The sequence below is a fragment of the Bacillus sp. SG20033 genome (assembly GCF_044570195.1).
GTDB classification, from domain to species: domain Bacteria; phylum Bacillota; class Bacilli; order Bacillales; family Bacillaceae; genus Bacillus; species Bacillus subtilis.
This window is the reverse complement of sequence record NZ_CP172606.1, coordinates 1,847,296-2,077,981: the sequence shown is the minus strand read 5'-3', so window position 1 is coordinate 2,077,981 and position 230,686 is coordinate 1,847,296. Positions and strand designations below refer to the sequence as shown.

The 230,686-nt window shown below is 39.3% G+C and carries 207 protein-coding genes and 14 pseudogenes (2 of these 221 running past the window's edge); 72 read left to right on the top strand and 149 right to left on the bottom strand.

Features of this window, described 5'->3' with window-relative positions:
- The 3 genes in view from ACFVP7_RS10860 to ACFVP7_RS10850 are tightly spaced (at most 53 nt apart) and all read left to right on the top strand, a layout consistent with a single transcriptional unit that may run on beyond the window.
- A protein-coding gene (locus ACFVP7_RS10860) for a T7SS effector LXG polymorphic toxin (protein ID WP_338733900.1) crosses the window boundary here: on the top strand, positions 1-1,844 show its 3' portion. The gene continues 40 nt to the left of window position 1, outside the view; the window shows 1,844 of its 1,884 coding nt (coding positions 41-1,884); its start codon lies off the left edge, out of view; the stop codon is at positions 1,842-1,844.
- A gap of 20 nt (positions 1,845-1,864) precedes the next feature.
- Entirely contained in the window at positions 1,865-2,173 is a 309-nt protein-coding gene (locus ACFVP7_RS10855; RefSeq protein ID WP_015383727.1) for a hypothetical protein, read from the top strand.
- A gap of 53 nt (positions 2,174-2,226) precedes the next feature.
- On the top strand, positions 2,227-2,526 hold the full coding sequence (locus ACFVP7_RS10850; RefSeq protein WP_338733897.1) for a contact-dependent growth inhibition system immunity protein: 300 nt from the start codon (positions 2,227-2,229) through the stop codon (positions 2,524-2,526).
- 43 nt (positions 2,527-2,569) lie between these two features.
- Here ACFVP7_RS10850 and ACFVP7_RS10845 read toward each other — a convergent pair.
- The 15 genes and pseudogenes from ACFVP7_RS10845 to ACFVP7_RS10775 form a co-directional block, all read right to left on the bottom strand.
- Positions 2,570-2,722, bottom strand: a pseudogene (locus ACFVP7_RS10845) (peptidoglycan-binding protein); the annotation flags it as partial.
- An 84-nt stretch (positions 2,723-2,806) separates the two neighbouring features.
- A complete protein-coding gene (gene glnA / locus ACFVP7_RS10840) occupies positions 2,807-4,141 on the bottom strand; it encodes a type I glutamate--ammonia ligase (protein ID WP_003231737.1) in 1,335 nt (444 codons plus the stop codon).
- Positions 4,142-4,199: 58 nt separating this feature from the next.
- A complete protein-coding gene (glnR, locus tag ACFVP7_RS10835; RefSeq protein ID WP_041351964.1) occupies positions 4,200-4,607 on the bottom strand; it encodes a transcriptional repressor GlnR in 408 nt (135 codons plus the stop codon).
- Positions 4,608-4,716: 109 nt separating this feature from the next.
- A complete protein-coding gene (locus tag ACFVP7_RS10830) occupies positions 4,717-5,982 on the bottom strand; it encodes an aminotransferase class I/II-fold pyridoxal phosphate-dependent enzyme (RefSeq protein ID WP_029317829.1) in 1,266 nt (421 codons plus the stop codon).
- Positions 5,983-5,999: 17 nt separating this feature from the next.
- Positions 6,000-7,262, bottom strand: coding sequence for a GTPase HflX (gene hflX / locus ACFVP7_RS10825; protein ID WP_396583237.1), 1,263 nt, complete (start codon positions 7,260-7,262; stop codon positions 6,000-6,002).
- A 132-nt stretch (positions 7,263-7,394) separates the two neighbouring features.
- Positions 7,395-7,820, bottom strand: a pseudogene (locus ACFVP7_RS10820) (stage V sporulation protein K); the annotation flags it as partial.
- A complete protein-coding gene (locus ACFVP7_RS10815) occupies positions 7,786-9,486 on the bottom strand; it encodes a recombinase family protein (protein ID WP_396583236.1) in 1,701 nt (566 codons plus the stop codon). The pseudogene ACFVP7_RS10820 and the gene ACFVP7_RS10815, both read right to left, overlap by 35 nt.
- Positions 9,487-9,574: 88 nt before the next feature.
- A complete protein-coding gene (locus ACFVP7_RS10810) occupies positions 9,575-9,721 on the bottom strand; it encodes a hypothetical protein (protein ID WP_160171069.1) in 147 nt (48 codons plus the stop codon).
- Positions 9,718-10,317, bottom strand: a complete 600-nt coding sequence (locus tag ACFVP7_RS10805) for a hypothetical protein (protein WP_396583235.1) — start codon at positions 10,315-10,317, stop codon at positions 9,718-9,720. Before ACFVP7_RS10805 ends, ACFVP7_RS10810 begins: the two co-directional genes overlap by 4 nt.
- A 364-nt stretch (positions 10,318-10,681) precedes the next feature.
- Positions 10,682-10,849 carry a hypothetical protein gene (locus tag ACFVP7_RS10800; protein WP_396583234.1) on the bottom strand — a complete coding sequence of 56 codons (168 nt, stop codon included), beginning with the start codon at positions 10,847-10,849 and terminating at the stop codon, positions 10,682-10,684.
- Entirely contained in the window at positions 10,846-11,019 is a 174-nt protein-coding gene (locus tag ACFVP7_RS10795) for a hypothetical protein (RefSeq protein WP_041351970.1), read from the bottom strand. Before ACFVP7_RS10795 ends, ACFVP7_RS10800 begins: the two co-directional genes overlap by 4 nt.
- Entirely contained in the window at positions 11,020-11,568 is a 549-nt protein-coding gene (locus tag ACFVP7_RS10790) for a hypothetical protein (RefSeq protein WP_396583233.1), read from the bottom strand.
- Complete coding sequence (locus ACFVP7_RS10785; RefSeq protein ID WP_396583232.1) at positions 11,549-11,965, bottom strand: hypothetical protein; 417 nt, start codon at positions 11,963-11,965, stop codon at positions 11,549-11,551. The genes ACFVP7_RS10790 and ACFVP7_RS10785 overlap by 20 nt, the downstream gene beginning before the upstream one ends.
- Positions 11,958-12,062: pseudogene (locus tag ACFVP7_RS10780) on the bottom strand (hypothetical protein); the annotation flags it as partial. The gene ACFVP7_RS10785 and the pseudogene ACFVP7_RS10780, both read right to left, overlap by 8 nt.
- Before the next feature lie 40 nt (positions 12,063-12,102).
- A complete protein-coding gene (locus ACFVP7_RS10775) occupies positions 12,103-12,660 on the bottom strand; it encodes a hypothetical protein (protein ID WP_396583231.1) in 558 nt (185 codons plus the stop codon).
- 169 nt (positions 12,661-12,829) lie between these two features.
- Between ACFVP7_RS10775 and sspC the strand changes: the two genes are divergently transcribed.
- Positions 12,830-13,048, top strand: a complete 219-nt coding sequence (gene sspC, locus ACFVP7_RS10770; RefSeq protein ID WP_128751157.1) for an acid-soluble spore protein SspC — start codon at positions 12,830-12,832, stop codon at positions 13,046-13,048.
- 555 nt (positions 13,049-13,603) lie between these two features.
- On the opposite strand, the gene ACFVP7_RS10765 is transcribed toward sspC, so the two are convergent.
- From ACFVP7_RS10765 to ACFVP7_RS10730, 8 genes are all read right to left on the bottom strand, one after another.
- Positions 13,604-13,783 carry a hypothetical protein gene (locus tag ACFVP7_RS10765; RefSeq protein ID WP_163136921.1) on the bottom strand — a complete coding sequence of 60 codons (180 nt, stop codon included), beginning with the start codon at positions 13,781-13,783 and terminating at the stop codon, positions 13,604-13,606.
- On the bottom strand, positions 13,780-14,520 hold the full coding sequence (locus ACFVP7_RS10760) for a hypothetical protein (protein ID WP_396583230.1): 741 nt from the start codon (positions 14,518-14,520) through the stop codon (positions 13,780-13,782). The genes ACFVP7_RS10765 and ACFVP7_RS10760 overlap by 4 nt, the downstream gene beginning before the upstream one ends.
- A 12-nt stretch (positions 14,521-14,532) precedes the next feature.
- A complete protein-coding gene (locus ACFVP7_RS10755; RefSeq protein WP_163136922.1) occupies positions 14,533-14,886 on the bottom strand; it encodes a hypothetical protein in 354 nt (117 codons plus the stop codon).
- A 124-nt stretch (positions 14,887-15,010) separates the two neighbouring features.
- Positions 15,011-15,532 (bottom strand): dihydrofolate reductase, encoded by a 522-nt coding sequence (locus ACFVP7_RS10750; RefSeq protein WP_163136924.1) that lies wholly within the window; start codon positions 15,530-15,532, stop codon positions 15,011-15,013.
- Positions 15,532-16,371, bottom strand: coding sequence for a thymidylate synthase (locus ACFVP7_RS10745; protein ID WP_396583229.1), 840 nt, complete (start codon positions 16,369-16,371; stop codon positions 15,532-15,534). Before ACFVP7_RS10745 ends, ACFVP7_RS10750 begins: the two co-directional genes overlap by 1 nt.
- Positions 16,372-16,427: 56 nt before the next feature.
- Entirely contained in the window at positions 16,428-16,772 is a 345-nt protein-coding gene (locus ACFVP7_RS10740) for a hypothetical protein (RefSeq protein WP_396583228.1), read from the bottom strand.
- Between the two features lie 142 nt (positions 16,773-16,914).
- Positions 16,915-17,208 carry a hypothetical protein gene (locus tag ACFVP7_RS10735; RefSeq protein ID WP_106021355.1) on the bottom strand — a complete coding sequence of 98 codons (294 nt, stop codon included), beginning with the start codon at positions 17,206-17,208 and terminating at the stop codon, positions 16,915-16,917.
- Between the two features lie 17 nt (positions 17,209-17,225).
- On the bottom strand, positions 17,226-17,381 hold the full coding sequence (locus ACFVP7_RS10730; RefSeq protein ID WP_041336532.1) for a hypothetical protein: 156 nt from the start codon (positions 17,379-17,381) through the stop codon (positions 17,226-17,228).
- Positions 17,382-17,533: 152 nt separating this feature from the next.
- Between ACFVP7_RS10730 and ACFVP7_RS10725 the strand changes: the two genes are divergently transcribed.
- On the top strand, positions 17,534-17,779 hold the full coding sequence (locus ACFVP7_RS10725) for a hypothetical protein (protein WP_009967458.1): 246 nt from the start codon (positions 17,534-17,536) through the stop codon (positions 17,777-17,779).
- A gap of 39 nt (positions 17,780-17,818) precedes the next feature.
- Here ACFVP7_RS10725 and ACFVP7_RS10720 read toward each other — a convergent pair whose 3' ends face one another.
- The 16 genes and pseudogenes from ACFVP7_RS10720 to ACFVP7_RS10645 all read right to left on the bottom strand — a co-directional run bounded on the left by ACFVP7_RS10720 (position 17,819) and on the right by ACFVP7_RS10645 (position 27,383).
- Positions 17,819-18,268: a GyrI-like domain-containing protein gene (locus ACFVP7_RS10720; RefSeq protein WP_144530329.1), complete on the bottom strand. Its 450-nt coding sequence runs from the start codon at positions 18,266-18,268 to the stop codon at positions 17,819-17,821.
- Positions 18,269-18,362: 94 nt separating this feature from the next.
- Positions 18,363-18,791, bottom strand: a complete 429-nt coding sequence (dutB, locus tag ACFVP7_RS10715) for a dUTP diphosphatase DutB (RefSeq protein WP_396583227.1) — start codon at positions 18,789-18,791, stop codon at positions 18,363-18,365.
- Positions 18,792-18,836: 45 nt separating this feature from the next.
- The gene (locus ACFVP7_RS10710; protein WP_268400993.1) at positions 18,837-19,079 is read right to left on the bottom strand and encodes a thioredoxin domain-containing protein; all 243 of its coding nucleotides are present in this window, start codon (positions 19,077-19,079) and stop codon (positions 18,837-18,839) included.
- Positions 19,076-20,056: a class 1b ribonucleoside-diphosphate reductase subunit beta gene (gene nrdF, locus ACFVP7_RS10705; RefSeq protein ID WP_396583263.1), complete on the bottom strand. Its 981-nt coding sequence runs from the start codon at positions 20,054-20,056 to the stop codon at positions 19,076-19,078. Before nrdF (ACFVP7_RS10705) ends, ACFVP7_RS10710 begins: the two co-directional genes overlap by 4 nt.
- Positions 20,057-20,237: 181 nt before the next feature.
- On the bottom strand, positions 20,238-23,492 hold the full coding sequence (locus tag ACFVP7_RS10700; RefSeq protein ID WP_396583226.1) for a ribonucleotide reductase N-terminal alpha domain-containing protein: 3,255 nt from the start codon (positions 23,490-23,492) through the stop codon (positions 20,238-20,240).
- The gene (gene nrdI, locus ACFVP7_RS10695) at positions 23,455-23,850 is read right to left on the bottom strand and encodes a class Ib ribonucleoside-diphosphate reductase assembly flavoprotein NrdI (protein WP_396583225.1); all 396 of its coding nucleotides are present in this window, start codon (positions 23,848-23,850) and stop codon (positions 23,455-23,457) included. The genes ACFVP7_RS10700 and nrdI (ACFVP7_RS10695) overlap by 38 nt, the downstream gene beginning before the upstream one ends.
- Positions 23,850-24,203 carry a hypothetical protein gene (locus ACFVP7_RS10690; RefSeq protein WP_004399275.1) on the bottom strand — a complete coding sequence of 118 codons (354 nt, stop codon included), beginning with the start codon at positions 24,201-24,203 and terminating at the stop codon, positions 23,850-23,852. Before ACFVP7_RS10690 ends, nrdI (ACFVP7_RS10695) begins: the two co-directional genes overlap by 1 nt.
- Before the next feature lie 43 nt (positions 24,204-24,246).
- Positions 24,247-24,504 (bottom strand): hypothetical protein, encoded by a 258-nt coding sequence (locus ACFVP7_RS10685; RefSeq protein ID WP_396583224.1) that lies wholly within the window; start codon positions 24,502-24,504, stop codon positions 24,247-24,249.
- A 16-nt stretch (positions 24,505-24,520) separates the two neighbouring features.
- Entirely contained in the window at positions 24,521-24,715 is a 195-nt protein-coding gene (locus ACFVP7_RS10680; RefSeq protein WP_004399360.1) for a hypothetical protein, read from the bottom strand.
- A gap of 19 nt (positions 24,716-24,734) precedes the next feature.
- Positions 24,735-24,869 carry a hypothetical protein gene (locus ACFVP7_RS10675; protein ID WP_235120820.1) on the bottom strand — a complete coding sequence of 45 codons (135 nt, stop codon included), beginning with the start codon at positions 24,867-24,869 and terminating at the stop codon, positions 24,735-24,737.
- A gap of 31 nt (positions 24,870-24,900) precedes the next feature.
- Complete coding sequence (locus tag ACFVP7_RS10670) at positions 24,901-25,167, bottom strand: hypothetical protein (RefSeq protein ID WP_041338464.1); 267 nt, start codon at positions 25,165-25,167, stop codon at positions 24,901-24,903.
- Positions 25,168-25,183: 16 nt separating this feature from the next.
- Entirely contained in the window at positions 25,184-25,396 is a 213-nt protein-coding gene (locus tag ACFVP7_RS10665; RefSeq protein ID WP_163136455.1) for a DUF1653 domain-containing protein, read from the bottom strand.
- Between the two features lie 44 nt (positions 25,397-25,440).
- Positions 25,441-25,737: a hypothetical protein gene (locus tag ACFVP7_RS10660; RefSeq protein ID WP_106021377.1), complete on the bottom strand. Its 297-nt coding sequence runs from the start codon at positions 25,735-25,737 to the stop codon at positions 25,441-25,443.
- Between the two features lie 88 nt (positions 25,738-25,825).
- A complete protein-coding gene (locus tag ACFVP7_RS10655; protein WP_396583223.1) occupies positions 25,826-26,164 on the bottom strand; it encodes a hypothetical protein in 339 nt (112 codons plus the stop codon).
- A 140-nt stretch (positions 26,165-26,304) separates the two neighbouring features.
- Positions 26,305-26,828 (bottom strand): annotated as a pseudogene (locus tag ACFVP7_RS10650) (hypothetical protein).
- A 12-nt stretch (positions 26,829-26,840) separates the two neighbouring features.
- Positions 26,841-27,383: a metallophosphoesterase gene (locus ACFVP7_RS10645; protein ID WP_396583222.1), complete on the bottom strand. Its 543-nt coding sequence runs from the start codon at positions 27,381-27,383 to the stop codon at positions 26,841-26,843.
- 129 nt (positions 27,384-27,512) lie between these two features.
- On the opposite strand from ACFVP7_RS10645, the gene ACFVP7_RS10640 reads away from it, so the two are divergent.
- The gene (locus ACFVP7_RS10640) at positions 27,513-27,638 is read left to right on the top strand and encodes a YjcZ family sporulation protein (protein WP_014664033.1); all 126 of its coding nucleotides are present in this window, start codon (positions 27,513-27,515) and stop codon (positions 27,636-27,638) included.
- A gap of 109 nt (positions 27,639-27,747) precedes the next feature.
- On the opposite strand, the gene ACFVP7_RS10635 is transcribed toward ACFVP7_RS10640, so the two are convergent.
- The 5 genes and pseudogenes from ACFVP7_RS10635 to ACFVP7_RS10615 form a co-directional block, all read right to left on the bottom strand.
- On the bottom strand, positions 27,748-27,960 hold the full coding sequence (locus ACFVP7_RS10635) for a hypothetical protein (protein WP_019712334.1): 213 nt from the start codon (positions 27,958-27,960) through the stop codon (positions 27,748-27,750).
- Between the two features lie 286 nt (positions 27,961-28,246).
- Entirely contained in the window at positions 28,247-29,005 is a 759-nt protein-coding gene (locus tag ACFVP7_RS10630) for a hypothetical protein (protein WP_396583221.1), read from the bottom strand.
- Between the two features lie 399 nt (positions 29,006-29,404).
- The gene (locus ACFVP7_RS10625; RefSeq protein WP_396583220.1) at positions 29,405-29,632 is read right to left on the bottom strand and encodes a hypothetical protein; all 228 of its coding nucleotides are present in this window, start codon (positions 29,630-29,632) and stop codon (positions 29,405-29,407) included.
- Positions 29,633-29,671: 39 nt separating this feature from the next.
- Positions 29,672-30,036 (bottom strand): annotated as a pseudogene (locus ACFVP7_RS10620) (hypothetical protein).
- 2 nt (positions 30,037-30,038) lie between these two features.
- Entirely contained in the window at positions 30,039-30,257 is a 219-nt protein-coding gene (locus tag ACFVP7_RS10615) for a hypothetical protein (RefSeq protein ID WP_003231092.1), read from the bottom strand.
- 134 nt (positions 30,258-30,391) lie between these two features.
- Here ACFVP7_RS10615 and ACFVP7_RS10610 point away from each other — a divergent pair, with 134 nt between their 5' ends.
- Entirely contained in the window at positions 30,392-30,739 is a 348-nt protein-coding gene (locus ACFVP7_RS10610; protein WP_106294053.1) for a hypothetical protein, read from the top strand.
- A gap of 39 nt (positions 30,740-30,778) precedes the next feature.
- On the opposite strand, the gene ACFVP7_RS10605 is transcribed toward ACFVP7_RS10610, so the two are convergent.
- From ACFVP7_RS10605 to ACFVP7_RS10505, 21 genes are all read right to left on the bottom strand, one after another.
- Entirely contained in the window at positions 30,779-31,276 is a 498-nt protein-coding gene (locus ACFVP7_RS10605) for a hypothetical protein (RefSeq protein ID WP_396583219.1), read from the bottom strand.
- Positions 31,276-31,431 (bottom strand): hypothetical protein, encoded by a 156-nt coding sequence (locus ACFVP7_RS10600; protein ID WP_041338484.1) that lies wholly within the window; start codon positions 31,429-31,431, stop codon positions 31,276-31,278. Before ACFVP7_RS10600 ends, ACFVP7_RS10605 begins: the two co-directional genes overlap by 1 nt.
- On the bottom strand, positions 31,424-31,639 hold the full coding sequence (locus tag ACFVP7_RS10595; protein ID WP_019712328.1) for a YorP family protein: 216 nt from the start codon (positions 31,637-31,639) through the stop codon (positions 31,424-31,426). Before ACFVP7_RS10595 ends, ACFVP7_RS10600 begins: the two co-directional genes overlap by 8 nt.
- Before the next feature lie 32 nt (positions 31,640-31,671).
- Positions 31,672-31,869 (bottom strand): hypothetical protein, encoded by a 198-nt coding sequence (locus tag ACFVP7_RS10590; RefSeq protein ID WP_041336515.1) that lies wholly within the window; start codon positions 31,867-31,869, stop codon positions 31,672-31,674.
- Positions 31,870-31,905: 36 nt separating this feature from the next.
- Positions 31,906-32,064 (bottom strand): hypothetical protein, encoded by a 159-nt coding sequence (locus ACFVP7_RS10585; RefSeq protein WP_396583218.1) that lies wholly within the window; start codon positions 32,062-32,064, stop codon positions 31,906-31,908.
- A 108-nt stretch (positions 32,065-32,172) separates the two neighbouring features.
- A complete protein-coding gene (locus ACFVP7_RS10580) occupies positions 32,173-32,895 on the bottom strand; it encodes a 3D domain-containing protein (protein WP_396583262.1) in 723 nt (240 codons plus the stop codon).
- Positions 32,896-32,923: 28 nt separating this feature from the next.
- The gene (gene dnaE, locus ACFVP7_RS10575) at positions 32,924-36,841 is read right to left on the bottom strand and encodes a DNA polymerase III subunit alpha (RefSeq protein WP_396583217.1); all 3,918 of its coding nucleotides are present in this window, start codon (positions 36,839-36,841) and stop codon (positions 32,924-32,926) included.
- Between the two features lie 12 nt (positions 36,842-36,853).
- Complete coding sequence (gene recJ / locus ACFVP7_RS10570) at positions 36,854-38,584, bottom strand: single-stranded-DNA-specific exonuclease RecJ (protein ID WP_396583216.1); 1,731 nt, start codon at positions 38,582-38,584, stop codon at positions 36,854-36,856.
- Entirely contained in the window at positions 38,584-39,720 is a 1,137-nt protein-coding gene (locus ACFVP7_RS10565; RefSeq protein ID WP_068947554.1) for a hypothetical protein, read from the bottom strand. Before ACFVP7_RS10565 ends, recJ begins: the two co-directional genes overlap by 1 nt.
- Positions 39,721-39,735: 15 nt before the next feature.
- The gene (locus ACFVP7_RS10560) at positions 39,736-41,250 is read right to left on the bottom strand and encodes a DnaB-like helicase C-terminal domain-containing protein (protein WP_396583215.1); all 1,515 of its coding nucleotides are present in this window, start codon (positions 41,248-41,250) and stop codon (positions 39,736-39,738) included.
- A 14-nt stretch (positions 41,251-41,264) separates the two neighbouring features.
- Positions 41,265-41,735, bottom strand: coding sequence for a hypothetical protein (locus ACFVP7_RS10555; RefSeq protein WP_396583214.1), 471 nt, complete (start codon positions 41,733-41,735; stop codon positions 41,265-41,267).
- Between the two features lie 42 nt (positions 41,736-41,777).
- The gene (locus ACFVP7_RS10550; protein WP_004399537.1) at positions 41,778-42,749 is read right to left on the bottom strand and encodes an ATP-binding protein; all 972 of its coding nucleotides are present in this window, start codon (positions 42,747-42,749) and stop codon (positions 41,778-41,780) included.
- A gap of 82 nt (positions 42,750-42,831) precedes the next feature.
- Positions 42,832-43,746 (bottom strand): hypothetical protein, encoded by a 915-nt coding sequence (locus tag ACFVP7_RS10545; protein WP_101502258.1) that lies wholly within the window; start codon positions 43,744-43,746, stop codon positions 42,832-42,834.
- A gap of 21 nt (positions 43,747-43,767) precedes the next feature.
- A complete protein-coding gene (locus ACFVP7_RS10540) occupies positions 43,768-44,139 on the bottom strand; it encodes a hypothetical protein (RefSeq protein WP_396583213.1) in 372 nt (123 codons plus the stop codon).
- 314 nt (positions 44,140-44,453) lie between these two features.
- Positions 44,454-44,834: a hypothetical protein gene (locus ACFVP7_RS10535; protein WP_019712321.1), complete on the bottom strand. Its 381-nt coding sequence runs from the start codon at positions 44,832-44,834 to the stop codon at positions 44,454-44,456.
- Between the two features lie 62 nt (positions 44,835-44,896).
- Positions 44,897-45,193 carry a hypothetical protein gene (locus ACFVP7_RS10530; protein WP_113712893.1) on the bottom strand — a complete coding sequence of 99 codons (297 nt, stop codon included), beginning with the start codon at positions 45,191-45,193 and terminating at the stop codon, positions 44,897-44,899.
- An 85-nt stretch (positions 45,194-45,278) separates the two neighbouring features.
- Positions 45,279-47,039: a right-handed parallel beta-helix repeat-containing protein gene (locus tag ACFVP7_RS10525; RefSeq protein ID WP_192852134.1), complete on the bottom strand. Its 1,761-nt coding sequence runs from the start codon at positions 47,037-47,039 to the stop codon at positions 45,279-45,281.
- Positions 47,036-47,860, bottom strand: a complete 825-nt coding sequence (gene pghZ / locus ACFVP7_RS10520; protein ID WP_192852133.1) for a gamma-polyglutamate hydrolase PghZ — start codon at positions 47,858-47,860, stop codon at positions 47,036-47,038. The genes ACFVP7_RS10525 and pghZ overlap by 4 nt, the downstream gene beginning before the upstream one ends.
- Before the next feature lie 98 nt (positions 47,861-47,958).
- A complete protein-coding gene (locus ACFVP7_RS10515) occupies positions 47,959-48,354 on the bottom strand; it encodes a hypothetical protein (RefSeq protein ID WP_017697067.1) in 396 nt (131 codons plus the stop codon).
- 36 nt (positions 48,355-48,390) lie between these two features.
- On the bottom strand, positions 48,391-49,593 hold the full coding sequence (locus ACFVP7_RS10510; protein ID WP_396583212.1) for a hypothetical protein: 1,203 nt from the start codon (positions 49,591-49,593) through the stop codon (positions 48,391-48,393).
- A 65-nt stretch (positions 49,594-49,658) separates the two neighbouring features.
- Positions 49,659-49,880, bottom strand: a complete 222-nt coding sequence (locus ACFVP7_RS10505) for a hypothetical protein (RefSeq protein WP_213385415.1) — start codon at positions 49,878-49,880, stop codon at positions 49,659-49,661.
- Positions 49,881-49,950: 70 nt separating this feature from the next.
- Here ACFVP7_RS10505 and ACFVP7_RS10500 point away from each other — a divergent pair, with 70 nt between their 5' ends.
- Together ACFVP7_RS10500 and ACFVP7_RS10495 are read left to right on the top strand one after the other, a co-directional pair.
- Complete coding sequence (locus tag ACFVP7_RS10500; protein ID WP_396583211.1) at positions 49,951-50,625, top strand: SOS response-associated peptidase; 675 nt, start codon at positions 49,951-49,953, stop codon at positions 50,623-50,625.
- A 69-nt stretch (positions 50,626-50,694) separates the two neighbouring features.
- Positions 50,695-51,507: an ATP-dependent DNA ligase gene (locus ACFVP7_RS10495; RefSeq protein WP_396583210.1), complete on the top strand. Its 813-nt coding sequence runs from the start codon at positions 50,695-50,697 to the stop codon at positions 51,505-51,507.
- Positions 51,508-51,572: 65 nt separating this feature from the next.
- On the opposite strand, the gene ACFVP7_RS10490 is transcribed toward ACFVP7_RS10495, so the two are convergent.
- A complete protein-coding gene (locus tag ACFVP7_RS10490) occupies positions 51,573-51,986 on the bottom strand; it encodes a hypothetical protein (RefSeq protein WP_004399463.1) in 414 nt (137 codons plus the stop codon).
- A 165-nt stretch (positions 51,987-52,151) separates the two neighbouring features.
- Between ACFVP7_RS10490 and ACFVP7_RS10485 the strand changes: the two genes are divergently transcribed.
- Positions 52,152-52,301, top strand: a complete 150-nt coding sequence (locus ACFVP7_RS10485) for a hypothetical protein (RefSeq protein ID WP_004399538.1) — start codon at positions 52,152-52,154, stop codon at positions 52,299-52,301.
- A gap of 80 nt (positions 52,302-52,381) precedes the next feature.
- On the opposite strand, the gene ACFVP7_RS10480 is transcribed toward ACFVP7_RS10485, so the two are convergent.
- Positions 52,382-52,672 (bottom strand): hypothetical protein, encoded by a 291-nt coding sequence (locus ACFVP7_RS10480; protein WP_003231051.1) that lies wholly within the window; start codon positions 52,670-52,672, stop codon positions 52,382-52,384.
- Between the two features lie 113 nt (positions 52,673-52,785).
- Here ACFVP7_RS10480 and ACFVP7_RS10475 point away from each other — a divergent pair, with 113 nt between their 5' ends.
- The gene (locus ACFVP7_RS10475) at positions 52,786-53,160 is read left to right on the top strand and encodes a YoqO family protein (RefSeq protein WP_032677220.1); all 375 of its coding nucleotides are present in this window, start codon (positions 52,786-52,788) and stop codon (positions 53,158-53,160) included.
- Between the two features lie 22 nt (positions 53,161-53,182).
- Here the strand turns inward: ACFVP7_RS10475 and ACFVP7_RS10470 are convergent, their stop codons facing one another.
- A complete protein-coding gene (locus tag ACFVP7_RS10470; RefSeq protein WP_396583261.1) occupies positions 53,183-53,395 on the bottom strand; it encodes a hypothetical protein in 213 nt (70 codons plus the stop codon).
- Positions 53,396-53,597: 202 nt separating this feature from the next.
- On the opposite strand from ACFVP7_RS10470, the gene ACFVP7_RS10465 reads away from it, so the two are divergent.
- Positions 53,598-53,879 (top strand): LCI fold-containing protein, encoded by a 282-nt coding sequence (locus ACFVP7_RS10465; RefSeq protein ID WP_019712309.1) that lies wholly within the window; start codon positions 53,598-53,600, stop codon positions 53,877-53,879.
- A gap of 132 nt (positions 53,880-54,011) precedes the next feature.
- Here the strand turns inward: ACFVP7_RS10465 and ACFVP7_RS10460 are convergent, their stop codons facing one another.
- From ACFVP7_RS10460 to ACFVP7_RS10450, 3 genes are all read right to left on the bottom strand, one after another.
- Positions 54,012-54,212: a hypothetical protein gene (locus ACFVP7_RS10460; RefSeq protein WP_041335823.1), complete on the bottom strand. Its 201-nt coding sequence runs from the start codon at positions 54,210-54,212 to the stop codon at positions 54,012-54,014.
- Positions 54,213-54,286: 74 nt separating this feature from the next.
- Positions 54,287-54,904, bottom strand: coding sequence for a hypothetical protein (locus tag ACFVP7_RS10455; RefSeq protein ID WP_308154438.1), 618 nt, complete (start codon positions 54,902-54,904; stop codon positions 54,287-54,289).
- 18 nt (positions 54,905-54,922) lie between these two features.
- On the bottom strand, positions 54,923-55,594 hold the full coding sequence (locus ACFVP7_RS10450; protein WP_213385409.1) for an SLOG family protein: 672 nt from the start codon (positions 55,592-55,594) through the stop codon (positions 54,923-54,925).
- Between the two features lie 127 nt (positions 55,595-55,721).
- Here ACFVP7_RS10450 and ACFVP7_RS10445 point away from each other — a divergent pair, with 127 nt between their 5' ends.
- Positions 55,722-55,949: a hypothetical protein gene (locus ACFVP7_RS10445; RefSeq protein ID WP_308154437.1), complete on the top strand. Its 228-nt coding sequence runs from the start codon at positions 55,722-55,724 to the stop codon at positions 55,947-55,949.
- Positions 55,950-56,024: 75 nt separating this feature from the next.
- Here the strand turns inward: ACFVP7_RS10445 and ACFVP7_RS10440 are convergent.
- The 10 genes and pseudogenes from ACFVP7_RS10440 to ACFVP7_RS10395 all read right to left on the bottom strand — a co-directional run bounded on the left by ACFVP7_RS10440 (position 56,025) and on the right by ACFVP7_RS10395 (position 59,913).
- Positions 56,025-56,227, bottom strand: a pseudogene (locus ACFVP7_RS10440) (hypothetical protein).
- 8 nt (positions 56,228-56,235) lie between these two features.
- Positions 56,236-56,400 carry a hypothetical protein gene (locus ACFVP7_RS10435; RefSeq protein ID WP_061891124.1) on the bottom strand — a complete coding sequence of 55 codons (165 nt, stop codon included), beginning with the start codon at positions 56,398-56,400 and terminating at the stop codon, positions 56,236-56,238.
- A gap of 119 nt (positions 56,401-56,519) precedes the next feature.
- Entirely contained in the window at positions 56,520-56,741 is a 222-nt protein-coding gene (locus tag ACFVP7_RS10430; protein WP_072692922.1) for a hypothetical protein, read from the bottom strand.
- Between the two features lie 30 nt (positions 56,742-56,771).
- A complete protein-coding gene (locus tag ACFVP7_RS10425; protein ID WP_308154436.1) occupies positions 56,772-57,218 on the bottom strand; it encodes a hypothetical protein in 447 nt (148 codons plus the stop codon).
- Between the two features lie 66 nt (positions 57,219-57,284).
- Positions 57,285-58,019, bottom strand: coding sequence for a hypothetical protein (locus ACFVP7_RS10420; RefSeq protein ID WP_308154435.1), 735 nt, complete (start codon positions 58,017-58,019; stop codon positions 57,285-57,287).
- A 140-nt stretch (positions 58,020-58,159) separates the two neighbouring features.
- Positions 58,160-58,357 (bottom strand): hypothetical protein, encoded by a 198-nt coding sequence (locus tag ACFVP7_RS10415; protein ID WP_161986111.1) that lies wholly within the window; start codon positions 58,355-58,357, stop codon positions 58,160-58,162.
- Positions 58,354-58,752, bottom strand: a complete 399-nt coding sequence (locus tag ACFVP7_RS10410) for a YopX family protein (protein WP_161986112.1) — start codon at positions 58,750-58,752, stop codon at positions 58,354-58,356. Before ACFVP7_RS10410 ends, ACFVP7_RS10415 begins: the two co-directional genes overlap by 4 nt.
- 368 nt (positions 58,753-59,120) lie before the next feature.
- The gene (locus ACFVP7_RS10405) at positions 59,121-59,315 is read right to left on the bottom strand and encodes a hypothetical protein (RefSeq protein WP_308154434.1); all 195 of its coding nucleotides are present in this window, start codon (positions 59,313-59,315) and stop codon (positions 59,121-59,123) included.
- A gap of 111 nt (positions 59,316-59,426) precedes the next feature.
- Positions 59,427-59,624: a hypothetical protein gene (locus tag ACFVP7_RS10400; RefSeq protein WP_017697045.1), complete on the bottom strand. Its 198-nt coding sequence runs from the start codon at positions 59,622-59,624 to the stop codon at positions 59,427-59,429.
- 70 nt (positions 59,625-59,694) lie between these two features.
- Entirely contained in the window at positions 59,695-59,913 is a 219-nt protein-coding gene (locus ACFVP7_RS10395) for a YopT family protein (protein WP_308154433.1), read from the bottom strand.
- Positions 59,914-60,095: 182 nt separating this feature from the next.
- Here ACFVP7_RS10395 and ACFVP7_RS10390 point away from each other — a divergent pair, with 182 nt between their 5' ends.
- A complete protein-coding gene (locus tag ACFVP7_RS10390; protein WP_004399410.1) occupies positions 60,096-60,320 on the top strand; it encodes a helix-turn-helix transcriptional regulator in 225 nt (74 codons plus the stop codon).
- Between the two features lie 188 nt (positions 60,321-60,508).
- Here ACFVP7_RS10390 and ACFVP7_RS10385 read toward each other — a convergent pair whose 3' ends face one another.
- The 14 genes and pseudogenes from ACFVP7_RS10385 to ACFVP7_RS10320 all read right to left on the bottom strand — a co-directional run bounded on the left by ACFVP7_RS10385 (position 60,509) and on the right by ACFVP7_RS10320 (position 69,444).
- Complete coding sequence (locus ACFVP7_RS10385; RefSeq protein WP_003231032.1) at positions 60,509-61,486, bottom strand: hypothetical protein; 978 nt, start codon at positions 61,484-61,486, stop codon at positions 60,509-60,511.
- Between the two features lie 23 nt (positions 61,487-61,509).
- Positions 61,510-62,892: a DNA sulfur modification protein DndB gene (locus tag ACFVP7_RS10380; RefSeq protein ID WP_308154432.1), complete on the bottom strand. Its 1,383-nt coding sequence runs from the start codon at positions 62,890-62,892 to the stop codon at positions 61,510-61,512.
- A 106-nt stretch (positions 62,893-62,998) separates the two neighbouring features.
- Positions 62,999-64,075 (bottom strand): site-specific integrase, encoded by a 1,077-nt coding sequence (locus ACFVP7_RS10375; protein ID WP_004399272.1) that lies wholly within the window; start codon positions 64,073-64,075, stop codon positions 62,999-63,001.
- The gene (locus tag ACFVP7_RS10370) at positions 64,065-64,277 is read right to left on the bottom strand and encodes a helix-turn-helix transcriptional regulator (protein ID WP_109962734.1); all 213 of its coding nucleotides are present in this window, start codon (positions 64,275-64,277) and stop codon (positions 64,065-64,067) included. The genes ACFVP7_RS10375 and ACFVP7_RS10370 overlap by 11 nt, the downstream gene beginning before the upstream one ends.
- Positions 64,278-64,324: 47 nt before the next feature.
- Positions 64,325-64,642 (bottom strand): hypothetical protein, encoded by a 318-nt coding sequence (locus tag ACFVP7_RS10365; protein ID WP_109962735.1) that lies wholly within the window; start codon positions 64,640-64,642, stop codon positions 64,325-64,327.
- A 2-nt stretch (positions 64,643-64,644) separates the two neighbouring features.
- Positions 64,645-64,845 (bottom strand): hypothetical protein, encoded by a 201-nt coding sequence (locus tag ACFVP7_RS10360; protein WP_032677204.1) that lies wholly within the window; start codon positions 64,843-64,845, stop codon positions 64,645-64,647.
- A 331-nt stretch (positions 64,846-65,176) separates the two neighbouring features.
- Positions 65,177-65,302: a lysogeny pheromone peptide AimP gene (aimP, locus tag ACFVP7_RS10355; RefSeq protein WP_009967508.1), complete on the bottom strand. Its 126-nt coding sequence runs from the start codon at positions 65,300-65,302 to the stop codon at positions 65,177-65,179.
- Between the two features lie 13 nt (positions 65,303-65,315).
- Entirely contained in the window at positions 65,316-66,476 is a 1,161-nt protein-coding gene (locus ACFVP7_RS10350) for an AimR family lysis-lysogeny pheromone receptor (protein WP_308154431.1), read from the bottom strand.
- A gap of 170 nt (positions 66,477-66,646) precedes the next feature.
- On the bottom strand, positions 66,647-67,210 hold the full coding sequence (locus tag ACFVP7_RS10345; protein ID WP_396583209.1) for a hypothetical protein: 564 nt from the start codon (positions 67,208-67,210) through the stop codon (positions 66,647-66,649).
- Positions 67,211-67,234: 24 nt separating this feature from the next.
- Positions 67,235-68,341, bottom strand: coding sequence for a hypothetical protein (locus ACFVP7_RS10340; RefSeq protein ID WP_396583208.1), 1,107 nt, complete (start codon positions 68,339-68,341; stop codon positions 67,235-67,237).
- Positions 68,338-68,640, bottom strand: coding sequence for a hypothetical protein (locus ACFVP7_RS10335; RefSeq protein ID WP_396583207.1), 303 nt, complete (start codon positions 68,638-68,640; stop codon positions 68,338-68,340). Before ACFVP7_RS10335 ends, ACFVP7_RS10340 begins: the two co-directional genes overlap by 4 nt.
- A 234-nt stretch (positions 68,641-68,874) precedes the next feature.
- Positions 68,875-68,964 (bottom strand): annotated as a pseudogene (locus tag ACFVP7_RS10330) (hypothetical protein); the annotation flags it as partial.
- A 9-nt stretch (positions 68,965-68,973) separates the two neighbouring features.
- A complete protein-coding gene (locus ACFVP7_RS10325) occupies positions 68,974-69,189 on the bottom strand; it encodes a hypothetical protein (RefSeq protein ID WP_396583206.1) in 216 nt (71 codons plus the stop codon).
- 3 nt (positions 69,190-69,192) lie between these two features.
- Positions 69,193-69,444: pseudogene (locus ACFVP7_RS10320) on the bottom strand (hypothetical protein).
- 70 nt (positions 69,445-69,514) lie between these two features.
- Here ACFVP7_RS10320 and ACFVP7_RS10315 point away from each other — a divergent pair.
- Positions 69,515-69,694 carry a hypothetical protein gene (locus ACFVP7_RS10315; RefSeq protein WP_019712287.1) on the top strand — a complete coding sequence of 60 codons (180 nt, stop codon included), beginning with the start codon at positions 69,515-69,517 and terminating at the stop codon, positions 69,692-69,694.
- 339 nt (positions 69,695-70,033) lie between these two features.
- Positions 70,034-70,975, top strand: coding sequence for a hypothetical protein (locus ACFVP7_RS10310; protein WP_396583205.1), 942 nt, complete (start codon positions 70,034-70,036; stop codon positions 70,973-70,975).
- A gap of 67 nt (positions 70,976-71,042) precedes the next feature.
- Here ACFVP7_RS10310 and ACFVP7_RS10305 read toward each other — a convergent pair whose 3' ends face one another.
- The 11 genes from ACFVP7_RS10305 to yonT all read right to left on the bottom strand — a co-directional run bounded on the left by ACFVP7_RS10305 (position 71,043) and on the right by yonT (position 77,605).
- Positions 71,043-71,672: a hypothetical protein gene (locus ACFVP7_RS10305; RefSeq protein WP_396583204.1), complete on the bottom strand. Its 630-nt coding sequence runs from the start codon at positions 71,670-71,672 to the stop codon at positions 71,043-71,045.
- A 52-nt stretch (positions 71,673-71,724) separates the two neighbouring features.
- On the bottom strand, positions 71,725-71,946 hold the full coding sequence (locus tag ACFVP7_RS10300) for an NUMOD4 domain-containing protein (protein WP_396583203.1): 222 nt from the start codon (positions 71,944-71,946) through the stop codon (positions 71,725-71,727).
- A gap of 42 nt (positions 71,947-71,988) precedes the next feature.
- On the bottom strand, positions 71,989-72,609 hold the full coding sequence (locus ACFVP7_RS10295; protein WP_396583202.1) for a cold-shock protein: 621 nt from the start codon (positions 72,607-72,609) through the stop codon (positions 71,989-71,991).
- Positions 72,610-72,703: 94 nt separating this feature from the next.
- Positions 72,704-72,931, bottom strand: a complete 228-nt coding sequence (locus ACFVP7_RS10290; RefSeq protein ID WP_161986122.1) for a helix-turn-helix transcriptional regulator — start codon at positions 72,929-72,931, stop codon at positions 72,704-72,706.
- 84 nt (positions 72,932-73,015) lie between these two features.
- Positions 73,016-74,443, bottom strand: coding sequence for a protein kinase (locus ACFVP7_RS10285; RefSeq protein ID WP_161986123.1), 1,428 nt, complete (start codon positions 74,441-74,443; stop codon positions 73,016-73,018).
- A 201-nt stretch (positions 74,444-74,644) separates the two neighbouring features.
- Entirely contained in the window at positions 74,645-74,905 is a 261-nt protein-coding gene (locus ACFVP7_RS10280) for a hypothetical protein (protein WP_323193026.1), read from the bottom strand.
- Positions 74,906-75,140: 235 nt separating this feature from the next.
- On the bottom strand, positions 75,141-75,272 hold the full coding sequence (locus tag ACFVP7_RS10275; protein ID WP_268400779.1) for a hypothetical protein: 132 nt from the start codon (positions 75,270-75,272) through the stop codon (positions 75,141-75,143).
- 337 nt (positions 75,273-75,609) lie between these two features.
- Positions 75,610-76,842, bottom strand: coding sequence for a hypothetical protein (locus ACFVP7_RS10270; protein ID WP_323193028.1), 1,233 nt, complete (start codon positions 76,840-76,842; stop codon positions 75,610-75,612).
- 110 nt (positions 76,843-76,952) lie between these two features.
- A complete protein-coding gene (locus tag ACFVP7_RS10265) occupies positions 76,953-77,114 on the bottom strand; it encodes a hypothetical protein (RefSeq protein WP_308154424.1) in 162 nt (53 codons plus the stop codon).
- A 44-nt stretch (positions 77,115-77,158) separates the two neighbouring features.
- Complete coding sequence (locus tag ACFVP7_RS10260) at positions 77,159-77,410, bottom strand: hypothetical protein (protein WP_235701170.1); 252 nt, start codon at positions 77,408-77,410, stop codon at positions 77,159-77,161.
- Positions 77,411-77,428: 18 nt separating this feature from the next.
- Positions 77,429-77,605 (bottom strand): type I TA system toxin YonT, encoded by a 177-nt coding sequence (yonT, locus tag ACFVP7_RS10255; protein ID WP_069322704.1) that lies wholly within the window; start codon positions 77,603-77,605, stop codon positions 77,429-77,431.
- A 1,029-nt stretch (positions 77,606-78,634) separates the two neighbouring features.
- On the opposite strand from yonT, the gene ACFVP7_RS10250 reads away from it, so the two are divergent.
- From ACFVP7_RS10250 to phrK, 42 genes and pseudogenes are all read left to right on the top strand, one after another.
- The gene (locus ACFVP7_RS10250; RefSeq protein ID WP_004399291.1) at positions 78,635-78,829 is read left to right on the top strand and encodes a hypothetical protein; all 195 of its coding nucleotides are present in this window, start codon (positions 78,635-78,637) and stop codon (positions 78,827-78,829) included.
- Positions 78,830-78,868: 39 nt separating this feature from the next.
- Positions 78,869-80,743, top strand: a pseudogene (gene yonO, locus ACFVP7_RS10245) (DNA-directed RNA polymerase YonO); the annotation flags it as partial.
- Between the two features lie 185 nt (positions 80,744-80,928).
- Positions 80,929-81,831, top strand: a complete 903-nt coding sequence (locus ACFVP7_RS10240) for a GIY-YIG nuclease family protein (RefSeq protein WP_003230984.1) — start codon at positions 80,929-80,931, stop codon at positions 81,829-81,831.
- Positions 81,832-82,033: 202 nt separating this feature from the next.
- A pseudogene (locus ACFVP7_RS10235) lies at positions 82,034-82,666 on the top strand (hypothetical protein); the annotation flags it as partial.
- A 262-nt stretch (positions 82,667-82,928) separates the two neighbouring features.
- Positions 82,929-83,207 (top strand): HU family DNA-binding protein, encoded by a 279-nt coding sequence (locus ACFVP7_RS10230; RefSeq protein WP_396583201.1) that lies wholly within the window; start codon positions 82,929-82,931, stop codon positions 83,205-83,207.
- Positions 83,208-83,768: 561 nt separating this feature from the next.
- A pseudogene (locus ACFVP7_RS10225) lies at positions 83,769-83,929 on the top strand (hypothetical protein).
- A gap of 956 nt (positions 83,930-84,885) precedes the next feature.
- Positions 84,886-85,077, top strand: a complete 192-nt coding sequence (locus tag ACFVP7_RS10220) for a YonK family protein (RefSeq protein WP_396583200.1) — start codon at positions 84,886-84,888, stop codon at positions 85,075-85,077.
- Positions 85,078-85,089: 12 nt separating this feature from the next.
- A complete protein-coding gene (locus ACFVP7_RS10215; RefSeq protein ID WP_017696868.1) occupies positions 85,090-86,307 on the top strand; it encodes a hypothetical protein in 1,218 nt (405 codons plus the stop codon).
- A 237-nt stretch (positions 86,308-86,544) separates the two neighbouring features.
- Positions 86,545-87,045 (top strand): capsid protein, encoded by a 501-nt coding sequence (locus ACFVP7_RS10210; protein WP_396583199.1) that lies wholly within the window; start codon positions 86,545-86,547, stop codon positions 87,043-87,045.
- A 101-nt stretch (positions 87,046-87,146) separates the two neighbouring features.
- The gene (locus tag ACFVP7_RS10205; protein WP_250540177.1) at positions 87,147-88,139 is read left to right on the top strand and encodes a hypothetical protein; all 993 of its coding nucleotides are present in this window, start codon (positions 87,147-87,149) and stop codon (positions 88,137-88,139) included.
- Positions 88,139-89,887 (top strand): hypothetical protein, encoded by a 1,749-nt coding sequence (locus ACFVP7_RS10200; protein ID WP_032721637.1) that lies wholly within the window; start codon positions 88,139-88,141, stop codon positions 89,885-89,887. The genes ACFVP7_RS10205 and ACFVP7_RS10200 overlap by 1 nt, the downstream gene beginning before the upstream one ends.
- A 22-nt stretch (positions 89,888-89,909) precedes the next feature.
- Positions 89,910-91,448 carry a hypothetical protein gene (locus ACFVP7_RS10195; protein WP_396583198.1) on the top strand — a complete coding sequence of 513 codons (1,539 nt, stop codon included), beginning with the start codon at positions 89,910-89,912 and terminating at the stop codon, positions 91,446-91,448.
- An 18-nt stretch (positions 91,449-91,466) separates the two neighbouring features.
- On the top strand, positions 91,467-92,615 hold the full coding sequence (locus ACFVP7_RS10190; RefSeq protein ID WP_017696874.1) for a hypothetical protein: 1,149 nt from the start codon (positions 91,467-91,469) through the stop codon (positions 92,613-92,615).
- A gap of 36 nt (positions 92,616-92,651) precedes the next feature.
- On the top strand, positions 92,652-93,116 hold the full coding sequence (locus ACFVP7_RS10185; RefSeq protein WP_032721631.1) for a hypothetical protein: 465 nt from the start codon (positions 92,652-92,654) through the stop codon (positions 93,114-93,116).
- Positions 93,117-93,141: 25 nt separating this feature from the next.
- Positions 93,142-94,245 carry a hypothetical protein gene (locus ACFVP7_RS10180; RefSeq protein WP_017696876.1) on the top strand — a complete coding sequence of 368 codons (1,104 nt, stop codon included), beginning with the start codon at positions 93,142-93,144 and terminating at the stop codon, positions 94,243-94,245.
- 50 nt (positions 94,246-94,295) lie between these two features.
- A complete protein-coding gene (locus ACFVP7_RS10175; RefSeq protein WP_017696877.1) occupies positions 94,296-94,769 on the top strand; it encodes a hypothetical protein in 474 nt (157 codons plus the stop codon).
- Positions 94,770-94,780: 11 nt separating this feature from the next.
- Positions 94,781-95,167, top strand: a complete 387-nt coding sequence (locus ACFVP7_RS10170; protein WP_147797635.1) for a hypothetical protein — start codon at positions 94,781-94,783, stop codon at positions 95,165-95,167.
- Between the two features lie 9 nt (positions 95,168-95,176).
- Positions 95,177-95,839: a hypothetical protein gene (locus ACFVP7_RS10165; protein WP_171518473.1), complete on the top strand. Its 663-nt coding sequence runs from the start codon at positions 95,177-95,179 to the stop codon at positions 95,837-95,839.
- The gene (locus ACFVP7_RS10160; protein WP_072183387.1) at positions 95,836-96,342 is read left to right on the top strand and encodes a hypothetical protein; all 507 of its coding nucleotides are present in this window, start codon (positions 95,836-95,838) and stop codon (positions 96,340-96,342) included. Before ACFVP7_RS10165 ends, ACFVP7_RS10160 begins: the two co-directional genes overlap by 4 nt.
- Complete coding sequence (locus ACFVP7_RS10155) at positions 96,339-97,049, top strand: hypothetical protein (protein WP_003230954.1); 711 nt, start codon at positions 96,339-96,341, stop codon at positions 97,047-97,049. The genes ACFVP7_RS10160 and ACFVP7_RS10155 overlap by 4 nt, the downstream gene beginning before the upstream one ends.
- Positions 97,050-97,091: 42 nt before the next feature.
- Entirely contained in the window at positions 97,092-97,889 is a 798-nt protein-coding gene (locus ACFVP7_RS10150) for a hypothetical protein (RefSeq protein ID WP_396583197.1), read from the top strand.
- Positions 97,890-97,906: 17 nt separating this feature from the next.
- Positions 97,907-98,518: a hypothetical protein gene (locus ACFVP7_RS10145; RefSeq protein WP_010886547.1), complete on the top strand. Its 612-nt coding sequence runs from the start codon at positions 97,907-97,909 to the stop codon at positions 98,516-98,518.
- Positions 98,518-98,745, top strand: coding sequence for a hypothetical protein (locus ACFVP7_RS10140; RefSeq protein WP_009967521.1), 228 nt, complete (start codon positions 98,518-98,520; stop codon positions 98,743-98,745). The genes ACFVP7_RS10145 and ACFVP7_RS10140 overlap by 1 nt, the downstream gene beginning before the upstream one ends.
- A gap of 63 nt (positions 98,746-98,808) precedes the next feature.
- Positions 98,809-99,165 carry a hypothetical protein gene (locus ACFVP7_RS10135; RefSeq protein WP_396583196.1) on the top strand — a complete coding sequence of 119 codons (357 nt, stop codon included), beginning with the start codon at positions 98,809-98,811 and terminating at the stop codon, positions 99,163-99,165.
- Positions 99,165-100,496, top strand: a complete 1,332-nt coding sequence (locus ACFVP7_RS10130) for a pyocin knob domain-containing protein (RefSeq protein ID WP_396583195.1) — start codon at positions 99,165-99,167, stop codon at positions 100,494-100,496. Before ACFVP7_RS10135 ends, ACFVP7_RS10130 begins: the two co-directional genes overlap by 1 nt.
- Before the next feature lie 304 nt (positions 100,497-100,800).
- On the top strand, positions 100,801-100,953 hold the full coding sequence (locus ACFVP7_RS10125; RefSeq protein ID WP_396583194.1) for an XkdX family protein: 153 nt from the start codon (positions 100,801-100,803) through the stop codon (positions 100,951-100,953).
- 85 nt (positions 100,954-101,038) lie between these two features.
- A complete protein-coding gene (locus ACFVP7_RS10120) occupies positions 101,039-101,527 on the top strand; it encodes a hypothetical protein (RefSeq protein ID WP_396583193.1) in 489 nt (162 codons plus the stop codon).
- Positions 101,527-101,946, top strand: a complete 420-nt coding sequence (locus ACFVP7_RS10115; protein WP_396583192.1) for a hypothetical protein — start codon at positions 101,527-101,529, stop codon at positions 101,944-101,946. The genes ACFVP7_RS10120 and ACFVP7_RS10115 overlap by 1 nt, the downstream gene beginning before the upstream one ends.
- 13 nt (positions 101,947-101,959) lie before the next feature.
- Positions 101,960-102,961 (top strand): tyrosine-type recombinase/integrase, encoded by a 1,002-nt coding sequence (locus ACFVP7_RS10110; RefSeq protein WP_396583191.1) that lies wholly within the window; start codon positions 101,960-101,962, stop codon positions 102,959-102,961.
- A gap of 121 nt (positions 102,962-103,082) precedes the next feature.
- Positions 103,083-104,240 (top strand): hypothetical protein, encoded by a 1,158-nt coding sequence (locus tag ACFVP7_RS10105; protein WP_396583190.1) that lies wholly within the window; start codon positions 103,083-103,085, stop codon positions 104,238-104,240.
- Between the two features lie 54 nt (positions 104,241-104,294).
- The gene (locus ACFVP7_RS10100; protein WP_396583189.1) at positions 104,295-104,693 is read left to right on the top strand and encodes a hypothetical protein; all 399 of its coding nucleotides are present in this window, start codon (positions 104,295-104,297) and stop codon (positions 104,691-104,693) included.
- 78 nt (positions 104,694-104,771) lie between these two features.
- Positions 104,772-105,398 (top strand): hypothetical protein, encoded by a 627-nt coding sequence (locus ACFVP7_RS10095; RefSeq protein WP_396583188.1) that lies wholly within the window; start codon positions 104,772-104,774, stop codon positions 105,396-105,398.
- Positions 105,399-105,451: 53 nt separating this feature from the next.
- Positions 105,452-112,345, top strand: coding sequence for a phage tail tape measure protein (locus ACFVP7_RS10090; RefSeq protein ID WP_396583187.1), 6,894 nt, complete (start codon positions 105,452-105,454; stop codon positions 112,343-112,345).
- 40 nt (positions 112,346-112,385) lie between these two features.
- The gene (locus ACFVP7_RS10085; RefSeq protein ID WP_041337017.1) at positions 112,386-113,147 is read left to right on the top strand and encodes a distal tail protein Dit; all 762 of its coding nucleotides are present in this window, start codon (positions 112,386-112,388) and stop codon (positions 113,145-113,147) included.
- A gap of 12 nt (positions 113,148-113,159) precedes the next feature.
- On the top strand, positions 113,160-115,802 hold the full coding sequence (locus tag ACFVP7_RS10080) for a phage tail protein (RefSeq protein WP_396583186.1): 2,643 nt from the start codon (positions 113,160-113,162) through the stop codon (positions 115,800-115,802).
- Between the two features lie 14 nt (positions 115,803-115,816).
- Complete coding sequence (locus ACFVP7_RS10075) at positions 115,817-116,635, top strand: hypothetical protein (protein WP_396583260.1); 819 nt, start codon at positions 115,817-115,819, stop codon at positions 116,633-116,635.
- Positions 116,636-116,650: 15 nt separating this feature from the next.
- Positions 116,651-118,555: a right-handed parallel beta-helix repeat-containing protein gene (locus tag ACFVP7_RS10070; protein ID WP_396583185.1), complete on the top strand. Its 1,905-nt coding sequence runs from the start codon at positions 116,651-116,653 to the stop codon at positions 118,553-118,555.
- Positions 118,556-118,716: 161 nt separating this feature from the next.
- A complete protein-coding gene (locus ACFVP7_RS10065; protein ID WP_396583184.1) occupies positions 118,717-119,787 on the top strand; it encodes an N-acetylmuramoyl-L-alanine amidase family protein in 1,071 nt (356 codons plus the stop codon).
- 115 nt (positions 119,788-119,902) lie between these two features.
- Positions 119,903-120,295 (top strand): hypothetical protein, encoded by a 393-nt coding sequence (locus ACFVP7_RS10060; protein ID WP_071581349.1) that lies wholly within the window; start codon positions 119,903-119,905, stop codon positions 120,293-120,295.
- A gap of 20 nt (positions 120,296-120,315) precedes the next feature.
- The gene (locus ACFVP7_RS10055; protein ID WP_017696899.1) at positions 120,316-120,567 is read left to right on the top strand and encodes a phage holin; all 252 of its coding nucleotides are present in this window, start codon (positions 120,316-120,318) and stop codon (positions 120,565-120,567) included.
- 154 nt (positions 120,568-120,721) lie between these two features.
- A complete protein-coding gene (gene rapK / locus ACFVP7_RS10050) occupies positions 120,722-121,837 on the top strand; it encodes a response regulator aspartate phosphatase RapK (protein WP_396583183.1) in 1,116 nt (371 codons plus the stop codon).
- Positions 121,834-121,956, top strand: a complete 123-nt coding sequence (gene phrK, locus ACFVP7_RS10045) for a phosphatase RapK inhibitor PhrK (RefSeq protein ID WP_004399440.1) — start codon at positions 121,834-121,836, stop codon at positions 121,954-121,956. Before rapK ends, phrK begins: the two co-directional genes overlap by 4 nt.
- 54 nt (positions 121,957-122,010) lie before the next feature.
- Here phrK and ACFVP7_RS10040 read toward each other — a convergent pair whose 3' ends face one another.
- Positions 122,011-123,261: a DNA polymerase thumb domain-containing protein gene (locus ACFVP7_RS10040; protein WP_396583182.1), complete on the bottom strand. Its 1,251-nt coding sequence runs from the start codon at positions 123,259-123,261 to the stop codon at positions 122,011-122,013.
- A complete protein-coding gene (locus ACFVP7_RS10035; RefSeq protein WP_109962767.1) occupies positions 123,254-123,586 on the bottom strand; it encodes a YolD-like family protein in 333 nt (110 codons plus the stop codon). The genes ACFVP7_RS10040 and ACFVP7_RS10035 overlap by 8 nt, the downstream gene beginning before the upstream one ends.
- A 173-nt stretch (positions 123,587-123,759) precedes the next feature.
- Here ACFVP7_RS10035 and ACFVP7_RS10030 point away from each other — a divergent pair, with 173 nt between their 5' ends.
- Complete coding sequence (locus tag ACFVP7_RS10030) at positions 123,760-124,095, top strand: hypothetical protein (protein ID WP_396583181.1); 336 nt, start codon at positions 123,760-123,762, stop codon at positions 124,093-124,095.
- A 38-nt stretch (positions 124,096-124,133) separates the two neighbouring features.
- Here ACFVP7_RS10030 and ACFVP7_RS10025 read toward each other — a convergent pair whose 3' ends face one another.
- Positions 124,134-124,493 (bottom strand): hypothetical protein, encoded by a 360-nt coding sequence (locus ACFVP7_RS10025; RefSeq protein ID WP_041338710.1) that lies wholly within the window; start codon positions 124,491-124,493, stop codon positions 124,134-124,136.
- Positions 124,494-124,753: 260 nt separating this feature from the next.
- Between ACFVP7_RS10025 and bsrG the strand changes: the two genes are divergently transcribed.
- Positions 124,754-124,870: a type I toxin-antitoxin system toxin BsrG gene (bsrG, locus tag ACFVP7_RS10020; protein WP_009967548.1), complete on the top strand. Its 117-nt coding sequence runs from the start codon at positions 124,754-124,756 to the stop codon at positions 124,868-124,870.
- 284 nt (positions 124,871-125,154) lie between these two features.
- On the opposite strand, the gene ACFVP7_RS10015 is transcribed toward bsrG, so the two are convergent.
- The 5 genes and pseudogenes from ACFVP7_RS10015 to ACFVP7_RS09995 form a co-directional block, all read right to left on the bottom strand.
- Positions 125,155-125,688 (bottom strand): GNAT family N-acetyltransferase, encoded by a 534-nt coding sequence (locus ACFVP7_RS10015; RefSeq protein WP_085187541.1) that lies wholly within the window; start codon positions 125,686-125,688, stop codon positions 125,155-125,157.
- A gap of 35 nt (positions 125,689-125,723) precedes the next feature.
- Positions 125,724-126,297 (bottom strand): annotated as a pseudogene (locus tag ACFVP7_RS10010) (SMI1/KNR4 family protein).
- Between the two features lie 54 nt (positions 126,298-126,351).
- Positions 126,352-126,811, bottom strand: a pseudogene (locus ACFVP7_RS10005) (YrhA family protein).
- Positions 126,812-126,901: 90 nt separating this feature from the next.
- On the bottom strand, positions 126,902-127,363 hold the full coding sequence (locus tag ACFVP7_RS10000) for an SMI1/KNR4 family protein (protein ID WP_042976288.1): 462 nt from the start codon (positions 127,361-127,363) through the stop codon (positions 126,902-126,904).
- 15 nt (positions 127,364-127,378) lie between these two features.
- A complete protein-coding gene (locus ACFVP7_RS09995; RefSeq protein ID WP_396583180.1) occupies positions 127,379-129,142 on the bottom strand; it encodes a T7SS effector LXG polymorphic toxin in 1,764 nt (587 codons plus the stop codon).
- A 251-nt stretch (positions 129,143-129,393) separates the two neighbouring features.
- Here ACFVP7_RS09995 and ACFVP7_RS09990 point away from each other — a divergent pair, with 251 nt between their 5' ends.
- On the top strand, positions 129,394-130,395 hold the full coding sequence (locus tag ACFVP7_RS09990) for a hypothetical protein (protein WP_250628844.1): 1,002 nt from the start codon (positions 129,394-129,396) through the stop codon (positions 130,393-130,395).
- 33 nt (positions 130,396-130,428) lie between these two features.
- Here ACFVP7_RS09990 and ACFVP7_RS09985 read toward each other — a convergent pair whose 3' ends face one another.
- Positions 130,429-130,965: an SMI1/KNR4 family protein gene (locus ACFVP7_RS09985; RefSeq protein WP_396583179.1), complete on the bottom strand. Its 537-nt coding sequence runs from the start codon at positions 130,963-130,965 to the stop codon at positions 130,429-130,431.
- 87 nt (positions 130,966-131,052) lie between these two features.
- Positions 131,053-131,304 carry a hypothetical protein gene (locus ACFVP7_RS09980; protein ID WP_396583178.1) on the bottom strand — a complete coding sequence of 84 codons (252 nt, stop codon included), beginning with the start codon at positions 131,302-131,304 and terminating at the stop codon, positions 131,053-131,055.
- Between the two features lie 180 nt (positions 131,305-131,484).
- On the opposite strand from ACFVP7_RS09980, the gene yokF reads away from it, so the two are divergent.
- The gene (gene yokF, locus ACFVP7_RS09975; RefSeq protein ID WP_396583177.1) at positions 131,485-132,375 is read left to right on the top strand and encodes an endonuclease YokF; all 891 of its coding nucleotides are present in this window, start codon (positions 131,485-131,487) and stop codon (positions 132,373-132,375) included.
- Positions 132,376-132,451: 76 nt separating this feature from the next.
- On the opposite strand, the gene ACFVP7_RS09970 is transcribed toward yokF, so the two are convergent.
- From ACFVP7_RS09970 to ACFVP7_RS09955, 4 genes and pseudogenes are all read right to left on the bottom strand, one after another.
- Entirely contained in the window at positions 132,452-133,333 is an 882-nt protein-coding gene (locus ACFVP7_RS09970) for an HNH endonuclease (protein WP_101501632.1), read from the bottom strand.
- 92 nt (positions 133,334-133,425) lie between these two features.
- Complete coding sequence (locus ACFVP7_RS09965; protein ID WP_396583176.1) at positions 133,426-134,265, bottom strand: SMI1/KNR4 family protein; 840 nt, start codon at positions 134,263-134,265, stop codon at positions 133,426-133,428.
- A gap of 328 nt (positions 134,266-134,593) precedes the next feature.
- Positions 134,594-134,887 carry an AraC family transcriptional regulator gene (locus ACFVP7_RS09960; protein WP_396583175.1) on the bottom strand — a complete coding sequence of 98 codons (294 nt, stop codon included), beginning with the start codon at positions 134,885-134,887 and terminating at the stop codon, positions 134,594-134,596.
- Between the two features lie 107 nt (positions 134,888-134,994).
- A pseudogene (locus ACFVP7_RS09955) lies at positions 134,995-135,552 on the bottom strand (AAA family ATPase); the annotation flags it as partial.
- A 633-nt stretch (positions 135,553-136,185) separates the two neighbouring features.
- Here ACFVP7_RS09955 and cwlC point away from each other — a divergent pair.
- Complete coding sequence (gene cwlC, locus ACFVP7_RS09950) at positions 136,186-136,953, top strand: sporulation-specific N-acetylmuramoyl-L-alanine amidase (protein ID WP_032725747.1); 768 nt, start codon at positions 136,186-136,188, stop codon at positions 136,951-136,953.
- Between the two features lie 63 nt (positions 136,954-137,016).
- On the opposite strand, the gene ACFVP7_RS09945 is transcribed toward cwlC, so the two are convergent.
- The 9 genes from ACFVP7_RS09945 to ACFVP7_RS09905 form a co-directional block, all read right to left on the bottom strand.
- Complete coding sequence (locus ACFVP7_RS09945) at positions 137,017-137,637, bottom strand: hypothetical protein (RefSeq protein ID WP_141949470.1); 621 nt, start codon at positions 137,635-137,637, stop codon at positions 137,017-137,019.
- A 49-nt stretch (positions 137,638-137,686) separates the two neighbouring features.
- Positions 137,687-138,676, bottom strand: a complete 990-nt coding sequence (gene nrdF, locus ACFVP7_RS09940; protein WP_003231754.1) for a class 1b ribonucleoside-diphosphate reductase subunit beta — start codon at positions 138,674-138,676, stop codon at positions 137,687-137,689.
- Positions 138,677-138,693: 17 nt separating this feature from the next.
- Positions 138,694-140,796, bottom strand: a complete 2,103-nt coding sequence (nrdE, locus tag ACFVP7_RS09935; RefSeq protein WP_014479842.1) for a class 1b ribonucleoside-diphosphate reductase subunit alpha — start codon at positions 140,794-140,796, stop codon at positions 138,694-138,696.
- Positions 140,756-141,148, bottom strand: coding sequence for a class Ib ribonucleoside-diphosphate reductase assembly flavoprotein NrdI (gene nrdI, locus ACFVP7_RS09930; protein ID WP_003231758.1), 393 nt, complete (start codon positions 141,146-141,148; stop codon positions 140,756-140,758). Before nrdI (ACFVP7_RS09930) ends, nrdE begins: the two co-directional genes overlap by 41 nt.
- A 242-nt stretch (positions 141,149-141,390) precedes the next feature.
- Positions 141,391-141,621 carry a hypothetical protein gene (locus ACFVP7_RS09925; protein WP_396583174.1) on the bottom strand — a complete coding sequence of 77 codons (231 nt, stop codon included), beginning with the start codon at positions 141,619-141,621 and terminating at the stop codon, positions 141,391-141,393.
- An 81-nt stretch (positions 141,622-141,702) separates the two neighbouring features.
- Positions 141,703-141,975 carry a YmzC family protein gene (locus ACFVP7_RS09920; protein WP_014479841.1) on the bottom strand — a complete coding sequence of 91 codons (273 nt, stop codon included), beginning with the start codon at positions 141,973-141,975 and terminating at the stop codon, positions 141,703-141,705.
- A 196-nt stretch (positions 141,976-142,171) separates the two neighbouring features.
- Complete coding sequence (hfq, locus tag ACFVP7_RS09915) at positions 142,172-142,393, bottom strand: RNA chaperone Hfq (protein WP_003221097.1); 222 nt, start codon at positions 142,391-142,393, stop codon at positions 142,172-142,174.
- A gap of 39 nt (positions 142,394-142,432) precedes the next feature.
- A complete protein-coding gene (gene miaA, locus ACFVP7_RS09910) occupies positions 142,433-143,377 on the bottom strand; it encodes a tRNA (adenosine(37)-N6)-dimethylallyltransferase MiaA (protein WP_021479248.1) in 945 nt (314 codons plus the stop codon).
- A 99-nt stretch (positions 143,378-143,476) separates the two neighbouring features.
- A complete protein-coding gene (locus ACFVP7_RS09905) occupies positions 143,477-143,890 on the bottom strand; it encodes a YmaF family protein (protein ID WP_003231769.1) in 414 nt (137 codons plus the stop codon).
- 88 nt (positions 143,891-143,978) lie between these two features.
- Between ACFVP7_RS09905 and ACFVP7_RS09900 the strand changes: the two genes are divergently transcribed.
- From ACFVP7_RS09900 to ebrB, 3 genes are all read left to right on the top strand, one after another.
- Positions 143,979-144,254 carry a hypothetical protein gene (locus ACFVP7_RS09900; protein WP_003245252.1) on the top strand — a complete coding sequence of 92 codons (276 nt, stop codon included), beginning with the start codon at positions 143,979-143,981 and terminating at the stop codon, positions 144,252-144,254.
- 134 nt (positions 144,255-144,388) lie between these two features.
- The gene (gene ebrA / locus ACFVP7_RS09895; protein WP_015483253.1) at positions 144,389-144,706 is read left to right on the top strand and encodes a multidrug efflux SMR transporter subunit EbrA; all 318 of its coding nucleotides are present in this window, start codon (positions 144,389-144,391) and stop codon (positions 144,704-144,706) included.
- Positions 144,707-144,719: 13 nt separating this feature from the next.
- Entirely contained in the window at positions 144,720-145,073 is a 354-nt protein-coding gene (ebrB, locus tag ACFVP7_RS09890; RefSeq protein WP_003245163.1) for a multidrug efflux SMR transporter subunit EbrB, read from the top strand.
- Between the two features lie 13 nt (positions 145,074-145,086).
- On the opposite strand, the gene ACFVP7_RS09885 is transcribed toward ebrB, so the two are convergent.
- From ACFVP7_RS09885 to ACFVP7_RS09875, 3 genes are all read right to left on the bottom strand, one after another.
- On the bottom strand, positions 145,087-145,539 hold the full coding sequence (locus tag ACFVP7_RS09885; protein WP_232567056.1) for an OsmC family protein: 453 nt from the start codon (positions 145,537-145,539) through the stop codon (positions 145,087-145,089).
- Positions 145,540-145,608: 69 nt separating this feature from the next.
- A complete protein-coding gene (locus tag ACFVP7_RS09880) occupies positions 145,609-146,316 on the bottom strand; it encodes a poly-gamma-glutamate hydrolase family protein (protein WP_003245758.1) in 708 nt (235 codons plus the stop codon).
- A gap of 279 nt (positions 146,317-146,595) precedes the next feature.
- The gene (locus ACFVP7_RS09875) at positions 146,596-146,829 is read right to left on the bottom strand and encodes a hypothetical protein (protein WP_014476869.1); all 234 of its coding nucleotides are present in this window, start codon (positions 146,827-146,829) and stop codon (positions 146,596-146,598) included.
- 224 nt (positions 146,830-147,053) lie between these two features.
- Between ACFVP7_RS09875 and aprX the strand changes: the two genes are divergently transcribed.
- From aprX to ACFVP7_RS09855, 4 genes are all read left to right on the top strand, one after another.
- Positions 147,054-148,382, top strand: a complete 1,329-nt coding sequence (gene aprX, locus ACFVP7_RS09870; RefSeq protein ID WP_396583173.1) for a serine protease AprX — start codon at positions 147,054-147,056, stop codon at positions 148,380-148,382.
- Between the two features lie 109 nt (positions 148,383-148,491).
- Positions 148,492-149,316: a hypothetical protein gene (locus tag ACFVP7_RS09865; RefSeq protein WP_338733869.1), complete on the top strand. Its 825-nt coding sequence runs from the start codon at positions 148,492-148,494 to the stop codon at positions 149,314-149,316.
- A gap of 78 nt (positions 149,317-149,394) precedes the next feature.
- Complete coding sequence (locus tag ACFVP7_RS09860; RefSeq protein WP_134981721.1) at positions 149,395-149,751, top strand: hypothetical protein; 357 nt, start codon at positions 149,395-149,397, stop codon at positions 149,749-149,751.
- 230 nt (positions 149,752-149,981) lie between these two features.
- Positions 149,982-151,199 (top strand): cytochrome P450, encoded by a 1,218-nt coding sequence (locus ACFVP7_RS09855; protein ID WP_134981722.1) that lies wholly within the window; start codon positions 149,982-149,984, stop codon positions 151,197-151,199.
- Positions 151,200-151,241: 42 nt separating this feature from the next.
- On the opposite strand, the gene ACFVP7_RS09850 is transcribed toward ACFVP7_RS09855, so the two are convergent.
- From ACFVP7_RS09850 to ACFVP7_RS09775, 16 genes are all read right to left on the bottom strand, one after another.
- The gene (locus tag ACFVP7_RS09850; RefSeq protein ID WP_396583172.1) at positions 151,242-158,873 is read right to left on the bottom strand and encodes a beta-ketoacyl synthase N-terminal-like domain-containing protein; all 7,632 of its coding nucleotides are present in this window, start codon (positions 158,871-158,873) and stop codon (positions 151,242-151,244) included.
- 14 nt (positions 158,874-158,887) lie between these two features.
- A complete protein-coding gene (locus tag ACFVP7_RS09845; RefSeq protein WP_396583259.1) occupies positions 158,888-175,354 on the bottom strand; it encodes an amino acid adenylation domain-containing protein in 16,467 nt (5,488 codons plus the stop codon).
- A 67-nt stretch (positions 175,355-175,421) separates the two neighbouring features.
- On the bottom strand, positions 175,422-188,204 hold the full coding sequence (pksM, locus tag ACFVP7_RS09840; RefSeq protein ID WP_338733859.1) for a polyketide synthase PksM: 12,783 nt from the start codon (positions 188,202-188,204) through the stop codon (positions 175,422-175,424).
- A gap of 15 nt (positions 188,205-188,219) precedes the next feature.
- On the bottom strand, positions 188,220-201,854 hold the full coding sequence (gene pksL, locus ACFVP7_RS09835) for a polyketide synthase PksL (RefSeq protein ID WP_396583171.1): 13,635 nt from the start codon (positions 201,852-201,854) through the stop codon (positions 188,220-188,222).
- Entirely contained in the window at positions 201,838-216,969 is a 15,132-nt protein-coding gene (gene pksJ / locus ACFVP7_RS09830) for a polyketide synthase PksJ (RefSeq protein WP_338733855.1), read from the bottom strand. The genes pksL and pksJ overlap by 17 nt, the downstream gene beginning before the upstream one ends.
- A gap of 44 nt (positions 216,970-217,013) precedes the next feature.
- On the bottom strand, positions 217,014-217,763 hold the full coding sequence (locus ACFVP7_RS09825; protein ID WP_123373617.1) for a polyketide synthase: 750 nt from the start codon (positions 217,761-217,763) through the stop codon (positions 217,014-217,016).
- Between the two features lie 39 nt (positions 217,764-217,802).
- Positions 217,803-218,582, bottom strand: coding sequence for an enoyl-CoA hydratase/isomerase (locus ACFVP7_RS09820; RefSeq protein ID WP_123373616.1), 780 nt, complete (start codon positions 218,580-218,582; stop codon positions 217,803-217,805).
- The gene (pksG, locus tag ACFVP7_RS09815; protein WP_029317813.1) at positions 218,570-219,832 is read right to left on the bottom strand and encodes a polyketide biosynthesis 3-hydroxy-3-methylglutaryl-ACP synthase PksG; all 1,263 of its coding nucleotides are present in this window, start codon (positions 219,830-219,832) and stop codon (positions 218,570-218,572) included. Before pksG ends, ACFVP7_RS09820 begins: the two co-directional genes overlap by 13 nt.
- A complete protein-coding gene (gene pksF, locus ACFVP7_RS09810; RefSeq protein ID WP_134981728.1) occupies positions 219,833-221,080 on the bottom strand; it encodes a polyketide biosynthesis malonyl-ACP decarboxylase PksF in 1,248 nt (415 codons plus the stop codon).
- Positions 221,058-221,306: an acyl carrier protein gene (locus ACFVP7_RS09805; RefSeq protein ID WP_003231809.1), complete on the bottom strand. Its 249-nt coding sequence runs from the start codon at positions 221,304-221,306 to the stop codon at positions 221,058-221,060. The genes pksF and ACFVP7_RS09805 overlap by 23 nt, the downstream gene beginning before the upstream one ends.
- Positions 221,307-221,367: 61 nt before the next feature.
- Complete coding sequence (gene fabD / locus ACFVP7_RS09800; protein WP_338733847.1) at positions 221,368-223,671, bottom strand: ACP S-malonyltransferase; 2,304 nt, start codon at positions 223,669-223,671, stop codon at positions 221,368-221,370.
- On the bottom strand, positions 223,668-224,642 hold the full coding sequence (locus ACFVP7_RS09795) for an acyltransferase domain-containing protein (protein WP_338733845.1): 975 nt from the start codon (positions 224,640-224,642) through the stop codon (positions 223,668-223,670). The genes fabD (ACFVP7_RS09800) and ACFVP7_RS09795 overlap by 4 nt, the downstream gene beginning before the upstream one ends.
- Positions 224,643-225,145: 503 nt before the next feature.
- Positions 225,146-226,012 (bottom strand): ACP S-malonyltransferase, encoded by an 867-nt coding sequence (gene fabD, locus ACFVP7_RS09790; protein ID WP_339231971.1) that lies wholly within the window; start codon positions 226,010-226,012, stop codon positions 225,146-225,148.
- Positions 226,009-226,275 carry a hypothetical protein gene (locus tag ACFVP7_RS09785; protein ID WP_015252067.1) on the bottom strand — a complete coding sequence of 89 codons (267 nt, stop codon included), beginning with the start codon at positions 226,273-226,275 and terminating at the stop codon, positions 226,009-226,011. The genes fabD (ACFVP7_RS09790) and ACFVP7_RS09785 overlap by 4 nt, the downstream gene beginning before the upstream one ends.
- A 109-nt stretch (positions 226,276-226,384) precedes the next feature.
- Positions 226,385-227,062 (bottom strand): MBL fold metallo-hydrolase, encoded by a 678-nt coding sequence (locus ACFVP7_RS09780; RefSeq protein WP_003231824.1) that lies wholly within the window; start codon positions 227,060-227,062, stop codon positions 226,385-226,387.
- Positions 227,063-227,251: 189 nt separating this feature from the next.
- Positions 227,252-227,869 (bottom strand): TetR/AcrR family transcriptional regulator, encoded by a 618-nt coding sequence (locus ACFVP7_RS09775; protein WP_106073927.1) that lies wholly within the window; start codon positions 227,867-227,869, stop codon positions 227,252-227,254.
- A 120-nt stretch (positions 227,870-227,989) separates the two neighbouring features.
- On the opposite strand from ACFVP7_RS09775, the gene ACFVP7_RS09770 reads away from it, so the two are divergent.
- Both ACFVP7_RS09770 and ACFVP7_RS09765 read left to right on the top strand, forming a co-directional pair.
- A complete protein-coding gene (locus tag ACFVP7_RS09770; protein ID WP_038428985.1) occupies positions 227,990-228,547 on the top strand; it encodes a hypothetical protein in 558 nt (185 codons plus the stop codon).
- A 153-nt stretch (positions 228,548-228,700) separates the two neighbouring features.
- Positions 228,701-229,156, top strand: a complete 456-nt coding sequence (locus tag ACFVP7_RS09765; RefSeq protein ID WP_080286208.1) for a regulatory YrvL family protein — start codon at positions 228,701-228,703, stop codon at positions 229,154-229,156.
- A 398-nt stretch (positions 229,157-229,554) separates the two neighbouring features.
- On the opposite strand, the gene mutL is transcribed toward ACFVP7_RS09765, so the two are convergent.
- Positions 229,555-230,686: the 3' portion of a DNA mismatch repair endonuclease MutL gene (mutL, locus tag ACFVP7_RS09760; RefSeq protein WP_167408201.1), read on the bottom strand. Its footprint extends 752 nt past the window's final position; 1,132 of the gene's 1,884 nt are visible here — the last part of the coding sequence; its start codon lies off the right edge, out of view; the stop codon is at positions 229,555-229,557.

The following is a 230,686-nucleotide window of genomic DNA, read 5'->3' as shown; positions in this document are numbered from 1 at the left end:
ATAGACGTGCAAAGGAATACAAAGAATTAAGAAGTCAGATGGTCAATCTAAAAAAGGCTTTTAAAGCTGTAGCTGATTTAGATGACAGTGAGTTTTCCTGCAAAGGCGCCGACAACATTAAAGCATTTTATCAAGACCATGCAGGTGTAGCTGACAATTGGATTGACTTACTTGATATGAAAATTGCTTTCTTGACAAGCATTTCAGGCACTCTAGAGGACGCCAGCTTATCTGATGCTTATATAGAAGAATCCTTCTTAGAACACGAGCTGGCTAACGCCTACACCAAGTCAAAATCTATTATGTCTGAACAAAAGAAAGCCATGAAAGATATCTTACATGATATCGACGATATCCTTCCGCTTGATCTGTTTTCAACTGAGGACTTTAAAGACGAACTCGCCGATGCGGAGGAGAAACGCAAAAAAACAGTCGATAAACTAGGCAGCGTGGACGAAGCACTTGTTACTGAATATGCCCAATCAGAGCCAAACGAGCAATTCATCAAGAAGGACTTCCAAAAGCTTGAGGAATCCACAGGCAAAGGCAAGAATGCTACACCCATCCATTACAATGCCAAAGCTTATCGAGAAAGTGATATACATAAGAAAAAAGGCGATATCGAGAAACAGACTGAAGCTTATTTGAAGATCAAGAAAGATGAAGCAAAAGAACGAGAAATCAAAGAGCTAAAGAAGAAACTAGCTGACAGAGTTACGGACCCGGATGAATACTTAGAAATTGCCAAGAAAGTCGGCTATGAGAATCTTACCCCTGCACAGCTTGAATTTGTTTCATTTCTTGAACAGCGTAAAGCTTTCATGGATAACGGAAAAGAAGTGTTGCGAATCATAGGTGATGGCGCTAAAGGGGCAATTGTTGGTGTATACGATCTTGCCAAGGATACCGGTGAAGGAGCTATTCAATTCGGATGGAATATCGGTTGGACAATTGACAAACTTAACAAAGATCCTCAAAAAGTGCTGGATACAGTTCTGGAATACGACTATCAAGCTGCCTTTCAAAGTATGGTTGACACATTGAAGGATAATTGGGATAAAAAAATGATTCACGGGGATGCATATACACGGATGCACTATGTTACTTATTTGGGCGGAAGTCTTCTGTTATTGAAAGGTGGAAAGTCCTCTGTCTCAACAGGATCGAAGGATCTTGCTACAGTTGGGAAAGTAGCTAGTGGCACAATTAAGCAAAGTGGTCAGACCGTAAAACAGTTTATCAAACCTCCTGTCAATCGGTACACTCCTGTATTAGAAGGGATTCTTCAGGATGCTGAGAATACCATTAACGTGAAAAATACTCCGTTATTAAAACGTATTGCAGAAAATGAAAAAAGCAGTGTACTCTTCAAGTCAGAAAAACCAAACAGTGGGAATCATAGAGATACTGGCAGTTTTAATGTTAATATTCCTGATAGTAGCATTAAGCACTCAGACATAGGTGATTTTACTAAAAACCCGAAAACAGGTGATATTTCAAAAATGAAAGGTGGAGGACATGGACAAAGTAACATTGAATTTCTTGAAAAAAATAATATAGACTATAACATAAATAAAGTATATGAAAATGGTGTTAGAGTAGGTAATGTCCCTGGACACAAGGTGAAAGCAAAAAGATCAGGCTCCAATCAATCTTGGTTTCCCGAAAGTTGGAAAGAGTCTGATATTGCAGCAGCCGGTGCAAAGATTGCTGAATTACCCGAATTCGCTAATGCAGAAAATGGTGTGACTATATTCGGAGAGTATAAAGGTGTTAGGGTTGGAGTTATTAAAACAAATGGAGAAATAGGAACCATTTTCCCCGATGCAACTAAACAACCATAGACAAAGTATGGAGGATCAATATGAATTTAGAGAAGAAAATGGAAGCAATATTAATTAAAAGAAAAAAACTTAATCTTAATGATGACTATGGAATTCAAAAAAGTTGGGATGAAATAATTGAAGTGCTCTCAGAAAATGAAGAAAATACAATTAGCTATCTAGAAAATTGTAATAAAGAAGATTTATATTGGATCAGTGAGGTATTTGAAGATTTAGCTGAAAGTTTACAAAGTAAAGAACTTATTAATTGTTTAAGAAAATTAGATGAAAAATACCCTGACTTAGAAATGACAAATGATATTGATATAGCAGAAAGTTATTTAGAGTAAGATAAGTACTATCCCTTAGATTTGAAGTTAATCGTTCTTGGTGGTGATAAGTAATGATTGAAACCGAAATTTCTGATCCTGTATTTAGATTTCTCGGTGGACATTTCCACCAAGATATAGAGTCTCCGGAAGAGGCTCTTAATGAATATCTAAATGAAGCATCACAAAAACTAAAAGAAAAAGATTTAATCGCACTAACTGAATTTGTAAATAGTGATTATTCTGAAGCAGATAAGAATGAATTTTTAGAGGAAATAGCTGATGGTATATACTTTCCTGAAGATGATATAACTCCATTAGAATGGCTTAAGCAAGTCACTGAACAAATTAAAAAACACCTTAAAACAATATAATTATAAAAGGAGCCCCTCTCTTTTCTAAGAAGGGCTTCTTTTATTATTTCAATTTCTCTTCAATGTTCGCTTTTGTCTTAGGTCTATAAATGCCATCAGCAGAAAGGCCACTTACTGACTGGGACTGTTTGACCGTATTTGCTGTTTTTGGTCCATACACGCCGTCAATGCCGTTATTCTTCGCCCCTTTGTCTGGTGTTACAGGATCTATATTAAATTATTAAATTGTTTAACAAATCAAAAAATCCCCTGACACCACTAGTGCCAAGGGATTGAGAGATTAATACTGAGACATATACTGTTCGCGCTCCCAAGGATGTACTTGCGTGCGGAACATATCCCATTCGATTTCTTTTGCTTCGATGAAGTGTTCGAATAGGTGCTCGCCCAGCGCTTTGACCATGACTTCGTTTGATTTGAATTCTTCTAGCGCTTCCGCAAGTGTTGCTGGAAGGTCAACGATTCCGTTTTCCATGCGCTCTTCTTTGCTCATCACATAGATGTTGCGGTCGATTGGAGCCGGCGCTTCCAGTTTGTTTTTGATTCCGTCTAATCCTGCAGCAAGCAATACGCTAAGTGCAAGGTATGGGTTTGCAGCTGGGTCTACGCTGCGTACTTCAACACGTGTGCTGATGCCGCGAGAAGCCGGGATACGGATAAGCGGGCTTCTGTTTTGCGCGCTCCATGCTACATAGCAAGGTGCTTCATAGCCAGGAACAAGACGTTTGTAAGAGTTTACTGTCGGGTTTGTTACTGCTGTAAAGCTTGTTGCGTGCTTCACGATACCTGCAATGAAGTGTTTCGCTGTTTCACTTAACTGAAGATCTGCGTTTTCGTCAAAGAATGCGTTAACACCATTTTTGAAGAGTGATAGATTGCAGTGCATACCTGAACCGTTCACACCGAACAATGGTTTTGGCATAAATGTCGCATGCAGGCCGTGTTTGCGGGCAATTGTTTTGACAACTAGTTTAAATGTTTGGATGTCATCACAAGAGCGGACTGCTCCAGCATATTTAAAGTCGATTTCGTGCTGACCAGGTGCTACTTCGTGGTGAGACGCTTCGATTTCAAAGCCCATCTCTTCAAGCTCAAGTACGATATCGCGGCGGCAGTTTTCTCCTAAATCAGTTGGAGCTAAGTCGAAATATCCGCCTTTGTCGTTTAGTTCAAGCGTTGGCTCGCCTTTTTCGTCCAATTTGAATAAGAAGAATTCAGGCTCAGGTCCAAGGTTAAAATCACTGAATCCGAGGTCTTCCATTTCTTTCAGAATCCGTTTTAAGTTGTTTCGCGGGTCACCTTCAAAAGGTGTGCCATCCGGATTGTAAATATCACAGATGAAACGTGCTACTTTACCTTTTTCAGCTGTCCATGGGAAGATAACAAATGTATTTAGATCTGGATACAGGTACATGTCTGACTCCTCGATACGAACGAATCCCTCAATAGAAGAACCGTCAAACATGACTTTATTATCAAGCGCTTTTCCAAGCTGGCTTACAGGAATCTCAACATTCTTGATTGTTCCAAGAATGTCAGTAAATTGAAGGCGGATATACTTCACGTTTTCTTCTTTTACTAATTTTTCGATATCTTCTCTAGTGTACTTTGCCATTTGGTAAAATTCCTCCTCTTAAAAGGTAAATGTATATAGCAAAACAGTTGCTAACGGATTAATGAAAGAAGCGGGACATGTCGCCTTGACGGAATGTATTCCCTCTTTGAAAACGGCCGGCTTGCATGAGCTCGTTTTTCAGGAGCTGTCTCAGTTCGTCATCGGACAGATCATGTTTCATTGGTTTTTTCGTCTTCTCGTTTTGTTTTTGTGCTGGCTCGGCTTCGGCTTTCGCCAGAATTTGTTTAATTCCTGCCATGTTTACACCTTGTTCTATCAGGTGCTTGATTTCTAACAGTTTATCTACATCATGAAATGAAAATAATCGTCTATTCCCTTCACTTCTGGCTGGAAATATTAGTCCATTTTCCTCATAATATCGAATTTGTCTTGCTGATAACTCAGTTAACTGCATGACAATTCCTATTGGAAATAAAGGCATTGAGCGGCGAATATTATCACTCATCTCAATTTCCTCCTTTTCTTAACTTAGTTTCATTATAGGTGATGTTATATTATGTGTCAATACGATGTAAGGATTCTTAACATCAAATCCAGAGAAATTTTTAAAAAATTTAAATTAATTGCTTTTCCATCAATGAATCCACTGCACTGCATATGGCATTCTTCACATGCGAATAGGTTAATCCTCCCTGAACATACGCTACATACGGCGGGCGGATAGGGCCATCAGCTGATAATTCGATGCTTGCTCCTTGAATAAACGTGCCTGCTGCCATAATGACATCATCCTCGTATCCAGGCATGTAGGCTGGATAAGGCGTCACATGAGCATTGATTGGCGATGCAAATTGAATAGCCTGGCAAAAAGCAATCATCTTTTCTCTGTCAGAAAACTCAACGGATTGTATTAAATCCGTTCTTTTCGCATCCCATTTCGGGTTTGAAGTGAAGCCGAGTTTTTCAAGGAATCTCGCTGTAAACACCGCTCCCTTTAGACTTTGAGACACAACATGAGGCGCCAAAAAGAAGCCTTGGTACATTTCTTGGAGCGAGTAAAGAGATGCCCCCGCTTCTCTGCCGATGCCGGGTGACGTCATACGGTATGAGCAAGCTTCAATCCATTTCGCTTTTCCGACGAGGTAGCCGCCTGTTTTCGCAAGGCCGCCGCCGGGATTTTTAATGAGAGATCCCGCCATCAGGTCGGCTCCGACATGGCAAGGCTCAAGCTCTTCCACAAATTCTCCGTAACAGTTGTCCACAAAGACGATCAGATTTTCATTGATTTCTTTTACAAAACGGATCATTTCTTTTATTTCACTAATTAAGAAAGAAGGGCGATTCGCATATCCTTTTGAGCGCTGAATGCCGATTACTTTTGTCTTCGGATTGATCGCAGCGGCGACTGCATCATAGTCTATCTTTCCGTCTTTCGTCAGATCAACCGCATTATAGCCGATTTGAAAATCCTTTAACGAACCAGCGTTTTCTCCACCCCTGACGCCCACAATTTCCTCTAGCGTATCATACGGCTTGCCCGTGATATAAAGGAGCTCGTCCCCCGGTCTGAGGACACCGAACAAAGCAATTGAGATGGCATGTGTGCCTGAAATGATTTGCGGCCTTACAAGCCCCGCTTCTCCGCCAAACACATCCGCATATATGCTTTCAAGCGTGTCTCTTCCGATATCATCATAGCCGTATCCAGTAGACGGCGTGAAATGAGTGTCGCTTACTTTGTGTTTTCTATAGCTTTGAAGCACTCTCCACTCATTTCGCTCGCTGATTTCTTCTATTTGTTTATGAATGCCGGCAATGTCCGCTTCCACTTCCATTGCCGTTTTCTTCAATAATTCTCCGTGTGTTAATGTGTCAAACATGTCTTTATTTTTCCTTCCTACATATACTTCTTTAATTCACCGATGATACTTTGCTTTTCTTGGACATAGCCGGATATGTCATACTGTTCATTTTCTTCATTAAAATAGAAGCGGTCTACCATCGTTTCCGATTTGATTCTGGAAAGGAGCTTCCCTTCACTTGCCGGCACATGTGCTTCAAAAGACGTTAACAGTTCTTGGCGCAAATAGCGCTGAATCGCTTCTTTAAAGGCTGCAGCGTCGTCCTCAAATTTCGCACTGACCATAATGTGATCCCTTCCGGCGGACGGTATAAAATCAGGCAGTTTTTGATCACGTTTATTGTAAGCCGTCAGCATCGGGATATCATCTGCTTCAAGCTCCTCGAGAAGCCCAAGCACTGTTTTTTCATGTCCCGCATAATCCTCATTTGAAGAATCAATTAAATGCAGGATCAAATCCGCTTCTTTTACTTCCTCAAGCGTTGAGCGGAATGCAGCAATCAATGTCGTCGGAAGATCCTGAATAAATCCTACTGTATCTGAAAGAAGAACACTGTAGCCGCTTGGCAGGACCATTTTTCTGGTCATTGGATCGAGCGTGGCAAACAGGAGGTCTTCTTCATAGCTGTCAGCACTCGTCAGGCGGTTGAACCATGTTGATTTCCCTGCGTTTGTATAGCCGACAAGCGCAATTTGAAGCACACCGTTTTTCTTTCTTCTTTCACGGTATCGGCTTCTATGGCGAATGACAGTGGAAAGCTGTGTGTTGATTTCATGAATGCGATTTCTGATATGGCGGCGGTCGGTTTCCAGTTTCGTTTCCCCGGGACCTCTTGCCCCAATTCCTCCGCCTTGCCGGGAAAGGTTGATCCCTTGTCCCGTCAGACGCGGCAGTGCATATTGCAGCTGAGCCAGCTCAATTTGAAGTTTGCCTTCTCTCGTTCTCGCCCGCTTTGCAAAAATATCTAATATCAATTGCGTGCGGTCAATCATCTTCACTTCAATTGCTGTTGCCAATGACTTCAGCTGACTTGGCGACAGTTCATCATTAAAGATGAGGAGATCAGCTTCAAGCTCTTCCACCAGTGCCTTCAGCTCTTCTACCTTCCCTTTTCCTATATATGTAGCGGCGTCAGCCCTGTTCCGTTTTTGTGTGACGCTGGTCAGTACTTTTCCGTCTGCTGTTTTCGTCAGAGATGCTAGCTCTTCCATAGAATTTTCAAAATGCTCATCCGTGATATGCGGCAGCTGACATCCGACTAAAATGGCTTTCTCCTGAATCGTTTCTTGTTCGTTCAAATGGATGTTCCTTTCTTTTGCATATTGGGCAGTAGTATTATCATACCAAACCCTGCATGTGTATACCACAAATCGATTGCTTTGAAAAGCGGAAATACGAGCAAAAAACAGACCTCTCAAAAACAGAGAGGTCTATGCAGATCCAGATGCTTCTTCTTTAATGGAAAGATCTTGGCTTTTGATGGTCATCAAGTCGCTTTTTAAGTATTGGTCTCCCATTAAAAGCCTCATGGCTTGTGCTCTGATCGATTTTTCGATCACATTTCTGACAAAACGTCCATTGCTGAATTTAATGGGACTTGTCGTGCTTTTCACTGTCATTAAGTAATCTTTCAATTTCCATTCAGCTTCTTGACTGAGCTGGTATTCCCTTTCATCGATCATTCGTTTCGCAATCTCCATGAGCTGGGTCACAGAGTAATCCGGAAAATCAATGGAGATGGGAAATCTTGATTGGAGTCCGGGATTTAACGAGAGAAAATGATCCATTTCCCGTGAATATCCGGCGAGTATCAAAATAAACTCATGCTGTTTGTCTTCCATATGCTTGAATATGGTTTAGTCTTTTATGCGAGTTTATAAACTCCCCTCCCTGCTCGCCGTTAAGAAAATCCACATGGCTGTTTTCATTATTAAGTGAAGAACTTTTCCATACAACTTCCATGTGATCATCATCAAACAGAGTTACTTTTTCAATGAAGAAATCAAGGAATTGCCGTTTTTCTTCTATTGTAATTTCATTTTTAATCATTTTAGAGAACGAGCCAATATACTCGATCATTTTTTGTTTTTTGTCTTCAGTTTGTTTATTTGCAGCCAATTGTGAATTAATTATTTTAATCTCATTCTCAATATGCTCTTTGTTCTGTTCCAATGGCTGAGACAGTTGGTCGAACATACTTTCTTTAATTTTCCCTTTCCCAAAAAGAATTACATAATTTGCAATTTCTTCATCTATCTCACCGAGTTGTTTTTCTAGTCGATTTGCTTTTGCTTTGAGATCATCGATTTTCTTTTGATCAGACGCTTCCTCTAAAAATGATTCTAGAAATTTCTCTGGATTCTTCATGAGTTTTATAAACCAGTTCCAAAAAACTTCATCAACGATATCGACTCTCCAGTTCTTACCTTCACACGAAACAACTTTCTTGCCATTTTGATATCCTTTTGCAGTCTTTGCTCTACAAGAATAATACTTATATACGCCTGATTTAGTTTTAGAAGTTATTCCTGAGCCACATGCCCCTCCACAACGGCCGCATTTCGCCTTGTTTTTCAGCAAATAGTCTTTAGTAGCTCGACTTCTTCCCTTAAAGTTGCTCTTCAATCGCTCAATGATTTGCTCTCGTGTAGCTTTATCCCACATTGGAGGAATCTTTATCAATATCCATTCGTCTTTGTTTGTCGGCACCTGTTTCTTCTTACCGTTAATTTGAACAACTTTTGACTTTCCATAATAAAAATCACCTGTGTAATCTTCATTCTGCAACATTCTACTTACAGTTGCCTGATACCAAGTCTTTCCGTTAGGAGCAGCAACTCCCCTTCTTGAAAGTTCTTTAGCAATTTCATTCGAGGACATTTTTTTGTTTAAGAGCATATCCTTCATTTCAAGCAAAATTTCTTTTTCTTCTTCGTTATACTCAGGAAGATCTGTCACTGTATTAAATTTGTACCCATACAACCTTTTAAATGAAGGAAATTCACCTTTCTTTGCTTTAGCCAATCTTCCTCGCTTTGAGTTAGCATGAATTTTCGCCTTATTGTACTGTGCAATTGAACCTTGAATGTTGTACATCAGCATTGATTCAGGATCATGAGGATTTACTTCAAATTCAATAAACTCGATATCAACACCCATACCCCATATTCTTCTTGATACCACACCCTGTAAGGTGTTATCTCTAGTTAGACGATCTGGGTGTAATACAATGAATTTTTTTCCTAGTCCTTTTTCTAATAAATATAAGGCGTGATTAAGAGCTGGCCGGTTTGGATCATCTCCCATGCCCCCCGGTTCAACTAACGCAATTATTTCGCTTTCCTTGTATCCAAATTTAGAGATTGCTCTTTCTTTACACCTTTCTATTTGTGACTCAATTGAAAAACCCTTATTAGCTTGATCTGTTGTTGATACTCTGGCATAAATCAATGCATTAATTTTGCCAATCAAATGCATTATATTGTCCGTACTTAGCTTTTGATCTCCCTTTAATATAAGCAATAGATCATAACCTCCATATTGCTTTATCTTTTATGTCTGTATATAAGCACAAGTATACCATGGGAAAAACAGGTATACTTGTTTTACCTTATGCTTTTTTATACTTGTACATTAATGTAGCTGCAAAATCATAAAATTCTTTAGTTGATATCACCTCTTCAACCCAATTTTCTACATCCTGATTAATAACTGTGGTTACCTTATAGTTTTCTGCGCATTCTCTTCTTTTGCTCATTGATGCACCACTCCCATAGATGACTTGTCATCAATGTATGAATTAAGTGGGTTGTCCAATAACTTGGATTTCTTTATCAATTCATCGCAAAGTTTGTTTAGATAATATGTATAATTCACTTTCTTTTTCATCCAGCGCACTTCTGTACCGATCTCTTCACAAATTGCTATCGGGATACTGGACTTGTTAACTTTATTCTTATATGTATGTTCCAACTGTTTTTCAGCTATGTTCTTATATGTAAGGAAATCATTAATATGTACGAAATAAACTTTGTTTTCCGGCTCTCTAAATTGAAACAGAAATCCTGGAATGATGTTTGGGTATTGTGTTGCTTCCTTTAAATATTTAATCTGCTGCGGCTTTATGATTTTCTCGCTGAAGGAAATGGACTTACTTTTTGTCGACTTAAGCTCAAAGGGGAACAAGTACCCCTTAAAGAACAGAAAGCAATCATATTTGTTTTTTGATACTGCTGCCCCTCTTTTCAAGAACATTGGATTAACATCTTTAATCCGGTAAAAGAACAGCTTCTGATCTGCTGCTGATTTTTCAATGTTCGCTTCAAAAACTTTTCCTTGATTGTTTGCTCCCAATCAATCACTCTCCTAATCTATGTTGTAGGCAAAATCTGGATATGTTAAAATTGATCTTGTATTATTCCGTTGAATGTTGGAAAGGTGGTCAAAATGAACCTATATTTAATTCCAGCGCTCGTTATTTCACTTTGTCTTAATGTTGTTTTATACATTCAATTAGCAAAGAATAAAACTGCTGAATCCAATAAAATAGGATGGAAAGAAAGGATTGGACTTAACAACCCCTTAACAGCTTTGATTTGGGCTTTTCTTTGCATTTCAATAGTGTTAAGTCTCTTTGGCTTATTAGTTGGACTTTTCAATTCATAAATCCCTTAAAACATCCACTAATTTTATTTTTATTCTAAATAAAAGACCGATTTTATTTAGTTGTTTGACTTAACTCAACTGGCTCATAATTAGTCAATTCATGAAATTCTTCCTTCTGATGTTGGCTCATTTTTATTGGTTTTACCCACTTCATCTTTGAAGGCTTAATCTTGTAGTCGCTGCTAGCATCTTCTGAAAGTTCATGTTTACCTCCTTTCATTGAAACAACCCTCCCCAAATTACTCCTGCAGCTATAGCAGCTATAAAAACAGAAACGAATTTCATTATTATGAAGAACTTGATATACTTTGTTTCATCTTCAGTTAAGTTCAAATCTGATAAAGCGAATAAACCAAACATAATCAACAAAATCCATGCTGTAACAATCATCTACTTTGAACCTCTTTCGACTGTATGTCCGCCGGTAATGTCATTTAAGATCGTGCTACTTGAAGAAAGCTTGTTGCTCTCACTATCTTTATTTTTAGTGTAATTAATAAAATCATCGAACTGGATCAAATACACTCCGTAAGCTGTGTTATTCAATCTTTCAATGGTATCTTCACTAGGTTTAAAAAACCAGCTGTCAGTACCTTGGCCATACACTTCAAAAATCTGAATTATCTCGTCCTTATACTCAAAGTAAGCCAGTTTATTTTCAAATTCACATTCCTCATCAACTGGATTCCCCACATGATTTGTCGCATATTCCATCATTGAAGTAAGCATATAGCCTAATTCAACGTCTGAGAAACTTAGCTGTGGCTTAGGTGTTCCGTAATAAATATCAGCCTCATTTAGTGATCCCCTCTGATTAACTTCTTTAATGATCTCTTCGATAGCAGTGTAGCCTTCATGAATAATAAAATCTCTTCGCATCTGGTCTCTTCGTTTATATTCATCTAAGAAACTTGTTATCTTAAACTCTGTATTCTTCATTTAACTCCTCCTTGTATGAACCGATTATTTCTTGCATTCGTTGAAAGAAAGTAATAATGCAACCTCTAGCATCAAAGGGGTATTCGCAATCAATTTCAGCACTGGATATGTATATTTCATATTCAATGCTCGATATTAGTTGAGCACTATAGGGTAGTTCGACTTGTAAGTACCTCCTCAGATTAGGTAGCTGCTCATTGAGATACTTTAAGAACTTCTTCTCGTACTCAGTAACCTGTTCATATAGTTTGTTTACAAGTTCTTCAATTGTGTCTGCTTGCACTTTGTAGAGATTCTGGAACAGTGCTTTGTTGATGTCCATTAGCTCACTTACAGCTTTCACGGTTTTCTGATTTCCAGTCAGAGTAACTCCCCACCACTCAAAGCAATTATCCATTGTTGTTTATCCTTCTTAGCCGTTCAACTTCAGCGACCAACCATTCTGCATAACTAATGTGGATTTTCATCACCTTGGTTGATCTAAATTGTCGAGAATTTCATCCATACACATCACCTCTATATAAAATTAGAACTTTATTCAGTAATATGGAAGTCAAAATCCAAATCACTAATGTCAACCTGCTTTTCTTCACCATTAGGTAGCTTTATTTTCACTTCCGTATCAATTCCACAAGATGTATGTATAATTTTTTCAAGTATCTCCACTTTTTCATTGTTCAACTTTGCTCTATTAAAATTCAAAATTTGTGCGTTAAACTCTATTTTATACGAGTCCCCGATATCTTCATTAATATCACAAATGCTTATATTCAGCTCCTTCTCTTGAGTCAGACTCAACAGGTACTCCCTAACTTTTGTTGCAAACTCCAAGTTAAACCAATGAAAACTCTCTTCACACTTTCTACCCAGCTGTATAGAAAAGGCTGCGGGCTCATTATCCAGAAAATAGACTCTGTACCCTACATAGGAATCGGTACAATACCAGTTTCCAACCCAATAACACTTTAGCCTGTCCTGCTCAACATATGGTACATTATCGAGACCTAATTCACGCCCAATATCCTGCGTGTCGACCTCACTTTCATTTTGTTTTGATTTATCAATTTTATTAACAATATCAATTAGCTTCATTTTGCAATACCCTTTCTTTTCCATGATTCAGTTCATGCTAATTTATGCTCCATGGCCAATAGACATTAAAATCACCCTCTCTTTGTAAAAACGTGTATAATCCCTGAAAAAGTCTCCATAATATGATTCAAACAAGCTTGTTTTCATTACACTTTAGGAGATGAATAAGATGCCTCAACAAAGTCGATCAAGATCAAACAACAATAATGATTTACTAATTCCTCAAGCAGCTTCAGCTATTGAACAAATGAAACTTGAAATAGCTTCTGAGTTTGGTGTTCAATTAGGTGCTGAGACTACATCTCGTGCAAACGGTTCAGTTGGTGGAGAAATCACTAAACGTTTAGTTCGCTTAGCTCAGCAGAACATGGGTGGTCAATTTCATTAAGGAGGGGTAACCCCCTCTTTTTATGCTCCTCTTCTAAACCCTGCCATTACATTTAACCCTCCCACTTGCTCTACCACATTTTTCAATGGTATGATTTTCTATGTAAATATCATCTAGAGGTGTATTAACTTGTGGCAAAATAAGCACAAAACAAAGAAAAATAAGCGTTTGGTCAATGTAATCATATTCTTCTTTAATTTCTGGCCTTGTGCTTGATTCCTAATGTTTCATTTACATAACTTTGTTTTAAAAAATCACTATTTATGAAATCAAAGCAGAAAGAGAGCAATACATGTTTAAAAATTTTTTCAATTCACATCCATTTATTAAAAGTATTTCAGAAATTCTAATCACAGCAATTTCTCTTGGTGTATGGTTTAGTGTGAATATAAACCATTACTTAGGTGTTTTTTTGGGATTCTTAACAGCTGGGATTATTAATTCAGTTTTAGGCTGCAGTTGGGAGCCCAAGAAGAAAACTGCATGATGAAGAGGTTTTACCTCTTCATTTTTTTGCGTCTTAATATCTAAATAAAATACAGATTTTATATTAATTTAAACGTAATAACTAATTTCTTTTTTATCCATAACTTTTCGGATTGTTCGCTCATGTTTCGATCGTTTTCTTTTATCGCTGCCTTTCACTCTTGTTTTTTCAAACATTCCGTCGTAAGTCCAATTATATCCGCTATACTTTTTAAACACCGTCGTCTTCAGGCGTCTATGATACGTCACTCACCGCCCGCCTCTTCGCGTGAGTCGTCGATGATTTTATAGCCGTATTTACGCGCATCTTTCAAGTATATTGCTGCACCACCGGAAAAAGGCGGCCAACTGTCGTCTTCAATAACTAGTGCTTTGTGAACCCCGCTATCATCCGATATAAAATCGCCCACCCGAACCTCAGTCGGCTGCGGCGCGTTCAAGTATTCGTCCGGCACCGCCAGGCTTAGCGCACGTCTTAGCGCGATTGCTTTACCGATATGAACGTTGAAGCAGTCGTCAGGGGCGGCTTTGGCGATGCCCCGCGCTAAGACGACCGTACCGCTATAAGCTCCCTTTAATAAGGCGACTACTGTCCGCTTTTCTCGATTTACTATGAACTCCGCATTCGCACCAAAGAGATCGACTTTGTAATCCGAAGTATTTCCGTTCACCATTCTTCCCGGCGATTTTAAAACTTCGATATCCGCCTTCGCCTGCTCAACGATTTCATCACGGTGGGCTTGGACGCTTTTCTCTGGCTTCCATAAACGTTCCTCTAGCGTCGTACAAACCGGAGTCGTTACCGTATTTACATCGCCAGGTACAATAACAACGTCTTGATTCGTTTTTGCATAGTGAACTACGAATCTATAAGAATATGCTCCGCCAATAACGATATCTCCAAAACGAGATTTATAACCGAAATATTTATCGTCCTTCTTTTCAAATACCGTATTCGCATTATTAATCAGCAATTTATTTTCCAATTCGCCAACTCCTTAGATATCATTTAATTTTTGCGTCAGATGAATAAATTGATCATTTAACTCTTTGAATTTTTCCTTATTTATGTATGCTTTATTTTCCCTAAACAAAAATAGATCCCGATATGCTTTTCTATTCCTGTTAATAATTTTAGTCGCAATAGTTGAGCTTACCCATTCTTCATTTACTATCTGGTTTAGGATTTCACCAAGTTCGAATAGAATTTCTAGTTTCTCTTTGTTTTGCTGTGTTTCAAGTCTTAACAATTCCCTCTGTGTTTCAAGTTGCATTGTTTCAAATTTGTATTTCTTTTTCTTCAAGGCTGCTATCTTTTCATTTGCGTTATGTGATTTATTTCCCGTCTCCAATAAATCACCTCCTTAAAGTTTGAATAAAATATTATTTTTATCAAAATGCATATTTTTTGTTTTTGTGATTTAAATAAAAAACCGTTATCTCATCACCCTCTTATTATCATATTATATATATTTTTTACCTTTGTCTATATTTATTTTCAAAAGTTAGAAAGGAATAATTGTATTTGTTCTTTTCATCGGCTTTATTATGCAGTTTATCAGTCAATTTCCAACGATCATCTAACATAGGAAAATATGAATCTGCTTCTCTTGACGCTGAGTCAACAATTGTCAAATACACTTTATCAGCGTAGGGCAAGAATGCTTTGTAAATCATACTTCCCCCTATCACCATCACTTCCTCATCAGTGTTAACTTGTCCTTGAATGAGTTTTAAAACCTCCTCAATTGAATGATAAACAAAGGACGAATAATCTGGCTTAAAGTTCTGATCCCTAGTAAGTATAATATTCCTCCTATTCTGTAGAGGCTTACCTGTCATACCAATAATTGATTCGTATGTTGATCTTCCTTGAATACATATTTTCCCCTCAGTTTTTTCTTTGAAGTGTTTCATGTCAGCAGGCAAATGATACAATAATTTGTTTTGATATCCAATGGCCAGAGTTTTATCACAGCAAGCAATAAGAGATAGCATTAAACCGCTACCTCAAATAAAAGCTTGTCCCCATGTTTATAGTTGATTAACTTGAAATCATCAATGGTAAAGTCATAAAAATCTTTCACTTCAGGATTGATCCATAGTTCAGGTGCTTCAAACTGTTCTCTTTCCATTTGAATTTTCAAATTGTCTATATGACGTGTGTACACATGGCAATCCCCAATGTTAAAGATATATTCACCAAGCTCATAGCCAGTGACTTGAGCAATCATGCGCTGCAACACATTGTACTGGAATACATTGAATGGATTTCCCAATGCCATGTCATTGCTCCGTGCTCTTACCTCGAGGTGGAGCTTACCTTGTTTTACGTACCACTGTGTCTCGTATACACATGGTGTTAAGGCCATTGCGTCTAGTTCATCAGGATTCCATAGCATTGTAATGTGTCTGCGTGAAGACGGATTGTTCTTCAATTGATGAAGCAGATAATCAACCTGATCCACTTTTTCTCCATTTAGATTTCTGTTCTTCTTTCCCAGCTGAAATCCATATGCATGTCCGATAGTACCGTCTTCTTGTTTCCACTGATCCCAAATATGTACGCCCATCTTGTTTAAATCATTAACATCATTAGATTTCAGCTGCCAAATCCAGAGCAACTCTTTAATGGCTGTTTTCCAGGCAACCTTTTTTGTCGTTAAAATCGGAACCTCTGAGTTGTCGAATCTCATTTGCTTACTCATTACACTTAGAGTATGTGCCGGTGTTCCATCTGTGTCCCACTTGGTTCTTACATCAAACTCTTCGTCTGAGATTCCATTATTGATGATATCCTTTATAATTGAATTGTATTGTTTATCGAATTGCGTCATGTTTCTCAGTCCTTTTGGAAATAGTATTTGAAAAAGTAAAGCATTAATTAAATATTTTATACGAATATATCTGCCAAATAAAATACAACAAAAAGAAAATTCCCACAAACAAATAACAAGTAAAAATATGTGTTTTGCTTGATTCTTTCACCGTCTAATACATCAAAAACTTTAAACATACTAAGGACAACATAAATAAGTGAAACTGCTGTCCAAGCAAGCATTAGAATGTTATCATGCATAATTAATCCGATATAAGCCAAAGGGACAATGAAAGATATCCCCTTGAGCAAAGTAAACAGGTAAATCAAATTCTTATTTCGTTTCATATTTTCTAATGATGAATTATCGACCACATTCTTTACTTTTCTATACGCATTACCTTCTCCTCGAACAATCAATCTGACCTCATTAATGTTTAATGCAATTAGATAAGCTGCTAGAAATAAAGTTACATATGTTATAATAAACATCTCCTAATTTTATATTTGTGTTTGATTAGCTATTAATCACCCTCAAATTCAACACCATTCATATTTGCTTTTATTCAAATAGCTCCCCTTTTAAACCATTCACTTGATCAGTAATACTTTCTTTAATTGCATGTGGTAACTGATCAATCCCTTTTACAATCCGTTTCTGACCAGTTTTCCTGATTTTTGCAGTCATCTCTTTAAAACACTCTAAAGCAGTATCTGAGATTTCATCATATAGCCCCTGAATTTTCACTAATACACTTAAATATTCTTCGTCACCTTCTTCAAATAGTGACAACCCTTCTTCAAGTTTGTTGATCTTTTCAATACTCTTTAATATTTTATTTTTATACTTTAACAATTAATCACCCACCTATTTTAATTATGGTCGATCATCTTCAAGAAATTAGACGCTGCCTTTTTGTATCTCAGATCTTTTTCATACTCAGCAACTCGTCTCATGTGCTCAATAAATTCATCTTCAAGTCCTCGTAACTGAAGAAACCCAAAGCAAAGACCGTTCCTATAAAGCATGTCGTCATATTTTGCTTGTAAATCTCCTTCTTTGCCGTTAATGATCTCTTTCCTCCTTAAATATTAGATAAAAGTATTCTTTTATTCGGAAATATTTCCAACAAAAATCTTTTATGGTAAATTAAAAACAATGTATTTAAAGGAGTGTTAATTTGCGAAAAATATTAAAAATCGTTAGCTTACTGATTCTATTGTTATTATTGGTTTATTCTTTCTTCAGTCCTAATTCACAATTATTTGTGTTCGTTCAGCTAATCATAATTGCATTTTTGATTGGTTTTGGAATTAACTGTTTTGTTAAAAAAGAACGATACCAAGGTACTCTATACTTCGTAATTGCAATATGCAACATTACCATTAATCTTGATAAAATAAACGAGTTAATTCAGAGCATTTAACTTATACATATATAGGAGGTGGGAAATTACCCACCTTCTTTATTGGATAGGAACTAATACTTCACATAAGTGATTATCAATCATTTGTGAAGTATATCTCTCTATAATTGGTTCTCCTCTCATAGTTAGACTATTTTTTTCTATTTCAGAGAAAATAATGCCCCAAAATTCACTTACTGCCTCTTTTGTATGGTCAAGCAAGAAAACAGCGTATTTCCCTCCAGGTAACTTACCAACTTGAGCTGGTTGCAGCACATTAAAATCTTCATTTAATACAACACCAACATCATAACGGCATTCCTCTTTAGGAGTAATACTTGGATCATCTTGTGGAATTCCTAAAATTACAGAGTTATGAAATACACCATTCAACTGTGCCCACTTTTTAAAAGATTCCATTAGTTCTTTGTTTTGCTTACCACCATACTCTCCAACGTTTCGGAAATAAGCAATCCTTAATTCAGGTAATTCTTCAATAGTTATTTTCATATTTTAATCCCCTTTCCTAGAAAAAGGTAATATGATTAAAAATGTTTTTCAAGATGACTTTTAAAATAATCTATATTTCAAATACAAAATCCAATTACTTCGTTCCAGTTGATCCGTGCCCACCTCGGTCATCGTTGCCTAGACGGTCTACCTCGATCAAGTCAACTGCCGGCATCTTCTTCATAATTCTGAACTGGCAGATTCGATTCCCTTTCTTAATCTTTGTGTCACGTAACGCATAAGCAGGAAAGAACCAAAAATCGTTGTCACCCTTATAAGACTCATCGATAACACCCATTGAGTTTGTTTGAATCACACCAAAGTTCTTATACGTACTCGAACGAGGAACGACATGTGCTTCGTAACCTTCAGGCAATTCCATGGCCACTCCCAATGGAACAAGTTTAAATTCATCTTTTTTGATCGCTACATCTTCAGCTGCACGAAGATCAATCCAATCACCTTGCTCAATTTTTCTGATTCTCGTTTGTGATTCATCTAAATATTTGATTTTAATTTGCATTATGTATTAGCTCCTTTTAATTTAAGTTTGTTTAAAATTACCCTTTTATCGTAATTCCTTTAGTAACTCATCAAGTTCATCAGGCTTAAAACCAATACTTCGGTTTACTTCCTCTCCTTGATCACTCAACAAAATGGTTACCGGTACCCCCATAACACCAAATCTAGCTGCCACTTCTGGTTCCTGTGTAACGTCAACTGTCTCAAATTGAATATTTGCTTGTTCTAAGTAATTGGACACCATTTTACATGGATTGCAATTAGGCTGCTCTAATTTAATTACTCTCATCGAATACATCCTCTCTCGTTAAAAATAAAATCTGAATCCTTTAATGGCTCCACTGTTGCTTTTTTGTATCCATTCCCTTTAGTTGAAAAGAAATCATGGGACTTTGTTTTAGTGCTCAGACCATTGATAACAATTGGATTAACATCCTCTTCTCCAAACCAATGATCAAAGCCCAGATTGTTTAAAGCTTTATTTGCGTTGTATCTGATGAATTTCTTTACATCTGGAGCTAATCCAACCTGATCATAAACATCTTCTGTATACTCCAGTTCATTTTCATAAAGTTCCTGCAGTAAACTTAAAGCCCATGCATACAGTTCTTTTTGCTTCAGAGGAGTTTGTTTCTTAAATATCTCCTGTGCTAATAAACCGATGTAAACGCCGTGTATTGCCTCGTCACGGATAATTAAATTTACAATTTCCCCGCTCTGCATAAGTTTTCCTTGTCCGTAAAAGTAAAGTGGATAATAAAACCCTGAGTAGAAAAGAAAACTCTCCAGGAACACAGATGCAACCATTCCTTTAAATAAAGAAATTTCATCGTTTTTCTTGATTGATTTATAGACTGAAACAATTGTTCTAGCTTTCTTTTGAAGAAACCTATTGTTTTTCACCCATTCAAAGACTTCATTGATCTGCTCGGTTGGAGCCAATGTTAGAAAGATGTTGCTGTAAGACTTTGCATGAACAGCATTTTCCATCATGGCCATGAAATTTAAAACTGCCTTTCTTTGATGTCCATCTACATGTTCAGCAATTATAGGCATCCCCGTATTCCCCTGCTCTGTATCAAGAAGCGTAAGTCCGGCCAGTACCTTCATATAAGTGTCCTGCTCATTTTTTCCGAGGTACTTCCATGTGAGGAGATCGCCATTTAGCGAAATCTCTTCCGGAAGCCAGAATTGCTTAACGTTCTGCGCGTAGAACATTTGCGTAAAGTCGTCCTCGTGGCGCGACCAATCGGCCGCCGTGTGGATTGCGTTTGCGTTCGTCAATTATTCGTCCTCCTTCTTCTTGTAACCGTCTAGCAATGCAGTTAGTATTCTAGGCGTGATTGTAGCGTGATTCATAGTATCATAGCACCATCGCTCATATCGCCGTAGTTCCGCGATTTCTTCGTCCGATAGCCGTTGATTCATAAGCATACCTCCTCTTCGTTTAAACTACGCAACTCAAACACGAATCCTGGCCCGTATCCTTCGTCCGCGCATAATACAACGTTTTAATCCCCTTATGATGAGCGTATAAGTCAATCCGGTTCAGATCGCGCGTCGTCATCGTATCTTTCAAGAACAGCGTAAATGAGATGCCCTGATCGACGTGCTGCTGGATAGTGGCGATCATATCCACAACCTTGAACATGTCCATATCGTAGGCTTCTTTATAGAAGAACCAATTCTGCGGCGATAGTCCCGGCATCGGATAATACGTTTTTGAATTACCGTACGTACGCTCCTCGATGCGCTCCATAATCGGCATTACACCTGCTGTAGATGATTGAACATATGAGATGCTTCCCGTAGGTGCAATAGCCTGCCTATACGAATGGTATAAGCCATATTTCATTACATCTTCTTTAAGTTTCGTCCAATCTTCAATGTTAGGAATATGTTGATCTCCAAATAGCTTTTTAACCTTTTCAAACTGAGGGCTATAATCATTTGTTACGTACTTTTCGAAATACTCACCTGATTTATAAGTTGAACCATCAAACTTGTAGTATGTCTCCCCTGTTTCTCGTGCAATTTCCATAGAACGCTGCAGTGAGTAGAAGTTAACCATCATAAAGTATGTATTTGCAAAATCCTTAGCTTCTTCACTTTCATAAGCAATATTATTTTGAGCTAGAAATCCATGGAGGTTCATCTGCCCTAGACCAATTGATCTCATTAGTGTATTTGCTCTCGCAACTGCTGGAGCATTTACAATGTTTGTTTTCCTTGTGACAGTTGTCAATGAGTCAATTGCTATTCTTACTGTTGAAGCAATTGATTGATTACTCATTACATTTACAATGTTCATTGAGCCAAGATTGCAGGAGATATCTAAGCCAATTTCATCCTCTTTATCGTAATCCGTATAAACTGATACTTGTGATGATTGAAGTACCTCTGAACAGTTGCCAGTAACAATTCCATTGAAAATCAGAGAGTGATAGTCTTCTTGTGTTGTATCATAAACATCCTCAACACCATCTTCTTCAATACTAATAATTTCAGCTGTAAAATCATGCTTTGGCTTTCTTGACTTAGGTTGCAATGTCTCAGTTAACAAATTGAATTTATAAACATCGTATTCTTTCAATTCAACAATACTCATAAACAACTCTCTTGAGTTTCTATCTTGAATACTGATTTTGTGTGTTGGTTTAACATTGTAAAGCTTAGAACCGCCTTTTCCATCAGGAAGGAGTTCTTGTGAGCGCTTGTTGTTAGAATAAATCGTTGTATAAACACCCATGTTCAGTAACAGCTTCTGAACGTCCTGAAGGCTCTCATAGTGGATGGATGTTAACTCAATAGTTAATGCTTTGGCTTTATGATTTGCATTTACACACCCATCAGTCTGGAATAAACCCGATAAATAAGCTGCTTGCGTTTCCTTGTTAGCTTGAAAAATGAATTCTGGGACTCTTGTTTTTCTTTCTTTGTTCATACCGAACTTCTTCAAGATGTCAAATAAGACAGTACTATTCATGTAAAGCAAATCTTGTTTTTCTGGGTTGGCCATATTAAATGTTGGGAGAAGTGATGTATTGTGCTTATAAGCACGATCAACCTTGTGTTTATGAATAATACGGTGAACTGCATCAGTAACTTTCTGCTCAAGAACTTTTTTATTATCGTATAAATAAATCTTGGCAGTTTTTTCAGTAATTGTTCCATCACCAGCTATAATGCCCATAATGTATGCAAGATCGGGTTCATGAATTTTCCCGTATGCTCCTTCAGCTGATTGGACTAATAATTTATCGCCCGTTTTCAGTTGATTCAATTGGAGCTTTTGAATTTCGCCATCTCTTTTCACATAGAATTTGTGCCACTCAGTTGCCCTAATTTCATATCCTTGCTTCGTTTTGACTTTAAATATTTCCGCATCTTTTTTAGTCAGTTGCATTGGAATTGCATCTACAATTGTTGTACCTTTGCTATCAACTGCAAAATCTTTTGTTCTATTATCAATGACAACTTTAAGATCATTCTGCTTTTTGTAAAGATCGGCTGCTTTTTCATATCCATTCTCAGTTAAAAGAAGTGTTTCTCCAGTAACGCACAAATTTGAAAACTTCACTTTTGAAATATGTTCATTTGGATGCACTTTATTTACATTGTCAGCGAACATAATATACGGATAGCCAGATTCGCTTCTTAGAATGGCCAATTGCTCTAACAGCTTTCGAGCATTTCCCTTTGCTTTTCTAACTCTTGGATTTTCAACAAGCTCATCATACATTTCATTAATATCCATCTCATCAAGATACTGCCCATATTCCTTGTATACTGAATGCGGATAGAACTTGTAATAATCCTTGTCTTCCCTTGCAAGTTCAATAAATTTATCAGGAACAACTACACCAATAGACAGTGTTTTAACTCTGACATCTTCATCAGCACTTATTTTTTTGGTATCCAGGAAGTCTGTTATGTCTGGATGGAATACACTTAGATAAACTGCTCCTGATCCTTGTCTTTGTCCCATCTGATCGGCATATCTAAAAGCATTATCCAATAGCTTCATAACACCTACGACACCTTTAGTCGCATTCTCTACGTCTTTAATCGCTTCACCTTTGGCTCTTAGTTTGTTTAGATTTAATGCTACTCCTCCACCTAGCTTAGAAAGCTGCATGGAGATATCAATTGCACGTGAAATATCATTCAAACTGTCGCCTACTTCAAGTAAGAAGCAGCTCACCATTTCACCTCTTCGCTTACGTCCAGCATTAAGGAAAGTAGGTGTTGCCGGCTGATACTCTTGTTTCATCATAGTATGTACTTCCTCAACAGCTTTCTCGTAATCACCATCCGCGCAATACAAAGCCACAATTGAGACACGATCCTCGTACCTCTCCAGGATCTTTGTTTTATCATTTGTTTTCAATGCGTAGTCATTGTAGAACTTAAACGCACTCATAAAAGATGGGAATCTGAATTTGTAACTGTAAGCAATCTTATAAATTGATTTAATCTGTTCAAATGTATATTTGCTTAAGAATTCTTCTTCGTAATAATCATTTTTAATCAAATAATCAAGTTTCTCTTTTAGATCATGGAAAAAGACTGTGTTTTGATTTATGTAATCAACAAAGTAACTATGTACGGCCTCCCTATCCTTTTCGAATTGATACTTCCCATCTTTCTGGATCATGATTTCATTATTGAGCTTGATCCAATTTGGTATTGTGTTTGTCAATAAGTTGTACCTCCTGAATGATTTTCTGTATGTCTTGATTCGTTCCACTGAGTTCAAACTTTAATAACAATGGTATGTGGAACTTAGCTGAAAGCTTGTCTCCAGCTAAACCATAGTTATCACCCCAAACCTTGTTACCACTAACAGCAACTCCTCTTATTTTATTTTTATTCTTATTGATAAAACTCAAAGTCCTTTCAGGTACTTCCCCAAAGCCTATCGTATATGTAATATGTATGAACTCTTGATTGATGATCGTATCATCAGTTATTTCAATGGTCTCAATATCTGATTTGTGTTGCAGCGCTTTGACAAACCTTTTTACATTGCCTGTTTTACTCTCATATGTAATGATCACTAATCGTTATAAGCCCCTGTAATTAATTTTGTAGTCACTGTTTCAGCTTCATTTTCAGCGTAATTGAATGCTTCTGATATCTCACGATTAATGTCGCCCATTTCCATGTAGCCCTGTGCCATACTTTCATATAAGGAACTTTTCTTAACTGGAACGTAATCATCTAGATTCTTTTCTAATTCAACAAATTGATTTCCTTGTTGGTCAGTTGCAATAATCTCTCCTTTTAATACAGGGAAAGATTGCCCATCAGCTAAATGAATATGAGTGTTCTCAGTGGCTACTGTAAAGTTAATAATGTTCTTCTTTTTTACATATGGTTGAGTTGGATCAATACGTCTAGCTGCCCCCATTTTACATCTCCTTATTTTTTGTGTTTTGAATAAAGCTGTGATTTTATTCAGGTTTTTTTAATTCTAGGTGATAATCTTTATGGCTAAAAATTTTGGGATTCCATCTGAGTCCATATAAAGAATCTAAAAGTGATTCTAAAGTGGGATGGTGACCAGTGGCACCTGTCCATCCTTTAAAATTCCTTGCAATATAACCCTCAATCTCTTTGACAACCATGTAATAATCATCACTTAGTTTAACAATGTCCGTATTCTCTAATTTTTGATCTCTTTTAATTGTTTCAGCAAATATTAATTCCATGTATACACCTTCCTTTTTATTGTTTAGGCCATCCTTCTCCAAGGAGCTTTTTAGCCTCTTCAACATCTGTAAATCTCTCAATTTTGTGTCTATAGTCATCGATCCATCGGTAAACACATACTGCATTTTCTTCAACTTTCATGACAGTGTACTGCTGCATAGGATCTTCCAAAAGGTGAAGTTTCTGATCTTTATAAAACCCTTGAATCATTTAATGTCCCCCTTTTATTTTATTGAATTTCTCTTACTTCATGCGGTACTCCACTTTCTTCTTGAGCAAACACTGCGTCATTATGAGCTTCAATAGCATCATCATAAGTGTTAACAAGTGATCCCATACAATATAGTCCATATTTCATTTTTATCTTCATCATCCTCTTAATGTATTTTTAATCTTTAAAGTAAGCTGCCATCCATAATCAAAACTCTTTCTTCATTACTTTGAAGTTCTTCGAGAACATCTGATATTGGGGACAGTTCCTGATCCTCGGTTACTGTTCGGCTGTGTTTAACAGCTGCGTACAACATACCAACTTCTTTGATCTCATCTCTTAAGTTCCCGTCATCATCCGCAACTTCTTCTGTATATAGCTTTATTGCCTTTTCCTTTGTATTTGCTTTAATTAATGCGTAGTATGGGTCACACACCTCAAAGAATTTCATCTTATTACATCATCTCCTAATTGATTTTTGTAAACCTATTTACCTCTTTTCCATCAACAACAATTTTTTCAAAGAACATTTCTTTAGGCCTTGCCCACAGAATGCCATCCATGTCTTCATATGTAACAAGCTTCTCTTCTGTCTCAGTATGAATTGCCTCTCCAATAACCTTATATAGACCGCCTTTATAATGTTTAAACCGACAACCAACCACTTCGTATGTATCCATCAAATACGTTTCCTTTCTCTTTAAAATCATCCTTTTATTTAAATTCATAGAACTGAAAATTTAATCTTTATTAAATCAGGAGTAATTTCAGTTAAGCTTTTACTTGCCCTAATTATCTTTATTTCTCCTTGACGACTAGTGACCTCTAAGAATATAGGAACTTCATTGGTATGAGTACTAGATTCTCTAGGTACAACATCAACTTGATTAGCAACCTCTAAAAATACACTCCCTTCCTCTTCAAACATTTCGCAATCATCAAAATCCCCTATAAATATTTTTTCATTGGGAAGGTACCTGTTGTCAGTTATTTTATACAACTTTACATTCTTCATTTTCATTTTTTTCATCCTTTCGATATAATAAAACTTTTATTTAATCTTCCCATTATCCTTTAATATAGGGAGGAAGTTTCCTCCCTATAGCTATCTAACATTTATAAGCCAGGATAGATGAAGTCGGGAATGAACCAAAAGTGAATGAAGGGAATAATATTCCCGAAGTATTTCCAGTTGGACTTGCTGAGAATACAAACATTAAGAATAGCTGGCCGTTTTTGAGCAGAATAATAGTCCACTTCATGTCACATCCCACTGCGTAACCTTGCCCTGGCCCTCCGTGGAGCATATGTTGTGCTGCAGAAGGATTTTTAACTAAATTTTGATATTCAGTCATAATATGACTTGGGATTGCTGGTGTTTGCTGGTGACCACTAGTTCCTGGCCATGGTCGATAAAGCTCATCATAATATCCATAAAAGTTGTTCATAATTACTCTCCTTTTCTTTTTACCCATCGTTTCTTAGGCAATATATGCTTTAAACAACTTTTATAGTGCATAGGCATTTTCTATATTTTGTAGGTTGATAATAAACTAAGTTATATTATTTTCTATATAAAAATTGAATTTTAATCTAAATGCTCCATTACAATTTTTAGATAATCTTTATAGTCAGTAGCAACCACACTGTCTCCTTTAACAAGCTGTTCAGTTTTAACTCCAAAGAACCACCTGTCACCTATCCATTGACGACCAGTCATGTTGTTTAACCCCAGCTCATCATGAGACCTAAATGGATACACTTCTTCAATTTGCTCAATCATAGCTTTTATTTCTTTAAAGTATTTAGATCGTTTTTTGAAAGCATAGAATCCGTCTACTTGATTTTTAACAATGTCATTTTTAAATATTTCATACGCTTCTGTTCCTTCGTAGACTCCGAAATACTCAGAGTGATAAAACGAAAACCCCTCTTTCACTCCATACTTTTCTTCAAATTTATCAAAGAATGAGTTAATGTCTTCTTTTCGTTTCTTCTCAGACTTATACCAGTCACTCTCCTGTTTAACTTCGTAAATTGGTGCATCTAATGTTTGCATACGTTCATCTCCTTTTGTTTTAATTTGTCGTATACTGCGCTTGCCCGGGAAATTCTTTTCTATTTCTAATGAGGATTTCTTGCACCTTCCCACCTTTTTGTGTTAATCCACCCCAACGTAACTGGTTTAAAGTCAGTATTCTCAACACTTACACATACATGACTTAGCTTTTCTAGACCAGTTTTCTCACTGTGCGTATGCCCATGTACATTGCAGCAAAGTTGAAATTCCTCAATTAATCTGTTCATATTCACCTGAGAAATTGGTTCATGAGTAAGGATATAATCCTCATAGAGATACATCCTATGTGGATCAAAACCAAGTCTTCTAAACTTTGTGTCTGAAATTCCTTTGTCATGATTTCCTCTAATAAGAATGTTTCTAGTTTTCTTTAGCCGACTCACTATGTACTCGATTCTTTTTGAATTACAGAAAAACATGTCTCCAAGCCAAAAGACTGTATCACCTTCGCTAACTGTTTTATTGAAGTTCTCAATAATCACATTGTCCATATGTTCAGTGTCTTTAAATACTCGTTTGTTACCTTCATACTTGATGATATTCTTATGACCAAAGTGAGGATCGCTGATGAACCAGGTCTTTGTCATTAAATTGTCTCCTCTCCTTAATTCTTAAATTTAGACAAAAACTTCATTTTTTCTTTTTAGACTGAAATCCATGTCGAATTTTTAACCTTTGCCATATCATGTACTATCTTCACTAAAGGAGGTGGCAATATGGGATTCTACGGTGGTTATTCTGGTGGATACTCCGGCGGCGGATACTCTGGTGGAAGCAGCTTCGTATTGATCGTGGTGTTGTTCATCCTGTTGATCATTGTTGGTGCTTCATTCCTTTACTAATCTCAGAGTAAATCCAAAGCCTTTTGGCTCACCTCCATGTTCGACAGACGCCATAAGAAGTTTTTATGGCGTTTTCACTTTTAGAAACAATTCTCGATAAAAGGAAATTTCATCCACTTATTTTGTATTTGTTGTTTAGCCTTAAATATTCTAATGTCTTTTTAACGCTTAAGTTGCTGCATTCCTTCTTCACTTTCTCGGAATAACCCTTTGCACAACCTTCACAACAATTGAAGTCTACATAAGTTTTATCATCGCTGATTCTAAGACAAATTGTTTTTCCGTTTATGTACTCTTTACAGATGTCACATATATGATTCATTAACCCTCTCCCTTTGCTCTAAGTTATTTTAATTATATACATATTATTTGTATTTGTCTATTGTTTTTTTATCTATTTTTCAAGAGTAGGAGAGTTTCCTCCCCTACAGTACAATATGGCTGCTGCTAATGGTCTTCAGTTCGTTTATGAAATACACGAACAATTATTGCCGCTATGAAGAATAAGGCAAACAATCCAAAAGCCATTGATCCATTCTTTAAAATTATCCCAAAGATCAACAATGCACAACCAGACAAAATAAATAGTATTTTACTTAAGATATTGATCATTTACACTTCTCCATACAATCAAAGAATGCATTTACACCAATAATACCAGCAGTATTTACACAAGCATAGCAAGCAGTTCCTGCTGTTGCTGGAACACCAGCTGTGCATGCAGCTCCACATAAAATAGCTAAACCAGTAATTGCCCATTGGCTAATATTCTTATCACCTAAGCAATCTGATACACATCCAGTCCAACTCTGAGTACTCATCATGTTAGATGAGCTTGTTTGATCTTCTAAAGATTTTTCTGTTTCAAAGACACCAGACTTGTCTTCATCCTTAACGCCATTAACCCAATAACTCATTTCGTTTTGATTGCTGCTGATTTTCTTCATATCAACTTCATAGTATTCTTCAATATTCATATCGCTATCAAATGAAACATTGAATGAACTAACTCTATCTACTTTTTCAGTGTCCACGTATAAATAAGAAACTGAATAAGTTACTGTACCATCATCATACTTGATAGCCCTAACTGATGCATTATCAAATACTTTTTCGTTTGATTTATGATACTTAATGTCTCCGTCTTCAATTGCCTTATTTGCCTTTGAAAGAAGTTTTTCCTTAGTCTTTTTGCTCACATCAATAGTGTGATCTGCAATAAATTCTGCTTCTGATTTTACCTTACCCTTGTCAATATTATCTGTTGAGATTGTACTCTTTGCATCACTATTTTGAGGAAATGTTGCAAAGGCCAGCACAAATACGGCAACTAATGCTAAGATCGTTCGATAAAAAGACTTGTTCATTAAAATAACCCCTTTGTAAAAATATAATTCTCACCTGACACCAATACTTATCAAACAGACAATCTCATAAATCACCTTCTTTCTTTAATAAATGCTACCAATCATATAAATAATTGTTAAGAAACAAAGGCGATTTTGAATAATAAGTATCACAGATGTCATTAACTTAAAGGGATATTGCTCACCTTTATAAACAACTTATGTAATTTTGTAATTCGTTAGATTCAGTAAAAACCTCACCGAATTTTTTGTCTATAGTTTTCCATTGACTTTCAGTGGTTGAAGGCAACTCATTTTCAAGGTAAATGAACAACTCATCGATTTTACAGCTAAGTTGATCCATATTTTGCATGAGAGTTTCTTTTATTGGATCAGAAATGCACACGGTGCCATCCTCCCTTATGAAAAGATAATTATAGCCTTGCCGTTGTCATTTTTTATGTATGGAGAATATTCTCGAGCAAGATAATTCCTTGACGTTCCTTCTCCCAGACTTACATTATAAATATGCCTTACCTCATGTACTTCGTATGCTTGTTCTTTTGCATGTTCAGGTGATAGCGCCTCAATAACTAGAGACGCATTTTCACCTTTGTTGTCTTTACACCTTACATAATACTTTTTCAATAAACATCCCTTTATCCTTTCGTCTTTTCTTGAAACAATTTAATGAATCAAGTCTCGATATGTATTTGATTTAATATTGCATAGATTGACTAGCTTGGTTAACGATCGATTTCCTTACTCATCGCGTAGCACTGATCAACATAAAACTTCTTTGGCATAATTACGAACTGCCCATCTTTAAATCCTTCCGCACCGGCTTCTTGCATTGCTGCAGAAAAGATGTCAATTAGGTTCCCTTTTCTAAAGCTCTCAATATACTCATCTACTGAAATAGTGTGTAAAACTTTATGTAATACTTCATTAGCCTTTTCATCGTTATTTACGTAAATGCTTTGTGTATGTGGTTCAATAACTACAAATTCAAGAGCGTTTACCAAGTCAATTTTTTCTTGATCAGTTAGCATATTCACTCTCCTTTTAGATACGATTTGAAAAACTCACTTAAGTTATCAGCCATAGCTGCAGCAACTTCAGAAAAGTATTTATGTCTTTTCTCCTCTGATTTCAAAAACTCAACTGTCGTTTCTGCAATTTCTTTAATCCTGTCTTCTTTGATATTTCCATTCCTAACACGCTCTTTAATCTCCTCTGTCTCTTTTTTTAGGGACTCTGGGTAACTATCCAATCGATCTACTCCTCTAATTTTAAATTTGTATAAAAGACAAATTTTAATCAGTTTCACAAACACTTCACACATTTCAAATATTTTACATGCTAGACTAGAGTTGTATCACAATCAAAACCTGGGAGGTAATTCTTATGAAAAAGTTTTACAAAGGATTGATTGTTTCTGCCTTATCTCTAACCACTCTGGCTCTCCCTGCTTTCACATCACAAGCCTCAGCTCTTACGCCTGTTAAATCAGTTGACCAAGTTAAACAACTAGGTGATCCGATTGGTACAGTTGATTTCCACATGTTAAGGAATTCTAACGTTTCCCTATTAACAGGTTACACACGATGGGAAATAGTATCTGGCAGTAACCTCATTAGCATTAGTTCCGGCGGTGTTGTTTCTTCTCATTCAACACTGGGCACAGCAGTGATTTATGCATACGATATTAATGATAATTATGTTATTTATAAAATCACAGTAGAACCACGGTAGTTAACTAAGGAGTGCTAGTTCACTCCTTCCCTCTTTGTTTTACTCAAATAATTGAATCAAATCTTCAACAATCTCATCGCTGCCCCATTGTCCAGTATCCCATGAATATGTATGTAATCCCGCATTGCTCATAACTTCTCTATACAACTCTAAAATTGAATCAATGTCTTTTCCTTCTATATACTCATCTCCCCGTACGTTTAACCGTTCCTTAATAATGCTTGGATCAGCATGTAAGTATACAACCTTCGTTTTTGCTTTAATTTTATCCTCAATAAATCTAAGCTGTTGCTCTGTAAGGATCGAGTAATCTTTGAATTTCTTTGCATATACCAAGTTAGAATAAACAAACCTGTCAATAATCACATTGTCTTTGTCAGCCAATTTGTTGAAGTGTTCAAATAATTTCTCATTCCCGCTTGTGGCCAACTCAAAGCTTGAACCTTTGATAATTGGGTACTTCAGTTCTTTGCTAAGCTTTGCTGCAACTGTTGATTTAAAGCAGCAATCAGGCCCCTCCAAGATAATCAATGTCATTAATCCTCCACCTTTCTTATTTTATGAAATCCAACAACCTGGTAAGTGCCATCAGGGTACTTTACTTCTACCTGGTTGTATCGATAATCAACTTTCGCAACAGCCCCGATCTCATCTGTAAAATCCACAATTACCTTTTGACCTTTTCTAAACATAAGTTAATCCTCCCTTTAGTGGCGTTAATTCATGTTCTTTAAAGTAAGTAATGTCACCTGTTTCATCGCTAACTGCATAGTCATATGTAGCTGAATGTAAATGCTCGATAATCTTTCCTTTTCTCCCCACATGATGCGGGCATCCGTATCGTGCATTATTGTTAATTTCTACAGCTAGCCCAACAGGATAACTCCAGTATTTAGGCAATTTAATACCACCTCCCCTCAATAAAAAACCTCTTAATCTTCTGTTACTATTCTAGAAACCTGTTTTTCATTAAACCCAAGGGACGACAAGAACCTCTTAAAATCATCCAACAACAATCCAGGGATTTCCCCTTTATGTTCTTCAATAATCGACGGTTTATAAGTCTTATTTAATTTGGTTACCTGTCCATATTCGTCTGTGAATGACATTTCAATTTGAATACACTTCAATTATCTCACCCTATTTTTTAATTTTGTCTTGAAATTTCAACTACTTATTTCCATAACAACATCATCAAAACTCCTTTCATCATAAGTTCCATCATAATAACAAAGTTCCACTGTCTTTGTTTCAGGGTAGATGGCTTCAATAACCCCGCACTCCCCAGTTGATTTGACCCTGGCCTCTTTATCTAAAATGAACATCCTCTTCACTCTCTCTATGTAATAGTTTTCCTTGGGATATATTTCATGTTATGTATTGCATCGAACGAATTGTTGAAATGTTTATACCTTTCTGTTATTTGGATTGATTTACCAGCTTACTCTAACATTTTTACGACCAAATGCATTTGCTTCTTGCTCACTGTCCATCAGAATATCTATACGATTGTTTTTAATATCTCCTCCTGTGTCTATTGCATATGCTTGAAAGCTATTCCCTCCATAAGAAACTTGAACTAATGAATACAAAGGAATTACTTCTGGATCAACAGCGATTATTCTTTTTCCATTGTAATAGGATGTGTTTGATACATCATAGCCGGTTCTTGTTTTCCCTGTGCAACCTGTAGAACAAAACGCTGTGTAAGCAGTGGCAACAACCTCATGACTCTTCATTGCCTTGGCATTAGTACTTTTTGAAGTTCGTTTATTTACACTTATCTTTTTGTTGGTTTTTTGCACTTTTTTTGTTTTTGTATGTTTTGCTGCTTTTTTATTTTCTTCTGTTAGATATGTAATCGTCACATTAAGATACTTTTTTCTACTTTCAGTCTGCTTTTCTTCCTCACTCTTTAGCCTGGGAAGGATTCTTGGAACGTCAATTTCATGAATTAGTTTTTGGGTCACCTCTTTTTTATTTAGATAAAATGACTCTTTTATTGAGACTTCGACTTGACTGTCTTGATGTGTATACAAGTTTTTAGCGCTATATACGAGCCCTACTCCTAACAAACCAATTGTAGCAAAAAGTGTCATTTCTTTAATTCTATGATATACATATTTTTTATGTTTGTCTATAAGTTTTTTGAAAATTTTCATCTCTCCTATTATCAGTTAAGATTTATATTTCTGCCCTTTTAGTTGTCAAACTCATACTTCCTTCATTATCAACAAAATCTATTCTGCAGACTGTGTGATTATATATGCTATTTTTATAGACCTTCGGAATAAAATTGTTACCTCTTCTGAAACCAGTAAACATGAGCAATGTTCCTCTGGTATACCAAGATTTCTCGACTACCTCTTTCTTTCCGCCACCAATGGATCTAGAAATCTGTTTATTGTAATGACTAAAGCTACCCGACCACTGTTTAACTGTAACCACCCCTGTAGGTGTTAGAAGAGTAATTGTATGTTTGTTTTTATCCCTATCTAAAACAGTGCCTATAATCCGTGTAGTCTCATATTCATAGAGAGTTTTCCCTCTCCATTGATAAGGTTTACCTTTGACCGGCTCTTCTGGTAGTTTATAAAAGTCAGCAATATCATACTTGGCAAAGTTTACACCAGAAAGCTCATGGTCATTATAATAATAGCTCAATGAATCCATTTCCCACTTGCCTAATGACCCATCGGCGTATTTTTCCCACTCTTTTATTAATAAACAATCATTCAATTTCTTCAGTGGTTCTTCTGTTGTTATCCAGGACTTTATATTAGACATCTTGTTATCATATTCTTTTTTAAAAGCTTTTTCAGAAATGACAAGCTGCCCGTTTAACATGTCAACAACACTATCCTCACTGAAATACTGGTTATAAAATGAAGCTGATACATCATCCAATAAAAGAAGTTTATCTTTTGGCGACTTTAATGTTTTGTACACCTTTTTGCTGATGTATTCTTTAAAGCGAAAGAATCTCACTTCTTGTGCAAATTCTGAAGGAACAATGTTGTTTTCAATTAGCATTTTTAAATTAGACAACGTAAGCTTACTTTTTGGTTCTGATATTAATCTAATAAAGGCCTTCATGATTTCTTGCCTATCTCCAAAAGAATCAAAGCAGCCTCCTTTTATTAATTGGATTACTTGTCCTTTCTTAATAATGCCGCTCTTAAACATTCTTTCAATAAAGTCGTTAAAGTCACTATATGGTCTATTTAGAACTATATGATGAATAACATCGTCTCCAATTCCATTCATTCCTTTAAGTCCAAATAAAATTGAATTGTTGTTAATATCAGTCCTAAAACCAAAATCAGCCTTATTTATATCTGGAAGGTCTATTTTAATCCCTCTTTGTCTGATGTTTCCGATGGCTGAAGCAACTTTTCCGTAGTTTGTAGCAGCTGTCTTTTTGTTGTCTTTTGTATTCTCGGTATCTATTCCTCCGCTGTTTACCGTTAAACAAGCAGTATTCCAGTATAAAGGATTATATCGATAATTTAAGTTCAATTCCTGTAATGCAATAATTGAATATGCCAAGGTATGAAGTAAACTAAAACTGTAGCCAAACTGTCTTTTAAATTGAACATTCCAGACATAATTCAACAGGTTATCGGAAGTGCCAATCTCCTTTCCTTTTTTAAAAAACAATTCTTCCACTTCTTTTAGTACATCTTCTTTCTTTTTTGCTATGGATTTCCTAAGATAATTTGATTCTTTAATGTCAAAGTTAGCTATATCTTTATCCATAACCATCTGCATAACCACTTCTTGAGTATCAGCAACACCATAAATGTCCTTAAGGTGCCTCTCCATTACTCTGATTTCCTTTTCGCTTAGACCGTACCGTGTCATTTCTTCATACCATTTATTAAGGTTATTTTTGTATTTAACATATGTATCTACAGGCTGTTCTTCACCGTCTGACATAAGCCTCATTAAAGAATTGGTTACTGCTGCTTCAAGTAAGTTCTTAGGTTTTACTTTGACAACTGATTGATGACCGACTTCAGTTGAGAACTGGAATAAATCCATGATCTCCCCATTACCAGCCATTTCCCATAGCTTATCATCTTCATACTCAATTACGTCTGGATGGATGTATTTGTTGTATGTTTCCTTCAAACTTCCTTGCCATTCAATTTCTTTATTCTCGATTAATTGGTCTAATGTTACTCTAATCTTATCTAAAGCTTCAATTGTAAGAAGGTCAAACTTTACTGAGCCCATAGCTTCACTGTCACCCATATTAAACTGTGTAATATAAGCTCCTTTAGGAGTTTTCATCATTGCATTCGACTTTGTATATTCATCGTTAAAGATAATTACTCCGGCTGCATGAGAAGAGCGCTTATTAGTTAACCCTTCAATTTTTAGAGCTGTTTCTTTAAGATTAGGGTATTGTTCAACCTCCCTAATAAACTCTTTAATCGGCTTCCTACCAGTTTCTTTGTCACCATAAAAACAATGTGTTAAAGGCCAGTTAGATCCTCTTTCAAATGGAATCATTCCACTTAAATACTGGGATATATCATTATCGATTCCTAAGCCTCTACACGCTGTCTGAAGCGCTGATTTTGAACCCTCAGTTCCAAAAGTAGCAATTTGAAGAACACGTTTGTCTCCAAACCTTTCTCTAAGTGCCTTAAGAATTTTTTGTCTTTTTGATCCTTCAGTATCAATATCGATATCTGGAAGGTCAGGTCTCGATTTATGTATATGTCTCCAATGTGGTAAATCATATTGCATTGGATTAATTTGAGTGTTATCAAGAAGATAATTAACTAAGTAACCTGCAGCACTTCCCCTAGCTGCCCCAACTAAACTATCTCCTCCACACTCATCATCCCAAATAATATTAATGATTTCTCTGACTGTTATGTAATAAGAAGACATAGACTGATTCAGCTTTTGGCTGATTTCCCAAAGTTCACCCAGCTCAACGTTAATCCTGTTCAATATTTTATGAAAAGCTTCTCTCGTTAGTTCGCTTGTTTTTAATTTCTCTTCAAATCCGTCCTCAATTAACTTAAGGAGATATCTATCTTGTTCATCTGCTGATTCAGACATCTTTTTTATATATTCATATTGATCATATGCTGGTTTAAATAAATGTCTTAATTTAAAGTTAGGAAGCTCCATCTTAGGGATAATTGGCTCGTGCTCTATAGTATAGTCTTCAATCATCTCACCAATGAGCATTGTATTTTTTATGGCCTGATCGATGACTTCTTTATCAATGTAATCCATTCTCTCATGAATTTCATCAACGTTTTGAACGAAACAGGCTTCATAAAAGGAATCAACTTCTCTTTCTCCATCCTTAGCTTTTAAAAAGGCTTGATGAATTGCTCTATCTTCTGGTCTTAGAAAGTGTGCATCAGTTGTGACAATTATCTTCAATCCATAGCCGTTGGCTATATCAACAAGTTTCTTATTACAATAAATTTGCTCTTCACTTAAAGCTGGCTGAAGCTCAATAAAGAACTTATCTTCCCCAAAGACTTTAATACACCATGTAATAAACTCATGAATTTTTAATTTGTGCTGCTTGATTGACTTAATATCTCCGCTTTCTTCGCATTCTTTGATTCTGAGTAAATTGATATTCACCTCAGAGCCGAGACAAGCTGTTGTAGCAATAATGTGACCTGGATTTTTGCTAAGCAGCTCTTCTACATCATTTTTAACTGTGGGCACTCTTTCCATCGTTCCTGTGTAAAATGAATTTTCCCAGGCTAGTGAAGACAGTATTCTTAGCTGCTCATGTCCTATAGGGTCAATTGCCAACATCAAGAAATGCGGAAATTTTGTCACTCCCGATTTATAGTTATCACGGACTTCTTCTAATGAATCGACTAAATATGCTTCATTCCCCAAAATGAGTTTAAAATCTGTAGGCATATCCCCTTTCTTCTTCATTTCTCTGACAGTCTTAATTGCTTCTAAGTGTGCTGAAAGAACCTCATGATCAGTAATAGCTAATCCTTTATAATTCATCTGAACCGCTGTCTTAAGCAATTCTTCAACTGAGTTTGTTGAATCAAGTAGTCTTATGTTACTTTTATCAGTGTGACAGTGACATCCTATCAACTTTCTTCCTCCTTAAAACACAAGTTCTTTTTGTTTTGTACGAACCACCTCCAATTCATAAATCTCTATTTGAGGTGTTTTCTTACCTTTGTATTCATTTGCCTTTGCTTTACCAATTACATTTATGACTAATGTTCCATTTGATTCTGTAAGCTGATTAAAGTAATTCTCATCACTTTTAAACCTTATGTATTCGATATCACCATGCTTAAATTTAACAGTTGTCTTATTCTTTTTCCCTAAATGCTCAATTTGTTCGACATCAATTTCAAGATCCGTTATAGCTATTAATGGTTCTTCAACTTTGTAACCCCAATAGTCTTTGTAACCAGCAAGTTTAAGGATAAATTCTTTTCTCAATCGTTTTGCTGGGATCTCAAAATCAACATTCTGAATATCTTCTTCGATATTTATGTCTTTAAATTTTTCATTCAGCACTTTGTTCACCAGGATTAAGTTCTGTCGTTTAATTGCAAAGCCAGCTGCATTTGGGTGACCTTCAACAAACTCAAATAATCCAGTATCTATAAGCTCTTTCTTAAAATCCTTTATAAACCCTTTATCATATCCTCGTATAGAGCCACTCAAGATATCTTTACCTTTTTCGGGATCGTTTCTGGCTAACAAGACCGGCTTTTTATATTCTTCTGCAAGCTGATTGGCCACCAGTCCAGTTAGGCTTTTATCTAGAAGTCCTTCAATGTAAACAATCAGTACTTTATTCGCTGTTAAACTTTTCTCCTCTATTCTATTTTTAATTTCAGCTCCAGCTGCATCTGCAATCCGTTTCTGCTTTGCTTTTAGATTTCCTAGAATCCTAACTGTGTCATCATGTATTGAAACAAGTTCAGTTTCACTTTGCCCACGTTTTTTGTAGGGAACCTTTTCTTTAGAAAGGAGGAATGCTCTCATCATTTGATCTTTTTCTTCACTGCTTCCAACCCTGATGGCAGCATTAATTAAAGGGTTAATAAAGAATTGTGTATTCTGTATGTTCTTGTCACCCTTGGTTGAAAACTCTTGCTTCTTAAACAGCTTCTTTAATAATGGATGCTTAATTTTCTTCAAGCCTTCATTCATAAAATACCTGGTTTCAAGGTTTCTTGAATCAGCCGAATCAGCAATGTTACCAATAGAGACAAGGTCTAAGAATTGTTCGGCTTCATTTTTATTTAGCTTTTCATCAACTGCCTGGCAAAATTTATAGGCCATTCCTGCACCTGTCAGAGTTTTATTCGAATAATTAAGCGAAAGTTGATTATTTACTACGATCGCGTGTTCAGACACTCGTTCACATTCATGGTGATCAATAACAATTATTTCTGTGCCTCTCTTATTAAGAGCCTCATGTTCCTCAAATTGACTTGAACCTGCATCTGGGATTATGACTAAGTCAACATCATCAGGAATTGTATCAATAAAAATCCCATGCTCTTTCCCATCTTGAATTCTGTAATGTATATTAGCTTTCGGACAAATCTTCTTTATGTAATTTATAATGATTGAGCTGGATGTGTATCCATCAACATCACTGTCTACCTGAACAAACAATTTATTTTTATTATTTAAATGCTTAATAAGACAATCTGCAGCTTTATCAATATTATTTAGCTTTGAATAATGAATAACTGAACTTTGATCAACATTAACAAACAACTTTGGATCTTCTATGCCTCTATTTTTTAAGATAGTAGCTAAAGGATCGAAATTATAATCATTGTCGCCAATTAGTCTATACTCCATTAAATTCCCCCTTCATCTGTGCCAATCTCAATTTTCCTTCTCATTAGCTCCTCTAGAGTTTCCTTTCCCTTGTCAGCTGGGCTGTCCTTATAATCCAGTAAGCCTTCATAATCCCACAAAACATACACACGAACATAAGGAGTAAATTTTGCTGCGAGCTTTAGAATTTTCTTCTGATATTCAACCAATTTTTCTTGATATTTCTCCTCTGTTTCATGTTCTTTTGGTGGTCGGTATTTATCAAGAGCAATAAAAACTTCTTCAACACCAAGAGACAATAAAATGTCCCGGTGAAAATTAGATATATTACTTGAACAAACAGCACAGGTAAAGTTTGATTCACCGTAAAAATCTTGGCATTTTAATACTGATTTTTCTGATTCGAAAATCAATACTTTCTTGAACCTTTCTATCGAATTTTTTGTTTTATGTAATCCATATAGATTCATCATTGTTTGATGGTTATATAAGGTATTGCCAACTTTTAAAGGCATATATTTATAGCCTGCATCTACTTCTTCTTTAATCATTGAGCGCCTACGTATACCAATCAACCTATTATTTAAATCTCGATGAGGAATGGTAATCCCTTCTGTATGAGGTCTAAAATAGTACCCAATCTCAAACTCTTTTAATGTCTTGTGACTTATTCCCTCACCTAGCCACAATTGGTGAGGATAAGGCACAAATACATCTAGAACCGTTTCATTAAAGCTGGGGAGCTCAATATGTATTTTTTTCTTCTTTTTGAACTTCCCCATCCATTCCCAGTCATCAATCAAATCATTGTTTATGTATGTCTCTCTATTCCCAAATCCAAATGTTCTTCCTGCTATTTTGGCAACATATTCGATAGCCTGATTAAAAGAGATATTAATACCTTTTTGACTTTTTGCTCTTATAACAAGTTCAAATACATCAAAATTATCTCCACACTCTGTATAACAGTGAAACTGTTTTGCTTCATGATAGTAATACAGCTTATAGCTCCCACCAGAAGCATTGTGACAAACAGTTCTGTAAATCGGATTTCCTTGTTGATCCCACTGATTGTTCTCGCTACCTAAGTCTTTTAAAATCTTATGTATATCCTCAATGGTCAGGCTTTCTTTTACTCTGTCTTTATCATACTTCAAAGGGCGCTACACCCCTCATCCTGCTTTTATATTCAATTTCTCAACTGTGATTAATTCATTGTCAAGATTTGTTGTGAAACAGTCCTTAATCCGCATGTTGCCCATATTGATATGAGAAAAGACTTTAACTTTGTCATACTCATTTCCCCTATTTTTAAATACATGTGTAACAAAATTTGGCTCTGGATAAAATCCTTCTTTTAAGATTGGATCAATTGCATCCTTCTCTTTTTTACTTAAAGGAAGAATTATCATTGCAGCATCTGTTTTATCTGCAATGGCCTTACTTCCTCTCAAGTAAGAAGCATCTATTACTTGTCCTTTTAACCATGCTTCTTTCCAATCACCATTCAACTGAGTTGCACTCATCATATAGACATCGTATTTGTTACATAAGCCCTTTAACTTATCCGACATAAGTAAAAGAATTTGGTCTTCCCTCAAGTTGACCCCACTTTTTTTGCTCATCTCTGAAAAAATGGTTACTGATGAGTGAATATAATCGAAATAAACGTACTCTACATTGTTTTTAATGACGTTCTTTTCAATTGTTCTTTCAATCTCCTGAATATTAAAATCAGGCAGATGTTCGAACCATATGCTAGACTCTTGAAGAACTTTAGCAGCCTTACGCACAAGTTGTTTTTCTTGTTCATTGATTGTGTTTCTAAGGATTTTTTTCTCTTCTACACCACTAATGTAGGCAAGTGCTAAGCTTTGCAATTCTTCGGCCATCATTTCTGTTGAAATAACCGTAGAACTTTCACTCCATGGGTTTGATACCCATTCCTTCTTTTTAGGATCATAAAGTTCGGTTGCACTTAAGCGACAAGCGTCAGCGACCATGTTTCTTGTTTTACCGCCACCTGTAATACTTGAGCGCAGATAGAACTTTTTCTTCCGTGATCCCCGAAAAATTGAAGTAAGCATTTCGCTATTTAATGGAACTCCAATATCCGGCGACTCTTCGAATGAATCCAATAATTCATTAATACCTTCTCCACCCTGGATTCCCACACTTTCAGATGAAGTTCTGAATTTTTCTTTTATGTCTACAATCTTCATTTCATAAGCTGTCAAAATTTCATCAATCGACTTCTTATCAAACTGTTCTTGCATCTTTTCTTGTTCTTTTGGGTCAATCAGAGATTCATCATATATTTCCTTAATATCGAATCCCAAGCCATCCATTTCTCTAAGCAGACTAAACTTTTTTAATCTTTTATAGTGGTAATCAAAATTTTCGACAACTGCCAACTCTTGTATTTTTTCTATATATTCAAGACCCTTATTATCATGGAAAATTTTATATTGAATATCGTAATCCTTTAGATATCCATCTATTTCAACGTCATTCAATACTTCAGTTCCTTGATGAAATAGGTTGCTCATGGCAAAAAATAATATTGAATGAAACCTTGAAGGAAAATCATCCGAAGTTATCTTATATTTATTGCTCTCTGACAAGATTGTGGGATCTTTTAAAATGCTCCCTAAAACTTGAATTATTGCCTGTTTGTCTTGTAGCAAATGGACTCTCCTTCCTATAGCGTTGAGATATCAACTAGCCCTCTTTTCTTTCTCATTCCTTTTTTTATGACTAACGTAATTTCTTCTCTTTTATGATTCTTTGGATCTTCAGCTGATTTTCGAATGGCTTTTTGTCTAATGTAATGCCGCTTTGCTTCATCATAAACAAATGAAACGATTCCAATGCCATCTCCTTCTCTGGGTTGATTATCTAAAGTTTCATAAAAGTATCTAAGCGCTAGCTCAATGCCTTTAAGCTTATACCCATATTCCTCTTGATACTCTTTAATTTGTTTCAACATCATGCCAGTTGGAGATGTAAGACCATATAGATTGCATATGTATTGAATTAACTCTTTTCTGTGATCTGATTCTTGCTTCCAGGTATTAAAACACTTTTCATGGTAATATCTTTTTTTATAAGGAATTGCTGAGTCTTTGTCTAACTTGGTCTCGCAATAAGGACATTTAACTTGTCTCCCCAAATAATCACTCCTAATAAGGAGGAGAGAATAATCCCTCCTCTTTTATTCTGCTAGAAGGTCTTTTAGATCATCTAGAATTACAGACATGACACCTACTTGCTTACGGCTGCACTCAGTAACTTTTACACCCTTACCTAAATGTTTCTCTGTAATCTCATTAACTTCTTCTAAACGGCCTTCTTCATTAAGCTTCATGCCAATTTCTTTAATTTGATCCATTAATGAGTTGAAATCAAGTTCTTCTGAAGCGTTGTTTTGTTTTTGCTCTTCGTATGTAACAGCGACAATTCCTTCTGCTTGCTCCTGTCTTTCGACTGCCTCAATAATTGCTTTTTCTAAGTTTTCTGCAGTAAATTCAGGAAGGTATGTGTCAATGTAATCAAATCGGCTACGAGCAAAATGCTCTTCAGTTTCAGCTAACCAAGCACTTGATTTGATTACTTTTCTATCTTCATCAACACCATTAGAACTTAGATAAAGAACAATATCGCTGTTATCAATTACTGGAGCTAAAACTCGTTTATCCCCCTTCGGATATACTTTGCCTTTTTTGTCTTCAGCAGCATGAGCAATAAAGATAACCGTAAATCCTACGCCAATTAATTTATTGATTTCTTCCCATACTTCAGTTTCATACTCTTTCCAAAGGCCAAACCCATCATTACCATCTTTAATCCGTTCTACATCATATTGCTCGCATACATATCTAGTCGCATATTTAGCAAAAGCGTCTACTTCATCAACAATGATTGTCTGATACATTTCTTTGGCTTTTTCAGCATTTTTAGTTAACTGTTTGTTTACCTTTTTAAAATCAGCCCAACTATTGATAGGCATGAATTGGACACCGGCAATGGCATTTAATCCTTTTTCGAATGGCAGATATAACGGTTTCTTCATCCGAGTGCTTTGCTTAGTTTTACCTAAGTTGTTAGAACCGTAGATTGTGATAACTTTTCCTTCTAATCCTTTTGCTACTACAGAAACTTGTGGGTTGAAAATATCGATTGCCATTATAGTTCTCCTTTTATTTTGAATTTGTTGGGTGAGTCGGAGCTCACCCCAGTTATGTATTAGATTAATGATCTATTTTATTTTAGAAAGGGAGATCATCATCTGAAATTTCAACCGGCTTTGAAGGCTTGTTATTAGGAGCACTTCCACCAAAGCCAGACTTTTTATTGTTTTCATTGCTGCTTTCGTTCTTAAGTCCTTCTAGATAAGTCTCTCTTTCAGTCAATGCTTTTTTAATTACTTCTGGATTAAAAGCATTTTTACTATCTTCATCATAAGGATCGTTCCCACCTGTAACTAGATACTCTCTTTTTGTAATGGAGGTGATTTCTTTTTTGTCTTCTCCAAATGCAGCAGTTTTGGTTGTTACTTTTTGTTCTTTATAATTAATAATCTTTCCGAAGACATTAACCGTAGATCCTTTTTCATAATTGTTTTCAACATATTGAGAACCTTCCTTAGTCACTACAAATGTAAAAGGAATGACTTTCCCGCCATACAAAGGGATATAACCATTTAAATTAACTCTTCCTGTTTCTTCTCCTTTTACTTTTTCTTCAGTTACATTTTTAACAAACAGTTCAACATCAAATTCAGCTTTAGGATTAAATTCTTCATTAGCATCCAGTCTGTTTACAAAGTTAGTGGTTAGCTGTGGGTACGCCTTTAATACTCCTTGAGAGTAATATTCATTTAATCCAATCTTACCTTGGGTGATTCTCACTTTATCAGCTTGATCTCTTCCATGTTCTGCGATGGACTTATAATCACTTATGATAGTTTGATACCCTTTGGCAATAGCATTATCTGTACCATCAGCTTTCTTATATTTTGAAAAGCCTTTAACTGTATGCACTTCGTTAGGTGCAACCTCAATATCTAATTCAATATTTAGTCCATTTCCATTTTTCCACTCAGTGTGTCTTACTTCTGCCAGAGTTCCTTCAAGTGTTACAACGTTTGATGCTTCACGTAATACCGTTTTGTTTTCTGCCATATTTTTAATCATCCTCTATTTTTATTTTTGTATATTGTGATTTTTCTTTGAATATGTAATTTTGCTAAACTTGCAGTCTTTGATTCCAAGTTCTTTACTAAGTTCTATGTACCTTCTTTTTGGGAACTTCCAATCATTTTGATCAGAAAAGCATCCTGATTTATTTACAATTTCAAATACCTGCTTTTTTCTGTTAACTTTGATTATCATATTTCCATAAGCGTACTCTGTGCAAAATAAACGTTTTTTAACTCGCTCAGGATGAGTTTCTTTGACAAGTGAGACATTCCTTATCATCTTTAACAGTGCCTGATCAGGAGTAATTGACTTGTTGCCTTTAACGTTTTCTCTGTAATAGCTTAATGCCTTCTCTGTTATCCCCAGTACCTCCAAGTAGTTCGCCTCCTTCCCTTTAACTTGATTTTATTATATACATATTTTTTATCTTTGTCTATATGTTTTATAAACTTTTATATTTTTTATTTTTGTGTTTCATTCGCAATCTTTCTAATTCGAATAAAATTATCATTTTATTGAGTTACAAGGGTCAAGGAGCCACACAATGGCAGCTCCTGAGTTGATCAGCCTCCGACTCTAACTTCCATATTAGCTCATCCCCCAATAATATTAATCACTTTTTAACCCCCAAAACCTTTTTAATACTCTCCCTTAGGATTAAAGAGAATTATATCATGGATTCATAATATTTAAACAATTTCACTCCATAACCACATATCCATTGTTTGCAATGTAAATCCATCAGGCAGCTTCTTCATTTTTATATTAACATTAAATCTCTTTCCGGTTGTTTTATGTACAATAGCCAGTTCTTCTCCATTAAAGAATCGCACAATGGCCTCATCAAATGCAATTGGCTGATTAACCACATAACCTTCCTTTAAAGCTCTAATAAACAAATAGGGATCATTTTTATACAGCTCATAAAGAATGTTCGCATATTGTTCGTTCTTGTCTCTAAGTAGTTCAAAATTAATCAACGGTATGTATAAGTCTTTGTCTGATAAATTTAATTTGTTTCTAAAGTATTTAATTGCTTCATCTTGCTCTTTAGAAATGATGTTTGACATTCAGTTAACCCCTTTATTCGTATGATAACTAGGCTAATCTTAGAGACTAGCCCAGCATTGCCTTATAAATATTCTACTAGACCATCGTCTTTAGCCCCTTCTGCTATTAGACTATAGGCAGCCAGAAGATGCTCTTTGATTTTCTCTTTTGTTTCTTCCCCGAATGCATCAAAACCAATTTTAACATCACTTGAGTAATTAATTTTCCTATTCCCTACTTGAACTACATTTTCCTTTTTAATTTCAGCAATAAAATAAGCATTTGCTAGGTTCTTTCCTAAATACTCCTCTGTTAATGGATCATAATCATCGAAAACCTCATACCGTATTTCTCCGATTCTAAGCTTCTGCTCACTCATAGTCTCATCCCCTGTTTTGAAATTTTTGGTACTTCTAAATTATATACCAAACAAATAAAGGGAACAAGTGTTCTTATTGAGTTTTTTATTTATAATCGATTAGTGTATCATCTAAGGCTAATCTAGGTGTCCCGCTGTCGTATGTATTATGTATTAAAGTTGTACTGGAAGCATTAAACGTTGCAAATGGGTGCGAAAGAATTCTTGAACCAATACCTTGAACATCGTTCCTAATTAATCGAACCTTTTTTGTCCCGTTTAAATATATTCCATAGCCTTGATCTGAATCTCTGTTAAACACGATTTCATTTCCTCTAACCATATGCTCAGAACCGCCTATTAAGTGGATCGCAATGATTGCTTTGCAATTATATATCTGGTTATCACTTATTCTGATATTGTACATATCAGCTGCCCCCATAATTGCAACATTTCTTGGTTCAAATATCTCATTCCTTGTTAGGAAGACTTCTGAATCTTTATCCCAATATATACCGTAACCTTTTCCACTCAATAAGAAATCGTTTAGCTTAATTCTGACTGCTTGAGATCTCTCACAATATAGACCTCCGTAAAGATTGGAGAACGTATTATTTAAGAATTTAACGTCATTCGAATCCATCACTTTAATTGCATATGCTGAAGTTGTACCTTTCCCTTTATTATTGCTCACTTTAATATCTGATGAATTCCTCACCTGGATCTGAATACAATCGCTGTCCTGTATTCTGTTGTTCGAAATGGAAACATCTTCGGCCATATGTGTTGCTATTGCACAATTTGAAGCGTTCTTTACGGTATTATTATCAATCGATACCCCTTTTCCTCTAATCATCATGCCTATTTTAAACCCTTGAATATTGTTATCAGTTATTTGAATTCTGTTGCTAGTCTCAGTGCTCGAAACGCCTACAGAGTCTATTCCATACTCTTTAGACTCCCCTTCATTTATTATCTTGTTACCCTTAATACTCACATCTGTACTGTAGCCATATGAAATAACATTGTCACAGTAGTTATCTTTGATGGAAACTTTACCGCTTGTATGAGCAGTAACCGAACCACGACCATTTTTTCTAAACCTGCAATCCGATATCGTTAACTCATAAGGATGATCATACTTTCTTCCGTTTTCTCCGTAGCCCTCTAAATCAATACCTAGTTGAGGGCCAATTGTATCTCCTCCAGCTTCCTCTATATCACAGTCTTCAACCAATAACCCTTCACAACCGTTAGTAGCTAAATTGTTCCGTCTCCCTCTTTTCAGTTCACATTTTCTTACGGTCACACTTTTGGAAGGTGTATAAGCCATCCCTGGATAATTCATCATTCCGTGTGCTGCAATCCAAATGTTGTCTCCTATACAATCTGAGATTTTTACATTTTCAATCAAAACGTTTTTGCTCCCATGAACATGTATTCCGAATCCCCATTCATGTGTTTTTCTATCGGTATCAATTAGAGAATAATCATGTTGATATCGATCACCTATAATATGACCTCCTCTAATTATTACGTTCTCTGCAAGCCCAATATAAAAACAAGAATAGCCTTGATACCCATTGGGGTTAACTTGAAATACTGCTTCTGGATCTAAAAGGAGCTCCATATTTGATGGGATTTTAATTCCCCCGCCCACTTCAGGATTGCGTTGATTTAATGTATTTACTGAATCAATAATAAAATTCCCTTTTGGAATTTCCACAATGGGGAAATTATTTTTTGATGCGTATATAAGAGCCTCATTAAACCCTTTAGTTGTTTCATTTGGATTCGAGTTAAAGGCATTTATTCCCCATTGATCAAAGTCAACATAGTATCGCATGGATTTATTCAACAATATCATGGTGCTACTCCAGCAATACAATACACATTTTCATTAATGAATTTAGTTAGAACAGCAATATAGTCATAAAAAACTTGATTCTTCGTTCCATTGCGTCCAGCCAGTGTAAAAGTATTAAACATTTCTCTTCGTTGTTCAGTGCTTATTTCAAGTTGAATACTCATACCAGTGCTATTTTTATTAGCAATGTTCTGCTCATTTGTGCCAGCTAAACGGGAATCTTCAGACAGCAATTCTGCAGAAAAGCCTGCATCGGTAAGCAACGATGTAATCTTAGCTGCTTTTTCTCTTTCTGTCCCACCAACTAAAGTGTGTTTCTTACTTGATGCATACCCATGAATTGAGATTGTTAAATCATGCTTACTTAATAAATCTAAAGCTTGAGGATCATCAAAATTCGTACTTGTAATATGCAACTCAGAAGCTCCTGGTATTCTTAAACCTTCAAATAGATAGGTAGAATAAGACTTACTTAGTTCTTTTGCAAGCTCGCTAGTCCCTCCTTCAATACCTCCACCATGAGGAGCCAAAATAAGCACACGCCTATCAACATCGGTAGTTAGAATGTTATAGCTCAAAGGTGACTCATTTGCTTTCAACTCTTTAAAATTACTATACTTATCTGCAGCTAGAACTGAACTTTGATTAAACAATGCAAACAGTGAGGTTACTAGGATTGGAAAAGACTTCTTGGCTGTGATATACTTATATAGCTTCGTAACCTTGCGAAGTGTGCGGTAGAGAAGGTCAGGCCCGCCAAAGCTAGCCTTCTCTGCCCCCTTAATCTCTTTTTCCTCTATTCTGTTTTTGAACTTCAACAATTAACAACTCTCCTTATATAATTTTATATTTATTCCCTATTTTCATCTTATAAGCAGTCACATTAGTACCACCCCCTTATCCGAATAAAAAATTACTTTTATGCAAACTCCATACTGATGCCAGTATCTTTTAACAATTCAATTTGTTCCGTTGGAATATCCGATTTCACCATACGCCACCCGACTAAGGTCATTCCGTAATAAAGATCGGTTAGTTCAACTTCATCATTCAACTCACCTTTTAATCGAATCATTCGATCTTTATATTTTTCATGACCAACAATATCAAAGCTCTGATTATAAATTGCATATGTTTTACCGTCTGCTTCGTTGTCTTGATATGGGGTATAGACTACCCTGCCGTCAGATAGGCTTGGATCAGTTTTCAACCATTCATATACCTCTTCATCAGATTGAGCAAGCACGTATGTAAAGATACCCCGCTCACTTCCCTTGGGTGCAAAGTGCTCTAGCATAATTTCATATAAGTTCATTTCATTACCTCCTGGATTCTGGTTAAAATATCGTTTTTATTTAGAGTTATTGGCACTTATATATTCTTTCCACTCGTCTTTTGAAACTTCTCTAATTACTTGACATGCTGTGGCCTCAACTTTCCCACTATCCGCATCTACAAAATCCTTTTCTTTAATCTTCACCTCAATAAGTACTCCGTCTTCCTTTCCATAGTAAGTTGATTGTTCGATCGCTGCCTTTTCATTAAAAAATAACCTTCCACAGTTCGACCAACTATCTATTACTCCTTCCGCTTTAGCTTCTTCTCCTATCACATACTCAAAGTTCTTGTCATAGAAGCTCGTTAATTTTCCGTTCTGTTTTCTTACAAATTTATAGAAATTAGTTTTATCAAAGAAATCCTTTGTATCTAATTTAATTTCAGTACATGGCGCTGATACAGATTCTTTTAGAAACCCATCAAGACCAATTCTGTACTGATCATCATTAATCTTCAGCGTCATAACTGGACTCTTATTAATGTCATTTAAAAGATCGTCTAAGTCATTAAACTCTAAATTAACCGGCTCTTTAAAGTAATCTTCGTCTAAAACCATGTCAGCAATTTTGTCTACAGCTTCTCGTAGGTTAAAGTCTTCATCTTTTTCGTCTTCGAACAATTTGTCATAATTTATCCCATACATACCTCCCATTTGATCTTTCAATTCTTCATATGTATTAATGGTTAAGTCCATGCATGTTAGCACAATACGAATGAATTCTGGTTTAGAAATTGTGTATTCTTTATCTGTGTATTTTTGCACTCTTAACAATGAGACAATTGGAAAAGCAGTTTGGCTATTAAACTTTAAAATCCTCTGCGAGTTATGTTTCAAAAAATCTTCATGTAGAGTAAAAGCTTCGGTCTTAAAATCAAATGCTCCCATGCAGACTGTAAAATCAAATGTATTGAAAATTGACTCAGCATCAGAGAAAAATTTAAAGTGGATCATTTGTAGCTTTAGTCTTTTTTTGATAAATAGCGTGGCTTTTTTAGTGTGTGACGTTACATAGACATTGCTATTCCAACACTCTTCTAAGAATGAACATGCTTTTTTATCACTTCTAAAATAGATATCCACATCATTTATCTCTTTATTATTAAATAGACTTGTAATTGCCCCACCTGCAATAATAGCTTCATTCCTTTTAAGTGCTTCAACTAACTCTTCACCTAAATATGCGTACAGTTTATTCTTTTCAAATTGATAACTCATTTAAATTCCCCTTTTTTAATTTTATTTTTATCTTTATAAAATCTCTGTTTTATCTAGATTTCTGTTTACTTACTTCTTCTAATTTTATTTTTATCCAACAAATCAATAATGTAAGTCTCATACATGTCATCCCAATAAGGATCTGTTCTCGCTATGTATTTCTTTGTTCTTCCGTTCTCCTCAATCTTAAAGGTTTGTCCCTTTTTAATATCGGTGAACTTTTTCTTTCTCCATATTCCCCTGATCAACACATCAACTTCTTTAACCTCAACTGTTTGCTGCAGCATCACATACCTCCTTTTTGATTTTCGTGTATCAAGCCTGTACAATATTCAAAAACCCTAAAGGATGATGAACATGTGTGGCAGGTTCACTTTATTCTCTGAGTTTGATGACATCATTGAGCAATTCAATATAGATCAATTATTACCCGAAGATGAATATTACCCAAGCTATAATGTTGCCCCTTCACAAAACATCCTTACAATCATCAACGACGGATCGAACAACCGGCTGGGCAAACTTAGATGGGGCCTTATCCCTCCTTGGGCTAAAGACGAAAAGATCGGCTATAAAATGATTAATGCTCGTGCTGAAACATTGGCCGAGAAACCCAGCTTTCGAAAGCCGCTCGTCAGCAAACGTTGTATCATACCCGCTGACAGTTTTTATGAATGGAAACGCCTAGATCCAAAGACTAAGATTCCTATGCGGATTAAGCTTAAATCATCTAATCTCTTTGCTTTTGCCGGCTTATATGAAAAGTGGAGCACGCCAGAAGGGAATCCTTTGTACACTTGCACAATCATCACAACAAAGCCTAATGAGCTTATGGAAGACATTCATGATCGGATGCCAGTTATCCTTACTGATGAGAACGAAAAGGAATGGCTTAACCCTAAAAATACTGATCCTGATTATCTACAAAGCTTACTGCAGCCATATGATGCTGATGACATGGAAGCATACCAGGTTTCATCATTAGTAAATTCAGCCAAAAATAATTCAGCTGAGCTTCTTGAATCCCATTAAGTACCACTGCCATATCGCTTTATATATCACCTTCTCTTAGCTAATATGTTCTAAGTAGGAGGTGATATTTTGTTTGTATCGCCAATGCTATTGCATTCAATAAAAGAGCCATTTGACGACGAGAACTATATCACTGAGCTCAAATTTGATGGAATCAGACTCATCCTTTCTAAATTTGATAATCAGATTAAGCTATACACTCGTCACAACAACGAAGTAACAAGCAAGTTTCCAGAACTCTTGGACTTAGATATTCCAGATGGAACAGTACTCGATGGTGAAATTATTGTAGCTGCCCCAGGTGGTGCTCCTGACTTTGAAGCTGTAATGGAACGTTTCATGTCCAAAAAATCAGCCCACAATATCGTTTACTGTGTCTTTGATGTTATCTACAAAGACGGTCAGTCAATAGCAGCTCAGCCACTCACTGAGCGTAAGACAGTTCTGAACTCACTTGAACTGAATCATCCAAATGTTTGTGTTATCGAAGGAATTCAAAGTAACGGACTCGCTTATTTCAACCTGGTCAAAGAAAAGAATTTAGAGGGAATCGTACTCAAGAAAGCTGACTCCCCTTATGAGATCAATAAACGTTCGCATAATTGGCTTAAAGTGATTAATTACGATTACACTGAGGTTCTCATAACTGGCTACACCAAAAAGGATATAAAATTCCTTCTGTCTTATCCTGATGGAACTTCAGCTGGATTTATGGAATTTATGCCACATGCAGAACGAAGTAAGTTTCATTCTATGAAACAAGTAAAATCTGAATCTGATGAATATGTATTTATCGAACCTATCTTATGTAACGTTAAGCACAGATTTAAGACTAAGCACGGTAAACTCCGCATACCTTCCTTTGAATCCTGGAGAGTGTAATCTCTCCGTTACATAACTTCTTAGAGCCTAGCCTTTTAAAATTCAATGAAAATTTAGTACATGGATCAATTAGTATTCATCCATTCATCGAAGCTATAAGGATAATCAACAGTCTCTATAAACCCTATTTCTTTTGCCTTCTGACGGATTTTCATACATCCTTCATAGCTATAAGCCCATATTTCTTTATAATCCCTCAGCTCACCGCATTTCCCTGTTATGATGAACTTTCTAAAACTGTTGACCAGTTGCCACATGTTGCCTCCATGCGAAAAGCCATTTGGACTCCCGTATCCCATTTCATACGGATAAACGTCATCACCCGTGTAATCATCAACGAAGAACAGTTTTTTCTTAAATCTGAAATACGCTATGCGATCCTTTGACTTGCGGTAGAATGTACGATGATCAATGCTTGCGATAAGCTTTATCAAGTCATTAATATCATTCATGCGTTTTATTTGCTCTTGATTTGGCACTTTGGTTGCCTCCTTTCGATAAAATAAATATTTTATTTTAAATGCTATTTTTCTTTAAACCTTTTTAAATTTCCAAGCTTCATTTCACCTTTATTACTGCAAGCAGGTTGTCATACGCTTGCCATATAAAAGAGACTGGACATTTTTGTCTCGGAGGTGAAATAAATGGAATTAATCTTAGATTGTTTCGTGAATTGGTCATTTGACAAAATCATGGACTACATCTTAATTGCAGGACTTTATTTTGTGTTCAAATCGAAATCTAAACAGAATTATCCTGATCACTTCGAAGAAAAACGCCGGCATAGAAATTAATACTTTATGATCGTTATCGATACGTGTGCTTTTTCGATAACGATCCATCCTAATATGTTTAGTTAAAAACTATCTTTTATTTAGACTTCATCAGCTTGTCTAATAGTGTCTAACAATTCTTTCTTCTTGAAATATGTCTTTTCCAAACGATTTACTTCCTTTTGCAATTCAGTAGCAGCATCATACTTAAGGATCCATTCTCCTACTCCACAGACTTCTCTTTGTTCTTTCTCAAACGTTTTTATGTGATGGCCTTCAAACCAAACCCTTACTCTTGTTCCGTTTTCAAATTCATTATTAAAAGCAGCTGCTTTCTCAGTTCCCGCATAAATACATTTATACTTGCTGTCATCGACTACATAAGTGTTCATTATCTCCGCTCCTTTAAATCACGATTTTAATTTAACTTTAATGTGTATCATCTTGAGAAAATCCCCTTTAATTGGTAAACTCATACTTAACTTACATAAGAGTAGGTGATTCCTTGAGTAAAACAATCGGTATTACTGGATTTTTCTTAAGCATAGTAGTGCAATCATTTTCTGCGAATGATTCGCTATCCCACAAGATCGCTACGGGTTTATTATTTGTATCAATAGCAATTTATAATTTTGACCACGCTAAAGATTATTCCAAAACATCCCTTGTCGTAATATGCCTCACCTTTTTCGTACTTGCCTTGGGTATTCATAAGCTTCTTTCCTTTTCCAGTGACTTATTTGACAATGTGAATATAAATTTCGGAGTAATATTCATCCTCCAAATCACATTAATAATTGGATCTGTTGCAATAGCTATCAGTATAATGAAATTTATCTGTGATCGTCTAAAAAAGAAACCTAACGGTAAAGAGTGTTAATTCCTCTTTGCCTTTTTTATGCTCAATACTTCTTCTTATGTGGTCTTCTATGTACAAAATCAAATGCGATATCAACTTTTGCATTTTCCTTCTCCTCTGCTACTCGCTCCGTAACAACGATTAGTTGTCCATTTTCCTGGCGGTCAATGCTATGGACTGAATATCCTTTAGCAGCGTAATATTCTCCGATAATCTCATCAACGTGGTTGCTAAGCAGATTCCTCTTTATCACCAACATAACCTCCACTTATTTTATTTTCATTCTATAGTTTTTTATGATTCCATCCTATAATCCATCTCTCCATTTGCCTTCTCATCTATCACGACATTAACCGACACACAATTTCCATATGTATGGGAGTAATTTCGCTATTTCCCCAATCAACAAATCCATATAATGTAATTGTAAGAAAAAATTATAAGAATGGGGGATTTACATGAGTTACAAAAAAGTATTAACAGGTGTCGCATTATCTGTAGGTTTACTTGTTTCAGCATCTCCAGCGTTCGCTGCAAGTACAAGCCCAAGCCCGGATCAGGGAATAGCTAATGTTGCAAGTGATGATTTTAAAGCTCAAGCTATCACTTGGGATTTACCTAGCAGTACAGGTATTTTTGCCAACTCATTTGAAGACGGCGGATATCGCTGGTATTTAAAAGGTATTACTAAAGTTTCAGATGGATATTGGATTGGGCACTATGAAGGTGTACGAATATAAGATCGCAATTGGGGGCTTCTAGCTCCCTTTTTAAATTCAATGTTTTTCTTCAAAGTAATATAAAATATGAACTTACGATAGAGTATTATTATTGATTATTTTGTCCAGTCCTCTCTAGATAAAATAATCCTTTTATTGTGATTCTGTAGCCTTAATTAAAAATCCCATTCTTTCCTTCTTTGTTTTAGTTAAATCTCTGCTTTCTTTTAAGATGTCCTGAAACAAGTGAAATGGAATCGGGTTTAAACCAAGGCTTCTGACTTTATTACAATAGCCTCCGTAATAGGCTTGCTCGTATTCCCTCTGCTCTGATCTAAAATTAAACGGATTCATTGGCTGTCTCCCTTCCTCTAAATATCTTAATATCATTCTTTCAAACTAAAATGATTTTTTTATTTTGTTTTTCATCAAAATAGCTTACTGTATCTATTCTTTTTCTCAAGTCCACAAATCTCACAAACGAATTCCTGCTCGTAACTATTGCTTCCAACTTGTTCTTCGTCATTCTTATACCATTCATGCTTACATTGTTTTTGCAGTTCACTTTTTTGTTTAACTAATGGTTCGATTTTTTTCTTTTTAATCTCTCTAATTTCTTTTTCAAACTGCTCGATTTTCTCGTTAACTTCTTCTAATTCATCAATTAAAATTTCTTCGTCTTTGAACGGATTTTCAGATAGTAGTTCCCAGTCTTGCTCTAACTCTCCTAACGTTTCATTGTCATAACCATTAAATACATTGTCATATAGTTTAAGCTTATAATACATTTCCCCAAGCATATGAGTGTAACTCACAAGCTCAGCAAAGCTTCCAGTTCTTTTATTTTTAAAATATAGCTCTAATGGTAAGACGGGTACAGCAGGACGTTTGTCTGTGTAAATAACCTCTACCCCATCTTGCGTTTGTTTTTCTAATACATGTCTACCGTCTCCGGCAACCCCTCTATACGTATACTTTTCCTGATTTAAATAGCATTTTTCACCTGGATTTAATTTGTTGTCTAACAATACTTCATGAATTTTCATTTGATAGTGTCTCCTTTTTCAATTGAAATAAGTAATATCTAATTCAAAATTAAAATCAGGATGAAGTCTCCATAATTGATGTCCTAAGTAAGTTTTCCTTGCATAATTTAAGCAGTTCCTTGTACCACTTTTACTTCCATCATAAACAGCTACTATTGCCTCACTGTGATCAATCATGTATTCATTTCGTTTCTGCATCTTAGCTGGTGAAAACTCACCTGGTTTATCTCCGCTAACTTTATATTTATCTAATTCTTCAACATTAATAATCTCATCTGACACATCAAGCATACGTTTGTACCACAATTTTTGGTCTGCAGACCAAACTTTGTCTTGTTCCTTGAAAGGTGTTGCAATTATGTTTTTGATATGGGGAAATTTCTTCTTTAGAATATGTACACACCAGCAAGCAGCCTGATCAGTTCCTAACGCTCCTCCAGTTATAAACCTGGACTTCTCTTCTTTTATGATTAACTCCTCAATCACTTCAAGCAGCTTATCTTTGAGTTTGAGCATTGTGGGATTTTTCATATCATAGCCACCCAATTTATTTGGTCTGTGACCGGTAAAGCAAACTGTCTTCTTTCTCAGTGTTTCTTGTTCTTCTAAAAGCCGCTCCCGTTCTTTTTCCTCCTCAAGCCATTGCTTTTTCCATTCTGGATTATTTAACTTTGCAAAATCAATTGCCATAGTTCAGCTCCTTTCTCTTTAAAACAGTCTTTTTATTTTAATATAGGCTTATTTCTCATTAACCAAATATTCCCTTCCTCCATAACATGACTATGACTCATCAATAACTGATTAAGGAGAGATTATTTTGTTTCCAGTAAATCAATATCCTTATGATCCTTATATGGAGAATTACCGATTGACACCAGTCGGCTGTGTTGGGAAATTTACAATGATTGAACTATTAAGTGGTGTTAAATTTGGGATGGTTGTTGACAGCGCTGACCCCCTTGGGTTTACAACTGGAAGAGTGCCGCCTACCATGGCAACTACAAGCTTTCCTTCAAATTTAATCAAAAGCTCAATCTGTGTTTAAGATTTCCCTTAGAGCCATTTCTATATTGGAATGGCTTGTCTTTATAAAACTTCAATTTTAATTTAGATTCTGTTTTTAATCCCAATTAAAATGTTTGGGTCTAGGACAAATTCGTAGTTCTCCTCCCAATCAAATTGTTTCAAACCGTCTTCTTCAAATTCCCAGCATTCGCCGAGTAAAGGATCGTCTAATTCAGGAACTCTTTTTTTAAAAGTTCGAAGTTTGTTGAAATGACTAGCTGTTTTAAATTTAACTTTATCCATTGGTGCAAATTTCATTTTTCCATCTACTTTCTTTTAATTTTTCTAATTTCAAAACGCCATTTGTACGCATCTGTACCAATTCGTTCAAATAACTTTTTTCTTGCCTTTGTTTTTGAAGGTTCTTTAATTCCAAAACAAAACTTTCGTGATTGTGTACTATAAACTCCATATGAAACCTCATTCTCCATTTTTATTCCCCCGATTCTCATTAAATCTCCAATTTTAATTAGCTTTCTAATTGCCTCTGCTTATCCAGTAATAAGTAATAACTACTGTCTGCTGTTCTTTGTGTATCATCGCCTTTAATTCAGCAGCCAGCATTTTGGTTTTCATTGTCGCTATCACCTTTGTGATTATTAGAAAGCTCTTTAATTAGCAAATGCCCAAGTTCATCACTAATATATCTCCAATCAGCTCCTTCAGGTGTTCTAATACCAAGTGAAAACCCGCCGCAAAGTGTATCCTCTGCCAGTCTTAGTACACCATCGCTTGTTTTGAGCAACTCGTGTTTAACCATTCCTTTAATCATTTTTGTCTCCCTTTCTCATATTATTTTCACTTATACTTCTTGCAGCATATTTTTCAAATATTCAATCAGTCCATCTTTCTCAAAACATTTAATTCTCAACATACGGTCATATTTTCCACACCACTTTTCCCATACGGTATAAAGATCAAATTCGATTGGTTGAATGCCCACTGGAACACTTTTAAGCCCGATCTCTTTGTAATAAGTAGTTAAGATGGATTTAATCTGTTCTTGATGAAGCTCTGTGTCTTCCTCTTCTGTTGCTTCACATGCTTTGAACATTAAATAAGCGAGTAATAATTCAAAAGTAGTTGGTTCAAAATTAGATTTTATGTACACAGTAGTTGGTTCAATATCGTATTGATGACTTAAAGAATAAACAAATTCTTTATTGACACGAGGATTTTGAACAGATGTTATATAATCCAAGGCATCTTCTATTCCTTGGGTATCATCACTTAAATATGGAACTTTCAATTGTATCTCCCCTTAAATTGTTTTTTAATTAATTCAACTCTTTTGAATCTCTTTAAAATTTTACTTTTATTGAAATTTGTCTTTGCTATTCTCCAGTTCTGCTTTGATCTCTGGATAGTCTTTCCCAATGTGTATAAGTGCAGCTGCAACCCTCTCTGCTCTTACCACCTTTTTCAGATCCTCTGTAGTAAACAAATCTCTAAGCTTATCTCCTTTTTGACAATCATAAATCTCTTTAAGTTGGTTAGCGGACATATCAAAAACGACTTTATATATCATGTTAGTGAAAGTGGAGTACTCAAAACCTTCTTTTATTGTTCCTATGTAAAACTCCTGAATAGCATCTGTCAATTGTCTTCTTTCATGTTTACTTATTTCTCGTTCAATGGCCCATCTTCGCTGATCATCTTCCGAAACTTCTTCAACATTCAGAAGATAGTTCCTTACACTTTTAGCAACATCTGACTCAGTCAGCATCATGCCTAGTCTGAGAAGTCCTCTGCGATTGAGCAATTGGAGTGAATTGATACCATTTAACGATGGTTCACCTTGAACCACCGTCTTAAATTCAGCCAGACCCTTACCTTTTAGAATTCTTAATTCCCCATATTCATTAAATTCCGCCCTATTACGTTTTACAATTGTTCGTATCGTCTCTATTGGTACCTCATAATAGAGAGATGCCATATGTAATGTTACCTCTAGCGTATTAGGCAATTGAGGCAATACCTTAACTTTCTCTAACACTCCATCTCGATAAACATGCACATCTCTCATTGTTTTACTTTCAATAAAGACCATTTGATTACTTTCGTTTATAATAGCTGATGTTTGTTTATCCTTTTCTGATTTAGTTTTATTTCCTATAATAATCGCATCCTTTAATTTTATTTTTATTTAAAATGCATCTTTTATATAGATCTCAATACTTCTCGGCAAGGTTACCAACCTTCTTCATAGAAAATATCATCATATAAAACTTTTGATTCATCGGCCATTTCTCTCTCTTCTTGGTATTCATCCATATGATTAGTAATAAACTCACTTGCTTCTCTAATTGTATTACCGATGAATCTTGCACTTATGTATTGCTCCATGCGTCCGATCAGTCTCAACTGTTTTTCTGTAACTTCAATCACTCCGCGCCCTCCAATAACTCAGGATTTTGGTAAACGTCTCCAATGACTTCAAGTTCATATCTCGCTAGCCCATAGTTTATTAGCATGTGAAAAAGATATTTCGTATCTTCGTCAACTCTAAAGGCACCATAATAGTCAGACCACTCGACCAATAATGGATGAGTCATTCCTCTGCCGATAAGCATATCTCTATCGTAAATCTGACGACCGTTTTTGACTTTAAACCCTGTGCCCCACATGAGAGCCGCATCTTTGTCATCACTGGATACAACACACCCACCGCCAGAGTCGTGCCATAAAAGCCAACTTCCATCATTTTTTATAGTTAGACTTAAATGTTCATCATCCCAATAATGCATCTGCTCGCCGTCCCAAACTCTGTATGCTGTGTTCATTGTCCGCTCTCCTTTGCTCTAACCTTGTACCGTGGTTTACAACCCTTGCTAACTTGTTTCAATTCAGCAGTGAAACAGTCGAGACAAATATTTTCTTGTTTTCGGTGGTCACCAGTGTTTTGTTTTAGCTGTTTAATATCTGATCGATAAGCAAACCTTAAAGGCTTTTCAAAGATAGGCACAGCATTTTCATGTGTATCTAACCCACACGTTTCACAACATAAATTCTTCATAATAAATTTTCACCCCTCACTATCGCCGGACGGCCTACATTCTGTATTATTAATTAATCCCTTATTTCAATCTCGATAAAACTTATATTTTATCCACTAATTTTAATTTTGTTACCTTAGTGAAAATTACACAATTCAATATATACTTACTTCTTTGCCCTTACTTTCTTCTTCTCTTAACATATCTTCAGCTATATACATCCCCTCGTAAGCATAATCAATTATTGAATGAAATTCTCCGATGACTCTTCGTAAATTTTCCTCTTCTTTGTATGCTTTTAATCGCAGAATCGTTTTAATTAATTTATCGAGCTTTTCATCAAGCAACATAGCTCCCTTTACCATCTCCTATATACATATTATTTGTATTTGAATAAACTATAACCCATCATTTAATATCTGTCAATTAGATTCGGCCAATTTATGTGACCGAATCTAATTTTAATCTGAGAACATAAAGATCAATTCATTGATGTCATCCCTAAGCTTAACGAGGCTTTGTGGTGTAACTGAAATTGTAATATCTAATTTCTCTCCCTTGAAACCAAGTAGGAATTGATAATGTTCTGAAGTCAGCAATTTTTTTGTAAGTTTCAGACTAACCTCTTTGTAATTATCTTGATCAACAAATATATTCAAAACAATACCTTCATTCTCCTCTTGCTGCTGATTACATTATGTTTAATGGAGTCTTTCTTTTTTTTTATTTTTACTCAGGCAATTCTTCTGTATTTGTTATTTCATATTCCATATCACTTAATTTAAAATTTTCAACTGATCCGTCAACTTTTAAAAACGAGACTTCTTTAGATAAAAGTAAATTTTCACAAATCCTGGTTACCAATGTTTCAGAGACTTCTGGACTATCTGCTTTGTTTTTGAGTACAATCTCCAGATTCAGTGCAATATTGTTTAAATAACCTGCCATCCTCATTCTCCTATGTTCAATTTTCTGTGATAAACCCTTAAGGTGTTAAGGGAACGTGCGTTCTGTTTTGTATAATCATTATACATAGAAAGTAGGTGTTATGCTAGTGGTTATTTATCGGCTTCGTATGGTATGATATGTATTATGTCTTTCCATAACAGAACGCAGGAGGATGTCCGATTATGATTAAAGTTGAGATCGGGCAATGCTTGATACCTGAATTATGTAGAAAGAAAGACATTACAATCAATGAACTTTCAGAGATAACTGGGATTAAGAAACAGCAGCTGAGCGACTATAATCGATTAGTTAAAGTAGATATGTCTATTCGAACTGCAAAAAGAATTGCTGCTGCTTTAGATTGTAATGTCGAAGACCTCTATGAATTCAAGGTTGAAAGGCATTGAAACGACTAAGACTTTGGTCTTGGTCTCCTCCTTAGTAAACCATATGGTTTACATGACCATCTTACTACATTTAAACATGTATTTAAAGTGATTATTTTGTCTATTTTTGTCGAAATGCGAATTTTTTCACAATTTTTTGAGATAAAAGAAAAATCCATTTAACTAAAACAGTCAAATGGATTTCATATTTAAATCGTAGTCTCTTTTAAACCTAATTCTTCTGCGTAATATTTATTAACCTCTTCCTCATTAATATAATCTTGCATTGAATAAACTGCTCGATATTTGGATTTTACCCTTAAATTAAAGTCATCTATAATCTGATATCTTACGGAGTTATCAATAACCCCTTTCTCTTTATAAAGTTGATATGCTCTATACAAATGACCAGATCTAACAATAGTATTTGGTGTTAAAAAGTTAATTTTAAAGAACTCAGATATATCAGTAATTAGATTAGTTATGACAAATTTACTTGCTTGGCCGTCTCCTTTGTTGGACGTTCTTTTTGTTTTAACTACATAATCATTTTCAACTAAAAAGACTTCTTTTGTTTGGCCTTTTGCCTTCCCATTCTTTAATTTATATTTAGTTTCCTGAGCTGCATTTAAGGCAATAACAAGACATTCACTACTAACTTTTAGTTTTCGTTCACCGTGCTTTGAATCATAGAGGGTTAAAACGTTACCGTTAAGCATTGCATCCTCAACTTGCTTCTTCGTTAAACTTAGCAATTCAGAATGAGCTAAACCAGAAACTCCTTCAAAAAGTAGTCTTAACACAGCCTTAGATTGATAATTAACTAATTGATTTTCCATTTCCTCTAATTCACTATAAGTAATATATAATTTTTTGTCCCCGAGACATTCATAAAGCTCTTCTTCAGAAATAGTTCTTGCTAAATTGGTTAATCCTTTACTTAACTTATATGAAATTGCCCAATCAATATACAATGACAATAATGCTAAGGTTCTTCGAACACTACCGATAGTGGTTTGATCGAATGATCGTATAAGTTCTAAAATTTGCATTGATGTGAAATCATAAATGTCTTTATTATATAAAGTCTCAGTAATCTCTGCTTTTGCAAAAATAGGCCTCATCTGCATAACCATACCCTCAGATAAGGTATCTAAATATTTTTCCTTAATCTCACTATTGAACATTGCAACAAACAACTCCTAAGTAATTACTCGTCTATTTTTAAATTATTGAAGAAATTCCATATCTTTTGTGGTGATTTAGCATTTCCATTCTTGTCTACTACACCTAATTCATCCCACAACTTATTTTTCTTACTAAAATCTATAGAGCCTAAAACATCAGTAATCTTACTTTCCAACTCGTCCAGGCTTACCCCATCTAATTGCAATTTCTTAGCTAATCCCACATAACCATTAAAGAACAAATAGTTGTTTACAAAACTTCTCTTCCGTTCTTTTGCTATATCACCTAAGAACTCATCTACATATTGTGTAGCTAAAGCATCAAAGAAAGATGTAAGGTATCTTGCAGTTTTTAAGATGTCTGCTTGATTAGAAAAATCTTTTTTAGAATAGCTTCTTTCAATTGCCTTTTTGAAGTCAGAAAAAGTTATAAGTAAGTTTTGATTCTGATTTATCCAGTCTCCATTTGTCTTTATATAATCACCAATTATGCTATTATCCTGAATAAACTTAACAATTTTATTTGAATAAACATTTTGACTCATCTCAGCCACTTTAGATTTTTTAACTGGGTTTATTGTGTTTTGTTGCCCAAAATGCTCTCTCGCCCTTTTTTGAGTGTAGTTATAGATGTCCACTTTAAAGGTTTCTTCAAACAAATGATCTAACTCAGGATGTTGTCTTATAGCCATAGTAATGCCTATTAGCCGGTGATACCCGTCTAAAACGTCTAAAATGGTGTCTTCAGTCACTGTAAGAGACATAGTGTCGTCATCATATTTTAATTCTTCGCCACAACTTGCGCTTCCAACACGTGCATTAAACGTAAAAACTGATTTAATTAATTTCCCATCTAAGAACAGTTCCTTTATTTCTTCAACCGATTGTTTATTGAGCTGCGGTACAGGTATCTCAATATCTGAGCCCTCTAGTTTTTTCGTTTTGTTCGTTCTTTGAGCATTAGGATTATAGTGCAATAACTTATTTTCAAATAGCATAAACAACTCTTTAGCAGTGATTGGGAAGAAATAATTATCATCCGAATACTTTACAACTTGTTTGAATGTATACGGAAATTTTAAATCTTCCTCCACAGATCCTTCCCATAATGTTTCAATTTCTCTCATATCCGTTTCTGTGAAGTAATTTCGTGGATTAAACCTTTCACTTTCAAGAACTGAGTATAGTGACTTGGCTAAAAAGTACATATATTCTTTAGAAATTTCGACTTCTGGATTTTCTATATCGTAAATTAATTTTTGTGTTGTCCCTGGAGTAATTTTATTTTTAGCCATCTCTAATTGAATATCGTTAATAAAAGATCTTATGTGTTTATTTTTCGAGATAGCATCTTTCATTTCTGAAAGCAGTTTCTCATTTGCAGACTGATCAAAGATCACTGTCATATAGCCTTTCACCTCATGTCATGTTGCTAAATTTAAAGTTACCAAAGGCAATCTGGTTAATCAAGAAGAATTATCATTTGAACTGAGTAATATACCGAAAAAATGATTATCGCTCATTTACATGCTTTATAAACTTTTTTAATGTAACAAGATCAGCGTTTTCAAAAAAACTAATAAAATCCTCTTGGGTTGCTTCATATAGTGGATTTAAATCGATTTTTTCATCCATTGTTACACCAGCAGAGTTCGCTATGTTAATCTTTCTGCTCATATATCTCTCTGTTGTTAATGTGTTTTTATGATTTCCTTGTTCTTTTGCTGCTAGTAAATCGTGACCAGAATTCTCATAGACATAGTCAATTCCAACACCCTTAAATGAGTGTAAGACTAACTCTCTTTCAGGAGGTATACCTAACCTTTTTTTCGATCTTTTCAAGGAGTGTCGTAATGATTGTTCCGAAAGCCCCTGAAAAACCAATTCAGTTTCGCTGTCATCCTCTTCCTTCAGCTGCAACAATTCCTCATAAAATACCTGGTTAATGCCTGTAGACACAACCTGAGATCCTTTATCAATAACTGTTACTATATAATGGCCTGTACTCTCATCAAGCTGTATGTCTTTCCATCTTACGCGCAAAATCGCACTTACACGAAAAGAAGTTCTGATGGCGAATTTAACAAACAGCTTTTTCATTAAAGGTTTCTGTCTTTCATTTATATACATATCCTGAGCGATTCTTTCGGCTTCTGTCTGGGTTGTTTTATCCCAGTTTTTAGTTACTGTTTTAAGCCTTTCGACAGTATTAAACACCGACAAGTCAATATAGTCCTTATAATCATGCTCCAAATATGTATAGAGCATCTTCAGGGAGGTCATTTTTCTGTTAATACTATTATTAACTAATCCCTTTTCCTGAAGATACTTCACATAGTTGCTTAATTCGCTTTTACTTACAACTAAATCATCGGGAACTAAACTTTTGACATCTTTACCTTTAATCACACTAAAGAACTGCTTAATATCCCCTTCATAATTCTTTCTGGTGTTCGACACCCTTCTAGTTGATGAAGGCATCATATAGTTAGAATTCCCTGAGCTACTTCTTATATCTTTATTGATTAAAAAGCCCTCGATATCATCGTAAACCGCATAATTTTTTAATTGTTTAATTTTATTTTGCATTCTCTTCTCCTCCTTTCTCATCTAATAACTCATCAATAGAGACATTCAACACCAGAGCGATAAGCTTTATGGTTGTAACATCTGATTCATCTGGCATTTCAATGATTTTGTTTAATGTCTGCATATCAATCATTGTCTCCCTCGACAATTCCTCTATTGTGATGCCACGTTTGACCATTAGCTGTTTTATTCGCTCTGACATGTCAACCTCCTATTTTTATGTATACTATAGACTGCAGTGCGTATATGTTATGGTTGATAAATAAACTCTTCAAATTCAATTGCAATGTGTCGTTTTAAATTCTTAACAAAATGTATTAGGGATCTAAAATGTGGATTATTTTCAATGCTTCTTTTTAATCCATCTCCACCTAATAATACTCTATTTAGATCTTTTAATAATGCTGCTATCTCTATTTTTGCACCATGTAGATCATCTTCAGTTTTTGCATTAACAATCATATTTCTTATGTTTAGTACACTCTCTATGTAAGTTTGTTTCGCATTTAAAACAAAATCGGCATCAATATCTTTATGATTTGTAGACCTAAGTTCTACAACATGCATTATTAATCCTCCTTGTATTCACTTAGCAATTTCATGTATCCTTTAGTTAGTTGTTTTCGAACATTTTCATTCTTCATTATTTTTGACTTTTCAATGCTTTTTTCATGAAAAAACAAATCATTTTTAACTAAGCTTTCAACTTTCTTTTGGTAAATGGTTTTATGTATTGTCATACTGTTTTTTAAGTAACTAATTGCGGACATACCACCAACCTCCTATATACATATTTTTTATCTTTTGCATCTATAGCAATTGTAATGCATTACAAAAGGGAAGTAAAGATTTTTTTAACGACAAATAGCACATTCTACGCAATTTTTTTTTGCGAATGTGCTGCTTTGTAATGCAATTCATTTAATTAGGGTGTATGTACTTGGAGTTGATCACTAGATGTTATAAAAACTTAATATTTAAGTGATGGCCTTAAAACTACAAAAGACGCTTAGCTCATTAAAAGAGCCAAACGTCTTCCTTTTCTCTGCTTAATTTAATTAAGTAAATGATAATACTAATAACTTTATGTGTCAATGGATTTTATGCTCCACGTGGCATTCCAGCAACCTCATAATCACCTGAAGCTTGTTGGATTGAAGAATCTGCACTTATGTAAGAAGTGCCTAGTGCGCCCAAGATAACTAAAGCCATAATAAGTTTTTTCATTGTCTCACCTCCTTTAAAGTAAAAGTAATTCTAAAAGTTTTTGATTTTCACCCATCTTTTGCAGTTCTAACAACGGCAGCCTAATAAGGAATTTGTCATTAGACTTTTTAAAATACTCGATTGAAGAATAGAAACATGCTTTATTTTGTTCGAGTCTCCCTTTCAAATAATGATGCATTGCAAGCTCATTATCGTTATGACGTAAAAGATCTAGTTTATCCAAAACTTTTTTTGCTTTGGAATTTTCATTAAAGTTGATAAAACAATGGGCTTGCTCCTGCAAATCCATAATTGACTCAGATTCAAAATTAATCCACTTATTTTCTTTGCGCCATACATTATTTAAGAAGCACAAAGCCTGCTGGAAAATCATGTTGTAATTTTCATTTTGAACAGAAACGCCTAGCCCTTTTAAAAAGTTTTCTTGAGCCAATTCATAATTCGAAAATAATAGAGAGTTGCCAATAGTTAAGTAGCTGAAAACCTGAAATCTGAGGATATTTGTACTTTCCAATGCCTTTTTAGAGTACTCTCTGCACTCCTCTAATGAATTTTCATTTAGCTTTATATTCGACATTAGAACATGAACTCTTGTTTGATATGTGTTTCTAATGTACATGTTCTCAGAAATCTCACTTAGGTCAATTTGTTTTATAAGTTGGGCCATCGGAGAAAAGTTACCAGTGCTTAAATAATGATAAAGCAGCAAGAGTCTTGAGAAAGAATTCATTTCAGGTGTTTTAATATTTAATTTACCGAGTCTTTTCACTGCCTCAAATTCAGTAATATCACAGTTAGACAGTTCTCTATGTATTTTATACACTTTTCCATATTCTTTACTTTTCATATTACTGCAAGAAATCATTGAATCTATTAAAACATCTTCTATTTCAAAAAACATATTTGCATCAGCATACTCCAATGCACTTCTTGCTGCCTTTGTCTTAACATCTAGGTTTAAACAGTAATCTTTCATTAATTCATATTCACGGTCTGGATACTGACTTTTAACAATGTTGACTATTGAAGAAAATTCATTAAAAGTTTTCCCATCATGGTTTAAGAAGTCATAAAGAGGATTGGGGTTTTTAAGGCCAGCTACTGTTGCCCATTTATTCATTAAAGAGTTGTCATTTTCCAAGTCTTTCTTCATAGCTATCCTTATTAACTCCATTATTTCCCCTCATTTCTTTTTGTTGTCTTTATTGGTTAACTTAATAATACTATAGATCACACTACGAGTCAATTAATTTATACATATTTTTTGTATTTGTATTCTCTTTAAAATTCCTATTTTAACTAGACAAGGGCTTCAGCTTGTAAGGTGCCCCTGTCCCAGGTTTTTCAACTGTACTCGTAGTAGACATCCTTTTGCTTTAGTCTTTCAATCACTAAGTCTTTGAATGGGATATCTCCCAAAATAGCAAATCTAATATAATCAATTTTTGCTCTGGTACTTTTCTGTTGGAACATTATTCTGTCTATGTTTTGTCCAAAAACTGACCTTTGAAGTTTCTTTTTGTACCGCTTATATTCCTCTATCGAACAATCGTTCACTTTTGTAAAATGGATTATCAGTCTATCCAACTGCTCTGCTGATAAAACTAATTGTGACCTTTTAAAATGCTGGAACGCATGACAGTTTGCGCAAATTAAATCCAAGCCAATTAACTTTACAACCCTATTATCAAAGTCGTATTCTTCTATTTCATGTACATGTAATTCTTTATAATTTGCTTCATTTGGATGGTGTTTGCATATAACACATGTATAGTTATTCTCTTTAAGAATCTGGGGCCTTATCTTCTTTAACCACAATGATTGAGTTAAATTTTTTCTGACAGTCTTTCCATGAAACATAGTTGGTTTAGCATCAATTTTTAACTTAAAATGCGAAAATTCCTCCAATAAAATCCCTTCCTAATGAAATTTTTATCTTAAAGAACTTGTTAATTTACCCGCTTTATAATAAAAATATAATTGGTGATTTTCAATTTCGTTTAATTTCTCTTTATAAAGACCGTAAGCCTTTGCGCTATCATACACAAGCTTAGCGCCACCAACTATACAAGCTTGTGATACATTAAGGAAATCGGATACTGTGGCAATTGTTAAGCCTAGTGTAGAAGCAGGCATTTCCCAATTCTGAAGAACCTGTCCTCTAAGCTCTTTCAAATACTTATTTGTTTCACATAGCTCTTCAATTTCTTGTAGTACTGGTTCTATTTCTTGTCTGAATTTATCTTCAACCTCTATCAAGAAAGCATCTTGCCAAACGTCTGAGTTAATCTCGCTGGAGAAAGTTAGCATTAGCGACCTAAATTTAATTAACGGTACAAACAATTCTTTTCTAATATCCATTATTTCATTAATTTTTGCTAAATCAAAGCTTGGTAGTCTATTTAGAAAATCAAAAGTTAAAGTTCCGTGTCTCATTCTTTTGTTTACCTGTTCTATAGTTGTATTTTCAATACAATTTCCATCATTCCTTAACCTAATGATATCTGCTACTCTTTTGTCAAAGATAGGATATGTCTTGCCTGATAATACCGATGTATTTAACTTATCAACAAAGTCGATAATAAACTGCTCAGAAAAAGAGTTAGCGTCACCTAAAGGGTGTCTACCGATTTCTAATAATCCTGTATCGTATGCATCTTCCAATCCTTCTATTCCACTTTTACTCAGAATTTCTAATAAACTTTCCCTTAGCTCAGCCCATGACTCATTTATAATCCTTTTTAGTTTCATTTTCAAAATGATTTCATTTCGTGTTAAATTTCCTTTTTTGTATAAAATAAACATCGCTTGACTCAATTCCTCTTGTCCCATAGCTCCCATAAATGTTTGTAATAGCTTAGCCTTTGTTTTATCATCTTGTATTAAATACATATTTAATACATCAAGCATCACTGACGCACCAATGCTTTCTAATTTAACTTTGTCTCCATATAGTAATCCTACCTTTATAAAACTAATATCTTTTTCAACATTAAGACTATCTGGAGTAGTTCCAACCGTCATATGGAATTCATTCATTTAGTTTTATCTCCTTCTAATGTCGGTAATATTTTATAACAGCACTGAACCCTGTTAATAACCAGGCCATCTACAGCTTCAATTATATAATCAAGTAATAAAATGACTTTTAATGAAACAATCTCTTTCCCGAACCCTGGGCCATACCCGTGTAAAATGGCATGTCTGTTTACTTCAGAACCAATAGGTTTTCCATAACAAAACCCTGCGAGGATTTTTTCTTTGTAATATATGTTTATCTTATCGTGAAAACTTATATGTTGATCATTTTTCAAATAATTTGAAATCGTCCCTCGCATACTTTAAATCCCCAGAAATGGCTCTTCCTAATTCTTCGAATTTAATACGGCTTGCTTATCGAACTCATTCATCTATCATTTTCTTATACAACTCTGAGTTAATGATAAACTTTTTCTAGTTCCAACCAACGGATCAAATTAAATTTCATAGATTCTCCTTAATTAGATTATTTACAATAAAGCAATAGTTCCCTAAATGTGTTTCCATTCAACATACTCAAACCGTTTCTGTTACAAGTCTTCAAAAAAAGCAACCCATTCAATCCAACCTTCTGCTACTATGCTTTTCTTTTCCCCATCCTCAATCCACTCTATCCAATACACTGAACACCCCTAACGCTTTACGACTTGAATTTCCCTTACCTCACATTGCACATTACACTTTGATTTGAGCTCACTTGCTACCTCAATGACTTCATACATTGTTTGCAATTTAGAAGCGCCGTGGAGGTCGCTAGATGTTAAATAATCGTCCTCATCTAAATTAAATGATCTAAAGTATTCCTTGTTTTCAAACTGCAGTACATAAAAATAATCAATCAAAGGCATAAATCAACCTCTTTTAAATAATTTTGTAACCCTCATTGCTAATGGCAGCAAACCAATTAACGTAAAAAAAAGCAATTACTTTAAGCTTATTTTTGAAAAACAGGCTGGCCAAATTCCTTTCCATGCTCGCTGCTGTTTCTTTATCCATAAGTTCTTTAACTCTTCATCATAGACCTGATCAACAAAAATAAACTTCATGCCAGTCAATAAACCAACTCCAAGCCCAATAATTAAAACATAAGCTAATCCAATCATTTGTTCCCTCCCTATATCGAACGAAATTTGCTATTCTTGAGTATGTTGAATAAATTATGTAGGTGATCTAATGGAAGAGAAATTCGAAACAAATGGGTATGATACTTCAATCGTTTATGATTACAAAGAGTATCCTGATGTAAAATACGGTCGCTGCGACAATTGCGATTACACTTTGTTCAAAAGCTCTGTGAAGAGTGGAATATTCTTACGTGAATGCCGGCGTTGCGGTATGAAAAAGAGCATTTAGATTAATGCTCTTTTTGTTTTGTGAGCTACCTAACAGGAATCGAATAACTCACAATTACATCAATATCATTTTCAGCTTTGCATACAGCATCTCTATATAATTCAGATTCAGATAAAGGCGTGCACATTGAATAAGCTAACTTCTGTAAGATTTATTCACGATGAGGGGAATTATTGGACATGGATTACTGCTACAAACAATTCATCGGGAATATAGATGCTAAATGTTTAATAAAATTGGTTTTAAATAACTATACAAAATAAACACAAAGCGGTAATATACTAAATAATCAAAAAAACTGCAAATCATTAGCAATAACTGAAAAAATAGGAGGCCGTTATGTTTACTGTTGACGAAATTAAAAATATAAAAAATGCTTTTAATGATCTAAAAAGTCCTGAAAACCTGCCTTTTTCATATATTGATGAAAAGTTTAATAAAGTTATAAAAAAAGACAATACTAATTTTAAAACGTTCTGTCCAAATTACTGCCATGTAGATTATAATGCTGTAATCGGTTGGGAAGGACAATCATATCACTATGCATACAAAGAAGGCTTCTTTAGTATTGCACATCTGGCTATTCTGCCTGCTAAACATTTATCTGATTCATTGGTTTATCCGATTATTTATAACTACAGACAGTACTTAGAATTAGTGTTAAAAGAGAATATACTTAGATTTCAAAGTTTTTTTCGTCTCCCTATCACTAACACAAAAACTCACGACTTAAAGTTTTTATTAAATACTCTAATTGATATTTTAGATTCATTTAATCTTGGTTTTCTGATTAGCTCAATACAAAAAAAGGTTATTCTAGATTTCCATGAAATTGATGAGAATAACGATGCTTTTAGATTTGTTTACGATCGTCAAGGTGATTTAAATCACCGGTATGACCATAAGCAAATCAACCTTTTGAATTTGCATTATACTATGAATGAAATATACAATGATTTTAATGCCATAGACTATCTTTTTGAACCTAATTCTTATTTCGATGATAGAACTTTGAGTCCTATATATCAAAGTTTTATAGTGGCATTCCATGAATTTCTTTCACTTAAAAGAAATAAAAATGGTATTAATTCTTTTAATAAACTTAAAAGTGTTATATTGAATTTTGAGCATCAATTAAGTAGTGAAATGAAGTTTAGGTTTGAAGAGAGCAGCATCGTACAGTTAAGCAATACTGTATATGAAACAACTCTTAATGAGTTAGGTCTAACGATAATTATTACTGTGAATAACGAAATAATTGATTCTATTCAAATAAAGTGATTACAGAACCTCTGAGTAGGGGGTTCTTTTTTTAAAAAATCGTAGTTTCTACTACTGATTGACAAAATTAATGATTATATTCATCGATACCCTTAGAAGATAAAACAACAGAATAAGTTGTTTTTCCAATCATTTCATTATCAACTCTTTTTATTGCTTTAGAAAAAAGTTCTGCAACGTTTCTTGGGAATTGATAATAAAATGGGCGTTGGGATATTTCATCATTTATAAAATCAGTTGTTTCATTTATAAACCATTCCTCTTTATCTGAGTTTATAGTGTTCATTTTAATAATAGCTCCAACTTCTGTTCCGCTGTAATTATCATCAGATGAAAAGCCGATTAACTTTGGTTCGCTATGATCAAAATATCCAAGATAAAAAACTGACAGTGGCTCTCCTGGGAAATTTTCTTCATAATATTTCTTTCCATAGTTAAATGCTTTCTTAAAAAACAAATTTTGATCCATGTAATTGTTTATTGTATTAATTTTCTTATCAATAAATTCAAATGCCTTTCTTGCTATTTCAACTCGCCCCGCAAAAGAAATAATATATCTATTGCTTATGATCTTTATTTTCTTATAGTCGTCTGATGCTATTCCAATTAATTGCCCCAAATAATTGGAATTAGTTATTCTTTTATCTGCAGTCATGATTATATTGTTATTTAATTTTAAAGCTATCACCATTGTCATTTGATTATCATACTACCTTTCTATTAAATTAATTTTGAGTGATATCCCTAATCTAAATAAAATAAATTAGATACTTAATATTGTGGCTTATAGTCTTTCCGTCCTTTGTCAACTTTACAGAAGAATAACCATTAGGTTTTTCATGTAGCGTTTTATCTTTACCTTTAAGACGCCTACCGTCTACCCTGAATCGATCCAAGCTTCTAACCGATCCGTCCATTGCTATCACATATAATCCCTCATACCCTGGGATGGGTTTGTATTCCTTAGACAATTGAGTACCCCATTTCCATGAAAGAATGATTTTATTTGAAAATTATATAGCATTAAATACTCTGTCTAAAGTTTGGATTAACTTATCAATATTCGTATCACAAAATATCATACGTTCAACTTTTGAGAATGTCTCATCTGGTTCATAACCTTGTTTTATATGAGTATTTATATGAAAATCCACTTTTTCATCAGAATACAACTTCATTGAGGTTCCATTTTTAAAATGAATATTTAAATACTTAAACTGATAGCTTCCCCGTTCAACTTCATTGCTATTCAACGGGATCAAATTCATTTTCAGTGTTGCTATAGATGCAAGAGCAAGTGCTTCTCTTATTAAGCCATTTTTATTTTCTTTTACAGTTTTACTAATATAGGAAATAACGCCAGAATCTAATTCATAAGATCTAATTGTCTTTATAGGTATTCTCTCATTATTTATTATTATCATTTTTGGTTTAGACAAAGGTTTAGTCAAATTAAGCTTCTTTATCGTCAAAGCTTGTAATCCTTTATTTGTTTTTTTTGAGTTAAATTCTACTATATCCCCTTTATTAATCTCAGGACAATCCATGCTCTTGAAGTAATGATCAGGATGCCCATCAACCTTAATAAATCCATAACCGTATTCTCTATTATGAAACTTCACAATTCCAATCACTAAATTCCATCTCTCTCTCATTTAAAGTACGATTTTATGCAGACCTAGAAAACTTGTAATTCTTTCCTAACCTTATAACTTTAGTATACCATTTTCATCCTGAGTGATCGATATGGTTATGATTTTTTTGGAAAATCAATAACTCATGCATCTCAATGTTTAGGTATGTACAAACTTTATCCAACAGTTCTCTTGGATACCGCTCCATTTCATCTCTGTAAAGCTTCCTGACAGTCGGATACTCATGATTGATATCTCTGGATAGCTGTCGAATACTGATCTTTCTTTCGTCTAATATGGTCTTTAAATTTGATTTAATCAAGTGTGTCCACCCCTTAGATTTTTGATTACTTAAAAAGATCATTAACTTAATAATAAAAGGGCCAAAGATTCTCTTGACCCTTCATTAATCTTGATCTTCAAGCAGCGTAAAAAACTTTTCTGCCCACTTGTTTTGGCTAATATCAAATATATCTCTTAATTTAATCAAATCACACATCAGGTCAATCACATTTTTATTGTTTTTTTCATATTTATTCAACAATTGATCGAATAAAACGCTTTGCAATTCAGACGAAAAATGTATTAGTTCTGAATAAGTAAGAATGGTATATGCTAAATCAAACCAGGTACTTATATCAATATGCATGTTTGACAATATTATTTGATAATCAAGTTCATTTATTCCAGCATTGAAAATTTCCAACGATGGTTCAAACTCATTCATCATATTAGGATTAGTTATTTTTTCTAATAGATTATAATATAATTCAATTAGAAAAAAAGAGTTTACATTAATTTGATTCGAATTAAACCTACTGTAAAATTGTTCGTAAAATTGATCATATAATATTTCAATAAATGTGCGGACAGACTGTTTACCTGCGTTTTCTTGTATAATATTAATTATTACATCTAGGTTCATGTACGGAGCTGCAACAAAACATCTTCCTATATCTTCAAGACCATTGATTGTCCAGGCATCATTTGCAATTACGTATAATATTTCGTTTAAATTCCTTAATGTTTTGCTGACTATTAAAGGATCATAATTCCTAACATCATCTTTATTACTTATTTCTCCATTCAAACCATAATACCTAAATTCAAGTATGTTAAAATGCTTCTCTTCATGTATAACCTTTAATGTTGTTTCTAACAACAAAACTGATTCTCTATGTTTGGAATAGTCTGGTTTATTTTCTTTTGTTAACAAGCTAGTGCCAAAATCAAGTATCTTAACCCCTAAATCATATTCATTATTGCCTGTATCATCGTCAGTAATAAGAATGTTTTTCGTATGTAAATCACCATGAAATAAACGAATTTGATGACATTTTTCTATAGACTCAATAATCTGTTTAAATAAGACGTGTCTAAAATTAAAAAATATATTTTTGTTATTCTTTAACCAATTATGTAGAGTCTCTCCCTCAATCCATTCCATTATTGAATAGGAATAGCCTCCCGTAGTCTGGTCAGCTACATACACCTTTGTAATGGATGGATCATTTAAGTTAGCTAACTTAGTTACTTCCTCTTTATACTGTTCAAAAACTATGTTATAGTTCTTTGCTTTTTTATTTGGCATCCAAAACTTAATTGCACATTTCCTATTTAAAGATTCTTGGATGCTTTTAAGAACAATACCATTAGCGCCATCACCGGATAATTCAATAAATTTAATATCTTTTATGAATACGTCATTCCATTCGGTTTTATTATTTGCGTATTCAGAAATCCACTGACTTCTTTTACTTGTATTTTTCGAGTCTAAAGGCATCAATTTTAACACACCTTTAGTAAATTCATAATCAATTGGGGTCCTAGACATAATAATCTCCTATTTTTATATTATTTATTGTATATAAGTATACCTTTTCCACGTTTAAATATATACATTTTTATACAAATGGTACTTCATTTTATTTAGATTCCATGGGCGAGGTTCGAAAAGCTCCACTACGTTTTTTTATTTATAATGTACTCTTTAATTATCCTTAGCTTCTTCATAAAATTGTTGTTTTATTTAGATTCAATCAACTTGAACCCATTCGAAATCTCTAATAGGATTAGCGACTAATTCCCAACACTTTCTCTTAGCCCAACCTAATGACTTAACCCATTCATGAAGATTGTTTTTGTCTTCTCCAAGTTCTCCATTTTTATCTAGGTCGTAGACGTGAAAACTGTACACTCCACCATCATATGTAATAACTGCAAATACATCTATTTCTTCAAGTGTTCCAATTTCCCATTCTCCTTTTTTTCTTCTCGTTCTTCCTTCCCACATCATTAATCCAACATCCCTCCATTCTTTTTAATTTAAGAAAGTCCTAATTTCTTCAAACACACTTTGCAAGCCCAATCCTTATTTGCCATCAGCTTAGATTCTTCTATGCCTGTTTCGAAGCAGTCTGTAATTTGATCATACTTTCCACAAATAGACTTGTTATCAATAAAGGCGTGATATTTCGCCTTTGGATGAACCCAATCATGATCTGTTAGATTGCTTTGGATGACAGACTATTTTATTCATCCCTGCCCTCTTTGTCATTCTCATATGATTCAATTTGCTGATTAACCAGATCAATAACGCTTGGTTGCTCTTCATTCAACTTCTTAACTGTATTCATCCATTCGTTGTGGCTAACTTCTTTCATTTTCAACCTCTCCATTCTTCAATTTGTTTTATACATATTATTTGTATTTGTTATTTATATTATAACTTGATAATCTATAATAATCAATAATTAAATACATATTTTTTGTATTTGATATAGCGTTAATATTAATTGCTCATGAGGGGGTTTGGGGGTGGTGTGAGCAAAAATTGTTCAGGTGAGGAACGAACCGTTTTGAACAATTAGCAGCACCCCCATTCTCTTATTTTATTATTTAATTTATTTACTTCTTTTCTTCTACGAGAGACCCCTATAAAACCCTTATGTACCAAGGGTTTCAAAAACGATTTATTGCTTTTTTTTTCATACGCTATTCTTATCTCTGGTTCTCTAACCAATCCATTAACAGCTTTCTCATTCGTGATGATGGGACATATATATTAATATCCTGTCCATTTCTTATAGCTGATCTCCAAATCCATTGAATCATCTCAGATAAAGCAAAATTGTCCTCGTTAATGATTATTCCCTTGGATCTAAAATAATCATCAATTGCAGGATTAACGAATCTGTTTATTGAATAAACCAAAGATCTTTTGTGACTGTATTCGTTCGTTGCTTTGATGTTACAGGCTAAAAAGCCTTTCGTATAACCTTTCCCACTTAGTTTACTTTTATGTGATTTAAAAGTTGTCCAAAGATTATCCTTAGACTTTGATTTAAGTATATTCTGGTAGTAATTCAGAATATTATTCTTAAGCCGTTTATGTAACACTGAACGTTTTTCAAACCAGTTTTTTGATAACGCATAATAATCATCACCAATTTTATTCAATTCACCTTCATATATTTTAATTTTATGTCTTAGAACATCCTTCTTTGCTTTATCAAATTGCCTACTGTGCTGCATTAATTTATAACTGTCATTGTCTTTGACTACTGCATAAAGTTCATATTCTATTCCGTTAATGTCATAATAATATTTCTGAATCTGAGCATCAAACAAATATGTAAGATTATAGACCTGTTTAAATTGGGCAAAGATGTCTGCAGGAAACTGCCAAAACAATACAGACTCATTATGCAAAATTAAGTTTTTACTCTTGGCCAAATGTTTAAGTGTTTGGAACTCTCCTTTATATTCCCTATTAAGATTTCTTTCTTGTTCATCATTCCAAATGATTGTGCCATTATTGTTCTTAATCCATTCATTTTGGAACAGCATATCCAGATCATCCTTGGATATATTTAATTTCTTAACCACTTCCATAGTTTCATCCAGGATAAGAGTATAATTGCCTGAGTAAATCAATTCTTTAGTTGTTTCATTAGCCATACTGAATAAAGCATGAGTTGTTACAATGTCATTGTTATCTGCTAAATGTTTATGTAATGAATCCAGTTTATAGAGCGTTTCCCCTTCCTCACTATGTATTTTTGGTTCGTAAAACTTTCTATTCGTACATGACCTCTTTATTCTTGTTACCTCATCAAGATATGGTGTGATAAAGATAAAATGCTCATTCTTTGGTGCCTCATTCATCATCTTAATAATGTAAGTTGTTTTACCAGATCCCATAATAGAATCAATTACTTTAACCTTCTCCATATATCCTCCTTATATTTTAATTTTGTATTCAAAAATAAGGAACGATAATTGCCTTACCGCTCCCTTATTTATAACGCATATTTAATTATCCTTATCTGTTCGCTGATTGATTAGCAAGAATCATCTTGTTTAACTTTGCTTATCTCTTCTCTGTACTCTAAAAGGTCTTTATCAATTCTGACTGTTGCTTCTTTGATGGAGTCAATATCTTTCTTGAGCATTTCCAATTCCTTTGTCAGCTGCCGAATAGCATCCAGGAATTTTTTCTCCAATCATCTCACCTCAATGATTTAATTATACCATGAGGACTATAAGATTAGTGAGACTTGTTTCTTAGTTTAAGGAATACAAAATAGATGATCCATAACAGTATGGCAATGATACATGTGACTACAAAGATTGCATTGATTAGTGTTTGTGCTTCGCTGCTGAAGTAATCCTTAATGAGTTGAAACATTAAGAATAAGCCAATGAAAGTGATATGAGTAAACCATAATGAGAATCGTTTCATGTTTGCAATGTGCTTGATCATGTTATAATATGGGTAGGAACTAAAGGAGAAGTTCATTCCCCTTTAGCTTAGCTCTCATCGGCGTATATGTTGGCGTTGTCTCTTTGGTCGGAGCCGCTTGCGTATACGCTTTTTCTTTTTGCTTGTCCCATTCTTTAGGTTTCTTACCTTCTCAACTATTGTTAGACTGTTGATTGTAAGAACCGTTAAAGATATGAGAAAAGCAACTATGATACCCACTTTCTCAAGCACTATGTACACCTCCTTTCCTATGACTCTATTATAACATAATTCATGATTTTTATATACATATTTTTTATATTTGTGGTAAGTTATTTATGTGTTGATGGATGGTGGTTGAGATGCTTTGTTTGCTGTTTGAATGAACAAGAATGTAATTGGATTGGGAATTGATTAAGGATGCTTAGAGAGGTATTATATTGATTCTGAGAGCATGTAAGTGTGATTAGGTTGGATGATGATGAGTGTTGTGTATATATGATGTGGGAACGGATGAGGTTAGTAAGTGTGATGAGTGGTTAGTGTAGGATATATGATTAGATAAGATATGGTTATGTATAGTGATGAGGTTAGGTTAAATATGTCTTCGATTCCCTCGGATTCGTTATAAATACGATTATTTTTAATGAATGGTTATTCATTTTTAAATTGATAACCAATTTATTTTTTTAAAATTAATTCTTGTGTTTGGCCTGGAATTATGTTAGCACTAGTGCAGACCTCCCCAAGTCATTAAATGCACGTATAATGTTCCTTATACACGCATTACAATACCAATATATGGGGTATATTTACATCTAATGGTAAAGTAAAGGGAACAGAAGTACCCATAGCACTTCCATTTCCACACCCTATCCAAATTTTCATTTTTCCTAATTCCACCTCAAAATCACCCTTTTTCACATCGTAATCGCTATCGTAAAAGCCTTAAATATCAACATTTTCCCCTCTTCAAATTTACTCGATTTCTTCGATATTTAGATAAAGCAACCACTTTCCCCTACTCTCACTTATGTTTTACGATCGTTTATCCCCTAATCACCATTCGATACAGCAAATCCCCTTATGTTTACTGGCTTTTTAAACTCTTTAATATTTTTTACGATAAGCATGTTTTTAGATTACGATAATCCCCCCCCCTTCTCTAAATGCTTCAGAATTCACCTCTATAACCTGGAGCTATTAACACACTAGCGAAAAAACAATAGACAAATACAAATAATATGTATATAATAAATCCATAAGTGAGGAGGTGAGATAATGCAAAAGGATTCAGAGAAAGTAACGTACATGTTTAGTAATTTAATTGGATTTTTAGAGACTGCTATTATTGAAGGAACTGCTTCACAAGAAGAAAACACTCTTTATGAGGACTATAAACTATTTGGAACAATCGATAAAAAGAGCTATACATACAAAAATCTTGTACATAAGTATCTAAAAAGCGATTATTAAATCAAAAAATATGCATAAAAGTAATAAGGGGAGAATTTATTGAAAGGAAAAAAAGACGGCCTAAATAAACAAGTACATATTTACAGTATTGACACTTCTGCTTTTTATAATGATCAAGAAAACAAATTACATAACAAGATTTTAAAATCATATAGGTACAGAGATCATCTCAGAAAACTTGAACATGTTGATAAAAAACATAAGAAGTACATAACGCAAAGGATTATTTCCTTAAAAGAAAAGCTTTATAACGCCTTTAACGATCATAATCAAATAAGAACACTTAGAACAGATTCTCTGAAAGATAATAATGTGATTTCATTATTTGATTCAGTCTTAACTCGAACGCTGGGAATCAAAGAAAACTCTCTCTCTGAAGAGATCATGGTTGTCCAAACTTATCACTTTCAAATTTTAAGGGACATTATTGATAAAGGATTCATACATAACAATGAGAAATACGTTTATTTCACTAGCAGTGCCGGTCAAATAAGAACAAAAAAATCTTGTTTTATCAAACAAAGCACCTTAGATAAGTATCAAAATGCTTTAACTTGTGGTCTTAGTGTGGAGCATATCAATGCTCAAGGTGGAAGCAGCATAAACAAATGGAATAGCTACATGGCCTTATCGAATAGCGCCAGCAGTCCATGGGAAATTGATATTGATAAAGCAATTGTCGTAAATGACTTAGAAACAAATGTTTCCAGCCTAGTTGATTATATTGACCGGGATACATATGAAATCACACGTAAGATTATGGATATTCCTATAGAACATACAGATGGTTGTGGAATGATGCTCCCTAGTTTGAGTCAGAAAAGCTTTATGGTCAGATTACCTTGGGTTAAGGGTCTACTTGTTCCATTTGACTTTAGAAAGTTTGCTGAAAAACACAGTTCATTTATAGTTAAAGACGTCTACGGTAAAGAATGGGACATTATTAAAGATGATATCCAAATAATTTTTACGAAAAGCCAGTTTAAGATGTGGAAGTACTATGATTCTTGGGATGATTATCGCTATAAATTTAAAAAGTATGGATGTTTAGGAGCTAAATTAAATGAAGAAGATCCATCTGTTGAGGGAAAACTGACTTACCAGATGCTACAAACACTCACTGATATCACAGATGAGGAATTAAAACAAATCAGCTCAAAAACTGTTAGTGAGATTACTCAATTAGGCACTGATAAAGAAACAATGATGAAAGTTTTAGGGGCTACCGAGAAAAATAAACATAAGACAAGCCTTCAAGAAGCTCTACTAATATATCCTGAGCTGCTAAATGATGACCATACCAAAGAAATCATTAAGAATAAGAAGAAGAGTATGATTAAGGACGCCAAATCAGGGAAATTACTTGTCAGTGACGCCAGGTATACATATTTATGTCCTGATCTATACGCTTTTTGTGAAAGATTGTTTCTTGGAATTGAGAATCCGAAAGGACTCCTCACCGGAAGCGATGTCCATTGTTCTTTATATGATGAAGGGTATATTGATATCCTCCGCTCTCCTCACCTATACAGAGAGCATGGAGTTAGGTGGAACAAAAAAGATGAGGAATATGAAAAGTGGTTTATTACCCCAGGTGTTTATACCAGTATTCATGATCCGATATCGAAACTGCTGCAGTTTGACAATGACGGGGATAAGGCCTTAATTATTTCTGATGAGCTGATCGTCAATATTGCCAAGCGTAATATGGAGAACATCGTTCCTTTGTATTATGAAATGTCAGTAGCCCAGAAACAAGAGATTAATAGCAGAAACATCTATGAAGCACTAACTCTTGCTTATGGGATCAATATCGGGGAGTACAGTAACAATATCACTAAGATATGGAACAGTGCCAATATAAACCTGGACGTGATCAAATGGTTATGCATGGAGAATAACTTTACTATCGATTAAATTTTATAGTCGCGTCGCATAGCGATATGCGGATGAAAAGTCAGTGAACCTAGAAAACTAGGGTGTGCATTCAGCGAAAAGTAGCGATAGGAAATGATCGTCAATGAGTGTGCTAACAGGGGAATTCTAATTAATACATTTTACATTTTGAACAATGATATTTAAAACAAGGGGGTGACAAAGTGAAGTTTATAAATGAGGATGAGCATAAATATTTGAGTGGGATATATAAGATTGAGCAGATAAGCACCGGCTTAATATATGTGGGGAAAACTAAGATGAAATTTATTAAGCGTTACTGGCATCACACTTGGAAGCTGAAAAACAATTCGCACTGTAATCGGCATTTGCAGAATAATTGGAATAAATATGGAGAAAACGATTTCCAATTCCATGTTTTACAAACAGTTGATCCAAACTCAGATATGAACGAATTAGAAACTCACTACATAAATGAACTAGGTGCCTATTTAAATGGCTTTAACATGACCACCGGCGGAGAGGGCAAGAGTAATTGTAAGATGTCTGACTCCACCAAAAAGATTATTGGGGAAAAGAATAGGATTAATAACATCGGAAGAAAGCTTAGTGATGAGACTAAAGCCAAAATGAGTAAGGCGAGAATTGGCAGAAAGCTCTCTCCGCAGCATAAGGAAAAGCTTTTACAATCTAGAATGAATAAAAGGCATTCGCCAGAATCTAGATTAAAGATGCGTCAGTCTCATTTAGGGTCAAAAAATAAATCCTCAAAAATAAATGAAACGAAAGCACACGAGATAAAAGTTCGATTGATTAATGGGGAAAAGATGTCTGAAGTATCAAAATCAATGCGTGTTTCCTACCCCATCGTTAAATCAATATTACAGTGTAAAGTATGGAATCATATTCATGTTACTGGGTGGGACGACTTTATTCTTAAATACAAAAGCAAGAAGAAAAGCACTCTTACTCCAGAAGAAGTATTTTGTATAAGAGAACTTCTTAAAAAAGGGTTATCAGCACCCCATGTTGCAAAAATGTGTAACATAAAACCCAATGTTGTTTATGGAATTAAACAAGGAAGAACCTATAAAAATGTGAAATGAATGTAGAATGTATTATATGAAAACCCTGTGCCAAGCGTTTACATCATGCTGAGAAGTACTTGTAAATGAAGGTGCAACGACCATCCTTTATGGAGTAATAATAAGGTGAAATTCCTTATTATGAAGCGCTGACCATCTGTCTAGTACAGATGATGATATGGTCTATTCCCTAATAAATATCGGGAAACCGAGGGTATCAAAGTTCGCAAAGACGCTTTTCATGCCCACCCGCCCTGATCATGTTGATGAGCAAATCAAAGACTACATAAAAAATAAAGTGCCCCACTTCTTCATCAATGCAAAGGATAAAGAAGAACATAGCGTAGAATCGATTAATGAAAGTACAGTAAATAAGTTAGACTCAATTATTCCTAATGAACGAATCAACTTTAACGCAGTTGCAGGAAAATTTGATTACCGTTTCTTACTTCGAAATAAAAAAGTGAAACTTGATGAAACGGTTATCAATGAGTACAAACGTCTTGACCGAAACAAAAAGTGGCTCATGAATAATGAAGAAATTAAACCAGGAGAAAAGCTATACGTCTATAAGATTATCAAACAAAGATTAATGGAAATACATAACGATGAGCAACTTATTACAGATGTTTTAGTTAAGTACCTATATAAAAAGAAGAGTAAATTCAAATCGACTTTGTGGGAGTGCTTTGGCGAACATATATTGGAAAATTTAAAGATTAACTTAAGGAATTTTAAGGCTTGTGGGAATTGCGGAAAAATGTTCAGTCCCTCTTCTAATAAATCTAAATACTGTAACAATTGCTCAAAAAAAATGATCTTAGATAAACATAAACGCTACAATAAAAAAAGATAACGACCAATAGAAAGTGCCTTGAGCCTTACTCCCCCAAGGGATACAGCATTTCTCGGCAAAAAAAGATCAACAAAAAAGCACCTTGAACCCTTGGTACGACTGGGCTGAAAGCCCCTTTTGAGATAATCGCCATAAGGGAGAAAGAAAGCTAATTTCCACATAAAAGGGCGAGTAAGTCTCCCATTTTTTCAAAAAACCACAAACGTTACCGTAATTATACTTTAACACAAAAATAAACGAAATCACTAGGAGGATTTAAAACATGAACAAAACAGAATTTGTTGGAGCAGTTGCAGAAAAATTAGGTGTTACTAAGAAAGAAGCTACTCCTAAAGTTGAAGCAGTATTTAATGTCATCGTTGAAACACTAACAAAAGGTGAATCAATTAAGGTTCCTGGAGTTGGAACATTTGAAGTTCGTGAACGTGCAGCTCGTAAAGGGAGAAATCCCCAGACAGGAGAGGAAATTGATATTCCGTCTACAAAAGCACCTGCATTTAAGCCGGCAAAAGCACTTAAAGACGCAGTCAAAGCTAAATAATCAGTTAATGAGGACGGCAGGAAAGGCTACCTGCACGCTTTGTCACAAAGAGCTTATGCTCCTAAAAGAGGCAGAGTTAGAAGTTATGGAGGAAATTGTCGACCTCCCCTCTTTTCGCTTATCTTCATCTCCGGGTTAATTAATTATAGTTTTTTATTGATGGCATGGGGGTGCCGTCAATAATTAGTTGATTACTGATATTTTATTTGGGATATCAGTTCTCGACTAATGTTCATTTATGAAGGTAAAGACTAATCTAAATGAATATTAGTGGAGATTCCTCTCCAGTGTGGACTAGCTTTTCTTGATTAAACAATATCTACTCCCTTCTTTTCTGTATCATTCTGACACAAAACTGCGGCTGGTCATTGCAGTTAGTCGGATAATAGTCATTTATGAGGGTGCGAGGTTAACTCGGATGTCTGTATCTTCAGGAGACAGATAAATGGCTATTATCGGGCTAAACATGTCGGTAAGACCTTTGCTACTCAAGTTTTTCATGTAGGGTGAATCCCATCACAGTCTTACTATGGGTGACATGTAGCCTGAATATTAATTGCGGTGTATTGCTTCGGCTTGCACTTAGGGAAGGGTAGATGCGTCTCCCTTCCCTTTAAATAATGCCCTTGTAAGCTTTGATGCTTATTATGCGGTCAACGTGTAAACGAGTCTTTGAAATTACATACCCTCGTAAAATAAGTGATATGGTTTTGGGCGCTTGATCACCGCTCTCATTTCACAGAAAAGGATCGGTCTTGCCTTTTCATTTTCACTTAGTAACATATTCGCTATTTATTCGCTACTTTTCCTTCAAGAAACTTACCTTTCCCATGCACATACCTCCTTACACGGGTCAGAGAAAACTGTGCAAAATAAATGGCGAGCGTTTGAGACGCTTTGTTTCTCAATAAGGCGTGTAACCTGACAAGAGAGACTGAAAATGCCATTGAGAAGGCTTATAATGGGTCTTTCCTTCTCATTATTGGTGTTTCGCCACCATAATGTGTCGAGGTTTAGAGTTAGTATTTCATTGTCTGATCGAGAGTAGCTGATTAATCCCGCGTGGGGGACACTAAAGATACCGCGATACGTCCAGCTTTGGGATTCCTTCCATTGCCGCTACTAATCAAGGCTTCACTGTGAATTCAGAGATTTTACACAGTTCTTAAATGAATTAGCTCATCTGCCAGGTGTAGAAGGAGAATCCGGTTTTCACACAGCGATTACCGGTTTATATGCTCATGTACCATGATGTACAAGGAGTTCCTGAAGACGTTATTATGGCGTCTTTTGATATTTCGACTTACTTATAGTTTGTCAACTGCAAAGGTTTCAGTCGCTGAACCCGTAATCCGCGTAATCCCTGTCGATCTGAAGGCTTGCGTCCCAACGTTAGCTACTGAGTAGGTGAAACGGGGTTAGAATGTAATCAGAACAAGGTCATCTAAATCGTTAGATGGCCTTTTTGTGCTTGCGTTTTACTGATCAGCCGGAATGTGCTTCCGAGCCTTCCGGTACGCAAGTTATCAATAATCTCCTTCGGGCGTTTCCCCAACGCCTATCCGACTTATCTTTCATCTCCTTTATATCCCCTTCTCGGACGTTACCGATGCTTCGGATCATCGGGCTTCCGAAGGAGCTTATTGTACGTAAATAGAAAATTATTGGAGGAATTTAAATGGCAAGCAAAAAAGTACATCAAATTAATGTTAAAGGCTTTTTCGATATGGACGTAATGGAAGTTACTGAACAAACTAAAGAAGCTGAATACACATATGACTTCAAAGAAATTCTTTCAGAGTTTAATGGAAAGAATATTTCAATTACTGTAAAAGAAGAAAATGAACTTCCTGTTAAAGACGTTGAGTAAGGCGGTGACTGAATGATCGATCCTGTTCAAACTAAGCGTCACTCAGATGAAAACCTTAAAGAATGGAAAATAAGAATCTGCTCTAATAAAGACATTTATAATCTAAACTGGGAAGAAATCAAAGAGTTAATCAACAAGGAAACCGGCGAATCTAAAGGTGAATCAGCTTATAGAAAATGGTTCAACAACTTCATTGAAGGAGTTGAATACCAAAAAGAAAAGTCAGCTGAATCAAATAATTCTCTCCTTGAATTGGAACTGAAAAAGGTTGAAATCATGGAAGAGAGAAAAAAGCTTCAAGCTGTAAAGCATGAAATACATAAAAATACACGTGTCAAAGGTCGAACAGAGCTTCTATATGAAAATGTAACTGAAGCAATTGAGAAAGTAGGTACTCTCCCTCCCCCTTCCTTCTATCCATTAAATAAGAGCGAAAGAAAAAGAGCTGCTGTTCTAGGGTTTGGAGATGAACACTTCGGGAAGCAATTTAAAAGCAACAACAATGAATACAACGAACAGATTTATTTGCAGCGTATGAATCAGATTCTTTCTGAAACTGTTGAGTACATTCAAAAAGAAAATTTAGATGAGCTGGTCGTGTTAAATGGTGCTGACAGTGTTGAAGGTATGGCATTGCGCGTATCGCAATTAACTGCCCTTCAGTACGGGTTTATTGACCAAGTGATTAAATACTCTAGGTACAAAGCTGAATGGCTTTTAGAGCTTTCTAAGCACGTCAAAATTAAGTACATACATATCCCTTCTGCAAATCATACTGAACTAAGATTACATAATACAAATCGCTCGGAAATGCCTAAAGAAGATGTAGAGCGTATTATCGCTACTTATATCCATGACGTACTCAAAGACAATGAGCGAATTGAAGTTCCTTTATACGACGAAGGAATTGTGGATTTTAAATTACTTGAATTTGAAATTGTTGCTTGTCACGGACACCAAATTAAAAACAAAAAGAATGCCATTCGTGACATCTCACAGATGAAACGAAAATTCTACGATTACATGTACATCTCCCACTTCCACCACGGAAACATGCTCACTGTAGGTGAAGCAGCCACTCATAATATCCAAGTTATACAACTCCCTTCTGTAATGGGTTCCGATGAATACAGTGACAGCTTAATGACAGGTGCCAAAGCTGGAGCAAACTTATCAATTTATGAATCTGGTAAAGGTCGGACTATTCAGTACGATTACATATTGAATTAATAAGAAGGAGTAAAAATTAAATGAAGACAAAAAGTTTTATTAACGAATTAAGTGGTCATTGGGTTAATTTCTCAGATGAATTTAAGACGGAGCTTTCCTTAATTATTGCCGGTTAATTTCTACAACTTAGCCTAACCGAAGTGTTTGGACATTATTTTTTCAACTAAGGGAGTCTCATGTAGGCTCCTATAAACTTTGTTTAAAACTTTAATTTTATAAAGATGAGGATGAGGAAGATTGAAAGAAGAAACTAAAATTCTTTGGGAATATGTAAAGCTGCTAAAAGAAATTAATGATAGTGGTTATCTGTGTAATAGGGAATTAAAAGACGCTCTAACAAGTCTGCATAAAAGCCTGGGATTTGAGAAAAACACTAAAAGTGAACAATTGAACCGAGACGTCAAATTCTCTTCTAAGCCCTTAAACGGAAATAGCTACACATTGAGCTCGGGCTATAATCCTGAAAGAATTGCTGTAATTAATCCTGGAAGAGAAGAAACAACCTTTTTAATTATTGATTTATACAATTCCCGTATTGAGGACATCTCAAAGAAAGTGGAATATGGAACGTTTAAACATCAGGCTAGTCAAATAAAAGCCATAATTATAGACAAACGACCGAGTAAATTAATAATTGATGCAAACGGTATTGGAAAAGGTTTGCTTGATGCTCTTGCTGATGCCTTAAAAGGAACCAAGGTTGTTTTGTCCAAAAATGGTACCTTAACTTATAAATAAAATACTTTTTTAGAACGTCCAGTGATGATTGCGGTACTCCCCTTCCGCTCTATTGCTGGGCGTTTTATAAAATGTGTTTACATCAAATTTATGGAGGTGAAATGGTGGGTCGAAAACCTAAAGAAAAAGAAAAACTGTTATGTGCTGCATGTCAAAAGGAAAAAGACAAAGATTCTGGCTTTTATAATTCCCGCAGCAAGCTTTACGAAAAAATAGGAAAAGTACCAATTTGTAAATCTTGTCTCAAGAAAAATATTGATTACAGCAACATGGACTCTGTATACACTGTCTTACAGCAAATCGATGTCAAATTTGATCCTTTATACTGGGAGCAAGCAGTTCAAAGAAAAACTGACACATTTAGTGCATATATGACAATGGCAAATTCCCTAAAGCAGTTTAATGGAACTGGTTGGAAGGACAGTATTCTAGAACAACAAGAAAAAGCTATTGCTGCCGAAACTCAGCGTGATTCAGTAGAACAAGTCTCAGATGAAATAATTGATAAATGGGGAATTGGTTATACACCCGATGAATACCACCAGTTTGAAAGGAAGTACAACAAACTCATTCGAAATTATGGAGAAAAAACCGCTCTCCATACTGAGGGATTACTCTCCTATATTCGCTTTCGTGTCAAAGAGGAATTAGCTACAGCTAAGGGTGAAGTAAAGGAAGCTAAAGAGTGGGGTCAAATGGCTTCAAAAGCAGCTACTGACGCAAAGATCAACGTTTCTCAGTTAAGCAAAAGCGATATTAGTGGCGGTGTGGATGTGCTGTCACAACTCTTCGAAGCAGTTGAAACTGAATTAGGCATCATCCCTCTCCTTCCCCGCCTAACCGCTCAACCTTACGATGATGCTGATTTAATCATTTGGGCCATAATCAATTATTACAGAAGACTAGAGGATAAAGAAAAAGTAGCTTATAAAGACATATATCATTTTTACGATGAGATGCTCGAAGAAGATTTCAAATCAAAGGGGCTAACTACAGAAGAAATTGAAAACTTGAAAAAAGCACGAAACAACGTTTTCCGTGACTTAGAAGATGTGTATAAAGAGCCACTTTACGACACTGGGGATGAAGAATAATGGCAAGCTACAAAAACTTCACCTCTAAGAACAATAAACATACAAAAAATCGAACAGATATTTATGAATCCTCATTTGAAACTCCAGTAAATCCCAATGATAGCTCTAACTTAATACAGAAAAACATTTCAAAATGGGCAGAATTCACCTCCTTCATTCGTTTTTATCCTGATATTTTTTATGACATGTTAAAACCCGAAGTTGGTGGAATCGAACTTGATTTATACCAAAGAGTTATGATGAGAACCCTAAGTCGCTTCCCTCAAAATTACTTCTGTATTCCTCGCGGCGGATCAAAAACTCTCACTCAAATCATGGTTGCGTACCATACAGCAATCTGCTTCCCAAATGTCACATTAGCAATAACCGCTTCAACCAAAGAATCTGCGGTTAAAATTTGGAAAGAAAAACATGATGAAATTTTAAGGTTCTATCCTTCTATCGCAGATGAAATCAAAAGCGAAAGTTTTTCCAAAGATACTGGAAGAGTTGAATTTCAAAATGGCGCAATTATCGATAACCTAGCCAATGCCCAATCTTCAAAGGGATTACGTAGAAGACGTGGCTCTCTTGAAGAATCTGCATTAATCGATAAAGATCTCTATGATGATGCCATTGAACCAATATTCAATATTCCACGAACTACAATGACTGGTGAAATTGATCCTGCAGAATTAAATGGTCAAATAAACCGTTTTTCAACATCAGGATACAAAAACTCTGATGAATACGAAAAGATTCTTACTATGGTTAAAGAAACTGGTGACTTGAAAGGCTCCTTTGTGTTTGGATCTGATTGGAGAATTCCTATCCACTTTGGTCGTCAAAAAATGTCCACGATTAATAAAGCCAGACAAGGAAACGTTACCCGCTTTCGACAAAACTACCTTTGTGATTGGATTGGTGCAAGTGACGGAGCTTTAATCAACATCAGTAAATTAATTAAAGCCAGAACTATTACACAACCAGAGCTATCTTGTCCTCGGGATAAAAACAAAAACTTTTTGCTTAATGAGTATGTTATTGGTGTAGACGTTGCACGTTCTGCAGCTGAGTCAAACAACAAAACGGCTATTATTGTTTTAAAAATTATTAGGAATAGTAACAACCTTATTAGACAAGTTCAAGTAGTTAATATCATTGAACCACCTAATGGATTAAGCTTTAAGGAACAATCCATCATGGTGAAAAGAGTCTTTAAAAATTATGGCGGAAACCAAGACCTCTCACTCTCTAGAGTAAAAGCTGTTGTTGTTGATGGTAATGGAGTCGGCGGTGGATTAATCGACCGATTATTAGAAGATGTTACTGATCCTGAAACAAATGAAGAGCTTGGATGTTGGGCTACAATTAACACTGATCAAAAACCAGACGTGCCTAATTCACCTGAAGTCGTTTACAATCTAAAATCACAAGGTATAAACCAGGATATTATCACCCAGTTTTTAGACTATGTTGAATCGGGGAAGTTAAAGTTACTCAAAGCTTTCGAAGATATCAAAAACCAAAAAGACATTGCAGACGATGTTATGGTTGAAGCAGCATGTATTCAAACTCAGTTGTTTATTGACGAAGTGGCCAACCTACGGATCAAGAAAAACCAAAATTCTTTTACTGTAGAACAGGTTGTAAAACGTATCGATAAAGACAGATACAGTGCGATTGCTTACGCCTTATATTACATTGCTCAATTTTTAGAGAAAGAGGAATCCGATGAAGAGTATTCATTTGGGTTCTTTTTTAATTGAATTTTTAATCAGGAGGTGAAAAATGGATACCCAAAAAGAGCCGTCTTATGAATATAATACTGATTTATCAAACCTGGATTCGCTATTCTTCAATACCTCAAATACTTCAGTTTCATATGATCGAGTGAAAACTTGGCTTAATAATCACAATCTTTATAACAAACAAATTCGAAATGCCTCAAAATTTCTTTATAATTCAAATGGTATTTACAGGAATGTAATTGACTACATGGTTTCTCTCCCTACCCTAGACAGAGTTGTCTACGGGAACTCAAATGATCATAGTCAATTAAAATTGGACAAACGAACATATGGAATCGCATTAAGAAAAATAAATGACAAAAATATTGTTCGAGATTCACTTAGAAAATTAAGTCTTTACGGCACATCTTTCCATTATTTCGAATCAGTTGCAGCTGACAACTTTCCTAAAACTCTTAGTGATTATGAAGTTGATTCAATATCTGAAATCAACGATACAAAAGAGTTCAATTGTTCTATCCTCCCTCTCCCTATCAATTACTGCAAAATTGTCGGGAGAAAAAATTCTTCATATTTGGTGGCTTTTGATGTATCCTACTTTGATCAATTCACAAGCAAAGGGAGATCTTTAAAACTTAAAAGGTGGCCAAAGGAATTTAGACAAGGTTATGTTGAGTACAAAAAAGATCTCAATAAACGTTGGCTCGTATTAGACAACAATAAGACAGTCACCGTTAAAGGTAGCGCTGACTTGGAAGATCAATGGGGACGACCGATTGGACTAGCTGCATTTGTTGATATGGTTTATGACGATTATTTTGTTGATACAAAAAGAAACATTCTTGATGATTTGAACAGTACATTAATTTATCAAACATTACCTGAAGGTGAAAAGAAAGGTGTTTCTTCTTTAACGCAAAAGCAACAAGAGCAACAGCACAACAGTATCAAAAATGCCTTAGTTTCTAAAGGCGCTGTTAAAGGAATAAAATTCTTCTCTTTGGCCTCTGGCACTAAGCTAGACAAGCTTGAGACTAACGTTGATTTCCTTAAAGTCAAAGGCGAAGATGAATTAATAAAACGAATATCAACTAACTTAGGTTTTGCAGGTTCAGCATTAAATGGACAAGACGGAAATTATTCCTCTCAATCTACAAACATTGAAATGGTGTCCTCACAAATTTTCTCCTGGTTAGAACAGATCTCTAGTGAGTTTAACAAAGTCATTAATGCAAATATCATTAAAAATCCCAAGTCTTATGTTGAAGTTTACTATCTCCCCCTTACACACGTTAACCGTAAAGAAAAAGTCCAAAATATGAAGGACTTGTACACGAGTGGTCGAGGAAGTTTAACTGCTTGGATAGCAGCTACTGGGTGGAATCCTGATGCCTACTTGTCATTAATGGAATATGAAAAAGAAGAAGGATTCGATGAGAAGTTCCCTGTTCATGCAACTTCCTACACTATGAGTAAGAATGATAAGTCTGCTGGTCGTCCTGAAGACGATAGTTCTCAAAACGAGAACACCATTAAGTCCAAAACAAATAACAGTAATGGTACGCCCTCTGGCTCATGAAGGGAGGTGAATTAATATTTGAGTAGTGCAATCTTAGAGATTAATAATCAACGAAAAGTAAGTGGACGAACCTTTGTAAAGTGGGTTGTTCTTGAAATACATGAAAACAATGCCCAATACAATAAAAACGGTATTACCTGGATCGAAAAATACGTTAATGCAAACTTAAATTCCATTAAGGATATGCCGCTGTGTGTAGAATTTATTGATTGTGAAAACAGTGAACCATTTGGCCATGGCATGACAGAAATTAAAGATGGGACTCCCCTGTTTGAAAACAGTACTGTAGTTGGTGTTACAACCAATGGATATATCGACACTATAGAAGTAAATGGTCAACAAAAAAGAGTGTTAATTGGTGAAGGTTTTATTTACAACCAAAGGTACCCTAAGTTTGTACAATGGCTTAAATCGAAAATGTTTGATGGCGAATTCCCTGAGACCTCAGTAGAAATTTCTGCAGTTGAAGGCAGCTCTTCAATTGAGTATGACGGTGGATATAAAGAAAAAGGTCGTATACCTATGAGATTTGATTTCACCGGCGACGCAATTCTCGGAATTGATCCAGCTGATGATGCTGCTGTCTTACTGGAACTAAATAATAATCACAAGGAGGAACAGTCAATGGCAAAAACACAAGATGAAGCATTAGTTGAATTGAATAATAAGCTAAACATTGAGAATAAAGCACTTGAAACAAAAGTGGCTGAACTTAATGAGGCGCTTAAGAAAAAAGATGAGGAGTTAAATGCTGCAGTAAAAGCAGCTAAAGATGAGAAAGCAAAAGTTGAGGAGAAAGAAAAAGAAATCAAAAAAGCAAAAGAAGAAAAAGAAAAAGCTGATGCCGAGTTGAATTCACTGAAAGATTTCAAACAAAACGCAGAAAACGAAAAGCTAAAAAGTGAACTAAATCAAGATCTCAATAAATATACAGAGAAAGAAAAATTGGTCGCGAAAGAAAAAATCGAACTCTTCTCCAAATCTCCTTCTCTTGAACTAAAGACACAAATTCTCTCGGAAATTAACTCTTCAATTGCTCAATCATTTATTGCACAACGTCAAAAGAATCAATCAACTGAAACAAATAGCACTAATGATAAAGACATTTTTTCAGAAATTAATGATGCTGGACAAGAAAGCTCAGTATCTATTAATGATCTCTATTAAAATAAAATAACACTTTTATAGAAATGAGGAATTTATATGTTCAAGTTTGGAACTATTGGTGCCTTCAAACAGGTGCGAAATAACCCGCGTTGTAAAGCAACAAAAGATTTAGTGCCTGGCTTGGTTGTGTTACCAGATGACTCTACTGGCCTGGCGCCTACCCCTGCCGATGCTACAGCAGCAAAGGGCGACATTTATGTTGTTGGCAATATCATTGATAAACCTGAGGTTAGAAACAAAGCTGATTTTAAAGTATTGAAAGATGAATACGTTCGTGCTTTCCGTGTAACTGATTTGGCTGACCTACCAGTTGAATTGAGTCAAGATACAGTTCAAGGTTTTGATGCTCTCATTGTGGGCGATGTTATTGTCCCAGCAGGTGATGGAACTGGTCAATGGACTAAAGCTGGAGAAGATGTTGCTGATTATAAAGTTAAGCTTAAAGTTCTTGAAAAAACTACATTCGGTGGTAAAGGTCTGTACTTAAAAGTACAAGCCTAATCCCTAACTTTTGGAGGTAAAACTTATGAAAATTGAACTTAATAACGTAAAACGGGATTCAGATGTGTTTGCTAATCCCAAGTTAAATTCAAAATCGCCAATTATTGAGATCTTCTCTGCAATTGCAACAGGAAAAGATATTTCTAAATTCGGTAATAAAGCCGATACAGTTATGAAACATGTCAAAGATTTAGCAGCTCAAGCTGTACTAGGAAACCCCGTGGCAAAAGCTGAAATAAATACAATTGTTAGATTGGCAATTGAACCTAAACTTATTTCAGCTGTTAAATTATTTGATTTCATGGGTACTTTTAGACAAATCGGTTATGATCAACAACCAATGATGACTACATACGCACACGAATCAATTAGAAGTGGTTTCCAAGCTTCTCGTGGAGACGTTCCTTTTGCTACTACAACTTGGAACGAATACCCTATTGGAACACAGACTATTTCAGCAGGCTATGCTGTTAATTACCGTGAAATCCAAAGTGGAAACCTAGATAAAGTTGCTGAAGGTATGGAACAAGTTCAGACCGATATGATGAATAAAGCTATGTATTATGTCGTAAATGAAATGTACAACGCCATTAAGTCAGCTACCGGTGTTAAATATTTCTCGGAAAATGCCGGTATTCAAAAATCTGCAGTTGATGACACTATTAAGAAGGTTCGTAGATTCGGTCAACCATCTATCGTTGGTGATTATTCTGTTGTTTCTCAGTTAAATGATTTTGCTGGATTCCAAGCAGTCGCCGGAGATGCGACTAGTACAAAATTGCCTGAATCAGTAATGGATGAAATCCGCAAGACAGGTTTACTGAGTACTTATAAAGGTTCTTCTGTTGTTGAATTACCTAATGCATACAACCTCACTGAACTTAACAAGACTGGAGATAACTTCAAAACTTACCTTCCTGAAGGTCTTCTATTCTTCATTCCTCAAGGTGCAAAATCTCCTCTTCAAGTATTCCAACGTGGTGGATTAACTTCTATGACAGGTAACGATATCGTGTCTGGTACAGAGATTACTCGATTTGACATGGAAATCGGTGCAGGTGTAGCTAAAGGACAAGAATATCAAATCGGATTAATCCGTGATGAAAATTTCGAAATCACACCTGAATAAAATCATTATGGAGGGCATTGTCCCTCCTAAGTAAAATTATGGAGGGTATTATGTCAATTAATTTAGATAAGAAAATCGCTATTAAAAATTTGTGCTCGTGGGACTTATATTTCAAAAAATTAGAAAGCCATGGAGATTTCCGTTTACCTGCTAATGGCATTCGTCAAATTACAGTAGGTGAAGTTCAGTCTCAAGTTTTTGATAATGTGAAAATGTTTGTAGGCACTGATGGGCAAGGGTCTCATGCGAAAATTTTCATTGATGATAAAGAAACTAGGGTTCACCTTGGGTTTGAGGCTGCTGAAAATGACAGTGAGCAAGAAGTGATCACACCTGAAAGAATCAAGCAGATTTTAGCTTACAAAACTCAGAAAACATTCGAAGAAAATGTAACTAAAGATATCAAACTAGAATCCGAAAAAGCTCAGTTATTTGAAATTGCAAAGAAAGAAAAAGTAAATGACTATAAAAAGATCAAGTTTATCGAAGAGTTTACTGGTTTTAAATTTGATACAGAATCATAAGGAGTGATTTAATGACGCCTTATGAAAAAATTATCAATGTTTTTCATTCTTTGTTTCAATCGAACGAAGTGTTGCCGGAGGGTCTTGAAAAACAGTTTTTGATTAATGCTATTAGCGATTACGAAACAGATCTTACAGATCTTGGTTTCCACGAAGAAACTAATACGTTTGATGTCACACTTTCAAGAGCTCAAACCCAATTACTCGGAATGCTTATGTACAGAGGATATTTAGGCAGATACAGAGATAGAGCTCTCAAGTTGAATAACGTAATTGGACGAGATATTCAATTAACAGGCTTAGCAAACACAAAAGCACAAGTAAATAGAGCATATGAGAGCTTGTGTGATGATATTGATCAAAAAATTAGCAAGCTTAAAACCAATAATTTCGAGTGAGGTGCTTAGATGTCAATAGATTGGTACCTTTCTTCCTCCTCGAATTATTTAAGTGGCTGGGAAAACGATGAATTTAATACAAACAAATATGAAATATTTAAAGAAATTCTTGCGAATTCACCCGAAACATATGATATTGAGCTCAATCATAAGTCTCAACAGGTAATTATCCAAACAACCCAAGACAGTGAAACTAAGAAAGTGCTTACCGTTTTAGGATTGCTTAATCGAGGCGACTTGATTAAATATGATGATAGTTATTGGATTGTTAATTCAAGACCTACAGACAATAAAATGAACGATAGTGCTACTATGAGACTTTGTAACACCTCATTTTTTCTAACCTCAGAAGACAAGTTAGTCGATACTGGCAAAATTAACGAAATCACTGGTAAGCCAATTTACGAAAAAGTACCTGGTGAAAAAACTGAAGTCCCCTGCATATTCGAAAGGACAACTTCAATAAATGGCACTGAATTGGCGGTAAATCTTCCAGATGGTCAAGCAAACATTACAATTCCTTATCTTGTTCATGAAAAATTGAAAATCGGACTTACCCTCACCTTCTTTGGCGAAGATTATCAAGTCGATGATATAGACTATTCTAAAGTTTATGGAGACCACGGAACAATAAAATTGGTTGCCAAAAAGAAAGTTGGTGAAAAGACATGAGCATGACTGTTGAACAGATGACAAAAGTCTTCAGATTAGTTATGGATGATGTTGAACTGAATCGGCTCTTGTATTACAAAACTGATCCTCTCTCCCCTTCTCATCCAGATGTTCAATCACTCGAAAATTATTATGACTCCACAAATGACTCTCCCGCTATAATCAATACCATATTCAAGCGAGCACCTAAAACAGATGATCTATCGGATTCACCATTATGTAGGATGTGTATTTATTTAGGGAATGCATTGCCTAAGCCGACAAACCAAAGCTTTATGTTGTTAAATCAAGAATTGATGATCGATGTATACACACACATTAATACATTTGAGATATCTGAGTATCGAAGTTTGAAAATCATCGACAGGGTTTCAAAATTATTTTTCAATAAAAATATTGCTGGTTTTGGTGTAACAGTAGATTATAAACGTTTGCTTATTAGTAATCCCCCTGACGGATACTTGGGCTACAAGATGATCTTTACTTTTGGAGCAAATAAATGAATGAGTTAAAGGATTTCTTTTTCTTAGGAAAACCGATCCAGACTGAAATAGGTGAGATTGATTTCATCCGCTTAAAAGATTATCCTCTCTACACCAAAGAACTAAGCATGTTGAGGATGAATAAGAAAAGTCTCATTAAAGAATACTCTAGGTTTAATGAGGATGGCTCGCTTGACCCATTTATCATTGAAATGAAAAAGAGAGATCTTTATGAAATTGTACATTCGGTACTCCCTGATTTTCACGAGGCTTATTTCAAAGTTTTTTCAAAAGTATTGATAAACAAGGATTCCCTATCGTTGATTGGAAAACATAATTTTCCCCGTCTCCGAAAACTAATACTAGACATGCATTGTATCACTGAAGACAAGGTCGTTGACAATGATGAACTTCAGGAGTTCCATGATATAAGTAAATCACTCAAGCAACAAGATTCTCAAAGTGATTTAAAGGATATAGTAAGCTGTGTTGCTGCATTTAACGGATACACGTATGAAGAAATATCTGAAATGACGATGTATCAACTATATTTGTCGTTCTACAGGATGGCTGAAGTTATGAATTATAACACAACCACACTTTTTGCTACCGTCTCTCCTGATGTCAAAGTAAGTGATTGGAGCAGTCACATTAACCTTTACAAGGAAGAGTCTTATCACCTGAGCACTAAAGATGCTAAAAATATCGAGCAATTATTTGGAGGCTAATTAACTTTAGTCTCTTTTTATTTTTATTTAGGAGGAAACAATTTGGCAAAACAAACAGTAATCCATGAAGTTGGAAAAATTACAGCTAAACGTCTGAGCGATAATAAGGTTATTGCTTCAGGTGTTACACAAATGACCCAGTTTTCCCAACAAGTTCAACAAGACTTTTTAAAAGGTGGATGGGGTAACCGAGACCTGTATGTTATTAATTCAAGTAAAGAAGTATCGGGTAATGTCCGAAATGCTTTCTTTGATCTTGATTTCATGGCAATGCAACAAGGTGTAAAAATTGAAAACGAAACAATTTCTGTGTGGGAAGATGAAAGCTTAACAGTTAGTGATACTGGTACGGTTACCCTTTCATATCTCCCATTATCTAAAGTTTCATTAACTAACGAAGATGGAGATCAAATTGAAGTTGACGCTGCATCTAAAACAGTTACTGTGCCTGATACCTTTGCAACCAAGGGTGAAGATTTAGCAGTTCATTATCAAATTGAAGTTGAAGCCGAGACCGTTGAAATTAACGGTGAAAAATTCTCTGAGAATTACTACTTTGAAATTCACACAATTGAATACGATCCTAAGACTTCAAAAATCTACAGTGACCTTTATATTCAGCTCCCTAAAGTAAACTTCTCTGGTGAAGCAGATATGTCGTTTGAAGCAGGAAATGCATACACTCCGGAAATCGGCTATCGAGCCCTTGCTGATAATAACGGAAAAATCGGTAACTTTGCTCGTGTGAAACGTAAAGCTGATGGGACAAAGGGAGTTGTCACTAGTGATGAAGGAACTGGCTCATCTCAAAGTTCAGATCTTGGCGGAACAACTGAATAATTAAGGAGGCGTTTATTATTGCTTTTTTAAACCAGGACGGTGATAAATACACCTCTGCAAAAGATGATGGGACAGGTAATCCCATAACAGCTGTATCAATTGAACGTTCCACTGTCCCCTTGGAGGTTGGTCTCAATAATGACCAGCCTCTTAATGTTAATGTGGCCAACACTGCACTTGATGTAAATATAACTAATACGGCTTCTGTCCCTGTTTTGGTTAAAAACACTGCAGCAATTAAAACCCAAGTTCAAAAATCCTATTCTGAATTTGTTGTTACTGATGCTGATACCGTAGCTACAGGTGCAACTAAGTCTTATACAGTTGATCTAATCGATTCACTTGGTGTTTTCAGAACTTACGGTGTTGCTATGTACACAACTCAAACAGACAGCTCAAACAGCAAAGTTTTAGCAAGTATTTATTCCGTACCGAAAAACATCCCATTTTATTCTGCAACTACATCAGGTAATGATAATTCTGTTCTATTCAACAGCATTGTTTTTGTTCAGAATTACCCTTTACAAAAACAATTAACTTTCACTGCTCCAAAAATACATCTGACAGTTAAAGCAGCCGGTACAGTTGATCTAACTGGGTTAAAAATCGTTGTTTGGGGGATGGAATAATGACATTTGATGAAGTATGTGGTCTGTTCAAACAATTTGATGGTTTGGAACAAAAATTCCTATTGCTATCAGATGGATCCTATATCAGTGTTGATGATTTCAAGCAACGCTTTGAAGGCGACTTCAATGAGTACGAACCTTTAAGTTCGCTTCAGTCATCCCCTTCTTCTACCCCAGCTTGGGAAGGTATATGGAATAAGCTACAAGAGGATGGGCTTTTTGAATAAGTCCTCCCCTCTTATTTTTCTAGATAAAAGACAGTTTTTATTCAAATTAAGGAGGTGGAGTTGTTGACAGAAACGACTGAAAATGTCGTAATCACGATTCCAGACAAAACTTCATTTATATTTCACGAAGCCACAACTTCCCCATCTGAAGGTGAAGAATTTGTAGTTGGTCATTTTCGGGAACTTACTGTTAAGATCTCTGGTTCCTCAACTTCACGAGAAATAAAGTTTTATGCAGTTGATGAAAATGGCGAAAAAACTGCACTAAGTGGTACCAATAAAACAGATTTCCAACTTGGAAGCAGTACTTTAAATACTAATGAGTATTGGGATTTTGACATTGCTGGATTGTTTAAAGTTATGTTCGAAGTTGTTTCTGTTACAGGTGATGTGACTGTTAAAGGGATTGTGGTGAGTTAATGAGCAGCAGTAAATTTGTAGGTCAGCTCAAACAAAACAATATACAAATTCATAACCTTAAAGATCAACTTTTCAGAACTGAAACTCATATGTCTGATCATGAAAAACGTTTAACTGAAAAAGTTGATGAGTTCATGGAGAAGCAGAATTCAGAATTGAAATCCCATACTCAGAACACAGAAAACCCGCACCAAGTAACTAAAGATCAAGTTGGATTATCAAATCTAGTTAATGAAGAACAGGCTACAAAAGTGGCTTTTGATAACCATCTTGACAATAAGAAAAATCCACATTCAGTTACAAAAAACCAAGTTGGCTTGTCTGAAGTTGATAATGTTCAACAAGCAGCAAAAACTGATTTTGACGCCCATGATGTAGACATGGATAGACATATCACAAAGGCTGAGCGCAGTTATTGGAATAACTCGGATGAAAGGTCAAAGTCCATCCTAGCTGAACATGCTAACGATCAAGCAAATCCACACAAGGTTACTGCTGAACAGGTTGGTCTTGATAAGGTGGACAATGTTCAGCAAGCCTCTAAAAAAGATTTTGATGAGCACCTGAATGACAACGACATACATGTAAGCAAGTCTGATCGAAGTAGATGGAATGCATCTCAGCTTTTCAAGCTCACTGCCGATGACGGGAGAGTAAACTATAAGAGTAATTCCGAGAAAACGGAATACAACGACTTAACGGACTCAGGGTTTTATTTGATTGCTAACCAGGGACTTCATGCACCTGCCAATTTGTCTAATGTCTATTTGGTTGTCATGAACTACGGTGATACAGTTGCTCAGTATGCTTTAGAGGCGTATCACGGAACACATACCTATTTCCGATTTAGGAAAAGCGACTTTACTTGGACTTCGTGGCAGACACACGAGACAACAGATGGCGCACAGGCAAGAGCTAATACTGCTCTTACTTCCGCTAAATCATACATAGATACAAAGATAAGTTCACTAACTTGGTTTCCCCCTACTTTTCAGAATAATTGGGTTAACTACACCGACACTTCTGGCGGTGACCAAACTCAATACAAAGTTCGTTATGCAAAAGATGCCACAGGAACAGTGTACGTCGAAGGGGCAATGGCAAAAGGAACAATCGGATCAGGAATAGCAGCATTTGTTTTGCCGGAAGGCTACAGACCGGGAAGAGTTTTTCAGTGGATTGGAGTTTCTTCGCAGATCGGGATGAATGGTATTCCTCAATATCATAGGCTGCTGGTCGATATAAACGGCCAAGTTATTATTGAGAACTGCTCAAACACTCAGAAGCCGAATGAGTACATCAGTCTGGGCTTCCAATTTAAAGCAGTTTAGAAAGGGTGAGGTTCATAATTCAGGTTTTTCAATATGATCAAAATTATATCTACAAGACTGATGTCATCCTAGAAGAGAGTGAGAATGGAAAAATTAACATTCCCGAAAACTGTACTGATATTAAACCACCTGATGGCTTATATAAGGCTAAATTCTACATTAAACAGAAGGTATGGAAAGAATCTGCCACCCAGGAATATATAGATACTCTAAAACCTAAGCCGCCTGAGCCTAGTGAATTAGACACCCTAAAGAAAAACTATTCCGACTTTGTATATCAATTAATAATGGATGGAGTTATATAATGGATTGGTTCAGTCAAATAAAAAAATTTTACGATGATGGAGATTGGACAAAAGAACGAGTTAAGATCGCAGGTGTTGCTAAAGGAAAGATTACTCCCGAACAGTATACAGAGATTACGAGGGAACCCTACGAAGAAGAACCGTCAATTTAATAAAATACAAGTTTTATTTAGATACATCTTCCCTAAAAAGGTGTCTTTTTTAATGTATTCAAGGGATATTAAAGGAGGAAATTAAATGGCATCAAAGAAATTAAATTTAGGTTTAATCGAGGAAAGTGTCAGTAAATATGACAAGAAAGAAAAAGTCCAATTAACTGATGACGTACATGTATTCATCTATCCACACTTCTCCCCTTCTCGGTTAACAAAAATGTTAGCCGGATTGATTTCTGACCAAGATGAAGCAAAAGAAGCAGGAATCAAATCTTTTAAGGATATAAATCCAGTTCAATGGACATTCTTTTCACTTATAAAAGAATTTACGGACTTGGGCATTCCAAATGACATTAAAAATAAAGTTAAGTGGTATCTTAAACTGGTAGACTCAGAGTATTTCCCTTTGATTATTAAAAGTTTCCCTAAAGAAAGTCTAGAGAAGCTGGGAAAGGCCACTATGATGTTGCAACAAAACATAGATGAGTTATCAAAAAAATCTCAGGAAGAAGCTAATAATCTTATCCTTCAGAAAGTCGAAGAAATTGAAGGTAGCACTGACTTGCAATAATGGCGAAAAATATAAAGGAAATTAAAGTAATGATTGAGAAAGCAGCCATTCAGACTATACATAAGTATTCCTCCGATGTGAAACAAATTATGGTGAAAACAGGCCAAGAACATGTTGAAGAAGATGTTTATGGTGCCTATAGTCCCCTTCTTTATGAGCGCACAGGACAAATTAAAGATTCTTTTATAACCATTAACGAAAGCAACGGGGTATCATTGGACAATATTAGAGAAGATGGAGGAAAAGATGTTGCAACAGTCATTGAAACTGGAAAGGGCTATACATATCCAGATTCATATGGTTATGGCTACGGGAAGCCTCGTCCTTTTATGAAGAATACTGCCGAGACTCTAAAAGATGGACGATTAACAGAGGCATTAAAAAGTGATTTAAAAGCAGACGGAATTAAAACGTACTAATGGTGGTGAATTAATGACCAAATCAATTGAAAAGAATATGCTCAGGTCTCGAGCAACAAAGCTTCCCGAGGTCACGGAATCAATGTGGGAGCAAGTTGACGAGGAACATAGAAACTTAGTTCAAGAGTTTTTAGATGCACACTCGTTTAGAGATAAAACACGAAAACAATATTACTCCTCCCTTCGTCAATTTTTTTGGTGGGTACATACCTCTCTTAACGGCAAAAAACTTTATAAGATCTCAAAACGTGATTTCATTAGGTATCAAAGTTTCTTAAAAAATCGTGGAATGTCTTCCAGTGGGATTGCATTAAAAAAAGCTGGTGTATCATCATTAAACAACTATATTGAAAATGTTGTTGCAGAAGATGATGAGAATTATGAGAAATTCAGAAACTTCACCCGTGGACTCCCATCTATTCCAAAAACCACAACATATGAAAAAGTAAAGGTTACATATTATGATTACAAGCTAATGATGGACGCCCTAAAAGAGGACGAAAATTATTTAGGAATGGCCTGGCTTGCCACAGCTTTTAATGTTGGCGGGCGAAGAGCAGAACTCATACAGCTTAAAACAGAAATATTAGATTATCCTATCCCCGAAGGTCAGTCATATGTGATGAGTCATAAGGTATTTGGAAAAGGTAAAGGTGAAGGAAAGCCTCTTGAGTACATGATAAACACAGAAGCATTAGAGTACCTTCGATTGTGGCATGAAAAACGCGGTTATGATCATGAATACCTCTTCACTACTCAGTATGGCGGAGAGCCTAAACAGATGTCAGAGTCTTGGGCTGATTATTTTTGTTCGGACGTTTTATCAGACATTCTTGGCCGGCGTATTAACCCTCACCTCTTCAAAGCTTCATGCATCACTTATCTCCTAGAAGTTAAGAAAATCAAAATTGAATTGATAAGCAAATATGTAGCTCATCATGAAGATGTATCAACAACAATCAAACATTATGATTTACGGGATTTTGAAGAAGAAAAGAATAAAATATTTGTTTAGTTAAAATCCCTCTTTTATGCAGAATCAAGATCCTTCAATTGAGGGATTTTGCTTATGTTTGAAATATTATGTGTCTTTTATATACCAATATCATATAATTAAAGAAAAACAAGGAGCGCTTATGAGCAAGATATTAGAATTAAGATTATATGATAATGCAATAGATTTTATAAATAAGAGTACAGAGTCTTTTCTTTTTGCAGTACAAGGAGAAGAAAGGGAATTTAAATATGCAATTTTGCTATTAGCAAACGGGGTTGAATTAGTATTAAAAAGTATACTTGAAGATAAACATCCCCTGTTTATTAATGAAAGTTTAGATAACAATAAGGATAAAACAGTAAAAGCTGAAAATTTAGTACAAAGAATTAAATTGGTTTACGCCTCTGAAAATAAATTCATTAAAAAACATGAAGTCGAAGTCTTTGACTCAATAAGAAACCTTAGAAATCAAATTATTCACAAAGATGTGGTTTTTGATGCAAATAACCATCCTACCCACTTATATGCAAAGACTTTATATGCTTTAGATTTAGTAGTAAGACGATTTAAAAATAAATTACTTTCAGAAGTGATCGCCAACTGGGATTTAATTGTGAAAATCGATGATATAAGGAAAGTTTATCATGTACAAGTTAAGGGACTTACAATTGATGTAGAAAAGACATCTGAAAAAACACTTTCCACACCTGTTCCTTGTCCTTTGTGCACTCTGGAAAAACTTATTCCTAAAGATGATAAAATACAATGTTTTAACTGTGGTCATTCCTTTGGTAATATTCAAGAAGTTATACTTTCTAATTCTGATGAAGAAATCCGTGAGGATCTTTTTTTAGCTTTCGTAGAATCTAAAGTTTCTCAGGGATGTGTATTTACGGATTGCATAAATTGTGGAACAGAGGACTATAGTTGGTTTGACCCACAAGAAAACATTGTACAATGTTTTAGTTGCGGTTTATTACCTAGTAAAGAATGTCCAGAATGCAAATGCAATTCTGAAGTTTCAAGTGAAATTCCTTTAGGTTCTGGATTAACAGAAGAAGCTCTTTTTTGTTTTCATTGTAACGCAATAATTAATTCAGAATATTGTAGGGGCTGTAGTTCTAGTTCATTCTCTTTTCAGCATGTTTCAATAGATGTTGTAAAAGTAGAGCAATTCAAAGGCGAATTTCCCTATTTAGAATTTAATAATGGGCCTTTTATTTCCGAGAGATTATGCGCTAAGTGCATAATTAAATTAGAAAACTTAGAGGAGAATGGGATCCTTTCCTTTAATTAATTATAAGATTTAACATTTTTCCATATTTGTCGATAATATGGAGAGGTGAGAACATTGGATGTGCAAGACTATAAATATTTTTTAATGACTTCAACTGATAAAGAATTGAATAAATTCCTTCATGACAATTTCACAAAACAAACTGAAGGAAACTTAATTGAATCGCTAAGCCTTTTGAGAAAACTTGATCATGATTGTTTGATCTATATGATAGCACGGATGAAAAGAATTGAATCGCAATTTGATCATGGAAAATACTTAGCTTCCGTTACAGCAATATGTGCCCTTTTAGTAAACTTATATGTGAAATTAAATATTGTTTTTGGGGTTATAATGGGAGCAATTTTAGTTCCTCCTTTAGTTTATATGATTATAAAAGAATCTCCAAGAAGAGTTAGTGCAGTATTCTTTAGAAGTTTACTGGAACAAGTGAAATCAGAAAAAGAAACTTAATCATCCCATCTCTACAATTCAGTCTTACTTCTTGAAAAACATGATATAATGCAGGAAAATAATACTGGTGGTGGTTGAATGATTTGGGCGATTATTGTTTTGTTAGTAATAGCTGCTTTCTTTATAATAGGAGATTTTGGAGTAGATAAACAAAAGGAAATAGAAAAACAAAATTTAGAGAAAATAATTTCCGCAGGAAATTACCCAAAGAATTATAAGTCATATCTAACCCCAGATAAAAATAAAAAGCTGACTTTAGTTGAATCCGACAATAAGTTTGTTATTCATCATTTCAATGAAATATTAGCAATTGAAGAAAAATCAATTCCGTTTAGCAAGATAATCGAAGCAGAGATAGCTATTGACGATCAATCCATAACAAGAGTTTCTAGAGGTAGTCAAGTGGCAGGAGCCGTTATCGGAGGACTTGCTGCAGGAGGCATTGGAGCTCTTGTTGGAGGGTTATCTTCAGACAGAACTGAGTCCAAATATTTTAGAAAGATTGATCTTAAGTTAAAACTTGATGATTTTTCTAACCCCATAACTAAAATAGAGTTCTTACCAAGTAAAACTGATACTGGCTTACAAAACACTAAAGGATTTAAACAAGATGATCAAAAAGTTAAGGAAGCTTTATCTAATGTTGAAATTTGGCAAGGGATTATGGAAATAGCAATACGCAAAGGAAGTAAAGTCGCTCAATAGCTGAGTGGCTTTTTTATTTTCCCCCTCCCCTACTGAAAGGAAGTGATTCTTACTTGAGTCAAAACCTCAAAATCATATTAACCCCGCAAGCTGATACCTCATCAAAAACTGTCGAACATTTAAATCAGCAAATCAAATCTTTAGAAAAAAAGCTTAACTCCCTCAAACTAAACACAAATATTGATTCTACAACCTTAAAAGCTCTGCAAGAATTCTCTTCTGCTGTAGATGCGTATCAAAAAAATCTAAAATCCTATAATCAAACAGTAAAAGAAACGTCCACAGTAATAAAGAATGCTGATGGATCAGTTGAAAAGCTCACCCAGCAATACAAGAAAAACGGTGAGATTCTTCAACGTGAAACTAAAATAATTAATAATCGCAATGCCGCTCTAAGACAAGAAACTCAAGAAGTTAACAAACTCGCTCAAGCCACTGAAAAATTAGGTCAAGTACAAAAAAAGACCGAACAAAAGAACTTACAAGGCCAAACCACAAAGGTGGTACAGAAAAACCGTAACGGTTTTGAAGATATTGTTTATACGACTGATCCTAAAACTAATACAACTTCTTCAAAAACTACAACTAACTACGATCAACAACGGAAAGCAATTGAACAATTAAACCAAACCTTAGAAAAGTTAAGAGAAAAAGGATTAGTCTCTTCCCAGGTGCTCTCTCGACTTTCCACTTCAATTAACGGTGCTCAAACTGCTGCTCAAATTGATCAAATTGCAAATCGTATTAAACGACTTGATGATTCCTCTACCGCTAAAGCAAAAACAAAAGAACTTGAGCATCAAGTTCAATTATATCAACGTCAAGCGCAAATAAATGTTCAAAACCTCAATACTCGTTACGGCAGTTCACTTAGCACTGTTAACTCCTCTGCCCTACAGAATTATCTCAACTCAGTTAACCAACTTACGGCAAGAACCCCTAATTTAAGAACACAAATGCAGAATCTCAATATGCAGTTCAGAGAAGTATCTGCGAATGCATCATCTGCTTCTTCTAACGTTTCAGGCTTTGGAGAACAATTAGCACAATCATTTAGTCGTATGCCCGCATATTTTCTGAGTGGGACGATGTTCTATTCAGGAGTTCAAGCATTAAAGTCAATGGTGGAGCAAGTCATTCAAATCGATACTTTAATGACAGACATTAGACGTGTAATGGATTTACCTGATTACAAGTTTAATGAGCTGCTAGAATCCTCAATTGATCTCGGTGATCAGCTTTCTAATAAGATATCAGACATCTTAGAAATCACTGGATCATTTGGACGTATGGGAATTAGTGAATCTGAGCTTGGTGACGTAACTAAAACAGCTCAAGTGTTACAGAACATTTCAGATTTAAATCCAAACGACACTGTTAACACTTTAACAGCAGCAATGCTTAACTTTAATGTTGCAGCAGGTGAGTCAATCTCAATTGCTGACAAACTTAATGAAGTTGATAACAACTATGCTGTTAGCACCTTAGACCTTGCAAATAGTATTAGGAAAGCTGGTTCTACAGCCTCTACTTTCGGTGTTGAATTAAACGACTTAATTGGTTACACAACAGCAATTGCCAGCACAACTCGTGAGTCAGGAAATATTGTAGGGAACTCACTAAAGACCATTTTTGCTCGTATTGGTAATAACCAAAGTTCAATCAAGGCATTAGAAGAGATTGGTATCTCAGTTAAAACAGCTGGTGGTGAAGCTAAGTCTTCGAGCGAATTAATTGAGGAACTCGCTGGGAAATGGGATACGTTAAGTGATGCTCAGAAACAAAATACATCAATAGGCGTTGCGGGTATTTATCAGTTATCTCGTTTTAACGCAATGATGAATAACTTCTCCATTGCCCAAAGTGCTGCGAATACTGCTGCAAATTCAGTGGGTAGTTCATGGAAAGAGCAACAAAAATATGCCGATAGCTTGCAAGCAAGAGTTAATCGTTTATCCAATGCTTTTACAGAAATGTCTGTGTCATCAGGTGAAGCGTTAATATCTGATAGTATCATAGTGTTCGCTGATGCGTTAAAAAATTTAATGCAATTAAGTGCCCAAGTAACCAAGTCCGTTGGATTACTTCCGCAAGTATTTGGAGCAGCAACAGCTGCAGTAATATTATTTAACTCTTCACTTCGTGCAAGTGCTATAACTTCAGGCACTGCAATGGGTACAGCTCTAAAAAATCTTATCCTTAATTTTAATACTTTTACGGTTGGAGTGACAGCAGCTTCAGCCAAAACAGCAATTTGGAGTAAAATCACAACTGCTTTTTCAACTTCACTTACGAACTTAAAAAAGGCAGCAGTGACTACAGGAGCTTTCCTAGCTGGTAGCTTCCTTCCTATGGCAGCAATGATGGCTTTTGGTGTTGTTATTGAGAAGCTAATATCCTCATACTCCAAATTAAAACAAGCACGAGAAGATTTTGAACAAGCTAAAATTACAAGCATTGAAGCAATTACGACCAATAAAGACACAACAGATCAATTAATTGCTCAATACAAAGAGCTTCAAAAAGCAAAAGAATCAGGTACTTTAAGTTCTGAAAAAGAACAGGAGTATCTTCAGGTCACGCAACAATTAGCTCAAACGTTTCCTAACTTAGTTGCTGGTTACGACTCACAAGGCCAAGCAATAATTAAAAATAACGACGCTCTACAAGATGCCATCAAATATACACAAGAACTAGCCGACCTCAATAAGAAAGATATTCAAACGGGTGCCAAAGACACTTTTTCGGATAGTTTGAAAGAAATTAAGGATCTTCAGGCTGAAATTGATCAATACAAAAAGATGGCTGATGCATACTCAAAAGGTAAAGATTTTTGGTCATACTTTGAAAATCCCTTTGCAGATGACAGCTCAATTAAAAATCAAGGTGTTAAAGCTGAACAAGAAGCTCTTCGTGTTGAACAATCTCTATCTAGCTCACAGTCAAAAATTCGTGAGCAAGTTTCCAAAACAGTCGAAGCATTTAACTCCATAAAAATTAATCCTCAGCTCACCAAAGAAGTCAATGATGCATTTAACAAAATTGATTTCAGCAAAATGGATGCATCGCAGTTAGAGTCCTTTTCTATCAATGTATCTCAATATATGGATAAGATACAAAAGGCTCTACAATCAGGAAATCAGACAGATTTTTCTAAAGCATCTCAAGGTCTTGAAAACCTCATAAGTCAATATGTAAATGGCTCTGATAAGGCAAGTGGACTTGTACTTTCATATGGGGATCTTAAGGATGCTATTGACTCAACAAACAATTCAGCCGAATCAGCTAAAGTAACATGGGATGAAAATGGAGAGGGCGTAGATGCTTTAGGAGAATCTATTGGCACCCTATCTGACAAACTTAAAGATGCCAAAGGTGACTTCGAAGCAATTAGCTCCATTATTCGTGACCTTGTTGATTCTAAGCAAAATGATTTAGCCATTTCCGCAATGCAAAACGATGCTTATGATGCCATGGCTGATAACATCTCCCCTTTAAATGAATTGCTTGAAAAAATGGCAGAAGGCAAGAGTTTATCAGCTTCAGAAGCTATGAAGCTAATCCAGAAGGAAAACGATCTTGCAGACGCTATTTCAATTGAAAATGGCGTTGTGAAAATAAACAGAGATGCAGTTGTTAAGCTGCGTGACGCCAAGCTAAAAGCATACAATGATATGCAACAGTCTGTTAAGCAGGATCTAATAAATCAAGCTAATGCTTTAAACAAGAAGATTAATATGTATAAATCCGAAGTTAAAGCGATCAAGACTGTTCAAGATGCGTATAATATGAAATCAGATATTGAAAAACAAAAGAAGAAAATTCTTGAGGAAATGAAAAAAGGTAATGGCGGAGCAATTCAATACCTCCCTAAAACTCAAGAAGAATTAAATCAAGTTACTGATATTACAGATCAACTTGAAGAGCTTGATAAATTAGCTGATTTAGCTTCCTCTTCTCTATCAGAGACTGGTACATCAATGGAAGACATGTCTTCATCTGCAGAAAAAGCTTCTGAAGAAGTAAAAACTTCTATGTATGTTGTTGATAAATACAAGGAAGCATTAGAAAAAGTTAATGCTGAGATTGACAAGTACAACAAGCAGGTCAATGATTATCCGAAATATTCTCAGAAATATCGAGATGCAATTAAGAAAGAAATTAAAGCACTTCAGCAAAAGAAAAAGCTTATGCAGGAACAAGCTAAGCTGCTTAAAGATCAAATTAAATCCGGTAACATTACTCAATATGGTATTGTAACCTCTACAACTTCTTCTGGCGGAACCTCTACTTCAACTGGTGGCTTATATTCAGGCAAGTATTCAAGCTACATAAATTCAGCAGCTAGTAAATACAATGTTGACCCTGCCCTTATTGCAGCTGTAATTCAGCAAGAATCAGGGTTTAATGCTAAAGCACGATCTGGTGTAGGTGCCATGGGATTAATGCAACTGATGCCAGCAACAGCGAAAAGCTTAGGAGTAAATAACGCTTACGATCCTTATCAAAATGTTATGGGTGGAACAAAGTACCTCGCCCAACAGCTTGAAAAGTTTGGCGGTAATGTTGAAAAAGCATTGGCTGCATATAATGCTGGGCCTGGTAACGTAATTAAATATGGTGGTATCCCTCCTTTTAAAGAAACACAGAATTACGTCAAGAAGATCATGGCCAACTACAGCAAATCCCTCTCCTCTGCCACTTCTTCAATCGCCAGCTATTATACAAATAATAGCGCTTTTAGGGTAAGCTCCAAATATGGACAACAGGAATCCGGTCTCCGCTCCTCCCCACACAAAGGAACTGATTTTGCTGCAAAAGCAGGTACAGCAATTAAATCTCTTCAAAGTGGTAAAGTCCAAATTGCTGGCTACAGTAAAACTGCAGGTAACTGGGTTGTTATTAAACAGGACGATGGAACAGTTGCCAAGTACATGCACATGCTTAACACTCCTTCTGTTAAAACAGGTCAATCAGTTAAAGCCGGTCAAACTATTGGTAAAGTTGGTAGCACAGGGAACTCAACTGGGAACCATCTTCATTTACAGATCGAACAAAATGGAAAAACAATCGATCCTGAAAAGTACATGCAAGGTATTGGAACTTCTATTTCAGATGCGTCACAAGCTGAGGCAGAACGGCAACAAGGGATAGCCCAGGCTAAATCTGATCTTCTCTCCCTTCAAGGAGATATAGATTCAGTCAATGATCAGATTCAAGAACTTCAGTATGAACTAGTTCAATCCAAACTCGATGAGTTTGATAAAAGAATTGGGGATTTTGATGTTCGGATAGCTAAAGATGAATCAATGGCTAACCGATACACTTCTGACAGCAAGGAATTCCGCAAATACACCTCTGATCAGAAAAAAGCTGTTGCAGAACAAGCTAAAATCCAACAACAAAAAGTTAATTGGATTCAAAAAGAAATAAAAACAAATAAAGCATTGAACTCCGCTCAACGTGCCCAGCTTCAAGAAGAGCTTAAACAAGCCAAACTAGATTTAATTTCTGTTCAAGATCAGGTTCGTGAGCTACAGAAGCAACTTGTCCAATCTAAAGTTGATGAGACGCTTAAGTCAATTGAAAAGTCATCTTCTAAAACCCAAGGGAAAATTAAAGATGTTGATAATAAAATTTCAATGACTGAAGAAGATGAGGACAAGGTTAAGTACTATAGCAAACAGATAAAGCTCATTCAGCAACAACAAAAGGAAGCCAAAAAATATATCAAACAGCTTGAAGAGCAAAAGAAAGCTGCGAAAGGTTTCCCTGACATCCAGGAACAGATCACTGAAGAAATCGAAAACTGGAAAGATAAACAGAAAGATTTTAACCTTGAGCTTTATAACACCAAGAAGTCGATCAAGGATATCTATAAATCATTGGCTGATGAAGTTGTATCCATCTACAAAGAGATGTACGAAAAAATGCGGGATATTGAGTTAGAAGCCCATCAGAAAGCGACACAAGATAAGATTGATGAGATCGACAAAGAAGACGAAGAAGCTAAATATCAAAAGGAATTGAAGGAGAAAAACCAAGCAATACAGGAAACAAAAGATAAGATCAGTAAACTTTCCATGGACGACTCCTCTGAGGCTAAATCGCAAGTCAAAGACCTAGAGAAACAACTTCAAGAACAACAGGAAGCTTTGGATGAGTATATAAAAGATCGTAGCAACACAAAACGGAAAGAAGCCCTTCAAGATCAGCTTGATAAAGATGAAGAATCAATTAACAACAAGTACGATGACCTGGTAAATGATGAACGAGCATTCAAAAAGCTTGAAGATAAGCTTATGGATGGTAAAATCACTGATATCGCTAAACAGCTTAATGAATTCACCAAGTTCATTAACGAGAATATGAAGTCGATTGGGAAAAGTATTTCCAATAACTTGATTGATAAGCTTAAGGACGCTGCCAGTGCATTAAATACCGTTACAACTGGAAATACAACAGGTAAAAAGGTGTCATCATTTGCTTCTGGTGGATATACAGGCACAGGACTTGGAGCAGGAAAGCTTGCATTCTTACATGACAAGGAACTTATTTTAAACAAGACAGATACTGAAAACATGCTGGAAGCTGTGAAACAAGTTCGTCAAACGTCCACTGATAATTCAGTAAAGACTACCTCTAAATGGGGTCAACCTGGTAAAATTTCAGATGTTTTAAGTAAGAGTATTTCTCTTGTTACACCAGCAATGAACGCTGCAGTTGCTAGTCAAACAAGTCTAACTAAAGGCTTAATTCCAACTCTTAAGAACTTCTCGGCACCTACTGCAACCCCTTCTACACCTCAAGGAAATACATCAAACAATCAGAACTCATTCACAATTAATGTAACAGAAGCTAGTAATGCTAAAGAAACTGCAAGCTTAGTGTACAAACAATTAGCAAATGGTCTTAAAAATACTGGACTGAATTTCAACATAACATGAGTCGGCTAAAGCCGGCTCTTTTTATATTGGGGGTGAAAAATTGATTAGACAGAGCCAATATTTCCTGTTTGACAACGAAAAGTCCATTGACTACGGAGTGGAAAACGTTAATACAGAGTCTGGGTTAGTTGAGGAATCTTTTTTGGGTTCACGATCAGTTAATGAAACTTATGTAAAAGGAAGATCAGAGCCGTACACTGAAGGTGTCAAAAGAGAAGCAAAACAATTTCCTTTAAACTTTTATGTTGGTGAAAATTATGATGAGAAAAAAATAAGAGCAATTAAGCGCTGGCTAGATGTTGATGATTACAAGCCCTTAGCTTTCAGTGAAAATTTAGACATTGTGTATTATGCAATGCCCGTGGACACCAGTGATTTAGTCCATAATGCGGCTAGACATGGATATGTTCGTTTGACAATGAAATGCAACTCCCCTTATGCATACAGTCGAAACACAAGTACCCACTCCTTTGATATATCATCAGGAATGAAAATCATTGAACTCCATAACAAAGGTGATGTTGTGATTTACCCTACTGTTGAAATTCTTAAAATTGGTGACGGCGATGTGAAAATCGAGAACCTGAGTGATTATACTGAACCCTTTATATTTAGCAATCTAAAAGACAGAGAAATTGTTAAAGTGAATGGTGATAAAGAAATAATCGAGTCGTCTTTATATGGGAATGAAAGATATGATGATTTCAATGACAATTATATTAGATTGGATTACGGAAAAAACCGATTAAAAGTGACCGGAAAATGCAAACTGAGACTCACTTTCAGATTTAAGTATCGATAAGAAGGTGAAAAATTGATAACTATTCGCAAGGATACAGAAATAAAAAACATACGCTTATCCCTTGCTAAGCCAGACAAGACTAAAATAGCCAACATTGATGAAGTTCTGAATCCAACTGTAACTTTAAATCATGGAAGCAACGTTCACGAACTCTCCTTCTCTATTCCGCTTAAGGCCACCTATGATGGGGTCATTAAAAGGAATCATGTTGTAGATTTACTAAACCCCTGGTACCTAATTAAAACTGAGTTCTATGGGCTTACGATTTGGTTTATTATCACAAAAAGAACCAAGTCTTTCAGCAGTGAAATGGATACTATACAAATTGAGTGCAGATCTCTTCAACATGAATTGAGTAGAATAAACGTTCTTAAATATGAGGAGACATCTAAAAATCTCCAGGAAGTAGTTACAGACTGTTTAAAGAATACCAGTTGGACGGTTGGATACATAGATACTCTCTTTAACATAAAACGGAGACAGTTTGACGTATCATCAACTAACAAGCTTGATTTTTTATATTCAATCTGCGAGAAGTTCGATGCAGTCCCAGTCTTTGATACAGTAAATGAAACTGTAAGCTTTTATAAAGAATCAGACATTTCGAAATACAAAGGCCTTAAACTGAACCCTCGGCAATATATGATTAGCATGGACGATTCTGATGATGCAGACGAATTGGTAACAAGACTGTATGCTACTGGAAAAGATGGCATAAGTATTAATTCAGTGAACCCGACTGGCCAATCGTACATTGATGATTTCTCTTATTTCCTCTTCCCCTTTCAACGTGACGAACAACGAAATGTAATTTCCCACAGTGCCTATATGCCAGATGAACTTTGTCATGCAATTCTTGATTATAATGATCTTGTTAATAGCGAAGGAAATGCGTTTAATAAACTTCTCACCCAAAAGAATGAAGCTGAAACTGGTTTAACCGAATTGAATAATGAGCTTTACACACTTGATCTAGAAGTCCAAAAGTTATTAGATCGAATTGAAGTTGCGAAGAAAGCTGGAGATGACACAAGTCAACTAAAAGCTCAACTTGCCGTAAAGCAGAAAGCAGTTGCAGAAAAGAAAAACCAAATTGCTACGATTGAATCAACAATTTCTCAAATATCTGCTTCAATTTCTAAGCTTAAAGAAAAGCTTTCTTTTGAGAACAATTTTAGTGAAAATCAGCAAAAACTGCTCTCACGTTTCATTTCGACAACTGAGTGGTCAAATGACAGCATCTATGATGAGAATGAACTTTATGATGATGCCAACGAAGAACTCGAAAGTCGTAATACACCGCCAGTGAATGTAACACTCGATATTGTAAACTTTTTTAACTGTATTAGTGAAAAACATAACTGGGATAGGTTCAGTTTAGGAGACATAGTGCGAGTTCAACAGAGTGATTTAAATACCGATATTAAAGCCATACTTTCAGCAATAACAATTGATTTTGAACAAAAAAATATTAGTGTCACAGTTACAAATGGAAAAAGAGTTCAATCTGATTTTGAGAAAATTATAAAAACCGTTTACAGAACAAACAAAATAAGCACTGAATTAAACAAAAGAAAGATTGAGTGGGACAAAGTAACTGAAAACTTCAATATACGAAATGACAGAATTTCTGTACCGCCTGCCGCCCCCACCATTGCCTCTGACGGCACCGCTATTACCCATAAGGTAAACGATAATGGATCAGTCGATATTACAATCCAGTGGGACTATGTAGATTCCGATGAGGACAAATACAACATCGATGGATTTGAGGTTTATTTGCACGGCAGTGATGAAAATGAAGAGTACACGTTTGGTTCTGTGCAGGCAAGTGAAAATTTGCAAAATGTTAAATATGACAGGCGTACAGCTACTTTTACCGGATTACCTTCAAATATGTACTACACTATCGGTGTTCAAGCTTATCGAAGAGTAGATGCTGATATAGATATAAATCAGATTCTTCTTTCGGATATAGTTAAATCAACTCATCCTTCTGAAAACCCCTACCTCCCTTCTCCATCTATCGAAGTAAAAGGAAGCCTTAGTGGAAAAGTTAATGGTCTCTATACAATCTCCACAGAAACTAAGCCAGAAGATCCAGAGACAGGGACAATTTGGATCAATCCCCAGAACAATAAACAAGAACTGTTTAACGGAGAAGAATGGATTGTCTCATCTGCAGGTTCAGCAGACTCCTTAAATGGTTTTACAGCTTCTGCAACCACCTCGCCAAATTCAATACCAGTGCGCAATGAACTAGGAATTATTAGTGGTTCGATAGACGGCAATGCAGAGTTGTTAGGTGGACGAGCAGCATCTGATTATGCATTAGCTGAAAATATCCCCCTACCTCCTAAGTTCGCAAAGGGCACTTATATAGGAGACGGCACACTAAGCAAACAAATTCCCCTTAGCTTTACTCCCGATTTAGTCAAAATAACTCCGATATCACCTGAAGATAGTCAGCTTGTAATTGAAAGTCAAATGGGAGGCTATGTCTATCAAGTTACTTCAACTGGACTTTCCCTTATTGGAGGAGATTTAAACTACGGTGCTTTGGGAAGAAATCTATTTGTCACAGGTTCAGATAGCAACTGCAGAGGAAATAAATTAAACGTTAAATATATATGGGAAGCTTATCAACAAAATTAACGGAGGTGATTAAACTGGCGGATTTTGCTGAACTATATAATGACCCAATTTTAAGTAAAAAGAGAAAAGGTTCTGTTGAAGACCCGTATCTAACTTATAACGAGACATTAACTGTATACAACGGAAGAGCGCTCCTAACTGAGATTCCTAACAGAGAGTTCCGCGTGGAAATTATTGGAGATAAGAAGGAATGGCGAGAAATTGAAGATGGTGAACTTGAAGACAACTATTTTAAGGTTGATTACCTTATGGGAGTTGTCTTTTTTGATGCTTCAAATGAAGGGAAATCTTTAACCTTTAATTATAGTGGCGAAGGAGCGTCCTTCTTCCCCGCCTCTCGCATTTGGATTAAACGCCAAGGCAATATGGTTATTGAGACTCTGCAAGGACTAATTGATGATGCTGAAGACACAATAATTCGGATGAACGAACGAATAGCCGAATGTGAACGAGTAACAAAACGATGTATCGAAATAACAAACTGGTGTAGGCAAGCAACTTCTGATTACGAGTATGTCGTTGAAAATACCAGAAAAATATATTTGCCGATGGTTTTTACATTTCAAGATTTAATCGATACTTACCCAAATCCTCAAATTGGCTGGACAGTCACTATTAGAGAAACCGGGATCGAGTATCGTTGGGACGGTTTTGATTGGATCGACATTAGCATCTCAGATAAATTTGATGGCTACAACATTTTATCAAGTTATGTTGAGCCTTATAACATTCGGGCTGTTTGGCTAAGAACCAATACATCACCAAGTAAAAAAAGAGTTAAACCATCAAAAGATGCCCCAGAAACTGATTTGATCTGGATTAGGAAAGAGTAAAAAAGGAGGGATATTATGTCAATACCTGTAAACACAATGGGCTACTATGATGAAGAATCACAGAAATGGATTCCGATAGACGCAGTAGGATTAAAATCTGAAAATAATAGATATACTGCTGACGATATTAAATCTTTAGATGATATTAAGATTGACAATGATAATCACATTTACTCTTCAGCTAAAGAGAGAATTAACTCTGACTTTCTCAAAATTAATGAGAAAGTAGATCAATTGGATAAAAATGTTGATAATAAGATAGCCAATCTGGAGGAAATAATTAATGAAAGCTCCAGTTCTCTAAATAAAAAAATTTATTTTAAAAATGCTCTTAGTTATGGAGCAGACCCTACTGGGGAAAAAGCTTCGGCTGAGGCTATTCAAAAAGCGCTGGATGAAATTCATAATGAAGGCGGGGGGCAACTTTTTATTCCCGGTGGCAAATATTTAATTGAAAAAAGAATGTTTGTCTATGAAAATACTCGGGTGACTATGGCTCAAAATTGTATTCTGCTCAGAGGATGGGCAGGAGGATTCTTTTCTAATGGAACGCCAACTGATAAATTCAAAGGTTATTCAGGGAGAGGAAACATAATCATTGAAGGCGGTATTTTGGATGGGAATTATGCAAACTTTGATAAGTATCCCACGAATGCTATGGATTCCATAATTCTTGGACATGCCAAAAATATTTCAATAGACAATGTAACATTTAAAGATACGATAAGCGCTCATGCGATTGATGCTAATGGATGTGATAATCTTCGAATTACAAATAACAAATTCACTGGTTTTATTGATCTTACTGGACAGAGAAACTATTCAGAGGCTATTCAACTTGGAGAATTCATTGAAATAGGACTAAATCAATTTGGTGAATTTGATGCCACACCTAACACAAATGTTTATATTGCGCATAATTATTTTGGAAAATCTAAACTGTTGGGTGGTTGGGGCTGTGCTATAGGGAATCATTATACCGTTTATGATGTTTTTCAAAGTAATATCACCATTTTTAATAATGTTATTGAGGACTGTGGGTTTGCTGGAGTTCGAACTTTTAAATGGAACAACGTTAAGATTAAAAACAATATGTTCATTCGTAATAAAGAGTGTGTGCGTATTTCACAAGCTGGTGGTGGAATTGAAAGCTCTAAAAATACAGATGGTGTACAGATGAATCGTCCACAAAATGGACAAAATGTGTTAATTGAAGGAAATGATTTCTACGATTATGCATCCAGTGGAGTTGTTGCGTTTGGCCAAATTTATAATAAAGAAATAGCTTGGAACGATGAAATCCGCATATCGGGTAACTACTTCAAATTAAAAGGAAAAGAGATTGGTAAATACAATGATGAACAGGCAATAAAACTTGTCTTTGCTAGAAACGTTTTCGTTAACAATAATAAAATTTACGGAGGACGAAGAGGACTGTGGGTTGAAGGATGTTTCAACACTTTTATTTCTGGAAATGGTGTTTCAAATGTAGATACAGAAGCAGTATACCTCGCTAAGAGTAGGGACACTTCTTCCACCGTTGTAAAGTCCTACCACGTATCAATTGATAGGAATGAGATCAACACCACTGGCCGAAACGGCATATTTGTTCAAAAATGTGACCATTTTGATGTTAGAGATAATAATGTCTTAAATAATAATAAAGAACAAGGTAGTGGAAGAGGTCGTGGAGGAATTTATGTTGAGAACGGCTACGATGGGAGAATAGAAGGAAATCGAATTAGAGGTGTTGAAAAAGAATTCGCTATTTTAGTAGAAGCTGAAGCTACTGAGGTAAATGTAGCCAACACCAAAGGAACTGGCCGTATCATTGTTCTTGGGGAATCCAGTTTCAATGGCTATTACGGGACGAACAAAGATGATTACATTCGTAAAATAACTACTAAGAGTGAATCCTAACTTGAGGTGGTGGTTATGTTCTAGATAAAATATAGATTTTATTCAAAATACATACTTGAAAAACAGAGATAACAAGAGCATACGTGAGATAAAGAGAGATTGGGTTTTGTCCCCTTCTCTCTTTTTTGTGTTCAAATTTACTTATTAGGAGAGATGTTTTTATGACAATTCAAGCGAGACAAATGTTAGTATCCCCTGGCAAATACCCAATCAAAGGTCGCTATGCTATGACAGCCGAGTATATTACTTTCCACAATACGGCAAACGACGCAAGCGCAAATAATGAGATCAGTTATATGAGAAATAACAATGAAACGGTATCATATCACTTTGCTGTAGACGACAAAGAGGTGGTTCAAGGACTTCCAACAAACCGAAGTGCTTTTCATTGTGGTGACGGTGAATACGGAACTGGAAACCGCAAATCAATCGGTGTTGAAGTTTGCTACTCTAAATCAGGTGGAGAACGCTATAGAAAAGCTGAAGCGTTGGCTATTAAGTTTATTGCCCAGCTCCTTAAAGAACGTGGATGGGGTGTGGATCGAGTTAAAAAGCATCAAGACTGGTCTGGTAAGTACTGCCCGCATCGAGTTCTTGATGAAGGGCGTTGGAATGAAGTTAAAGCTGCAATTGCTGCTGAATTAAAAGCTCTCGGTGGCAAATCAACTACTCCAACTAAAACATCAACCAAACCAACTACATCCTCTTCTTCCTCTTCATCAGCAGCAAGTGGTTCTCTTAAATCAAAAGTTAACGGTCTTCGTTTCTACTCCAAACCATCATGGGAAGATAAAGACGTTGTCGGCACAGTAAATAAAGGTGTTGGATTCCCTACAGTTGTAGAGAAAGTTAAAGTTGGATCTGCCTATCAATACAAAGTTAAGAACTCTAAAGGCGCTACATATTACATCACTGCTTCTGACAAATATGTTGATGTTACAGGATCAGTTAAATCCTCTTCTCCTGCCACAAAAACAACATCAACAACTTCCTCAAGCTCCTCATCTATTAAATCCGTTGGAAAAATCAAAATTGTTGGTGTATCAAGCGCAGCAATCGTAATGGACAAACCTGATCGAAATAGTTCTAAAAATATCGGCACAGTCAAGCTTGGAAGCACTATTTCAATTTCTGGTTCAATTAAAGGTAAAAACAATTCCAAAGGTTACTGGGAAGTTATTTATAACGATAAACGCGGATACATCTCAGGACAGTTCGGTTCAAAAATCTAATTATATTCAATTATCTCGGAGGATATTTGTTGATCTAATGTATCAGTGACTATCCTCTTAATTTTAGGAGGTGATGTAATGTCACCTTTCTATATTCATTAAAGGTTGGTGACAAATGGATAACTTTGAGCAAAGCACCATTTCAAGATTAAGCGCACTAGAAGAAAAAGCAAAACACACTAATAACAAGATAGACTCTCTTGAAGAAAGAACAAATGTTATCGGTCGTATAGCTACGCTTGTTGAGCAACAAGTCGAAATTAATAAAGACTCTCAAGCACAATCAAGAGAACAGTTCAGCACTCTTAATGAAATGAGCAACAGTTTAAAAAATCTAAGCAAATCGTATGAAAAACTGGACAATCGAGTTGAAATATTGGAGCGCTCTGATTCTACTCGCAAAATTGATCCCTCTCAGTTTACAAAAGACCTTGTATTCAAGGTGCTGCCAAGTGTAATTACCACTATTATCGGTGCATGGTTGCTTATGCACTTTGGCCTCAAATAAAATTAACAGGAGACGATTTAATGACTAAAATCAACTGGAAAGTAAGACTGAAAAAGAAAACATTTCTTGTCGCAATTTTCTCTGCAACGCTGTTATTCGTACAAGCAATTGCCTCTGCTTTTGGATATGACTTGACTGTATTTGGTGACGATTTAACAGAGAAATTTAATGCTCTTCTGACTTTTTTAACTGCAATGGGCATTATTGTTGATCCAACAACTCAAGGTATTTCTGATAGTGAACAAGCAATGGATTATGATTCACCGAGATAAACCCCATACCCTTCTCTTGATTGAGGAGGGTATTTTTTTCGTTATTTCAAATGAAAAAAATGCAGAAAACTTTACATCCTTTTACAATTTTTTCAATGACTATGTTATGATTGTTTTCGAGAGATTTTTGAAATTTTCAGAAAGAGGGGTTTAAATGAGTAAGATCGCTTCTGAAGTTGTCGCTACTACACTGAATGACTGGTACATTGCTATAAAAAAACAAAAGGTTGATGAATCAATAAAATATTATTCAGAGATAAAGAAACTTTTTGATGAAATGGAAGAAGATCAAGAAGTTCTTGCGTATTATAGTCTATTAGAAGAAAGACATAAAATGTTGCTGCACTCTTCACGAGGAGAGCCTTTACAAAAGCACACCTATTTTACTGAAGACAATCAAAACTTCATTAAAAAAACAAATGATAAATTAGAATACAACTTTTATCTATTTGAAGCAATGTATGAGGCATACAACAAAAACTATGATAGAGCAATTAACTTATATGGATTAGCTGAGAAAAAGCTTGCAGAAATTCCGGATGAAATTGAAGCAGCTGAATTTTACTCTAAAGTCTCTTACTTATATACTCTTGTTAAACAAAGCATTGTGGCACAACACTATATAAAAAATGCAATTTCAATATATAAGCGACACCCTGATTATAAATGCAAACTAGCTACATCAACAATGATTGCAGCTGCAAACTATGCTGATATAAAACGATTTGAGGAAGCAGAAAAATATTATTTAGAAGCAATTGATATTGCAAAAGAAACAAAAGATGAATTTTTGAAAGCTCAATTATATCACAACCTCAGTATCGTTTATTCTGATTGGAACAAACCTGATAAATGCATTAAATCTCTTGAAAAAGCAATAGGGAATGAATCTTGGTTAAATTCTATTTATTATATAAATTCTTTATTCATGATGATTAAAGAACTCTTTAAAATTGACGAAAAAATGAAAGCCATTAATTTTTACAATAAAGCACAGGAAAGACTCATATCAATGGAGAATAAAGTATACGAAGCCAAAATCAGCATCCTGTATAACCTTTATTGTGGGGAGTTAAAAAATAATTTCAATAATTGTATTAGTAATATTGAGTTTTTAAAACAGCAAAATGAACTTGAAAGTGTAGATGAATTGTCCTACATAGCTGCAAAAAGGTTTGAATCAATAGGTGCTTTTGAAGAAGCAACGAGCTTTTTCAATGCGAAAATTTGGGCTGAACAGAAAATGAATCAGGTGGAGGGAATCTTATGAAAAAACTTGTGCTTTGCGTATCTATTTTAGCTGTGATTTTAAGTGGAGTAGCTTTAACGCAATTGAGTACAGATTCACCATCTAACATCCAGGTAGCTGAAAGGCCTGTCGGAGGTTAAAAAAGGTTGATTAATTTATTTAGCCCTACTCAAACATTTGAGTGGGCTTTTATTTTATGATTTATGTCCACCAGTCAGCCCTGCTCTGTGAAGCGCAGTACCAGCAGATGTATAAGAAACTGCTCTAAGAATCGCTTTCGATCCGTATTTACTTCTAATCCCATCCATTACAAACCCAAGTTCCCTTCTCTTTTCATTATCCACTTCAAATAAACTCAACTGTTGATTAACATCATCCTCAATATTTGATAACGTAACTGAGATACTTCTCACTGTTTTACCCGAGTAAAACTTATCAAATAGCATCAAGCAACATCTATATATGTCCATCGTGATATTTGTGGGAAGATCAATTGTTTTGGATCGATGAAAACCACCACCAAGATCATCCTTACTGTATCCAATACCCAGGCTGATTGTTCGACCAGCTTTGTTGTGTGTACGTGCCCTTCTTGCGACTTCCTCGCAAATTTCCAAAAGAACAGCCTTAATCTCTTCTCTCCTTATATAATCCCTCAGTAAAATCTGACTCTTACCAAAACTAATCTGCCCTTGCATCAAAGGAGCTCCTATTTCTGATAAATCGATTCCATGAGCATGATAATACAACTGGTTTCCCATTATTCCGAACTTCTTTTCAAGCAGCTCTAAGGGAAATTTAGCTAACTGACCTACAGTTGATATTCCCATCCGATTCAGATTTCTTTCCATCCTCCCTCCTATCCCCCACATTTTAGACAACGGGTGAACCTTCCAGAGTTTATTTGGCACATCTTCATATCTCCAACGTGCAATGCCACTTTTCGTTTTCTTACTATCCAGGTCAAGCGCAAGCTTACTAAGCAACATATTGTCACCAATTCCAACTGTACACATCAGGCCAAACTCTCTCCACATGCTGCTTTGGATTGCCTTGGCCATTTCTTCAGGATCTTCTTTTCCTGCATCTAAAAAAGATTCATCAATTGAATACGTATGGACACATTTTTCGGGGACAAATCTGTAAAACAGTTTTGTAATCTCAGTTGAAACTCTGATGAAAAGCTTCATTTGTGGATTTACAATGTGTATTCTTGGATCTTCAGGTATCTCGAACAGTCTCGATCCTGTTTTGATTCCAAAATCTTTTTTAAGTGCAGGAGACGCAGCTAACACTACACTTCCCTGTCTCTCCGTATTTCCTACAACAGCAAGATAACATGTTAAAGGGTTAAGCCCCCTTGTTACAGCCGATACAGAAGCATAAAAGGATTTCATATCGACACAAAGTATATTCTTTCGTGGAAATTGTGAGTAATCAATCATTGTATGTAACTCCTATGATGTTATTCATGTTGATATAAACTGTATTATCATTCTGGTCTTTTACATGAAGCCTGTGTTGTTCAAAATTAATGTAATGGACTCTGCCGGTGACATTTTCAACGAATCCATTGTTAAAGAGTTTAAATCTCAACTCTTTATTAAATTCAAGTGCCTCAGAGACGAGAAGATCCATCTCTTCAATTTGTTGGTCATCTAAGGATGGTTTTTCAATTTTTGATACATCAATCAAATCTTGTTTAAGTTGTGTTAAATGTTCTGGAAGCATCAGTGATGTCCATTTGATTGTTCCTCGATCCCTAAGCATATCGACTCACTCCTTTATTGATCTAATATTAACAGAACAAATGTTCTTTATTCAATATAAATAAGAACAAAAGTTCGATGTAAATGTTGGTAATAAAATATAAAGGTCAATAATGATATACGTAGTATTAATAAAGGAGAGATTCTTATCGACGAGGGAGAGTGAGATGGTGAATGAAGAAGAGGTTAATTGGATTTTTGATTTTAGTTCCTGTTTTGATTATATCGGGTATTACTTTAATCGAATCAAACAAAATAGCACCTGAAGAAGTTTTAGAAAGTGCTTGGGATGAATTTGGTTTATTTAGTTTTCAAATTGGAATAACAGATCCGGCAATTACAATTGGCATGGATCAAACCAAAAGTGAAACAAAGCTCCGTGAATATTTAGAACATAATCTGTCAAGAGAAGCAAAGAAAAAATATAAGATCTATATATTTAAAGATGATATTGAAAAGTTGGAGAAAGAACATCGAGAGTATCTGAAAGCAAATAACTCTAATAAATAAAAACGCCCAGCACTTTTACGCTGGGCTCTATCTCAAATTCAAATTGAATTTTTGTAAGCATTAACTGCTTCGTTTCGCAACAGCATATTATCTTTGTTAACCATGCCTAAGTTGTAAGCTTTTTTGATAATATCTAATACCTGAGAATCTAACGCCGAAAGATTACCGCCTGGATTAAATCTTGATTTCCAATAATCTAAAGAATTATTTAGGTCAAGTGAGCTTTTTTTGTTCTCGGGTTTAACTACTTCATTTTTCTCAAGTTTTTCACAGAATTCACTAAAACCAATGGATCTACTGGGAGCTGAGTTATTTCCCCCGTATCCTTCTGTAGCCAAGCTGCAAAATGCTAAGAATTTTGGATCATAAATAAGATCGCTTGAGTTTACATTTACCACCGATAATCACAATCCTCTCAAATCTTTTTATAATTGTAGCACCTTTTCCATTTTTACACATGTTAAATATCGACAATCACTCAAATGATTTAATAATTGAAAACAAAAAAGAACCTGCATTTTGCAAGTTCATTTAACGTTGTCAATATATTGTGAATTTATAACGACAAAGACATTTATGTATAGTATAATATTTCCTGTACATTAAGTTTGCTCACTCAAGGGAATCTTGCTCATCCCCTAAGAAAGGGGGTGGGAAAATGACTGTTTACGAATCATTAATGATAATGATCAATTTTGGCGGATTGATATTAAATACCGTCTTGTTGATCTTCAATATAATGATGATTGTAACGTCAAGCCAAAAGAAAAAATAGACCTTCCCTTGAGTTTGGACACCTGAAGGGTTAGGCCTACGCAGATTTGACAACGAGCAAGCCCTTTGATGGGCAGCTTTTTGTACAAACAATGACCAGTGGGTGTTAGCGCACCCCAGGTCTTTTTTATTTTATGCATTTCCACAAATCAAAATGCAATAAATAATTATTTGTATCATTACCCTAATTATAACCATATAGAAATGGTATTTGCAATACTATTGCTTTGTGGTTAAAACCATTATTTTATTGGAATCCAGTACTTTATCGATGCACAAGTGATATTATCCATGATTCAGTTCAAATTCTTCTCTTGTCATTCCAAAGCAAAAACCATCATAATAGGCACCTTTAGTGAAAATGATCTTTCTTAGTTGTCCCTCTTTCATGAAACCTAATTTTTCATGTAATCGTATGGATGGATTATTAAAAGAATAAACAGTTGTATTTACTTTTTGATAAGCAAGTTCCAAAAAGAAAAAGCGAAGAACCATCAAGATCATTTCTTTGGCAAATCCTTTTCCCCTATATGGCTCGAATACAGCCAAATAATAACCGAAGGTACCATTTTTCCTATCACAGTCAAAGGTTTCAATTATACCTACTATATTATTATCACTATCAACTGCAATAAAACGGAATTCATCTTTTTCTAATTGTTCTTCTACCCATTCTCTCATGTTATTAGCTGAACGAGGAAAATGTAGCGAGTCCATATTTCGCAGAATTTCATCATCTAACGAATCAAATATAACGATATCTTCAGGTTGAATTGCTCGCAGTGTAAGATTCTCCCCTGTCCAATAACTAACTGCCATTTTAACTTTTCCTCCAGTTATTTCCATACACTTTCTTAACTGCTTAGTAAGTCATCATCTAATTCAATATACAGAATTCCATCATCTTCTTTATCAGCTTCAATTGGTTCATCAACTAAACTGAAGACAAACTCCTCAAACGAATTGGCAATTAAGAAAAAGTCTTTGTCGGGATGACTTAATTCATGATCCCAAAACAATATCTTTCCATTATCGATATCCATGCATATTTCATTCCCGCCTGCAGAGCTTGCGATAGGAATAATATTTCTAGGAAAGCGATCAGAATATGTATCGATTGCTTTCTGAAGACTGTTATGATCGTTCGCTAAACCATAAAAACCTTCTAACAATTGTGTATCATCGCCCTTGCCCATCCAAGGATCTTTCTCTAAAGGTTTATAGCAAACGTCATACTCAATCTCATCTGTTGTTTTTTACTTAAATAACATCCTCCATATTTCTTCAAAAAGTCCTTATAATCTGAAGGTAATTGATTACCTATGTTCATTTCAATTTCTTTGAGTTGTTCATTTGTATTAATGCTAGGATATCTGCCAGCATCAATCGAAACTCTTTCAACTTTTGTTCGATTTTAGTGAAGCTCATTTAAAACCCTCCGCATTGCACATCTTTAGCAATGAACAATTGCAATACTTTTGTTTAATTGTCTAAACTAACTTTCAATGCATCAGCTAGCATGGCGTTAAAATCATTAAATTTGTTCATCAGTGTTCCAGAGGGTTTATCAAGCTCTAAGTATTCATTCTGAATTACACTCTAAACAATACCAAGCTGTATCTGAGTCACCAAAAAACAGATATTTTTTCTGCTCATCATTTTCGTGCCACTGTTCATTCGTTTCAATAAAACCATAAACTTCTTCATCATTTTCTTCTCTCAGTAATTCTTGATCCAATCCATAGATTACCAAGCCATTAAAATCTAATCCGTTTACAGTTTGAAGGAATTTTTTATATCCTGAAGGAATTTCATTTACAGGGAACTTACCTAATACCGCTTCTTCAAAATTTCTTATTTCTTGGTCTGTAACAGGAGAATTTAATTCATCTCCATACTTTGCTTCAGTTTTTCGAATTTCCTCTAATAAATTTATCCACATAAAACTGCCCCTAATTTATTACTACGCCAAACTCGTAATCGAAGAAAAGTCTCTTAGCAAGAGCTTAATCATCAATTGCAATACTTTTGCTTAATCGTCCCAGTCTTCATCTTCTTCCCAGTTTTCTTTCATTCTTTGGAGCTTATCAAAGAAAAATTCAATGAAATTATCCGCCACGACTTCTTGGTAACCAATTACTCTATCCCACGTAAATACAGGACATTCTTTATTTTTCATCTTGTTGGTATCTAGACAATATGCAAAGTAATCAACATCCTCTATTACAACAAGACCTTCGGTTAAGTTATAGTGTTCTTGATACTCGTTGGTATATTCAACAACTGATGGGCCTCCAAAATCATAGCCTAGAATATCAATTCCATAAACTCCCCCAGAACCATAGTTCCGCAGAAACCATTTATAGCTCTCCGGAAGTTTCACTTTAAGATCTTGTTCTATTTTAGATATTTTGTCTTCTCCAATTCCTCCTGTGAAATCTCTTTCTTTTGCATTATCATTTAAAAACTGTTCCACTTGCGTGTATAGTTCCATTTTTCCCAACCTCTCTTACTCTGTATATTGAGTGGCTCTCCATTTCCAATATCTCGCTCTAAAATATTCATATTGAACTTTCAATTCTGGATTATTTCTAAAACTCTCTCCATCAGTTTTAAGTTTATGTATGATCTCACTATATTTTGTGTGTAAACTGTTTGGAATTTCAACCATATTTCCAGGTTCCTCCTGAATTAAATGGTGCAAATTGATTTTTGTACCGTCTTTGGCTAGAGGTGCCTTACCGTCTTTCATTAATTCAAGGTTTGTTCGGCCTTTACGATCTTTTTGATTAATGTCGATATCTTTCATTGTATAAACTCTTCTGCTTACATCTTTGATGTTTCCTTTTACTTTTACCTTACCCTTAACCTCAAAGGCACCATACTTCTCTTTATTTAACCAAGGGACATTTACTTTCTGACCAGTAAATGGCTTTCTGCTTTCATCTAATTTTTTAGCAAGCTGAAGCAGCCTGTCTTTTGCGCTCACATCATTGATGACATTATAAGGCATGCCGCCTGCTACAACAACATCTTCTCGCATGACAAACGGTTTGATTGCTGTTAGTGGATCAGGAGTTTCATCTAGTTTTTTAGACACTTTTTTGACTGCAGCTTTTCCTGCTGTTTTCACTCCTATTTTGGCAACTGAACCAGCACCTTTTAAGCCAAAGATGTTTACTGCTGCATATGTAAACCAATGAGCCTTTGATTCTGTGTCTCCGTTCTTTACGTCTCTAACATAGGAGGTTATTATCGCATCTTTAATTGAGTTAAACGTGGAATCATAGTGATAAACTGCAACTGCAGAATTAATAAGCATGTCGACAGGATGATTGTGTGCCATATAGTCTAATGTTTCAGCTGTCATATCATAAAGAGCTGTAACAGTACCTTTGGCTCCGGCCATTAGCTCCCGTGTGTTTTCAATCTGTGTGAAATATCTTTGTTGATCTGCTGTTAGATTTTCATACCCAATTGTTTTGGCCATTGAATAGAATTCATCGGCATCTGCATAGTCGTAATTCTTTAGTCTTTCTTTCAGTTTTTCAATCTCTCGGTCTTTTTCTTCCTTCTTCTTAATCGTCAAATAAGCTTCTGTACGTTTTTCAATATCGGCTTTTTTCTTATGTATGTCACTTTCTCTGTACGCTTTAGCGTTATAGTGAATCGGAGTGGCGTTTTTCCCTCTCCCTGTCGATTCCTGCAGCTTTTTAAAATCTTGCTGAATGAATTGTTCGTTATGCTCAGTTAGTGCATATTCAGTTGTTAAATCATCATCTACTTCTACAATTTTATCAATTGTTTTTTCACGTTTCTTATCTGCACTGGCAAGTTCATCTTTAAAGTTTTCTGTTGAAAACAAATTAAGTGGTAGGATATCGTCAATATCGTTCAGAATGTCCTTCATTGCTTTCTTCTGTTCGGACATAATAGCCTCTGATTTTTTATATGCATTTGCAAGTTCATGCTCTAAAAAAGACTCCTCGGCGTATGCATCTGACAAGCTGGCTTCCTCTATAACTCCAGAGATACTTGTAAGGAAAGCAATTTTCATGTCAATTAAATCAATCCATTGGTCTGTTACGCCGACATGATCATGATAAAACGCTTTAATGTTGTCAGCACCCTTGCCTGAAAACTCACTGTCATCTAGGTTAGCTACGTTTTGAAAAGCTTTTCTTAGCTTCACCATTTGCGACCTTAGTTCCTTATACTCTTTGGTTCTTTTATCGGCCTCAAAGAGTAATGAATCAGCCTCAAATACCTTCATCTCATTCTCCTTTCAAGCTTACTCTATATAAATTTTACCACAAATCCCCATGCCATCACCTAGTACACAACCAATTAACCTAGGAATTTACAACTTTAAATATTTCTTAACTCTCTAAAAATCAATTGTAATTTTTTAGGTCATTTGATATGATCCTGTCTGGAGGTGGGATAATATGTAATTATTTGCAACAATTTAACACTCGTTGATTATTCATTTGTTAATAACACAGAAAAAGGAGATGATTGTTTATGAAAAAGTTTTTAAAATGCTTTGGATTAACCGCTCTAACTGTTGTTTTACTTCTTTCTGGACTCTTCACACATGAAAAGAAAGTAGCTGCAAGTGAATCATCTGACAAAACAAGCATCCAAGGAATCGACCTTACCCAACGTATTTCTTCAGTTAATGGAATAAAGCAATTCAGTGAAACAAGTCCCAAAAAAGAGATTACTGGCACCTCTAGCAAACTTGCTAAAATTGCAAAAGAAGAAGGGCTTGATGTAACAGATTCCTATCAAACATATATAGCCTACGACAAACAAGGAAACAAACTTTCATCAGGAAACGTTACAAGTGAGAACCAACGAAAAACCCTTGAAAAGAAAGCTGGGAATGTAGTTTATCTCGGTCATACTTTTTTAGGTGGAAAGGTCAATAAAGTAATTCATGGAGTAGAGGTTACAAAAGTTGTTGGAACACCTCCTGCAACTCTTGAAGTTCAACAAGCTCTATGTAAAAGTGGTTATTACAACAAACAATTTACATGCCCTCACGTAATAAGAAAAACTTTCGTTGCAGGTCAAATAAAAAAAGGTGCGGAAGTACATCAACTGCTTAATGTCAATGCTTCAGCCTTTTGGAAGTATTCAGGAAGTGCTATCGCAACTTGGGCAGGAAGACCCCCTTCCATTAGAACTTTAACTTGGACAGAAGGCCTATACCTTACAAACAAAAAAGGCATGTTCTTCCCTGTCTATACTGACAAACAATCGGGATTAAATCTATTAGCACCATCACATGTTTTCTGGAAAAAGATTCCTTCTGAAAAAAGAGTTAAATGGGGAAATAAAGAACGTACAGCGTATAGAAATTGGTACGATAAGAAATATGGCAAAAAAACTTGGACTAAGTTTGAAATCCACCATCAACTTCCAAGGGAATACGGTGGCGGAAATATGACTGGGAATTTAATTCCTTTGGATCGGAGCTTCCATAGAACAGAGGTCAATCCATGGTGGGCTTCTTATTAATTAAAAGTAGTAAAGGACTTTAATCAGAGTCCTTTACTCATCTATATTTTCATAATAAGCTTTAACATCTCTTTCAACTTCCCAGTACTTATTTCCGTTCGAACTTAAAAGTCGATCAAACCAAATTTCAAAATTCGCTTTTAAATCCACTGCTTCATCAAAATGATCAATCGAATCCAAATAAAATAGGTAATTTAAGTCCCCTTTTTCATATCTATTTGAATCTATAACATACCTTCCATCAAAATGATATCCAATCAAAAAACACTTTTCTGGTAGGTCTTCTGTTTCATTGTATTTCATAACATCTTCAATACTGAGTATTTCGATTCCATCAAGAAATTCCAAACCATTATGTAGAGCTAGGAACTCCTTATAATCTTTGGGTAAACTTACATTGAAATGTGATTCTAATTTTCTAATTTCTTCTTCTGTTGCAGGTTCATTAAATTCAAATGTGGCATCTTCTAATACGAAACCACCTGGTTGAATCATTGGAAAAGTGCCATACTTAGAAACAGCTTCTTTAATACCAGCAAGTGTCAAATGAATAAGTTTGCCTTCTTCCATATCCCATCCCCCTATCAACAATTATCTAGATTTTACCATGTCATACAGCTATAAGGAAAGCATTACTAATAGGACATCACTTGGTTATTAGGAAACAATTTTACTCATAATAGAAGCAGCATTAGTGGTGAACAAAATGTAAGTGTTATTTGCTGTTTTAATCACTACCCTATCCGTAGAGCCATAAGGAAATCCAATCCTTACTGCACTTTTTTCCTCTCCCCCATAGTTTGGATCAAGAAATACATTATTGATTTCTTTGATTGGAATTTCAATTCTGGATAGCTGCCAATTGATAATTATGTTTTCATTTAATTTTTCAACGTTGATTCCAAGCATAAAAACATTCCCCTTTTGACTATGAATTCAGTGAAATTTTAACATGCGCCTAGAAGTTTTAAAGGGAAATGCAATGATATTAAGGAAAAATTAAATTCACAATAATTGGATATAGGATTATAATTATTGATGGTTTACCGATATAAATAGAGAACAAACATTCTAAAAGGGGAAATGAAGTTGAAGAAAGTATTATTAGGTTTTGCAGCATTCACTTTGAGCTTATCATTGGCAGCCTGCAGCTCAAATGATTCTGAAAAAGTAAGCACAGAAAAAGAAACACCACAAGCTTCTACAGATGTAGAAAAGAAAACAGAACAAAAGGAATCTACTAAAGAAAAAACTGCTGACAAGTCTAAGGAAAAAGACAAAAAGGAATTGGTCGATGTTACTCTAGATAGAGCTGTTGATGGTGACACAATTAAAGTTACCTACAACGGAAATGTAGACACAGTTCGCTACTTGCTCATTGATACACCTGAAACTAAGAAACCAAATTCTTGTGTTCAACCATACGGTGAAGATGCTTCTAAGCGAAATAAAGAATTGGTTAACAGCGGTAAGCTACAGCTGGAATTTGATAAAGGCGATCGCAGAGATAAGTATGGAAGACTGTTAGCATACGTTTATGTTGACGGCAAATCTGTTCAAGAGACATTATTGAAAGAGGGATTGGCCAGAGTAGCATATGTATATGAGCCTAACACAAAATACATAGACCAATTTAAGAAAGACGAGCAGGAAGCAAAATCAGAGAAGCTTTCAATCTGGAGCAAGAATGGATATGTGACCGACCGAGGATTTAATGGCTGTGTGAAAGAGAAAACCACTGCAGTTAAAAAAGCAACAACATCTAAACCGGCAGCTAAACAGCCTACTACTCCAAAGGCATCAAGTGAAACTTCGACTACAACTGAAAAAGAAGCATCTTCAGCGTCAACTGGAGAAACAGAAACGTTTAAAAATTGTACAGAGTTAAGAAAGAAATATCCGAATGGAGTACCTAGCTCTCACCCTGCTTACCAATCTAAGATGGACAGGGATCATGACAACTATGCATGTGAACGCTAATTGAAAGCCCTTTGTGGCTTTCTTTTTTTAGCATGTGATATAAAAACCCCTCCTCTAAATAGAGGAGAGGAATGATTTATAGAGAACCCCAGATAGATTTACCACCTGTATGTCCGGTTTTTTCATGTATAGTTCTATTTACTAATTGCAATCTGCCTGTATTTTCGTGATGGTGCCATATATACCCTCGTGGAGTTTTCCCATTTTTAATATCTTGAATCTGATACTTATTGAATTTTTTCGCATGCTCCCAAGTATTAATTGCCTTCTTCAAAGAGGCGTTTGCATTTTTAAACTGAGTACCATTTGAAGATTTAATTAGACTCATAGGGAGATTGTAATTGTATTTAGATGCGAAAACAGGAAAACCTTTAGAATTAAATTTCACTCCAGTCTTAGGGTGTTTCTTTCCTGCGAGCTTACCATTTCTGACTGCAATTTTCTTCGTAGTTGACTTTAACGTTTGTTTGACTAAAAGCTTACCACCGACACGACTAACTACAGCAATTGCAGGCGGAATTAACCAAACCCATTGAGCATGATAAGATTCATCCTCACCTACATCGTCAGTTTCTGGTTCAGTGGCGCTTTCAGTCGGAGTTACAACATTCTCTTCAAATTCACTATCAGGAACACTTCCGTCTTCAATGATTTCCTCTTCAGTAGCTCCATCTTCTAATAAATTCTCGTCTTCATAGGCAGGAGCATCTGCTAAATTATCATAATACGAATCTTCCGAAACATCAGAGTAATCTTCGTATGTATCCTCTTCGTAGTTAAAGTCATCCTCATACTCTTCATACTCGGAATCAACCGGATTCTCTTCTGATCCTTGAACTTCTGTTCCAGGTTGAACCGGCTGTTCAATTGACTGCGCTTCAGCAAAGTTCGGCAATACAAAAGTTAGCAGCAGAAGCAAACTCAAAACGACACTCAAAATCTTTTGATAGCTTTTCATTAATTCCCTCTTTTCTTTAGGATTTTTAACACACTTCCATTCTAGTACAAATGATGTTAAAAATAAACAAAAAGAGGAAAATAATACTTATTTTACAAAAAGTCTTTAAGTTGATCTAGTATAATCTCAGTATCTTCGTTTTTAGACTTTCCTAACTCTTGAGCAGCTTCTTGTACGACAGATTTTAAATTATTCGACTTTATTTGGTGTGAGTATGATGAAACAACTGACATCAATACGTCAGCCAATTCAAAAGCCATGTCACCTCGTGCCCCTAAGGAATTATGTTTAATAATGTTCAGCAACCATTTTAGGTCTTCAACACTTTGGATTGGAAAAAGAGAAATCCTATGAATCTCCATAGGGTTCTTATTAGCAAGAATTTTTTCGACTTCTTCCTTCTGAATAGCATCTGGATCATTTGGATCAATGCTACGAATTTCATCAAAGTCTAAATTTTCGTCTTCTTGATCTTCTTCATATTCATGTGTGTATAACTTTGATAAAAATTCATCAAATGAATCTGCAATCTTAAAGTCATTATTTAATTCAAGGTCAAAGTAATGAACAGGTGGATTTTCATTAGTTAGGCGATAATCTAATGCAACCCAATTGTGTCCATCCCCTTGTATTAACAATAATCTTTGTGGTAGACCCCACTCTTTTATTAGGTATTCACTCTCTAATATACCTAAATCTTTTCCTATTCCTCTTATATGATCAACTTCAATGTGGTCGTCAGCCCAAGATGTTTCCTGATCTGTTGGGAACGCATTAAAATTAATCAATCCACCATTTTGTTGAATGATCAATTTTTTATATTGTTCAGGCAAAGTTAAGTTTAACTTTTTTTCAACCTTTTTTATTTCATCTTCACTGATGTCTTTTAACCTAAAAGGATCATATTCACTGTTCTCCCAAAACTCAATCATGGTATTACCTCCTATGGGCTATGTAATGATTCTCAAAGACTATACGCTTTAAAATTCGGAAAGTTTCATCAAATTTGTGATGGAAATTAAAACAGGCGATGATGTTAATTTACTTGAGGCTTATCTTAGAAGAAAAGCCAGAGAGTATGTGAGGAAACTCTCTGGCCTATAGTGGCTGATATACCAACTATGATACATATACAGGATACTTTAAATTTAGGATGTATTCAAGCAGCTTTTGGGTTTAAATAAAATACCCATTTTATTTAGAATTAATTATTATATACAGACATATCCGATAAAGCAAAAACTAGATGTAGAATCAAATTCAATTTTTATACTGATTTTTAAAGGTTAAGTATTTAATTCCCTGATCCTTAAAAACTTGACGGATATAAGGTGGAGAATAATCGAAAGCTCGACTAATTTCCTTCAGGCTCATTTTCTTATTGAAATGTAGATCATAAAGAAAAGCAAAGTCCTTAGTTCGTCTACGCTTAGACAATTCCTGAAATGAAAGCTTGTCCACATTTTGTGATTTAAATAAATCTAAAATAATCCAATCTGAGATATTTAGTTCCTTAGAAATCTCTCCTACAGTTTTAAGCTCTTCAAAGTGCATTTTTTTGATCTCATTAAATCGCTCTAAATATTGTTGCCATACGTATTTATACTGACGTTGAGGCTGAGGGATATCGAGTTGAGAAGTGACATAAAAGTTAAAACCTTGTTCTTGACAAGTGTGTCGATCGCTTCTTTCCCAAAGTCCTTTTCGCCGCCTCTTGCCAGCGAGTAGGCTTCGTCTATAAACAAAATGCCACCTAATGACTTTTTGATTAAATCTCTCGTCTTTTGGGCGGTGTGTCCGATATACTCCCCGACCAGGTCAGCCCGCTCCGCTTCTATTAAGTGGCCTTTTGACAGGACATTCATTTCAAAGAACAGCTTGCCGATGAGCCGTGCAACCGTCGTTTTTCCCGTTCCCGGATTTCCTTTAAACATCATGTGCAACGCTTGCTTTCCAACCTTCAAGCCTTGCTCCGCGCGTTTTTGGTTCACAAAAATCCAGGCGTATATTTCCTTGATGTTGCGTTTCATTTCCTCCATCCCAACTAATGCGCTCATCTCTTTTTCGATTTCCTTCAAAATGCCGTGCTTTGCTTCGTTTTTTTGCAATGCAGCCTGATATTCCGCCTCTGCCTCAGCATTCGTCAGCACCTGCTTTTGCCCGTTCAGAATAATGTTGATCTGTCCGTTGTTTTTATAAGTCACAGCGCGCTCCAACATCTTCACCTCTCTGTTCTCTCTATATCATATTCAAGCGGATGCCGATTGTGACAAACGCCTATCATGTGTCGAAACAATTGCTTTTTTCGGGAACAATAAGGAATCCTGCGCTTTCCTGAGAAATACTTTATTTCTTATTGTATTCACGGACATGGGGTGGACAAACCATGAGATTTTGTTTTTAATCATTTTGTCAGAGTATTATAGTGAGCTTCTTTTTCTCATTATTATCCCCATTCGCCAATCCTTTTTTCATGTAACGGGCTGTTTTTTGTACGAAGCGTATTACCCGCCGTAAGATACCTGAAGTGTTTTTCTTTTTTTCGATTTATAAAGTGGTGTCTTTAATGAAAGGAGCTTTTCTCATCAATTTACGTTTCAAATGCTTATGAACGTAAAGCTTAAAATCAGCAGGAATCAGTGCAGGTTAACCGAACCCATAGTAAAAACAAACATATGGCGTATGCACATATTTCATGTCGGGCCGTATCTGTTGTCGCTTCATGTTGAATTGTGCGCTTTCCCGAGAAATAATTCCCGGTGTGAAAGGGTTATTTCCTCATTTTTCAGTTGAATGATAATCGTACAAGCAGAAGCCGTGTTTTTTCATATCCTGTAATGAGGTGATGAAAAATGGTTAAAATTTTTATTGATCCTGGCCATGGCGGGTCTGATCCAGGCGCAACAGGTAATGGCCTTCAGGAAAAAACGTTAACCCTGCAAATCGCTTTAGCCTTACGTACGATATTAACTAATGAATATGAAGGCGTTTCTTTGCTGCTGAGCCGGACAAGCGACCAATATGTCAGCTTAAACGACCGGACAAATGCCGCAAATAACTGGGGAGCAGATTTCTTTTTGTCCATTCACGTTAATTCCGGGGGAGGCACAGGTTTTGAAAGCTATATTTATCCAGGTGTAGGAGCCCCGACGACGACTTATCAATCGGCAATTCACTCTGAAGTGATACAAGCTGTCGACTTTGCCGATCGCGGCAAAAAAACGGCGAACTTCCACGTCCTAAGGGAGTCGGCAATGCCTGCCCTCTTGACCGAGAACGGCTTCATTGATACCGTTGCCGATGCAAATAAGCTGAAAACGAGCAGTTTTATTCAAAGCTTAGCGAGAGGACATGCAAACGGGCTGGAGCAAGCCTTTAACCTTAAAAAGACTTCCAGCTTAGGGTTATATAAGGTTCAAATCGGCGCATTTAAAGTCAAAGCGAATGCCGACTCGCTCGCAAGTAAAGCCGAAGCCAAAGGTTTTGACTCGATTGTCCTTTTAAAGGACGGATTATACAAAGTGCAGATTGGCGCATTTTCATCCAAAGACAATGCAGACACCCTGGCTGCCAGAGCGAAAAATGCCGGCTTTGACGCTATTGTGATCCTAGAATCATAGCCGAGACGGGGACGAGCGTCTCATAAAAAAACCCGGCTCCTCATCACGAGAAACCGGGTTTTTTTATTCAAGGATATCGACAACAAACTGTGACCATGTTTCCAGACGGTTGTAGATGTCATCCTGTTTTAATTCAGAAACTTTCATCCATTTACCCGCAATTTGTTCTTTCTCCTTCACTTCCACTTGTGCGCCAGGCTTTAATTGAAGCGCAGAAAGAATTCCGATATGCACTTTGCCAACACTGTTTTCATCATCATTGATCAATCCCAGTGTGACAATCGCCTGTTTATCTTCTTCATTTATTTGCAGTTCTTCCTCAAGCTCACGGTCTGTGTTCAGCTTTAAGACTTCAGCAAATGAAGCTGCCCCTTCGATGGCGTTCATATGACCGCCAAAGCCGAGAGAAAGCTTGTTGTGCAGTCGTGATTCACCGCCGCCAGCCAGCCGCTCGTAAAGAAAAACTTCATCTTCACGCTTAATGACGACATAAGGTATCGGCTGCTTGAAACGCGGATCTTCTTCTGCGTCCCCTCTTCTCATTTCACGATAGGCCGCTTCAATCTGAGCCATGATTTCGGCTACTCTGCTATCTTCACTGTACACGCCCTGGAAGGTTAAGCTTTCTTTCTTAAACACATTATCGCGCGGGGCAACTAAAATCATTTCGTCCATTTTTCCCATGGGTACTGCGTCCTCCTCATTTGAACCTTCAAGCCGAAAAGAGCAGATATTATATCTGCTCTTTTTCATCTTCAAAATAAAAGTCATCATCTTTGAGCGGCTCAACTGTCGCTTTTTTATAGCCATTCCCCTTCATAGAGAAGAAGTCATGCGATTTTGTTTTTGTGTTTAATCCGTTTAATACGATCGGATTAATATCTTCCTCTTCGAAGTATGGATCAAATCCAAGATTCATCAGCGCTTTATTCGCATTATAGCGGATGAATTTCTTTACATCGTGTGAGAGTCCGACTTGATCGTACAAATCCTCTGTATATTCAAGCTCATTTTCATATAACTGATTCAGAAGGTCAATCGCAAATTCACGAAGCTCTGCTTTTTTCTCTTCTGTCTGTTTATTATAAATTTCCTGAGCAAGGAGACCGACATACACGCCGTGAATCGCTTCGTCACGAAGGATCAGGTTAATGATCTCACCGCTTTGCATCAGTTTTCCTTGTCCGTAGAAATATAACGGATAATAGAAACCGCTGTAGAAAAGGAAGCTTTCCAGATAGACGGAAGCAACCATCGCTTTGAACAGTGAAATTTCATCATCTTTTTGAATGGCTTTGTAAAGCCCGACAATCATTTGCGCTTTTTTCTGCAAATATTTATTTTGTTTAACCCATTCAAATACTTCATTGATCGTTTCAGTCGGTGCAAGGGTCATGAAAATATTAGAGTACGACTTCGCATGGACAGCGTTCTCCATCATCGCCATAAAGTTCAGCACCGCTTTCCGCTGGTGGCCATCTACGTGTTCAGCCACGATCGGCATCCCCGTATTCCCCTGCTCTGTATCAAGAAGCGTAAGTCCGGCCAGTACCTTCATATAAGTATCCTGCTCATTTTTTCCGAGGTACTTCCATGTGAGAAGATCGCCGTTTAAAGCAATCTCTTCCGGAAGCCAGAACTGTTTCACGTTTTGGTTATAGAACATTTGGGTAAAATCGTCTTCATGCTTTGACCAGTTTGCTGCGTCATAAATTTTTGTCACTATAAACTCTCCTTTAATCAAACAACACAAGAAAGGCAGCTGTCTTGCCCAGTATCTTTCGTTCTTGCATAGTAAATGGTTTTAATTCCTCTATGATGTGCATACAGATCGATTCGGTTTAAATCACGGGTCGTCATTGTGTCTTTTAAGAACAATGTGAAGCTGATTCCCTGATCAATGTGCTGCTGGATAGTGGCGATCATATCCACAACCTTGAACATGTCCATATCGTAGGCTTCTTTATAGAAGAACCAGTTATTAGATGCAAGCCCAGGCATTGGGTAGTACGTTTTTGAGTTGCCGTATGTTCGTTCTTCAATCCGTTCCATAATCGGCATAACAGACGCCGTGCTTGATTGAACGTATGAGATAGAGCCTGTCGGCGCAATGCATAATCTGTAGCTGTGATACATACCGTGTTCAGCCACAAATGCTTTTAGCTTTTTCCAGTCCTCTGTCGTCGGGATATGCATACCCTCAAACAGGTTGGCGATTTTTTCATATTTCGGTGAGAAATCAGTAGAAACGTATTTGTCAAAGTATTCACCTGTCGCATAGGTTGAGCCTTCATATTGATCAAACGTTTCACCCTTCTCTTTTGCGATTTCCGCAGAACGCTGGATGGAGTAGAAGTTCACCATCATAAAGAACGTGTTTGCAAAGTCACGCGCTTCCGGACTTTCATACGCAATGCCGTTTTGCGCAAGGTAGCCGTGAAGGTTCATAGCACCGAGGCCGATTGATTTCATCGCTTTGTTTGCCCGTCTTACAGCAGGCGCATTACGGATGTCAGTTGTTTCAGACACGTGTGTTAAAGAGTCTGTCGCAAGCTTGACTGTCTTTTCGATTGATTTATGCTCCATGACATTGAGAATGTTAAGCGAACCCAGGTTGCAGGAAATATCCAGACCGATTTCATCTTCTTCATCATAGTCTGTGTATGAAGAAACTTGAGATGCCTGCAGCACTTCAGAGCAAAGGTTAGAAAATTTGACCTTGGAAATATGGTTATTCGCATGCACTTTATTGACGTTATCTTGGAACATGATGTATGGATAGCCTGATTCAGAACGAAGCATCGCCAATTTTTCAAGCAGTTTCCGCGGGTTGATTTTTTCCTTTTTCACCCGAGGGTTGTCGACAAACTTGTCGTACATTTCGTTCATGTCCATCTCATCCATGTGCTGGCCGTACTCTTTATAAATCGTGTGCGGATAGAATACATAAGCCGCTTTGTCCTCGCGTGCAAGCTCAACGAACTTATCCGGAATGACAACACCGATCGAAAGCGTTTTGACGCGCACATCTTCATCCGCAGAAATCTTTTTCGTATCAAGAAAATCATTGATATCGCGGTGGAAAATGTTTAAATACGCCGCGCCGGACCCTTGTCTTTGTCCCATTTGGTCAGCGTAACGGAACGCGTTATCAAGAAGCTTCATGACGCCTACAACGCCTTTTGTCGCATTCTCAACATCTTTAATGGCTTCACCTTTCGCGCGAAGCTTGGACAGGTTAAGAGAAACCCCGCCGCCAAGCTTAGAAAGCTGCATGGAGATATCGATTGCTCTTGAAATGTCATTTAAAGAATCATTAACTTCGAGCAAGAAGCAGCTCACAAGTTCACCGCGGCGTTTTCTGCCGGCATTCAAAAATGTCGGTGTGCTCGGCTGATATTCTTGATTGATCATCAGGTTTACATATTCTTTTGCTTTCTCAGTGTCGCCGTTAGCGAAGAACAGCGCAACAATTGAGATCCGGTCCTCATAACGCTCGAGGATTTTTTTCTTGTCATTCGTTTTCAAAGCATAGTCATTATAGAATTTAAACGCACTCATGAAGGAAGGAAAACGAAACTTCTTAGCGTAAGCTGTCTTAAACACTTCTTTAATGTCTTCAAAAGAATAAAGGCTTAAGAATTCCTCTTCGTAGTATTGATTTTCAACCAAATAATCCAGCTTCTCTTTTAAATCGTGAAAGAAGACTGTGTTTTGATTGATATAATCTACAAAATAGCTATGTACAGCCTCTTTATCCTTATCAAACTGGAATTTCCCATCTTTTTGGATCATGATTTCGTTATTTAACTGGATCCATTTTGGCACTTGATTTTGTGACAACTCTTTCTACCTCCTGAGTAAACAATTCAACGTCTTTAGATGTGCCGCTGAGTTCAAATTTGTGCAAGATCGGCACCTGATATTGTCTTGAAATGGTATCGGCGCTTTTTGCAAAGTTATCGCCCCATACTTTGTTGCCGCTCGCAGCGACTCCTAATAAGAGATGGGCGTATTTTTCGAGAAATGATTGTGTTGATGCCGGTACCTGGCCGAAGTTTGTCGTGTAGGTGACCAAAACAAACGGAGTGTCCACGTGGTCCATTTCGTCCACCTTGCGTATCTGCTGAAAGCCTGTTTTATTCACAAACCGCTGAACATTCCCTGTTTTCGAATCAAATATGATTTGTACCACGTTTTATCACGACCTATCAAAAAATATGAATCTCTCATCACTAACACTATATATAGTATACTACCCTCTAACAAAAACACAATATATAGATTCGTTTTTATGAAAAATTCATATTTTGATCAAATCAGGCAAATGGGCAGACTCATTAGGGCCCAAAAAAGAGAGCAGAACGAGAATCATCTCTCGTCCTACTCGGGGTGTCGTTTTTAGCCGATGTATATCATAACATGAAAAAAAACTGCTTAGTAGTCTAGATTTTTTTTTCTTAAGCTATCACAGCATTTTTCGCTCTCTACTGTTTCTTCTATTTCAACATCCGCGCCGATCTCTTCTAAAACCGCCTTCAAAGCAGTGATAATTGACGCTTCTCTGACTAATTCTTTTCCGTTCACAATGATACTTGTTCCGTATTCATAGCAAGAATCATCTTCGCAAATTTCTTCCCAATGATTCACGATCACTTTATGCTTCATGTTTTCACCCTCTGTTTGATCTGTGTCTGTATTTAGTTTAGCGGCTGGCATCCGCTTTGTAAATTCGAATGCTTGTGAATTTTATTCAAGCTCATCATCCGCGTATTCTTTCTTCAGCTTTACCTCATTGCGGGACTCATTATACTCATAAATTTTGATATAGCCGTCCTCCATAACGCCAAAATGGTTATGTTCAAGTGGAAACGAGGTGGGCTGAGGCGTTTCATAGTCTGAATTGCCGCTGTCTGTTTCAATAATGGTATCTTGATTCCCGCACGCCCCGAACAGTAAAAAGACAGCTATCCATACAAGTGCAATCCTGATTCGTCTCAGTTCTGCTTCACTTTCAAACAAGGTCGATCACTCCCAAATTCATTTTATACATAATATACCATTTTTACTTCCGTATGTTGTTCTCATAAAAAAAGACCATGCCTTGGCATGGTCAGCTTACAAAAAAAAGCTTGGAGCAAAAGTGGATGAATGTTAAAAATGGCCGCCGGGAACCCCCGACAGCCTTTCCTCATGTCTTGACATGGCATTTTTTGATCTATTCGAGTTCAAGCTGGACGTTTTTTTGCGGCGCAAACGTTGAGATCGCATGTTTATATATAAGCTGCTGCTTACCTTCCGATTCCAACAATACTGTAAAGTTATCAAAGCCTTTCACCTGGCCCCGCAACTGAAAGCCGTTCAGCAAAAAAACAGTGACATACGTATTTTCTTTCCGGATTTGATTCAAAAACTGATCCTGAATATTAATCGGTTTCATGTTTCGTCCTCCTTGATTCTCTATATCATACAGTTTCGATTAAAGTTCGAGTTTTCCTGCTATATGTGTGAAAATTTCCTTTTTTTTCAGCTCCATATCAACAGGCGGTGTCATATCGAACCATGTGACCTGCATTTTGTTGCGAAACCACGTCAGCTGGCGTTTCGCATACCGCCTCGAGTTCTGCTTTAGCTGTTCGACAGCATCGGAAAGTGTCACAAAACCGTCAAAATATGCATACAGCTCTTTATAGCCTATCGCCTGTATTGATTGACAGTCTCTCACGTTCTTGTCGTATAAGCGTTTCACTTCCGGAAGAAGGCCTGACTGCATCATCATATCGACCCGCTGATTAATTCTTTCGTAAAGCGTGTCTCTATCCATTGTCAGGCCAATTAACACTGCATTGTACAGAAGTTCTCGTTTTTGTTCCTTCAAATGCTGGGACATCGTTTTTCCGGACGTATGTAAAATTTCCAGTGCGCGAATGACTCTTCTTGTATTATTCGGATGAATCGCAGCTGCTGCCTCGGGATCTGCTGCAGCAAGTTTGGCATGCAGAAAGTCAGCGCCTTCCCGCTCAGCGGCCATTTGCATGCTCTCTCGAAACACGGGATCATTTGCCTCTTCCGTAAATGTATAATCGTAAAGCACAGATTGTATATAAAGCCCTGTACCGCCGACAATCATCGGAAGCTTTCCTCTATTTGCAATCTCGCTGATTTTATTTCTTACTAAGCTTTGATAATCGGCAGTAGAGAAAGAGTCTTGGGGATCTAAAATGTCAATCAGATGATGGGGCACTCCCTCCATCTCCTGTTCGGTAATTTTAGCTGTTCCAATATCCATCCCTTTATAAATCTGCATCGAATCTCCGCTGATAATTTCCGCGTTTAAGGATTTGGCTAGCTGAATACTTAAATTGGTTTTCCCCACTGCCGTCGGTCCGACTAAAATGACAACGGGCTGCTTCGTATTATTCAATATGTATCACTCTCTTTTATAAATCTCCCCCCATTATAGCATTCAACATGGACAACCACCTATCCATTTTGCCCTTTTTTTGCATCGGTAAACATCCTTCTACCAGCCGAGCGGCTCATTGCCGACAATTTCCCTTGTCTTTCCTTTCAGGGTATGACGATGCGTTTTTCTTCTGTCATCTCCGGGATCGTACACAACCCCTCCGTACTGGATCTCAATCGGCTCGTTATAGGCCAGATACGTCGTTTCTTCGATTTCATGATAATGTGTGCCATCTGCTAAGGGAATCGCCGGTCCTGAGATTCCGTAATACCGATGAAAATGGCCGTTTTCAAATGAAGTGATCCCTGTATAGTAATGTGTATGCTGATCGGTATTTGATCCGTTTGCCGGCTGAGTAAACCCTTCGATGAGATGATAATGGCCCTGTTCTCTCGTTGTTTTGACATGATAAGCATGTGCGTGGGGCGGTGCTTTTGACCAGTCAGACTGATACAGGCCCAATGTGTTCACATCCTCCTTTTCCTCGATTCGCCCAATCAAATCCGGGCAGGGTGAATACACTGCATCATCTACACTTTATTACAGGAGGAAAGAAAACATGAACGAGTTAGAGCATTTCAGCCCTGAAGATACAAGAATATTTGGAAGGCCGTTCGGATTCGGGAGACCATTTGGGTTTGGAAGACCGTTCGGGTTCGGTTACGGGTTTGGAAGACCCGGATTTGGTTATGGGTTTGGCCGGCCATTCGGATTTTTTGGAGGACCGTTTATCGGCGGCCTTGCAGGCGGGCTTATAGGAAGCGCTTTATTTAATCCTTATTTGTATGGCGGATACCCCTATTATCCGTATGCCCCGTTCCCTTTTTATTATTAAACGCAAAAGACCCCTTAAAAAGGGGTCTTTTTAAGTGTGTGAAAATGAATCTCTTGACTCATACATAGGCATACACTAATATTTTTCTAGCTGAAGTTTTTTCTAATCTAAAAATATAGTGAGGAGAATTCATGATGTTGATAGGATATATATTCCTCACGATTGCCATATGTTCGGAATCGATAGGAGCAGCCATGCTGAAAGTATCTGATGGCTTCAAAAAGTGGAAGCCAAGTGCTTTGGTCGTTATTGGCTATTCCCTCGCCTTTTATATGCTGTCCCTGACTTTAAACCATATTCCCCTGAGCCTCTCCTATGCGACTTGGAGCGGGGCGGGCACGGTGCTGACGACAGTGATCGGAGTAAAATGGTTCAAGGAAGATCTGAATGCCAAAGGGCTTATCGGGATTCTTTTATTACTATCAGGGGTCGTGTTACTTAATTGGCAGTAAAGGAGTGATGAAGATGAGAGGATTGCTTTATTTGGCTCTCGCCATTGTATCTGAAGTGTTTGGGAGCACGATGCTGAAGCTTTCAGAAGGATTTACACAAGCCTGGCCCATTGCCGGAGTCATAGTCGGATTTCTTTCTGCTTTTACGTTTCTAAGCTTTTCTTTAAAAACAATTGACTTATCAAGCGCGTATGCAACATGGTCGGGCGTTGGTACCGCACTTACAGCAATTGTCGGGTTTTTGCTTTTTGGCGAAACCATCAGTTTAAAAGGTGTATTCGGTCTCACGCTTGTCATTGCAGGCGTGGTCGTGCTAAATCAATCGAAAGCCCACGCTGAAGATAAAAAACAGACGGCCTGTGAGTGACCGTCTGTTTTCTTTATTCTCCACCCAGTTTCACAGAGGCCTCAAGCTGCAGCTCGACATTTCCTTGAATTGCACGCGAAATCATGCATGACGACTCCGCTTTTTTACAAAGCTTGTGCGCCAATGCGACGTCGTCTTTTGAAGCATCATGTTTAAGCACGACAGAGGGACGGTGAATGATCTTTTTGTATGTAAAGACTCCTTTTGTGACGTCGACAATGCCTTCTGACTCCATCTGTAAGTCTTCTTTTTCCAGCCCGCTTCTCTCCATCATCGCTGCAAGTGTAATAATGTAACAGGTCGCTGCCGCCCCGAGAAGCATTTCATCTGGGTTGGTCCCTTCTCCCGGGCCATCCATTTCTTTAGGAATGGAAATCGATGTGTTCAGGTTTCCGCTTTCAATCGTACCGACATCATTGCGGTTACCCGGCCAATTCGCTTTTAAATAAAAATGATGATCTGCCATTGTTTTGCCTCCTTTTTTATCCTATTTCAGTCTACTGATCTTCTCTTATTTTGTCTTCTGATCTGCTTGTTACGAATACTCTTTTTCCAGGACACCTTTGATCGCACTGACATAAGCATAAAATTCACTGTTCTTTGTGTATTTTCTATTTTTATAATAAAAATCATCAAAAAATGCTTCTCTCTGCTCACGACTGATTTCCAGCTGGATACTTAGCCCCGTTTCCCCTTGATTATTAATGTTTTCGGCATTCAATCCAGCAAGACCGCTTTTAGACGACGCTAACTCAGCGGAAAACCCTCTCCGCTCAAGGGCTCTCACAATCATTTTAGCCCGTTTTCGGTCTGTTCCCCCTACAAGCGTATTCTTGTTCTCTCCTTTATATCCGTGAAAAGCCACCACATATTGATGCTCCTTGATTTTCTTTTTTGCCAATGGCTCATCAAAGTTGGTGCTTGTAATGTGCAGCGTTTGGTTATCGTGGGACTTCAACCCTTCAAACAGGTATGTAGAGTATTCATTATTGAAATAACGAACAAGCTCACTTACTCCGCCTTCAATTCTTCCGCCATGCGGAGACATAATTAAGACTTTGCTTCCTTTTTTCTCATTATATGAAATATCGTAATCGGCTGGGCTCTCATTCTCTGCCAAGCTGCTGAAATTTGAATATGTATCTGGCTGATTTGATGGTTCAGGTTCCAATGAGTAATGAACATATCTCAAGAACAAGACAATGGCTAAGACTAATATGACATTTAGTAAAAATCTTCTCATGTTTAACTCCTTTCATAAGAATGGCGCGGTTCATTATATGAGGTTTAGCCAATAGGTTTTATCTTACCATTGTATACACAATATCATCAGTGAAAAAGTTCCCGGTTTCAAAAAATCAATTGATTGTCACGGTTATTAGCGGTTCATTTCAAATAAGAGTGAAAAAAGGTTGAGAGGAAAGACATAAAAGGTAGGAACAACCTCACTTGGCAAATAAATGTATATAGGTTCAAGGAGGGTTTTAGTAACAGGCTGCCCGGTTGCTGAGACGGACAGCTGTTACCGGCCTGCAGAATAGAGATTTTGCTTATTTGTTCTCACAAAGTCACAGGAGAGGATAGAGTCCAATAAAAATGTTCTGATCTGTTGTTTCGAAAAACAAAATGCTTTGATTTTCGTTTTGCTTTTCTGTCTCACAATAATCGTTCTTTTACTAATCGTTCCGTCTTTCTTCATATATATAATGCTGATTGGCATTTGGCTTTCCAAAGATCGGTGCAAGTAGAAATTCATACGGTTGCTCTCCCCTTCCCAGTTTGATATGATCACATTATAATACGAACAAACGTTCTTTTTCAATCCCCAATGATTTCCTCAACTTCTGAATCTATCGCATCTAATGCGAAAGATTCAGAAAAACAAACTCTTGTCTGTCTCTTATAGAGGACAAACAAACTTACCAAACCTATCATCTGTTCATAGAGTATACAGAGAACCTTATAATAGGAGGAAAATACATGTTTGGGTACTCTATGGTACAAATGGTGAGAGCAAATGCTCACAAGCTAGATTGGCCGTTACGGGAAACCGTATTGCAGCTTTACAAGCCCTTCAAATGGACTCCTTGCTTCTTGCATAAATTTTTCGAAACCAAATTGCAAAACAGAAAAAAAATGTCAGTCATTATCGAATTTGAGGAAGGCTGTCACGAGACCGGCTTTCAAATGGCTGGAGATGTGCTGCAAAAAGAAAAACGCAGCAAGCTAAAAAGCCGCTTCAACAAAATCAACTGCTGCAGCGCCGAGGTTACTCCTTCAGCATTACATTCCCTTCTCTCTGAATGCAGCAATATCCGTAAAGTGTATTTAAACCGCGAAGTCAAAGCGCTTTTAGACACGGCAACCGAAGCAAGCCATGCGAAGGAAGTCGTCAGAAACGGGCAAACCCTGACAGGAAAAGGTGTTACTGTCGCTGTTGTCGATACAGGAATCTACCCGCATCCTGATCTAGAAGGCAGAATTATCGGATTCGCGGACATGGTCAATCAAAAAACAGAGCCGTACGATGATAATGGTCATGGCACACACTGTGCAGGTGATGTCGCAAGCAGCGGCGCATCCTCTTCCGGTCAATACCGCGGCCCTGCACCGGAAGCCAATCTCATCGGCGTAAAGGTATTAAACAAGCAGGGTTCAGGAACGTTAGCAGATATTATAGAGGGTGTTGAGTGGTGTATTCAATACAATGAGGACAACCCCGATGAACCGATTGATATTATTAGCATGTCGCTCGGGGGCGATGCCCTTAGATATGATCATGAACAGGAAGATCCGTTAGTCAGAGCGGTTGAGGAAGCGTGGAGCGCAGGGATTGTCGTCTGTGTCGCTGCCGGAAACTCAGGCCCTGATTCGCAGACCATTGCAAGCCCGGGCGTGAGCGAAAAGGTGATTACAGTAGGTGCGCTTGACGATAACAATACTGCAAGCAGCGATGATGATACTGTCGCTTCCTTCTCAAGCCGCGGCCCGACAGTATACGGGAAAGAAAAGCCCGATATTTTAGCGCCGGGTGTTAATATTATTTCCCTTCGCTCTCCGAATTCTTATATTGATAAGCTCCAAAAGTCAAGCCGTGTAGGGTCTCAGTACTTTACAATGTCAGGAACCTCGATGGCAACACCGATTTGCGCAGGAATCGCAGCTTTAATTCTTCAGCAAAACCCGGATCTTACCCCTGATGAAGTAAAAGAGCTTTTGAAAAACGGCACGGACAAATGGAAAGATGAAGATCCGAATGTGTACGGAGCGGGCGCTGTCAACGCAGAAAATTCCGTTCCCGGCCAATAAACATCATCAAAAGCCGGCAATTCTCTCTCAGCAGAACTGCCGGCTTTTTGTTTGAATATTCATAATCATAAGGTAAAATAATGGAAAATAGATGAAGGAAGTGAAGAAAGTGCCATATTATATCTGCAACACATGCGGTGTGCAACATGCACAGACTGTAGATCCGCCCAACTCGTGTCTGATTTGCGAGGATGAAAGGCAGTATATTCATCCCGATGGACAAAGTTGGACAACCCTTGAAGACATGCTTGAGAAAGGAAACCTTCAAAACATCCTCAAAAAGGAAGAAGAGCATCTTTACAGCATCAAAACTGAACCAGAGTTTGCGATCGGACAAACAGCCCATCTTATCCAGCATAAGGGCTTCAATATGCTGTGGGATTGCATGACATATCTTGACCAAAAGACAATTGGCCAAATCAACGAATTAGGCGGTATTCAAGCCATCGCCTTGTCTCATCCACATTATTACTCTACTCAAGTTGAGTGGGCTGAAGCGTTTCAGGCGCCGATCTATATCCATGAGGATGATAAAGAATGGGTGACAAGGCCAAGCAATCACATTCACTTCTGGTCAGGGGAAACGCTCAACGTGAAGCCGGGACTGGACCTTTACCGACTGGGCGGACATTTTAAAGGCGGTGCTGTTTTGCATTGGAGCAAGGGCAATGAAGGGAAAGGCTGTCTATTGACCGGAGATATCATTACGGTTGCGGCGGACCGAAACTGGGTCAGCTTTATGTACAGCTACCCAAATCTCATTCCCCTTCCCGCCTCCAAAGTTGAAGAAATAGCAGCCAAAGTAAAACCGCTTCAATTCAACCGGCTTTACAATGCTTTTTCTAAAGTTGTCAAAGAAAATGCCGGCGAAGCGGTCCAGCGTTCTGCCGTACGCTATATCAAGGCTCTCAACAGCGAATTGTTTCATACATAAAGAGTGAGGCGGCTCTTTTCCGTGTAAAAGATGCAGCAATTGGGAATAGTATCGTGTAGATCAAAAGGAGGAATATTGATGGCACACACGAATACACAGCTTTCTCAATGGCTGGAATCAAAAGTCGGCCAGACGCTTGATATTAGAAAAGGTGAATTGACCCATAATGAAGAGATATCAGACTTGGATCAGATAGTTCTCCACCTTCAAAAAGTGGCTATACGCAGTACGAATCATCCTGATGATTATGTTGCGAAAGAAGAGCTCGTTTTAGAAGGCGAAGGAACAACATTCACTGAGGACGGAAACGTACCGCTTCCGCAAAATGCCTATGAGATTCCTTTATTAGGTGACATTCATATTCACCAAGAAAACGAAGGATTGAAGGTCATAACAGATCGTGCAGTATATACAATTGATATCCAGCACAGCTGAAAGCCACTTTCATCAAAATAATACAGCGTAGCGCCTTTGAGCTTTCGTTCAAAGGCGCTGCTTTATATCGAGCCGTTTTTTCACTTTTTTCGTTCTTCACCCTATTGAATGACTCCTAAAATAGATATATAGTTTTAGAGACAGGATTACATTTCAAATCATTCTGTTTTTTGTAAACTAGTTCAGCAATTTGATTCATCTATTTACCCTATTAGGCGAGGAGAATGCAAATGGAAAAATTGATGTTTCATCCGCATGGTAAAGAGTTTCATCACAATCCTTTTTCAGTTTTAGGACGATTTAGAGAGGAAGAGCCCATTCACCGATTTGAATTAAAACGGTTCGGAGCCACATATCCGGCCTGGTTAATTACCCGATACGATGATTGTATGGCCTTTTTAAAAGACAATCGAATTACAAGAGACGTAAAAAATGTGATGAACCAAGAACAAATCAAAATGCTCAACGTTAGTGAAGATATCGATTTTGTATCCGATCATATGCTGGCAAAAGACACACCTGACCATACCCGCCTGAGATCACTTGTTCATCAAGCATTTACTCCCCGAACCATTGAAAATCTGCGCGGCAGCATTGAACAAATTGCTGAACAGCTTTTAGATGAAATGGAAAAAGAAAATAAAGCGGATATCATGAAATCCTTCGCTTCCCCTTTGCCTTTTATTGTTATATCTGAATTGATGGGAATCCCAAAAGAAGATCGGTCACAGTTTCAAATCTGGACCAATGCGATGGTTGATACCTCTGAAGGTAACAGAGAGCTGACAAATCAGGCTCTTCGTGAATTTAAAGATTATATCTCCAAGCTGATCCATGACAGAAGAATAAAGCCAAAAGACGATTTAATCAGCAAACTTGTGCATGCTGAGGAAAACGGCAGCAAGTTAAGCGAAAAAGAGCTCTATTCGATGCTGTTCTTGCTCGTTGTAGCAGGCCTTGAGACGACTGTTAACTTACTCGGCTCAGGCACCCTCGCATTGCTGCAGCACAAGAAGGAATGTGAGAAGCTCAAGCAGCATCCTGAAATGATCGCTACAGCGGTTGAAGAATTGCTGCGATACACCTCACCTGTCGTTATGATGGCAAATCGGTGGGTCATCGAAGACTTTACATATAAGGGGCATTCGATCAAAAGAGGAGACATGATTTTTATAGGGATCGGATCGGCCAATCGCGACCCGAATTTTTTTGAGAACCCCGAAATATTAAATATAAATCGGTCGCCTAACAGACATATTTCTTTCGGTTTTGGCATTCATTTCTGCTTAGGAGCGCCTCTTGCCAGGCTGGAAGGCCACATTGCATTTAACGCACTTTTGAAGAGATTTCCTGATATTGAACTTGCGGTTGCGCCTGATGACATTCAATGGAGAAAAAATGTCTTTTTAAGAGGATTAGAAAGTCTCCCTGTTTCTCTTTCAAAATAACATTCAAAACGCCCCCTTTTAAAAGAGGGGGCGTTTGTGTTTTTAGCGCTTCACCAATTCATCTGTTTCTTTTTCTTCCCTCGCTTCATGTTTCTTCCGGAAAGCCTTAAGGAAATTCGCATTCACTACTCCCCTGTTTGAATAGAGCTTTTCGCAAAATTCTAACATGGCTGTTGACGCTTTCGGTTCGGTTAATATCATGAAGTGGTTGCTTGAATCGACATCCACCAGGTGGAAATGGGGAATTTGCCGCTCCCATTCCTCCCAATAGGCAGCTTGATCAAACGGTTCTTTTTCATTTGATAAAGTGAAATAAGTGTCTAAATCACCAAAGAAAGACCTGCTTTTGTTGCGGAAATAATAACATTTTACCGTCTCAGGATCAGGGAGAGACTTAACAGTGTACGACTCCAAATCATAGGCGCGCTGTGTTTTCATCATTTGCTGAGCCTGCGCACGTATTTGCTTATCTGGTTTGTTTAGCCCTCGTTCTTTTGCCAAGTCAATCAACTCAGACAGGAATTCTTCATCCTCTAAGCTTATGTCCACCTCTTCACGGCTGATGAGAACATCCGTAAGCTTTTCCCGTTTCGCAATCGATGCCAGCATCATATTAATTGTTTGCAGCATTGACGTTTTCATAGATGCCTCATTCTCTTTTGTCTCAGAACGATATGGGGAGTCAATCATCACCATGCTTTTGACAGCAAGGCCTTGGCTTTGCAGCTGGCGAGTGACTTCATATGCAATCATCCCGCCTAAGGAATATCCGCCTACATCATAAGGACCTTCAGGCTGTATGGATCGAATGATCTCTATATAATAGGAAGCCATTTGTTCAATTCCGTGCAAAGGAGCATAATCAGTCATGAATCCTCTGGCTTGAATGCCGTAAAAAGGGCGCTGGCTCTTTTGTGCAAATTGCTGATAGATTTCAACTCCTCCTACTCCGCCATGGAACCAAAAGACAGGGCGCCCCCGCTTGCCGTCATTTAACGGTATCAATTCCGGAAACGTGCGAGCTTGATCATTTTGTAAGGATGTATCCTTCTGTTTCTTTGCGATCAAGTCCATCATGTCCTGAACAGTATGGCATGCTTGAAGCTCCGTCAAGGCAATGAGAGGGTCCACCTTTGATTGCAATTGCCGTAATAACTGTATGCAAGAAATTGAATCAAATCCATACTGCTGCAATGGCTTATGAGGCTGCAGTTCATCCGGATCCATCCCTAGTACAGTTGCTAATATGTGATGATCGCTGCTGTTGTTGATACGCTCATCCTGTGAAACAGAAGGCGTACTCTCTACTGCTTGAAAGCCGTTCCAGCAGCTTCTCTTTTCAAATGGATAGGTTGGCAACGGTATTCTGCGGGCATCTTTTCCTTGATAAAGCTTCTCCCATGGGATTTGCACCCCTTTTGTCCAGCAAAACGCGATCTTTTCAAGGTTGTTTTCAGACAACAAAGTCTCGATCACCATTTCTCTTAATGGACCATCCAGCAAGGCTTCGATATCTGACGAGCCATTTTCTGCATTTCCGCTAAAGACAGGTACAGAACTCTTCGGCTTATCGCCTTTTTCTGCTAAGCAGGCTTGCAAGCCGATTACCAGTTCTTCTTTACTGCGGACGACGAGCGCTAGGCGATCTTCCATTTCCTCTCGGCCGGTTTGGAGTGTATAAGCATAATCTTGTAATGACAGTGCTTGTTGTTTATTCACATAGTCAAGCTGCTGTTGAACAATTGCTTTTAGCCTGTCTTGATTCTTTGCAGAAAGAACTACAATGTGGGCACCATTCTCACTCATACTAACCGGTGGTTTTGGTAAAGGAATATATTCTTCTAAAATGACGTGCGCATTTACGCCTCCAAAGCTATAGCTGTTGATACTCGCTCTGCGCGGAATTTTTTTGCCTGCATCGTCACTTAAATCCCCCCATTGCTGATTTTCGGCAGTCACTCGGAAACGGGTGCCCTTTATTGACACCTGGTCATTCAAAGACGAAAATCCGGATAGGCCTGGTATTGTTTGATGCTTCATCGCCATGCTGACCTTCATAAGAGCAGCCATGCCTGAGACGAGTTCACCGTGTCCGATGCTCGGCTTTAAGCTGCTGATATAACATGGCGCTTCCTCCCGTACTTCCTGTGGAAGTTCCAATTCGAGCTGACTGCAGCCAGACTTTAACGCCTCTATTTCTATCGCGTCTGCCAATGGAGAGGCGATCCCATGCGCTTCTATATAGGTCACCGTTTTGGGATCAATTTGTGCTCCTTGATAAGCCTTCAGCATTGCATCCTTCATGCCGGCCGGATTTGGCGCGTGAAGTGACATTCCCCTGCCGCCATGCGATACACCTGAACCTTTAATAACCGAATAAATATGATCAGAATCTTCAATGGCTTTTTGCAATGGTTTAATGATGAGAACTCCCGCTCCTTCACTTCTGACAAAGCCATTTGCATCTGCTTGAAAGGATTTGGCCTGTCCTTTCTCACTCAAATAGCCCATTGAGTCGAAGCCAATAAAGCCTTTTGGTGAAAGCAGCAAATTCACAGCCCCGACAATGGCTTGCTCACATTCGCCGTTTCGAATGGATTGTATAGCTCTGTGCAAAGCCACTAGAGCTGAGGAACAGGCAGCTTCACAATATTCACTTGGCCCTTTTACATCAAGTGCATAGGATATACGGTTTGGAATTAGGGAAGGAATCACAGCTGTATCCGTATTGCCGGCTGCGACAAATACTCCTGTCGGGCGGCTGGATACAACCTGCCCTGTTAAGCCTGCATCTTCCATCGCCTTCCATGCATGTATCAAGAGCAGAAACTCCTGTGGGTCCATATTCGCCGCTTCTTTAGGCGATATGCCAAAAAACAGGGGATCAAACTCACCTATTCCTTCTATAAAACCGCCCCATTGAAGGCTTGATTGCCCTTCCTTATCGGCTGCGGCATATTTGCGCCAGTCCCAGCGTTCTTTCGGCACTTCAGAGACACAGTTCTTTCCTTGGATAAGGTTATCCCAAAATTCCGTTACGCTGTTTGCTTTCGGAAACTGTCCCGACATGCCGATAATGGCTATGCCGTCTGCTGCGTGTTCGATTGTTTTATCCGTGTTCGTCTCGTATGCCGGAATCTGTTTCATTTGGTTTTCGATTTGAGCTGGGCGTTCTTCCTGCTGATGAGCTTCACCAAACAGCTGAGCAAATGATGCTTCATGTTTGTCCGCAAAAAAGTCGATTAGCTCTTGAATAGTCGGATACTCAAAAAACAGAGTCGGATTTAATTCGATCTTTGTCTCTGCTTCCATCTCCCTTGTCAATGAAACCAATTGAGAAGAATCGATTCCAAAATCCATGATATGCGCTTTTGCAAGAGACAATTTTGACGGATCGGCCATGTTTACTGCCAGTTTATCTGTTACATAGCTTCTGATACGATCTTTCAGATTGCTGGCTTTGATGGCCTTATTTTGATTTCCTCTTTGATTCGAAATACGAAGCTGTTTAAGCGAGTAGCCCGAGTAGTGCAGCACTGTTTCTGACGACTCATTGATCACATCTACATCAAACAGCAGCATGTCACCTGTATTCTTAACCAATGTAATCAAAAGCCAGCAATCCCCTTTTATCGTTTGCTTTGTAAACTGGATATCATTGATTCCAAATGGCAGGAAGCCGCCTGTCATGTCAAACTGCTCTAAGAAACTGAGGATAGCCAAGTACGCGCTGTTTGTCATCAATGGGCTTACAGTGTAATGGTGCCCGTTTGCCAGCCCGCTTTGGGGCAGGCGAATTTTTGCCAGTATAGACTTGTGATCTCTGTAGAGATGAGTAATTGTCTTAAATAACTCTCCCCATTCAGGACCGTTTCCGGTTTTATACATCTGATCGATGTGATGAAGCTTAGTTAATGAATGCTTAACGTTCTCGATATTGACTTTTTTTGGATCAAAAGAACCGATTCCGCATTGTCCGATTGCGGCAGGCTTCCACAAACCAGAGGACGGCTCGCGATACATGATTTGCAGTTCTATGACTTGATCTTTTTGCAGCGGCTTTGCCTGAATTTCAATGGTCTCGCCTTGTTTGATGACAATTGGACTGATATAACTTAATTTGCTGATACTGCCGCTGTTTTCCTCAGGGAACAGGTTAAAAAATGCTTCAATGGCCAGACTGCCATATGTGGCACCGACAAGCACCCGTTCATTGTTGAAGACGTGTCCTTGAACGTAAGGCTCATCATAAGTGAATTGATCTTGAATGACCGGTTGATTGATATTGTCTTCAACATCTGACGATTTCTCATTGATAGACGATACATCGAAATGAAATGATGTATTATGGTCAAATGCATAGTGAGGCAGATGAATCCAGCCTGATCGGTTCCCTATATCAGCTTCTTTAAAAGCAATCGATGCCCCTTGTGCCCATTGCTCTGCTGCGTTTATTTCTCTATCCTTAGATGCTGATTCCGGACATGGCTGTAAATCGAATGATGTATAGATACCTTGCTGGAGTGAGCTTTCTCTTGATGTTCGGAATATCTTTAGTTTTTCGATCAGCTCTTGAGTTGATGTCACTGTAAATGCAGCCCTATGCTCTAAATTATGGTTTCTCCTGTGTAAAGCCTGTACAACGGGTTCAATATCCAGAGAAGCTTCCTTCTCTAAAAACAATTGCATATTTTCTAGATAGCTAAGCAGGCTCCATTTTGTTTTGGCTGAAAAAACGGCAGTGAATTCCTGCTGGCGGAGAGCGATATGTTCTTTCTCAGGGGCCGTCTCCATATATTCTTCTATAATAAGATTGGCATAGGCTCCCCCCGCTCCGAAGGAATTGATCATGCTTCTGCGAGGCAATTGTTTTCCAGTTTCAGGATCATTCAAGCGATGCCATGGCTTTGTTTGTTCCTGAAGATAGAAAGCCGTGTGCTCCAGCTTAATATTTGGATTGACAGGCAGCGCGTTAATTGTCGGCACCAGCGTCCCTTTCTTCATCTGCAGCAAGACTTTTGTCAACTGGGAAATACCGGAAGCCGCCTCTAAATGCCCCAGATTGGATTTGACAGAGCCTATCGCACAAAACTGTTTCTTGTTTGTATATTGTTGAAACGCGTTTGTTAAGGCAATTACTTCAATAGGATCGCCCAGCGCTGAACCATTTGCCGCCGATTCAATATAGCCAATAGTCTCTGGATCAATGCCCGACCGCTGAATCGACTTGACAATTAACTTTGCTTGCTGCTTCGGGTCCGGAGCTGTATACATCTGTCTTCCGCCGCTATGGTTAGCAAAACTGCTTTTGATCACAGCGTAAATATGATCCTGATCTTCCATCGCCTTCGAAAGTGGTTTTAACAGGACAGCTCCGACGCCTTCCCCGGGAATAAGCCCGTTTCCGGTGCCAAAACTTTTGCTTTGATTGCCGCTTCCCAGCAGATTGGCACGCTCCAAAGAATCATATTTAGAGAGATCGAGTGTTAAATTGACACCTCCAGCAATCGCCATTGAGCAGTTTTTCAATTTCAGGCTTTCACACGCAAGATGTATGGCGTTTAATGAACTAGAGCATGCTGAGCTGACAGCGATACTCGGTCCGGTCAGGTTAAAAAAGTGGGAAACGCGATTTGCAATGTGCCAGTCTCCCCCATTTGAGCTGAGGACTGCCTGCTCTAAAGATGGGATATTCCAAAAATACTGGTTATACATATTCCCTATAAAAACACCTACTCCGTCATCATCCCGCAATTTATCCAGCCGGGTTCGCGTATAGCCGCCGTCCTCAAACGTTTCCCAGACGGTTTCTAAACATAAACGGAGTTCCGGTGTCATTTCCATCACCCGGTTTTGCTCCACCTCAAAAAGCTGATGGTCAAATGCCTCTATATCTTGTAAAAATCCGCCATAGCGTTTCTTATTTGCCGGCTTTTTTGGATCTTTTGATAATGTTTTCAATAAAGATGTGCGCCATCTGGATTCCGGTGCCTCTGTAATACAATTGTCTCCGGCGATTAAATGCCCCCAAAGCTCTTCTAAACTGTTAGACATCGGATAGCGCCCGCTTACCCCGATTATTGCGATATCTTCTGTACTAGAATCATTAAAATGTGTTCTTTGCAAATTACTTGTCTTTTCTTTTTTTAGTGGTTCGGTATTTGCTAGCTGAGTTTCAGTGACTTCCTGCTCTGTAACAAAGCGGCGTGTATGAAAAGTAAATGGCTTATTAGGATCTGTACGCTCTGTTTGAAGTGGAGCTTCATTTTTTGCAGGCTTCGTTTTTTCCTTTAACAATGCTGTCCGGAGCTTATTTTCATGCCCCTTTACTAAATATTCGACGAGTTCTTTTGTGTTGTTATGTTCAAATAAAATGGTTTTTGGAAGCTCTCCCGTCATTTTTTCTAATTCACGAATGAAATTCACCTGCAAAATCGAATCAATTCCATACTTCTCAAATGTCGTATCTTCGTGAATACGTTCTGGTGATAGTTTGATTGATTTTGCCAGCGTATGCTTCACAAATTGTGCCGTTTGTTCGATGAGAGAATCGCTTTCCTGTGAATGATCGATTTCAGCATTCATTTGTATATGGCTTGGATCTTCTTCTGCCTCCGTTCTCTTCTTTTGACGGACGACTCCGTTACTTTCAGCGGCAATGATCTGCTGGCCGAGCTGATGCGATTGTTCAGCCATAAAGGAAACATAGCGAAATCCTTCACTCTCAAGCACCGTTTTCCAAGTATCCGGATACAGGCCCGGGCAGCCCGGTATGCGGAGATCAGGATCCTCATACAGCCACCAGCCCTCTAAAAGGCCGAACGTCAAATGCGAATATATATTATGATTACTTATTTCATTTAAAAGGAGCAGCCCGTTCTTTTTCAAAACTGCTTTTGCATTTCGCAATGTTTGCCGGATATTTTTTGTGGCATGAAGCACATTTGCCGCGATGACCACGTCGTAGCCTCCCGCATCAATATGCTGTTCAGACGCCGGCTCCTCGACATTAAATCGTTTATATGTCAAATATGGATTGTCAGGACCATACTTATTTTCTGCATGCATTAAAAAAGCTTTAGACAGATCTGTATAACAATATTCTTTTATATGTGTCTGCCATGCTTTCAATTTTTGAAAAACAGCCGCGCTTGTCCCGCCGGTCCCGGCTCCGATTTCTAATATTCGAATCTTCGCCTCAGGCTCTTGCTTCAGACGTTCTTGCAGATAGGCTGTTAACGTATCTGCAAGAACATCATTAAAATAGTCTGCGACTTGATTGTTTTTATAGATCCCTTCTACTAAATCCATAGATGAATTCGGAAACAGGATATCGGTGGCTGACGCCTTGCCGGTCAGAATCTCCGGCAAGGCTTTAAGTGCTGTCTCCACCAATGTCACCATGGCTTTCATATTATTGTCTTGAAGCAGGTCAGATTTTTGTTCATTCCATTCTTTCCACAGCTCGCTCATGGTGCCTATTGAGCGTGTTGGAACATATCCGTTCTCCGTTCGCTTCAAAAATTGCTGCCGTTCTAAAATTGATTGGCTTTCTTCGAACCATCTGCCATAGAAATTCTCCAATACCGGCTGGGATTTACTTTCTGTGAAAAACCCTATGGACTGTAATTGTGCGAAAAGCATTTTACAGAGAATGTCTTCTGTGTTCAGCATTGGCGCTTTCCCTCCTATAACAGTTGTTGAATCTTTGTGCTGTCACCCGGGTGATAGCTTCGCAGCTTTTGCATGGCGGAGCCGTGAGTTTCCGGGTACACTTCAATCGTTTCTTCTGTCTGTTCCGCTTCATCATTCGTTTCGTTTGCCATTTTCATCATTACTAGCTGCTTCAGCGGTCCCCCGAGCAGCAATTCCAAAGCTTCCATTGCTTCAGGGGCTTCAATTGAGCCTATGCCTGCCTGAGCCATTCTCTTTTGGTAATCCGGTGATGAAACAACACCAATGCTTCCCCAATAACTCCAATTCATCACGGCTACTGTACAAGGCCATACTTGAGACAGCCGCTGTGCAAAAGCATCCTTAAAACTGCAACCCGCAGCGTAATTGCTTTGTCCGGAAGCTCTTGCAAACGATTGTACGGAAGAGAAAAACAAAACAAAATCCAGTGGTTCATGCCGGAAAACTTGGGCCATTCGCACGCTTACATCAACCTTTGCAGCAAGAACGTTTCTGAAACATTCCTCACTCATATTCATCAGGCTTCGGTCTTGTAAGACAATCGCAGAATGGATGATGCCGTTGATTTCATGATGCGTTTGTTTCATTGTTTCATACGCGCGTTCTAATTCCTCTCGGTTAGCCGCATCTGCTTGAATGTAATACGGGGCTGGCCCTAGACGTGCAAGTCTGTCCAGCTTGCTTTGAATGGCTGCATCCTTTTTCCTTCTGCCAATCCAAACGATCTGCGCCTGATATGTTCTGATCATATATTCACTCCACGCCTCACCAATACCGCCAGCTCCGCCTATGACAACATAAACGCCTCCGTGCTTATACTTCGTGTGCACCGGTTGATTGTTGTGTACTGGAATTAGACGAAGCTTATGCCAAATCTTGTTTCGATAGGCCCACGTATTCCCTTCTTGATCGGCAGGCAAGGAAAGGAGTTGAGATAACGGCAGATCTTCGTATTTTTTAACATCGATCAGCTTTGTCTGCCAATTTGGATATTCTTTTGACATTGAACCGATCAGGCCGTGTACCCCGGCATCGATCGGGTCGACAATATCATGCTGATCAACATATTGTGTGTTCACCGTCACGACCGTCCAGCTTATCTCCTTCTGTCCATAGCCTAAAGAAAGCATTGCCTTAATGAGCCTATACATTTGAATGACGCCTTGATCTTGGGCTTCAATCATTTCATCGCCGACTTCGCACTCTGTCACACGAGAAGGAGACATCCACACGATGTGGTCAAACGATCCGAGTGCTTCAAGCTGGCCTGTAATTCTATGAATTGATGCGTTCGGCTCAATGTACAGCTCCTTGGCAAACGGAAACTCCCTTTGAACAGCTTTTCTGCTGTTGTCATCCCCTCCGAGGATGACAACACGCTCATCAGCAGGCGAAATGCTCCTTTTCTCCAGCTGCACTCGATCCCATATCGGCGCCATAAGAAGCGCTCCGTTAAGAGTTGCTTTGGAGTTTCCTAGTGATGTCGGCCCGTCTGGCGGTTGTATGCCTTCTTCCAGCAGCCTTGAGGTAATCCCCTTGATTCTTACACACACTCGGCCTTGTTCATCACACAAATCAATATCCAGTCTCTGTATTTTGTCCTCATTAGGACGAGATGTCACAGACACCCACATTTTATTTGTACACGGGCTAAATATTTCTAGCTCTTGCAGCGCAAAAGGCAGAGAAAGCTGCTCGTCACCGGAATTCAGCTTTAGCCCGATCGACGCTTGTAAAGCAGAGTCGGCCATACTTGGATGAAGAACGAATTCATTCAGTGTGTGAGTTACACCAGCAGGCAGAGAAAGCTCTGCCAAGGCTTGATTGCGGCCGATGTAAAGCCGATCTATCCCTTGAAAACCAGGTCCGTAGTCAATGCCGATCGCCTTATACAATTCATAACACTGGTCGTGTGAGAGTGTGCTTAAACTGCATTGGTCTTGAAGCGCGCTGATATCCTGGACTGGAATGTCTCCTGCCCCACGGATTGAAGCACTGCCTTGACAATGTATCTTTCGATCATTGTGTGCAGCCTCTGTATAGACGTTAAAAGCAATCTCGCCGTCCTGCTGGGGATTTAGACTGATATCCACTTGAACAGGCTGGCCATCCGCCACAATCGGCTGCACCCACACAACATTTTTGATGTGAATAACAGATTGTTGATCTTCGGTTCTTCTCACTGCTCTTGTAACGGCAGCATGAACCATCTCAAGATATGCCACGCCCGGCATAACCGGTTTTCCCTTCACCTTATGATCGGCGAAAAAGAACTCAGCACCTGTAAAGGCCGAGCTGAAACGCTGCTCTGACAAATCAGATGTGTTGACATGTATCAATGGATGCAAAGCTGCTGATTCGACTGTTTTTAAAGCTGTTTGATGGGCGGCTGCCTCCTCTTTCGTATCCGTTATCCAGTAGCGTTCTTTCGCAAATGGATAGGTAGGGAGGCTGATGCGTTTCGGCTGTTTGCCGTCATACAGTTTACTCCAGCCTATTTCCATGCCTTTTACCCATAAATCAAGCAGTCTTTCATATATGTGAGGCTCCCAGCTATTGTTGAGCGTTTTCTGTACTTCGTCATCTGATCTCAATGTTTGTGCGATACCTTTTTCTGCTCTGCCTCTGTACATGTACTTCGCATTGGTGCCTCCTTCTATAAAGAGGTTCAGTTTTTCCAGCAAGTCCCCAGTAGAGACAGCGATGATCCCTAATCTCTCCTCCATTGCATCACGCCCCTCTTGGAGTGTATAAGCAATATCAGTGAGGTCACGAGCAGTGATAGATCGCTTGCTGATAAAGTCTGCTAATTGCCGGGCTTGGTCTTTCAGACGATCTTCATCCTTTGCCGACAAAATAAAGATGCCCGGGTGCTGTGCTGTCACAGCTGGTGCTGTTGCAGGATGGGTTGTTTCTTTCGGAATATATTCCTCAATGACCACGTGGGCATTGACGCCGCCTATCCCGAACGAACTGATGCCTGCGCGGCGCGGCAGCTCTCGGCCGGCTTCATCCCGAAGCGCCTGCCACTCTCTCGATTCCTGCACAATATAAAACGGGCTGTCATCCAGTCTGATATATGGATTAACAGTTTCACTGTACAGACTTTTGACAAGCGTTTTATGCTTGAGCTGCAATAACACTTTAATGACACCCGCCACACCGGCCGCCAGCGATAAGTGACCGATGTTTGTTTTCGCTGATCCAAGTCCGCAATGGCTGCCATGAACAGCCGGGTCCCCCGTTTTTTCATACAGCTCTTTAAATGCCGCTTTTAAGCCGTTGATTTCTACTGGATCGCCCAGCTCGGTTCCAGTCCCATGCGCTTCAATATAAGTTACGGTTCTTGGATCAATTCCCGCTTTTTCATATGCTGTTTTTACGACATCCGCCTGAGCTTTCGGATTAGGAGTCGTTAGAGAATTTGCGCGGCCACCGTGGTTTACCGCACTTCCTTTAATGACACCGTAAATATGATCACCGTCTCGTTCAGCCGCTGTCAGCTTTTTCAGAAAGAGAATGCCGGCACCTTCACTGACTGCGAATCCATCGGCTTTGTCAGAAAATGTTTTGCATCTTCCTTCTTTGCTCAGCGCCCCGGCCTTATCATAGGCGATATGGCCTTGCGGAGTTACGACCGTGTTGACCCCTCCCGCAATCGCCATTTCACAGTTTCCATTTTCAATGGCGCAAACCGCATGATGAATGGCGACCAAAGAGCTTGAGCACGCAGTGTCGATCGGTTCACTCGGTCCATGAATGTTCAGGAAATAACTGACTCTATTCGGTCCTGCAGAAGGACTCATATTCGCAGCCGCTGAGCCTTCGATGTCTACATTTGACAGAAGTGAACTGTACCCTGTGTTTCCTGTCCCGATGAAGATGCCCGTTTTGGTTCCTGCCAGGCATCTCGCTGAGTGTCCCGCTTCTTCTACCGCCTTCCACGCATAGGTCATTAACAGGCGCTGCTGAGGCTCCATCTGCTCAGCCTCCAGCGGAGATATGCCGAAGAACAATGGATCAAAGTCAGCTACTTCATCAATAAAACCGCCCCATTTGACGTTTGTTTTATTCGCTTCTTTCAGAGGGTCTCCGTAATACTCCTGCCAATCCCAGCGGTCTTTTGGAACCTCTGTAATACAATCTGTGCCCGATAACAGGTTCTTCCAATATTCCTCAACGTCTTTTGCCTTTGGGAAAACGCCGCTCATCCCAACAATCGCAATAGGCTCAGGCTTGTGATCAGCTTCCTTTTGCATTGGTGTTACCGAAGGTTTTACAAAGCGGTTTTCAGTCGAAAACGTCATATTTTTTATATTCTGTTCGACAGGCAGCATCAGCACCTCAGCTTTGGCAGGCGTTTGAGCTGTAAAAGCATTTGGATATTCTTCTGACAGATACCCTGCAAATGCATAAACAGTTGCGTGCTCAAAGAAGATCGTAGGCGTAAGATCCAGCTTGTACTTCTCATTCAGTGTATTTGCGAATTCAGTTAACGTAATCGAATCAAATCCATATTGATTAAACTCCATGTCCGGGTCAATCTCTTCAGGTTTGATTTTGAGCAATTGAGAGATTGTTTGCTTTAAAACTTCTTGAATGTGGTCAAACATATTCCCTTGATCCATTCTTGCTTCAGATGTCACCGGTACTTGCACTGTTTTCATTGGTACATCATCAGAAGACGGCTTTTGAGTCAGCTTTTGCCTCATCATGTCTTTGATTCCTTCCATGACGATGACTTGATCTTTGCCAAATGCCAAACCTTTATACAGCGCTTGAATGCCGGTCTCGGTCCGCATTGGAGTCACACCTGTGTTTTTCAACGTCATGTTTTCAATTTCTTTATTCGCGCGCATGCCGCCTTCTTTCCAGAGCGGCCAATTGATTGACAACGTTTGTCCGTGCCTGTACATGGCGGTTACAAGCGCATTTCGATAAGCAGCATAACTGTCCATAAATGCATTAGCCATTGCATAATCGGCCTGTCCCGCGCTGCCGGCAACACTTGATATTGAAGAAAAGAGGATAAAGAAATCTAACGCAAGATGCTCGGTTGCCTCATCCACATTCACAAGCCCTTTCACCTTAGGAGCGAGAACTTGTGTCAGCTCTTCATTGGTTTTGCTCATAAGATAGTTATCTTTAATCAGCCCAGCGCTGTGAATGACACCATTCAAGTCTCCGTAATCAGACGTAATGCTTGTGATAAGCTCGGAGGCTGCTTCCGTTTGTGTCACGTCAACCTGCCTGTATTCTGCGCGAGCCCCTAATTGCTGAAGTTCGTTAAGCTCCGCCTGCTGATCCGCATTCAACGCGGATCTGCCTGTCAGAATGAGCACAGGCTGTTCGGCTTGACGAGCAATCTCTTTTGCAAAAATAAACCCAAGTCCTCCTGCGCCGCCCGTGATGAGGTAAACACCTTTATCTCTCCACGGCATGCTTATTTCCCGATCATCTATTTGCATTTCATCCAGATCATTGATGTACCGTTTGCCTTTTTCATATTTGATGTGCTGATCTTCTGTGTGCCTTTTATTCTCTTTCAGTTTATCTATTACACTTTCAATATTTTCATGTGAATCGATTTCAATCGTCTGGCCGATTAGTTTTTTATTCTCCAGGCCGGCGGTTTTAAGGAGCGCCGATAGCCCTGAGAATGAGTACTGCTTTCTTTGTGAAGAGGTAAGCAGCTGGATCAGCACATTGCCCTGAGGTCTGCTTTTGAGAAGACCCTGGACCGTCTCAAGCGCTTGTTCGGCATAATCTTGGAACCTCTCTGCAAGTCCTTCGCGGAATGACTCCAAAACGATGCATTCCGCTCCTGTCATTCTTGATTCAATGCGATCTTTTGAGAGGCCATTCATGTCGCAAAGCATGACAATGTGCCGTTCGTAATGAGGCTCAGGACTTTCTATTTTAAAATCCTTGGGCACCCATTTTTCTTCAAACATCAGGGTTGCCAGCGTTTGATCAGATTCCGCCGATCCAGAGCCGCCTTCCGCTGCTCTGAAAGATAATCCTTTCATCCGTACGAAAACATTGCCGCTCTCATCTAAAATATCAATATCGCGTTTTTGCACCTTATCAGTTGCCTTGCTGCCTTGGCTGTATCTTGCGTATACCCACATTTCTGACGAGCATGCTCCGAAGATTTCAAGCTCCTTGATAGCAAAAGGCAGTGTCAGCTGGTTATCCCCGGCGCCTGTCAAAATGCTTGACGCCTGCAAAGCAGAATCCATCAGCCCAGGGTGCATTTTGTATTGGCTGAGCGTATCTGCAGCTGACGGATGCAATGACAATTTTGCCAAAACAAATTGTTCAGCTGTATAGATTTTTTTCACTCCGCGATAAGCAGGACCATATTCAAATCCAATCATTCGATAGGTGTCGTATACTTCGTTTACGCTGAAATGACTTTCCTGACACTGCTCCCGCAGAGATTGCAAATCAACCGTCGGCAGATTTTCAGCAGGATTCAATACCGCGCTGCCTTGACTGTAGACGATTGACTGTTCGCCAGTAACGTCTGAATGACCATAGATTTCATAAGAGATCTCACCATTTTCCCCCGGTAAAAGCCTAATGTGTACTTGTTGCGGCTGATCCTCTACAACAATAGGCCGCACCCACACCGCGTTCTTTAGCTTCATGGTGCGCGGTACACCTTGTACCTCTGCGGCCTGCTCAACAGCTGCCCGCGCCAATTCAAGATGAGCCACTCCCGGCAAAATTCGTTGGCCTTTCACAACATGATCAGCAAGGAAAAACTCTTCTCCCGTATAAATAGAGCTAAACCTTTGTTCCGAGAGATTCGATGTGTTTTGATGCATTAATGGATGCAGCACGGCTCCGCCAAGGCGGGAGGCTGCTTGATTTGCATCAATGCTGCTGCTTTTTTCAATATGATCAGAGATCCAATAACGGTCTTTTGCGAAAGGATACGTCGGCAAGTTGATGCGCTTTGGCAGATTCTCGCCATACAATTTCGTCCAGTCTACATCAAGCCCCTTTACCCATAATTCAAGCAATTTTGCATACTTTCCCCGTTCCATCCATTTCTCGACGGCTTCTTGAATCTCTTCGTCCTCTGTCAGCATTTGGAGTGTGCCTTTATCAATCCTGCCTTTAAATACATCCTCCACACCGCTTTTGCCTGCTGCAAAGTCTTTTAACTTTTGCTGTACATCCTCAATGGAACCGGAAATAATCCCGAGACGTTCTTCCATCGCATCCCGTCCGGCTTGCAGTGTATAAGCGATTCGGGCGAGATTTACGTCACTATATGATTGCTTATCAAGCGCATCTGCCAGCTGCTGTGCATGTTCTTTTAGCCGCGCTTCATTTTTAGCCGATAAAACGAAGATACCCGGATGTTCCGGCGTGATGGATGGTATATTCTCATCGGATGCTTCCGGAATATATTCCTCGATAATCACGTGGGCGTTTACCCCGCCGATTCCAAATGAACTGACACCTGCCCGGCGAGGAAGCTCTTCTCCCCGTTCATTTTTCAGCGCTTTCCATTCTTCCGTTTCCCGTACGATATAGAACGGACTGTTTTTCAGCTGAATGTATGGATTCACGTTTTCGCAATGCAGACTTTTCACTAAGGTTTTATGCTTAAGCTGCAATAATATTTTAATAACTCCTGCTGCACCGGCTGCCAGTGATAAGTGGCCGATATTTGTCTTTACAGACCCTAATCCGCAGTAAGGATTGGCTGATGTGTCTCCTTCATTTACACCCAATGCTTTAAAAGCTGATTTCAAACCGTTAATTTCAACCGGGTCTCCAAGCTCCGTTCCGGTTCCGTGGGCTTCAATGTAGGTCACGGTTTTCGGATCGATTCCCGCTTTTTGATATGCCGACTGAATAACATCTGCCTGCGCCTTCGGATTGGGAGTCGTTAAAGAGGCTGCACGGCCGCCGTGATTGATTGCACTGCCTTTTATGACTCCGTAAATGTGGTCTCCCGCTTCTTCAGCCGCTTTTAATTTTTTCAGGAACAGTATGCCGGCACCTTCCCCATGCGCAAAACCATCGGCTTGATTTGAAAACGTCTTGCATTTTCCTTCTTTGCTCAGTGCTCCCGCCTTATCAAAGCTGATATACACCTCAGGAAGGATAATCGTATTTACACCGCCGGCTAATGCCATGTCACAAGTGCCTTCCTCAATTGAAGAGATGGCATGGTGGATCGCCACTAGTGAACTTGAGCACGCTGTATCAATCGGTTCGCTCGGCCCGTGCAGATTAAGGAAATAACTGACCCGGTTCGGACCGACCGATGGGCTCGTATTGGCTGCCGCTGATCCTTCTATTGCCGAGTTCGCTTTAGATAGAAGAGAGCTGTATCCTGTATTTCCCGTTCCGATGAAGACGCCGGTCTTTGTGCCTGACAACCTTTTCGCCGAATATCCTGCATCTTCGATCGCTTTCCAGGCGTAAGTCAGCAGTAAGCGCTGCTGAGGTTCCATTTGTTCAGCTTCACGCGGGGAAATGCCAAAGAATAATGGATCAAAATCTGCAATACCGTCAATAAAACCGCCCCATTTCACGTTCGTTTTATTGACTTCCTTCGCCGGATCACCTTCATATTCACGCCAATCCCAACGATCTTTCGGGATTTCCGTCATGCAGTCTTTGCCTTCTTTTAAGATGTTCCAGTACGCCTCAACATCTTTCGCCATAGGAAAAATCCCGCTTATGCCCACAATGGCAATTGGCTCAGGCCCAGCATCACTCTGTATGGCGTTTGGCAGCATGACTTGCTGCTTTCTGCGTCTTTTAGCTTTGGCACGCACGGCTTGTTCCTGTTTCGCAGCAGGCTGAAGCTGAGCCGATGCAGCGCGCACAGCAAATGTCTTCGCAAATACCGATTGATATTCTTCTGACAAATGCTTGCCAAACGCATGAATCGTCGGGTGGTCAAAAAATACGGTTGGCGTCAGCTCTAACTGATAGGCGCGATTGATATGGTTGGTGAATTCAGTCATGGAGATAGAATCAAAACCATACACCGTCATCTCGGCATGATCATCAATCGTTTCAAGCTTGACCTTTAACAGCTTGGCGATCTCTCGCTTTAACATCGCCTTTACTTTATCCAGCAAACTGTCTGTATCAATGCTATTTATTTGTTCAGTCATGTGTTCTGCTTCCTTCTTTTCCATAGGTGCTGAGGCGTTTTTGGCCAGCATGTTTTGTTTTATTTTCTGCACATCGCCTTCGATCACCATTACTTGGTTTGCCTCTGAATGAAGTGCTTGATATAATGCCTGAATTCCTTTTTCCGCCCTCATAGGAACAATACCGGCAAGTTGTACAAGCCTTTTCTCAGTTTCTTGATCGACCTGCATGCCTCCATCTCTCCATAAAGGCCAGTTTACAGAAAGCGTCTTTCCATGCCGCTGGCTGAGGTCGGCAAGCCGATTTCGATAGCCTGCATACATATCCATAAATACATTGGCTGCCGCATAGTCAGACTGACCAATGCTCCCTAAACTTCCTGAAAGAGATGAAAAGAGAATAAAGAAGTCTAAAGGCAAATCCTTACTCGCTTCGTCTAGATAAACAAGCCCTTTTACTTTAGGCGCCAGTACATCGTGCAGATCTTTTGCCTGTTTATTAACCAGGTAGCTGTCCTTGATGATTCCGGCACTATGAAGAATACCGTTCAGACGGCCATATCTTTTTTGAATGTCGTCAATGAGCTGATAGACTTCAATTTTATTGGTAACATCTGTTTGCCGGTAGGTGATGTCAGCCCCCTTGCTATGAAGCTCTTCCAGCTTTTTGCTTTTGCTTTCGCTAAGAGGTGAGCGGCCCGCCAGAATGACTGTCGCATTTTTCGTTTGTTCCGCAATTTCCTTTGCAAAAATATGACCTAGTCCGCCGGCACCTCCTGTAATGAGATAAACACCATTGTCTTTCCACGGTTTGCTGCCGTCTCCTTTTGCCTGTTTGATTTCACGCCAATCAGCAATATACCGTGTCCCGTTTTGATATTTGACATATGAATCGCCGCTCATTTGATTTTCTAACAGTTTGCCCGCGATGCTTTCTCCACTTTCTTCACCGCTGACTTCAATCATTTGGCCGGTTAGTTTGGCATTTTCCTGACAAGCTGTTTTCAGCAGTCCTGTCAACCCTGAAAACAATTGCTGTTCTCCCTCTGCAGAGGTTACGATCTGAACGAGAATGCCGTCTTTCGGTTTCGTACGAATGATCTCTTGTACCTTTTTAAACACTTGTTCTGTATAAGAATGGAAACGCCCATCTACTGAAGAAGGCCTTGCTTCCAGGCTGTATACATGGACATCCTCGATGGCTGCTTCAATTTGTTTTCTCGTCTCATGATCATATTCACATAGGAATACGAGATGCTCTGCATATTTTTTTGCAGCTAAGCTGTCAGCAGCCTTTTGTTCTTGCCAAACGGGCTGGAGCAATAAAGTTTCAGCGTTCATTTTTGATGGTTCGGTTTGTATATCTGCCTCCATCACTCTCGTCGAAAATCCTTTCAGCCGCACGCAGATCATGCCATGCTCATCACATAGGTGAATATCGACTTTCTTTATCAAATCTCCCGGTTTGTTTTTCGAGTTGAATTGAACATAAACCCACATGTCAGAAACGCACTGACGAAAGACCTCAAGTTCCTCCAGGGCAAATGGCAGTGCTGCCTTAAAGTCTTCAGTGTCTGAAAGTTCCGCTCTGACGACATTTTGCAAATATTCAGCCGCCTGTAACGCCCCGTCCATTACACTTGGATGAAGAACATAATCGCCCAATGTATGTGCAACAGATTCCGGCAGTGATAATTTTGCAAGCAGCTGGCCGTCACCTTTATATACGGCCTCTACACTCTTGTAACCTGGACCGTAATCGGCGCCGATCATCCCTTCATAAAACGAGTCAGCATCCATTCTGCTTTGATCACATTGTTTCTTGATCTTAGAAAGATCCAGTGCTTTTTCTCGCTTTAACTGAATCAATTCCGCTATACCTTGGTTATATACAACTGGTTCTGCATCAGCGGATTCCGGATCACCATACATCCGATAAGCAATGTGTCCGCCATCTTCATCGTAAAGTCCGATATTTACCTGAACCGGCTCACTTCCTGCTACAACCGGGCGAACCCACACGACATTTTTCAGCCTGATTCCAGTTTCATGATCCTCCAATCCGCCAATTCCTTGTTCTATAGCGGCTCTTGCCATTTCAAGCGTGACCGCCGCCGGCAAAATCGCCATGCCTTTAATGATATGCTCGGCAATAAAATACTCTTGTCCTGTGAAAATGGAGCTGAAACGCTGCTCTGACAGAACCGATGTATTATGGTGCACCAAAGGATGCAAACGAGATGGTTCAATTGTTGTGATAGCGCCGGTGCTGCTTTCAGGCCAGTATCGTTCTTCGGCAAAAGGGTATGTCGGCAAGCTGATGCGGCGTGGCTTTATATTTGGATAGAGCCTGCGCCATTCAACGTGAAAGCCATTTGCCCACATCTCGGCAAGCTTTCTCAATTCTTCTTTTGATATCCGCGATGAAGCCATATCATCTGCTTCAGCATTTCCAAGCAGCTGTTCAGCGGATGTCATTCTCGTTTTTTCTCCTTGAATACAGCCTTCTGCGAGCGGCTTTCCAGTCACAAAAGCTTCCAGCTGATGTTTCCACTCTTCCAGATCGTTCACTATAAAAACGATCCTGTTATCCATTGCTTCACGGCCGACTTGGAAGGTATATGCAATATCTCTTAAAGAGAAATGCCTTTGCTCGTCTTGACTGATATAGGACAGCATTTCCTTCGCGTATACTTGGAGCCGTTCACTATTTTTTGCTGATATAGGAATGATGTAAGGCTGATTGCCTTCGTTTTCGGTACCTGCATCAGAAATGTTTTCATATTGCTCAAATATTGCATGGGCGTTAGTTCCGCCAAGGCCGAATGAGCTCAGAGCCGCCCGATGGACACCTGCGTGTTTCTCTAACGATTTTCGTTCACGGACAACATAAAAAGGAGAGCTTTCAAACTTTATATCCGGATTCGGCTCCGTACAGTTGATGGTCGGTGCAAGTTCATTATGGTATAAACTCATCGCAACTTTAATGCATCCGGCTAACCCCGCAGCTGTATCCAAATGGCCAATATTCGTTTTCACTGAACCAATTCCGCAAAATTGTGTTTTGTCGGTGTATTGCTTGTACACTTTATTTAGAGCAGACATTTCAATAGGATCGCCTAATTTCGTTCCCGTCCCGTGTGCTTCAATATAACTGACCGTTTCAGGATGGATCTTGGTTGTATCCAATACATGCTGTATCACTTCTGTTTGGCCTTTTACACTAGGCGCATAGAAGCCTGCCTTCTCTGCCCCATCATTATTGATGCCTATTCCGCGCATAATGGCATAAATATGGTCTCCGTCTTTTACGGCATCCACAGCTTTTTTCAGCAGGATGACTGCTACGCCTTCACCTCCGGCCATTCCGTCCGCCGAAGCATCGAACGCCTTTACATGCCCGTCGCTTGAAAAATTCAACCCGTTTTGGTGCACGTAGCCGATCGCTGATTGTGCGTGCAATGTTGCGCCTCCGACAAGCGCATATTGTGATTCGCCCGATGTCAGGCTTTTGTATGCTTGATATAAACCGACTAGTGATGAAGAACAGTTAGAATGAACAAAATAGCTTGGCCCTTTTAATCCGAGCTTATGTGAGATCATTGTGGGAATGGTTCCGCTTTGGGCTAAAACCCATGAGACATAGCCATCCGGTGATTCATGTCCTTCTGTTGTCTCCTTCGGCAATAACGTTCTATATGAATTGCTGCTTGCAGACATATATACACTTGTTGCCGGAATCTCCTTAGCCACATATCCTGCATCTTCAATCGCTTTCCAGGAGTGCAGCAATAAGAGGCGGAGCTGAGGGTCCATATACTCAGCATCTTTTGGCGAGATTTGAAAGAAACCGGGATCGAATAAGTCTTTCCCTTCGATCACAGATTGCACAGGCACATAGTCAGGATGCTGTATCAATTCTTCGGGAACTCCATTTGCGCGAAGCTCTTCTTCAGAAAAGAATCGTATGCTTTCTTTGCCTTCTTTGATGTGGTTCCAGAAGTCATGATGATTTTTCGCACCCGGGAACTGGCAAGATATCCCCACAATCGCAACACTGTCATCAAAATAAGGGGGAATCTTCTGTTCTAGGTGTTTTCTATCTTTTTTGATATCATAATGATCTTCATTTTGTGTCCCGGCTAGATCTGAGTTTTTCATCTCCAAAATGTATTCACTGATTGCACGGATCGTGGAAAACTCAAACAGCTCAGTAACATGAAACTCACAATCGAATTCTTTTTTGATTCGTTCAGCCACAGCTACAGCCAGAAGCGAATCGCCGCCCGCATCGAAAAATCCGTCTTCCGGCCCAAATCCGCTGACCTTGAGCGTTTCCTCCCAAATGCGCAGCACCTGATCCTCTATTTCCGTTAATTGCAAGTGATTTGGTTTCCTTCTGTTGAACACGATCTCGCGTTTTTCTAATTCTTTACGGTTCACTTTTCCGCTGGGCGATAATGGAAGCTCATCTAAGCGGATAAAGTGTGAAGGTATCATATATTCAGGCAGACTCGATTTTAGATGAAGGCGCAAATCTTTTGGATTGGCAGAGACATGTCCGCTTTCCTCTGTATAATAAGCAGCGAGCTGTTGATGGCCCTCCAGCTGCTTCACCACTACCGCCTGATCTAAAATGCCCGGAAATTCACTCAGCTTTGTTTCTATTGCGCCCAGCTCGACGCGAAAACCGCGTATTTTGACTTGGCTGTCAATCCGTCCCAAGTATTCTATGTTGCCGTCAGGAAGCCACCTTGCTGAATCACCCGATTTATATAGCTTCGTCCCTGGTTCAAAGGGATTATCAATAAATTTTTCAGCCGTAAGCCCCGGCTTTTTAAAATAGCCTCTTGCTAAGCCGGCTCCAGCGATGCAAAGCTCACCAGGCTTTCCGATCGGGACAGGTTTCAAATGCTGGTCCACAATATAAATTTTCGTGTTGGAAACAGGCTTTCCAATCGGTGTATGGTGACTTGCGATATCTCCTTTTCCGCATCCGAAATACGCAGCGTAAATGGAGGCTTCCGTCGGTCCGTATATATTTTCAACACGGCAGTTTGTAAAGAGCGATACCGCCTTTTTCACTAATTCTTTAGGGAAGGCTTCACCTGCAACCATCATATACTTCAGCGGACCGTCCTCTGTGAATCGCTTGTTGTCTTTCGCCATTTCTAAAAAAACATGCAGCATGGCCGGCACAAAATTAATGTGAGTCACTTTATATGTTTCAATATAATCCATGCAAAGCTGCGGTGATTTCTCCCCATTAGGCGGAAGAATCACTAGACGGCCATCTCCAATAAACCATCCGAATAATTCTGAGATCGATACATCAAACACATAGTTCGTCTTCAATAAATATGCATCCTCAGCCGTTACAGGATAGTGAGATTCAAGAAAATTCAGGGTATTCATAATGCTCCGATGCTCTACCATAACCCCTTTAGGCTCTCCGGTGCTTCCCGATGTATATATAATATAAGCGAGGTGTTCCGGTTTTACTTCCCGCTTTAAACCGCTGCTTTGCTGGTCTGTATAACCGTTTCGGCAAGCTAACTCGATATTGATCGCTTTTACATGGCTGCCAGTTAATCCGATGATCCTATCATGAACGTTAGGTTGGGTGAGGACAATGGATGCCTGACTGTCTTTGAGCATGTACTCTAATCGTTCTTGCGGAAAACTTGGATCTAACGGCACATACGCTCCGCCAGCTTTCAGTATTCCTAAAATTCCGATGATCATATCAAACGAACGCTCTGCACAAATGCCAACGGGCTGTTCAGGTCTAACACCCTGATGTTGAAGGTAGACTGCCACAGATGTGCTTTTTTCATCTACTTCTTTATATGTAAGTGATCTGTCTTCAAACATCACAGCAACCGCATCGGGGGTTTGTTTCGCTTTTTCCTCAAACACCTCATGTATACACTTGTCATTTGCGATGTTTGTCCCTGTCGCATTCCATTGTTCCACCAAATTAGTTTGTTCTTGATTTAATCGCAAAGAGTAGGCTTCAAGCGGCAAAGACGGGTCATCCATCATGTGTTGCGCGAGCTTCATATAGTTCTCCATCATGCTTTCAATGGAGGACAGTTCATACAAATCAGGGTTGTACAGAAGATGAAGCACTGTTTCATTTTCTTGCTCATATATTTCGAGCGCCAGCTCAAATTCACCCTCTTGCCGAATGTCTTCAATATATTCGATGCCAAGCGTTTGATACGGTTCGAGCACTTTTTGCAAGCCTGTTGCCTGAAAAAAGTTTTGGTACAGAAAAGCTGTTTGAAAAACCGGAGAATCCGGGGCCGAGCGGTCTACATTCAGCTCTCTTACCAATGCAGGGAACGGAAACGCCGCATGATCCAGGCCGTCAGCCACTGTCAGCTGCAGTTCCCGAATAAATGCTGTTAATGGCTGAGATCCGATATTCTTGCTCCGAACAGCCATCATATTGATAAAATAACCGATTAGGGTTTCAAATCTGTCTTCTTGCCGACCCATTGTCGGAACGCCAACAATGATATCCTTTTGTTTTGTATAATGATGCAGCAACACTTTGTAAATGGAGAGAAACACAACCGATTCATTCACATGATTGGTGCGGGCAAACGATTTAATTTGATTTTTCAGGTGATGAGGGAGCAAGCTTTTATAAGCTTGCCCCTTGAATTTTCGTGATGAAGACCGCGGACGGTCAGCAGGCAAATCAAGAACTGGCAGACTCCCAGACAACTGTTCTTTCCAGTAAGCGAGATGCTCTTCCCCTTCTCTGCCAGTCAGCATCCGTTTTTCCCAATCGACAAAATCGTAATAATCAGCTGTTAATGGCTGCTGCAAGGGCTCAATCCCATTCAGCAATTGTTGATACGCTTCGAATAGCGCCGATATCAATGTCAGCATCGACACACCATCAAATATGATATGGTGAATTGTTATAAGAACAATGCATTCTTCTAACCGATGAAAAAGGTGTGTGCGCCATAACGGACCAGCTTCCAACTGGAAAGGTTCTTTTGCTTTTTCTTTTAGAAAAGGAAAGATATCTGCTGATTTCATTGCTGATATATCCTCTTCCACAAAATAAAGATCCTTTGATAACTGAACCGATTGAAATGGAATGCCATTTTCTTCTTGAATCACACTGGCTAAGATCGGATATTGTCTCTGTACAAACAGAAGGGCTTTCTTGAACGTCTCTGCATGTATTGGTTTGCTGAAGCGAAAGCATAAAGGAATATTATATGCACTCATCCCAGGAGACATTTTTTGAAGCATCCACAGCCCTTTTTGCCCTTCTGAAAGCGGGCTTTTCAACTGCCGCTTCATGCCTTTAAGATGTTCTTCCACCTCAGAAATGGTTAATTCTCCTGATCTGAAGGCATCGAGAATTTCTTTATGATTCATACGATTTACTCCCTTCTATGATGTTTTGCACACTCTTAAAATCCAATTTCCCTAGCGCCACCTCTTGCATTAATCCGATGATTTGCTCGTCTGTATACGTGTCCTTTATTTGATGTGCTGCTGCGCTATGATTTTGTTTTTCCGCTTTTAAGGCCAAATGGTCAGATAGAGCTTGGACTGTCTGACATTCAAGGATTTCCCGACCGGCCATCTTCAGCTGCGTGTTTTTTTCGATATGCCGCATCAATTTTCGGCCAAGAATTGAATCCATCCCATAATCCAAAAAGTTTCTTTTGAAATTGATTCGATCCTCAGATATGCCCAATTCTCGTGCTAAAAATTGAACAATGATCTTTTGAATATGGGTTTTGCCATTCGGCTCGTCAATCTCTGTTTTCATATCTTGTGAATGCTGTTTAACGGCCACTGATTGCTCGGTGCCTGACGAAACCCAATACCGCTCCCTTGCAAATGGATAACCAGGTAAAGAAACCATTCGAACGTGATCGCCATCATGAAGGAGTTCCCAAGGAATCTGATATCCTTTCACCCAGCATTCCGCGATGTTTTCCAAATTTCTTTCTTTTGCGAGAGCCTGCAGAACTGCTTCATCTTGTTCTTCTAATATCCCTTCTGTATATCCTGTATAAAGGGATCTCTGTTGGCCCGATATCCCACCATTCTTCATTGCTTCCACATATTCCTTCAATTTTCGCACCAATTGCTCCTGATTGTTTGCAACGATCGCTAGCCTTGCTTCCATGGCTTTTCTCCCAACCTGAAGCGTATATGCCACATCAGGTAAAGAAAAGTTATGATTCTGCTCCAGATACGCAATCATGCGGCAGGCAGCATCCTGAAGCCGATCGTCATTTTGGGCTGAAAGCACGATGACCTGCGGTGACCCTTGATGCCGCTGTGTGGACGGCTGATCATCCGGAATGTATTCTTCAATGACTGCATGTGCATTGGTGCCGCTGATTCCAGTCGTGCTGATCGTTCCCATCCTCGGCTTCTGATTTTTCCTGATCCACGAACGGTTTTCTTTGCAAAGCACAAATGGGCTTTCTTTAAACGGAATATACGGGTTTTCCGATTCACAGTGATGAGTGGCCGGAATGATCTGGTTTTTCATAGCCATCAGCATACTGATTAAAGCAACCGTTCCTGACGCTGCAAATGTGTGTCCGATTAAAGGTTTAATTGAGCTGATCATACAGAATTGCTTCTGCTTCGTATATTTGCTGAACACGCTCGTTAACGCTTGGACCTCAAGCGGATCACCAAGATTCGAGCCGGTACTGTGCGCCATCACATATTGAATATCGAGCGGATTGATTTCATTTTTTTCATAAATATTTTCGATCAATTCTGCCTGGCTAAAAGGATTTGGCGCAGTAATGCCGTTGGTTTTGCCATCGTAATTCACGCCGCTGGCCTTGATGCAGCCATAAATATGATCTTTATCTTCAATTGCCTTTGATAATGGTTTCAAGAGAACAGCAGCCACCGCTTCACCTGGCACAAGACCATTGGCATCCTGGTCAAACACTTTGCATTGTCCGTTCGGAGACAGCATTTCGGCCCTTGTCAGCGCCTCAAAAGACATGTGAGAAATATTCAAGCTGACGCCGCCCGCTAAAGCCATTTCACAATCCCCCTGACGCAGAGCTGAACATGCCTGGTGAATCGCTACAAGTCCAGATGAACATGCTGCTGTCAAAGCCATATTAGGCCCTTTTAAATCCAATGCGTATGCGATTCTCGCAGACAATGTGGCGTTTTGTGTTCCGTTAATGTAATCCGAATCTCCGGTTAGGTGCGCATATTCCCCTTCTTCCACACCTACATAAACACCGCAGGATTTTCCTTTTATCCGATCTCCCATATAGCCGGCGTCTTCAAACGTGTGCCATGCTTCCTCTAGAAAAATGCGCTGGCGCGGATCCATGCTTTCGGCTTCTTTAGGCGATATTTGAAAAAACAGCGGATCAAACCGGTCTATGTCCTTCAAAAATGCACCCCACCTTGGCACTGCTTTTTCTGGATCTCTGTTAGCTCTCCCCCAGTCCCGGCGTTCGCCCGGAATGTCAGAGATACACGATTTACCGTTTTTCAGATTATCCCACAGCTCATGGACCGAATCAGCTTGAGGGAACCTGCCGCTCATGCCGATAATGGCAATAGGCTCATCGTGAACCTGCCGAATGCTTTGTTTACTGGTTTCCGGTTCTAAAGCTACAGGAATTGCTGCATAAGCTTCAGGGGGCTTTTGCGCCTCTGATGCATCATCCCGGTAAAATGCTTCAATCAGCTCTTTATGATCGGTTAAGAAAAAGCCGATCAATTCTTGTAAAGTCGAATAGCCGAAAAATAAAGCCGGTGTCACTTCGATGTTGAAATGCTTTGATAACACATTCGAGAATTTAGCCAAATAGATCGAATCAAATCCGAAGTCGGCCCAATTTTTGTTCAAATTCAGCTTGTCCTTTGAAATCTTAAGCAATGTGTGAATATGCTCTTTCAAGTCGTGTTCTAAACGCTTTTCAATGCTTAGTGTTTTTACCTTATCCTTGTTTTCTTGTGCTAGAGGGGCTTGAGTGGCCGGTTCTGGAATAGCTGGTTCAGTCATTCCTAAAAATCTGCTGACACGGCTGGGCTGACCGGCTATCACGAGATGCTGAGCATCCTGCTGAGCTAGGATGTGCTCAAACATACGGATACCTTCCTCGGCTTCTAGGAAGCGTTGGCCGCTTGATTTCAGGTACATATCCGTTGTTTCCTCATCACCGATCTTCATTCCGCCATCCTTCCACACAGGCCAGTTGATGACAAACGTTTTACCGTTATGCAGCTCATTTCTGTATTGTGCGTAAGCCATCTGAAACCTATTGCCAATCGCATAATCACAACATCCAAAATCCCCCAAAACCGCAGAAGAAGAAGAAAAATAACACATAAAATCAAGGTCTTCATTTTTAAGCCATTCATCAAGCGCTATCGTGCCGTTGATTTTCGGTTCAATGATGCGCTGGAAGCTTTCGATCTTTTTGTCAAAAATAGCAGAGTCGCTCTCGATCCCGGCTGCATGAATGACACCGTTGATGGCACCGAATCGGTCTTTCCCTCTTTTTACGCAGTCTCCCATTGCGATAGGATCAGACACATCTGCTTCTGCATACATCGCTTCGCCGCCTAGATTCTTTAATTCTTTTATTTGCTTTTGCTTTTCATCATTAAAAGGCGACCGCCCTGTCAAAATCAGGTTTGCGGCATAGTTTTTGGCCAAATGCTTGGCAAATAAATAACCAAGCCCTCCTACACCGCCTGTAATCAGGTAAGTACCGCCAGACTTCAATTTGCTGTCGTCCGGTTGTATCGTTGTCTGTTCAATGTGATTTACATATCGTTTCGCATTCTGATACAAAACCGTTTGTTCAGCTGAAGCCTGTAATTCTGCCCATATTTTACGTGTCCAATCATCCATCGATCCTTGTTCCGCCGGCTGAAAGATTCCAGTCACTTTTGTATGCGGAAGGACAAGCCCGAGTGAACGTTCGAAGCCAATCCATGATTCCAGATAGCTTCGGTCAAGACCATCTTCAAAACACCCTGCCAGCAGCAGCCGTGAAGGATGAAGCTTTGCTGCGGACATACCTTGTAATAGGTAAACAATACAGGAATGGTCCTTTATACAGCGCTTGTCTTCCATAGGCCACATATAGAGGATTGCATCTGGCTCTCCAAGTTCTTCTTTAATGCTCTGGAAGGCCTTTTCAAAAGTAACGGGTTCTTGCCGCACAATCTGGTAGCTATATTCAGACTGTTTGCTGTACACTTCGCCCTGTGATATAAAAATGACCTTGGTGTCTTGATCAACGTTTTTCAGGGCTGAAGCAAATGCGTTTTGCTTTTCTCTTTCAGTCAGAAAACAGATGAGCGTTTTGATACGTTTCGATGTGAGAGTCGCCGGCTCTTCTTTCCACACTTCTTGAAACGTCATAACCTTGAAAGGTTCTTCTGTTTGCTGATCATGATCCTGTTCTATAGACACCGGGGCCTTTGCCGCGCCTGGTGCCCAGTAACGTTCTTTTGCAAATGGATATGCCGGAAGACTGATCCGGACAGGCGTTTGGGTGCCGTACAGCATGCCCCAGTCGAAAGACAAGCCTTTCACCCAAAGATCCAGCAGTTTCGTGTATTTCCCTTTGCTCATCCATGCATCTATGATTTTTTCCGTATCCTCATCCGCTGATAAGACTGCTAACGCTTTTTTGTTATTATCGATGCGATCCAGATACAGGCTGTCTGCTTTGTTTTCGATAAAATCGTTCAGCTTTCTCTCAAGATCCTCTAGTGATTCCGCTATAAAGGCCAGCCGTTCTTCCATTGCTTCACGGCCTGTTTGCAAGGTATAGGCGATCCTGATCAGGTCTGTTTCGCGGTACCTTTTTTGTTTGATGGCTGTAAGCAGCTGTTCCGCTTTTTCTTGCAAGCGTTCCATGTTTTTGGCCGACAGCACAATCATCGCTGGAGGATGGTCTTTCGGCGTTTGCGCCCCCGTTCTTGGAATATATTCTTCCAGGATGATATGGGCATTGGACCCTCCGGCGCCAAAACTGCTCAAGCCAGCGCGCCTAGGCACCTCTTGCCCGCCAATCACCGGGCGTTTCCATTCACCAAGTTGCTGCTGAACGACAAATGGCGTATGGCTGAACTCGATGTTCGGATTCAACCGCTGAGCATGCAATGATGGCGCAATTTGGCCATATTTAAACTGAAAAAGTATTTTTGTCAGCCCTGCAATTCCGGCTGCACTTTCACAATGACCGATATTTGATTTGCTGGAGCCGATCGCACAAAACTGTTTCTCCTGCGTATCTTTCTCGAATGCTTTTGTTAACCCCGCTATCTCAATCGGATCTCCTAATGCAGTGCCTGTTCCATGCGCCTCTAAATAACTGATGGTTCGGGCAGGAATGTCGGCGCGCTCCATTGCTTCTTTAATCACCTGTGCCTGTGCATGAGGATTTGGAACCGTGTATCCATTTGTTTTTCCTCCGCTATTAATGGCACTTGCCTTTATCACACCGTAAATATGGTCACCGTCCGCTATTGCTTGCTGCAGCGGCTTTAACACAATGGCGCCTACGCCTTCACCGTCGACAAATCCATCTGCATCATCGCCGAATGATTTACATGTATCACTAGCAGAGAGCATATTCATGACAGATAAATTCTGATAGTGAACCGGGTCGACAACTAAATTGACACCGCCGGCAATGGCACAATCACTCGATCCGCTATAAATGCTTTCCAGCGCTAAATGAATCGCTGTCAGGGAGGATGAGCAGGCTGTATCGACTGCAAGACTCGGGCCTTGAAAATTCAGTAAATAGGATATTCTGTTGGCGATAGACCAATAGCCGTATCCGGTCGGATAATTTTTGTTCATGACTCCGGCAAAGACGCCGATTTTTCTGCTTGAACAGAGCGAGTCAGGCGTGTATCCCGCGTCTTCAATACTTGCATAAGCGGTTTGCAGAAATAATCGCTCCTGAGGGTCCATTCTTTCTGCCTCAAGCGGAGAAATCTGAAAGAATAATGGGTCAAACTTGTCCATATCCTTGATAAATCCGCCCCATTTCGTATAAATTGATCCTTCTTTTCCTTTTTCTTTATCGTAATAAACTTTCCAATCCCAGCGTTCTTTCGGAATTTCCTCAATACAATTTCTTCCTTCTTTTAGGTTGTTCCAAAAGTCTTCTGCTGTTTCCGCCTGAGGATAGCGTCCAGAAATGCCGATAATGGCAACGTCACGGCTTGCAAGAGTGTTTGTCGGTGTTTCTTTCTCCCCGCTGAAGCCAAGCTTGCGATAGCGCCGTGTTCTTTTAGCGGCCTGATCAGGTTTCTGTGAAGATTGGGTTCTGCTTTCGGCCGGTGTCTGTTGTTGAACTTGACGGTCAAGACCTGTTAATTTCATCAGCGCTTCTGTTTTTGTTTTGATGAAATGCTCCACTAATGCGTCAATGGTCTGGTACTCGAAAAATAAAGTGCTGCTTACATGGTCAAATTCTTTACGCAATGTATTCGTCAGCTGGACAACAACGATAGAATCAATACCGTACTTTTCAAGCGGTTCAGATGACTCAATCTTTCCTGCAGGAATTTTCAACGTTTCCCCGATTAGTTTTTTCATATATTCTGTGCTTTTTTCTCTTAGGAGAGCATGTTTCGATTGTCCAGCTTCCTCTGAATCTATGGTATGAATGTAGGCTGGCTCCTGATTAGACGCTTGTGAAACAACCTTCTCCGGCAAGATCACATTTTTCATCATACGTCGAACCAGCCCGTTGCTTGAGGCTGCGACGATTTGGTGACTCAGATCATGTGCCGCCTCGGCCGGGAAAAAGACAGATTCAAAGCCTTCGCTTTCAAGTGCCGCTTTCCAGCTGTCAGGATGTAAGCCTGGACAGCCGGGAATCCGCACTGCAGGATCTTCATACAGCCACCAGCCTTCCAAAAGACCAAAGGTGATGTGAGGGAACAGGCTGTTTCCCGCCATTTCATTCAGCAGCAGCATTCCGTTGTTTTTCATTACCGCTTTTGTATGCCGCAGTGTTTGACGGATATTTTTTGTTGCGTGAAGGACATTAGCGGCAATGACGACATCATAGCCTCCCGCTTCAAATTCCTGCTGATCAATCGGTTTTTCCACATCAAAAAGCTGATATGTCAGGTACGGATTTTCCGCCCCATATTCCTTTTCTGCATGCAGCAAAAATGCTTTAGACAGATCTGTATAGCAATATTCATTGATGTGCTTTTGATATGGTTTCAGTTTTTCAAAGATTCCGGCACTCGTGCCGCCTGTGCCTGCGCCTATTTCCATAATGCGAATCGATGCCTCAGGGTCGTGCTTCAGACGTTCATCCAGATAAGCTAATAATGTATCGGCAAGCACTTTATTAAAATAGTCTGCCACTTGGTTATGCTTATAAATGCCTTCCACCAGTTCCATCGAGGAATGCGGGAACATGATATCTGTTGCAGGGACTTTCCCTGTCAAAATATCCGGTAATGCTTGCAGCATGGCCTCTGCTAATACAACCATCGCCTTTGTCTCGCTGTCTTTAAGCCACTTTTCTTTTTTCGCGTTCCATTCTAGCCAAAGCAGCTCGATATCCTCTGCTTGGTCCTTCCTCACCAATGAATCTCCAACTTTCTTAAGATAGCCATGCTGCAAGAGAAATTCGCTGCTTTGCCGAATCCATTTTCCATAAAATTCACGAGTCTTATATTGTTGAAGACGTTCAACCGATAATGTATAACCATCAAACAGCCCGGCTGTTTGCAGCTGTCCTAACAACAGCCTGTAAAGAAGATCATCAAGCTCTTCATGTGTCACTCTTTGAAATCGTCCCGTAGTCGGCAGACGCTCCATCAGGCTCTCTGCATCTGCTGAAGGTTGCTCTGGATAAAGAGTGATGAATTCATTCTGATTCACGCCTTCGACTGCTACAGGCTTTGTCGTATGAATGAAAGCTGTTTGGCTGACTGGCCCAGAAAGCAGCGCTTCCAGCGCCTTCATAGCCTCCGCAGGCTCAATTAAACCTAAGCCGATTTGATTCATGAGCTGTACATAATGTTCATCCTCAGCCGCTTCACTATTCCCCCAATATCCCCAGTTCATGACTTTTACAGGGCATGCCCAGCTCTGAGAAAGCCGGTGAGCAAAAGCATCTGCAAATGTACAGCCAGAGGCATAATGGCTTTGCTTCACATTTTTGATATGGGCTACAAGCGAAGAGAAGAATAAAACAAAATCTACATTCTCCTGGCGGAACACTTGGGCCATCTGAATACTGACATCGATCTTCGCCGCCAGTCCAGCGGTGAATTCTTCCGGCTTCATTTTTTCCAGGCTTTGCTCAAATAAAACCATCGCAGAGTGAACAATCCCGTGAATATGAGGATGACGTTTTTTCACTTGTTCATAAGCCTGCTGCAATGAATGCTTATCGGCTGCATCGGCTGCAATGTAGAAAGGCTCAGGGCCAAGCGCCGAAAGTCGGTCTATTTTTGACTGGATGGCAGCATTAAGTTGACTTCGCCCAATCCAAACGATTTGCGCCTGGTAGCGGCGGATCATGTACTCACTCCACGCCTCTCCGATATACCCGGCTCCTCCGATGACCACATAGACTCCGCCTTTCCTATACAGCGTGTCGCCTGACAGTGAGTGCCGATATGGGATCAATTGCTGCTGATGCCATTGCTGATTACGATAGGCCCAAGCATGGCCAAGGCGGTCAGCTGGGAGCGCAAACATGTGATTTACCGGCCATGTGCAGCCTTTTTCAAGATCGAGAAGACGGATTTTCCAGTGTGGATATTCCTTTGCCATTGTGCCGGCAAGCCCATGAATGCTTGCATGAGCGGGTTGTACTGCTTCATGTTGCGTAACCGGCTGCGCTTGGACGGTCACAAGAGACCATTCAAGTTGTTTCTCGCCATAGCCTAATTGCAGGCAAGCTTTCACGAACTTAAATAAGTGAAGAACAGCTTCTCCTTGTTTATCACTATTCTCCAGGTCTGACGGGGCAATCCACAAGAAATGGTCAATGCTTCCGTACGCTTGCAGTTTGTCCGCTATTGCCTCAATGTCATCTGCAGGGCGGATATCGACAAAGGAAATTTGCGGATAATGATGCTTTATGAAAGTCCGATCAGCTTCAGCAGCTCCGCATAAAACAGCTCTTTTACCAGCAAACGAAGCATTATCCTCCGCTTCTAGAGAGACTGGTTCCCAGACAGGGATCATCATCGTATGCCCGGTCAGCTGAGAATCAGTTAATAGTTTCGGCATTGAATGCTGCTCTCCATCAAGTGCCCGCATCGAGGCACCCTTCATTCGCACACAAACGTGTCCGTTCTCATCACATAAATCAATATCATACTTTCTGACTTTGTCCTCCGCTTTACTGTCTGAACTGTATCGAATATAAGACCATATCTTCTCTGGACATGGGCTGAAAATATCAACCTCCTGCAACGCAAATGGAAGAGACAGCGTCTGAGCTTGTCCAGCGGCATTGACTGAGCTAACGATAAAACCGACTGTGGCATGGAACGCGGAATCCATCAAACTCGGGTGGAGCGCAAAATGCTGCTTGTCGTTTTTTAGAAAAGCGGGTAACGAGATTTTTGCAAGCAATTGATCTTTGCCGACATAGACTTTTTCAATCCCTTGATAGCCCTCTCCATAGTCAAGCCCAATCTTTCGAAACGCTGCATAGCATTGTTCTGACGTCACTGTGTCCAAACTGCATTCTGTCTGTATTGATGAAAGGTTTAAAATGGAAGTGTCCGCTTCATCTGAAATGACAGCGCGGCCTTGGCAGTGTATCGTCAGGGCTTCTTCTTTATGTTCAGAGCTGCTATAAATGTCAAAGGAGATTTCCCCGTTATCCTCAGGAAAAAGGCCAATATGTATTTCTTTTGGTTCACTTTCAATCGTGATAGGACGCACCCACACAATGTCTTTAAGCGACACCACTCTTTGTTCGCCGTCCAGATCGCCTGCAGCTTTTTCCGCTGCTTCCCTTGCCATTTCTAAATAGGCAACGCCCGGCAAAATCTTCTGTCCCTGTACAACATGATCAGAAAGAAAAAATTCCGTGCCTGTAAATACAGAGCTAAAGCGCTGCTCAGTAAAGTCTGATGTATTGCGGTGCACCAGCGGATGTAAGATATGATTCACAGTGCTGGTTTTCATTTCAGGAACCGGGATCCAGTAGCGCTCCCTTGCAAACGGATAGGTCGGAACACTGATTTTAAGCGGCTTGCGATCGCCGTATAGGTCGTCCCAGGTGACCCGCTGTCCTTGAACCCATGCTTTCGCCATTTCCATCATTTCACTGTCTGTTGTCAAATTGTTATTCAGCGCATTTACCGATGCTAGCCCAGCCGCCTCCTGATTCTCCTTGGCTTGTCCGGTCCAGCAGCCCTCGATCTCTTCTTCTCCATTGGCAAACGCCCGAAGTTTAGCCGTTAAATCTTTTATGTCTTTTACGATGAAGGCCGCACGCTCCTCCATTTCAACCCGCCCTGCCTGCATGGTATAAGCTAACGCTAAAAGATTGACGTCCTCGCTAAGAAAATCAAGAAGTTTAAGAGCGTAAGCCTGCAGACGATCTTTGTTTCTCGCAGACAAAGGTATCACTATTTCTTCATTTTTCGTTAAAATCGTCTCTGAATGGCTCTCTGCCGGAATATATTCTTCCAAAATAAGATGCGCATTTGATCCTGAAGCGCCAAACGAACTTAAACCGGCACGGCGGGGATATGTGACGTCCACCCCGTTTTCTGTAAAAGATGGCTGCTCCCATTCCTTTGTTTCATGCTGGACAAAAAATGGGGTTTGATCAAGCTTCAAATAAGGATTCAGCTCTTCTGAATGTAATGACGGCACCAAGGTTTTATGATGCAGCTGCAGGACAGTCTTCGTTAAGCCGCTAATGCCGGCTGCAGCTTCAGCATGGCCAATATTCGATTTAACAGAACCAATTGAACAGAATTGCTTGTCCTGCGTATTGCGGCTGAAAGCTTTTACTAACCCCTGTATTTCAATCGGATCTCCCAATGAGGTGCCAGTGCCATGGGCTTCAACATAGCTGATGGTGCGCGGATCAATTCCTGTTTTTTCTAGACACGCTTCGATAACATCAGCTTGAGCTACCGGGCTCGGTACTGTAATTCCGCTTACTTTTCCTACATGATTTATCGCACTGCCTTTGATGACAGCATAGATTCGGTCACCGTCCTGTTCAGCTTTTCGCAGCGGTTTTAGCAATACTGTCCCGACACCTTCCCCAGATACGTAGCCATCTCCGCCTTTGCCGAAAGTATGGCAATAGCCGTCACTTGAGTGCATTCCTACACTGCCATAGCTGATATATTTAGCCGGATGCAATGACAAATTGACGCCTCCGGCAAGCGCGGCCTCGCATTCTCCATTCCGGATGCTCTCTATTGCCAGATGAACCGCAGTTAATGAGGAAGAGCAGACCGTGTCCACCGCCATGCTTGGGCCGTGGAAATTACAATAGTAAGAGACCCTGTTGGCGATTTGCGCATAATTCAGCGATAAAGGAAATGGATTGTGTTCTGATAGAGCTTCAGCCCCTATAAGGGAATAGTCCTTATGCATTACGCCGGCAAACACACCGACATGCTGTCTTTTATTTTCTCCCTGCGGTGAAGCAATTGTCTCTGGTGTATAACCCGCATCTTCAATAGCTTCCCAGCACGTCTCTAAAAATAACCGTTCCTGAGGGTCCATCATTTCCGCTTCACGCGGAGAGATTCTGAAAAATTGAGGATCAAAGCAATCAGCATCCTCGATAAACCCGCCCCATTTTGACAATGGCTTGCCCGAAGGTGAATCCAGTCCATTGTTTTCTTTCCATTCCCAGCGTGAGTTTGGAATCTCTGTGATGCAGTCGGTACCCGCTTTAAGCTGTTCCCAAAATTCCTGTATATTTTTCGCCTTAGGATAGCGTCCCGCCATTCCGATAATGGCTATGTCCTCCCCGATCTCTGGTGAAGAGGTAACACCATCAATTGGTGAAGGAGATTGGCGGACAGCATCGTCCGCCTCTCCAATTGAATAGTGATCAGCAAGATGAGCAGCTAGTTCTGCAATTGTTGTAAATTCAAACAGCAGTGTCGGAGCAAGATCCGCTCCAACCTTATCTCCAATTTCCTGAACCACGGTAAGCAATGACGGAGAATCCATACCAAGCTCATAGTACCCAGCGTGGATATCCATTTGTTCTGCCGGCCTTTCAAGCTGCTTAGCAAGCAGCTGACGCAAATACATTTCAAATGCGGGATAGTCCCGACTGATGTTCTGAGAGACAGCAGCTCTTTCTTCTTGAATTTCTTTTGCAGAATGAAAGGCTGACATATTCCGTACAGACTTGCCTGCAAATTGTTTCAGCTCGGCCACTTTTTGTCCTGCTGAATTAAAATATTCAATCGTCATATAAGTGAGTTCTTTCTTTTGGCGCACAGATGAGGAGAGGATCCGTGCTGTACATCCTTTTTGCAATCGTTCTGAAGCAGAAAACGATTCATAATACAATGGCAGGTACATCGTTTGATCTGAGATCAGGCAGCTTGAACCTATGCCGCTGCCGTCAATAAGCGTCGGATGAAACAGAAAAGCATCAGAATGACGCAATGCTTCCTGTCCGACTGCTAAATCAATTACAGCCCCCTCTTTGGCTTCATAAATCTGTCCTTCCGCCTTCATCATGCCGGTATGCACTAACTCTTGAGATCGGCATTGTTCATAGATCTCATCTAAATTCAGAATCCTGTCAGCTGTACTTTTCCACTGATTAAGGTCTATTGATTCGGCAAAAGCGGTTTGCTCTTTACGATGCATGTCAGCAGTCACATATTGTCTCTTGTCAGATAGTGATTCTCCATGCTGTTTTTGTCCGTCGATGATGATGGACCATGTCCCTTCCTTTCTTTCAGACACGTGAATGGTCAGGGCAATGTCATATGACTCATCTGCGATCAAAGGGTAAAAAATGGTTAGGTTTTTTAATTCAAGCTCTTGGTATGCATAACCATGTTCCTGGAATACTTGGTAGATCAAATCTATATAAGCAAGGCCGGGTAATAACGCTTGTCCATATACCTTGTGGTTGGACATGATTGGATTATTTAATGAAATGTGCAGTTGTTCAGTTATCATTTTCCCACTCCTCTCTTATTTGAAAGTTTTCCAAAACATATCTTTAGAAGCCCCTGTGTCTGAATGCACTTTTTCCTGCACATTTTGAGCTGATGGTTTGATTAAAACAGGCTGCCTATTTAATTCCGGCAAAGGCAGAGGTTTTCTTCTAATTGGACGAGCAACCGATTCATTCCAGGCTTCTATAATGAGATGGGCGTTCGTTCCGCCATCTGCAAAACAATTAATTGCCGCAGCCGGCGTTGTCTCCTTCCACTCGGCTTGCGATCTGCTGAAATACAAATCTGTTTTTTCTATATCAAAATACGGCATATTTTCATTACCTGACAGGAACGGAACCAATTGTCTATGCTTCAGCATTAAAGCTACTTTAATCAGGCTCGCAATCCCCTCTGCACATAATGGATGGCCGATGTTAGGTTTCACCGATCCCAGCCCTAACGGAGCCTTTGATTCAGAACGGTAAATGGACTGGATTGCCTTTAATTCAAGTAAATCTGTTACTGCCGACCCCGATCCGTTCGCTTCGAGATAGCTGATCTCTTCAGTCTTTTTGCCGCTTTTTTCAAGCGCTGACAGCATGACGTCCTTTTGTGCCTCGAGATTCGGAGATGATGGGCCTGCCGTTCTTCCGTCATTATTAATCGCAGCGGCTTTAATGACTGCATATATGGAATCTCCGTCTTCAACCGCTTGGCTGACGGTTTTGACGAGAACCATGCCCACGCCTTCTCCTAAAATGACACCGTCTGCCCGCTTATCAAAAATATGGAATGACGGTTTGTCACATAAAAGTCCGCGCTCATGAAACATTCGATGCGCATCAGCATCAAGCAAACTGACGCCGCCTACAACCGCTGCCTCAATATCTCCGCTTCGCAGAGCCTGAATGGCCATATTCAGCCCCACCAGTGCAGAGGAACAAGCGGTATCCAGGACAATACTCGGTCCCTTCAAGTCAAAAAATTGTGAGATGTTAGCCGCTAAATAGTTTTGTCCACCAGCGACTATCGGATTTTTTGCTTTTGAAAGACTGGCCGGATCAGGCTTGTGCTGGCTGCGGCCTCCTATATAAACACCAGCCCTCATGCCTTTCACTTCTTTCTCTGTATAACCCGCGTGATACCATAGCTTCAAGCTTTCCTCCAATACAGCCAAAGCTTGAGGGTCCATCGCTCTGACATCGCTTTCGGACATCATGAAGAAATCATGATCAAATCGGTTCATTTCATCAATGAGGCCCGCGTAATTCGAGCTGGAGTTCCCGAATCGTTCAGGCGGAACAGGCGCAATCGCAGACCGTCCATCACGTATTAAATCCCAGTATTCCTCTAGGGTTTCTGCTCCCGGGAACCTGCAACTAAGACCGATGATAGCGATGTCCTCAGCAAGAAGTGCCGTTTTTTCATGGCTTATCTGTTGCGGCCGCTGTTCTGGCACCAGCTTCTGTTTCATTGCTGATTGCGGCTTGAGAGGTGTCTGTTTCTCAGGAACAGATGGCTGTAAAACAGCTGATATGTCATATTTCGAAATGAGCCAGTGTGCAAAGGATTCTATTGTCGGGTATTCAAACAAGATTGACGGATCAATATCTCCATTTAATTGTTGATTCATCTGCTGTACCAGCTGGGCCAATATAATCGAGTCGATTCCGTATTCTTGGAAAGGTTCATCCGTTTCAAAGTCTTCTGCAGCTATTTTCAGTTCATCTGAAAAAAGAGTTACGAGCCAGTCGACTGTTTCAGGGAACAGGTTGCGAGTGCTGGTTTGCTCTTTCGTCTCAGGATGCGAGAGAGCTTCGACAGGCAATGACGGCTGCATCAGCTTATCCGGCTTCCAAACGTTTGTATCTGGTACTGCCGGCAGCACGACAGCATACTGTCTGTCTGATAGAATCTGGTCAAGCAGCTGTAATCCCTCGTCGTTTGTCAAACTGATCAATCCAGTTTGTTCTAAAGCTTTGCTTCGAACCTCGCCTAAACCGGTCTCCTTCCAGTTAGGCCACTGAATGCTTACAATGGGACATTTATCTTGATGAGCCTCCGCAAAATAATCCATAAAAGCATTTGCCATCGCGTAATCAGCTTGTCCTGCTGCTAGTGCAGGGATGGCCGCTGATACTGATGAAAACAAGGTGAAAAACGCCAATGGTTCATCTTGAAGCAGGTCAAACAACGTTTGCAGACCTTCGACTTTCGGTTCAAGCACCTGTCCGATCTCTTCTAGTGATTTTCTGATAAAAGCCGGGTTTTGTTTGTTCACCATCCCGGCACAATGGATGACTCCGCCAATCGCCCCCATTGTTTCGTGTATTGTCTTCAGGCTCTGTTCGACAGCAACCCTGTCTGTGAGATCCAGAGACAGCACCTGAACTTGCGCACCCATGTCTTCTAGCTCTTGAACGGCTTTTATTTTCTCGGAAAGCGAGGAAATTTTTACCGAATTCCACTGGTCACGCGGCGGAAGCTCTTCACGGCCGATAAGGACCAGCCGCTTAACGCCGTATGTTTTCACAAAATGCCGCGCACACAGCAAGCCGAGACCTCTTGTCCCGCCTGTAATAAGCAGGACTTTGTCTGTTGAAAACGATACTTGCTTATGACTTAGAGCGGCTTCTGCTGGCTGCTCTGTCAAATATGCGCGATATCGCTGTCCGTTTCGATAACAGACTTCTGATTCTGTGCTCTTGGCATAATATTCAACTGCAATCAGTCTGGCCAGCTCCTCATGAGAGGCTTCGCATTCCATATCTGCATGTCTTGAAGTAAGATGGCTGTACTCACTTTGAAGCATGCGGTATAAACCGGCCCGTGAAGCACCAGACAAAAGAACACCCTCATTTGCGTAGGCCTCCAGCCCCTTTGTTACACCCAAGACCGTCAAATGATGCTTGCTTGCACGTCCTTGCTCGATCAGCTTTTGGAGCCAGTTTATCCAGCCCATAGAATGCTCATGGCCCGTTCCGCACCCGATCAGATCGATTGCTCCAGCAACGTGTTCATAGTCAGCAGCAGATACCCGATCCAGCTCTTGGCTGTCAAATATACGGTATGTCGAGAAATACGTCGAAAGCTCTTCCGCTAATGCCATTGTCTCCTCATTTGCCAAAATGGCGACGGTTTGATTCGTCATTTCTGCCGGTTCAATCGGACAAGGCTGCCACTGTTTACGCAGAAAGCAGCGTTTTGGCACCAGTTCGGAATGAGGGAGTGCTGTAGCAATGGTTTCGGGTTCACCTTCTTGAGTTGGCAGCCAGTAATACTCTTCCGCGAACGGATAAGCAGGCAGGCTGATTCGGCGAGGCGTGTATTCCCCATAAAGCTTGTTCCAATCTATCTGCAGCCCTTTCACCCATAGTTCCGCTACTTTCTCCAGCCTTTTTTTCTCTATCCATGTTTGCAGCAATGCTTTGGCATCATGATCCGTTTCAAACAGCTTGATTTCGCTCTTCTTCGTTTTCACGTGAGCAGCAAATATGCTGCCGTTCGGCATTTCAGCCAAATAATCATCTAAAGCTTTGATCAGCATTTCTCTCGAATCCGCCAAAAACGCCATGCGATAATCCATTGCTTCCCGGCCCGTCTGAAGTGTGTATGCCATATCCTCCAGATCGATATCTTCATTGGAAGTTACGAAATCTTTCATTGCTTCCGCATAGGCCTTCAATTGCTTCTCTTTTTTCGCTGAGAGTACAAATAATGCTGAGCGGTGCTGCTTTGTTAATCGATCGTTCCTCTTTTCAGGCTGATATTCCTCTATCACAATATGGGCATTCGTTCCGCTATATCCGAAAGAGCTCACACATGCTCTCCGCGGTTTTCCATCAGCCGTTTCCCAAGGCTTAAGCTCCGTATTTACGTATAAAGGAGAATGCTCAAATTCAAAATGCTCATTCGGCGTCGTGAAGTTCAATGTCGGCACAAGTGTTCTATGATTCATGCACAATAACACTTTTTGAACCCCGGCTACTCCTGCCGCCGCGGATGTATGGCCAATATTGCTTTTGACGGAACCGATTGCGCAAAACTGCTTTTTGTCTGTTTTTTCTTGAAATACGGTGGACAGAGCTTCTAATTCAATTGGATCGCCTTGTTTTGTTCCTGTGCCATGCATCTCGACATAACTGATACTCTCAGGATGTATGCCGTATGTTTCATATATGTCTCTTTCCAGGTCCATTTGGCTTTTCGCACTCGGTGCTGTGATTCCGTTTGTTTTCCCGTCCTGATTAATACCCGAGCCAATGATGATGCCATAAATATGGTCACGGTCCGCTTCCGCATCTTTCAGCCTTTTCAGAACCAGCGCACCCGCACCCTCGCCGGGCACAAAACCATTCGCGCCATTGTCAAATGCTTTACATTGTCCATCAGGTGAAAGCATGCCGGCCTCACACATACTGATGTAAGATTCCGGCGTCAGGTATAAGCTGACCCCGCCGACCAGCGCCATATCAATTTCTTTGTTTATAAGTGCCTGCCGCGCTAAATGTGTGCCGACCAATGAAGATGAACAAGCGGTGTCAATAGGAATCGCAGGCCCTTTTAAATTAAGAAAATATGGAATACGCGCCGCAGCGATCGCAAAGCTGTTCCCGGTGGCATTTGCTCTTGCCTGCCGGTTCAGCATGACCCCGTATTCATTGCTCATAATGCCGAGATATACACCGCATTTTTTCTCATTTAAAGTTCGGGCGTTGTACCCAGCGTCCTCAAAGGCTTTATAGCCTTCCTGCAAAAAGATTCGATGCTGCGGGTCCATCAGTTCAGCTTCTGACGGTGGAATATTAAAAAACAACGGATCAAAATGTTCAATATCATCAAGCATCCCCATTGATTTGCAATAGACTTTCCCTTTTTTGTTGAGGACAGGATCATAGTATTTGTCAACATCCCACCGTGATGTTGGAATGTCCCGAATGGCATTTCTCGCATGAACCAGGTTATCCCAGTACTCTCTTACATTACGAGCGCCCGGGTATCTTCCCGACATCCCGACAATCGCTATCGCATCCTCCGGGCGGTCTTGAAGAACAGGAACCGTTTTCTTCTCATGTTCTTTCTTTATTGGATGTTGAACAGGCTGTAGCGGCCGTTCTGCCGGCTTTGGATTAGATGGTGCTGCTGGCTTTTGCTGGGCTGCTTCGAAAGAGTCAGTATGCTCTATCTTTCTATCAAGATGAGTTCCAAGCTCGGACTTTAGCATTTCGGCAAAATCACGTATCGTTGGATAATCATATACTCTGGTTACCGTAAATGACGTTCCGTATTGCTTGTTCACCGCTTTTATCCATTCGAGTCCGGTAATCGAGTCCATTCCGATATCTATAAACGCTTCGTCAATATCCACCTCGTATGGCTCCATGTATAACACGTCTGCTATGCTTTCGCTCAAGTTTTCATGCAGCGTTTCAATTGCTACAGTATATTGTCTTGATGCAGATATTTCTGCCGCTGCATATTGAATCGTTTCTTCAGCCTCCTCTTGCACTGGCTGATGATGTTCTAACGGCTGCAGAGATATATTAGCCGGTTTAGCAGCAGGTACCGCTGTTTTTTGTCTTATCGGCGTGTACGTCTCCGTTTGTTTTTTCTCCCCAGCCTGTGTGCTTAACTCGTGTGCTAAGTAAACAGCGAAATCACGTGTTGTCGGATAATCATATACCTTTGTGACATTTAGTGATGTGCCATACTGTTTATTTATTGCTTTTATCCATTCGAGCCCGGTAATCGAGTCCATACCGATATCTATGAATGCTTCGTCTGGATCAATCTCGTTTTGGTCCATGTACAGCACTTCCGCTAAGCCCGCTGTCAGTTCATCGCACAAGGCTTCCGCCGTGATCGTCTCTGTTTCTGTATCTGATGGAACCAGAGATGCTGTCCGCTCCAAACGATCCTGATTGGTCATTAAAGGCTGTAACGTAATATTGGCAGGCTTGCCACTGGCTTCTCTGTCTACAGACGGCTTTGGAATGACGGGCTGTACTGGAGCGAATGGCTCCTCCGTTCTTTTTTCCTCAGCCTTTGCATTTACGTCTATCCAATAGTGATCTCTTGAGAAAGGATAGGCAGGTAAACTGATGCGCCGCGGTTTTTGATCCTGATATAGCGTGCTCCAGTCGATTCGCAAACCTCTTACCCACAGGTCTAAAACCTTCGCATATTTTCCTTTCTGCAGCCATGCCTCAATTGTTTTTGACATATCCTCATCAGCAGCAAAAGCAGCAATGGCTTCTTTGTTGCTCTTTACTTGTCCGCGATAGACATATTCACGATTTTCTGTTCCGGAGATACATTCATACAGCTTTTCTTCAAGCTCCTGCATCGTTTCCGCAACGAACGCCAGCCGTTCGTTCATCGCTTCCCGGCCGACTTGCAGCGTATAGGCAATTCGGTGTAAATCTGCTTCAACATATGTTTGTTCACGAATGGCATGCAGCAATCGCTCCGCGCGTTTCTGAAGTCTTTCCTCATTTTTTGCTGAGAGCACAATGACAGCCGGCTGTTTCCTCGCTGGTAAACGTTCCTCCACAGGTTCCGGAGCATACTCTTCTATTAAAATATGGGCGTTCACACCCCCGGCACCAAATGAAGAGACTCCTGCGATTCTCGGTAATTCGATGTCTTTGCCATTGACACTGATGATCGGCCTCTTCCACTCTTCTAGCTCTTGCTGTACTTTAAACGGCGAGTTAAGGAAATCAATATTCGGGTTCAGCACGTTTGAATGCAGGGAAGGCGCAAGCTGCCTGTATTTCATTTGGAGCAATACCTTCGTTACTCCTGCAATACCTGCCGCACTCTCACAGTGCCCGATATTTGATTTGGCTGACCCTATTGCACAAAATTGTTTGTCATCGGTTTCTTGCGTAAACACTTTGGACAGCCCTGTGATTTCAATAGGATCACCGAGAGAGGTTCCCGTGCCGTGGGCTTCGATGTAACTGACTGTCCGCGGATCAACCTTCGCTTCCACAAACGCCTTTTTGATGACATCTGCTTGGGCATTCGGATTGGGCACTGAGTACCCGTTTGTTTTTCCCCCGTGGTTGATGGCTGTCCCCTTAATGATTCCATAAATGTGATCACCATCTTCAACTGCTTTAGACAATGGCTTCAAAAGCACTGCTCCAACGCCTTCCCCCGGCACATAGCCGTCTCCGCCCTGTCCGAAGCTTTCACATCGGCCTTTGCTGGACATAAATTTGTTCTGCCCGAGCATCAAATATTTATTTGGATGGATTGACACATTCACGCCGCCCGCGAATGCCGCCTCACACTCTCCGCGCTGCAGGCTTTGGCAGGCCAAGTGGATAGCCGTTAAAGAAGAAGAACACATGGTGTCTAAAGCAATACTCGGTCCGTGAAAATCAAAATAATAAGATACCCGGTTCGCGATGGATGATGGATTTCCCGTTAAAGCCAGAGACCTTCCCCGCACCTGCTCTTGTGCCCCGTACAGCTGATATTCTTCGTACATGACACCGACGTAAACACCGACGCTTCCGCCAAGCTCAGCATCACGCTTACGGCCGAGGTGCTCTCTTGTATAGCCTGCGTCTTCCATCGTTTCATACACGCACTGCAAAAATAAACGCTCTTGCGGGTCCATTAATTTTGCCTCACGCGGCGATATATGGAAAAACTGAGGATCAAACTTGTCTACATCCTTCAAGAAGCCTCCCCACTTGCTGTAGGTTTTTCCAGGCTTGTCTTTATCTTCATCATAATAAAGACTGTGATCCCAGCGGTCTGCAGGAATTTCAGTAATACAGTCTCGACCGTCTCTCAGGTTTTCCCACAATTCATCAATGTTGTCTGCCTGTGGATAGCGACCTGAGATACCGATGATCGCGATTTCTTCCGTTTCCTTCTCTCTTACCTGCTTCTGCTCTTTATCTTGCAAAGGAAGAAATCCAGACTTTCTTGGGATAACTGGGATTTCTTGTTTTTCAGGTTCTGATTTTCTTTCAACAGAAGGTTTTCCCGTTTCAAATCCCAAGATGTCCAGCAGTTTTTCTCTGCGGGAACCAATAAAATACCGTGTTAATGAGCGAATATCCTGATATTCAAAGAACAGCGTCTTGGACAAAGATCCGAATACTTTTTCTAATTGACCCGTTACATGCATGATCATGATAGAATCGATCCCGTAATCCTCGAGAGGAGCTTCAGCATCAATCTGGCCGGCTGGCAGCTTAATCACCGAAGAAAGCACCTGTTTAAAATAGTTCTCCGCTTTTTCTCTTAGTATCTCTTCATCAATTTCCCCGATGATGTCTGCTTTTTCTGCCTCCTGATTGAGACTGCTTTTTTTGATATTGTGAGATTGGCCTTTGCCATGTCCCGTTTCATGTAAAAATGCACGAATCCGATCAGTAACACCGGAAGCAACTAACACTTGCGGGTTCCCTGACGTCCAGCCATGATATAGCGCCTGAATCCCACGATCTGTTTCCATGGCCACCATGCCTGTTTCTCTTTTCAGCATCCTTGCAGTTTCCGCATCAATTTGCATGCCCCCGTCTTTCCACAGCGGCCAGCACACTGAAAGAGTTTTTCCGTAACGCTTGTGCAGCTCTGCTTGGCCATTGCGATATTCGCTGAATGCATTCATAAATGCATTGGCCATTGCGTAATCAGCCTGTCCCGCGCTTCCTACTGCTCCGGCACCTGAGGAAAAAAGGATAAAGAAATCGAGCGGAATATCTTTCGTTGCTTCGTCAAGGTGAATCAGTCCTGCTACCTTTGGAGCAAGAACGGTTTGAACCTCTTCTTTCTTTTTCTTTATAATGAAATTATCTTTTATTAAACCGGCGCTGTGAATGATGCCATCTAAGTCTCCGTAAACGTTTTGGGTTTCTTTTAATAATGCATCAACCGTTTGTTTGTCAGCCAGATCAGCTTGTCTGTAAATTGCTTGGATGCCAAGTTTCTGTAAGGCTTTAAGCTTCTTCTTCTTCCTTTCATCAAGCGGAGAGCGTCCTGTCAGGATCACAACCGCGTCATTCGTTTGGTTTGCAATTTCAGTTGCAAAGATGAATCCAAGACCGCCTGCACCGCCTGTGATCAGATACACGCCTTTATCCTTCCATGGCATGTCAGCACTTAGGTGCTCACCAGACACTTCTTTCCACTTGCTTACAAATCGCTTCCCTTGCCAGTGGCGGATATGCGTGTCACGCGGATAGCGTCTGTTTTCCTCCAATATTTCGAATAGGTCACCAGCTGACATCCCGGTTTCTATTTCGATCAACTGTCCTGTCAGTTTTGGATTTTCCAGTTCAGCCGTTTTGAGCAATCCAGTTAAGCCGCTTAATAGCTGAGGCTCGTCCAACGCAGGCACCGCCACTTGAATGAATGTATGTCCCCCTGTTTTTGAGTGCATTAGCTGTTTGATTTCTTCAAATAACTGTATGGCATAACCTTCAAACCGTTCATCAATTGTCTCTGTATCATGCTGCAGAACTGTACAGTCAAGATGATTTTGGAGGCTTTCCATTTGTTCTCCAACATCACAGACAACGACTTTATGTGTGTCGTACTCTATGAGCTCTTGCCTCTCTGTAGCACGTTCTTCCCAAATATGTTCGAACAATAGCGTGTCAGTCGCTTCAGAAGGACCTTCTTGATCTATTTCTAACACTCTTGCAGAATAGCCCGTCAATCGCACGCAAACCTGCCCCTCTTCATTGCATAAATCGATATCAAGCTTCTGCATACGATCCCCAGCTGTACTGCCCTCGCTATATGTGATCCGCGCCCACATAGATGCCTCGCAGCCTTTGAAGATTTGGACATCCTGTATGGCAAAAGGCAGCATTGCCTTTCTGTCTTCTAAACTCGTAGCTCCTCCCAGCCTCAAACCGATAGATGCTTGAAATGCCGAATCTATCATGCTCGGATGCAGAATATAATGGTCTTCTGTATCAGAGATTACAGGAGGCATCGTCAATTTCACTAGAACTCCGTTTTCGCCGGCATATAGGCTGTCGATCGCTCTGTGGCTGTCACCATAATGAATACCCATTTCTGTATAAGCCTCGTAGCAATCAAAAGGTGACAGCGTCCGGCCATTATAGCTTGCCTTCAGTTCTTCAATGTTGATGACCGGATTTTCACCAGCCTCACAAAGCACTGCACTCCCTTGCCCATATACAATCGGCGACTCCTCTGCGCTTTCAGGGTCCCGGCAGATTTCAAATGTAATCTCACCATTGTCCTCAGGATATAGACGTACATCTATATCTTTCTGCTGTTCTGTGACGGCGAACGGCCGGACCCAGACGATATTCCGGAGCCGGAATCCTGTCGGGAACTGATCCGCAGCTGCCCTTTCCACAGCTGCCCGAACCATCTCCAATAAAGCTGCGCCAGGTAAAACGTGTTCGCCCTTTATGACATGATCCTTCAAGAAAAATTCACGTCCTGTAAACGCTGAACGGAAGCGGACACCCGATATGTCGGACACATTTTGATGCAGAAGAGGATGCAGGATGTGTCGCTCCTCCTTTAAACGATCAGTCTTTTTCTCCGCTTTCGGCACCCAATAACGCACCCTCTCAAATGGGTAAGTCGGCAGGCTGATCCGCTTTGGTTTGTTTCCCTCGTAAAGCAGCTTCCAGTCAACACCAGATCCGTTCGCCCACTGCTCCGCAATTTGATCGAGTTTTCTTTGCTCCAGCAATTTATGTACCGATTCGGCGGGACCCGATGGTTCGCTTCCTCTTGACACGCGGCCCTTCCAGCAATGCTGAATGGCTTTTCTTCCTTCTATAAATGCCTTCAATTGATCGCTCAATTCTTGAATTCCGGTTGCTAAGAAAGAAACCCGTTCTTCCATCGGTTCACGGCCTACCTGCAATGTATACGCCAAATCTCTAATCTGAATCCCATCATGAAGAAAATCCAAGAGACGTTTTGCATATACACGAAGACGTTCTTGATTACGGGCAGAAAGCGGAATAACTGCGGATATGTCAGAATCTGAGGACAAAGAAACGTCCTGCTCCGCTGTTTGAGGAATATATTCCTCAAGGATAATATGTGCGTTTGAACCAGTTGCTCCGAAGGAACTGATACCCGCCCGCCGCGGATAAGGGACCTCTTCCCCATTCTCCTTGATAACAGGCTGCTTCCACGTTTCTGTTTCATGCTGTACATAAAATGGAGACTTTTCAAAATCAACGTACGGATTCAGTTCTTCCGAATGCAAAGAAGGCACAAGTTTTTGATGGTGAAGCTGAAGGGCAACCTTGCTTAAACCGCTGATCCCCGCGGCGGATTCGGCGTGCCCAATGTTTGACTTTACAGAACCGATTGAACAGAACTGCCGATCCTGCGTATATTGGCGGAACGCTTTCACTAATCCCTGTATTTCGATCGGATCTCCTAAGGACGTGCCGGTTCCATGGGCTTCCACATAACTGATCGTCCGCGGGTCGATTCCCGTTTTCTCCAAGCATGTCTCAATCAGATCAGCTTGAGAAACAGGGCTCGGCACTGAAATGCCGCTTACAGTGCCCACATGATTCACAGCACTTCCTTTAATAACTGCATAAATGCGATCTCCGTCTTTCTCCGCCTGGCGCAAAGGCTTTAATAAAACTGCGCCTATACCCTCGGCAGGCACATAACCGTCCCCATCCTTTCCAAACGTACGGCAGTGCCCGTCAGTGGAAAACATATCCCAGACCCCGTATGTCATATATTTATTCGGGTGCAAAGACAGGTTCACTCCGCCTGCTAACGCAACATCGCACTCACCGTGACGTATGCTTTCCAACGCCAAGTGCACTGCGGTCAAAGAGGATGAACATACCGTATCGACAGCCATACTCGGACCGTGGAAATTACAAAAGTAAGAAACACGGTTGGCGATTTGCGCATAGTTGAGCGAAAGAGGAAACACATTTTCTGCTGATGCTTCTTCAGCTCCGACTAATGTATAATCCTTGTGCATGACACCGGCAAAAACTCCTACATGCTGCCTTTTATTTCGTCCTTTAGGCTTGGCCAACGTCTTTGGCGTATAGCCCGCATCCTCAATCGTTTCCCAGCATGTTTCTAAAAACAGCCGCTCTTGAGGGTCCATTGTCTCCGCTTCTCTTGGCGTGATTCTGAAAAATTGGGGATCGAAGCAGTCGGGATCATCAATAAATCCTCCCCATTTCGAAATGTCCTTACCCGAAGGAGATGTGATTCCTTCAAGTCGCTGCCAATCCCAGCGCGACTCAGGAATCTCGCTAACGCAGTCCTTTCCCTCTTTCAGATTGTTCCAAAATTCATGAATATTGGCTGCCTTCGGATACCTGCCCGCCAAGCCGATAATCGCAATATCGCCTGCTGCCTCAATAGGTGCAGGACGAGAAGCTTCAACAGTCTTACGATCGTTTATTGTGTCGGAAACGCGTGCTCTTTCATTCTGGCCAAGGCCAAGGGAACCAGCGGCACTAAAATGCTCAGCATATTCCTCGGCAAGAAACGCTGACAGCTCCGCTATGGTGGTATGCTCAAACAGAAGAGTCGGCGAAAGGCTCTCACCGATCTTATCACTGATCGTTTCTACCACCTCAAGCAAGCCCGATGAATTCAGTCCCATTTGGTAATAACCGACCTGTTTTTCAACTTGTTCTACCGGCTTATTGATTTTCTCTGCGATTAATTGACTTACGAACTGTTCAGCCCCGCTATAGGAATTAACGGGAGAAGATACCATGTCAGCAGGTTTATCACGCTCAGCAGTGTCTGCTCTTGTCATCTGTGTCTCCTGTGCATCTTGATGTTTTCCGCTAATCAGCTCCGCTTCTCGCACCAATTTGCTTGTAAAGTTTTTCAACTCAGCCACTTTTTCTCCCGACGCATTAAAAAATTCAAGTGTTACATAAATCAGCTCTTTTTCCCGCCGGACGGAGGAGCGCTTAATTCTTGTCATGCAATCCGACTGCAAAAGTGCAGAAGCTGAAAAGGATTCATAGAACAGAGGCAAATACAGCCTCTGTTCTCCTTTAAGCAAAGATGTGAGCAAATGATTGGCACCCACCCCGCTCCCGTCTATGAGAGTCGGGTGAAACATAAAGCCTTCTGCGTGAAGCATGGCTTCCGAACCGAGAGAAAGCTCAAGAAGGACGCCATTTTCCTCTTCATAGATGCAGCCTTTTGCTTTCATATATTTCCTGTGCACCAATTCCTGACGTCTGCATTGTTCATATACATCATCAAGCTGAACAACGTTCTGTGCAGATGCTTTGATTTGACTGAGATCCAGTGTTTCTTCAAATATGGCTGGGGAGTCTGCGTACATATCAGCCTTCATATAGAGCTTTTCTTCTGAAACTTCTTTCCCATCACGTTTTTCAATTCCCTTGGCTGTGATTTGCCACTGTCCTTCTTTTTTCTCCGCGCATTGGATATTCAGAACAATTACTGCATCCTGTTCCGCCGTCAATGGCTGATAGATAGATAAATTCCGCAGCTGAAGCTCTGAGCAGGAGAAGCCGTGTTCTCTGAATATCTGGTAGATTATATCGATATAAGCCAATCCCGGCAGGACATTTTGTCCGTAAACCACATGGTGATAAATAAACGGATTTTTTAACGATAATGTGAGTTGTTTCGTTATCTTTTTCACGTTAGACCTCCACCTCATAAGTATCCCATATGTTTGCCGCAGTCATTTTTGAAGTCTCCGCTTCCAGCTTTGGCTCGCCTGGCGAAAGCATTCGTTTCTTTAATTGAGGAGGCGATATTGGACTGCGCTTGATGGCGTGTTTTTCATCTTTTTCCCACGCCTCTACGATGACATGGGCATTCGTCCCCCCATCGGCAAAGCAGTTAATAGCCGCAGTAGGCTGCGAATCTGTCCATTTTTCCAGGGCTCGGCTGAACGTGATGTTCGCTTTCTGTTGATCGAAATGCGCCATCTCTTTTTCACCTGATAAAAATGGGACAAAGCGGCGCTCTTTCAGCATCAGCACAACCTTAATGAAGCTGGCGATCCCTTCAGCACATAGCGGATGCCCGATGTTCGGCTTGATTGAGCCAAGAGAAAGAGGCGATGAGTGCCCAGAACGGTACACTGATTGGATCGCTTTTAGCTCAAGGAGATCGGTTACGATTGAACCTGACCCGTTTGCCTCAAGGTAGCTGATGTCCTCTGGTTTTTTTCCGCTTTTGAAAAGCGCATCTTTCATGACTTCCTTTTGCGCCTCAAGATTAGGTGTTGCAGGCCCCGCCGTTCTTCCGTCGTTATTGACCGAGGCCGCTTTGACGACAGCATATATGGTATCTCCGTCTTCCAGTGCCTGTTTTACGGTTTTTAGCATGACCATTCCGACGCCTTCACCTAACACAACTCCGTCAGCACGCTCATCAAACACATGGAAGGATGAATGCTTGCTTAAAATGCCGCGCCGGTCAAACAGCCTGTGAGAGGCATCTGAGCTCAGCAAGCTGACACCGCCGACTATGGCGGATTGAATATCTCCGCCACGCAGCGCCTGAATGGCCATATTCATGCCGACCAAAGCTGACGAGCATGCAGTGTCAACTACAACACTCGGGCCGCGGACATCAAAAAATTGTGAAAGATTAGCCGCTAAATAATTTTGGCCGACTGTCACGATCGGATTCTTGGCATGATCAAGGCTCTCTTCATCAGGTTTGTGCTGGCTTCTGCCTCCGATATAAACACCGACGGGCTTGCCCTTTATTTCCTCAGGTGTATAACCGGCGTGATACAAGAGCTTCAGACACTCTTCCAACACGAGCAGTGCTTGCGGATCCATCGCCCTTACGTCTTCTTCGTGAAGCAAAAAGAAATCAGGATCAAAATAGCTGACGCCATCAATCACGCCGGCATAATATGGCGTCTTACAGCCCCAACGCTCTGCCGGAATCGGGCCGATTGACGAACGCCCCTCGGATAGTAACGACCAATATGACTCCAATGTATCTGCCCCAGGGAATCGGCAAGAGAGTCCGACAACGGCAATACCTTCTGCATGAGAGTCCGGTGACAAAATCGCTGGCGCCTGAATCTGAGGTGTAAGAGCTCGATCCTCCGCAGGAACAGATGCCTCCGCCTCTATTTTGTTCTCCAAAGGTGCTGATGCATCCGATATCCTGCCTCCGAATAAAGCGGACAGCCTTTCGGAATAAGAACCGATCAGCCAATCTGCGAACCTTTGAATTGTTGGGTATTCATATAAAATCGATGGATCGAGCGCTGCCTCTAATTTGCGGTTTATACGCTGGAGCACCTGTGCCAAAATGATCGAATCCACGCCATAATCCTGAAACAACCCGTCAATCTCGAAGTCTTCACGATCTATTCTCAGCTCTTCGGTAAACAGATCAACAAGCCAGGACTGTGTTTCAGATAATAATCCATCACATTTGGAAACTTCATCGGCCTCTTCAATGTCTCTGGCTGGCGGGCTCTGTAAAGCAGCTTCCTGCAAACCGCCCTCATGCGGTTTCCTCCTCTTCATCAGCAGTTCCGGCTCCCAGTTTGTTTGATTCGCCATTGCAGGGAGAACAACCGGTCCGAACATTTTCGATACAATTTGATCTAGAAAACGTAAGCCTTCTGAATTCGTAATGCTGAACAAGCCGCTTTCCCGATACGCTTGATTTGTCACTTCACCCATACCGGTTTCTTTCCAGTTCGGCCACTGAACACTGATGATCGGCACATGTTTCTGATGTGCTTCTGCAAAATAATCCATATAGCTATTGGCCATCGCATAGTCAGCTTGTCCCGCCGAAAGCTCCGGAATAATGGCTGAAACAGAAGAAAATAAGACAAAAAACTGTAAAGGCTCGTTACACACATGGCGATATAACGTTGTAAGACCTGACACCTTAGGTTCCAGCACCCGCTGAATATCATCTGAAGTTTTTCGGATAAATGCCAGCGTATCCATATCCGTCAGACCTGCACAATGAATGACACCGCCAATCGGTCCTAATGTTCGCTTGATATGTTGCAGCGTTTGCTCAACCTGAGCATCATCAGATAACGTCAGCGACAGCATCTCCACCTGTACACCCTTCGCTTCCAGCTCCCGCACTGCCTGGATTTTCTGGGCAACTGATGTGTTCGAGGTGTCAAAACGAGTCCATTCCTCTCGCGGAGGAAGCTGTTCTCGTCCGGTCAGCACCAGTTTTTTCACTCCATAGCACTCTGCAAAATGACGGGCGCATAATAGTCCGATGCCTCGTGTGCCGCCTGTAATGAGAAGCACATGATCTTTCGGGAAGACCGTGCTTTGTTCCGTGGCCTTACCTGTTTCCGGATGAGCTTTTAGAAAAGCTTGGTACCGTAAACCATCTCTGTAGCAAACCTCGGCATCATGAGAATCGGAATAAAACTCATCAGCGATCAACTTCGCGAGACGGCGATGATCAGTAACCTCCTCAGCATCCATATGCCTTGATATAAGATGGCTGTACTCGCATTGGAGCATTCGATACAACCCAGCCCGTGAGGCGCCAGCCATCCGGACAGATGTGTTTTGAAACGATTCGAGCCCCTTCGTCACACAAAGCAGCCTGAGCCCCTCTTTATGCCCGAATTCAACCAGTCTTTGCACCCATTCAATCCAATCCAGCCGGCCCTCATCATCCTTACCGCATCCGATGACATCCACTAGGCCGTCAAACTCTTTCCAATCAATGTCTGACTGATCATTTTCTATCCGGCTCACATCTATTAAGAGATGATTCGGAAAATACGAAGACACTTCTGCTGCTAAATCTGCTGTCTCTTGATTGCTCAGGATGGCAACAGTTCTTGTCCCCGGCACTACTGAGCCAATTGGACTCAAACTCCATTGTTTCGTCAAAAAACATGCATCCCGATCTTCAATCGCATTAACCAGTTCTTTTCTGTCTCTTTCTGAATGTTCCTTTGCCGGCACCCAATAGTGATCCTTCGCAAACGGATATGAAGGGAGGCTGATCAGGCGCGGTTTGGTCTCTTCGTATAATGTGTTCCACTGGATTGAGACCCCTTTGACCCATAAATCAGCAAGTTTGGCGTATTTTCTTTTTCTGATCCAAGCATCAAGTGCCAACGCCATATCTTCATCCGCTGTAAAAATAGTCTGGGTCTCTTTATTTCGATGAGACTGTCCCCGGAAAAATTCGTCTGTTTCTTCCTTACCGTCAACAAACGCCTGCAGTTTCTCTTCAAGTTCCTGCATCGTCCCCGCAACACACGCCAGACGCTCATCCATTTCCTCGCGCCCGACCTGCAGGGTGTAAGCGATGCGGTGTAACTCCTGATCTGTATATTTTTTATTGCGAATCGCCTGAAGCAATTGCGAAGCACGATCCATCAGCCTGCTTTTATTTTTAGCCGACAGCACAATCACGTTTGGCTGTTCTGTAGCCGTGTGTTCTGAATTGGCTTTTGGCATATATTCTTCAACCACAATATGCGCGTTTACTCCGCCAATCCCAAACGAACTGATTCCGGCACGGCGCGGAAGCTCGTTTCCGTCACGATCTGTGACAGACTTCCATTCCTGTTTTTCCTGAACGATGTAAAACGGACTGTCAGTCAGCTGAAGATAAGGGTTAAGCGTCTCGCAATGCAGGCTTTTCACTAACGTTTTATGCTTCATTTGCAAAAGCACCTTGATCAAACCGGAAATACCTGCTGCTAGCTCTAAATGACCGATATTGCTTTTAACTGAGCCGATGCCGCAACGGTGATCCGGAACATCCGGCTGGCTCTCGCCTCTCATATTGGATAGTTCCTTAAACGCGGCTTTCAGCCCATTTATTTCAATCGGATCGCCCAATTCCGTCCCTGTTCCATGTGCTTCGATATATGTGACAGTGCTTGGATCTATGCCTGCTTGGCGATATGCACGCACCAACAAATCAGCTTGTGCTTTCGGATTAGGCGATGTCAGGGTATTGGCTCTTCCGCCATGATTTTCCGCCGTCCCCCGAATAACGCCGTAAATATGATTTCCGTCGCGCTCGGCATCTTCCAGCTTTTTCAACATGACCATTCCGACCCCTTCGCCTCTGACATAGCCATTCGCATCGGCAGAGAAGGTTTTACACCTGCCGTCTTTGCTGAGCATCCCCGCCTTGCTGTAGCTAATATGCGCCTCCTCGGTTAAGATCGTATTCACGCCTCCAGCGATCGCCATCTCACAATCACCGTTTTGCATCGCAGTCACAGCACGGTGAATGGCTACAAGAGAACTGGAACAAGCCGTCTCTACTGGCTCGCTCGGACCATGAATATTTAAAAAATAACTCATTCTATTCGGGCCTACCGAAGGAATCATATGACCTGTAGCAGCATGGCCTTCAATTGGAAGATTCGCTCTATGGAATAGATCTTTATAACCGGTGTTTCCCGTACCGATAAAGATACCAGTCCCTGTACCCGAAAGGCTTTGCGGCGAGCAACCCGCATCTTCCAGTGCCTTCCACACGTATGTCATTAACAAGCGCTGCTGAGGGTCTACATAATCTGCTTCTCGCGGCGAAATACCAAAAAACAACGGATCAAACTCTGCGACACCATCAATAAACCCGCCCCATTTGATGTCGGTTTTATTGACGTCAGTGTCTGGGTTTCCATAATGCTCCCGCCAATCCCATCGATCTTTTGGAACTTCTGTGATGCTGTCTTTTCCTTCTTCTAGGTTTTTCCAAAATTCGTCTATATCCATAGCGCCAGGGAATCGGCCGCTGATGCCGACAATTGCAACCGGCTCAAAATCGGCAGCCTGCTTTTTGTTTCTTTCTGCTTTTGCAATAACAGGCTGTGTAAAGCGGCGCTTTCTACGTGATGTGATTTTCGGCGCTTCAGGGGATTTTGTTTGTAACTCTTCCTGCCTCTCTGGTTTTTCGCGCTCCTGAACCAGGGTGTCCTCATGTTCAGCAGTCAAATACTCAGCCAGGCTTTGGATACTTCCATATTCAAAGAAAATGGTCGGCGTTAGCTCCAACTGAAATTCTTCGTTAATCTTGTTTGTAAAGACCGTAAATGTAACGGAATCAAATCCGTATTCACTCAGCTCTGTATTGACATCAATATCTTCACTATTTACTTTTAAAATTGCACTGACCATGTTGCTTAATGATGCCTCCAGGCTGTTTAAACTGTGCAATGAGTTTGTTCTTTCATCTATGCCTTTAGCAGTAGCATCTTGATTCCATTCGCCCTGATACGCAGCAACTACATATTCAGCCAGGCTTTGGACGCTGCCATATTCAAAGAAAATGGTCGGTGTTAGCTCCAACTGAAATTTTTCGTTGATCTTGTTTGTAAAGACAGTGAATGTAACTGAGTCGAATCCGTACTCGCTCAGCTCTGTGTTGACATCGATATCGTCAGTGTTTACTTTCAAAATTGCGCCAACCATTTGGATTAAGGCTGCTTCCAATTTTCTAGTTTGTCCTTGATCCTGATCCGCCTTTCTCTGATCGTTCCTCTTGGCTTTCGATCCTGCGGAAAGCAGTTTTTGTTTCATTTTCTGAGGCTGTCCTTCCATCACAAAAACTTGCGGCTTATCAGATGCTATCCCCTGATAAAATGCTTTCAAGCCACTATCTGTCGGCATCGGGACCATTCCCGTCGTTTTCAGCATTCTCTTTTCATCTTCAGCGCCGACTTGCATACCGCCTTCTTCCCATAACGGCCAATTGAAGGAAATGGTGGAGCCGAATCTCTTTTTTGATGCCGCAAGAGAACGGCGGTATTCAGCAAATGCATCCATAAACGAATTGGCTGCCGCATAATCGGCTTGTCCAGCGTTTCCTAAACATCCCGAAACAGATGAGAAGAAAATGAAAAAGTCCAATGGGAAATCCTTGCTGCATTCGTCTACATGTAACAACCCGCTTACTTTAGGCTGCAACACTTCTTGAAACTCTTCATTCGTTTTATGAATGATGAAGTGATCTTTAATGCTGCCTGCACCGTGAATAATTCCATTGAGAGTGCCATATCTTTCTTTGATTTCCTCAAAAAGATGACGAACCGCATGCTGATCACTTACATCAGCCTCCCGATAGACAACCTCCGCTCCGATGCTTCGAAGAGCCTCCAGTTCGTTTTCCTTATCCTCACTTAAAACAGATCGTCCCGTCAGCACAATAGTAGACCGGCCAGTTCGATTGGCAATTTCCTTTGCAAACAGAAGGCCTAAGCTTCCTGCTCCGCCTGTGATTAGATAAACACCTTCGTCTCTCCACGGCATGTGAAGCGTATCAGCTGAAGGAAGCACCATTTCCCTCCAGCCTTTCACAAAACGGTGTCCAGCCTCATATCGAATCTGTTTGTCAAATGGTCTCCGGCTGTCGTCTTTCAGCTTGAGGTGAAGGTCTATCATCTCTTCAGGTTTCTCAATTTCGATGACCTGAGCAGTCAGTTTGCTGAACTCTATTTCTGCTGTTTTAAACAGACCGGAAACGCCGGCAAACAATTGCTTCTCTTTTTCCAGCGGAACAATCGCTTGAATGATGATACGGCCTGCAGAAAGCTCACGGACCTTGCTTTGCAGGAGTTCAAAAATGTTCTGCGTGTAACATTGATAACGTTCAGCAATATGTCCTACAGCTTCGTTTAGAGTAATCACACGGGCATCTTTCATGTGGGAGGCAATGCTGTCTGTGACACTTCGTTCAGTTTCGAAGAGAACAATGATATGCTCCGTGTACGAAGGATCTTCGTCCTCTCGTTCTTCATTCTGTTTTTCCCACACCGGTTCAAGCATTAAGCGTTCGTGCCGTGTTGAAGGCTTTGAAGTATGAACCTCCCCTTCTAATACTCTCGTTGAAAATCCTTTAATCCTGACACATACGCTTCCACTCTCGTCAATGACATCGATATCCGCTTTCTGAACAACCCCTCCGGAGTGATCGCTGTCACTTAAGCGGGCATAAGCCCACATAGAAGAAGAACACCCTTTGATCACCTCAAGCTCCTCAAGCGCAAATGGCAAAATCAGCTTTTGATCCGTCAATTCCTGCATGATGCATATTGTTGCTGTCTGCATGGCGGAGTCCATGATACTTGGGTGCAGCACAAACTGTTCATTCGTTCCAGAAACGATTTCTGGAAGCTGCAGCTGCGCCAAAACCTCTCTGTTTCCTATATTCACATTCTTAATTCCTTGAAAGGCCGGACCATGGAACATTCCTCTGCTTCTGCCTTCTTCGTAAAATTGATCAGGCGACATCTTTCCTTTGCCGCAGCGGCGTGACATTTCAGTGAGATCTGCGACTGGCGTTTCGGCATCAGATGCCAGCTCCGCACTGCCTTGACTATGAATAACAGGGTCGTCCCCGTCTTCCTGTATACTGTAAATGTCAAAGGTGATTTTTCCATCTTCTTCAGGAAAGAGACTGATATCCACTTGAGCTGAATGTCTGTCAACCACAACAGGCTGAACCCAGACTGTATGATTCAATCTGATTCTGACATCTTGGCCAATTTCACTTCCTGCCGCCTGGTTTATAGCCGCGTACACCATTTCAAGGTACGCAACACCAGGAAGCACAGGCTTTCCTCTTACCACATGGTCTCTTAGGAAGAATTCGTCACCAGTGAAAACCGAACTGAATTTCTGTTCAGAAAAATCAGATGTATTCTGATGAAGCAATGGATGAATAGAGCCGATCCCTGTCTGATTTCCGGATAGCTGCGCCACCGGTTTGCGGTCATCCTGCGACGGCCAGTATCGTTCCTTTGCAAATGGATAAGTCGGCAGACTCATTCTGTTTGGGCGCTCTCCCTTGTAAAGCTGCATCCAATCTATATGCGCTCCCTTGCTCCACATTTCTGCAAGCTTGTTTACTTTTCCTTTGGCCATCCACTTACGTATGAGTTCAGCGCTGTCCTCATCCTCCGTCAGCCATGAAACCTCTCTTGCATTGTGCTTACTTCCTTGAAAACAGCCTTCAATCGCTGTTTTTCCATTGATAAAATCTGTGAGCCTCTGTTTTAACTCATTTACATGATCGGCAATAAAGACAACGCGATGCTCCATCGCTTCGCGCCCCACCTGAAGGGTATACGCAAAATCAGGCAGCCGGCTGTTCTCAAGCCCTCTTCTTTCCAAATAGGCCAGAATGTCTTCAGCATACTCTTGCAGCCTCTCTTTATTTTTCGCCGAGATCGGGACGATGCAGGTTCCGTCTATCTTTCTCTTATCTGAATCCCTTTTGAATTGTTCAAAAATGGCATGGGTATTTGTCCCGCCAAGCCCAAACGAGCTAAGTGCAGCCCTGTGCGTTTTGATCTCACGGCTTAACGTTTTCTTTTGATCGACGACGTAAAAAGGAGAGCTGGCTAAGTCTGTATTTGGATTCGGCTCCTTATAATTAATACTCGGTGCAAGCTCTTGATGATAAAGACTCATCACGACCTTAATGCAGCCCGCAAGACCGGCGGCTGTATCTAAATGGCCGATATTGGTTTTCACCGACCCAATGCCGCAAAATTGCGTTTTATTTGTATATTGCCGGTAAACGTTTGTTAAAGCCGCAAGCTCGATCGGGTCCCCCAGCTTCGTTCCGGTCCCGTGTGCTTCTACATAGCTGATGGATTCAGGCTGTATCTTCGTTTGATTCATGACCTGTTGGACCACGTCAGCCTGGCCTTTAACGCTTGGAGCATAAAAGCCGACTTTGTCAGCGCCGTCGTTATTTACACCAATGCCTCTCAGCAAGGCATAGATATGATCTCCGTCCTTTACAGCATCAGCTGCTTTTTTCAGCAATACAACAGCAACGCCCTCACCGCCTATCATTCCGTCAGCTGAAGCGTCAAAAGCTTTAATATGTCCATCACTCGAAAAGTTCAGCCCAGGCTGATGCACATATCCGATATTTGACTCGGTATGCAGCGTTGCACCGCCAACTAAAGCATAATCAGATTCACCCGACAGGAGGCTTTTATAGGCAGAATGCAATCCAATCAGAGAGGATGAGCAGTTGGCATGAACGAAATAGCTTGGCCCTCTCAGCCCGAGCTTATGAGAAATCATTGTCGGGATCGTCCCACTCTGTGCAAGCACCCACGAAACATAGCCGTCCGGCGTCTCCAGGCTCTCTGTTGTATCTGACGGCAGCAGCGCGCGATAAGAATTATTGCTTGCCGACATAAAAACACTGGTTTGCGGAATCTGCCTCGCAGCATAACCGGCATCTTCTATTGCTTTCCATGAATGAGTCAGCAGCATCCGAAGCTGAGGGTCCATAAATTCAGCGTCTTTAGGAGAGATTTGAAAGAAGCTTGGATCAAATCTGTCTTTCCCATCAATTGAAGCTTTAGCAGGGACATAGTCGGCATTCTCCGCTATCTCCTTTGAAATGCCAAAGCGCTGAAGCTCTTCTTTATTGAAAAACGCAATGCTTTCCTTGCCGTCTCTGAGGTTCTCCCAAAATTCATCATGATTTTTTGCCCCTGGAAATTCACACGATATGCCAATAATCGCCACACTATCGTCATAATAGTCCGGGAGATCACTCATCTCGGTAGACTGATCTTCTATATGAGCTGCCGGGTCTGTCGGCATATGGTCACTTGCATCGCCCATTCGCTGTTCAGTGATGTACTGGCTGATATTTTTAATCGTTGAATACTCAAACAGGTCTGTGACAGAAAACTCACAGGATAGTTCATGTTTGATACGATCAGCCACAGTGACCGCGAGAAGCGAATCCCCGCCCACATCGAAAAATCCGTCATCCCATTCAATGTCACTCGTTTTCAGCACTTCCTGCCAAATGGTAAAAACAGTATCCTGAATGTTCTTAGGAGAGGTCTGCCTTTGCTTTAGCTGCTCCCCTGATAAATCGATATTCTTAAGGCTGTTTCTATCTATCTTTCCGTTCGGAGTTAACGGCATATGATCAAGCTGAATAAAATAAGAAGGCACCATATAGGCAGGCAAAGCATTTTTCACAAAATGACGCAGCTCTCTCGCTGTGAGAGAAGCATTTGCATGTTTAGCTGTATAATAGGCAGCTAGGTTATCCATATCTGCGACCACAACGCATTCCAGAATGCCGGGATGCTCACTAAGCCTGCTTTCAATATCACCTAGTTCAATACGGAATCCGCGGATTTTTACCTGATTATCGATGCGGCCTATATATTCAATTCGCCCTCCCGGAAGCCAGCGGGCCATGTCTCCCGTTCTATAAAGTTTAGCCCCAGGCTCAAAAGGGTTGTCAATGAATCTCGAATCCGTTAATTCTTCCTTTTTGTAGTAGCCCTTCGCCACACCGTCTCCTGCAATGCACAGCTCACCCGGGACACCTGCCGGCACTGGCGCGAGCTGAGAATCCGTAATATAGATTTGTGTATTGGCGATTGGCCTTCCTATCGTGGCATGAGAGCATTCATCGTTAATGCGCTGAACCGCTGACCAGATAGTTGTTTCGGTTGGCCCGAACATATTCCAGGCGTCGCTGCCCGTATCTAAGAAATATCGTTTTAATGTCTCAGGCAATGCTTCGCCACCGCATAAAATTTTCACGCTCTCTTCATTTTCCCAGCCTGAATAAAAGAGCATCTTCCACGTAGCGGGGGTTGCCTGCATCACTGTCGGTTTGATCGCGCGGATGTCCCGTTTCAGTTTTTCAACGTCTTTTGTATGCTCCGTTTGACAAATATAGCAGTGTGCGCCCTTTATTAAAGGCAAAAATAATTCCAGAGCTGCAATATCAAAACAGTAGGTTGTGACAGCAAGCATTTTATCCTCTGCCGTAAGACCTGGTGTTTCCCCCATCGAAACGAGAAAGTTTGTCAAAGCTTTATGCGGTATCATGACACCTTTTGGCTTTCCTGTGCTGCCGGATGTATAAATGACATATGCCAAGTTCTCCGGCGTGACAGTGCGTGTAAGCACTTTTCGATCAGAGGCTGTTTGAGCAATTTCATCCCAATCTTGATCTAAAAGAGCTGTTGTGACACCGTTCCAACTCAACGTATTTACTAATTCCGATGTCGTCAGTGTAATGAAAACTTCACTGTCCTCAAGCATGTATTCTAATCGTTCAGCCGGATAGGACGGGTCTAGCGGCACATACGCTCCCCCAGCCTTGAGGATCGCTAATAAACCCACTAGCATGTCCAGCGATCGATCCACATAGATTCCCGCCAGACGGTCAGGACCCACTCCATGCGCCTGCAAATAAATGGCCAGCTGTGTGCTTTTCTCATCAAGCTCCCGATACGTCAATGTTTGACCTTCATAGCTGACAGCCGCTCTATCAGGCGTCTTTTTCGCCTGCTGCTCAAACAACTCATGAAAAGTTATATATGGATACGTTTTTCCTGTGGCGTTCCATGTTTTGAGAATCATCTGCTTCTCTGCCTCAGGTAATAAAGAATACTCTTTTAAAGGCTGAGAAGGATTCAACATCGCCTGCTCTGTTACATAAACAAAATGGTCAAACATGGCGGATATAGAAGCCGCATCAAACAGCCCAGTATTGTACTTGATGTTCAGCTCCATTTTTTCTTCTGTTTCCCACAGTTCAAATACTAATTCGTATTCGCCCTCTTGGTGAATACACTCAACGAAATCGACAGAAAAGAAGTCAGCATAGCGGCTCAGCAAGCTTTGATAGCTTCCGGATTGAAGAAAATTCTGATAGAAAAAAGCGGTTTGAAATACCGGTGAACCTGCTTGACTGCGAGGAATATTCAGATCCCTCACCATTTTTGGAAAAGGATATGCTGCATGATCAAGCCCATCCAATATCGTTAATTGCAATTTTGAAATAAAGCTAGAAAAAGTGTCTGCCGGGTTCAGCTCACTCCGAATCGGGAGCATATTGAGAAAATGTCCAATGGCATCATCAAATCTTTCTTCCGGCCTCACCATGGCCGGCATGCCGACGATCTGTTCCTTTTGGCCGGTGTAACGGCCAAGCAGCATCATATAGCAGCTTAAGAATACCGTCGTGACATTTACAGAATGCTCTTTCGCAAACGTTCTGACCTGATTCATGAAGCCGCTGGACAGCCGCCTGGTGTATGTATTCTCTCTAAACTCAGAATCGACTGAACTTGCGCTGACATTAGGCAGCTGAAGATTCGGCAAAGTTCCCGATAGCTGTTTCTGCCAATATGTACGGTGCTTCACACCGTCTTTGCCGGCAAGCATGTTTTTCTCCCATGCCGCAAAATCATGATAAATGGCAGGAGAAACAGCTTTTTCCGGCTGCTGTCCTTTTAAAAGAAGCTGATAGGTATCAAACAGACTGCGTATAAATGTGACAGACGAAACTCCGTCAAAAATCAAATGGTGAATGACAACTAATAAAAAATGTTCTTGTTCAGATCTGGAAAAGCTCATGACACGCACTAACGGGCTGTTTTCCTTTACATACGGTTCCTTTACTTTCTTTCTAAGAAAAGCAGGAATATCAGACTCTTTCATACTTGAGATATTTTCTGTCTTGATTTCAATTGAAAGTGCTGGCTCATTTTTAAGAAATGGCACTCCGTCTTTCTCTTGGATGACGTGCTTTAAGATTGGGTGCTGATTCAATACAAGGCCGAAAGCCTGCTGTAATGTTTCAAGGTGAAGCCCTGACGAAAATTTAAAACAGAGAGGTACGTGATATGCACTTTTTTCGGGTGACATTTTTTGCAATGTCCATAATCCTTTTTGAACCTCAGAGAGAGGCTGAAAAGTTGCCTGACTCCTTTCCGGTTCGGTTTTATATGTGTCCGTGCCCTTTTTGTCAGCAGACAAGCTGCTGAGGTCTTCATGTTCTGATAGATAGCTGGCTAAGCGTTCAATTGTAGGATATTGATGTATCTCTCTGGCTGTTAGTTTGATATGATAGTTTTTCTCGATCGATCGAATGAGCTTCATCATCTTGATAGAATTCACACCAAGACTTTGGATATTTGCATTTGGCTCCACCCAATCGCGGGAAACATGCAGCTCCTCAGTCAAACAGGTGAGCAGATGCTTCTGTATTTCTTCCCTTACTCTTTTCACATGGTCTGCTTTCTGTATCTCCTCATCCTGGACCGCATCGTTCATCCGATTGGGTTTATGTAGCAAGTGATCGAACTCTCCATTTTCAAATGAAGTTTTTAGCTGGGTGCGCTGGATCTTTCCGATAGCCGTTTTTGGAATCTCTTCTTTTTGTACAGGCAGCAAATATTCCGGGGTGACTCCGATCACCTGTGAGACATGGGATTGTATGTTTCTAAGAAGCTGAGACATTTGCTCATCATTTAATTTTGCGGAAGTAACAAAGAAGATAGCCAGCTGATCTGTTGAATTCTGGCCCAGACGGACAGCGCAAGCAGCAGTATAAGAAGTTTCAATTTCAGATAATTCTTCAACTGCAGACTCAATTGCATGACTGTAATAATTAATGCCGTTAATGATAATTGCATCTTTCGTACGGCCTGTTATGGTTAAGCGCCCGTTTCGCAAAAAGCCAAGATCTCCGGTTTCAAACCAGCCGTCTTCTGTAAACACACTCTCATTCAAATCAGGCCGCTGGTAATAACCGCTAGTAACAGAAAGACCCGAGACTTGAAAACGGCCGATCTCGCCCTCTTCAACCAATTCATTATGGTCATTCACAATTCTCATAGAGAAGCCGGGGATTGGAGAGCCTATTTCAACAAAATGATCATCATCACTTGTTCCAGCCCGGGTAAATTCATGAGAAAAAATAACGCCCGATGAAGTTTCGGACATTCCCCATGCAGGTCGGATGGCGTCAGCAGGCAGTCCATGTGGTTCTAAAAGCTCAAGTATTCTGCGCCCTACCTTGGCTACCATTGCTTCACCGCCATTGAGCATGTATCGCATTGAAGACAGATCCCATTTCTTATCTTTTATTTCTTCTGCAAAATCAGTAACCAGACCAAACGCAAAATTCGGCGCCCACGTAACAGAAGCTCGGTAATGATCAATCCAATCCAGCCATTTCAACGGCTCCATTAAGATCGTTTCGCTTGAGACGTTAATTTCCTGACAGCCAAGATAAACATCCCGCAAATGCAGCATTCCGATCCCTCCGACATGGTCAAACGGCATCCAGTTAAACGTAATATCCTCTCTGGTGAAGCCTTGCATTTGAATAATCCCTTTCACCATGCTCATAATGTTACGATGATTAAGCATAACTGCTTTGGGCGTTCCCGTACTGCCTGAAGTCAGCAATAAAAGCGCTAAGTCTTCGGGACTGGATTGATGCCAATCTGTGTCCGCTTCAGCGCTGAGCAGATCCTCTACAATAATTGCCCTGAACCCTTCAAGCCCTTGTTCTTTTGCCCAATCGAGCATTTCCTGATGCATCCCCCGGTCCGTAATCACCGCTGGCTTATCAAGAAGCGTCCATGCGTCTTTCAGCTTTTGAGTGCCGCTGCTCGATTCAGCATACGTTGGCGGAACGGCTAATGGAGCCGGAACAACCCCTGTTAACACACACCCCCAGAACGCAGGGAGAAGCTGTGAATTGTCACCAAGCTGCAAAATCACGTTTTGTTTTGCTTTCAGGCCTGATTGGCGAAGCCCCTTCACAATGCGCAGTCCATCATCCCATAGTCGTCTGTATGATTGGTAAACTTCAGTTCCATCCGGCTGCAAATAAATGATTCCCTTTGTATCCCCAAGCTCCGCCGCCGTTCTGTATAAAACTTCAGGTATTGTTGCCGGCTGCTTTTCAGATATATGTAAAGGCTCCCCATGACTGACAGAAGGATTAGCTAATATGCGGATATTATCATTATTTCTCATCACGCTGCCTCCATTTCACCTGCAAAATTTATATATATTTTCAGTTAATTACCATATAAACCTTTGATTCTACTTTTAACTTCTTCATGATGAAATGTTTCCTCATGCATCATCAGTTCCTGTTCAATGACGCGCGGCAGCTGATTGCGAAGCGGGGCAACCAAATGATCTTTCAGTGTAACCAATGAGTTTCTCGGCTTTTCCGCCAGTTCTTGCGCCAGCTCCACTGCATAATCTAACACGTCTGCACGGGGCAGCACCTTAAAGGGAACCCCTCTTTTTTCAAGATCAGCTCCGCGGTAGCTGCCCGCATTCAATAATATTTCCTGGGCTAGGCTGAAACCCAGTTTTTTAGGAACGATAAAGGTAGCGCCCATTCCAGGCGTAAATCCGTATTTCATAAAATTAGCCGTATACACGCTTTCCCTGCTCAGAATGACTATGTCAGCAAAGAGCCCCATGACAAAGCCGCCTCCAATTCCATGGCCCTGCATTGCCGCAATAACTGGAATCTCGCAATCCAGCGCCAGAGAATAAAGATTGTCATCAGTGAACTTGGTCAATCCCTGTTGAATTCGAAGCAGTCCTTCTTGCGTTCCTCCTGAAGCAAAATAATTATCATATCCTGTCAAAATGACCGCTTTGTATTTTGGGTTCTGCCGTATGTATTCAAACGCTTGAATTAAACCGTCTGTAAGTTCTTGTGAAAACGCGTTTTTATGAATGCGATCTTGCATCTTTACCTGAATAATGGCGGATTCAATTTCGATAAGCTCTACAACAGAATGCGTCATGATGTCCTCCTAACGGTTCTGATTGTCATTTTTAAACGGTTACTGATCCTCCCATGGGAATTGTCCTGTTTCAACATACCTGATGATTCCCATTTGGTTTTGAGGATCAGAAAACATGTTTTGATTTGCAGTTAAAGCGGTGGCTTTCGCACGACTGACTTGATGATCAAGTGAGCTCATAAACTGTTTATAATGTGTGATTCCTTTTTTATTCAGCCTCCGCAAACGCAATAAATGCTTTCTCAGCAGCACGTCACTTTCAGCATCAAAAGCATCTATTAACCCCCATTCACTGGCTTCCTGAACGGAAATCGGCTTTGTCATAAGCGTCATATAATGCGCTTTCTGCCAGCCGATACGGCGGATCAGAAACGGTAAAACACAAGCAGGGTACAGGCCGAATAGCAGCTCAGAGAGACTGAATGACGCCGTCTGATCAGCAATGGCAATATCTGTGGCAGATACGAATCCAAGACCGCCTGCATTCACTTTTCCCCTGACATGAGATATCGTGACGTAAGGGCCGGTCTGCAATTTCAGCCACAAATCATAGAGAGGCTCTTGGGAGCTTGCCTGTTCTCTGCCCCTTTTCATTTCCTGATAGATTTCTTGAAAATCAGCTCCGAAACAAAACACCTCGGGAAGCCCTTCTAAAACCACAACCGTCACCGTTGATGTTTCACATTGGTTTAACACTTGCAAGCATTCTTCTATCAGCGTGTCATTAATCGTATTATTCGCTTCAGGACGGTGAAAGGTAATATAGCAAACCGACGCTTGAAAGCGGACCTTTATCGTTTGATAGGTCACGAGATCCACCTGTACTTTCGATGAAACTCAGAAATTTCTTCTAAAAACAAGCGCGGCTTCTCTTGAGTGGACTGCATGATGCCCGGTATCATCTCAAAGTCCAGCTTTACATTGCGCGTCCCAAACCGCACCATCCCGCTCCCCTTAAACAATAGCTCATACTCTTCCATGGAGAGCTGATACCGGTGATCCAAATGCTTCTCAATACCAAATGTTCGCTGACGCTCCTGGCCTTGCGGAGTTGTAATTCCGCTGTAAAATTCAGAACAGCAGCCGGATCCGTAGGAAAAACAGCCAATTCGTTTAGGCGAATCAAATCTCCCTTGATCTATCGTGCTGGCCAATGCCAGAAACAAGGCTGCCCCCATAATATTTCCAACCCGTTGACAGTAGTTTAAACCTGGTTTTACCCGAGTTAAAAAATCTGTCTCAATCCCGGATGTTTTCACCTTCGCCACCTTACGCATCATTGTCCGGTGCGCACCTTTCACCATCCCGCCAAAGGGCGTATGGTAAGCAAGATATTGAAACGTGTCCTGATAATTGGCACCCGGTACACGCTTTTGATATTCCAGAAAGGTCTGTTCGCAGCAATCCAAATATGACATTAAAGACAGATCAGAATCTCCCGCTTCACTGTCGGGAATGGGGCGGCACGTGTCCATCACTTCATAGCCGTAATAACCATTTGCTCCGGGGTCTATTTGAAACACCTCGGGATTTTCGCCAACTAAAACGGCCACCGCTCCCGCTCCGGCGCTCGGTTCCGCATAAGACCAATCTTCGCTTAAAGCGTCTCCGCCCTCAGCGATTAAAAAACGTGAAATATCACTGGCGATAACCAGTGCTTTGGCACCCGGAGAAGTCTGGGATAATATAAAATTCACCGCCATCTGAAATCCCGCTGTCCCTGAATAACACGCCTGTTTAACCTCAAACAAACGGCAGTTGCGGTTGAGACCTAAATATTCATGGATATATGTACTTAACGATTTCCCAAAGTCGATCCCGGATTCAGAGCAAGTGATCAGCAATTCAATCCGGTCCTTCTCTGCTTCAGATAAAGCATCAATAATCGGCTTAGCTGCATTGACTCCGAAGGTCACGGGATCTTCATAAGGCAGTGCTACCGCTTTTTCTTTCATTAATAAGTTTTCAAATCTCGCAGTATCTAAGTGTCTGTATTTGGCCAGCTCCATGACATCAAGGTATGCCGTTCCGCCAAAGACATTCATCGCTTCTATTCCGGCTGAAACCATTTATGATTCGCCTCCACATTTCTCAATGTTTTGTATACAAACCGCGGTGTTCATTCCGCCAAACCCCATGCTTAAGCTCAGCGCATTTTTGATGCGGTATGAAATCGATTTCTCATTTACCCAATGAAAGGAATCATCGATTGGATGATCCAAATTCCTGCTCGGATGCAGGGTAGTTTTTTTCATTTGCAGCAAAACAGAAATAATCTCTACGATGCCCGCCGCACTAAGCCCGTGTCCGGTTATCGATTTTGTTGCATTGATATAAGCATGGGAAAGCCGGCATGCACGGAGCGCCTTTAATTCTATTTCATCTCCAATAAAAGAGCCTGTTCCATGAGGATTAATATAATCAATATCTTCTGGTAAAAGCCTGGCACGCTCCAGTGCCTTCTGGATGACATGAATCTCTCCTTCTAATGAAGGATCAGGATTCCGGTTTCCGTCCAGTTTGATTGACCAGCCAGACAATGCTGCATAAGGTTTGAGACCTCTTCGTAAAGCCGTCTCCTTTCGTTCTATTACCAATGCACCGCACGATTCTCCATAGATAAACCCGTCTCTGTTTTGATCGAAGGGACGGCACGCTTTTTCAGGTTCATCAGCATATTTGTCCGTCCCCATAGCGCCTAAAGCCCTTAGCGCCTCGCATTCCATATAAGAAAGATCCATTAAAGCACCAAGTGCAATGCAAGTATCAACTTCGCCTGAAAGGACTTGCTGAATCGCATGAATGACCGCTAACTGGCCGCTGGCCGAGGCTCCTCCCACCGTATATGCTAATCCCGTGATGCCAAACTGATCTGTACATATCCCGCAAAGATCGCTGTCCATGAAAGACAGGCCATACGCCGGAGAAATAAAACCGGAGCGGTCTTGATACCTTTCATAAACTTCAAAGGTTTCTCTCTGCTGAAAATTTGATCCGCCAACAACCAGTCCGATACGTGAGGAATCTGCATCGTCCAATTCAGCCTCCTCCCAAGCCTCTGTGAGAGTTACCAATGCAGCGCGGCTGGAGAATGATGCTTTTCGCAACATTTTTTTAGAGAGTCGGTCAGGATAAGACAATGACGCAATTTCGGCTCCAATAAACCGGCTGTCTTTTTGTCTGCCTGAACGCTTCATGACATCAAAGGCATGTCTGCCGGACAGCAGCGAGGAAGCAAAGTCCTCTTTCCCTTGACCGATAGAGGCCGTAACGCCTACACCGGTCACCACCACCTCAGGCAGATTGCACTTTGTCATAAAGCACCTCAGCTAATTCACCGATGTTTTTCACCCCGGATAGCTCAATGCGAGGGATTTTTAGCGATAAATCCTCTAGCACCATCGTGATAATTTCAGCTCTGTCTACAGAGTCAGCTCCTAGCTCAACTAATTGATCTTCAGGCTCAAATCTGTGTCCGTCTAATTCAGGAAGCACCTCGCAAATATTGGTGATTAGTACTTCAAAGATTCTCTGTTTATCCATAATGCGCTCTCTCCTTCAAGGGATTATTTTAATGATTTTTATAGGTATATTTTCATAATATTCAAACTTTTATTTTTATGTTGTCTGTTTCATGCGACGGCTGATACATCGATTGCATCCGTTCATGAAGCAATACTGCCGTTTCTGTCATTAATTTTTTCCCGATTTCATCCACATGGCGGTTTCGCCAATTTTCTAATTGCGATCCTTTAACCCATTGATTAAAGGCTCCCAGCGCGGGACCGCAGTGAATTTGATAATCGACCTTCGAATGTTCGCTTCCGCTGATTGCCAATTTTGAACTGTATCTGAAGTACCATCGGAAAATCAAAGCCATTTTATGCTTCGGGTTTTGTTCAGCCTTCTCAATATCTGCCGCGGGATAATGCAATGCAATATCTTTATATATGTCTTCTATACTGCGTTTAAAGTATTTCTCCTCAAGCTGGGCCAGCATCTTTGCATCCAGCTCACGTATAGACCCATACCGCTGATACAGTTCATATAACTTGTTTGCCCGTGCGGGAAAGAACACGCCTTTCTTTAGCACCTGCACTTTACTGCCCGATTCAAACATATCACCTGCAGGCGCATAGGCTGTATCTTGTACATTCATCTGCTGAAGCAAATCCTTTACTTTATCACTTGTTGCCGCCTCAACCGTACATTGATTGATTGAGCCTGTTAGAATAAAATCAGCCCCTAGCATAAAAGCCGCCATCGCTGCCTCAGGTGTTCCAATTCCTCCAGCTGCACCAACTCTTATTTTTTTCCGGTATTGATATTTTTTCATCATTTCATCTCTTAAAGATGTCATCGCCGGCATCAGGCTGTATGCTACACCGCCATCTGTATGACCGCCTGAATCAGCTTCTACACAAATATCGTCAGCCATCGGAATGCACCGCAACAACTCAGCTTCGTTCATAGTGATTTTATTTTCTCCTAAAAGCTTTTGCAGCATATTCTCAGGCGCAGGACTCAGAAATGATTCTGCAACTTCCGGCCGTGATATTTTTGCTATGAGACGATTTGAGCATATAACGTCACCATTTTGATTTCGTTTCACTCCTTTTGCGCGGTACCTTACTAATGCAGGAGTGACACTTAAAAATGCTGAAGCCTCCACAATGCTCACTTGATTCCTCAATAAAAGATCGATCATTTTTTCTTCTGATTCAGTATGTTTCATATTGTGGACCAGATTGATGCCATAGGCTTGTCCTTTCCCTAATTCACCTTGTATAGCATGGATCGCATCTTCAACCTCTTTCAGGCTCAGACCTCCTGTGCCAAAGAACCCCATCATTCCCGCTCTTGACAGCTTTACTACCATTTCTTTCGAAGCAATGCCGCGGTACATTCCCCCTGCAAGATAAGCATATGTAAGATGATAATCTTGTTTAAATTCAGCACTTCCTAAAGATTCTGCCGTAATCCCAGCTTGAACATTGCGTTGCTCCTTTAGATGCGCACTGATCGCGGGGTTTTTTTTCGGTATATATGTCAATGGTTCAGCTTCATTTTTAATCCGATGAATGAGACCGGTTAAAACAGTTCCAGGCCCAATCTCTTCAAACTCCATTTCTCCTCTTCCCATCAGGAAACGAATGCTGTCCGTCCATTTCACTGTGTTGTCCATCTGTTCAGATAATGTATCTTTTAACCGTTCCTGATGGTATGGTTCTGCATAGACATTGGAGATAACCGGGATCGCCAAAGGTGCAAATTGGAATGAGTCAATATATTGCTTAAATACCTGTTTGGCTTCATTCATATATCTGGAATGAAAAGCTCCGCTCACATTTAATGGATGAAACAGCTTTACATCCTTGGTGTTTTCAAAAACAGCCCGAGCTTTTTCAATCTCGTTTTTCGGGCCGGAAATCACAATTTGCCGGGGCGTATTTTCATTTGCCACATCAATGTCATAAAGACGGTGCTCTTCTAAAACGGCTGTAACTTGTTCCTTACTCAGGCCGATCACAGCAGCCATTCCGCCCCCTGTAATTCGTCCCATCAATTCTCCTCTTTTTTTGACGAGCCTTAATCCGGTTTCAAAATCAAATGCACCGGCTGCCATCAGCGCATTGTATTCTCCTAAGCTGTGTCCTGCCGCAAAATCAGGTTTTCTGCCGGTCTCCTCCACTCTCTTCAAGTAACTGAGTGCATTAACAACATACAAAGCCGGCTGCGTGTATTCAGTATGATTTACATCCAGATATGATTTTTCGGTACATAGCTTCTCTATTGAATAGCCCAATATTTGATCTGCTTGATCTGTCAAATGGTGATACTGTTCAAATAGCCCTTGTCCCATCCCCTTTTGCTGGGAGCCTTGCCCTGGAAAGACATATGTAATCATCTTGTAAACTTCCTTTCTGGTGTACGGAAATACTCAACCGTATTCAGATTTTTCAGCTCCTGATGAAATGGTGTTATGATTGAGCTGCAACGGTCAGCTGAATCACCCGGAATCAGCTGTTTCACAAAAGCAGCTAAGGTGCCGGATGGCCCTAAATCGATAAACTTGCATGTATGCTGGCTTTCCAAATATCGAATCGCTTCACGAAACATCATTGGCTTTCTGACCGCATTCCAAAAGAAATTCTCGTCCATTACGTGAAGGCAGCTTCCCGTTAAGCTCGATACAATCGGTATTGACGGTTTTTGAAAAGATTTTGATCTTAAAAATTCTGCATAGGCACTCTCTGCCGGATCAATAAGCGAAGAATGAAAGGCATAGGACACAGGAAGCAGCTGGCAAAGAATCTGCTTCTCCTTTAAATCCTCCATAATCTTCCTTATATGATCTTCTTCACCAGAAATGACGAAGTGCGAATCATAATTGATAGAAATGAGTTCACTATTTCCAAACAGTTGCGGATGATCATTCAGCAATTGCGGTTTGTCAAGAATGGCCAGCATTTTTCCTTTATCGCAGGAATTCTGGATGATAATAGCCTGTTCAAGTATGCAATCCAGTATATCCTCTGCGTCTGACACACCAGAAACTGCCGCTGCTGCGAATTCTCCCAGACTTGATCCCAATACGTAATCAGGATAAATTCCCCTGTCTTCCAAAACCTTATATAAGGAATACTCAATCATAAAAATGGCGGGGTGGGAAAAAAGAATACTGTCAAATGGATCTGACACACGTTTACCTGGATGGTAGATTTCTTCAACAATGGATGTGCCGATTCGCCGTGCTGCAATGGCATCCATTTCAAGCATTGATTGGCGAAACACGGTATTTTCCTTAAATAGTTCTTTCCCCATGTGATAGTATTGGGAACCTTGCCCGGAAAACATAAAAACAAGCGGTTCATTCATGTGTATAACCTTCTTTTTTTATATTTATGACGGCTATTGGATTTCTCATTTCCATGCATGTTGTTAAAGCACATAGCAGCGATTGAAATGAAATTAATAAATGGAAAAGACATATGTGAAAAAGTAAAGGAGATTCAACTTGGAAGGATTGCTATTGGTGCTCTGGATGCGGTTCATTTATGACGTGATCGTAGATGTATGTTGATATCTCAAAATTGATGTAACATAATAACAGGATCAGCAAAGAACATCGACTCTATGATTGGTGGGTGCGGTTAAAAAAAGGACCATCTAGATGTGGGAGCGATGGTTTGACAGACCGGCTGACATAGTTCAAATGTCTAACTTAATTTATGAGCCTCTTTATGTAACAGTATATAAAGTTATTCAATTAGAAACAGTGTCAATCGAACGATTGAATCTTTAAAACTTTATACCTTAAATGAAAGGAAATCTGTGTTTAGACCTGATTGATGAGGTACACGGCCATAGGGGCAAATGCTTTAGCGGGGCATTGCTTCCGCATCTTTCTTTATGCGATGAATTAACCCAGTTAAAACATTTCCAGGCCCTACCTCCTCAAACTCCATATGGCCTTTTTTCATTAAGTAGCTTATGCTGTCAGTCCATTTCACTGAATGATTAATTTGATCAGCCAGCGTCTGTTTCATGAATTCGTATGTATACGGTTTGGCATACACATTAGAAATAACCGGGATAGACGGAGGCGAAAAATAAAAGGCATGAAGGAACTCATCGAATTCTTCTTTTGCTTTATTCATGTATCTGGAATGAAACGCGCCGCTTACGTTTAAGGGGAGTACCATTGTAACTTCAGTCATCGTTTCAAAAAGAGATGCGGCTTTTTCAATCTCATCTTTTTTTCCTGAAATTACAATTTGATATGGGGCATTCACATTAGCGATATCAACATCATGTAAATGATATTTTTTCAGAGCCTTTGCAACCTGCTCTTCATTTAGTCCCATAACAGCTGCCATACCGCCGTTGCTTATCAGACTCATCAGCTCGCCTCTTTTTCTGACAAGCTGTAACCCTGTCTCAAAATCAAAGGCTTCAGCTGCAAATAACGCATTGTATTCACCCAAGCTGTGCCCGGCGACAAAGTCAGGTTTAACTTCTTCATCCTTGATTTTTTTCAGATAGCTTAGTGCGTTTACCACATATAACGCCGGCTGAGTAAATTGCGTTTTGTTTAAATTGGAATAAGGATTTTCCAGGCAAAGACGTTTGATAGAATATCCTAAGATCTCATCTGCCTGATCCGTCAGTTCTTTAAATTCATCGAATAGGCCGCTGCCCATTCCCTGTTTTTGTGAACCCTGACCTGGAAAAACATATGTGATCATTCTCTCAAAGCCACCCTTCCGATTAGTAAATGTGTTTCACTTCTGTATGATTTTATAATAGTGATGACCGGATAAATAGTAGCATGTTCATGTTGATGGTAACCTCTGTAAATATTATCCGTCAAGTTAATTTTTCCTACAGTTTGCTCCATTGTTTTTCTGCTTTTTTCCATTGAGGAATAAAGGATCAGGAGATATAACAGAACATAAGAAAAAAGACCCGGATTACGTATAGGGCGCCATATCATGATAATACGCTTCATTTTCTTTCAAATGAGTTTTCAAAATAAATAACACCTTCTATATAATCATTTTCGAAAATAAAAATCATTTAGATATTCGAAGAAAAATAGGATAATAGATTCAGAAGGATTATTTAAAATCAAAAATACCTTTTTGGTTTTTACGAGTGCGAAATTTCACAAAATATTCTTTCTTATCAATTTGAAAGTAAATATTATGCTGATAAAGATCCTTTATCGAATGGCCGGGCGATTTGCCAAATGAGTGACCAGGATACACCCGTACATGGGGTGAAACCTCCGACTTTATTCTTTGAATACTATCAAACATCTCTTCCGCAGAGCTGCCATCATCCTCACATATGCCGCACCCTTCTGTAAACACCGTATCTCCGGTAAAAATACTCTCAGAAAACAAATAACACATTCCGCCGGCTGTATGCCCCGGTGTGAGAAGGCATTGTGCTCTTGTGTTTCCTATGCTGATTGTCTGATGATCATCTAGGCTAATTAAATTTCTGCATCGGAATTGATAATAATCAATTTCTTTTTTTGACATATAAACTTGAGCGTTAAACATCTTCGTCAGCGGGTCTACCAGATTTACATGATCATAATGAGAGTGTGTCAATGCGACTGCCTTTAATTCCGCTTCAAGTTCGGAAAGTGTAGTGGTTATCTTACTCAATTCCCATGAGGGATCAACAACAATTGCAGATCTGCTTACAATATCTTCAATGATATAGCAATAATTCGTCCAGCCCTGATACCTTGTTTTAATTGGATGCACCTTGTAAGTAAGATTCATTTATACCATCCCTATCATGTAAAGTTCTTAAACGATGGACCAGTGTTCATCCCTCAGTCCGTCTTTCATTCCACTTTACCAAACAGCATGATTGTTTTCCATTTTTTTCAGAGATCCTTGTTCTTTGAAAATAAAAAAGCGACTCTTTTGGACGCATGCCCAACAAGAATCGCTTTTCGCACTAGTGCCTTAAGGATGTCGTTTTTGTGTCTCACGTGTATCTTCCACGCAAATTGACTCTACATGCTGCATAATGACCCGCTTAATTCGGTCTTTATTCACTCGCACAGGGTCAAGCATGGCATGTAAAGCCAAGCCGTCAACAAGCGCGTAAAGTCTCTCAGTTTCAATGTCTTTATCAGCATTCTGCTTCAGTAAATCGGATTCATCTAAATAGGCAATCAGATTCCGCATGCCGCTGAAAATCCCGTCATGATTCGCATCAAACATATCCTTTTTATGTCTGGCGTAAGCAGTAAAAGCAAACCAAACCTCCATCTCTCTAATCGTTTCTTCATTCGTTGGGACCATTTCAAGCAAAATTTGCAACACTTTTTCCTTAGGGAGCAAATCCCTCACTGTAATGTCCTTAATTCGGGCCGTCACCTTTTCTTGGACAAGTTTCATTGCAAAAGCAAGCAATTCATCCTGTGTAGAGAAATAATGGCGCAGCGCACCTAATGACAATCCTGCTTCCTTTGCAATATTTCTGGCTGATGCTCCCTCCATTCCTCGTTCTAAAATGACGCGCCACGTTGCTTCTGCAATTTGTTTTCTTCTTTTCTCATGGTCAATTTGTTTTGGCATAGCTTTATTGTAACAAGAAAAAAATGAGAGAGCAATTTTTATAATACAGTTGTGTTACAAAAACAAAGATGGTAACATATTATTTAAATAATACAACTGTATTGAAAAGAGGGGAATGGATTGAACGGTATCGCATGGATGATTGTTTTCTGTGAAATTGCGTTTTGGGTTGTCATTGTTTTGGGGCTTGCTGTACGCTACGTATTCAAACGACATACATTAGGACTGCTATTCCTTGCCTTAACTCCAGTTATTGATTTGATCTTGTTAGCGGCAACTGGTGTGGACCTTTACCGCGGAGCCTCAGCGACCGCAGCCCATGGGATTGCAGCTGTTTACATCGGTATATCGATCGCTTATGGGAAACAAATGATTCAATGGGCAGATGAAAAATTTCAATATTATGTGACAAAAAAAGGCGCAAAACCGCTGAAACGTTTTGGAATGGACCATGCCAAGCACGGTGCGAAAGGCTGGCTAAGACATGTGCTGGCCTACTTAATTGGTGCGGGACTATTGGCAGGGATGATCTATTTTATCAATGACTCTGCCCGAACCGAAGCATTGAGCGGCATTCTTAAACTGTGGACTGTCATTATAGGAATTGACTTTCTCATTACAGCCAGCTATTTTATTTGGCCAAAAAAAGAGAAAGCTTCGGCGAATCTCAGGAGTTAACATGATGAAAAGGCCCTTCCCTAGTGGAAAGGGCCTTTTTTGGTTTTGTTAAAATATGCTATACTATTTTCGTTAGAAAATAGACTTATAGATATTTTGGGCTGATTCAAGGGTGCTGTTTGTATGAGTAAGCAGGTGAAGGGAGTGTCATACTTGAACCAAAAAGAACAGAACGAGCACTCTAAAGATTTTAACCTGAGATCAAAATTAATCGGAATTGTATCTATCACTTTTATCGCGGCCATTGCGCTTGCAGTCATCTTCGGTGGCTTTTTCTTCGGGATGAAAGGCTTATTCTCCATACTGGGCATCACATACGCTTCCAATCAAACATTAGCTTTATTTATTTTAGCCTGCTTTGCTGTAGGTTTAATCATAGACCCACTCACAAAGATTCTCTCTATCATTTTGGCAAAATCACTTTCATTGAAAAAGACTGCACTTTTTGCTTTTATACTGTATTTTATCAGCAATCTTATAACGATCTGTTTTGCAGATTACTTTATGCAGTCTATTTATATTCCAGATGTCTTGCTTGTTGTGATATCAGCTTTCATGGCTTTCATTGAACTTGCTTTTGATAACCAGCCTAATAGAGAAGCAGCTTAAAGCCGATGGCAGATATGGAAAATTCATAACACCCTATATTTGGACATCACCAGTTATATAAACGAAAAAAACTCCCTGTTCACACGAACAGGGAGCAAAACACAATGTTGTAATTTAAATTCTGCATTCTAAAATGATTCTCACATTCGGATCATCAAGTTCATCCAAAAAGATAATGATCTTCGGATCACATGCCATATATTTTCCACCCCCTCACCCAAAATATACATTAATCCCAATTTCCTGTAAATGGAAATTTCGTTATACAGAGGAACCATGAAGTATAATGCGTTAACACTGCTCACACGTTTACAACCGTTTCTTATAATCTGACACTCGAAGGAGTACAAAAAAAGCATTGATCCATTCAGAGAATGGATCAATGCTTACCACCCCCGCTACATCACGCGTTTGAACATCTTTTCCATCTCATAAGTGGAATGGTGTATGATGATCGGGCGGCCGTGCGGGCATGTAAATGGGTCTGATGTGCTTCGGAGGTCGTCCAGAAGCGCTTTGATTTCGTCGTTTCTGAGGTGGCGATTTGCTTTGATGGAGCCTTTGCAGCTCATCATAATCGCCGCTTCCTCGCGGAGTTTTTTAATATCTATATTTTTGGAGTCGAGCACCTGCTGAATGATTTCTTCTATGAGCTCTGCTTCTTCTCCCTTTGGAAACCAGGCCGGGTGGCAGCGGACGATGTAGCTGTTAGAGCCGAATGACTCTAAAAAGACACCGACGCTTTCGAGCTCTTGTTTGTGCTGTTCAATAATCAAAGCCTCATTTGTGGAGTAGTGGAACGTCAGCGGTACAATCATCTCCTGCACCTCAGGCTCAACCTCCCCCACCTTTTCACGGAAGTACTCATATTTAATACGTTCTTGGGCGGCGTGCTGGTCGATAATATATAGGCCGTTTTCGTTTTGTGCCAATATATAAGTCCCGTGCATCTGGCCGATCGGGTACATAATTGGAACCCGATCAGACGCTGGCTGCTGCTGTTCCACATGGCATTCCTGCTCAAATGTTTCAGGCTGTTCTTCTGAAACATCGGACACCTCAAGGGTTTGTTCCTGATCAACGATAGGTGGAGCATCAAATTGGAGAGGAGGCAATTCTTCCTCCACATCAACCGGCTCTTTCACGACTGAGCTGAGCTTCATTGGTGAATAAGATGGCGCATGCGCTTTTTCCGGTACTTTTCTTTCCGGAGGCTTTTCATCAAAGGTTATGAACTGCTGCTCATTTTTGATAACAGGTGCCGATTTTTTCGGGAGCTGGGCACTCGGAATCAGCTGCTGCTGTTTAAATACATCTTTAATTCCGTCACGAATTAAGTCATGAAGCTCTGTTTCCTTGCTAAGCCGGACCTCAAGCTTCGATGGATGCACGTTGACATCGACTAAAATCGGGTCCATCGTAATTTCTATAAAAGTAATCGGATGGCGTCCGATCGGCAGAAGCGTATGATAGCCTTCATGAACCGCTTTGACGAGCGGGAAATTTTTAATGTAACGGCCATTGACCACA

Bases quoted from the DNA above. Each gene is read 5' to 3' on its own strand.
- ACFVP7_RS10855 (WP_015383727.1), top strand. From the start codon at position 1,865: ATGAATTTAGAGAAGAAAATGGAAGCAATATTAATTAAAAGAAAAAAA.
- ACFVP7_RS10850 (WP_338733897.1), top strand. From the start codon at position 2,227: ATGATTGAAACCGAAATTTCTGATCCTGTATTTAGATTTCTCGGTGGA.
- glnA (WP_003231737.1), bottom strand. From the start codon at position 4,141: ATGGCAAAGTACACTAGAGAAGATATCGAAAAATTAGTAAAAGAAGAA.
- glnR (WP_041351964.1), bottom strand. From the start codon at position 4,607: ATGAGTGATAATATTCGCCGCTCAATGCCTTTATTTCCAATAGGAATT.
- ACFVP7_RS10830 (WP_029317829.1), bottom strand. From the start codon at position 5,982: ATGTTTGACACATTAACACACGGAGAATTATTGAAGAAAACGGCAATG.
- ACFVP7_RS10810 (WP_160171069.1), bottom strand. From the start codon at position 9,721: ATGAGCAAAAGAAGAGAATGCGCAGAAAACTATAAGGTAACCACAGTT.
- ACFVP7_RS10800 (WP_396583234.1), bottom strand. From the start codon at position 10,849: ATGAAAGGAGGTAAACATGAACTTTCAGAAGATGCTAGCAGCGACTAC.
- ACFVP7_RS10795 (WP_041351970.1), bottom strand. From the start codon at position 11,019: ATGATTGTTACAGCATGGATTTTGTTGATTATGTTTGGTTTATTCGCT.
- ACFVP7_RS10790 (WP_396583233.1), bottom strand. From the start codon at position 11,568: ATGAAGAATACAGAGTTTAAGATAACAAGTTTCTTAGATGAATATAAA.
- ACFVP7_RS10785 (WP_396583232.1), bottom strand. From the start codon at position 11,965: ATGGATAATTGCTTTGAGTGGTGGGGAGTTACTCTGACTGGAAATCAG.
- ACFVP7_RS10775 (WP_396583231.1), bottom strand. From the start codon at position 12,660: ATGAAGCTAATTGATATTGTTAATAAAATTGATAAATCAAAACAAAAT.
- sspC (WP_128751157.1), top strand. From the start codon at position 12,830: ATGCCTCAACAAAGTCGATCAAGATCAAACAACAATAATGATTTACTA.
- ACFVP7_RS10750 (WP_163136924.1), bottom strand. From the start codon at position 15,532: ATGCTATCTCTTATTGCTTGCTGTGATAAAACTCTGGCCATTGGATAT.
- ACFVP7_RS10745 (WP_396583229.1), bottom strand. From the start codon at position 16,371: ATGACGCAATTCGATAAACAATACAATTCAATTATAAAGGATATCATC.
- ACFVP7_RS10730 (WP_041336532.1), bottom strand. From the start codon at position 17,381: ATGCTTTATAGGAACGGTCTTTGCTTTGGGTTTCTTCAGTTACGAGGA.
- ACFVP7_RS10720 (WP_144530329.1), bottom strand. From the start codon at position 18,268: ATGAAAATAACTATTGAAGAATTACCTGAATTAAGGATTGCTTATTTC.
- dutB (WP_396583227.1), bottom strand. From the start codon at position 18,791: ATGCAAATTAAAATCAAATATTTAGATGAATCACAAACGAGAATCAGA.
- ACFVP7_RS10710 (WP_268400993.1), bottom strand. From the start codon at position 19,079: ATGAGAGTAATTAAATTAGAGCAGCCTAATTGCAATCCATGTAAAATG.
- ACFVP7_RS10690 (WP_004399275.1), bottom strand. From the start codon at position 24,203: ATGGGGGCAGCTAGACGTATTGATCCAACTCAACCATATGTAAAAAAG.
- ACFVP7_RS10685 (WP_396583224.1), bottom strand. From the start codon at position 24,504: ATGGAATTAATATTTGCTGAAACAATTAAAAGAGATCAAAAATTAGAG.
- ACFVP7_RS10680 (WP_004399360.1), bottom strand. From the start codon at position 24,715: ATGATTCAAGGGTTTTATAAAGATCAGAAACTTCACCTTTTGGAAGAT.
- ACFVP7_RS10670 (WP_041338464.1), bottom strand. From the start codon at position 25,167: ATGAAATTCTTTGAGGTGTGTGACCCATACTACGCATTAATTAAAGCA.
- ACFVP7_RS10665 (WP_163136455.1), bottom strand. From the start codon at position 25,396: ATGGATACATACGAAGTGGTTGGTTGTCGGTTTAAACATTATAAAGGC.
- ACFVP7_RS10660 (WP_106021377.1), bottom strand. From the start codon at position 25,737: ATGAAAATGAAGAATGTAAAGTTGTATAAAATAACTGACAACAGGTAC.
- ACFVP7_RS10655 (WP_396583223.1), bottom strand. From the start codon at position 26,164: ATGAACAACTTTTATGGATATTATGATGAGCTTTATCGACCATGGCCA.
- ACFVP7_RS10645 (WP_396583222.1), bottom strand. From the start codon at position 27,383: ATGACAAAGACCTGGTTCATCAGCGATCCTCACTTTGGTCATAAGAAT.
- ACFVP7_RS10640 (WP_014664033.1), top strand. From the start codon at position 27,513: ATGGGATTCTACGGTGGTTATTCTGGTGGATACTCCGGCGGCGGATAC.
- ACFVP7_RS10635 (WP_019712334.1), bottom strand. From the start codon at position 27,960: ATGAATCATATATGTGACATCTGTAAAGAGTACATAAACGGAAAAACA.
- ACFVP7_RS10630 (WP_396583221.1), bottom strand. From the start codon at position 29,005: ATGAACAAGTCTTTTTATCGAACGATCTTAGCATTAGTTGCCGTATTT.
- ACFVP7_RS10610 (WP_106294053.1), top strand. From the start codon at position 30,392: ATGAAAAAGTTTTACAAAGGATTGATTGTTTCTGCCTTATCTCTAACC.
- ACFVP7_RS10605 (WP_396583219.1), bottom strand. From the start codon at position 31,276: ATGACATTGATTATCTTGGAGGGGCCTGATTGCTGCTTTAAATCAACA.
- ACFVP7_RS10600 (WP_041338484.1), bottom strand. From the start codon at position 31,431: ATGTTTAGAAAAGGTCAAAAGGTAATTGTGGATTTTACAGATGAGATC.
- ACFVP7_RS10585 (WP_396583218.1), bottom strand. From the start codon at position 32,064: ATGTTCATTTTAGATAAAGAGGCCAGGGTCAAATCAACTGGGGAGTGC.
- recJ (WP_396583216.1), bottom strand. From the start codon at position 38,584: ATGGAGTATAGACTAATTGGCGACAATGATTATAATTTCGATCCTTTA.
- ACFVP7_RS10550 (WP_004399537.1), bottom strand. From the start codon at position 42,749: ATGGCAATCGATATTTTCAACCCACAAGTTTCTGTAGTAGCAAAAGGA.
- ACFVP7_RS10545 (WP_101502258.1), bottom strand. From the start codon at position 43,746: ATGGCAGAAAACAAAACGGTATTACGTGAAGCATCAAACGTTGTAACA.
- ACFVP7_RS10535 (WP_019712321.1), bottom strand. From the start codon at position 44,834: ATGTCAAACATCATTTCTAAAGAGCAAGATGAAGCAATTAAATACTTT.
- ACFVP7_RS10530 (WP_113712893.1), bottom strand. From the start codon at position 45,193: ATGAGTGAGCAGAAGCTTAGAATCGGAGAAATACGGTATGAGGTTTTC.
- ACFVP7_RS10525 (WP_192852134.1), bottom strand. From the start codon at position 47,039: ATGATATTGTTGAATAAATCCATGCGATACTATGTTGACTTTGATCAA.
- ACFVP7_RS10515 (WP_017697067.1), bottom strand. From the start codon at position 48,354: ATGAACTTATATGAAATTATGCTAGAGCACTTTGCACCCAAGGGAAGT.
- ACFVP7_RS10510 (WP_396583212.1), bottom strand. From the start codon at position 49,593: ATGAGTTATCAATTTGAAAAGAATAAACTGTACGCATATTTAGGTGAA.
- ACFVP7_RS10505 (WP_213385415.1), bottom strand. From the start codon at position 49,880: ATGCTGCAGCAAACAGTTGAGGTTAAAGAAGTTGATGTGTTGATCAGG.
- ACFVP7_RS10500 (WP_396583211.1), top strand. From the start codon at position 49,951: ATGTGTGGCAGGTTCACTTTATTCTCTGAGTTTGATGACATCATTGAG.
- ACFVP7_RS10485 (WP_004399538.1), top strand. From the start codon at position 52,152: ATGGAATTAATCTTAGATTGTTTCGTGAATTGGTCATTTGACAAAATC.
- ACFVP7_RS10480 (WP_003231051.1), bottom strand. From the start codon at position 52,672: ATGAACACTTATGTAGTCGATGACAGCAAGTATAAATGTATTTATGCG.
- ACFVP7_RS10465 (WP_019712309.1), top strand. From the start codon at position 53,598: ATGAGTTACAAAAAAGTATTAACAGGTGTCGCATTATCTGTAGGTTTA.
- ACFVP7_RS10460 (WP_041335823.1), bottom strand. From the start codon at position 54,212: ATGAATCCGTTTAATTTTAGATCAGAGCAGAGGGAATACGAGCAAGCC.
- ACFVP7_RS10455 (WP_308154438.1), bottom strand. From the start codon at position 54,904: ATGAAAATTCATGAAGTATTGTTAGACAACAAATTAAATCCAGGTGAA.
- ACFVP7_RS10450 (WP_213385409.1), bottom strand. From the start codon at position 55,594: ATGGCAATTGATTTTGCAAAGTTAAATAATCCAGAATGGAAAAAGCAA.
- ACFVP7_RS10435 (WP_061891124.1), bottom strand. From the start codon at position 56,400: ATGGAGAATGAGGTTTCATATGGAGTTTATAGTACACAATCACGAAAG.
- ACFVP7_RS10430 (WP_072692922.1), bottom strand. From the start codon at position 56,741: ATGATTAAAGGAATGGTTAAACACGAGTTGCTCAAAACAAGCGATGGT.
- ACFVP7_RS10420 (WP_308154435.1), bottom strand. From the start codon at position 58,019: ATGGTCTTTATTGAAAGTAAAACAATGAGAGATGTGCATGTTTATCGA.
- ACFVP7_RS10410 (WP_161986112.1), bottom strand. From the start codon at position 58,752: ATGAACACAGCATACAGAGTTTGGGACGGCGAGCAGATGCATTATTGG.
- ACFVP7_RS10405 (WP_308154434.1), bottom strand. From the start codon at position 59,315: ATGTTGCTTGATGAAAAGCTCGATAAATTAATTAAAACGATTCTGCGA.
- ACFVP7_RS10395 (WP_308154433.1), bottom strand. From the start codon at position 59,913: ATGGCAGGTTATTTAAACAATATTGCACTGAATCTGGAGATTGTACTC.
- ACFVP7_RS10390 (WP_004399410.1), top strand. From the start codon at position 60,096: ATGATTAAAGTTGAGATCGGGCAATGCTTGATACCTGAATTATGTAGA.
- ACFVP7_RS10385 (WP_003231032.1), bottom strand. From the start codon at position 61,486: ATGTTCAATAGTGAGATTAAGGAAAAATATTTAGATACCTTATCTGAG.
- ACFVP7_RS10380 (WP_308154432.1), bottom strand. From the start codon at position 62,892: ATGACAGTGATCTTTGATCAGTCTGCAAATGAGAAACTGCTTTCAGAA.
- ACFVP7_RS10375 (WP_004399272.1), bottom strand. From the start codon at position 64,075: ATGCAAAATAAAATTAAACAATTAAAAAATTATGCGGTTTACGATGAT.
- ACFVP7_RS10370 (WP_109962734.1), bottom strand. From the start codon at position 64,277: ATGTCAGAGCGAATAAAACAGCTAATGGTCAAACGTGGCATCACAATA.
- ACFVP7_RS10365 (WP_109962735.1), bottom strand. From the start codon at position 64,642: ATGCATGTTGTAGAACTTAGGTCTACAAATCATAAAGATATTGATGCC.
- ACFVP7_RS10360 (WP_032677204.1), bottom strand. From the start codon at position 64,845: ATGTCCGCAATTAGTTACTTAAAAAACAGTATGACAATACATAAAACC.
- aimP (WP_009967508.1), bottom strand. From the start codon at position 65,302: ATGAAAAAACTTATTATGGCTTTAGTTATCTTGGGCGCACTAGGCACT.
- ACFVP7_RS10350 (WP_308154431.1), bottom strand. From the start codon at position 66,476: ATGGAGTTAATAAGGATAGCTATGAAGAAAGACTTGGAAAATGACAAC.
- ACFVP7_RS10340 (WP_396583208.1), bottom strand. From the start codon at position 68,341: ATGAATGAATTCCATATGACGGTTGGAACTACTCCAGATAGTCTTAAT.
- ACFVP7_RS10335 (WP_396583207.1), bottom strand. From the start codon at position 68,640: ATGCGAGGGACGATTTCAAATTATTTGAAAAATGATCAACATATAAGT.
- ACFVP7_RS10325 (WP_396583206.1), bottom strand. From the start codon at position 69,189: ATGCCTTTGATTGATTATTTTTATGTACTGCAGTTTGAAAACAAGGAA.
- ACFVP7_RS10315 (WP_019712287.1), top strand. From the start codon at position 69,515: ATGGAAGAGAAATTCGAAACAAATGGGTATGATACTTCAATCGTTTAT.
- ACFVP7_RS10310 (WP_396583205.1), top strand. From the start codon at position 70,034: ATGTTTACTGTTGACGAAATTAAAAATATAAAAAATGCTTTTAATGAT.
- ACFVP7_RS10305 (WP_396583204.1), bottom strand. From the start codon at position 71,672: ATGACAATGGTGATAGCTTTAAAATTAAATAACAATATAATCATGACT.
- ACFVP7_RS10285 (WP_161986123.1), bottom strand. From the start codon at position 74,443: ATGTCTAGGACCCCAATTGATTATGAATTTACTAAAGGTGTGTTAAAA.
- ACFVP7_RS10280 (WP_323193026.1), bottom strand. From the start codon at position 74,905: ATGATGTGGGAAGGAAGAACGAGAAGAAAAAAAGGAGAATGGGAAATT.
- ACFVP7_RS10275 (WP_268400779.1), bottom strand. From the start codon at position 75,272: ATGAAAGAAGTTAGCCACAACGAATGGATGAATACAGTTAAGAAGTTG.
- ACFVP7_RS10270 (WP_323193028.1), bottom strand. From the start codon at position 76,842: ATGGAGAAGGTTAAAGTAATTGATTCTATTATGGGATCTGGTAAAACA.
- ACFVP7_RS10260 (WP_235701170.1), bottom strand. From the start codon at position 77,410: ATGAACTTCTCCTTTAGTTCCTACCCATATTATAACATGATCAAGCAC.
- ACFVP7_RS10250 (WP_004399291.1), top strand. From the start codon at position 78,635: ATGCAAAAGGATTCAGAGAAAGTAACGTACATGTTTAGTAATTTAATT.
- ACFVP7_RS10230 (WP_396583201.1), top strand. From the start codon at position 82,929: ATGAACAAAACAGAATTTGTTGGAGCAGTTGCAGAAAAATTAGGTGTT.
- ACFVP7_RS10220 (WP_396583200.1), top strand. From the start codon at position 84,886: ATGGCAAGCAAAAAAGTACATCAAATTAATGTTAAAGGCTTTTTCGAT.
- ACFVP7_RS10215 (WP_017696868.1), top strand. From the start codon at position 85,090: ATGATCGATCCTGTTCAAACTAAGCGTCACTCAGATGAAAACCTTAAA.
- ACFVP7_RS10205 (WP_250540177.1), top strand. From the start codon at position 87,147: ATGGTGGGTCGAAAACCTAAAGAAAAAGAAAAACTGTTATGTGCTGCA.
- ACFVP7_RS10200 (WP_032721637.1), top strand. From the start codon at position 88,139: ATGGCAAGCTACAAAAACTTCACCTCTAAGAACAATAAACATACAAAA.
- ACFVP7_RS10195 (WP_396583198.1), top strand. From the start codon at position 89,910: ATGGATACCCAAAAAGAGCCGTCTTATGAATATAATACTGATTTATCA.
- ACFVP7_RS10185 (WP_032721631.1), top strand. From the start codon at position 92,652: ATGTTCAAGTTTGGAACTATTGGTGCCTTCAAACAGGTGCGAAATAAC.
- ACFVP7_RS10180 (WP_017696876.1), top strand. From the start codon at position 93,142: ATGAAAATTGAACTTAATAACGTAAAACGGGATTCAGATGTGTTTGCT.
- ACFVP7_RS10175 (WP_017696877.1), top strand. From the start codon at position 94,296: ATGTCAATTAATTTAGATAAGAAAATCGCTATTAAAAATTTGTGCTCG.
- ACFVP7_RS10170 (WP_147797635.1), top strand. From the start codon at position 94,781: ATGACGCCTTATGAAAAAATTATCAATGTTTTTCATTCTTTGTTTCAA.
- ACFVP7_RS10165 (WP_171518473.1), top strand. From the start codon at position 95,177: ATGTCAATAGATTGGTACCTTTCTTCCTCCTCGAATTATTTAAGTGGC.
- ACFVP7_RS10160 (WP_072183387.1), top strand. From the start codon at position 95,836: ATGAGCATGACTGTTGAACAGATGACAAAAGTCTTCAGATTAGTTATG.
- ACFVP7_RS10155 (WP_003230954.1), top strand. From the start codon at position 96,339: ATGAATGAGTTAAAGGATTTCTTTTTCTTAGGAAAACCGATCCAGACT.
- ACFVP7_RS10140 (WP_009967521.1), top strand. From the start codon at position 98,518: ATGACATTTGATGAAGTATGTGGTCTGTTCAAACAATTTGATGGTTTG.
- ACFVP7_RS10130 (WP_396583195.1), top strand. From the start codon at position 99,165: ATGAGCAGCAGTAAATTTGTAGGTCAGCTCAAACAAAACAATATACAA.
- ACFVP7_RS10125 (WP_396583194.1), top strand. From the start codon at position 100,801: ATGGATTGGTTCAGTCAAATAAAAAAATTTTACGATGATGGAGATTGG.
- ACFVP7_RS10120 (WP_396583193.1), top strand. From the start codon at position 101,039: ATGGCATCAAAGAAATTAAATTTAGGTTTAATCGAGGAAAGTGTCAGT.
- ACFVP7_RS10115 (WP_396583192.1), top strand. From the start codon at position 101,527: ATGGCGAAAAATATAAAGGAAATTAAAGTAATGATTGAGAAAGCAGCC.
- ACFVP7_RS10110 (WP_396583191.1), top strand. From the start codon at position 101,960: ATGACCAAATCAATTGAAAAGAATATGCTCAGGTCTCGAGCAACAAAG.
- ACFVP7_RS10105 (WP_396583190.1), top strand. From the start codon at position 103,083: ATGAGCAAGATATTAGAATTAAGATTATATGATAATGCAATAGATTTT.
- ACFVP7_RS10095 (WP_396583188.1), top strand. From the start codon at position 104,772: ATGATTTGGGCGATTATTGTTTTGTTAGTAATAGCTGCTTTCTTTATA.
- ACFVP7_RS10070 (WP_396583185.1), top strand. From the start codon at position 116,651: ATGTCAATACCTGTAAACACAATGGGCTACTATGATGAAGAATCACAG.
- ACFVP7_RS10065 (WP_396583184.1), top strand. From the start codon at position 118,717: ATGACAATTCAAGCGAGACAAATGTTAGTATCCCCTGGCAAATACCCA.
- ACFVP7_RS10060 (WP_071581349.1), top strand. From the start codon at position 119,903: ATGGATAACTTTGAGCAAAGCACCATTTCAAGATTAAGCGCACTAGAA.
- ACFVP7_RS10055 (WP_017696899.1), top strand. From the start codon at position 120,316: ATGACTAAAATCAACTGGAAAGTAAGACTGAAAAAGAAAACATTTCTT.
- rapK (WP_396583183.1), top strand. From the start codon at position 120,722: ATGAGTAAGATCGCTTCTGAAGTTGTCGCTACTACACTGAATGACTGG.
- phrK (WP_004399440.1), top strand. From the start codon at position 121,834: ATGAAAAAACTTGTGCTTTGCGTATCTATTTTAGCTGTGATTTTAAGT.
- ACFVP7_RS10040 (WP_396583182.1), bottom strand. From the start codon at position 123,261: ATGATTGATTACTCACAATTTCCACGAAAGAATATACTTTGTGTCGAT.
- ACFVP7_RS10035 (WP_109962767.1), bottom strand. From the start codon at position 123,586: ATGCTTAGGGATCGAGGAACAATCAAATGGACATCACTGATGCTTCCA.
- ACFVP7_RS10030 (WP_396583181.1), top strand. From the start codon at position 123,760: ATGAAGAAGAGGTTAATTGGATTTTTGATTTTAGTTCCTGTTTTGATT.
- bsrG (WP_009967548.1), top strand. From the start codon at position 124,754: ATGACTGTTTACGAATCATTAATGATAATGATCAATTTTGGCGGATTG.
- ACFVP7_RS10015 (WP_085187541.1), bottom strand. From the start codon at position 125,688: ATGGCAGTTAGTTATTGGACAGGGGAGAATCTTACACTGCGAGCAATT.
- ACFVP7_RS10000 (WP_042976288.1), bottom strand. From the start codon at position 127,363: ATGGAACTATACACGCAAGTGGAACAGTTTTTAAATGATAATGCAAAA.
- ACFVP7_RS09995 (WP_396583180.1), bottom strand. From the start codon at position 129,142: ATGAAGGTATTTGAGGCTGATTCATTACTCTTTGAGGCCGATAAAAGA.
- ACFVP7_RS09990 (WP_250628844.1), top strand. From the start codon at position 129,394: ATGAAAAAGTTTTTAAAATGCTTTGGATTAACCGCTCTAACTGTTGTT.
- ACFVP7_RS09985 (WP_396583179.1), bottom strand. From the start codon at position 130,965: ATGGAAGAAGGCAAACTTATTCATTTGACACTTGCTGGTATTAAAGAA.
- ACFVP7_RS09980 (WP_396583178.1), bottom strand. From the start codon at position 131,304: ATGCTTGGAATCAACGTTGAAAAATTAAATGAAAACATAATTATCAAT.
- ACFVP7_RS09970 (WP_101501632.1), bottom strand. From the start codon at position 133,333: ATGAAAAGCTATCAAAAGATTTTGAGTGTCGTTTTGAGTTTGCTTCTG.
- ACFVP7_RS09965 (WP_396583176.1), bottom strand. From the start codon at position 134,265: ATGATTGAGTTTTGGGAGAACAGTGAATATGATCCTTTTAGGTTAAAA.
- ACFVP7_RS09960 (WP_396583175.1), bottom strand. From the start codon at position 134,887: ATGCACTTTGAAGAGCTTAAAACTGTAGGAGAGATTTCTAAGGAACTA.
- cwlC (WP_032725747.1), top strand. From the start codon at position 136,186: ATGGTTAAAATTTTTATTGATCCTGGCCATGGCGGGTCTGATCCAGGC.
- ACFVP7_RS09945 (WP_141949470.1), bottom strand. From the start codon at position 137,637: ATGGGAAAAATGGACGAAATGATTTTAGTTGCCCCGCGCGATAATGTG.
- ACFVP7_RS09925 (WP_396583174.1), bottom strand. From the start codon at position 141,621: ATGAAGCATAAAGTGATCGTGAATCATTGGGAAGAAATTTGCGAAGAT.
- hfq (WP_003221097.1), bottom strand. From the start codon at position 142,393: ATGAAACCGATTAATATTCAGGATCAGTTTTTGAATCAAATCCGGAAA.
- ACFVP7_RS09900 (WP_003245252.1), top strand. From the start codon at position 143,979: ATGAACGAGTTAGAGCATTTCAGCCCTGAAGATACAAGAATATTTGGA.
- ebrA (WP_015483253.1), top strand. From the start codon at position 144,389: ATGTTGATAGGATATATATTCCTCACGATTGCCATATGTTCGGAATCG.
- ebrB (WP_003245163.1), top strand. From the start codon at position 144,720: ATGAGAGGATTGCTTTATTTGGCTCTCGCCATTGTATCTGAAGTGTTT.
- ACFVP7_RS09885 (WP_232567056.1), bottom strand. From the start codon at position 145,539: ATGGCAGATCATCATTTTTATTTAAAAGCGAATTGGCCGGGTAACCGC.
- ACFVP7_RS09880 (WP_003245758.1), bottom strand. From the start codon at position 146,316: ATGAGAAGATTTTTACTAAATGTCATATTAGTCTTAGCCATTGTCTTG.
- ACFVP7_RS09875 (WP_014476869.1), bottom strand. From the start codon at position 146,829: ATGAATTTCTACTTGCACCGATCTTTGGAAAGCCAAATGCCAATCAGC.
- aprX (WP_396583173.1), top strand. From the start codon at position 147,054: ATGTTTGGGTACTCTATGGTACAAATGGTGAGAGCAAATGCTCACAAG.
- ACFVP7_RS09860 (WP_134981721.1), top strand. From the start codon at position 149,395: ATGGCACACACGAATACACAGCTTTCTCAATGGCTGGAATCAAAAGTC.
- ACFVP7_RS09855 (WP_134981722.1), top strand. From the start codon at position 149,982: ATGGAAAAATTGATGTTTCATCCGCATGGTAAAGAGTTTCATCACAAT.
- ACFVP7_RS09850 (WP_396583172.1), bottom strand. From the start codon at position 158,873: ATGCTGAACACAGAAGACATTCTCTGTAAAATGCTTTTCGCACAATTA.
- ACFVP7_RS09845 (WP_396583259.1), bottom strand. From the start codon at position 175,354: ATGAAGCGGCAGTTGAAAAGCCCGCTTTCAGAAGGGCAAAAAGGGCTG.
- pksM (WP_338733859.1), bottom strand. From the start codon at position 188,204: ATGATAACTGAACAACTGCACATTTCATTAAATAATCCAATCATGTCC.
- pksL (WP_396583171.1), bottom strand. From the start codon at position 201,854: ATGAGGTGGAGGTCTAACGTGAAAAAGATAACGAAACAACTCACATTA.
- pksJ (WP_338733855.1), bottom strand. From the start codon at position 216,969: ATGAGAAATAATGATAATATCCGCATATTAGCTAATCCTTCTGTCAGT.
- ACFVP7_RS09825 (WP_123373617.1), bottom strand. From the start codon at position 217,763: ATGACGCATTCTGTTGTAGAGCTTATCGAAATTGAATCCGCCATTATT.
- pksG (WP_029317813.1), bottom strand. From the start codon at position 219,832: ATGGTTTCAGCCGGAATAGAAGCGATGAATGTCTTTGGCGGAACGGCA.
- pksF (WP_134981728.1), bottom strand. From the start codon at position 221,080: ATGACAAAGTGCAATCTGCCTGAGGTGGTGGTGACCGGTGTAGGCGTT.
- ACFVP7_RS09805 (WP_003231809.1), bottom strand. From the start codon at position 221,306: ATGGATAAACAGAGAATCTTTGAAGTACTAATCACCAATATTTGCGAG.
- fabD (WP_338733847.1), bottom strand. From the start codon at position 223,671: ATGATTACATATGTCTTTCCAGGGCAAGGCTCCCAGCAAAAGGGGATG.
- ACFVP7_RS09795 (WP_338733845.1), bottom strand. From the start codon at position 224,642: ATGAATGAACCGCTTGTTTTTATGTTTTCCGGGCAAGGTTCCCAATAC.
- fabD (WP_339231971.1), bottom strand. From the start codon at position 226,012: ATGATCACATATGTTTTTCCAGGTCAGGGTTCACAAAAACAGGGAATG.
- ACFVP7_RS09785 (WP_015252067.1), bottom strand. From the start codon at position 226,275: ATGAAGCGTATTATCATGATATGGCGCCCTATACGTAATCCGGGTCTT.
- ACFVP7_RS09780 (WP_003231824.1), bottom strand. From the start codon at position 227,062: ATGAATCTTACTTACAAGGTGCATCCAATTAAAACAAGGTATCAGGGC.
- ACFVP7_RS09775 (WP_106073927.1), bottom strand. From the start codon at position 227,869: ATGCCAAAACAAATTGACCATGAGAAAAGAAGAAAACAAATTGCAGAA.